This is a genomic window from Actinomycetospora soli (assembly GCF_021026295.1).
In the GTDB taxonomy this organism is placed as follows: domain Bacteria; phylum Actinomycetota; class Actinomycetes; order Mycobacteriales; family Pseudonocardiaceae; genus Actinomycetospora; species Actinomycetospora soli.
In genome coordinates, this window is the sequence record NZ_JAJNDA010000003.1 from 1 (window position 1) to 230,686 (window position 230,686).

Sequence of the window (230,686 nt, forward strand, 5' to 3'; positions counted from 1 at the left end):
GAGGCGGCGCAGTCCGAGGAGCAGGCGGCGCAGCTCGGACGGCTCGGTGCTCCACCCCGGTATCCCGGTCGACAGCGCGGCTGCCGGGGCGGGATCGGGTGCGGGCGTCGGCGACCGCAGGTTCGCGCCGGGGGAACGGCGGGGCAGGCCGGCGGCGGTGGCGGCCTGCTCCTCCTCCGGCGCGGGTCCGGGGTCCGCCGCGGCCGGCGCGGGGGCCGGGTCGAGCGGCGGGGCGGTGATGATCGGGTAGGGCACCGGGGCGGGGACCTCGGTGGTGTCGTCGTCGACCGGGGACGGCGGGGGCGGCACCACGACGACGGGCGCGAACAGCGACGCGGCCCGCGGCGCGGGGATCGTGGGCGCGGCGGGGGCCGCCGGGACGGGCTCGGCCGGTTCGCGGGCGGCCGGGACCTCCGGGGCGGTCCGCCACGTCCGGGCCTGGCGGACGGTCAGGGGACGCCGCCGGGGGTCCCGCAGGCCGGGCTCGGTGCCGGGTCGGTCCTGCTCCGGGTCGGCCTCGGGCGTCGGCGGGATGTCGGTCGTCGACGGCGTGCCGGTCCCACCGGACGCGTGCAGGTCGCCGTCGTCGTCCCCGTCCGGGATCGGTGACGGCTCACCGGAGACGTCCGGGATGCGCACGGCGCCACTGGCGTCGGCCGGGGCGGCCGGGGCGGCCGGAGGCGGCGGGACCTCCTCGGGCACCAGCAGGGCCGGCCGACCGGCCGGCGGGGCGGACGGCGGCGAGGACGGCGGGAGCGGGGTGGCCGGTCGGCGCTCCGGCAGGAACGCCAGGGCGGGCACGTCGGAGCCGGGGCGGGGGGTGGGCCGGGGCAGGTCGTGGTCGGGGGCCCGTCGGGGTGCCGGCGCGAGGGGCACGGGCGTCCCGGCCGACGGCATCGCGGCCGGCAGGGACCCGGTGGCGGGGCCGTTCGACCGGGGTGCCGCGAGCGGGACGGCGGGCGGGACGGCGGGCGGGGTCGCCGGCGACCGGCGCCGCTCGACGCGGTCGGCGGGCGCGGCCTCCCGGGTGGACCCGGCACTCTCCGCGGGCAGCACCCGGGGGCCCGCAGGCAGGGTTCGCGTGCGCCTCGTGCCGACGCCGGCGAGGGCGCGCCGGGCGAGCGCGAGGTTGCCCTGCTCCCGGTCGATGCGCAGCACCACCCAGACGTCCTCGCCCACGCCGGGGACGGTGCGCACCAGGTGGTGGGCGGACTCCGTCGTCAGGACGACGTCCTCCATCGTGCGCCCGCGTTCGCGCGAGACGTCGGCGATCCGCCGGGCCCAGGTGAGGACGGCGAGGTCCGCGTCGGGCGGGCCGCCGAGCTCCCCGCGGACGTGGTCACCGATCGCGTCCACGACGAGGACGTGGCGGGCGCCGGGGAGGTCTCCGAGCGCGACCAGGGAGTCCGGCAGGGCGGTGACCGCCCCCGGGGTGCCGGTGAGCGGGACCGCGTCGACTGGGGAGGTCCCCCGACCGAGTGCGACCACGCGATTCCTTCGTCGGTCCGATGAACAGGACCGACGCACCGTAGGTTCGCGGTGCGTGAGCGGCAACGAGTCCGAACGGACCAACGACGTCCGATTCATCCGTCTGCCGACGAACGCTGCGTCCCCGGTCCGGGTCGTGCGCACCAGTGCTGGTCCTCGGGCCGGACGCCCTACTCGCTCCGCATCCGGATGAATCCGTGCCGCGCGTTCGGCTACCAGCTAGGCCCGTTCAGGGCAGTCCCACGCGCGCATTCAGCGGTGGGCGCTGGTCCCACCGGCCGTTGGAACACGGTGTCAGGGTTCCGTGAGCATCGGGAAACACCACCGGAACGGAGCAGTGCAGCGCTCAGCGAGCGGGTGGCGTGCACGACACCTCGGCGAGCACCGGGTCGCGCGGGAACCGCAGCTCGGTCCGGGCCGGGGCGCCGACGAGGTTGTCCCAGAACCGTGTCCAGGTCAGCGGCGCCGAGACCGAGTCCCGCAGCTCCACGATCGCCGGGCACCGCAACGCCCGGGCCGCGGCGGCCACGTCCGCACCGGTCGCCGCCCGGCTGTCGACGGCCGCTCCCCCACCGGCCGCGACGAACCACGCGGCGGGGAGGTTCTTGTCGTGGCCGGTGCGCCCGTCGGGGACGTTGGTGGTGTGGGCCGCGAGGGGGTCGGCGAGGCCCACGGTGTCGGTGACCCGCACGTCGAGCGGGTTCAGCGCGCCGGCGGCACCCAGGTTCAGGAACACGAGACCCGAGGGGCTGCCGGGGGCGAGCGGCACGAGGTCCCACTCCGGTCCCGCGGGCCCCGTGCCGCGCGCGAGCAGCGCCACCACCGGCCGCGGAGCGTCCGCCACGAGCGCCGCGCCACCGGCCACGTAGGGGTGGGCGCGGTAGTCGTCGGCGGTGACGGGGTGCGGGTTGCCGAGCAGCTGCGTGTAGAAGCCGCGCTCGTCGGCGATCCCGGACGGCGAGATCCCGTGGTAGTTCGGCCGCGCCGTGGTGCCGACGACGGCCGCCCACACCGCGAGGACCACCAGCGGCAGCACGGTCCGCCGGCGCACCGGCAGGGCCATCACCGGCAGCAGCATCGCGAAGATCGCCGGGAGCAGCATCCGGGCGTGCATGAAGTCGCCGCCGACACGCGTGACGTAGAGCAGCATCGCGAGCCCGCCCAGCACCGGCGCCACGGCCACCGCGACGGTGCCCGCCCGGTCCCAGGCGCGGGTGCGGCGCACGTCCGCCCCGCCCTCCGGCAGGGTGGCCGCGGCGGCGTCCCGACGACGGGCCCACCAGCCCGACCGCGCGACGCGCTGGGCCACCATCAGCAGGGCGGCTGCGGCGAGCACCCCGGCCGGGACGAGGAGCCAGTAGGTCGCCACGGTGTCGCGCAGGTAGGAGTAGCCGCGGCCCCAGCGGGAAACCCCGGCCTCCTTCGCGAGGGCCGTCGACGGCACGAGCAGGCCGTAGTAGCCCGCGCGGAACACCTCGTACGCGAGGGCCGGTGCCACGCAGAGGGCGCCGAGCCCGACGACCCGTCCCGCACCGCGGCGGTCCCGGGGCTGCTCGAGGACGGCGAGCGCGATCCCACCCGCGGCGGCGACGACGGCCAGGTCGGGGCGCACGAGCGGGCCGAGCCCCAGGACGAGCGCGACCGGCCAGGCCGCCCCCGGCCGTCGTCGGGACCCCGCGGCGACGAACAGCCGGGGCTCGCGCTGGGAGCGGCGCACCAGCAGCCACCACGCGAACGCGAGCCAGGAGAAGGACAGACCGGTCTCCAGGCCCGACGTCCCGAAGTCCCAGAACGGCGGCATCGCGAGGACCACGAGCGCCCCGGCGGGCACCACCACGCGGCCGAGTCCGGTCAGCCGGCGGGCCGCGTCCATGCCGAACCCGAGGGCCGCGACCGAGAGCAGGCCGCCGACCACGAGCGCGGCCGGTTCCGGCGGCACGGGCAGCAGGGCGAGGCCGAGCAGCACGACGGTCCAGAGCGTGGAGGTGTTGGTCTCCACCCGCTCGCCGACGTTGAACACGGGGCCGTGGCCCTCGAGGATCTGCCGGACCGTGCGCAGGAAGATCAGGCCGTCGTCGGAGACCCAGCGCCGCTGCCAGACGAGCAGGCCGTAGGCCACGACCGCGAGGGAGAGCGCGACCGCGGTGACCGTCACCGGACGTCGACGCGCCCGCCGGGCGAGGTCGGCCGGCAGGGCGCGGACGCGCGTCGGGGAGGCGGACGCCTGGGCCATCGTGTCGCTCATCGTCCCTCCCCGCGCCGGTGCCAGGACCGGGCCTGCGCGTCGGTCAGGACCGCGACCTGGTCGACGACGACCCGCAGCCGCGCCGCGTCGTCCGGGGCAGCGTCCCACGCCGGGCGGAACGCGGGGTCCAACGCGTCCGGTGCGCCGTCCCACAGTCGCCCGACCAGGTCCGTCAGCAGCCCCCGTTCGGCCTCCTGCGCGCTGAGCCGGACGGGGTCGGACATCACCCAGCGCACCGCGGCCGCCTTGAGCAGGGTCACCTCGGAGCGCGCCCAGCCCGGGACGACGAGGTCGTCGGTCGGCTCCGGGCACTCGCGGCCGGTCGTCGCGATCGTCTCCTCGACCGCCGCGGCCACGAACCGGCCCACGAGCTCGCTGGTGAGGCGCTTGAGCGCGACCTGGGCGGCGAGGCTGCCCGGGGCGTCGAGGTCGGCGACCGCCCGCAGCGGCGGGAACGCCGCGAGCCGGTCCGCCGCGCGGGCCAGCTCGTCGGCCTCGCCGGCGAAGGCCGCGGCCGCCAGGGCGATCAACCCGTCGTCGGGAACGGCGAGGCGGGCGGGGTCGATCCGGGCGGCGAGGATCGCGTCCTCGACGTCGTGGACGGAGTAGGCGACGTCGTCGGACCAGTCCATGACCTGCGCCTCCAGGCAGGCGCGGCGGTCGGTCGGGTCACGGATCCACGCGAAGACCTCGACGTCGTCGGCGTAGACGCCGAACTTCGACCGTCCCCCGGGGCTGCGGCTCCACGGGTACTTCATGCAGGCGTCGAGCGTGGCGCGGGTGAGGTTGAGACCCGAGGCGGGGCCCTCCTCCAGCGTCTTCGGCTCGAGCCGGGTGAGCAGCCGCAGCGTCTGCGCGTTGCCCTCGAACCCGCCGGCCTCGGCCGCGACCGCGTCGAGGGCCCGTTCGCCGTTGTGCCCGAACGGCGGGTGGCCGATGTCGTGGGCGAGGCCCGCGGTGTCGACGACGTCCGGGTCGAGCCCGAGCTCCTCGGCCATCCCCCGGCCGATCTGCGCGACCTCCAGGGAGTGCGTGAGACGCGTCCGCGGCACGCCGGTGATCTCCGCGTCCTCCCCCGGGCCCACCACCTGGGTCTTGCCCGCCAGCCGCCGCAGCGCCGCCGAGTGCAGCACCCGCCCGCGGTCGCGCGCGATCGGCGAGCGCCGGTCCCGGCCGCGCTTGGGCGCCTCGGGTGAGAAGCGCTCGTCCCGACGACGGATGGTCACGGCACCGCCCGTTCCGGCTCCGCTCCGCGGCCCGTCACTGCAGGCCGGGGTCGGAGAAGTCCGACGAGGCGTGCGCGAGGTGGTAGTAGATCAACCCCGCCGTCTCGCGGACGATGTAGAAGACCTGCGTGCGTCGGGTCTGCGACACCGGGCCGCCCTTGGCCGGCGACGTGGTGGCGTCGAGCCCCACGTCCCGGGCCATGGTGCGCGAGCGCAGCGAGTGCCACGGGTCGGACACGATGACCGCCGAGCTCCACCCGCGCTGCCGGGCCACCGAGCCGACGGCCTCGAAGCTGCCCAGGGTGTCGCTGCCCTCGTCGATCGCGAGCACGTCGCGGTTGGGCACGCCGTGCTCGGTGAGCCACCGGTCGCCGCTCTCGGCCTCGGAGAACTGGTCCCCGCGGGCCGCCCCGCCGACCGTGACGATCCGGGGCGCGACGCCCTGCTGGTAGAGCGCGAGGGCGTGCTCCAGCCGGGCCTCGAGCACCGGGGACGGGCGGCCGTCGTACTGGGCGGCGCCGAGCACCAGGATCATGTCGGTCGACGAGCCACCACACGCGCGCCGCCGTCCCGCCGACCAGCAGCAGGGCGATGACCAGCGCGCCGACGACGACCCGCGGCGCCCACGTGAGGGCCGCCCGCGAGCGGCTCACGCCCCGATCTGCCCGCGCCCGGCGGACAGCGCCCCGGGGTCGCGGCCGGACCGGACGGCGAGCACCTCGGCGACGACCGACACCGCGGTCTCGGCGGGGGTGCGGGCCCCGAGGTCGAGCCCGACCGGCCCGTGGATCGTCGCGAGCTGCTCCTCGGTGACGCCCGCGGCGAGCAGCCGCTCGCGGCGCGCGGCCTGGGTGCGGCGCGACCCGAGGGCGCCGAGGAACCCGCGCCCGTGACGCAGGCCCGCGAGCAGGGCCTCGTCGAAGGCCGGGTCGTGGTCGAGCAGCACGAGGACGTCGGCGTCGGTGAACGCCTCGACCGCGGCGGTGGTCTCCGCGACCGTGCCCACCGTGCGGCAGCCCCAGCCGAGGACGCCCGCCTGGGCGGCCAGGGCCTCGCCGAGCGCGCCGGCCCCGACGACCAGCAGGGAGGGCACCGGGACCCAGAGGTCGACGAGCACCTCGGTGCCCGCGAGCTCGGTGCGGTCGGTGGCGGTGGCGCCGCGCCGCAGCAGGCCGGCGAGGTGCTCGGTCGCGGCGGTGTCCAGGGCGCCGGAGCCGAGGGTGCCGTGCCGCTCGGCGAGGTCGCCCCCGACGAGGACCAGCGCGGCGGTGCCGTCGGTGGTCGAGACCAGCGCGGCCGGGACGCCGTCGGCGAAGCCCCGCGCGAGGGCGTGCGCGGCATCGCCGTCGAGGGGGTGCGCGAGGAGCGTGGCGCCGCCCGCGCACGCGAGGCCGGCGGCGACCGCGTCGTCCTCCGCGACGTGCGCCTCCTGCGTGCTCGGGGCGCTCAGGGCCGTGCGGGCCAGCTCCGTGGCGGGCCCCTCGAGGGCGCCCCGGAGCAGGTCCCCCGCCGTGACGATCTCGCCCATCAGCGTGCCGCGCGCGGCCAGGAGCTGCCCGGGTTCGACGGTGCCGAAGCCGTGCCGCGCGAGCACGCGCACGACGCCGACGGGGGCGGCCGGGTCGTCGCCCCCGGCCAGGACCTCACTCAGCTGGGTCACGGGATCCAGCGTAGGTGAGGGGTCCGACGGCCCGGCCGCACCCGTCGTCCCCGACGGGTCAGCAGCCGATGAGCCGCGCGGCGAGGTAGCCCTCGAGCTGGTCGAACGAGACCCGCTCCTGGGTCATCTCGTCGCGGTGGCGCACCGTGGCGGCGCGGTCCTCCATCGAGTCGAAGTCGACGGTGACGCAGAACGGCGTGCCGATCTCGTCCTGGCGCCGGTAGCGGCGGCCGATGGCCCCGGCGTCGTCGAAGTCGACGTTCCAGTGCTGCCGAAGCCGGGCCGCGACGTCGCGCGCGACCGGCGAGAGGTCGGCGTTGCGGCTCAGGGGCAGCACCGCCGCCTTCACCGGCGCGAGGCGCGGGTCGAGCTTGAGCACGGTGCGCTTGTCGACGCCGCCCTTGGCGTTCGGCGCCTCGTCTTCGGTGTAGGCCTCGAGCAGGAACGCCATCATCGGACGGCCGACGCCGGCCGCGGGCTCGATGACGTAGGGCTTGTAGCGGGAGTCGGTCGCCTGGTCGTAGTAGCTCAGGTCGACGCCCGAGTGGTTCGAGTGCGTCGTGAGGTCGAAGTCGGTGCGGTTCGCGATGCCCTCGAGCTCGCCCCACTCCTGGCCGGCGTTGAACCCGAAGCGGTACTCCACGTCCACGGTGCGCTTGGAGTAGTGGGAGAGCTTCTCCTTCGGGTGCTCGTAGTGGCGCAGGTTCTCCCGCGCGATCCCGAGCTCGGTGTACCAGCGGGTCCGCTCGTCGATCCAGTACTGGTGCCACTGCTCGTCGGAGCCCGGCTCGACGAAGAACTCCATCTCCATCTGCTCGAACTCGCGCGTGCGGAAGATGAAGTTGCCCGGCGTGATCTCGTTGCGGAAGCTCTTGCCGACCTGGCCGATGCCGAACGGCGGCTTCTTGCGCGCCGTCGACATGACGTTGGCGAAGTTCACGAAGATCCCCTGCGCGGTCTCCGGGCGCAGGTAGTGCAGGCCCTCCTCGGACTCCACGGGCCCGAGGTAGGTCTTCAGCATCATGTTGAACTCGCGCGGCGGGGTGTACTGGCCGCGGTTGCCGCAGTTCGGGCAGGGCACCGTCGAGAGGTCGAAGTGGACGTGGCCCTCGGCGTCGGTGGACTCGAGCGACGGCCCGCCGGTGCGCTCGGCGAAGTCCTCGGCGAGCTGGTCGGCGCGGAACCGGCGGTGGCAGTTCGTGCACTCCACCAGCGGGTCGGTGAACACGTCGACGTGCCCCGAGGCGACCCACACCTGGCGCGGCAGGATCACGCTCGAGTCGAGGCCGACGACGTCGTCGCGGCCCTGCACCATGTACCGCCACCACTGGCGCTTGATGTTGTCCTTGAGCTCGACGCCCAGGGGGCCGTAGTCCCAGGCCGACCGGGTACCGCCGTAGATCTCGCCCGAGGGGAAGACGAAACCGCGTCGCTTGCACAGATTGACGACGGTCTCGATGCGGGCGCTGCCGGTGGGGGTGGGCACTGAGGACTCTCCTGTTGCTGCTCGCTGGCCCACCCAGCGTATCGAGCGGGTCCGGACCGGCCTCAGCCGAGGATGCTCGGGTGCTCGACGCACCCGCCGTCGGGAAGCCCGGTCAGCCGCCGCTCGAAGGTGGCCTCCTCCGCGGTGGAGGCCGTGGACAGGAACGGGACCACGTGCTCGCGGACGTCGAAGGGCTGCAGCGCGCGCCGGTAGGCGGTGAGGGACTCGAACACGGCCACCAGGACCCACTCCCCCGGCGCCTCGACGGCCCGCGCGACCTCGACCCGCTCGCAGCCGGGCTGCGGGGCCAGAAGCCCGACGGCGCGCCGGGCGCGGTCGAGGAACTCCGCCTCGTCGTCGGGGCGGAAGCGGCAGACCAGGAGCACCGCCGGACCTTATCGACACCGGGTGTCAGTATGGGATTCTGGAGGGCGACGAGCGTCGCCGGAGAGGAGCGCCGTGGCGAACGGACGCGGACGACGGCCCGCGCGGGGCGACCTGCGCCGCCCGCTGCTGCCCGGGACCGGGCCGTTGGCCGGGGTGTCGCCGGTGCTCGTGTTCCTGGTCGTCGCGGTCGTCTTCGGGGCGGGCGTGATCCTCGGCGGGGCCGTCGGCGCGCTGCTGCTCGCGCTGCTGTGCGTCGGGGTCGCGGCGCTGCTCGCCACCACGTGGACCGCGATGTCCCGTCCGGAGCGGCTGGCGCGGGCGCTGGTGCTCGTCGTGCTGGTGCTGGTGACGATCGGGGTGGCGTGGCGATGACGGTCTCCCACGAGGCGCCGACGGTGCCCGACGCCCCCGCGCCGCTGGAGCCGGGCACGCTCGAGGCCGCCGGGGAGCTGCTGCGCGCCCTGGCCGCACCGGTGCGGATCGCGGTCGTCATGCAGCTGCGGGTCTCGCCGCGCTGCGTGCACGAGCTGGTGGACACCCTCGGCGTCACGCAGCCGCTGATCAGCCAGCACCTGCGGGTGCTCAAGGCGGCCGGCGTGGTCCGGGGCGAGCGACGCGGCCGCGAGGTGGTCTACCGGTTGGTGGACGATCACCTGGCCCATATCGTGGTCGACGCCGTCGAACACGTGCAGGAGGACGCATGAGTGCGGGAGACGCAACGCAGCGGAGCTCGACCCATGGTCTCTGAATCACGCCCGACCGTGGTCCCCGGGCAGCGGTCGACCCGGCAGCGCGCGGCGATCGGCGACCTCCTCGACGAGCTCGACGACTTCCGCTCCGCCCAGGACATCCACGAGGAGCTCCGGCGCCGCGGTGAGGGCATCGGCCTGACCACCGTCTACCGCACGCTGCAGGCGCTCGCCGACGCCGGTGAGATCGACGTCCTGCGCACGACGGCGGGCGAGGCCTCCTACCGCCGCTGCTCCGACACCCATCACCACCACCTGGTGTGCCGCGTCTGCGGGCGCACGGTCGAGGTGGAGGGACCCGCCGTCGAGCACTGGGCGGAGAAGGTGGCCGTGGAGCACGGGTTCGCCGAGATCGACCACACGGTGGAGATCATCGGCACCTGTTCGGGCTGCCGTTCCTGACGACGGGTCGCGCCGGCGGCGGGGCCCGGAGACAGCCGTGGCCCACCGCTGACGTCCGGCGTCAGCGGTGGGCCACGGCTGACACCCGGCCCGTGCACACGTGCGCCGTGGCGACCTGCTGACGTCCGGCGTCAGCGGTGGGCCACGACTGCTCTGCGACTACTCCCGGTCGGCGCTCGGACGCCCGGCGGTCTCCCGCTCGGCGCCGCCCGTCGGACCCACCTGCAGCGTGTCGTCGACCCCGTCCGCGTCCGGGCGCCCCGGGGCGTCCGCGGGCACCGGCTCGTCGGACTCGCGGAACGGGTCGCCGTTGCGGCGGACGTCGGCGTAGGTGACGCGCTCGCCTGCCTCGTTCACCGTCGTCCGCCAGGGACCGTCGGCGTCGGCCGGGAACGACTGCACCCGCAGGTAGAAGTCGTCCCCGTGCTTGTCGGTGCCGTAGTCGATCGCCTGCTCGATCACCTCGGTGCCCTTGATCTCGCGCAGCACGACCGGGTCGTGGTTGAGATCGCGGGTGAGGGCGACGCACAGGGCGATCATGATGATCACGAACGGCGCGGCGACCAGGATCGTCAGGTTCTGCAGGCCGGACAGGGCGTCCTCGCCGCCGACCAGCAGCATCACCATCGCGACGAGGCCCATCGTGGCGCCCCAGAAGATGACGACCCACTTCTTCGGCTCGTCGGTGCCGCGCTGCGAGAGCGTGCCGGTGACGATCGACGCGGCGTCCGCGCCGGAGACGAAGAAGATGGCGACCAGCACCATCACCAGGATGCCGGTGACCGTGGCCAGCGGGTAGGCCTGCAGCACCGAGAACAGCTGCGTCTCGGTGTCGGCGCCGGCCGGGTTCAGGCCCGCCTGCTGCTGGGTGATCGCCGTCCCGCCGAAGATCGCGAACCAGAGCAGCGACACGAGGCTCGGCACGAGGATCACGCCGCCGACGAACTGGCGGATCGTGCGGCCGCGGCTGATCTTCGCCAGGAACATGCCGACGAACGGGGTCCAGGAGATCCACCAGGCCCAGTAGAAGACCGTCCACGACGAGAGCCAGTCGAGCATCGGCGCGCCGCCGGTCGCCTCGGTGCGGCCCACCATCTCGAAGAACTCCGAGAAGTAGGCGCCGACCGCGGTGGGCAGCAGGTCGAGGATGATCACCGTCGGGCCGACGACGAACACGAACAGCGCCAGCACGCCGGCCAGCACCATGTTGATGTTCGAGAGCCACTGGATGCCCTTGGCGACGCCCGAGACCGCGGACAGGATGAACGCCGCCGTCAGGACGATGATGATCGGGACGAGCACCTCGTTGCCCGCGTCGGGCAGGAAGCCCGTGGCGTCGAGGCCGCCGCCGATCTGCAGGGCGCCGAGGCCGAGCGAGGCCGCGGAGCCGAACACCGTCGCGAAGATCGCGATGATGTCGATGACCCGGCCGGGCGTGCCGTTGGCGGCCTTCTCGCCGATCAGCGGGATGAAGGCCTGGCTGATGAGCTGGCGACGCCCCTTGCGGAACGTCGAGTACGCGATCGCGAGGCCGACGACGGCGTAGATCGCCCACGGGTGCAGCGTCCAGTGGAACAGCGAGGTGGCCATCGCGGTGCGCAGCGACTCCACCTGGTCCCCGCCGACCACCGACCCCGGCGGCGGGCTGGTGAAGAACGACAGCGGCTCGGCGACGCCGTAGAACATCAGTCCGATGCCCATGCCGGCCGAGAACATCATCGCGATCCACGACACGGTGCGGAACTCGGGCTGCTCGTCCTCTTCACCGAGCTTGATGCGACCGAACTTCGAGAACGCGAGCCAGAGCGCGAACACCACGAAGCCGGTGGCGGCGAGGATGAACAGCCACCCGCCGCCCTTGATCAGCCCGCTGATCATGCCGCTGGACACCGAGCTCAGCGACTCCGTGCTGAGGATGCCCCAGAGCACGAAGACCACGGCCAGCGAGGCGCCGACGCCGAAGACGACCTTGTCGACGGGCACGCCCTTCACGTCGGCGGCCGTTCCACCCTGTTCCTCCGGTGATGTCCCGGGAGGGCTCTCCTGCTGCTGTGTCATACCGGTACGCCCCCCGGCATCCCGGCGGGCGTCCTCCTCTCCGGATGCGACGTCCGGAGCAGCCTACGGGAGGAAAGGGACATACACCGCGCAATCGGGGGAAATCCCGGCGTGACCCGCAGTCAGGAACCACCCGCGAGATCGGCCCGGACCTGCGAGGCCGTTGACACGACGAGCATGAGCAGGGTGCCGAGCGGATCCGCGGCCAGGCCCTCGGCCGGGAACGCGTAGCGCAGGGTCACGTCCCACCCGGCGTCGGTCCGCACGACGCCGAGCGTGCCGAAGAGCCCCTGGCCCGCCCGCTCGGCCATCCGGCGCGGGACGTCGTCGTCGGGGAGGTCCCAGGCGACGACGCAGGTCAGCGAGAGCACGGCGAGGCCCTCGACGAGCTCCACCCCCTGCACCGCGCACGGCACGTCGCCGTGCCGGAAGGAGAGCGCGCCGTCGTCGTCGACGCGGACCTCCACGAACTTCTCGAGTGCCTCGCGGGCGGTGATCAGCAGGGTGGCGGTGGTGGCGGCCTCGCGGCTCACTCAGCTCTCCTCGGCAGGGTCGACCCCGGCGTCGACCCCGGACGCGTCGACGGCGCCACCGTAGCGGCGGTCGCGCGCGGCGTAGATCTCGCAGGCCTGCCAGAGGTGCCGGCGGTCGAAGTCGGGGAACAGCGTGTCGAGGAAGACCATCTCGGCGTACGCGGACTGCCAGAGCAGGAAGTTCGACGTCCGCTGCTCCCCCGAGCTGCGCACGAACAGGTCGACGTCGGGCATGTCCGGCTCGTCGAGGTACCGGGCGAGAGCACGCTCGTCGATCCGCTCCGGGTCGAGCTCGCCGCGCGCGGCCCGTCGCGCCAGCTCCCGCGCGGCCCCGACGATCTCCGCGCGACCGCCGTAGTTGACGCACATGGTGAGGGTGACGACGTCGTTGTCCTTCGTCAGCTCCTCGGCGATCTCGAGCTCCTTGATGACGCTGCGCCACAGCCGCGGCCGCTGACCCGACCAGCGCACCCGCACGCCCATCGCGTGCATCTCGTCGCGCCGGCGCCGGATCACGTCGCGGTTGAACCCGAGCAGGAAGCGGACCTCCTCGGGGCTGCGCCGCCAGTTCTCCGTCGAGAAGGCGTAGGCGCTGATCCACTTGACGCCGACGTCGATGCAGCCGCGCACCACGTCCAGCAGCTGGGCCTCGCCGTGCCGGTGCCCCTCGATCCGCGGCAGCCCGCGCTGGTTGGCCCAGCGACCGTTGCCGTCCATCACGAGCGCGACGTGGTTCGGCACGAGCTCCGCGGGGATCGCCGGCGCCGTGGCGCCCGACGGGTGCGGGGTCGGCGGCATCACCGTGGGGTCGCCCGGACCGCGCAGCCGGGCTCCCGACCGGCCACGGCTCCGTCCGGCGCGCTGGCGCAGGGGGCTCACACGACTCCTTCCGATGCTTCCCGACGACGGGTGTCGTCGGCCTCCTCCGCCGTCGGGACCCCGTCCTCCAGGTCCACCCGGGGGACCGCGCCGCGGCGGTCGACGAGCGGGAGCGAGCGCAGCTGGCGCTCGAGGTGCCACTGCAGGTGGGCGGCCACGAGGCCCGCGGCGTCGCGGCGGGCGTCGGGCGGGCTCTGCTCGGCGGCGGTCCAGTCGCCGTCGCGCAGGGCCTCGAGCAACCGCCAGGTCCACCACGACGGGACGACCGCGCCGCCGGGACGGCAGTCGTCGCACACCGCTCCCCCGGCCGCCACCGCGAAGCGGCGGTGGAACCCGTGCGTCCCGTCGGGGGCGTCGAGGGGCGTCTCGGGCTCGACGCCGCAGCGGGCGCACTCGGTGACGGCGGGCGCGTACCCGGCGATGACCATCGCGCGCAGCAGGTAGGCGTCGAGGACGAGGTGCGGGTCGCGCTGCCCGACGGCGAGGCCGCGCAGGGCGCCGACCAGCAGCAGGAACAGCTCGCGGGCCGGCTCGCCCTCCTCGGGGGTGAGCCGGTCGGCGGTCTCGAGCAGGGCGCAGCCCGCCGTGTACCGGGGGTAGTCCGCGACCAGGTCGCCCCCGAAGGCGTCGACCGTCTGCACCTGCGTGACGATGTCGAGGCTGCGACCGGTGTGCAGCTGCACGTCGACGTGACCGAACGGCTCGAGGCGCGCGCCGAACTTCGAGGTGGTCCGGCGGACGCCCTTCGCGGTGGCGCGGATCTTGCCGTGGTGCTGGGTCAGGAGGGTGACGATCCGGTCGGCCTCACCGAGTTTCTGACACCGCAGCACCACGCCGGTGTCGCGGTAGAGGCCCACGGACCCATCCTGGCACTCCGGTCCGACGGTCGGCGTCGTTCACTCGCTCGGCCCATTGGAGCGTCGACGCCTCCGGTCTACTGTCACGCTCAGTCACATCTGACCCGGGAGGACCCGCCATGACCACTCCGCAGCAGCAGCCCTTCGTCCCCGACCCGACCGCCTACGCCCAACCCCCGGCCCAGCCCGTGGGGTACGGCCCGCCGGTCGCCCACGCGCCGGCCCGGCGCACCAACGTGCTGTCGATCGTGGCGCTCGTCGCGGCGTTCTTCGTGCCGCTCGCCGCGGTGGTCTGCGGGTGGGTGTCGCTGCGCCAGATCGCGCGCAGCGGCGAGAACGGACGTCCGCTGGCGATCACGGCCCTCGTCCTCGGTGGCATCGGCTGTGCGCTGTGGATCCTGTTCTGGGTGCTGATCATCGCCGGCGGAGGCAGCTTCTCGTACTCGTACTCGATCTGAGGCCGGCCGGCGGCTGGTCGGCGGACCCGGCCGGCCCCGGTCCCGAGGTTCACGTCAGACAGGGCCCGCAACCCGCGACGATGCCTGGTGTCACCCTCGATGGCGCCCTAGCGTGGCCCGCGTGGAGATCGCCGGACGGGTCCTCGACGCGCTCGCCTCGACCACGGCGGACGGGCCGCCGCCGGACCTGTTCGCCCCGGACGCCGTCACGTGGCACTCCTTCGACGAGGTCGAGGCCCCGACGGTGCCGGCGACCTTCGACTCGCTGCGTGCGATCCGGGCCGTGGTCCCCGACTTCACGATGGTCGACGTCCGCGCCTACGGCGGGGAGCCGGGCCTGGCGCAGTACGTCGTCACCGGCACGCTGCCCGACGGGTCGCGCCTGCACGCCCCGGCCGCCCTGGTCGTGCACTCCCGCGACGGGCTGGTCACGCGCATCGAGGAGTACGTCGACACCGGTCAGCTGGCGCCGCTGTTCGCGCACCTCGGCTGACCGGCGGTCTCGCGGCTCCGAGGACGGGGCGTCCCTGTCAGTGGATGACAGCAACGACGCTCTCCTGCCACGGGGAGCCGGGTCAGAACCCCAGCTTGCGCAGCTGACGCGGGTCGCGCTGCCAGTCCTTGGCCACCTTGACGAACAGGTCGAGGTGGACCTGCGTGCCCAGCATCTTCTCGATCTGCTGCCGGGAGTTGGTCCCGACCTCCTTGAGCCGCGACCCGCCCCGGCCGATCACGATGGCCTTCTGCGACTGCCGCTCGACGAAGATCTCGGCGCGGATCTTGAGGGTCTTCCCCTCGACCATCTCCTCGACGACGACGGCCAGCGAGTGCGGCAGCTCGTCGCGCACGCCCTCGAGCGCGGCCTCCCGGATGAACTCCGCGATCATCGTGGTCTCGGGCTCGTCGGACAGCTCGCCCTCGGGGTAGAGCGGCGGGCCGGGCGGCATCTGCCCGAGCAGCAGGTCGGTCAGCAGCTCGACCTGCTTCCCCGACACCGCGGACACCGGGACGATCTCGGCGAAGTCGGCGAGCTCCTGCAGCTCCAGCAGGCGCTGGGCGATCACCTCGGGCCGGGCGAGGTCGGTCTTGGTCAGGATCCCGACGACGGGGGTCCGGTCGGCGACCTTGCGCAGCTCCGAGACGATGAACCGGTCGCCCGGCCCCACCGCCTGGTCGGCCGGCGCGCAGAAGCCGATCACGTCGACCTCGGCCCAGGTCGTGCGCACCACGTCGTTGAGCCGCTCCCCCAGCAGGGTCCGCGGCTTGTGCAGCCCCGGGGTGTCGACGAGCACGAGTTGCCCGTCGTCCCGGTGGACGATGCCGCGGATCGCGTGGCGGGTGGTCTGCGGGCGCGACGACGTGATCGCGACCTTCTGCCCCACCAGCGCGTTCGTCAGGGTCGACTTGCCGACGTTCGGGCGGCCCACGAAGCAGGCGAACCCGGAGCGGAAGTCCTCCGGCCAGGGCTGGGTCACGCCGCGTCCTTGCCCTCGAGCCGCGCCACGATCTCGCGCCCGATCGGCAAAGCCGCCGTCGCGGCGGGCGACGGGGCGTTGAGCACGTGCAGTACCCGGATGTCGCCCTCGTCCGCGGTGTCCTCCCTGAACAGGAAGTCGTCCACCAGCGACCCGTCCGGCCGCACCGCCTGGGCCCGCACGCCCGCACGGCGCATGACGTCGTGCGGCGGGTGCAGGTCGGCGGCCGTGGTGCCGGGCAGCATCTTCGAGACCGCCTTCGCCATCGCGGCCTTCGACAGCGAGCGCTGCATCTCGCCGATCCCGTAGCGCCACTGCTTGCCCGCGAGGGCGAGGAAGCCGGGGTCGGTGAGGGTCCCGGCGAGCTCGCGCACCTTCAGCGTCCGCCAGTCGTAGCCCTCCCGGGCGAGCGCCAGGACGGCGTTCGGTCCCACGTGCACGGACCCGTCGACCCCGCGGGTGGCGTGCACCCCGAGGAACGGGAACGCCGGGTCCGGCACCGGGTAGACGAGGCCACGGATGGCGTCGGCCTTCGGCCCGCGCAGGTCGGAGTACTCGCCGCGGAAGGGCACGATGCGCACGCCCGGGTCGAACCCCGAGGCGCGGGCGATCTCGTCCGAGCGTAGGCCCGCGCACACCACGACCTGCCCCGCGAGCAGGTCGCCGCGGTCGGTGCGCACCACGACGTCGGAACGCCGCCGCACCGCCGACCGCACGGCGCGCCCGGTGTGGATCACCGCGCCGCGCGCGACGGCGAGCTCGGCCAGCTTCGCGGTGATCGCCTCGTAGTCGCAGATGCCGGTCGACGGGACGAACAGCCCGGCGACGGCGCTGACGGCGGGCTCGCGCTCGCGCACCCCCGCCGCGTCCAGCTCGTGCACCTCGACGCCGTTGGCCCGCCCGCGGCGCACCAGCTCGGCCATCCGCGGCAGCTCGTCCTCCGAGGTGGCCGCGACGACCTTGCCGCACTCGACGTAGGGCAGGTCGTGCTCCGCGCAGAACGTCTTCGTCTCCGCGCAGCCGGCCACCGCGAGCCGGGCCTTCAGCGAGCCCGGCGCGTAGTAGAGCCCGGAGTGGATGACGTTGGAGTTGCGCCCCGTCTGGTGCCCGGCCAGCGACGACTCGCGCTCGACGAGCGCGACCGACGTGTGCCCGGCGTCGAGCAGGGCCGTGAGCACGGCGAGCCCCACGATCCCGCCGCCGACCACGACGACGTCGTGCCGCGGGCTGGGCCCCGGGACTCCTGACACGTCACCCACGCTGGTCCTCTCCCGTCTCGCCCGCCCGGCGCCCGAGCTCGGCCCCGGTCCGTCGCCCGCTCGCGCTCACGAGCGTGTCGGTCTCGTCCCCGTCGTCCCCGTCGTCCCCGCGCCCGGTGTCGTCGGACTCCTCCGACGGCGGGTGCGGGTCCCACACCAGCACGGACACGATGCGCATCCGGCCCCGATCGTCCTCGCCGCCCTCGGCGCGCAGGCGCAGGCCCCCGACCTCGGCCTCGGCGCCGGGCAGCGGCACCCGCCCGAGCCGCTGAGCGAGCAGGCCGCCGACCGTGTCCACGTCCTCGGCCTCGAACTCGACGCCCGTGGCCTCCTCGAGGTCCTCCACGGGCAGCCGCGCGGACACCCGCAGCGACCCGTCGTCGAGCCGGTCGACGGGGCGGTGCTCCGCCGTGTCGTACTCGTCGGTGATCTCCCCGACGATCTCCTCCAGGATGTCCTCGATCGTCACCAGCCCGGCGATCCCGCCGTACTCGTCGACGACGAGCGCCATGTGGTTGCGGGTGCGCTGCATCTCCCGGAGCAGGTCGTCGACCTGCTTGGAGTCCGGCACGAAGGCCGCCGGTCGCATGATCTCGCCGACCGCGCCGGAGTGGTCCGACGGCGCGTGCTGCGGGTCGTTCTGCCGCGCGGTGGTGAAGCGCACCAGGTCCTTGAGGTACACGACCCCGACCGTGTCGTCGACGTTCTCCCCGATCACCGGGATGCGCGAGTAGCCCGAGCGCAGCGCCAGGGCGAGGGCCTGCCGGACCGACTTGTCCCGCTCGATCCACACCATCTCGGTGCGCGGGACCATCACCTCGCGCACGATCGTGTCGTCGAGCTCGAACACCGACTGGATCATGGAGCGCTCGTCGTCGTCGACGAGCCCGCGGGCCTCGGCCATGTCGACCAGCTCGCGCAGCTCCACCTCCTGGCTGAACGGCCCGTCCCGAAAGCCGCGACCGGGCGTGATCGCGTTGCCGACGAGGATCAGCAGCGAGGCCAGCGGACCGAGCAGCCGGGCGAGGGCGCGGATCGGCACGGCGACGGCGAGCCCCACGCCGTAGGGGTGCTGCAGGCCGATCGTGCGCGGCCCGACCCCGATCAGCACGTAGGACACGACCACGACGACGAGCGCCGCGATCGTCACCGCCCAACCCTCGGAGGACACGAGCTGCAACGCCACGTAGGCGCCGAGCACCGTGGCCACCGCCTCGCAGGTCAGGCGCATCAGGAGCAGGAGGTTGAGGTGGCGCGGCTTGTCCGCGACGACCGCGGCCAGCGACCGCGCGCCCGCCCGGCCCTCCCGCACGAGCCCGTCGACCCGCGCCGGCGACATCGTGGTGATCGCCGAGTCGGCCGCCGCGAACACCCCGGCCAGCGGGACCAGGACGAGCGCGGCGATCAGTTGCCCGATCTGGGCGGCGGTCACGACGGACTCTCGTCCAGGCCCACCGTGCCCAGCAGCTTCGCGTCGGCGGCCCGCTGCCGTTCGCGGGTGAGCCGGTCGCGCTCGGCGCGGGCGCGCTCGGCCACCTCGGCCCGCCAGCCCCCGAGCAGCTCGCCCTGCAGGCCGAACATCTCGGCCTCCTCGTCGGGCTCCGCGTGGTCGTACCCCAGCAGGTGGAGCACGCCGTGCACGGTCAGCAGGTGCAGTTCGTCGTCGAGCGAGTGTCCCGCCGACACCGCCTGGTCCCGCGCGAAGGCCGGGCACAGCACGATGTCGCCGAGCAGGCTCGGCCCGGACGGCGGGGCGTCCGGCCGCTTGGCCGTGTCCAGCTCGTCCATCGGGAAGCTCATGACGTCGGTCGGCCCCGGCAGGTCGAGCCACCGCTCGTGCAGCTCGGCCATCGGCTCGAGCTCCACGAGGAGGATCGACAGCTCGGCGAGGGGGCTCACCCCCATCCGGTCGAGCGCGTAGCGGGCGACGTCGACGATCGGCGCCTCGTCGACGTCGACCCCCGACTCGTTCGCGATCTCGATGCTCATCTAGCGGCCCCGCCGTTCCCGACGGTTCTGCGGCGGGCCGTTGCGCGGGGGCACGGCCTTGGGGCCGCTGTTCTGCCGCGCGTCCCACCGGCCGTAGGCGTCGATGATCTCCGCGACCAGCCGGTGGCGGACCACGTCGGCGCTGGTCAGTTCGCTGAAGTAGACGTCGTCGACGCCGTCGAGGATCTCCCGCACCACGGCCAGCCCGGAGGTCTGGCCCCCGGGGAGGTCGACCTGCGTGACGTCGCCGGTGACGACGATCCGCGAGTCGTACCCGAGCCGCGTCAGGAACATCTTCATCTGTTCCGGCGTGGTGTTCTGGGCCTCGTCGAGGATGATGAACGCATTGTTGAGGCTGCGGCCGCGCATGTAGGCCAGCGGCGCGATCTCGATCGTGCCGGCCGCGAGCAGCTTCGGGACCGCCTCGGTGTCCATCATGTCGTGCAGCGCGTCGTACAGCGGGCGCAGGTACGGGTCGATCTTCTCCGAGAGCGTGCCGGGCAGGAACCCGAGCCGCTCCCCCGCCTCGACGGCGGGGCGGGTGAGGATGATCCGGCTGACCTGCTTGGCCTGCAGCGCCTGCACGGCCTTGGCCATCGCCAGGTACGTCTTGCCGGTGCCGGCCGGGCCGATCCCGAAGACGATGGTGTTGACGTCGATCGCGTCGACGTAGCGCTTCTGGTTGAGCGTCTTGGGCCGGATCGTGCGTCCGCGCCGGGACAGGATGTCCAGGCTCAGCACCTCGGCCGGCGACGCCGACTCCGCGGCGTCGTCGCCGAGCATGCGCACGGTGCGCCGCACGGCGTCGGGGTCGATCTGCTGGCCGCGGCTGGCGAGGACCACCAGCTCGGCGAAGACCCGCTCGGCGAACGCCACGTCGGGCGGCGCGCCGGTGAGGGTCAGCTCGTTGCCGCGGACGTGGACGTCGGCGTCCAGCAGCTCCTCGGCCTCGCGGAGGTTCTCGTCGCGCTTGCCCAACAGCGCGAGCAGCGCGGACTCGGGGACGACGATGCGCGACTCGCCGGACGAGTCGGTGGACGTGGGACTCAGGATGCGTGCTCCCCGTGCGGTGATGCGTGCGTGAACCAGTCTAGACCGCCCCTCCGACACCCAGGTCCAGCGTCGGGCCCGACCAGCGCGACCGCAGCCAGCGGTCGTGCGAGGTCACGACGACGGTGCCCGCCGCCGCGGCGACCGCGGACTCGAGTTCCCCCGCGAGGCGCAGCGAGAGGTGGTTGGTGGGCTCGTCGAGCAGCAGCAGGTCCGGCGCCACGGCGACGGCGATCGCCAGCGACAGCCGCCGCCGCTGCCCGACGCTGAGCGCCCCCACCGCGGTGCCGTGGTCGCGGGGGTGCAGCAGGCCCAGCGATCGCAGCGGCACGGCCTCGGCCACCTCCGCCCCGACCGCCTCGGCGAACGCGTCCCGCGCGGGGAGGTCGTCCCGGGCGAACACCGGGTCCTGGCGCACCAGGGCGACCCGCCGCGCCCCCACCCGCACCCACCCGGCGTCGGGGACGAGGTGCCCGGCGAGCACGTCGAGCAGGGTGGACTTCCCGGTCCCGTTGGGCCCGGTGACCAGCAGTTTCTCCCCGGTCCCGACGTCGAGCCGGGGCAGGTGGAGCCGTCCGGTCACCTGCAGGTCGCGCACCGACACGGTCGCCGCGCCGCCGGTGAGCGGGGCCGCGAACCGGAGGGGTTCCGGCGGCTTCGGCAGGGCCTCGCGCTCGGCCACCTCGAGCCGGCGCTCGGCGTCGTGGACCCGCCGGGCACGGGCACGCTCGACCCCGGCGCCCTTGAACTTCGTGACGAACTTGTCGTTGTCGGTGGGCCCCCGACCCGCGGCGACCGCGCGCAGGTCGACCCGGGTGCGCTCGCGCAGGGCGGCGATCTCCTCCTGCTGGGCGGCGAACGTCTCCTCCCAGCGGCGCCGCGAGTCGGCCCGGGCCACGAGGTAGGCGGTGAACGACCCGCCGAACCGCTGCCCGCCGCGGCCGTCGGTGCCGAGGACCCCGGCGTCGAGGTCGACCAGCTCGGTCGCGACGCGGTCGAGGAACGTCCGGTCGTGGCTCACCGCGACGACGACGCCCGGCAGCTCGACGAGGCTGCGTTCGAGCAGGTCGAGGGCCGCCTCGTCGAGGTGGTTGGTGGGCTCGTCGAGCAGCAGCACCGCCGGCCGCCGCACGAGCGCCGCCGCGAGGGCGAGCCGGGTGCGCTGACCGCCGGAGAGGGTGGCCACCGGACGGTCGCGGTCGAGGTCGGCCACCCCGAGGGTGGCGGCGGTGACCTCGGCGCGCCGGTCGGCGTCCCACGCGTCGTGGGTGACGGCCCACGCGAGCACGGCGTCGTACTCGGCCGCCACGTCGGCGCCGTCCTCGGTCGCCATGCGCGCCGCCAGCTCCTCCAGCCGCCCGACCGCGTCGTGCAGCGGACGGAGCGCGTCGTCGAGCATCCGCCCCACCGTCGACGCATCGGCCCCCGGTTCCTGCGGCAGGTACACGAGGTCCGACGGGACCCCCACCGACCCGGCGTCGGGACGGTCGACCCCCGCGAGCAGGCGCAGCAGCGTGGACTTGCCCGTGCCGTTCTCGCCGATCAGGCCGAGGCGCGTGCCCGGGGCGACGGTGAGGTCGATCCCGTCGAGGACGCGACGAGCGCCGAAGGTCCGGACGAGACCGTGGGCGACGACGGGCTCGAGGCCCGTGATCAGGGCGGGAGACATGACGACACTCCGGACGCGGAGGGCGAGGACCCCGCCGGGCGTGTGCCGCAGCGCGGGTCGAGGCGTCGTCAGAGCTCCATGATGGGACCGACCGTAGCAGCCCCGGCGAGCGCAGGCGCGCGCTTTTCCGGCGTCGCGGCCCGCGCCACCGGTCACCGCAGGAGGCCGAGCACCTCCTCGCGCACCGTCCGCCAGGCGGGCGCGGCCGGGTCGATGAGCTGGAAGTGGTCGACGCCGGGCAGCTCGACCAGGCGCGCCTGGCCACGAGCGGCCGTCGCCGCGGCGACGTAGCGGCGGGACTGGTCGATCGGCACCGTGTCGTCGGCGGTCCCGTGCACCGCCACGACCGGGCACGACGCGGGGACCAGCGCGGCCGGCGAGGCGACGGCGTAGCGCGCGGCCTGGGTGACCGGGTCGCCGCCGAGCAGGTCCTGCGTGGCGGCGCCGCCGAGGTTCTGCTGGGCCGCGGCGACCAGGTCGAGCACGCCGGCCTGCGCGACGACGCCCCGCGGGACGACCACCGGGTCCGCCCCGGGCGCCGGCGCCTGCAGCCGCGAGCGCGAGGCCGCCCACGCCGCGAGGTGCCCGCCGGCGGAGTGGCCGAGGAGCACGACCTTCGTCAGGTCCAGGGAGCGGCCCGCACGGCGGGCGGTCTCCTCGCCCGGCCCGGCGAGCAGGTCCACCGCCGCGGCGACGTCGGCGAGCGTCGTCGGGAAACCGCCGCCGTTGCCGACGCGCCGGTACTCGACGTTCAGCGCCGCGACGTCGGCGTTGGTGAGGTCCACCGCGAGCGGCGTCCCCAGCTCGAGGCCGTACGCCGCGCGCCAGTAGCCGCCGTGGATCACCACGACGACCGGCAGCGGCCCCTCCGGCCCCTCCCCGGGGTCGCCCGGCGGCAGGTGGAGCACCGCGTACTGCGACGGGTCCGGGCCGTAGCGCAGCGGCACCGGCTCGGGGGTGCCCGGGCGCGGCGCCGGCGTCGTCCCGGCGGGGCTCGTCGTGCAGGCCGCGAGCAACCCCGTGAGTCCGAGCAGCCCGAGCAGCGAACGGCGGGCCATCACGCGTCCCACCGACCCGTGCGCAGGCCCAGCGCACCGAGCGCGACGGCCGCCGCGGTCGAGGTCCGCAGCACGTCCGGGCCGAGGCGCACGGGCGTCGCCCCGGCCGCCACGAGCCGCTCCGTCTCGGCCTCGGTCACGCCGCCCTCCGGGCCCACGAGCAGGACGACCTCCTCGCCGAGCGCCACGTCCGCCACCGACACCTCCGCCGTCGCCTCCAGGAGCAGGGCCGTGCTGTGTTCGAGACGTCGGGCGAGCTGGTTCGTCGTCATCGGCTCGGCGACCTCGGGCACCCACGCCCGGCGCGACTGCTTGGCCGCCTCGGTGACGCTCGACCGCCACCGCGCGAGCTGCTTCGCCCCGCGCGGCCCGTCGTCCCACTGGGTCACGCAGCGCTCCGCCCGCCACGGGATGACCGCGTCGATCCCCGCCTCGGTCGCGGTCTCGACGGCGAGCTCCCCGCGGTCGCCCTTCGCCAGGGCCTGGGCCAGCACCAGGCGCGTTCCCGACGGCGGGTCGGTGCGGGTCTCGCGGACCTCCGCGGTCACGTGGCCCTTGCCGACCGCCGTGACCTCCGCGCGCGCCCGCGTCCCGGCACCGTCCCCGACGAGGATCACCTCGCCGGGCGCCACCCGCTTCACGTCGGCCGCGTGCCGGCCCTCGGCGCCCTCGAGGGTGACCACACCCGACGTCGGGACCTCCTCGACGAGGAACAGCGCCGGGCGGCTCCAGTCCGCCCGGCTCACGACGTGGCAGGAAAGCGTCGTTGCTGTCGTCCGGCGTCAGCATCGACGCTTTCCTGCCACGACGGGGTGGACGTCACCGCGTGCGCCCGGCCTTCCGGCGCCCGAACAGCCCGTTGCGGGCCTGGCCCGCGTACTCCGGCTGCTCCTCGCCGCGCAGCGCCGCGAGTTCGCGGAGCAGCTCGGTCTGGCGGGCGTCGAGCTTCTCCGGCACGGCCACGTCGAGGTGCACGAGCAGGTCGCCGCGGCCGTCGGTGCGCCCGGACGAGCGCAACCGCGGCATCCCCTTGCCGCGCAGCGTGTGCACGGTGCCCGGCTGCGTGCCCGGGTCGATGTGCAGCTCCTCGTCGCCCTCGAGCGTGCGCTGGCGCAGCGTCGTGCCGAGCGCCGCGGCCGTCATCGGGAGGCCGACGTGGCAGTGCAGGTCGACACCGTCGCGCTCGAAGTACTCGTGCGGGGCCTCGGTGACCTCGACGTACAGGTTGCCGGCCGGACCACCGCCGGGGCCGACCTCGCCCTGCCCGGCCATCCGGATCCGCATGCCGTCGCCGACGCCCGGGGGCACCTGGACGGTGACCGTGCGCCGCGCGCGGACGCGCCCGTCGCCGGCGCACTGCTGGCACGGGTTCGGGATGATCTCGCCGAGCCCGCGGCACACCGGGCACGGGCGGGCCGTGACGACCTGCCCGATGAAGGAGCGCTGCACGTTCTGGATCTCGCCGCGGCCGCCGCAGGTGTCGCAGGGCACCGGGTGGGACCCGGCCTCCGCGCCGCCGCCCTGGCAGCGCTCGCAGAGCACCGCCGTGTCGACGGTGAGCTCGCGTGCCACCCCGGCGGCGCACTCCTCGAGGGTGAGGTCGATGCGGATCAGGGCGTCCTCGCCGGGCTGCACGCGCCCGCGCGGACCGCGCCCGCCACCACCGCCGGCCGCCCCGAAGAACGCGTCCATGATGTCGCCGAGCCCGCCGAAGCCGGCCCCGCCGAACCCGCCGGCGCCGCCGAAACCACCGCCCGCGGTGGCGTTCGGGTCGCCGCCGAGGTCGACGATGCGGCGCTTCTCCGGGTCGGAGAGCACCTCGTAGGCGCTCTTGACCTGCTGGAAGCGCTCCGCGGCGTCGGGGTTGACGTCGGGGTGGAGCTCTCTGGCGAGCTTCCGGTACGCCCGGCGGATCTCCGCGTCGTCGGCCTCCCGGCTGACGCCGAGGATGTCGTAGTAGTCCGTGGCCACAGTCCGATGTCGTCCTTGATCCGTTGAGTACTGGGGAGCGTTCCGGTCAGCGTCCGCCGACGATCTCGCCGACGTAGCGCGCGACGGCCCGGACCGCCGCGATCGTGCTGGGGTAGTCCATCCGGGTCGGACCGACCACGCCCATCCCACCGAGCGCCGGCGCCGACACGGGGCCGTAGCCGATGGAGACGGTGGAGGTCGCGAACAGGTCCTCGGCCTCGTTCTCCTCACCGATGCGTACCGTGACCTGCGCCGGGTCGCTCGACGCGGCGAGCAGCCGCAGCACCACGACCTGCTCCTCGAGCGCCTCGAGCACGCCCCGCAGCGACGCCGCGTCGGCGCCCTGCCGGGCGAGGTTCGCGGTGCCACCGAGCACGAGCCGCTCCTCGGGGTGCTCCACGAGCGCCTCGACGAGCACGGCGCTCACCGTGGTGACCACCGTCCGCAGGTCGGCGGCCTCCTCGGGCAGGGTCGCGACCGCGGCGGCGGCCGTCGCCAGGGGCTTCCCGACGAGGGCCTGGTTCAACATCGTCCGCAGCCGCGCGACGTCCTCGTCGGACAGGACGTCGCCGAGGTCGACCACCCGCTGGTCCACCCGGCCCGTGTCGGTGATCAGCACGAGCATCAGGCGGGCGGGGGTGAGGCTCACGACCTCGAGGTGGCGCACCGTCGAGCGCGTCAGCGTCGGGTACTGCACCACCGCGACCTGCCGCGTGAGCTGGGCGAGCAGACGCACGCTGCGACGCAGCACGTCGTCGAGGTCGACGGCGCCGTCGAGGAACGTCGCGATGGCCTTCCGCTCGGCCGCCGACAGGGGCTTGACCTGCGCGAGCCGGTCGACGAACAGGCGGTAGCCCTTGTCCGTGGGGATCCGGCCGGCGCTGGTGTGCGGCTGGATGATGTAGCCCTCGTCCTCGAGCGCGGCCATGTCGTTGCGGACCGTCGCGCTGGAGACGCCCAGGTTGTGGCGATCGACGATGCCCTTGCTGCCGACGGGTTCGTTGGTGGCGACGAAGTCCGCGACGATGGCACGCAGGACCGCGACCCGGCGCTCCTCGGCGTTCATCCCGTCGACCTCCTCACGCGTCCGAGAACCCGACACTCCATGGTAGGCGAGACATGGGTGCGAGGTCGGACGGCCGTGAGCGTGGTCGGCTCAGGCTTCCGGGTCGGTCGCGGGACCGGTGCCGGCGGCAGCGGTTCAGCCCACCGCCACCGGGCGCGGCAGTTAGGAGAGCACCCCCTCGAGCGAGCGCACCACCACCTGCGCGGTCTCCGCGGTGTCCGGGTCGGCGAACGGGTTCTCGGCGTGCCCGCGCCACCGGCCCAGTGCGGCGAGGGCCACGGCCCGCAGGTCGCCGGCCCCGGTGTCGTCGGCGACCCCGAGGCGGGCGGTCGGCGCCGGGCCCTGGTCGCCCAGCAGCCGCTCGGCCTCCTCGGTGAGCGCGGTGCCGGCGCGGCCGGGCACGTCGAGCGGCCGGCGCCGCAGGCGGGTCAGCACGTCGAGCTCGACGATCTCGTGGGCGCCCGAGCGCACCCGCTCCACGTGCTCGGCGAGCGCGGCCAGAGCCGCCGGCGCGACGGGCCGCGGCACCCCCGCCCGCGGGACCGGGGAGGGCCGCGGGTCGACCACACCGGTCGTCGGGACGCCGCTGCGGGCCCGGGCGAGGAAGCGCTCGACGGCGAGCAGGGCCGAGCGGGCCTGGAAGACGTCGCGCCGGGCGAGGAACCGGGCCGCGAGGATGTCGCGCAGCTCGTCGAGACCGCTGCGGCGCCCGAGCTCGGTGGCGAGGGCGGCCGAGTCGTCGACCCCGCGGCGCAGCAGGGAGGTGGCGAGCCGGACGCCGAACAGCCCGAAGCGGTCCAGCAGCGCGAGCCGGGTCCCCGACGGCAGGACACCGGAGGCCTGCACGAACCGGTCGGCGGTGAGCAGTTGCGCGTCGAGCTCGGCGCGGTCGAGGCGGGCGAGCGCGCGCAGCGCCGTGAACTCCACCCCGCGCAGGGTGCGGGCGGTCTCCGCGACGAGGCCCGCGACCGTCGTCGTCGTGGCACACCACGGGCGCAGCGCCGGGTCGGTCCGGTAGCGGCGGGCGACCTGCTGGGCGGCCATCACCGCGTCGATGCGCCCGCCACCGACCTCGTCGGCGCGGGAGAGCACCACCAGCGTGCCCGCGGCGCCGACGTTCTCGGCCACACGGTCGCCGTAGGACTCCAGGAACGCGACGTCGGGTTCGTGCAGGTGGCGGACGAGGTGGACGACGCAGTCCACGACGTCCTCGGAGAACTCGCCCCAGACGCTGCGGGTCGCGGGGGAGTCGACGCCGGGCGTGTCGATGAGCGTGACGTCGCGCAGGTGCTGGGTCGGCCAGTCCACGTGCAGGGCGGCGACCCGGGCGAGGTCGAGCCGCTCGGTCTCGATCACGAGCGAGCCGCGGCGGTGCAGAGCGGGCAGCTCGACCGGGTCGTCGTCGCGGCGCGCGCCCCGGTAGGTCACCCCGATGCGGGGGCTGGGTCCGTCGGCGTAGTGGGTCGTGACGCGGGTGCACTCCCCCACCCCGGTCGGCGCGATCTGCTCGCCGACCAGGGCGTTCAACAGCGTCGACTTGCCCGTCTTGATCGACCCGGCGAGCGCGACCCGCAGCGGGCCGCCGAGCCGGGCGCGCTGCGCGGTGAGGGCGCCGACCGCGTGCGGGTCGCCGGCGAAGACCGTGACGGCGTGGTCGAGGACGCCGCGCGTCTCGTCGAGCAGGCGGCTCACCGGACACCTCCGGACGTGAGCTGCCGGTCGTGAGGGGAGGATTCGAGCGCTCTCGTGGCGCGAGGGTTCCCCTCGCGCGGGAGGGCGACCGCGAACCCGGCCCGACACGTCGCCACGCGCCCGGCGAGCAGCTCCACGCGCGCCAGCTCGGCCGTGACGTCGCGCAGCCGCCGGTCCCGACGTCCGCTCTCGACCTCCTGCGCGGCCGCGGCGGCGGTCACGGCCTCCGCCACCGACCGGGCGAGGGACTCGGCCTGCGCGGTGAAGTGGTCGCGCAGGGTGCGCTGGACGTCGCGCAGCAGGTCGCGCGACCGCTTGCTCGCCAGGTGCAGGACCTCGTCCCCGTGGCGGCGCACCGCCTGCTTGGCCTCGGCCCGGCGCCGCTGCAGCGCCCGTTTCCGCTCGTCCCGGATCGTCTTCGACCCGAGCAGGACCCCGGCCCCGACGGAGAACGGGTTGATCAGCGCGAGACCCGACAGCGTCGTCACCATCCCGACCATCAGCACCCCGCCGTACGACCCCCGCATCCCGACGACGAAGCCGTTGGCCCAGCCGATCCGCTCCAGGTCGGGGACCTCGATCCCCGGGACGTCGGGCAGTTCCGCCCGCACGACCATCCCGCCGGGCATCGTCTGCTCCAGCGGCGACTCGGGCGGGGTCGGCGCCACGACCGCGGCGGGCTCCGCCCCGGGCAGCTGCGAGCGCACCGAGCCGCCGGAGATCGCGAAGTGGTCGGCCACCCGCTCGGCGAGCCGCCAGGTGCGCTCCCCGGCCCAGATGAACGTCGTCGTGACCCCTTCCGAGATCTCCTCGGTGAACCACGGCGCGAAGGTGTCCCACGTCGACGCCGGGTCGGCCGCGTCGAGCGCCTCCTCCCCGGCGCGCACCACGTGCCGGATGCGGTCGCGCAGGTCCCAGTCGATGTCGGAGACCAGGTCCGCGACCCCGTCGGCGAGCGTCTGCTGCCAGCGGGCGCTGCGCTCCTTGAGCTCGGCGGCGCGGTCGCGGGCGGCGGACAGCTCCCGGGTCATCTCGGCCGCGGCCTCCGGGTCGGAGAGCCCGATCCGCTCCGCCTCGAGGGCCGCGCCGAACTCGGTGACGGCCTCGGCGACCTGGTCGAGCACCGCGACGGTGTGTCGCGCTCCCGCCGGGTCCGCGACCTCGCCGCGCAGCAGGTCGGCCAGCGCCGGCACGCCGGACTCGGCGAGCAGCTCGTCGTCGCCGACCCGGCGGGCGTGGGCCGCGAGCGTCGCCGACACCGGGACCACCGGCACCCGCCGCAGGTCGTGCGCCCGCAGGTGGCGCAGGTCGAGGTCCCGGACCTCCCGCCAGCGCGGGTGCAGGTCGACCTTGGTGAGCGCGAGGACGACGACGGCGCACTGCCGGTCGGCCGCGCGCAGCAGGGCCAGCTCCGGGGCCGTGAGCTCCCTCGACGCGTCGGTCACGACGACGACCGCGTGCGCGGCCGGGAAGCCCGCCCGGACGGCGAGCCCGCGGGCGGAGCGGGGCCCGCCCTCGCCGGGGGTGTCGACCAGGACGAGCCCGTCGCCGACGAGCCCGTCCGGCAGCTCGACCTCGGCGTGCGACCAGGCCGGGCCGGCGGTGTCGCGCCCGGAGACGGCGGCGGTCAGCTCGGCGGCGGAGACCCGCCGTCGGACCGGGGCCTCGTCCGGACCGTCCGGACCGTCACGCCCGTCGGGGCCGTCCGGACCGTCACCCGCCACCAGCACCGCGGACGGCGCCGGGCCGTGGCGCACGACGGTGGGGAGCCGGGTGGTGACGTCGTCGTGCACCGGGCAGACCGAGGTGCCCGCGAGCGCCGAGACCAGCGCGCTCTTGCCCTGCTTGAAGTCCCCGACGACGAGGACCCGCGCCCCGGGGTCCGCGAGACGGTCGGCCGCGGCGGCGAGGTCGGCCGCGAGGTCGGGGCGGCCGTAGGCCGTGGCGGCCCGGACGGCGAGTGCCGTCACCGCCCGCGCCTCGTCCCGGTCCGGGCCCGTCTCCGGTCCCGGTTCCCCCGCGTCCTGCCCCTCCACGTCGTCCCCCCGCGTCGGTCTCCGCTCCCGGACGTGGCCCTCCTCGGACCAGTCCGTTGGGCCGTTCGGACGACCCTAACGCGCGCGCCCGGCCACACCGGGGCGACGCGGACGCCCGGACGGTGGACAGCGGGACGGCTCGTCGGGGCCGGACACGAGAACAGCCGGGACCCCTGACGTGGAGGGGTCCCGGCTGTTCGGGTCGGGTCGCGGCGGGCGCGGTCGCCACGACCCGTCCCGGGGGCGAGGTGCGGGGGGCAGCCCCCGGGACGTCGTGCTCGGCGCGGGCGCCCCGGACGGGGCGCCCGATCCGTCAGTCGTCGACGCCGTCGTCCACGGCGTCGGCGAGGTCGTCGGCGGTGACGGGGCCGCCGTCGGAGAACACAGAGTCGGAGATCGAGTTGTCGGTCTCCGTGGTGGTCTCCGTGCTGGTCTCGTTGCCGCTGTCGGTGACGGAGTTGTCCGACTCGTCGGTGACCGTGATCGTCTCGGTCTCCGAGTTGTCCGGCGTGGCGTCGCCCTGCGAGGAGGCGGCACCGGAACCGAAATTGGTGGCCGATTCGTCGGTGTTCTCGCCGGCCGCGGTGTCGTTCAGCGAGACGGCCGAGCCGTTGTTCGCGGCGATCGAGCCGCCGACGCTCGCGGCGTCGCCCTCACCGAAGGCCGCGGTGCCGTCGCCGTTCATCATGTTGCCCTCGCCGGCCTGCGAGCCGTCGCCGGTCGCGACCGGGGCGGTGATGTCCTCGCCCGCGGCCACCGCGCCGTCGCCGGAGGCGATCGTCGGGCTGATGTCGAGCGTGGTGGTCACGTCGCCGTTGGCGCGGATGTTCTGCTCGAGGTTGGTCTCGAAGTTCGTGTCGTGCGAGTCGTACGCGTAGTTGTTCGTCACGTACTGGAGCTGCTGGATGACCTTCTCGATCTCCGGCGAGTGCGGCGGGAGGACGGGGCCGGGGATCCAGTGGTGCTCGCCGCCACCGTGGTGGTGGTGCTCCTCGCCGACGACCGCGACGGCCGAGGCGGAGGCGGCGCGGACGTCGTCGTCGTAGCGGGCGGCGACGGCGGCCGGCGCGTGGTCCATGACGAGCGGCAGGGCGTCCCGCACGTCGGCGAAGCACATCCCGTCCAGGCCGGCCGCCGCGAGGGTGGCCTGGGGGTTGGCGTCGAACTCCGCCTGGGTCTGCGGGTCGCGCAGCAGGTCGAGCAGGAACTGCAGCAGGGTCTTGGCCTCGGTCGCCGGCATCGTCGTCTCCATGTGCTCCTTCCGGACCTGTCTGATCCGGCGTTGGGAGCAACGTTAGAAATCCCGAGCCGCCTCGACATCGGTGTTCCCCCCGCGAACCCGATCCGGGGAGGAGGGGGATCCGACCACCCCCCGGGGATCGCGACCCCCGGGTCCCGTTCACCCCACCAGCCCCACCGTTCACCCGACTCTCGACGCCCACTCGGGTGGCGACCCTCAACTGTGACTCTTCTTCCTCCGATTGGCGCAGTATGTTGCGCTTGACGGGGGAGCGCCGGTGTGCGGTCGACCGAGTGATGGGGGAATACGGTGGGTTACGACCTGGGGGTCGACCTGGGCGGGACGACGGTCGTCGCGGCGGTCCTGCGTGACGGCGAGGCCCGCGCGGACGCCGTCGGACTCGGGACCGACGGGTCCCCGAGCATGCCCGCCACCGCCCACCGCGGCAGCGACGGGGTCGTGCGGACCGGGGCGGACGCCGAGCGGCGCGCCGCCCTCGAGCCCGACCGCGCCGTCCGCGACGTCACGGCGCGCCTCGGCGACGACGTCCCCCTGATCGTCGGCGACGAGCCGTGGCGCGCGGACGACGTGGCCGCGGAGATCGTGCTGGCCGCCGTGCGGCGGGTCGCCGCCCTCGAGGGCGGTGCCGCGCGGGCGCTCGCCGTCACGCACCCCGCCGGCTGGGGCTCGCACCGCGAGCGCACGCTGCGCCGGGCGCTGGTCCGGGTCGGGCTGGGACACGCCACGCTCGTGGCCGAGTCGCGGGCGGCCGTGCTCGCCGCGTCCACCTACGGCGGGCTGCGTGCCGGCCGGGTCGCCGCGGTGTACGACCTCGGCGGCCGCCGCTTCCGCGCCGCCGTCATCCGACGCGGCGCGCGCGGCGTGGTCGCCTCCGGCACGGAGGGCGGTGCCGCCGCGCCCGGCACGACGACGACCGAGGTGCTCGCCGACTCCGGCGCCCCGGTCCGCGCCGGGGGCACCGACGTCGACGCGGCCGTCCTCGCGCACGTCCGCGAGGAGCTCGGCGAACCGTTCGACGCGGCGCTCGCCGCCCTCGACGACAACGCCTCCCGCCACGCGCTCGCCACCCTCCAGCGGTCCGCGCGGGTGGCCAAGGAGCGGCTGTCGGCCGACACCGAGGCGCCGCTGCGGGTGACGGTCGGCCCCCTGGACACGACCGTCCGCATCACCCGCGCCGACCTCGAGGCCCGCATCACGCCGCTGGTCGCGGCCACCGTCGACGCCTTCGCCGGGACCCTCGAGGCCGCCGGCGTGACGCCCGACCAGGTCGTCCTCGTCGGCGGCTCGTCCCGCATCCCGCTCGTCGCGCGCCTGCTCGCCGAGGAGCTCGGCCGCCCGGTGCACCCCGAGCTCGACCCCATCACGGTCGTCGCCGAGGGTGCGGCCCTCGCCGCGGCCGGACACGCCGCGGCCCGTCGGCACGAGGCCCTCACCGGCCCCGCCTCCGGTTCCTTCCCGACGACCGGCCCCGCCTCGGGTGCCTTCCCGACGACCGGTCCCGCCTCGGGTGCCTTCCCGACGACCGGTCCCGCCTCGGGTGCCTTCCCGGCGACCGGGCCGGCGTCCGCGCCGTTCGCCGCCACCGCGGCGGGTGTGCGGGAGCGGCGCCGGGTCGAGGCGGAGCGGCGACCGGTCCCGACCGGGGCGTCCGACCGACCCGCGCCGGTCGAGCGGCACGCCGCCGTCGGCGCCGCCATCGCCGCGGGCGCCGCGCTCGGGGCGTCCGCCGCCCGGTCGCGCACCCCGGTCGCGACCTCGGCACCCGCCTCCGGCGACGGCGACTGGGGTCCCCCCTCCGCCCTGCCCGCCACGACCGAGGAGGCACGTCCCGCACGGTCGGGCTCGACGGCGCTCATGGAGCGGCCCCGGACCCCGAACGACGACGTGCCGCGCCCGCCGGTCGCGACCGCCGCCGCGCCGGTCGGCGAGCACGCCCCCCAGGGGGTGTTCCAGCGCTACCGGACGGCGCTGCTCGTGCTCCTGGTCCTCCTCGTGCTGGCCGCCGCGGCCGTGCTCGTGCCGATCCCCGGACTGACGACCGCCCGGACCTCGTCGACCACGACCACCACGCCGGCCCCGACCACGCCGCCGCCCGGACCGACCCCGGCGGCCGCCGCGCCGCTCGTCCCGCTCCCGCCGACCGGGCCGGCGTCCTCCCCCGAGGCTGCACCACCCGCCGACGGGACGACGGAGCAGGAGCAGTCCTCCGACGCCGGGACCACCACCCGCCGACCGGCCACGACGACCCGCTCCTCCCGCACCCCGACCGCGCAGAACGTGCGACCCGCGGGCGGCTCGGCCCCGGTCGCCGCGCCGCAGGCCGTGGGGCCCGCCCCGTCCCCGGCCGCGGTGCAGCCCGCCCGGCCGGCGCAGCCCGCCCCACAGGAGCCCGCCGCGTCGGCGCCCTCCCCCGACGTCGCGAGCCCCGCGGCGCAGGCCCCCGCGGCCACCCCGTCGGCCGCGGACACGCCCGTCGCCTCGGCGCCGAGCAGTGTCGCGCCGACGACCGGGACGCCCTCGTGACTCCCGAGCCCACCGACGGCGCCGCAGCCACCCGGGCCGCGCTCGCTGGCGACTCCGACACCGCCCTGCGACTCGCCGACGTCGCGTTGCGCACCGGTGACGGCGCCGACCGCCTGCTCGGTGCCCGGGTGCTCGCCGCGGTCCTCCCCCAGCGCGGGCTGCTCGCCCGGGCCGCGGAGGTGCACCGATGGCTCGCGCGGCAGGACGCGGCCACTCCGGACGCCGTGGTCAGCCTGCTCGGCACCGGCGCGCTCGACGAGGCGCGCGGCGCGCTCGCCCCCGCGGCCGACGCACTGCCCGGGCTGCGCGACGGCGCCGACACGCTCACCGCCGAGGGGCTGCTCGCCTCGGTCGACGGCCGCGACACGACGGCGGGTACCTCCCTGTCCTTGCTGGTCCGCGCGACGACCTCCCTCGCGGCGACCGGTGAGCGGACCCCGGCCGCCGACTCCCCCGCCGCCCTCGGCGCGCTGCTCGCGCTGCACCGCGGGGAGCCGGAGCTCGCGGACCCGCTGCTCGACCTCGCCGTCGACGCGGACCTCGGCGGCCCCGCCCTGCGCCGTCGGCACCTGCTCCTGCGGGCGTGGTCGGCGATGCTGCGCGACGACGAGGCCGCCGCCCGCGCCGCCCTGGCCGCCGCCGACGACCTGCCGGGCACCCCGGAGCCGCGCGACGCGCTCGTCACCGTGGCCTGCGAGGTCGCCCTCGCCCGCCGGGCCGGCGACACCCGCCGCCTGCTCGACCTGTGGTCGCGCGCCCGGCAGGCCCTCCTGCGCCACCCCGTCGACCTGTACTGCCTGCTGCCCGTCGGCGAACTCGCGATCGCCGCGGCCCGGCTCGGCGAGAGCCGGTGGGTCGACCCGCACCTCGCCGAGGCCACCGCCCTCCTCGCGTCGCTGGGCGACCCGCCCTCGTGGTCGACCTCCTGGCACTGGGCGCGGCTGCACGCGGCCATCACCGCCGACGACCGCGCCGCCGCCGGCGACCACGCGGCCGCCCTCGAGGACGCCGCGCAGACCAACGACCGCGCGGTCGCCCCCGCCCGCGCCGCCCGCGTGTGGCTCGCGGTGCTGGCGGGCGAGATCGACGCCGAGGCGGTCGTCGCGACGGCGACCGCCCTACGTGCGGTCGGCCTCGCCTGGGACGGCGCGCGCCTCGCCGGCGAGGCCGCCATCCGCACCACCGACCGCACCGACTCGGCCACCCTCCTCGCCTGCGCCCGCGCCCTCCAGGCCGGCCGCGTCCCCACGGCGCCCGAGCCCCTTCCCGACGCCGGGTCCTCCCGGGCCGCCGCGGTCACCCGCGCCCGGCGGGAGGCGACGTTGACCGACCGGGAGCGCGACATCGCCGAACTCGTACTGGAGGGCCTCACCTACCGCGAGATCGCCGGGCGCCTGTTCCTCTCGACGAAGACGGTCGAGCACCATGTCGCGCGCATCCGCCGTCGCCTCGGCTCGGAGAGCCGGGCCGAGCTGTTCAGCGAGCTGAAGGTGCTGGTCGCATGTGAGCACTAACGGTCGCTATAGCGACCGTTGGTGCTCACCTGCGCGCAGCGCACCTACACGTCGACCGACGCCGCCTCCGGGTCGCCCGAGGCCCCGCCGCGCACCGGCAGGGTGGCGAACACGGCCGGCGGCTCCGACCACGGCTCGGCGAGGGTGCCTGCCTCGGCGTCGCGGACGGTGTGCCACACCCGGTCCGGGGTGAGCGGCATGTCGACGTGGCGCACCCCGAGGTGGGCGAGCGCGTCCACGACGGCGTTCTGCACCGCCGGCGTCGACCCGATCGTCGCCGCCTCGCCGATCCCCTTCGCCCCGAGCGGGTTGTACGGGGTGGGCGTCTCGGTCGACGCGGCCTCGAACATCGGCAGCTCCGCGGCGGTCGGCAGCAGGTAGGCGGCGAACGAGCCGGTCGTGGGGTTGCCGTCGGCGTCGTAGGAGAAGCCCTCCCACAGCGCCTGCGAGATGCCCTGCACCAGCCCGCCGTGCTGCTGGCCCGCGACGAGGGTCGGGTTGAGCACGCGCCCGCAGTCGTCGACCGCGATGTGCCGGATCGGCGTGACCCGCCCCGTGTCCAGGTCCACCTCGACGACGCTGACGTGCGCGCCGAACGGGTAGGTCGCGCCGGGCTGCGACTCGTCGCGCGCCTCGGCCAGCGACACCCCCTGCTCGTGGGCGGCCGTGGCGACCTCGGCCCACGACAGCGACCGCCCGGGGACGCCCGCCACGCCGACCGACCCGTCGTCGAGAACGGCGATGTCCTCCGGCGCCGCCTCGAACACCGAGGCGACCACCTCGCGAGCCCGCGAGAGGACCGTGTCGGCGGCGACGAGGACGCTGGAGCCGGCCAGCTGCAGCGACCGCGACCCGCCGGTGCCGCCGCCGTGCGGGACGGTGGCGGTGTCGGACTGGACGAAGCGGATGCGCTCCATCGGGATGCCGAGCCGGTCGGAGACGATCATCGCGAACGACGTCGCGTGTCCCTGCCCGTGCCCGGAGGTGCCGACGGCGACCGTGGCCCCGCCGTCGTCGTCGACCGTGACCTTCCCGTACTCCTGCGCGGCGCCACCCGCCGTCACCTCGACGTACACCGCGAGGCCGACGCCCAGCACCACCCGGTCGCCGCGGTCCCGACGACGGGCCTGCTCGGCCCGGAGCTCGTCGTACCCGGCGAGGCGCAGCGCCTCGTCGAGGGGCTTGGCGTAGTCGCCGGAGTCGTAGAGCGAGCCGGTGACGGTCGTGTAGGGGAACTGGTCGGGGGCGAGGAAGTTGCGGCGGCGCAGCTCGGCGGGGTCCATCCCCAGCTCGGCGGCACCCATGTCGACGAGCCGCTCCAGCATCGCCGCGGCCTCGGGGCGACCGGCGCCGCGGAAGGCGCCCATCGGCGTCGTCGTGGTGAGCGCGGCCGCGGCGCCGTACGAGATCGCCGGGATGCGGTAGACGCCCTGGGCCATGTTGCGGGTCGGGCCGAGCGCGAGGGCGCCGCCGAACCCGGCGTAGGCCCCGGCGTCGCCGACGACCCGCGCGCGGAGGCCGACGATCGTCCCGTCGCGGCGCAGCCCGAGCTCGGCGTACTGCACCTGGCCGCGGCCGTGCGGCATCGCGGTGAGGTTCTCGCTGCGGGTCTCGGTCCAGGTCACCGGCCGGCCGAGCCGGCGGGCGAGCTCGATGACCACGGCGTGTTCGGGGGCCATGCCGGCCTTGCCGCCGAAGCCGCCGCCGACGTGCGGGGCGACGACGCGCACCCGCTGCGGGTCCCAGCCCCACTGCGTGGCGACCTGGTCGCGCAGGCCGTGCGGCATCTGGGTGGAGACGTGGACCGTGATGTCGTACGTGTCGTCGCCGGGCTCGGCCGTGACCGAGTTGCCCTCCATCGGCGCGACCGCGAGGCGCTGGTTGACGATGCGCGCCCGGACCACGACCTCGGCGTCGGCGAGCGGGTCCGGGTCGTCGGGGCCGTCGGCGTCGCGCATGCCGGCGGCGAGGTTGGAGCCGAGCTCCTCGAACTGCAGCGGGGCGCCGGCGGCGAGCGCCGCCTCGGGGTCGACGACGGGCTCGAGCGGGTCGTAGTCGACCTCGACGAGCTCGGCGGCGTCGACCGCCTCGGCCGTCGTCGTCGCGACGACCGCCGCCACCATGTCGCCGACGAACCGCACCTTCCCGCGGGCGAGCAGCGGCCGGGCGCAGGCGTCGTTGAGGACCATGAACTGGCGGTGGTCGGGCAGGTCGACGAGGTCCTCGGCGGTCACCACGGCGACGACGCCGGGCGCCTCACGGGCCTTGTCGACGCTCACGCCCTCCAGCCGCGCGTGCGCCAGCGGCGACCGCACGAAGACGACGTGCAGCGCGCCCGGCGGGACGATGTTGTCGACGTAGGTGGCGCGACCGCGGATCAGCTCCGGGTCCTCGACGCGGCGGACGGCGGTTCCGAGAATCGACCCTGGCATGCGCTCGACGCTATGCCTTCGAGTGCGCTCGAACGCAAGGTGCCGGAGGCCCGTGAGTACTTCCGACGGTGATAGCCGTCAGAAGTGCTCACATGCGCAGCACCTTCCCGACCAGCCCCGCCGACGCGCCGACCGCCAACGTCCCGCCCGCACGGCGCAGGCCACCCGCCGTCGTGGTCTCCGCGTCCGTCGCCGACGTCGCGCTCCACACCGTGACGAACAGCAGCCAGCGCATCAGCGTGTAGACGAACAGGAGCAGCCCGACGAGGGCTCCGAGGGTCGCGACCGCGGGCGAGTGCGTGAGCAGCGCCAGGTAGAGGCCGCCGAGCTGCTGCAGGGCCGCGAGCCCGAGCGCCCCGACGGCGGCCGGCAGCAGGACCTCCCGCACCGGACGCCGGGCGCGCGGCAGCTTGGCGAGGCACCAGCCGACCACCACCCAGTTCGCCAGCAGCCCGACCACCAGCGACCCGGCCGTGAGCAGCACCCGCGCCCCGAGGGTGCCGCCGAGTCCGAGCGCCTCGAGGACCTGAGTGCCGATCCGCCCGCTCAGGGCCGCCGAGGCGAACGAGAGCACCATGGCGACGCCGATACCGAGCAGCGTCACCACGTCGGAGAGCACCGTCCGCCACAGCCGCTCCCGCGGTCGCGACTGGCCCAGCATCGCGGTCACCGAGTCGCGGACGTGGGCTATCCAGCTCCAGCCGGAGAACAGCGCGATCGCGAGCGCGAGCACCCCGAGCCGACCGCGCTCGCCCACCACGGTGTGCACCACCCCGCCGACCGCGCCGGAGGCGCCGGCCGGCAGCGCGACCGCGAGTGCGGCGTCGAGTTGGGCGAGGACGACACCGTCGGCGGCGAGCACGAACCCGGTCGCCGCCACCGCGAGCATCAGCAGCGGCACGAGCGCGAGCAGCGTGAAGAAGGTCAGGGCCGCCGCGTGGTGGTTGCCGTCCCGGTCGCGGTAGCGCCCGACCGTGCGGACGAGCCGCCGGACCGACGGCGCCTCGGCCACCCGTCGTCGTGCCGCCCCGATCCGCGTCATGGGGGCCACCCTCGCACCCCGGCCGCGCCCGACGCGGGACCGGTCAGCCCACGATCGCGGGCAGCACCTCGGAGATCCCGCCGCGGAGCACCACGGAGGCGACCGGGTCGTACGGCGTCGGCTCGGCGTTCACGATGATCACCTCGGCGCCGACCGCGCAGGCGACGTCCACCAGGCCGGCCGCCGGGTGCACGCCGAGCGAGGTGCCGATCGCGAGGAACAGGTCGCAGGCCAGCGTCGCGTCGCGGGCGCGGGTGAGCACGTCGACGTCGAGCATCTCGCCGAACATGATCGTGGTGGCCTTGAGGATGCCGCCGCAGTCCACGCAGCGCGGGTCGTCCTCACCGGCCCGCACGCGGTCGCGGGCCTCGGCCATCGGCGCGACCGCGCCGCAGCCCAGGCACACCGTCCCGTGGTTGCTCCCGTGCAGCTCGGCGACCAGGCCCGGGGACGACCCCGCCTTCTGGTGCAGCTCGTCGATGTTCTGGGTGAGCAGCGCGAGGAGGCGGCCCGAGCGCTCGAGCTCGACCAGCGCCTCGTGCGCCCGGCCCGGGACCGCCGCGAACATCGGGTGGTCGAGCCGCTCGCGCCACGCCTCGCGGCGGACCTCGGGATCGTCGCGGTAGTTGTCGATGTTCCAGATCAGCTCGGCCTTCGGGTTCTTCGTCCACACTCCCTCGGGCCCCCGGAAGTCGGGGATCCCGGAGTCGGTGGAGACGCCCGCGCCGGTGAGGACGGTGATCCGCTGCGCCCGGGCGATCAGCTCCCGGGCCCGCTCGATGTCATCCGGCATGCGTGCCACCGTGTCACGCGAGCAGGGCCGCGGCGACCGCGTCCGGGTGCGACAGCGCCGCCAGGTGACCGCCGGGCACCACCTCCGCCTCGACGCCGAGCCGTGCCCGGGCGAGCCGCGCGACGAACGCCGGGGGGAAGAGCCGGTCGTCGCGGGCGGCGAGGACGCGGGTCGGGACGTCGGGCCACCGCTCGAGCGGGTACGGGGCGTCGAAGAGCGCCGCGGACGGCCACGACGGGTCGGTCGGCTCGGGCAGCACCTCGGGGGCCACGTCGTGCAGGAAGGTCACGTCCACGTCGAACCCGGGGCCCGGCACGACGGCGGCCGGGTCGAGTCCCTGCGCGCGTGCGGCCTCCGACGCCGCCGCCGCGTGCCCGGTGGCCTCCCACCACGCCCCGGCGGTCTCCCCCGGCGCCGGGACCATCGGCGCCAGCAGCACCACACCCGCCGTCGGGACGACGGACGCCGCGAGGCCGACGACGAAGGCGCCCATCGACTGTCCGACGAGCACCGCGGGCTCGCCGGTAGGGACCGCCTCGACGCACTCCTCCCAGGTCACGGCGTCGGGCGGCAGCTCGACCGCCACCGCGTCGGGCAGCAGCGGGAGCACGCGGGACCAGGAGGCCGCGCCGCCGCCGGCGCCGTGGACGAGGACGATCCGGCTCACGCGTCGAGTGTCGCGAGGTCCTCCGCCGACAGCGACACCGACCCGGCCGCGACGTTCTCCTCCAGATGCCCGACCGACCGGGTACCGGGGATGACCATCGCCCGCGGCGACCGCGCGAGCACCCACGCGAGACCGACCTGGGACGGGGTCGCCCCGAGCCGCGCGGCCACCTGCTGCACGGCCGGCAGCGACGTCACGTGCGTCTGCCCGGGGAACGCGCCGCCGAGCGGGAAGTACGGGACCCAGGCGACGTCGTGCTCCCGGCAGAGGTCGAGCACGGCCTCGGACGACCGGTCGACCAGCGAGTACGCGTTCTGCACGCAGACGATCCCGGCCGGGAGCGCGTGGCGCAGCTGGTCCGCCGACACGTGCGAGAGCCCGAGCGCGCCGATCAGCCCCTCGTCCCGCAGCGCGGTCAGGGCGGCGAGCTGGTCGTCGAGGTCCACGACCTGGTCGCCCTCGGCGACGAGCCCGGGCGGGGCGTCGGCGCGGCGGAGGTTCACGACGTCGAGCCGACGCCCCGCCGAGTGAGCGCAGGTTCGCCTCCACCTGGGCGCGCAGCTGCTCCGGGCGCTGGGCGAGGCGCAGGTGGATCTCGCCGGTCGCGGGCTCCGCGCCGACCTTGCTGACGACCACCACGTCGTCGCCCGGCGCGAGGGCCGCCCGGATGCGGCGGTTGACCACGCCGTCGCCGTAGAACTCGGCGGTGTCGACGTGGTCGACGCCCAGCTCACGGGTGCGGCGCAGGACGGCGACCGCCTCGTCGTCGGACACGGCGGGCCCGAGGTGCATCGCGCCGTACCCGACGCGCGCGACCTCGTGCTCCCCCAGCTCCGCGGTGCCTCCGGGACGCATGGCTCCACCCCTCGTCCGTCGTGATCCGGAGTAGCCTCCGGTTCCACCGAGGACGCTACACCTGAAACGGAGGCGCCTCCAGATATGCCGCGTGCCGATGCCGCCCGGAACCGCGCCCGCCTGCTCGAGGCGGCCGCCGCCGCGTTCCTGGCCGGAGGTGACCCGACGCTGGAGTGGATCGCCCGCGACGCCGGCGTCGGGATCGGCACGCTCTACCGGCACTTCCCCACCCGCGAGGCGCTCGTCGAGGCGGTCTACCGCGCGGAGCTCGAGAGGCTGTGCCGCGACGTCGACCCCGGCCCGCACGCCGCGACCGCGTTCCGCGCCTGGCTCGACCGCTACGCCGAGTTCGTGCTCACCAAGCGCGGCATGGCCGACACGTTCCGCGCGATGGTCGCCGACGGCTCCCTCGCCCCGCTGCGGACGCGCGAGCACGTCGGCGCGGCCGTCGACACCTTCCTGACGGCGGGTGCGGCCGACGGATCGCTGCGTCCCGGGGTCGCGGCGGACGACGTCGTGACCCTGCTCGTGGGCGTCGTCGTCACGCTCCAGGACGCCGACGACCGTGCGCGGACGGGGCGGCTGCTGGACCTGGTGTGCTCCGCACTCGTGAGCACTAACGGTCGCTATAGCGACCTTTAGTGCTCACGAGCGAAGCACATCACCGCCAGCCGCCAGTCGAACCACGGCCCGGACGTCGCCGCGATCGCACGGGTGAGGTGGTCGTCGAACAGGGCGGCCGAGACGGTGGCCCGGCGCTGCGGCTCCAGTCCCTGCAGCAGCGGTTGCCCGAACGACACGCGGATCGCCGCGGCGACCGCCCGCGCGTAGTCGGCGCCGTCCCCGTACCGGCGCCACAGCGGGTCACCGAGCTCCACGGACTCGAACCGCTCGAGCCCCAGGCCGAGGTCGGCGGTGGACGGGGCGCGCCACTCCGCCTCCGTGCGGTACCACGCCGGGACCACCATCGCGTCCCGCTCCGCCGCATCCAGCACCCCGGACCCGACGAGGACGTCCAGGCCCCGGGCGAGTTCCTCCATCACGGGCTCCGCGCCCGAACGCCGCGGGTGCCCCGAGGCCGCACCGCTGACGACGACGAGCCGCGCCCCGGGCCGCAGCTCGGCCGCCCTCGCCGTCAGGAACGCCGCCCAGTCCGACGCCGCGGCGCGCTCCCACACCGCGGCCTGCTCCCCGGTCGCGACGGTCGGCCAGAACCCGTCCAGGGCGCCCGGGGCCGCCCGCAGCCAGTGCACCGCGATCGAGCTCCACCCGAGCCCGACGGTGCCGGCGGGGAGCAGCTGCTCGTAGAACGACCGCCCGATCGCGGCCGTGTACACGCCCGGCCGCCGGTAGGAGTCCGGGTCCTCGGCCACGGTGCGGAAGAGCGAGGAGAAGTCGTTGTCCGGCAGGTCCGTGTGGACCACCAGCACCGACTGCTCAGCACCCTGCACCCCCTGCAGGGTCTCGACCGCGGCTGCCATCGGCGCCAGCGAGTTCCGGCCCTCCGACGCGCCGTAGTCGACGACGGTGACCGTCCCTTCCGGCCCGGGCGGCGCGGTCCGGGCGGCCTCCCGCAGGAGGTCGAGCGCGAACTCCGCCGACGCGGCCTGGGCCGAGGCATGGGCGTTGTAGCGCCCACCGCCCTCCATCGCCGTCATGTGCGCCCCGCGTCCGTCCGGATCCGTGTCCGGCACGGACCGTACTCACGAGGCCGTGGGCCTCCTCAGGAACGTTCCGGTCGGCTCGCCGACGACCTTGCCGTCGGCGTAGACGGTCCGGCCGCGCAGGAAGGTACGGGTCACGATCGCGCCGATCTCCAGCCCGCGGAAGGGCGTGTACTCCTGGGTGGACTCGGAGTCGGCCGGGTCGACGACCCACGAGCGGTCGGGGTCGACGAGCGCGATGTCGGCGTCGAACCCGGGCGCGAGGTCACCCTTCGTGGCGCCGAGCCCGAAGCGCTGCGCCGGGGCCGTCGAGGTCAGCTCGGCGATCCGCGACAGCGGCAGGCCGCGCTTGAGCCCCTCCCCCACGAGCCCCGGCAGCAGGTACTCGGTGCCGCCGAAGCCGGACTTGGCCGCGAAGACGTCCTCGTGGTCGTCGCCGAACTTGGTCGCCTCCTTGCAGCACGCGTGGTCGGACACGACCCAGGAGACGTCGCCCGCGAGCACGTGCCGCCACAGGGCCTCGACGTCCTCGCGCGGCCGCAGCGGCGGGTTGACCTTGCCGCCCACGCCGTCGGCGGTGTGGATGTCGGCGAGCAGGTGCCCGACCGTCACCTCCCGCCGGAAGTCGACGTGCGGGAACGTCTGCGCCATGAGCATCGCGGCCTCGAGCGCCTTGCCCGACGACAGGTGGAGCAGGTTGATCGTCGGCAGTCCGGTCTCGTGCGCGAGGTACGACGCGATCGTCACGGCGAGCCCCTCGGAGTGCGGCGGCCGCGACGCGCTGTAGGCCTCGAGGCCCGAGAGCCGCCCCTCCTGCTCGACGATCCTCGTGTACGCCGTCATGATCTCGGCGGTCTCGCAGTGCAGCGACAGCGAGATGGCGTCGGCGATGTCCGGCCGGGCCTCCCGCGCGCGCTGGATGCCGCGCATGACGAACTCGAAGTGGGCGATGTCGTAGCGCTCGCCCTCGGGGATCATGAGGAAGTCGTTCTGGTCGTTCGAGCGCCCGTGCAGCCCGTGGCTGCCGTAGAACATGAAGATCTTGAACGACGTGACGCCGTGCTCGTCGACCAGCGCCGGGATCTCGTCGATGTGCCCGGCCTGCATCGGCGCGAGGTGGAAGGCGTAGTCGACGTACGAGCGCCCCTCGGACGCCTCGAGCACCCGCGGGAAGAACTCGGCGTACGGGCCGCCGGTGTTCAGGTAGTACTGCCCGGTGCGCATGTAGGTCAGGGACGTGGTGACGCCGCCCTGCGCGCACGCCCGGCTCTCGGTCGCGGTGTCCTCGGAGAGCGGGTTGTAGATGCCCCAGTGCTGGTGGGCGTCGACCACGCCGGGGAACGCGAGCTGGCCATGCCCGTCGACGACCTCGCGGGCGTCGGTGCCGAGGTCGGGCCCGACGGCGGCGACGCGGCCGCCGTCGACGGCGATGTCGCCGAGCGGGGCGTCGTCGACGCCGGGCCGGACGACGCGGACGTTGCGCAGGATCAGGTCGTGGGTCATGCGGGGACCTCCTGGTGGGTCAGCAGGGACGCGAGGTGGTCGGCGGCGCGGTAGGCCAGGCCGAGGGCGGGGAGCAGGCCGTTGCCGGCCAGGTAGCCGGCGGCGCCGTGGCCGGACATCCCGACCGCGGCGCCCCCGGACGCGTAGAGCGAGCCGAGCGGGCGCCCGGCGGCGTCGAGCACGCGGGCGTCGGCGTCGACGGCGAGCCCGCCCTGGGTGTGGAAGAGCGCGGGGACGATCTCGACGGCGGCGTAGGGCGCCTCGAGCGGGGCGGCGACGCTCCGCCGTCCGACCCGGTCGGCCGCCGACTCCCCCCGCGCGACGGCGGCGGCGTCGGCGATCTCCGCCTCCAGCACACCGGCGTCGACGCCGAGGCGGTCGGCGAGCTCACCGGTCGTCGCGCCCCACCGCACCGCGCCGGCGTCGACGACGTCGCGGTAGTCGGTGAACCCCTGGGTCAGGCCGTCGATGCGGGCGTCGAACACCACCCAGCCGCGGGCGCCGGGACGGGCCGCGAGCATCGCGGCGTACTCCGAGTAGCCGACCGTCTCGTCGGCGAAGCGGCGCCCGTCGGCGTCGACGACGATCGCGCCGTTCATGACGGTGGTCCAGGTCAGCAGGGTGCGCGCGGCGGCGGAGAGCCCGGCGTGGCCCTGGTAGGCGTCGAGGAACCCGGAAGCCGCGCCCAGCTCGCCGCCGAGACGCAGCGCGTCGCCGGTCGAGTACTCGCTGCCGTGGTACGCCGCGTCCGCGATCTCCGGCAGGTGCTGCGCGACGAGCTCCGGTGCGGCGCCGTAGCCGTTGGTCGCGAGCAGGACGGCCGCCGCGGTCAGCTCCTCCGACCCGCCGTCGGGACGGGTCAGGGTGACCCGCCATTCCGAGCGAGGGGCACCCTCGGTCGATCTGACCGACCGAAGGGCACCTTCGCTCGACAGCGGAGACAGCCCCGTCAACCGCGCCGGGCAGAGCAGGTCGATCGACGACGACGCCTCGACCGCCTCGGTGAGGCCGCGCAGCAGCGTGGAGCCGTGGTGGCCGGGCAGCGTGTGGCAGCGCCGCACGGAGTGGCCCGGGTAGTCGACCGCGGCGAGCTCGATCGGCAGGCCGACGTGGTCGGCGAGCCACTCGACGAGCTCCGCCCCGAGGTGCGCCAGGGTCCCGGCGACGGTCGGGTCGGCCTCGCCGTGGGTCTTCGCCGCGACGTCGGCGAGGAAGCGCTCCGGCGAGTCCTCGACGCCCGCGGCGCGCTGGAAGCGGCTGCCGGGCCCCGGGATCATCGCCGTCGACATCGCGGTGTTGTTGCCCCGCCGGAAGTGCGGGTTCGCCTCGGCGACCACCACCTGCCGGCCGTGCTGCGCGGCCCGCAGCGCCCCGGCGAGGCCACCGCCCGCGCCGGCGACGAGCAGGTCGACGTCCGCCATGCTCGACCTCCGTTCCGTTGAGAGAAACGCACCTCGACGGATGCGTCCCGCCTCATGAGAGCAGCTCCACGGCAACGACACAACAACTGCACGCCGTTGACTTGACGGCGCCCCGCCCGACGATGAACCCTGTGTTTCGTCCAGCGGTACGACCTGGAGGTGCAGGTGCCCGAACAGACCGGCGGGACCGAGGCGACGGCCCGCGTGGCGGACGTCCTGCTGTTGTTCGTCGACGGCCCGTCGACCCAGGGGGTCTCGCACATCGCCCGGGAGCTGGGGCTGTCGAAGGCGGTCGTGCACCGCATCCTGACCTCGCTGGCCGGGCGCGGGATGGTCGCGCTGGACCCGGTGAGCCGGGAGTACCGGCTCGGGCCGGCCGCTGCCGCGATCGGGGCACGGGCACTGCGCGAGTCCGACCTGCGCCAGGCCGCGCTCCCCCTGCTGCGCGAGCTGCGGGACGAGACGCGCGAGACCGCCACGCTCTCCACGCCGGTGCCGCACGGCCGGGTCTACCTGGACCAGGTGGTCGGCACGCACGAGATCAAGATGACCGTCGAGCTCGGCCGCCGGTTCCCGCTGCACGCCGGCAGCTCCGGCAAGTGCATGCTCGCGTTCCTCGGCGCGGAGGAGCGCGAGCAGGCGCTGGCCGAGCCCCTCGAGGCGCTCACGCCGGGCACCGTCGTCGACCCCGAGGTCCTGCGCCCCGAGCTCGACCGGATCGTCGCCGCGGGCTACGCGGCGTCGATGGGCGAGCGCCAGGCCGACGCCGGCTCGGTCGCCGCCCCGGTCTTCGGGGTCTCCGGCGACGTGCTCGGCGCCATCTCGGTGTGCGGACCCCGCTACCGCGTCACCGACGAGTTCGTCACCGCGATCGCCCCGCGCGTCGTCGCCGTGGCCGACCGCATCTCCCACCGTCTCGGCGCCGCCCCGCGGCGCCCGGAAAGGACCGCATGACCGCCCTCGCCGGACTCAAGGTCCTCGACGTCGCGACCCTGTTCGCCGGCCCGCTCGCCGCCACCCTGCTCGGCGACCACGGCGCCGACGTGATCAAGGTCGAGCACCCGCGCGGCGACCCGAGCCGCACCCACGGCGCCGCCAAGGACGGCGTCGGCCTGTGGTGGAAGATGCTCGGCCGCAACAAGCGCTCGATCACGCTCGTGCTCTCCACCCCGGAGGGGCAGGAGGTGTTCCGCGAGCTCGCCGCGGACGCCGACGTGATCATCGAGAACTTCCGCCCCGGCACCCTCGAGCGCTGGGGGCTCGGACCCGACGTGCTCCGCGAGCGCAACCCCGGGCTCGTCCTGGCGCGGGTCACCGGCTTCGGCCAGTTCGGCCCCTACGCGTCGCGGCCCGGCTTCGGCACGCTCGCCGAGGCCATGAGCGGGTTCGCCGCGATCACCGGCGAGCCCGACGGCCCGCCCACGTTGCCGCCCTTCGGCCTCGCCGACGGCGTCACCGCCCTGACCACGGCCTTCGCGATCATGACGGCGCTGCGGGCCCGCGAGCAGACCGGGCGCGGCCAGGACGTCGACATGGCGATCATCGAGCCGCTGCTCACCGTGCTCGGCCCGCAGCTCATCGCCTACGACCAGCTCGGCGAGCTGCAGCCCCGCCACGGCAACCGCTCCTCGAACAACGCCCCGCGCAACACCTACCGGTGCGCGGACGGGCGCTGGGTCGCGGTGTCGACGAGCGCGCAGTCGATCGCCGAGCGGGTCATGCGCCTGGTCGGGCGCCCGGAGCTGATCGACGAGCCGTGGTTCGCCGCGGGCTGGTCGCGCGCGCAGCACGCCGACGAGCTCGACGAGGCGGTCGGTACCTGGATCGCGGCCCGCGACCGCGACGAGGTCGTCGCCGCGTTCGAGAAGGCCGAGGCGGCCGTCGCCCCGATCTACACCGCGGCCGACGTGCTCGCCGACCCGCAGTACGACGCGCTCGGCAGCGTCGTCACCGTCGACGACGAGGAGCTCGGCCCGGTCCGCTTCCAGAACGTCCCGTTCCGCCTCTCCGAGACCCCGGGCGCCGTCCGCACCGCCGGCCCGCCGCTCGGCCGGCACACCGCGGAGGTCCTCGCCGAGGTCGGCGTCGACGCGGACCGGCTCGAGGCGCTGCGCGCCGCGGGGGCGGTGTGAACGGGTTCGGGGTCGCCCGGAGCTGGCTGTACGTGCCCGGCCACCGGCCCGACCTCGTCGCGAAGGCCCTCGCCGGCGACGCCGAGGCCGTCGTCGTGGACCTCGAGGACGCCGTGCCGGTGGGCGCGAAGCAGGCCGCGCGGGAGACGCTCGGCATCCTGCGCAGCGCGAAGCCGGTCTGGGTCCGGATGAACCCTCCCGGCGACGCGGTCGGGCGCCTCGATCTCGAGGCGCTCGCCGGGCTGTCGGTCGACGGGGTCCGCGTGCCGAAGGCGACCGACCCCGCCGTCGTGCGGGACGTGGCGCAGGCGCTCGAGACGCCGCTGCACCTGCTGCTGGAGTCCGCGCTCGGCGTCGAGCGGGCCTTCGAGCTGGCGACGGCGCACGAGCTCGTCGTCGGGCTGTCCCTCGGCGAGGCCGACCTCGCGGCCGACCTGCGCGTGCGCGACCGCACCGCGCTGGAGTGGGCGCGCCAGCGGGTGGTGGTCGCGAGCCGGGCGGCGGGCCTCGCGAGCCCGGTCGCGCCGGTGTGGACCGACGTCGCCGACCTGACCGGCCTCGCCGCCGACTCCGCCGCCGCGCGGAACCGCGGCTTCCACGGCCGCTCGGTGATCCACCCGAGCCAGGTGCCGGTGGTGCACCGCGCCTTCACCCCCTCCCCCGACGAGCTCGCCCACGCCCGTGCGCTGCTCGCCTCGCTGGAGGACTCGACCGAGACCGCCTTCCTCGACGCCGACGGCCGCTTCGTCGACCCCGCCGTGGTCGCCGGGGCGCGGGCGCTGCTCGCCCAGAACCAGGAGACGTGATGACCACCGCGACCTCGACCCGCGCCCTGCTCGACGCGATCGCCGGCGGCGTGCGCACCGTCGAGCTCGGGCAGCCGCTGTTCACCGGCATGCCCTGCTCGCCGAACCACCCCGGCTTCCGCATGACGCTCATCCGCCGCCACGGCGACATGGTCCGTCCCGACGGCGGGTCCGCGTCCAACGAGATGATCGTGACCGGCGGCCACGTCGGCACCCACGTCGACGCCCTCTCCCACGTCAGCCACGAGGGCTGCCTGCACGGCGGGGTCGACGCGATGGAGGCCCAGGTCGGCGGGGTGCACCGCGAGCACGGCGCGGAGACGATCCCGCCGATGATCACCCGGGGCGTGCTGCTCGACGTCGCGGCCGCCCGGGGCGTGGACTCGCTCGCCCCGGGCGAGGCCGTGACCGCGGAGGATCTCGCGGCCGCGGGCCCCGAGCCCGGCGCCGGCGACGTCGCCCTGGTGCGCACCGGCTGGGCCCGCCACTTCGGCGACGCCGCGACCTACCTCGGGCAGGCCGACGGCGTGCCCGGCGTCGACGAGAGCGGCGCCCGGTGGCTCGCCGAGCGCGGGGTGGTCGCCGTCGGCGGCGACACCACCGCCTTCGAGTGCATCCCGCCGGGGGCCGGCCACCGCGTGCTGCCGGTGCACCGGGTCCTGCTCGTGGAGCACGGCATCCACATCGTCGAGCACCTCGCCCTGGAGGACGCCCACGACGCCGGCCTCACGGAGTTCCTGTTCGTCATGGCGCCGCTGCGCATCGTCGGCGGCACCGGGTCGCCGGTCCGCCCGGTGGCGGTGGTCGCGTGAGGACCCCCGCCCAGCAGGTCGCCGACCTCGCCGCGAAGGTCGCCCACGAGGGCCTGCCCGACGAGCTGCGCGACGACCTCGCCGCCCGCACCGTCGACCTGCTCGGCAACTGCCTGGGCGCGCGGTCCGAGGAGCCGGGGCGGATCGTCTCGGCGGTCGTCGAGGAGTGGGGCGGTACGGGCGCGGCGACCTCGTTCGCCGACGGCTCGCAGCTCCCCGCCCCGTCGGCCGCCCTGGTCAACGGCACGCTCGCGCACTCCCTCGACTTCGACGACACCCACCTGCCGTCGGTCCTGCACCCGTCGGCGGCCGTGCTGCCCGCGGCGTTCGCGGTGGCGGAGGCGGTCGGGGCGAGCGGGCCGGCCTTCCTCGACGCGGCCGCCGTCGGGGTGGAGCTGACCTGCCGGCTCGGGATGGCCGGGTACGACGCGGAGCTCGGCAACTCGGTGTTCTTCGAGTACGGCCAGCACGCGACCGCGATCTGCGGCGCGGTCGGGGCGGCGGTCGCGGCGGGGATGCTGCGGGGGCTGGACGCCGAGCAGCTGACCTCGACGATCGGGATCGCCGCGTCGATGGGCGCGGGCGTCATCGAGGCCAACCGGACCGGCGGCACCGTCAAGCGGGTGCACTGCGGCTGGGCCGCGCACGCCGGCGTCGCGGCCGCCGACCTCGCCCGCCACGGGCTCACCGGTCCCCCGACCGTCCTCGAGGGCCGCTTCGGCTTCCTGCAGGCGTTCTGCGGCGACCGGGTGCGGATCGACGAGGTCACCGAGGGGCTCGGCGAGCGCTGGGAGACCCTGCGCGTGTTCTACAAGCCCTACCCCTGCAACCACTTCACGCACGCCGGCATCGACGCCGCCCTCGCCCTGCGCGACCGCGGGGTCTCCCCCGACGACGTCGAGCGCCTCGTCCTCGGCATCCCCGCGCCGGTCATGCGCACCATCGCCGAGCCGCCCGCGGAGAAGGCGCACCCGCGCTCGGGCTATCACGCGGCGTTCTCCGGGCCGTACACCGTCGCCGCCGCCCTCACCGGCGACCGCGGCGGACTCGGCGTCTCGCACGCCGACTTCACCGACACCGTGGCCGCCGACCCGGCGCGCCTCGCCCTCGCCGGGCGGGTGGAGTGCGTTCCCGACGACGAGGCCACCGCGGGCTTCCCCCGCGCCTTCCCCGCCGTCCTCACCGCGCACCTGCGCTCGGGCGAGGTGCTCACCGAGCGGGTGCGCGACAACCGGGGCGGGCCCGCACGCCCCCTGTCCGCCGACGAGCACCGCACCAAGTTCGCCATGAACGGCGGGGCGCCGGAACTCGCCGACCGCGTCTGGGAACTGCGCGGCGATTCCTCTCCCCGCGATCTGTCGAACGCCCTCCGTTCCTATCAGCGGAACAATTGACAATCCCACGTCACGAGCCTCACCTGCGCTCTTGACCTGATCTCGTCCGACACGCCATTCTTCACGTCGACGCCACTCGGCATTCGTTCCTTCCAACGGAACGACAAATCCTTCCGGACAGGTGAGGACCGATGCCCACCCGATTTCGCTGGGTCACGATCGCGCTGATCGTCGCTCTCATCGTCATCAACTACATCGACCGCAGTGCGATCTCCTACGCGGTGACGCCGTTCAAGGCCGAGTTCGGGATCACCGACACGCAGTACGGCGTGGTCTCGAGCGTGTTCTCGATCGGCTACGCGGTCTTCGCGTTCCTCTCCGGTCCGCTCGTCGACCGGTTCGGACCGCGCAAGGTGCTCATCACCGCGGTGGCCCTGTTCTCGCTGACCACCGCGCTGATCCCGCTCGCGGGCGGCTTCGTCGGCCTGCTGCTCATCCGCATCGTGCTCGGCGCGGCCGAGGCCCCGGCGTTCCCCGCCGCGACCCGCACGGCCGGCCGCTGGCTGCCCGCCGCCGAGCGCGGTTTCGCCCTCGCCCTCATCGGCGGCGTCGCCGTGTCCGGCAGCCTGCTGATCGCCGGCCCCCTGCTCACGCAGCTCATCGGCGCCGTCGGCTGGCGCGGGATGTTCTGGGTGATCGGCGGGCTGGGCCTGCTCTGGATCGTCGTCGCGGCCGGGCTGCTGCGCAGCACCCCGGAGGACGCCCCGCAGGTCAACGACGCCGAGCGCGCGCTCATCCTCGCGGGCCGCGAGGCCGAGGTGGAGCACGAGACGCCGGGCCGCACCGACTGGGGCGCGATCTTCCGCAACCGCAACCTGTGGATCTGCGCGGTCGGCTACTTCTCGTGGGGCTTCATGTTCTGGGGCTTCATGTACTGGCTGCCGCAGTTCCTCTCCACCTCGTTCGGGCTCTCGCTCAAGGCGGTGGGCGCCTTCGCGATCGCCCCGTGGGCCGCGGGTGTCGTGGGGGCCCTCGTCGGGGGCTTCCTCGTCGACCGGGTCTACAAGCGCACGCAGAGCGTGCGGAGCCGCTACACGATCATGGGTGTCGCGCTGCTGTGCTCCGGCGCCTCGCTGATCCCGGTGTTCCTCGACCCGACCCTCACGGTCGCCCTCATCTCGATCTCGTGCGGCGTGGGCTTCGGCTTCGTCACCGGCGGGATCTGGTGGGTCGCCTCCATCGACGCCGAGCCCCGCCAGCCCGGCACCGCGGCCGGCTTCGCGGACGCCGCCTTCGCGATCTCCGGCGTCATCGCGCCGGTCGCCATGGGCGCGATCGTGCAGAGCACCGGGACGTTCACCAGCGGATTCGTGACGATGTCCGTGCTCGCGCTGATCGGTGCCCTGCTGATGCTGTTCGCCACCCGGGAGCCGGCCCGCGAGGAGCGCGCTGTGCTTCGCACGTGAGCAGAAAAGGTCGCTATAGCGACCTTTTCTGCTCACCTGCGCGCAGCGCACAGCACGACGGCCGGACCGATCGGCGGATCGGGCGGGAGCCGCAGCTCCGCGACGAGCTGCAGCCCCGCCCGCTCGAGCAGGGCGACGAGCTGCTCCGGCCGCCACCGGTGGGTCGTCCACCGCACCGGCACCCCGTACGCCTCGGTGCGCTCGAGGTCGTCGTCGCCGACGTGGGTCGCGATCAGCACCTGCCCACCCGGGACCAGGGCCCGGGCGAACGCGGCGAGGACGTCCGCCAGCACGTCACGCGGCAGGTTGAACAGCGACCACCACCCGAGCAGGCCGCCGTGGGACGCGTCGGGGAGCTCCAGCTCCGTCGCGGACGCCACGGCGAACTCGCACTGCGGGTGCAACCGGCGGGCGTGCTCGACCATCCGCGGCGACAGGTCCACCCCGGTCACGTCGAGGCCGCGTTCCGCGAGGTAGGCCGTGACCAGCCCGGGCCCGCACCCGACGTCGAGGACCGGCCCCCGCCCCGCCACCGAGGCCGCGAACGCGTCCACCGTCGCCCGCAGCCAGGGGTGCGTGCGGATGTCGCCCAGCCCCGTCGACTCGACCATCTCGACGTAGGCGTCGGCCGCCCGGTCGTAGGACTCGCGCACGGCGTCGAGGTCGTCGGGGCGGCGCACGGCTCGGGAGCCTAGACGGGTGCAGCGTGGCGACCTGCTGACGTCCAGTGCGCGCCGTGGGCCACCGCTGACACTCGTCGAGGGTCAGCTCCACCGCGTCGACCGTAGGGGTGGATCGCCGATCCCCGGATGAGCGCGCCGTGGTGCGGGATCCCGGGCGGCGCCAGTCTCGGTGTCAGCCCACCGAGAAGGAGTCACCATGCGGGAGATCACCGTCCCCGACCTCACCGGCCGCCTCGCCGTCGTCACCGGCGGCAGCGACGGCGTCGGCCTCGGCCTGGCCACGCGGCTCGCCGCCGCGGGTGCCGAGGTCCTGCTGCCCGTCCGCAACCCGCGCAAGGGCGAGGCAGCTCGCACCACGATCCGCAGCGCGGTCCCGTCCGCCCGCGTCGGGCTGCGCGAGCTCGACCTGTCCTCGCTGGCCTCCGTCGACGCGCTCTCGGCCACGCTGCGCCGCGAGGGCCGGCCGATCCACCTGCTCGTCAACAACGCCGGCGTCATGACGCCCCCCGACCGCCAGGTCACCGCCGACGGCTTCGAGCTGCAGTTCGGCACCAATCACCTCGGGCACGTCGCGCTCGTCGCGGGCCTGCTGCCGCTGCTGCGGGCCGGGAGCGCCCGCGTGGTGCACCAGATCAGCATCGCGGCGGCCGGCGGGACGATCCACTGGGACGACCTGCAGTGGGAGCGTTCCTACGACGGCATGGCCGCCTACCGCCAGTCGAAGATCGCGTTCGGGCTCTACGGCCTCGAGCTCGAGCGGCGGAGCCGGGCGAACGGCTGGGGTATCACCAGCCTGCTGTCGCACCCCGGTGTGGCGCCGACGAGCCTCCTCGCGGCCCGACCCGAACTCGGCCGCTCGCAGCCGGCGCGGGGTCGTCGCATCATCGGCGCCCTCTCGCGGATCGGTCTCATCGGGACCCCGGAGAGCGCCGGCCTACCGGCGTTGTACGCCGCCACGTCACCCGACGCGGTCGGCGGTCACCTCTACGGACCGTCCGGGCCCGGGCACGTCGGCGGCGGGCCCGGCGAGCAGAAGCTCTACCGGCCGCTGCGCGACGACGCCGAGGCGGCGCGGGTCTGGCAGGTCTCGGAGCAGCTGGTCGGGCGGCTCACGCCGTCCTGAGTCCGAGCGTCGCGAGCGCCGCGTCCGGTCCGTCCCACACGTGCGCGGTCCAGCCGTGCGCGCGGGCGGCCTCGACGTTGGGGGGACGGTCGTCGAAGAACACGCACTCGCCCGGGGTCGTGCCGTAGGCGGCGTCGGCGGCCGCGTAGATCGCCGGGTCCGGCTTGACCAGCCCGACCTCGGCGGAGAACACGAGCGTCTCGAACCCGTCCGACCACGCCGCGTCCCGCACCGTCCGCGCGAGGTGCGCCGGGGCGTTGGAGAGCACGGCGGTGCGCCGACCCGCGAGCGCGGCGAGGAACTCGGCCGATCCCGACGGCAGGTCGGCCCACTTGGTCGCGTCGATGCCGGTCAGCTCGGCGGCGTCGTCGGGGGTGACGGTCACCCCGAGCCGATCGCCCACCGCGGTCCAGTAGGCGAGGTCGGAGCCGCCGAGGTCGAACGCCTGCCTCGGCGGCCCGTAGTAGACCTCCTCCAGCGCCGGGCGGGACACCCCGAGCCGCTCCGCGACGGCGGCCATCACCTGGTCCGAGCGCACGAGGACACCGCCGAGGTCCAGGACGATCACGCTGCCGACCGTAGACGGGTGCCTCGGCCCGCGCCGCCGGAGCCGCCGCACCGGTCCCCCGTCGGCTGCGCCTCGACGGTCGTCGCGGGGAGTCGACCGGCCCCGCTCGCCCTGTCGTCGTGAATCACCGTGACGAGGGCACCCGGGGGCCGTTCACGACGCGAGCAGGTCGGCCAGGTCCGCGGCGCCCGGTACCGACCGGACGTGGACGTGCACCGTGCGACCCAACGGCGGGGCGAGCGGCAGCACGACGACGCCCGCGGGCAGCGGATCCGGCAGGGCGAGCGCGGGCAGCACACCGTGATCCCCGCGGCCGCCATCGCGAGCACCGTCCCGACGTCGCGCACCACGTGCGCCGGCACCCACGACTCCCCGTGCGCGACGTACCCGTCCTCCAGCTGCGGACCGCACGTCCCGCCCGGGTCGGCCACGCCCGCCTCGACCAGCGCCCGGAGGCCGACCGGGCCGCGGCCCACCAGCGGGTGCCGCGCCGGGAGCACCGCGAGGAACGCGTCCTCCCGCTCGAGGTGCGCGTCCGCCCCGGCGAAGTGCTCGGGGCCCCACGTCGACACCGCGAGGTCGACGGTCCCCGCCGCGAACCACGCCGCCAGCTCGTCGTCGTCACCCTGCACCACCCAGACCCGGCCCGGCACCCGCCGCACCACCGCCGGCACGAGCTGCACGGTCGCCGAGTGGACCGCGCCCACCCGCAGGTCGGCCCGCTCCCCGCGCTGCGCCAGCCCCGCCACGGCGTCGAGGTGACCCCGCACCGCCCGGGCGTGGTCGGCGACCTCCCGGCCGGTCGCCGTCAACGTCACGACCGGGCCGCGGTGCGCCACCGGCACCCCGAGCCGCCGTTCCAGGGTCGCGACCGACCGGCTCACCGCCGACTGCGTCCGCCCCAGCGCCGCGGCCGCCCGGGTGAAGCTGCCGTGCTCGGCGAGGGCCAGCACGGCGTCCAGCTGCGCCAGCGCGACGTCCATGAGCACACATCATGCCGGGTAGGAGGCGAAGTCGTTGGACTCATGTCCGGCCCCGGACTTCTCCTATCGGCATGGCCCGCACCCGCGTCGTCCCCGCGCTCGTCCTCCTCTGGCTCTGCTGGGGCTCGTCGTTCCCCGCGATGCGCGTCGTGGTCGAGTCGCTGCCGCCCCTCACCACGTCCGGCGCGGTCTTCCTGACGGCGGGTGTCGTCCTCGCGGTGGTGCACGCCCGCGACCTGCGGCGGGCGCCCCTGCTCGCGCTGCGCCGGGCCGCGCTGGTCGGCGCGTGCCTGCTCGGGGCGCAGGGCCTCGCGGTGGTCGCGGTGGTGCGCGTCCCGGCATCGACGTCGGCGCTGCTCGCGCCGTCGATCCCGCTGTGGCTGGTGGTGCTGCGGGCGGCCCTCGGCGAGCGGGTGGGGGCGCGGGAGCTGGCCTGCCTGGCCGTCGGGCTCGGCGGGGTCGCGGTGATCGTGGTGATCGAGGCGGGCGGGCCGGGGTGGACGCCCTGGGTGCTGCTGGTGCTCGGGACGAGCATCCTGTGGGCCGCCGGGACACTCGTCGCCGCCCGCAGCGTGGTCCTCCCCGCGCCCGGGGCGACCACCGCGGTGCAGCTCGTGACGGGCGGCGCGCTCGTCCTCACCGCCGGCCTGGCGCTCGACCCGGCCCCACCCGGCGTCGGGAACGCCTCCTCGTGGGCGGCCGTGGCGGTGCTCCTCGTGGTCGACTCGCTCGGCGGGTTCGCCCTGTTCACGTGGCTGCTGCGGCACGCGCCGGTGTCGGTGGTCGGCACGTACGCGTACGCGGTGCCGGTGGTCGCCTACCTCGCGGGCGTGCTGGTCCTGGGCGAGCCGTTCCACCCGGTGGTGCTGGTCGGCGCCGCGCTCGTGCTGGGCGCGGTCGCGCTACAGGTGCGTCAGCACGCCCTCGCAGGACCGCACGACCGCGCGGGCGACCTCCGCCGCGGCGCGTGAGGTCAGCGGCGACTCCGCCCGGGTGCGCCACCGGTCGAGCGCCTCGAGGGCCGCGGCGCGGGGGTCGTCGGCGCCGCCGAGCCGGTCGGCCGGGTCGGGACCGTCGCCGCCGAGCAGGCGCTCGGCCTCCGGCTGGGTTTCCGGGGGCATCGTCACCTGCCCCTGGCGCAGCGCCGCGAGCAGGCGCTGCTCGGTGAACTCGTGGGCGCCGGAGAGGACGCGCTCCAGCTCGGCGGCGAGCGCACCGGCGTCGGGACGCGGCGCCCGCGCGAGCACCATCTCGACCGCGAGCAGCGCCGACCGCGCCTTGTGCACGTCGCGGCGCCCGACCACCCGCGACGCGAGCACCTCGCGCAACTCCTCGAGCCCGGAGCGCCGGACCAGCTCCTCGGCCAGCGACACCGAGTCGACCACGCCCCGCCCGGTGCGCGCGCCCCGGCGCAGCACCGTGGTCGCGGTGCGGATGCCGTAGACGCCGAACCGGTCCATCAGCGCGCGCCGCGTGGGCGCGTCGAGCCGCACGCCGTCCGGGTCGGACGCGAGGGCCTCGGCGACGACGGCGGGCGGCTCGGCCGCGCAGAACCGGTCGACCGAGAGCAGCAGCGCGTCGACCTCCGCGCGGGGCGCCCGGGCCAGCGCCCGCAGCGCCGTGAACTCGGCCTGCCGCAGCGTCCGCGCGGTCTCGGCGAGCAGCCCGTCGACCGCGACGACCGTCTGGCACAGGGGCCGCAGCGCCGGGTCGGCGCGGTACGCCCGGGCGACCTGACCCGCCGTCGTGATGGCGTCCAGTCCGCCGCCGCCGATCTCGTCGGCGCGCGAGAGGACCACGACGGTGCCGGACGCGCCCACCGCGCCGAGGCCGCCCGCGCCACCGCGGGCGAGGTCGGCGAACGCCTCGAGGAACCCGACGTCGTTGCGGTGCGCGTGGCGCATCAGGTAGACGACGGCGTCGGCGCCGGAGGGGCGGTCGTCGGGGGTGACGAAGGCGAGTGTGCGCCGCGAGTTCGTCTCGCGGATCGAGTCGAGCCCGGGGGTGTCGACGAGCGTCGTCTCGGCCAGCCCGCGGGAGGGCCAGTCGACGAGCAGCCGCCCCACCCGCGCCGGGTCGACGCCGCGCAGGTCGATCCGCAGACCCTCCCGGTCCTGCGCGAACGGGACGGGGCCGCGGCGCCCGTCGACGTCCTCGCGCGTGACGGTCGGCGAGGGCGCGTCGCGGTACCAGGTGACCAGCCGCGTGCACTCGCCCGCGTCGGTCGCCGCCACCCGCTCCCCCACCAGGGCGTTGAGCAGGGTCGACTTGCCGGCCTTCAGCGTCCCGGCCAGCGCCACGCGCAACGGCTCGTCGAGCCGGGCCCGCGCGTCGTGCAGCACCGCCCGCGCCCAGTCGGTGGCCGGATCCGCGGGCCCACCGCCGTAGAGCCGCTGCGCGTTCCCGACGACGGCCCGGGCCTGGTCGGTCAGCCGGCCGGCGGTCGGCCGGGGGTCCACGTGGCGGGTCACGCCCCGACCAGCCGGGCCGTCCCGACGCTCTCCCGGATTCGGCGCGCCCGCTTCTCCAGGGCGTCGAGCCGCTCGATCTCGGCCTCGACGTCGGCGAGCCGGGCCTGGCGCTTCGCCCCGTCGGCCTCCACCGCCTTCGCGGCCTGCGAGGTCGCGTTGAGGGAGCGCTCGAGCTGCTCGGCGGTGCCCGTGAAGTGGTCGCGCAGGGTCCGCTGGACCTCGCGGAGCATGTCGCGGGAGTTCTTGCCCGCCTGGAAGATCACGTCGTCGACGTGGCGTCGGACCGCCTGCTTGGCCTCGGCCTGACGACGCCTCAGCGCGCGCTTGCGCTCGTCGACCAGCGTCTTCGAGCCGAGCAGCAGGCCCGCGCCGACCGAGAACGGGTTGAGCAGCGCCATCCCCGCGATGGTGGTGAGCATGCCGATCATCAGGACGCCACCGTAGGAGCCGCGCATCCCGATCATCAACGACTGCGAGAGCCCGAACTTCTCGTGGTCCGGCGCGGCCAGCATCCCGACCGGGTCGGCCGCCATCGCCTGCCCCTCCGGCGAGGCCATCGGGGGCAGGACGCCGGCGCCGTCCTCGGCGAAGTGGGTCGCGACCCGCTCCGCGAGCCACCGCGTGCGCTCCTCGGCCCACACCACGTTGGTGGCCACCGCCGCCGACACCTGCTGGTGCAGCCACGGGGCGAACTGTTCCCACGTCTTGGCCGGGTCGGTGTCGTCGAGGGCCGCCTCCGCGTCGGCGGTGACGGTGCGCAGCCGGTCGCGCAGGTCGTACTCGATGTCGGAGACGAGGTCCTGGGTGCCGTCGTTGAGGGTCTGCTGCCAGCGGGCGGCCCGGTCGCGCAGGGCGGCCACGCGGGCCTTGGACCGTTCGAGCTCGTCGTCGATGCGCCGGGCCCGGTCGGGATCGGCCAGGGCGTCACGCTCGGCGCGGAAGCGGGCGGCGAGCTGCTCGCAGACGACGAGCACCTCGTCCGTGGCCATCCGGGTCCGCCGGGCGTGGCGGCCGCCGACGACCTGCTCGCGCAGCAGCTCCCGCACCTCCGGGACGCCGGACTCGGCGAGCAGGGAGGCCTCGTCGTGCAGGGCCAGCACGGCCGACGTGGGCAGGATCGGGATGCGGCGCAGCGACTCGTGGGCGTGGTCGAGGTGGCCGCGGTCGAGGTCGGCGATCCGGCGCCAGTGCGGGTGCAGATCGGTGCGGGTGAGCACCACCGCGACCGTCGGGCACACCGCGGCGGCCGTGCGCACCAGGGCCAGCTCGGGGGCGGTCAGCTCGCGGCCCGCGTCGCAGACCAGCAGCACCGCGTCCGCTCCGGGCAGCTCGGCCATCGTCGAGACCGACGCGGGCGAGGCCAGCCCGCCCGCGCCCGGGGTGTCGACGAGCCGCAGGCCCTCGAGCACGTCGACCGGCAGCGTCGCCTCGGCGTGCGACCAGCCGGCCGCGTTGTCCGGGTTGCCCGCCTCGGTGACGTGCTCGGCGAGCTGGGCCGGGGAGATCGACTGCTGCTCCTGCCCGCCCTCGACGGCGCGGACCAGGGTCACGCCGCGCTGGGTGCCGCGCACGCAGATGGTCGGCACCGTCGTGGCCTTGTGGGCGTCGGTCGGCAGGGCGCGGCCGCCGAGCAGGGCGTTCACCAGCTCGGTCTTGCCGGCCTTGAACTCGCCCATCACCAGCACGCGCGCCCGGTCGTCGGCGACCGACGCGGCCACCGTCGAGAGCCGCTTCTCCAGGTCCGGCCGCCCGTAGGCGGTCGCGGCCTGGCGTGCGGTCTTCACCAGGTCGACCAGGTCCCTGCTCACCGAGCCTCCCAACGCACACGAAGGCCGGGACACGGTCTCGTGTCCCGGCCTCGTCGTCACCCCGGGGACGTTACGCGGCGCGCTCCGACCGTCGCGCCGCTCGTCCCCGGGGCGGGTGTTGCCCCCTGCTCAGACGACTCAGAGAGCGTGGTCGAGCAGGCCGAGGTCCACCGAGTTGTGGTGCACGTCGAGGTTGGTCGACGCGTCGGTGTTGGTGTTGCCCGAGTCGTGGGTCGAGGCGTCGGTGTCGGTGTTGCCCACGTCGTGCTGGTGGTTCGACGAGTCGACGTGGCTCGAGTTGTCCTGGTCCGAGTTGTCGGTGTGCGTCGAGTTGTCGTTGTGCGAGTCGGTGTTCTCGCCGTTGGCGCCCGACACCTGGTTGCCGTCGCCGAAGGCGTTCGAGTTGTTCACCGTGCCGGAGCCGGTGGAGATGACGCCGCCGTCGCCGGTGCCGACGTGGTCGAGCGACGTGGCGTTGCCCGCACCGAAGGCGGTGGTGGAGCCGTCGCCGGAGACCTGGTTGCCGTCACCCACGAAGCTGTGGTCGCCGGTCACGACCGGGGCGTTGTTGTCGCCACCGATGAAGCTGCCGTGCTCACCGACGTTGGTCGTGGTGTTGTCGACGTGGATGTCGGCGTCGTCGCCGGCCCAGATCTTGGTGATGTTGTTGGTCTCGTTGTACGTGTTGTGCGAGTTGTCGACGAAGTTGTAGTTGTTCGTCACGTAGTTCAGGTGCGCGATCGACTGCTCGATCGGCGAGCAGTGCGCGGCCGGGCGGCCCTCGTCGTCGCAGTCGATCGGCTTGCAGTGGTGGTCGTCGTCGTGGTGCTTCGGCTCGGCGTCGTAGCAGTGGTCGTCGTCGCAGTCGTCCTCGTACTGCGCGCACTTCTCGGCGTCGACCTTCTCTAGGACGACCGGGAGGAGCTCCTTGATGTCGTCGACGCAGACGTCGCCGAGGCCGGCGGCGTGCAGGGCGGCCTCCGGGTTGTCGCGGAAGTCGGCGAGCGCCTCGTGGTTGCTCAGCAGGTCCATGAGGAACTCGAGCAGCGTCTTCTCGGCCACGGCCATGGTGTGTGCCCCTGTAGGTCGGAGTGTGAGCGCTGCGGGCCGGACGACCCGAGCGGCGTGGTGAGAACAGTCGTCGTCCGGGGCCGCCCGGCCATCGGGGCTCCCGCCGGGTTCCCGGACCGACCCCCTAGGGGATCCGGGCCCGGTCCCCCGGTCAGCACCCCGGGGTCACGGCACGTGAACCAGCTCCACCATCCGAACGGAGCAGGGTCACTCGTTCGAGCTACGAATGTGTAACGGTCATCGGGATCGGGTCGATGATGCGCACGAGTCAGCGACACGGTGCCGCCCCGTCCGGGCGGCCGGGGCGGATGGAGCTGGGTGTGACGATGGTGGACCCGCGGCACGCGGGAACGGCAGGGCGCGGGACCCCCGTCGCCTACGACCTGGGCATCGACCTGGGCACCACGTTCACCGCCGCCGCCGTCCATCTGGCTCCGGCCCCCGACGTGCGCGTGGTCGGCCTCGACCGCGGCGCCGTCCAGGTCCCCTCCGTGCTCCTCGTCGACGACGACGGGTCCCTGCTCGTCGGCGGCGAGGCCGAGGCCCGCGCCCCGTTCGCGCCGCAGCGCGTGGTCCGCGAGTTCAAGCGTCGTCTGGGCGACGACACCCCGATCGTGGTCGCCGGCGAGGGCTTCTCCGCCGACGGCGTGGCCGCCGAGATGGTGCGCTGGACCGCCGACCGGGTCGCCGAGCAGCAGGGGTGCGCGCCCCGCCGCCTCGCCGTCGCCCACCCCGCAGGCTGGGGTGCCTACCGCCGCCGCGTCTTCACCGAGGCCCTCGCCGAGGTCGGCCTGCACGACGTCGTCCTGCTCACCGAACCCGAGGCCGCCGCCTCCGCGCACGCCGCCGCCGGCCGACTGCCGGTCGGGCGCACCGTCGCCGTGTACGACCTCGGCGGCGGCACCTTCGACGCCGCCGTCGTGCGCGGCGTGCCCGCCTCCCCCGTCGCACCGGTCGGTCTGACCGTGCTCGGCCGCGGCCAGGGCATCGAGGCCCTCGGCGGCATCGACTTCGACGAGGCGCTGTTCTGGCACGTCTGCTCCGAGCTCGGCGGCGCGGTCGCCTCGCTCGACCCGGCCGACCCCGCCACCGTCCGCGCCGTCTCCGGGCTGCGCCGCGCGTGCGTCCTCGCGAAGGAGGCGCTCTCGGTCGACACCGAGGCCGTCGTCGACGTCCGCCTCCCGAACGTCACCACCCGCGTCCGGGTCACCCGCGGCGAGTTCGAGGAGATGATCGCGCCGGCCCTGCGCCAGACGATCGACGTCCTCGGCGAGGTCCTCGACTCCGCTCGCGTCCGCCCCGCCGACCTCGACGGCGTCCTGCTCGTCGGCGGCTCGTCCCGCATCCCGCTGGTCGCGCGCCTGCTCTCCGCCGAGCTCGGCCGCCCGGTGTCGATCGACCCCGACCCGACCACCGTCGTCGCCCGCGGCGCCACCTGGGCCGCCGCGGCCGCCTCCGGCGTCGTCCGCCCGCCCTCCGGCGCCTTCCCGGCCGTCTCCGGTTCCTTCCCCGCCGTGTCGGGCCCCTTCCCGACGCCGGGTCGTGCCCCGATCTCCGGTCCCTTCGAGCGTCCCGAGCCGCGCACCGAGTTCGTCGGTCCGGCCGCGGCCCTGCTCGCCCACGCCGAGGCGGACCCCCGCACCGAGTTCGTCGGCCCGGCCGCGGCGCTCCGTTCCTTCGGCGACGACCCCGTGACCCGCCCCGTGCGCCTGCGCCCGCAGGTCGACGACGAGCCGGTCACCGACACGCTCGGCTCCGGCCTCCCGAGCCGCACCCCGATGCCGACGAGCGCGCTGCCGCCCGCCGCGGTCGCCGCCCCGGCGCCGTGGCCCGGCCCGCTCGCGCCGCCGAGCAAGCCCGACACCCGCAAGCGCCGCCTCGCCATCGGCGCCGGCGCGGCCGGGGTGCTGGTCGTCGCAGGTGTCGTGGCGGTGGCGGTCCCGATGGTCAAGAACACCAATGGCGAGGCCAGCATCGCCGCCACGCCGGCCCCCTCTGCCCCGGCCGCACCGGCCGCCGCCCCTGCCGTCGGCGACGCCGGCACCCTCCCGCCGAACACCCTCGGCGGTGGTGAGCACGCGCGCGGTGCCACGCCCGTAGCCGCCTCGAAGAGCCGCGCTGCTGCGACTCCGGCGGTACCCGCCGCGGTGAAGCCCGTGGCACCCGTCGCGCCCGCCGTCGTGCCGCCGCCCGCGGCCGCCCCGGCACCGGCGCCAGCTCCCGCACCGGTGGTGAACAACCCGCCCCCCGCTCCGGTTCCGTCACAGACCCAGCGGGACGATCCGCCGCCGCAGCCGAAGCCCGACCCTGCTCCCCAGCCCAAGCCGTCGCCTCAGCCCTCGCCGACGCCGGGGAGCTCGACCGCCAATGCTCCGGCTGCGGGTGAGAAGACGGCGCAGGCGTGAGCGCCCCCGAGCTCGAGCGCCCGATGACCACGGATCTCGTCGTCCTCGCGGAGCAGGCCGCCCTGACCGGCGAGCTCGTCGAGGCCGCCCGGTGCGCCGACGAGGTGCTGGCCACCGACGCGCCCGAACGCGACCTCGTCCGCGCCGCGCGCGTGCTCGCCGCGGTACACGCCCACCGCGGGATGCTGACCGACGCCGCGGAGCTCCACGCCTGGGTCGCCGCCGTCGCCCCGGCCGGCGCCTCCCCCGCCGCCGCCGTCGCTCTCGTCGGCACCGGCCGCGAGCTCCCCGACTCCCCCGCCGACCTACGCCGTCCCGCGCCTCCGACCCTCCGGACCGGGGCCGACGGCCTCGTCGGGAAGGCGATCCGCGCGAGCGTGCGGCCCGGCGGGTCGGCGTCGGCGCTGTCCGAGCTGACCCGGGCCGCCGCCATGCTCGAGTGCTGCGCCACCCCGGTGCTGCACGACGACTCCCCGGCCGCCCTCGGCGCCCTGGTCGCCCTGCACCGCGGGGAGCCCGACCTCGCCCGGACCCTCGTCGACCGCGCGATCGCCACCGACCTCGGTGGCGCGCCCTACCGCCGCCGGCACCTGCTGCTGCGCGCGTGGGCGGACATGGCGGGCGGCGACCTGCTCGCGGCCCGTGCCGGGCTCGACGCCGCGAACGCCCGCCCGGAGCCGGTGCACGCGCGGGACGAGCTGGTGGCGGTGGCGCTGGAGGCCGGCCTGGTCCGGCGCGCCGGCGACACCCGCGGCCTGCTCGCCGTGTGGTCCCGCGCGCGCGAGGCGGTGCTGCGGCACGCCGTCGACCTGTGGTCGCTCCTCCCGATCGGCGAGCTCGCCGTCGTGGCCGGACGCCTGGGCCAGCTGGGGTGGCTCGCCCCGCACCTGCAGGCCGGCGACGAGCTGCTCGCCGCTCTCGGCGAGCCGGTGCTCTGGGCCGCGCCGTGGCACTGGTGCGCCTTCCTCGCCGCCGTCGCCGCCGACTCCCCGCCCGCCGCCCAGCGCCACGCCGCCCACCTCGCCGAGGGCGCCGCGGACGTGGCGGCGCAGGCCGGCTCGCTCGCCGTGGTCCTGTCCCGTGCGGCCCGCACCTGGCTGCACGTGCTGGCCGGGGACGTCGACGCCGACGAGGTCACGGCCGTCGCGGGCTCGCTGTCCGAGGCCGGCATGGCCTACGACGGGGCGCGCCTCGCGAAGGAGGCCGCGGTGCGCACCAGCGACAAGCGGGTCCTCGCCGCCATGCTGAACCTCGCCCGGGGCCTGCTCGCCGGGCCCACCGTGCTGCCCAGCGCCGAGGCCGCCGCCCCGGAGCCGGACGCACCCGCCGTCGTGACCCCGTCCCCGCGGCCCGGCGTGCTCTCCGACCGGGAGCGGGAGGTCGCCGAACTGCTCCTCGACGGCCTGACCTACCGCGAGATCGGCGACCGCCTGTTCATCACGGCCAAGACCGTCGAGCACCACGTCCGCGGCATGCGCCAGCGCCTGGGCTCGGAGTCCCGCACCGACCTGTTCGCCGACCTCCGGGCGTCCCTCTCCGGCTGACCCGCTCGACACGCCGTCTCCTGCTGTTCCCGAACTCGATGGAACCGTTCGCGGTCCGGGTCAGTCCGAGCCCATGTGAAGGCCGACCAGTTCATCGCGTCCCGTCACGGCGTCATCACCCGCTCCCAGGCAAAGCAGTGCGGGATGAGCGACGACCAGATCGCCAGGAAGATCGCGAGCGGCGAGTGGATCCGGCGCGCACCCGGTGTCTACTTCGTGACGGCCTGGCCCTGGACGGCCGAGGTGCGGGTACGGATTGCGGCGGAGTGGATCCGCCCCGTCGGGGCGCTGATCGGGATTTCCGCCGCCTGGTGGCTGGGCCTCGGCGTGGTCAACCCGCACCCGATCGTCGTCGCACTGCCGCCGGGGGACTCCCGCCGCGCTCCGAAGGGGCTGTCGGTGGTGCACCGGGACCTGCGGGGCGACCGGCTGCTGCACCGGGATCTCTGGGTGACGACGAAGGCGTTGACGGTGCTCGACGCCGCCGTGGCCCTCGGTCGTGGTGGGCAGGCCTTCCTCGACCGTGTGCTCCAGCAGAAGGTGGTGTCCCTCGACGAGCTCCGGGCGACGCAGTCGCGTCACCTCGGCCGACGAGGGTCGCGGGCCGCCCACGAGCTCCTGGTCCAGGCCGCGGACCGTGCGGCGTCGAAGGCCGAGCGCCTGGTGATCGCCCTCCTCAAGGACGCCGGCATCACCGGGTGGGCGGTGAACCTGGCAGTCACGCTCTCGGACGGGCGCGAGGCGATCATCGACATCGCGTTCGTCGGCGCGAAGTTCGCCCTCGAGATCGACGGTTGGGCGTTCCACTCCGACCCGGAGCGCTTCATCGACCGTCGAGCACGCACCCGGGCGCTGGTCGCCGACGGGTGGGTCGTCGCCGAGGTCGCCTGGCGGGACCTCGTGCAGCGCCCGCAGAAGGTGGTCAACGAGATCCGCCGGACGCTCGCACTCCGCGGCACGCCCTGACCCGGACCAAGATCATCGGAACGTGGAGGATCTGGACGCCACGCGTACGAATCCTCCACGTTCCGATGATCTTGATCGGGTGGGTGACCGAAGGCTGGGTGGGTGGCCGACGACCGGGCGGATGGCCGACGGCCGGGTGGCGCGCGCCAGAAACGGCCGGCGCCGCCGACCGGCCGACCTACAGGTTCTCGATCTCCACCGGCGGGACGTCGACGGCGAGGTCGAACAACCGCGCGTAGAACGCCAGCTCCGCGTCCAGGGCGCGCTTGATGTTCTCGGCGGCGCGGAAGCCGTGCTGCTCCCCGGGGAAGAGCAGGTACGCCACGGGCACGCCCCGGTCCCGCAGCGCCGAGACGATCATCTCCGACTGGTTCGGGGGCACGATCGCGTCCTCCTCGCCCTGGAGCACGATCAGCGGCGTCGAGAACTCGGCGACGTGCGTGAGCGGTGAGCGCTCCACGTACACGTCGCGGGCCTCCGGGTACGGGCCGACCAGCCCGTCGAGGTAGCGCGACTCGAACTTGTGCGTGTCCCGGGCGAGCGCCTCGAGGTCGGCGACCCCGAAGTGGTCGGCTCCCGCGGCGAACGGGGTGTCCGGACGCGCCAGGGCCGCCAGCACCGTGAACCCGCCCGCCGAGCCGCCGCGGATCGCCAGGCGGGCGGGGTCGACCCGGCCCGACGAGGCGAGCGCCCGGGCCGCCGCGAGACAGTCGGCGACGTCGACCAGCCCCCAGGCGCCCTTCAGCTGCTCGCGGTAGGCGCGCCCGTAGCCGGTCGACCCGCCGTAGTTCACGTCGACCACGCCGAACCCGTGGCTCGTCCAGTACTGCAGGCCGACGGCGAGCACCGGGGACGCGGCGCCGGTCGGGCCGCCGTGGATGACGACGAGCAGCGGCGGCGGCCCGGAGACCGGTCCCGACGGCGGGTAGTACAGCGCGTGCGCGTCCCGCGCGCCGCCGTCGGGCGCCACCGACACGAACGTCAGCGGCTCGGGCACCGAGATCGTCGCCGGGTCGAGCCCGAGGTCGCGGGGCGGGCGGAGCGTGGTCACGGCACCGGCCACCGAGACGCGGTGCACGCCGGGTTCGGCCACCGGGCTCCCCGCGATGCACACCACCCCGTCGCCGTCCGCGCGCACGGAGCGGACCGCGCTGAAGCCGGTGTCCAGCTCGGTCAGCTCGCCGTCCGGGGAGCGCACCACGAGCGCGTCGAACCCGTCGGAGGACCGCGCGAACACCACCGACCCGTCGTCGAGCACGGCGTAGCGCGATCCGCCGAGCTGCCAGCCGGGCTCGCCGATCTCCGCCTCGAGCTCCACCAGCGGCTCGACGTGCGTGCCGTCCCAGCGGTAGAGGTTCCACCAGCCGGTGCGGTCGGAGATGAAGGTGAGCGACCCGTCGTCGTGCCAGGCCGGTTCGGAGACCGACTCCCCCGGCCCGCCGGCGATCACCGTGTCGGCCCCGGACGACAGCGACCGCACCGTCAGCACGACGTCGTCCCAGGGCATCGACGGGTGGTCCCACGACAGCCACGCCAGCTGCCCACCGTCGCGCGACAGCCGGGGCGCGGCGACGAAGTCCGGGCCGCTGACCAGCACCTCCGGCTCCGACGGTGCGACCGCCGACAGGCGCACCACCTCGTTGACGACCTCGGTCGCGGGCGCACCCGCCGTCGGGTGGCGCTCGCGGACGCAGACCATCCAGGTCCCGTCGGCGGCCACGTCGCCGTCGGCGTAGCGGTCGCCGCGCGGCGCGGAGGGCTCCGGCGTCAGCACGGTCACCGCGCCGTCGGCCACCCGGCGCAGCCGCTGGTCGGACCAGTCGACGGTGAACACGACGCCGTCGTGGACCCACCAGGCGCCGCCGCCGTACTCGTGCACGGCGGTGCGGGCGTTGGAGCCCTCGGGCAGGAGGTCCCGCACCGTCCCGTCGGGCGCGCGGCGCACGAGCTGCACCCGCCCGCCGTCCGACGCGCGGCCCTCGCCCCAGACGACGCCGTCGCGGTCGGGCACCACCGCGTCGAGGCGGACGGCGGCGGTCACGACGAGGTCCGAGGTCACCGGGATCACGCCGTGCACGGTAGACCGCGGTGCGTCTCGGGATCGGTCAGGTGCAGACCACTGGACGAAAGACGATTACCGTGCCTGGACACCGGGTACGCGGGAAACGAACTGGGCGTACGCCGAGCGCGTAGGGGGAACCGGATGAGCCTGCTCCTGGGAAACCTGCGCGAACTCATCGGCGACCTCTGGCACGACGGCGAGGACCTCGAGCCCGAGCCCGTCGACGTCGTCGACGACGACTACGTGGTCGCCCCGCGGGAGTAGTCACCCGCCCGACGCAGCAGTGCCGCGCGCACCGCGTCGGCCGGCTGCGGCCGCGAGAACAGGTACCCCTGCGCGACGCGGCAGCCCAGCTCGACGAGCGTCGCGGCCGCCTCCTCGCTCTCCACGCCCTCGGCGATGAGGTCGAGCCCGAACGACTCGGCGAGCTTGATGATCGAGCGGACGATGGCGTGGTCGTCGGGGTTGTGCCCGAGGTCCTGGACGAAGCCGCGGTCGATCTTCAGCGTGTTCACCGGGAACGCCTTGAGCTGGGCGAGCGAGCTGTAGCCGGTCCCGAAGTCGTCGATCGCGATCGCGACGCCCATGGCCCGCAGCCCGTGCAGCGTCCGCCGCGCCGCGACGTCGTCGCTGACCACGGCGTGCTCGGTGACCTCCAGGATGAGGTGGCGGCCGTCGAGGCCGTTGCGGTCGAGCACCGCCGCCACCGTCGCCACGAAGTCCATCGCGATCAGCTGCACCGGCGAGATGTTCACCGACACGGCGAACCCGTCCAGGGCCCCGGCCGGGAGCTCCGCGCGCCACGCGGAAAACTGCCGGCACGCCTCGCCGAGCACCCAGTCCCCCAGCTCCCCGGCCAGGTTGGTGGCCTCCGCGACCCCGACGAACAGCTCCGGGGCCACCGGCCCGAGGGTCGGGTGGTTCCAGCGCACGAGGGTCTCCACGCCGACCGGCACGCGTGTGCGCAGGTCGACGATCGGCTGGTAGGCCACGGTCAGCGAGCCGTCGCGGATCGCCGTCAGGAGGTTCATCTCCACCGCCACGCGCACCTGCTCGCGCTTCTCCATCTCGGCGGTGAACACCACGACGTTGTTGCCGCCCCGGCTCTTGGCCACCAGCACGGCCTGGTCGGCCGAGCGCAGCCACTGCGCGAGCGACACGACCGCGGGCTCCATCACGGCGATGCCGACGCTCACCGTGCGCCCGAGCGACTGCCCGCCGAGCTGGATCGGCTGCGAGATCGCCCGCTGCACGCGCTCGGCGAGGGCGACGGCCCGGTCCTCGTCGCACGGGCCGTCGACCGACACGACGAGTTCGTCACCCCCGAGCCGCGCGACGACGTCGACCGGGTCGACCGCGTCGCGCAGCCGCGCGGCGATCTCGACGATGAACCGGTCCCCCGCCTCGTGGCCGAGGAAGTCGTTCATCGCCTTGAGCCGGTCGACGTCGAGGAACAACAGCGCGCGGGTGCCGGGCTCGGCCGCCGCGAGCACGCCCTTGAGGTGGTCCATGAGCGCGCGCCGGTTCGGCAGCCCGGTGAGCTCGTCGTGGTGGGCGATGTGGCGCAGCCGGTCCTCGGCGGCCATCCGGCCCTGCATCTGCGCGATGAGCAGCGCGATCGTCGAGAGCGCCTGCAGCTCCTCGGCGGTCCAGCCGCGGTCGCTGTACTGGAGGAAGCCGAGGATGCCGGTGGTCTTCCCCGCCTCGCGCAGCGGGACGACGGCCAGCGAGGTCGGTGGCGCCCCCGCCCCCTCCCGCACCCGCTCCTGGTACTCCACGGCGTCCGACGGCCGGACGATCATGATCTTCGAGAGGTGCTCGGCGGCGGCGAACACCGGGTCGGCGTCCGCGAACGGGACGACGCCGAGCGGGTCTGGGTCGGGCACGTGCTCGCGCGGCGGCCACTCCGCGATCAGCACGGTGGCGCGGCGGCGTTCGTCGTGGAACCGCACGAAGCTCTGGTCGACGCCGAGGTGCCGGACCATCATCGCCAGCACGGCCTCGGCCGCGTCGTGCAGCCCCGCCGAGTCGACCCCCATCAGGGTCGTCGCGACCGCCGTGACCAACGCGTCCAGCGTCGGCTCGGGGTCGGGATCCGGCTGCTCCACGTACAGAGCGTAACGAATGCTCGGCCATTCAGGCACCACGCCGTCGCTCCCCCCGAGCTCCGCGACCCCACCGTCCGGGTAGGTCAGCCTAGGCCGTCGGCACCTCCTGACCCAGCCCCGCGCGGCCGCCTCCAGCTCGAACGCGAGCTCCAGGAGGGTCGGCTCGTCGCCCCGCCGACCCGCCAGCTGCACGCCCACGGGCAGCGTCCCGTCCCACCCGGCGGGCACGGCGACCGCCGGGGCGCCCGCGACGTTCTGCAGCGGGGTGAACCCGACGTCACGGACCAGGCGCTGCGCCAGCTCGTCGAAGGGCACGGCCGGGTGCAGCCACCCGAGGCGCGGCGTGCGGTGCGCGAGCAGCACGTCGTGGTGCGTGAACTCCTCCGCGTAGGCCAGGGCCCGGAGCCGCCGGAGGAACGCGGGGCGACGCGGACCCGCCGTCGCGAAGTGACGGGCGAGGCCGCGCGTGAGCGGGTCGAGGCGGGACCGGTCGAAGCTCGGCCCGAACGCCGCGCGCCCGTCGGGTGGTCCCACCCCTCGTGGCAGGAAAGCGTCGTTGCTGGCGTCCAGTGACAGGAACGCCACATCGTCGCTGACGTCACGGGGGCACGGCCGCACGTCACACCCGGTCGTCGTGGCGTACCCCGGGGTACCTACGGACCATCGGGGACTCATCGACCCACGCCGTCCCGGAGGGACCCATGGACCCACAGGAACGCTTCGACCGCTTCCGCTCCGCACTCGGCTTCCGCGCCGACCTCGCCGACACGTCCCCGGGGCTCGCGCTGGCCGCCCTCGACGGCGAGCCGATCGACCCGCCCGTGCAGCTGCACGTCGACGCCGCGAGCCTCACCGAGCACCTCGGCGCCCCCGCCGACGACGACCACGAGGCGGCCCGCCTGCAGTCCCTGCTCGCGCAGATCGAGGAGGCCCTCCTGGTGCGCGAGCACGGCGAGGACCACCTCGTCCTCGACGGAGCCGGACTCCGGACGGCGAGCTCGGCACCCTGACACCCTCCGGGTGGCGGCAGAGCCCGATCGGCGTGCTCACCCGGCTCTCCGTGCAGAGCCAGTGCCGGGAAGTCCGGCTTCGTCAGACCTCGGCCGGGGTCACGTCGACCTGCCGGGACACGTCCGCCGGCGCCGCCTTCGACGGGTCGACCAGGATCTTCGTGTCGACCGGACCCGACGACAGGCGCGCGAACGTCTCGGGCACCTCGTCCAGCGAGACGCTCCGCGTGATCATCGGCGCGACGTCCAGCTTCCCGGCGCAGAGCTCGTCGAACACGGCGAAGAACTGGTCCGGCGAGTACATCAGCGAGAAGCGGACGTCGATCTCCTTGAGCACCGCCTCCGTCGGGGAGAAGGAGTCGGTGTTCATGCAGAGCCCGGCGACGACGATCCGCGACGCGGCGGGTGCACCGGCGATCACCTGCTGGATCATCCCCGGCACGCCGACACACTCGAAGGCGACGGTGGGCCGCAGCGGGAGCTGCCCGAGCACCGCGGTCGGCTCGGTCATCCGTTCCGCGTCGTCGGTCGCGGCGACCTCCGCCCACGCGGCGTAGGGCGAGCTCTGCGCCGGGTCCACGACGACGTCGGCGCCCATCCGCCCCGCCAGCTCGCGGCGGGCGGCGGAGAAGTCGGCGGCGACGATCGGGTGCACGCCCCGGCTCCTGAGCACGGCGAGCACCGCGAGGCCGATGGGGCCGCAGCCGACGACGAGCGCGACGTCGTCGGGACCGAGCTGCGCCTTCGCCACCGCCCGGGAGGCGACGGCCAGGGGCTCCGTGAGCGCGGCGACGGCGGTGTCGACGTGGTCGGGCACCGGCATGAGCAGCGGCTCCGAGAGCAGCATCCGCTCCGAGTAACCGCCGGGGATCTCGGGGCCGCAGAAGCCGACGAACGCGGGGGTCTCCCGCAGCAGCGCCGCCATCGACACCACGCGGGTGCCGATCGGCAGCGTCTGCTGCGTGCACGCGCCGTACTCGGAGATCGCACCGACGAACTCGTGGCCGAAGCTGACCGGGCGGGAGAGGTCCATCAGCTCGACGCCGAGGGCGTTGCGGGTGGCGGCGTTGAACTCCGCGCCGTGCGCGGCGCAGTGCAGGTCCGACCCGCACACCCCGCAGGCGAGGACGTCGACGACGACCTCCCCGGGACCGGGCTCGGGGTCGTCGACCTCGGCGACCCGGACCTCCCGGTCCTGCATGAGGACGCTGCGCATCAGGACCGACCCGCGGGCGTGGCCTCGGTGAAGCCGGCCTCGCCGCCCTCGATGTAGTTCGGCGGCGTCGTCGCGAGGGCGTCCACCAGGTGGCGCAGCAGCAGGGTGTCGAGGATCGAGTGGAACGACCCGTCCTCGTTGAAGTTCACGTTCGAGCCGGTGACCCGCACGTAGAGCACGGTGTCCTCGTCGGTGTCGTCGCAGGCGATCAACGTGTGCACCGAGCCGCCGGGCTCGTAGAGGTAGCCCCCGGCCCGCTGCACCTGGTCGGGGTACTCGGCGTAGTACCAGGCGCCGGCCGTCGTCCAGAGGTCGACCGGCCCCGTGTGGTAGTGCATCGGCAGGCTCCTGCCGGGCTCGAGAACGGCCTTGACGACCCACTCGTTGCGCTCCAGGTCGAGCCGGAGCGGCTTGAAGTGGATGCCCTCGCCCAGCGCGTTCTCGATCAGCTCGACGTCGTGCTCGTTGACGGCCAGCAGCGCCTGCTGCGGCAGCGCGACGATCGGCAGGACCGCACCCGACGTCGTCTTCAGCTCGACCGGGCCCGTGCTCTTCGGCATCTCGTTCTCCTCGATGAGGACGTGGTGGTGTGATGGAGACAACCAGCAGGGGGCGCTGCAGGCTTGACTTTGAGCGACAGCTCTTTGACTCTTCGCGACAATGGACGCGCTCATCCGCTCGGCCTCGCTGCAGGGGTTCGACACCCTCGTCACCGAGCTCGGCGCCGACCCCGCGCCGCTGATGCGCGAGGCCGGCCTGCGCCCCGACCTCGCCACCGACCGCGAGGCCTACCTGCCCTACCGGTCGCTCGCGCACCTCGTCGAGAACGCCTCGCGGGAGCTGCGGTGCCCGGACTTCGGGTTGCGACTCGCGCAGTACCAGGGGATCGAGATCCTGGGAGCGGTCGCGATGATCGCGCGGCACGCGCCCACGGCGGCCGCCGCGATGGTCGGGCTCAACCGGTACACGCAGTTCTACTCGACGGCCTTCGAGGTCGACCTGCAGCCGCTCGACGAGGGCCGGTCGCGATACACCTTCACGATCGTCGCGGCCCGGGTGCCCGAGCGCATCCAGGTCCTCGAGCTCTCGCTCGGGGTGTCGCTGGACCTCTTCCGCATCCTGCTCGGGGACGACTTCCGTCCCCGCCGCGCGCTGCTCCCCCACCCGGCCGTCGCCCCGCCCGCCGTCTACCACGCCTTCTTCGACTGCCCGGTCACGTTCGACGCCGCGGTGTGCGGGTTCGACATCGACCAGGCCCAGCTCGACCGGCCGCGCCGCGGCGACGACCCGGAGGTCCGCCGGCTCGCCGAGCGCTACCTGGAGACGACCGCGGTGCCGGTCGGGGCGGACCTGCACACGCACGTCCACGAGCTCGTCGACCGCCTGCTGCCCACCGGCCAGGCCACGATCGCCACCGTCGCCCAGCACCTCGGCCTGCACCCGCGGACGCTGCAGCGGCGGCTGCGTGACGAGGCGACGACGTTCGAGGCCGTGCTCGACGGGGTGCGCCGCGACCGGGCGGAGCAGTACGTCTGCTGGTCCGAGCGCCCGTTCCCCCAGATCGCGACGATGCTGGGCTACACCGAGCAGAGCACCCTCTCGCGGGCGTGCCGGCGGTGGTTCGGCGTCCCGCCGCAGCGGCTCCGTCGAGCGACGCCGGCCTAGGCGATCCGCGGCTCGGTGCCGTGCAGCGCGTCGGCGATGCGCTGCCGGTGGTTCGAGAACAGCGCGTACTCGTCGAGCCGGTCGGGCTCGACCCAGGCCACGGCCGTCGTCTCCACCCCGTCCGCCCGCGCCTCGCCCCCGACCGGGCGGGCGTGGAAGCAGACCCCGAGGGGCTGGATCGCGCGGCCGTCGTCGAGGAGGGTCACGTGGCGCGGGTCGGTGTAGATCCCGACGAGGCCGGTCACCTCGATCTCGACGCCGGTCTCCTCGCGGGTCTCGCGCACCGCGCACTGCGCGATCGTCTCGTCCAGCTCGAAGATGCCGCCCGGGAGCGCCCAGGTGCCGGTGTCCTCGCGGCGGATCAGCAGCAGTCGTCCCTGCTCGTCGCGCACGGCCGCCGAGGCGCCGGGGATGCGGGTGGTCGCCCGCGGCGCGGCGGGGTCGTCGAAGAAGTCCACGCGGGCCACGGGTGCGATGCTCCCAGGTCGCTCCGGCCCCTACCGCTCGCCCAGCCCCGCGGCGAGCTGGTCGAACATCTCCCCCAGGCTCGCGCGCAGGACGTCCCGGTCGCGGGTGCCGCCGTCGGTCCAGCGCTGCATCACGACCCGCACGCCCGCCATGACGACGGCCGCCGCGAGCGCGGCCCGCAAGCCCACCGACCCGTCGTCGGGAAGGCGCTCCCCGAGCCGCTCCGCGATCACGACGGCGAGCTCGCGCTCGCGGGCGGCGTAGGCCGCCAGCTGGTGCGGCAGCAGCGACGGCGTGCGGCGCATCATCCGCAGGGCGTCGAGCTGGTCGTCGCCGGCGAGCTCGTCGACGTGCTCGACGACGGCCGTGCGCAGCGCGGTCAGCACGCTCTCCGCGGCCGGGCGCTCGCGCACCAGCTCCACCAGCGCGTCGCCGCGGGCGCTGTCCCCCGCGACGACGGCCTCCTCCTTGCTGGAGAAGTAGTTGAAGAAGGTGCGCAGCGAGACGTCGGCGGCGTCGGCGATCTGCTCGATCGTCACGTGCTCGAGGCCGTGCTCGAGCGACAGCGCGACGGCGGCCTCGCTCAGCGCGGCCCGCGTGGCCAGCTTCTTCCGCTCCCGACGACCGAGCTCCACGGTGGTCATCGTGTCACCGCCGACATGACCTCCGTGCTCGCGTCGAGCGCGTGCCGCCCGGTCGCCCCGGCGCCGAGCTGCAGGTCGCGTCGCTGGCGGCCGAGGGTGCCGCCGAGCATCTCGACGTGCGGGGTGCCGCGGTACTGCGCGATCAGCAGGTGCGGTGCGACCTCGTCGTCGACCGGGAGCCGGTAGCGGCCCTCGTCGTCGGCGGTGGCGCGGGCCAGCTGGCGGCCGGTGCGGTCGATCAGGGTGAGCACGGCGCGAGCGGCCGGACGGTCGCCGTCGCGGACGGTGCCCTCGACGAGCGAGGGGGAATCGTCCTCATCCGGGGCGGCCGGCGCCGTGGTCTCGATGTCGATCGTGTCGCGCAGCGGGACCTCGCGCAGGAACAGGATCGCGACGAGCGCGACGAGGGCCAGCGGGGCCGCGACCAGGAACATCAGGGCGACCGAGTCGCCGTAGGCGTTCTCGACGATGCCGCGGATCGGCTCGGGCAGCGTCGCGACGTTCGGGATCTGGCCGCTCGACGACGAGGTGGCCGAGGCGGGGATGCCGACGGCGGTGAGCCCGGAGGTGATGGCCGCGGAGACGTGGCTCGAGAGCAGGGCGCCGAGCGCGGCGACGCCGGCGGCGCCCCCGAGCGAGCGGAAGAACGCGACGGTCGAGCTGGCGGCGCCCATGTCGCGCAGGGCGACCTGGTTCTGGACGGCGAGCACGAGGTTCTGCTGCGTCGCACCGACGCCGACGCCGACCAGCAGCATCGCGACGGCGAGCTCCCAGTACGGGGTGTCCGCGCCCATGACGAGGCCCTGCATGAGCAGGCCGACGACCAGCGAGATGCCGCCGCCGACCAGGAAGCCCTTCCACTTCCCGGTGCGGGAGATGAGCTGCCCGACGATGGTCGAGGCGAGGAAGAGCCCGGCGATCATCGGCAGGGTCAGCAGGCCGGCCTCGGTGGCCGAGGCGCCGCGCGAGAGCTGGAAGAACTGCGAGAGGAACACCGAGGAGCCGAACATTGCGACGCCGACGAACAGCGCGGCGACGGTGGCGAGGGCGACGGTCCGGTTGCGGAAGAGCTGGAGCGGGACGACCGGCTCCTTCGCGCGGTTCTCGACGACGACGGCGAGCACCAGCGCGACGATCCCCACGGCGAGCCACACCAGCGAGGCCCACGAGATCCAGGCGAAGTTCTTGCCGCCGAGCGAGACCCAGACCAGCAGGGCGGAGACACCGCCGGCGACGAGCAGCGCGCCGAGGTAGTCGATGTGCACCTCGCGCTTCTCGGTGGGCACCGTCAGGGTCCGCTGGAGCACGACGAGGGCGATCACGGCGATCGGCACGGTGACGTAGAAGCACCAGCGCCAACCGATGGTGTCGACGATGACGCCGCCGATGAGCGGGCCGCCGACGGTGGCCACGGCCATGATCGCGCCGAGGTAGCCGGAGTACCGGCCGCGCTCACGCGGCGGGATGATCGCGGCGATCACGACCTGCGCCAGGGCGGTCAGACCACCCATGCCCAGGCCCTGCAGGACGCGGAAGCCGATCAGCATCGGCGTCGACGTCGACAGGCCGGCGAGCATCGAGCCGACGATGAAGACGCCGATCGCGAGCTGGACCAGCAGCTTCTTCGAGAACAGGTCGGCGAGCTTGCCCCAGATCGGGGTGGACGCGGTCATCGCCAGCAGCGACGCGGTGACCACCCAGGTGTACTGCGCCTGCGTGCCGCCCAGCTCGCCGATGATCCGGGGCAGGGCGTTGGACACGATCGTCGAGCTGAGGATCGCGACGAACAGGGCCATCAGCAGGCCCGAGAGCGGGATGAGCACGGCGCGCCGGCTGGTGCGCGGCGGTGCGGCTGTCGTCATGGATGTCCGGCCTTCGCGATAGGGGCCGCCACGGCCTGCCCGCGGCGACTCCTTCACGATACGCATTCATGCGTGCCGTGCAACTTTGCGCGCCATGCTGTGATGCACACCGCGCAGGATCACTCCGCGAGGCGCCCCCGCAGCTCGATGGCGATCTCCGACGCGTCGAGGTTCGCGAGGGCCTCCTGCAGGACGTCGGCGTCGACGGTGCCGTCGTCCCGTGCGGTGAGCAGGGCGTCGCGCTGGGCGGCGAGGACGGCGAGCCGGTGGGCGACGGCGGCCGGCGCCGACCCGTCGTCGGGAACGTGGGGCGCCGGGACCGCCTCCGCGGTGCGACGCAGGAGCGCGACGAGCTCGGCCCGGTCGGCCTCGCGCGCCTGCACCACCGCCGGGTCGACGGGCCGGGCGAGTCGGCGCACGAGCGGACCGGTCGTGCCGCCCTGGACGAGCAGCGAGAGGGTCGCGACGGTGAACGCGACGAGCACGAGAACCGAGCGCTGCGGGGCGGTCTCCGGGAGCGTCTGCGCCGCGGCGACCGTGACGGCGCCCCGCATGCCGGCCCAGACGACGACGGCGCCCTCGCGCCACCCGAGCGGCTCGCGCAGGAAGTAGCGGATCGTCGCGAGGCCGCGGGTGATGCGGAGCGCGAACCGTTCGAGCTGGTTCTCCGAGAGCCGGCGTCGGCTGCGGGCGGCGAGCTCCGCCTTGCCCTCGGGGGTGCCCATCCGGTCCTGCATCCGCGTCAGACGGCCCTGCAGCGAGACGTGCTGCCGGGCCCGGGCGGCGAGGGCGCGCAGGAGCGGGGCGACGTAGGCGGCCCGGACGAGCACCGTCAGGACGAGGGCCCCGACCGCGATCAGCACGGCGGTCCCGACCCCCGCGTGGTCCCGCTCGACGGACTCGACGATCGACCGGATCTGCAGGCCCATCGTCAGGAAGACCGCGCCCTCCAGGACCAGCTCGACCGTGCGCCAGTTCTGGGAGTCCGAGAGGCGGTTGCGCGACGACAGGTCGCGCGGGGCCCGGACGCCCGTGACGAGGCCCGCGACGACCGCCGCGACGAGCCCGGACGCCTCGAGCAGCTCGGCGGGCACGGAGGCGAGGAAGGGCACCGCGAAGGAGATGACGGTGCTGACCGTCGGGTCGGTGATCCGGCGACGGGCCAGGAGGGCGAGGCGACCGACGAGCGCCCCGACGACGACCGCGACCGCGACCGAGTACGCGAACGTGCCGAGGGCTCCCCAGAAGGAGAAGGCCGCCGCGGTCGCGACGATCGCCGTGCGCAGGATGACGAGCGCCGTCGCGTCGTTGAGCAGGCTCTCGCCCTCGAGCATCGCGACGACCCGCGCCGAGGTCGGCGTGCGCCTGACGATCGACGTGGCGACGGCGTCGGTGGGGCTGACGATCGCGCCGAGGGCGACGCCCCAGGCGAAGCCGAGGCCGGGCACGACGAGCGCGAAGAACAGTCCGAGCACGAGCGAGCTGCCCACGACGAGGACCACCGACAGGCCGCTGATCGCCGCGAACTCGCGGCGGAAGTTCATGGCCGGCATGGACACCGCGGAGGAGTACAGCAGCGGCGGGAGGACCCCCTCGAGGATCCACTCCGGCTCGATCTCCACGGCGGCGAACAGCGGGAGGAAGCTCGCGCCCACCCCGACCACGACGAGCAGGAGCGGGGCCGCGATCCCGAGGCGGGGACCGAGGACGGCCGCCACCGCGATCACGAGGAAGCCGCTCACCAGGACGACGAGCATCTCCGTCACGCGCGCAGCCTGGCAGCAAGTCGGGCGACGCTGTCGGACCCCGTCGCTACGCTCGCGCCGAATCGGACATCAGGGAGCTCGCATGGACGTGGCGATCGAGGTCGCCGGGCTGGTCAAGCGGTACGGCGGCGTCACCGCCCTCGACGGGGTCGACCTGCAGGTGCCGCGAGGAACCGTGCTCGGGCTGCTCGGCCCGAACGGCGCGGGGAAGACGACGATCGTCCGCATCCTCACCACGCTGCTGCAGCCCGACGCGGGGCGCGCGTCGATCGACGGGGTCGACGTGCTCGCCGAGCCCCGCGAGGTCCGCCGCCGCCTGGGCCTGTCCGGGCAGTACGCGGCGGTCGACGAATACCTGACGGGCTTCGAGAACCTCGACATGATCGGCCGGCTCTACCACCTGGGGCGGCGCCGCAGCCGCGAGCGGGCACGCGAACTGCTGGCGCAGTTCAGCCTCACCGACGCCGGGGACCGGCCCGCGCGGACCTACTCCGGCGGCATGCGACGGCGGCTCGACCTCGCGGGGGCGCTGGTCGCGGCTCCCCCGGTGCTGTTCCTCGACGAGCCCACCACGGGCCTCGACCCGCGGAGCCGCACCGAGATGTGGGGCGTCATCCAGCAGCTCGTCGCGGGCGGCACCACGCTGCTGCTCACCACGCAGTACCTGGAGGAGGCCGACGTCCTGGCCGACGACATCGTGGTCATCGACCACGGCCGCGCCATCGCGCGCGGCACCGCCGACCAGCTCAAGGCCCAGATCGGCGGCGAGCGCCTCGAGCTCACGGTCAGCGACGGGTCCCGCCTCGACGAGGCCGCCCGCCTGGTCACACCGCTCGGGGTCGCCCCGCCGGTCACCGACGAGCACCGCCGGTCCCTGACGATGCCGGTGTCGGGCGGGGTGAAGGCGCTGCGGCAGGCCCTCGACCTGCTGGAGTCCGAGAGCCTCGACGTCGACGACGCCGGGGTCCGCCGCCCGACCCTCGACGACGTGTTCCTCACCCTGACCGGCTCCACCACCGAGGAGGACGCGACGTGAGCACGCTCGACGTCGTGAACGACGCCGCCGTCGTCGCGAAGCGGAACCTCATCAAGATCAAGCGGGTGCCCGACCTGCTGGTCTTCACCACGCTCTCGCCGATCATGTTCGTGCTGCTGTTCGCCTACGTGTTCGGCGGCGCGATCGACCCGACCGGCGGCGGTGCGGCCTACCGCGAGTTCCTCATCGCGGGGATCTTCGCCCAAACCGTCGTGTTCGGGGCGACCAACACCGGCGCGGGCCTGGCCGAGGACGTGAAGAAGGGGATCATCGACCGGTTCCGGTCGCTGCCGATGGCGCCGTCGGCGGTGCTGACCGGGCGCACACTGTCCGACGTCGTGAACAACGTGCTCGTGCTGATCGTCATGTCGATCACGGGGCTGCTCGTCGGGTGGCGCATCAACACGGGGCCGCTCGAGGCGCTGTGGGGCTTCGTGCTGCTGCTCGTCTTCGCCTACGCGATCTCGTGGATCATGGCGTGGCTCGGCCTGCTGATCCCGAGCCCCGAGGTCATCAACAACGCCTCGTTCATCGTGATCTTCCCGCTGACGTTCGTGGCGAACACGTTCGTCCCGCTCGACACGCTGCCGGGGCCGCTGCGGGTGTTCGCGGAGTGGAACCCGGTGTCCGCGGTGACGCAGGCGGCGCGGGAGCTCTTCGGCAACCCCGACCCGAACCCGGCGGCGGCCGTCTCGCAGGCGTGGTCGCTGCAGCACCCGCAGCTCTACACGCTGATCTGGGCCGTGGCCGTCGTCGCGGTGTTCGCGCCGCTCGCGAGCGCGCAGTACCGGCGGGCGGCGAGCCGCTAGCTAGCGCTTCACCGCGGAGATGATCCCGGCGACCAGCAGGCCCACGAGCAGGAGCAGGAGCGCGACCGGGCTGAGGACGCCGAGCAGCACGAGCCCCACGATGATCGCGATCTTCGGCCCGACGCCGAGGGCGCCCCACGCGCCCTTCATCGCGCCGAAGAGCGGGTTCTTGCCCGCCATCAGGGCGTTGCCGGCGCCGAAGATCGCGCCCAGCTTCAGGCCGCCGCCGGACGCCATCTTCTCGACCTGGTCGGAGAGGTCGTCGACCTTGTCGGCGGCGACACCGGCGAGCCGGTCGATCACCGCCACCGCCAACCGCTGGCCGCAGATGCGCAGACGTTCGCCGGCGTTCAGCTCTGCGACGGCGGTGGAGACGGTCATGGAATCGGACGCTATCCGTTGGTGGTCTCCGTGGAACATCCGCCGACTGCCGGTACCTCCACCGCGACCGGCGCAACGGTGTCGGGGTGTCGTGCCAGGGTGTCGGCGTGGGTGAGCGGCCGGACGTCCCCGAGGAGATGGTGGAGCGCATCGACGCCGTCCTGCGCGGGTGGCAGGGCGTGACGCAGGAGCGCGCCTGGGTCGGGACCCGGTGGAGGGTCCGCGGGGCGACCGTCGCGCACGTGTTCGGCGGCGAGGACGGGCTCTTCCGCATCACCTTCCGCGGCGAACCCGACGAGGTCGCGGCGTTCGGACACATGGGCCCGCCCTACTTCACGGTCTCGTGGGGCTCGAACGTGATCGGCCTGGTTCTCGACGAGGACAGCGACTGGGAGGAGCTCGCCGAGCTGCTCCAGGACTCGTACCGCATCCAGGCGCCGGCAGCGTGGTCGCCATAGTTGTTTTTCAGGACCACTGTGTTAGTTTTCCGGCATGGAGACGCTGCTCGACGACCTGGCCATGGTGGAAGGCGCCCGGTGGCACGACGGCCGCCTGTGGTTCGCGCACTGGGGTGTCGGCGAGGTGATCGCGGTCGACCTCGATGGGAAGGCCGAGGTCGTCGCGCCGGGACCGGAGCAGATGGGCTGGGCGTTCGACTGGCTGCCCGACGGGCGGCGCGTCACGACCGCCGAGGACACCGTGACCGTCGACGGGGACGTCCTCCGCGACGGCGGCGGCAACGAGGTCGTCGTCGACCCACAGGGCCGGGTGTACGTGAACGGCTTCGACGGCTCGTTCACCGCCGAGGGCTTCCCCGAGCCCGGCTGGATCGACCTCGTCTCCCCGGACGGAACCTCGCGCCGGGTCGCCGAGGACATCCACTTCCCCAACGGCATGGTGGTGACCCCTGACGGCAGCACTCTCGTGGTCGCCGAGTCGGTCGCCGGGCGGCTCAGCGCCTTCGACATCGCCGCGGACGGCTCGTTGACCGGCCGCCGGGTCTGGGCTGACGGGCTGGGCCCGGACGGCATCGCCATCGACGCCGACGGCGCCATCTGGGCCCAGACCGCCGACACCTTCGCCCACAGCGGCGACCCGTCCGCCCCGGCCGGCGCGGTCGTCCGGGTGCTCGACGGCGGGAAGATCACACACCGTATCGAGACACCGATGCCGTGCTTCGCGTGCGCTGTGGGCGACGGGAAGCTGTTCCTGCTCTGCAACGAGTGGGAGGGCATCGAGAAGGCCGGCGAGGTCCTGGCGCGTCGGTCGTCGCGCGTGTTCGTCGTCGACCTGGACGACGTCCCGCGCGTCTGATCCTCCGAAACCGCCCATGACGGCGGGGTCGGGCGGCTAGCGTGGTCGGTCGTGACCGAGCCTGTGCCGCCCGGGCTGTCCGCGCAGCCCTCACCGGGCCCGCCGCCGTGGTCGCCCGAGCGTCCGCTCCAGGCCTCGGACCCGACCGTCCTCACCACCGGCCAGGTCGTCCCCCGCCAGATGATGCCCGTCGCCGCGACCGGTGACGCCTTCTCGATCGACCTCGCCGCCGCCCCGAGAGCGCTCGAGGACCTCTACGCCGCGCGCGAGGAACTGCAACTGGTCCGCCTCGATGCCGTGCGCCTCGGTCGCGTCGAGCCAGGAACCGCGGACGAGGTCAGTCGCGACGCTGCCACCGTGTTGGGCGCGGTCGCCACCGGCGGGCAAGGCTCATTGCTGCAAGCCATCGACGGGGGCCTCGCGAGGATCGGAAGCCTGATCGACGCACTCGAGACAGAGCTGGCCGATTACCGGGCGGCCGAGCAGGAGAACAGTGGGCGCATGGCGTAGCGCGATCCCGCTGTTCTTCATGGTCGCGCTCGCGGGTTGCGCGTCCAGTTCTCCGCCGCCTCCCCAGGCTCCCATCTCGACCTCACCACGTTACGGGGCACCAACGGTCAGTCGGCCGCTTGACGTGACGACGCCATTCGACGCGCCGTGCCGACAACTGTCTCCAGAGGAGCTCGGAACATTGGGAGTGCGGGACGAAGGATCGGGCCGTAGCTACATGGGCAGCAACCAGTGCAGGTGGACAACTCAGAGCGGCGCCATCCTGAGTCTGTCCGTCGACCGCGATCGAGACCTGCTCGTTGACACCTACCGGGCTCGACTCCTGCCGATCTTCCAGCCGGTGCAGGTCGCCGGCTATCCCGCCGTGCGTCAGCAGACCGCGCCGGAGAACAACATCTGCACCGTCACGATCGGCCTCGGACCGAAGCAGGCTCTCGAAGCCGACTGGACCGGGCTCGGCACCCTGAAGCCCGGCGACCCCGACCCGTGCGAGCGCGCCGAGACCGCCGCCGCGATGGTGATCCGCAAGCTGCCTCCCCAGCGCTGACCGCGCCCCTCGAACCGAGTCATCACGACTCGGTTGCGCGGACCGAACTCGCCCGGCCGGGTCTGAGCCAGAGTGGTCGACGACCGAGCCGGCTCCTCGGCGCCGGACGAAGGCGCGCCCGGCCGCCGGTCGGCTCGAAGATCCCAACCAGCGGAGCGAAGTGCTCGCTCACCGATCACCTCGCGCGGCGCGACGAGATCTTGCAGGCGCGACGTCATGGTGAGCCCGTGCCTCATGGACCGACGCGAGCCCGCCAGCAGACGGAGATGGGCGAGGGCCTCGCCGTCGGGTGCCTCGTCGAGGGCGTCACCGGACTCGACCCGGCCACCGCCGATCAAGCACTCCGTGCAGCCCTCGAGACCTGGCCCTGGGCGACGCGCTACCCCTCGCTCCGCCGGAACCCCGCCGTCCGGGACACCATGCGGACCAGCCCCGGCCGCCGCGGACTCAAGATCGCGCGGTGGGTGTTCTCCCGTGGCCTCGCCGTGCCCCAACTGCGCGACGACGACTGGGACCTGCCGGGCGCCTGCATCCGGCTCGAGGAGGGAACAGACGTGCCGGCCCGGCGATGGCTCGACCTCACGCGAGCCTTCCTCGACCGCGTTCCCGACGCCGCCATCTGGCGCGCACCGGCCGGCACGGGTGAGACCGGGGCGTTCCTCGAGCTCTGATCAGGGGCGGACGGTGTCCGCCTGATCGTCGAACACGAAGGCGTCGAGGCGACGGCCCGCCCGCTGCACGACGCCCGAGCCCCACACCACGGCGCCGAGGAGCACCAGCAGCCCCCCCGACCAGCGCTCCGAGCACGCTGACGACGCCGAGCGGTGGAACCGTGCGCGCGTCGGGCAGGTTCGGCGGCGACACCGTGCTCACGACCACCCGCGACGGGCCCGTCCCCACCGTCTCCGCCGACGTGATCGCCGCTGTCAGCGCCCGGTCGACCACGCCGTCCGCGGTCGCGGCCTCGGCCGGCGTCGCAGCGTGGACGGCGATCGACAGCACCGTCGTGTCGGGCACCGGCGTCACGCGCACCACCTGTCGCAACGCGTCGACCGTGGTCCCGAGCTGGACGGCGGCGGGCGCGAGGACGGTGTCGTCGGTCGCCAACTGGGCGTACGTGTCCATGCGCGCCGCGATGTACTGGTCCTCGGTCGATGCGGCGTCGGACGAGGCGAGCCCGAGCGGACCGTCGGAGACCAGCACCTGCGACGTCGAACTGACCGGGGTGTGGTCGAGATGCAGGTCGGCGAACAACCCGACCGCGGCGCCCACCACCAGCCCCACCAGCACGATCCACCGAGCCCCGCGGACGCTCCGCGCCACACCTGGTCGTTGACCCATGCGAACGATTGTCCGCGCCACGAGTGATCGTCGCGTGAGTCCGGAGCTGCGGCTCTGGGCGTCGAGGCGACGGCGCGCGGGACAGCTGCGGCGTCCGCATCAACCCGGGGAAGCACCCGTGGGCCGATCGCTCACGCCGCGTTCGCCGATGCCCTGCCCTGGCTCGGGCTGCCGACGGGGGCGGGTGCTCCTACGGTGCGATCATGAGCGACACGGACGGGCCGACCGAGACTCCCGGGCTCGCACGACGTCCTCTGCTGCAGGGCTGCCTCGCGGGCGGGGCGTCTCTCGTCGGGCTCGGGGCGATCTCCGCGTGCGGCGGTCCGCAGACCACGCCGACCGTTCCGGCGCCCGGGCCACTGGCCTCGCTGAACGACGTGCCGGTCGGCGGCACCGTCGTCGTGACCAGCCCCAACGGCGCTCCGGTCGCGCTCACCCGACCGAACGCCGGGACCGTCGTCGCGCACAGCGCCGTCTGCACCCACCAGGGCTGCGCGGTCTCCGGACGCGGCCCGACGCTCAGCTGCCCGTGCCACGGGTCGGTGTTCGACGCTGCCACCGGAGCGGTGCAGCAGGGACCGGCGGACCGGCCCCTGCCGGCGATCGCCGTGCAGGTTCAGGGCCAGTCCGTCGTCGTGCTGTAGACCGTCAGTTCTTCTCCGTCAGGGTCACCAGCTTCGTCGACCCGCCGCCCGAGTCCGTGCTGCCACCCGAGTCCTTGCTGCCGGACGAGTCCTTGCTGCCGGACGAGTCCTTGCTGTCGGACGAGCCCTTTACCGACGGCGACTCCTTGGCGCGCGAGGAGTCCTTGCTCGGGGACTGCTCGGTGCTGCTCGACGTCTTCTGCACCGTCGACGAGGACGTCTTCTTCGGTGGTGTGGTCGGCAGGTCGAGCGTCAGGTCCACCTTGTTCGGCGCGTAGGTGAACGAGTAGTACTTCCCGCTCACGCAGAACGTCCGGCCATTCTGGTTGGCCGCGTAGGCGTTCCCGCCCCCGCAGGACACCGATGCCGGTGCCCCGTTCTGCGCGCTCGACGCGGTCGCCGTCGCGTTCTTCCCCGCCCACGCGACGGACCTGTCCTGATCGATCGCTGTCGCCCGCGCGAACGAGTTGTCCCCAGCCGCCGTCGCCTTCGCGGTGCTGCCCTTCGAGGCCGCCGAGCCGGCCACCGAGTTCGCACCCTTCGCCGTCGACGTGGCCGTCGAGTCGGTCGACGCCGCCGCCGCGGCCGCCGACGAGGCTCCCGACGCCGTGGACGTGGCCCTCGAGTCGTTGGCCGCCATGGCGGACGCTAGCGCGGCGTCACCCGACGAGGTGGCCCCGGCCGTCGAGCCGCGCACGGCGGACGTCGCGGCGGCCCCGGAGGCGCTCACGACCCGCGACGTCGCCGTCGACGCCTCGTCCGGCTGACCATCTCCGGTCGCTGCGCTCGACGCGGGGCCACCTCCGATCGTGGTCGCGGTGGCCGACGACCGAGGAATCCCGGTGCCGTCGGACGGCGAGGCGGACGAAGCCCTCGTCTGCTGGGCCTCACCGTTCGCGCCCTGCCCCAGCGGGCCCGCCACCGCCTCGCCCTGTGTGTCGGGACCGCTGGACTCCGAAACGAGGGTGAGGGTCGGCCCCTGGTAGTTCGTACCGGCGATCGTGCCGCCGCCGGCCACGGCGGCCGACTGCGCAAGTCCCGGACCGGTGTAGGCGTATCCCCCGGCCGGGCTCGTCCCGTCACCGATGGCCGTGCTCCTCGCACCGGGGATGTCGACGCAGGACGCCCTCTCAGGGGTAGCGGTGCACGACTCCCCCATCGCGGACAGCGGAGCGCCCATCGTCGCCGTCACGGCCAGCGCGAATGCGCCCAGCCCCATCACAGTCCGGCGTCGGGCCGGATTCCAGGCAGCCATCGGTCGTCCCCCAGCGGATCGTCGTCATCGAAGGGCTCGAGACGTCCCCGCGCGACCTCGGCGCTCGGAGTCTGACGGAGCAGGACCGACGCCGACCTAGGTGAAAGACCTAGGTCTGCGGCGGAGCCAGCTCGTGTCGCTCCGAGAGCCAGTCGACGATCTGCCGGGCCGCGAGCTCGTTGCCCGTCGGTTCGTCCGCAGCGATCGCCCCGCCGAAGTGCGTCCCACGAACCGCAACGTGCATCAGGTCGGATGCCCCCAGGGCCGCCACCATCCGTTGCGAGTCCGCCGGGAACGCCGCCTGGTCGCCGGTGAGCTCGACGAACAGCGTCGGCACCTGCACGCCCGGCGCGCACCGCACGAAGTCGGCGTTCGACGACAGCCCCGACCAGGTCGAGAGCCACGCCTCCGGCGTCGTCAGCCGGCAGAACCCGACCTGCCCGTAGTTGATGAGATCGGGACGGGCGCCGAACAGCGACCCGTACGGCCGGTCGCTCGGATCGATCGACAGGTCGACGCACCGCGGGTCGGCGTCCGTCCGGAACACGGTGATGATCTCCGGCGCCAGGGCGCGGCGACGGTCCGCGGGTGCACCCGTGCGCTTGTGCACAGCGCGCGCCTCGGCCGCTCGGGCCAGCGCCGCGTGGGCCCGCGCGTCGATCCGCGCCACCCGGTCGCGCTGCGCGGCCCGGAACCGCTCGAGGAAGTCGGGCGAGTACGACGAACTCGTGGGCGGCTCGGCGAAGCCGTTGCGCGGGTCGAACGGGTCCAGGTCGGGCACCGCCGCGAGCGGGTCGGTCTCGTCGGCGACCGACGGGTCGATGCACCCGAGCAGCAGCCGCCCCTGCCCCGGGTGCGGTGCGAGGAACACCGCCGCGTCCACCGGCGGCAGGAGAGCCTCACCGAGCTTCGTCGGGCGCCCACCCGGCGTCGTCGCGATCCGCTCGGGACCCGCAAGCCCCGCCTGCTCGACGTAGAACGCGAAGAGCGTGCCGCCACCGGAGTGGCCGAGCGTCACGACCGACTCGAACCCGCGATCGCGCAGGAACGCGAGCCCGGCCGCGACGTCGAGCAGCGCCTGCTCGTGCACGAGCGTCAGGTCGTTGTTGACCGACCGCGTGTGCTGCGTCCACACCGCCGCGCCCGCCTGCAACAGCGGCGGCACGAGCGGGTGGTGCGTGACGTCCTGCCGCGGGTGCATGAGGACCACGACGGTGCGCGCGCCCGGCACCGTCGCGAGCACCCCGCGGACCGACGCGCCGTCGGCCGTCGCCAGCTCGTGCACGCTCGTCGTCGTGACCGCGGGGCGCTCGTCGGCCGCGATGTACCGCCCCGCGCCGAGCCGGGTGGGCGCGCTCATGCCGGGTCGACCTGCAGGGCGTTCTTGTCGTGCTGCACGATCCGCCCGCCGGCGACGCCCGCGATGCAGCTGTACCAGACCGCGTGCCGGCAGCCGGTCGCCCGACGGTCGATGACGATCGAGCCGTCGGAAGTGATCTCGAAGTACGGCCCGACCTTCCCGACCGTCGCGCCGGCCTCCGCGGCCACCTTCGCCACCGTGGTGTTCTCGGGGACGTCGAGGACGTACAGGGCGGTCATACCTGCGCCGCTTCCCAGTCGGCCGCCCGCTCGACGATCAGCTCCGCCTTGCGCGCGAGGAGCTTCCCGAACGACGGGTCCGGCTCGGCCACCACGTCGAGGAGCGCGTCGATCGTCAGGTTCGCGTCGAGGTCCTCCTGCGGCGTCACGGGACGCATCGCGCGGGTGAACTCGACCATGTAGCCGTTGGGGTCGTGCGTGTAGATCGACTCGATCGTCTCGTGCTGGATCTGCATCTCGACCGGCCACGTGGACTCGTCCAGCCGGCGCCGGTACTCCAGCAGGTCGGCCTCGTCGTCGACGTGGATGGCGAGGTGGCGCGAGCGCACGAAGAACTCCGGCACCTCCGGCCCGAAGCCGGCGTAGGCGTCCCCGCGCTCGTGGGTGTGCTGCGGCTCGAGACCGAAGTAGTAGAAGAACGCGATCCGGTCGTCGTTGCCGATGTCGAAGAAGAAGTGGATGAAGTCCGGGTGGTTCTCCGGACCCCAGCCCGCGGCGCAGATCGAGTGCACCACCGGGAAGCCGAGGACGTCGCGGTAGAAGCGGACGGTCCCTGCGGGATCGAACGTCGGGAACGCCGCGTGGTCGACACCGCGGACCTTGTGCTCCAGTGCCATGCCTCAAGCGTAGAAGCTGTCTACGCCAACGTCAATCTTTCGACGGCGTCGTCGTGATGATGCGCTCGAGATAGTCCAGATCCTGTCGGAGCAGGCTCAGCGCAGCCGCCGGGTCGTCGGGCCGCGGGGACTCCGGCAGCCGGTCGGGCGCCTGCGCCACCATCGCGACGGCCATCTCCGCCATCTGCTCGGCGACCTCCTCGGGCGTCTGCGCCCCGCCCGGCCGGAACCACCACGCGACCCAGTTGCACATGCCGATCAGCGCCAGCGCCGTCGTCCGCACCTCGCGCGGCCGGAACTCGCCGCTGCGGATGCCCTGGTCCACGACCCGCGCGAACCCGTCCAGCACCCGTCGCTTCGCGGCCTGGTGGGCGACGGCGAGGTCGTCGGGCAGTTCCGACTCCGAGCGGATGACCAGCTGGAAGCGTGCCGCGTGCCGCGCCTGCTGACCGGCGATCAGCCCGACGAGCTCGCGCAGCTTGGTGGTGGCGTCGAGCTCCCGGCCGGCGATCTCCTCGGTCGCCGCCGCCGGCGCCTCGGTGATCTCGGTGACGAGCCGCGCGAGCAGCTCGTCCTTGTTCTTCACGTAGTAGTAGAGCGACGGCCGGGTCATGCCCATCGCGTCGGCGATGTCCTGCAGGCTCGTGCCCGCGAAGCCGCGCTCGGCGAACAGGCGGGTCGCCTGCTCGTAGATCTGCGCTTCGACCAGTTCCCGACGAGGCCGCCGGGCGGGGGTCCCGTCCGGGGCAGGTTCCGCCGCGCTCATGGCCGGGACGATAGAGGTGCCGCGCTCTGCACACCCCCTCGCCACACGGCCGCGATCGACAGGCTGTCGCCGATCGTCGTGGTCGGGTCGCCGTCGACCAGGAGCAGATCGGCGCGCAGCCCCGGAGCGATCCGTCCCCGGTCGTCGAGGCCGTCCACAGGAACCCTGCGCACCACACACCCGACTCGGCGTCCTAGCGATCCGCCGTCCACCCGTAGGGACCGCCCGGCGGAAGGAACGGAGCGCCACTCTCGAGGCGCGTCTCGTGCAGCCCGAGCCGACCCTCGTGTCCGCGCCTCAGCTCGACCTCGGTCACCAGGTTGTTCTCGCCGTCGTGGACCGTGCTCAGCGCCTCGACGAGGAGCATCACCAGCATGCCGAACGCGTACTCGTCCGGGTCGTCGCCGGTCCACCCCGCCTTGAGCTCCTCCAGGTAGGTCCAGCCGTCGGTGGGCGCGATACGCACACGGGCCGGCTCGGCGAGTTCTCCGCGGTGGATCGTGCCGACGAGGAACTGGTCGGGGCTCTCAGCCGACTGGGCGTCGAGGCCCTCCTGTCGGAGGGCCGTCACCAGCTCGTCGAGCAGGTCGCCTCGGCTCACAACGGCCCACACTGGCGATTACTGGGGAACACGGTGTTGATCCTGTTCGCTCCGTTCTGGGTGTACATGGTGAAGACGACCTGCCGCACCACCTGGTTGGTCCGCAGATTCTTCAGGAACAGCACCCGGGATCGGCAGGTCTGGTCTCCGCGCGCAGGGTACGTCGCGTCCGGGTCCGCAGCGATGGTGCGCATCGCGAGATCGGCGACGTCGCGCCAGTTCTGATGGGTCCCGCCTGCGGCTCCTTCGAAGTCGGACTTGTGCCTCCAGAGGAGATGGCGGTAGCCCCACGTCGGCGCGGGGTTGAAGCGCGGTCCCCCGCACAGCAGCGCCAGCTGTCCGCCAGGGGCGGGAAAGGTCTGCACCGTCTTCTGTTCGTCGGTACCTCGGCCACACGCTCCCCACGGACCGGCCACCTGCGCAGCCGCGAAGGCGGGAGCGCCGAGCAGCAGAGCGACGGCTGCACACACGACGGCGGCCGCTCGCATGACGCCCGACGTCAGTCCCACCAGAACCGCCACAGGGTCTCACCGCTGATGGACTCCGCGTACTCCGAGAGCGGGATCGGGCCGGTCCGGAGCTCGACCTGCGGGTCGACCTGATCGGGACAGAACGCGAAGTGCTCCGCGGCGACCGACGTACATTCCTCGACGCTGCGGGGTGGTCGTGCGACCGAGAGCAGCAGCGTGTCCGGCCCGACGAACGCCACCACGGCTCCGAAGCGCTCCTCCCAGCTCCGCAGGACGGCGGTCGCTCGCGGCAGGTCGCGGTCCCGGTAGTTGCACATCCCGGACCACCGCAGCGCCAGCGGGACGTCGGCGGGGCGCGCCGCGTCGACCACGCCCATGCGCGCGATGCCCTGGGCCGCCCGGGCGAATCGCGTGGCGGACGCGATGGTGGCGTGGTGCCGGGACAGGTCCTGCTGGGAGCCGACCGGCGCGGGGAGCGCCGCGGCCAGAGGCTCGTCGCACGGGCAGTCCGGCAGACACGGCCCCGACCACCACTCGGAGAGCACGGTGTGCGGGTCGAGGTCGACGAGCGCCGGATCCTCGTCGACCGCCGGGAGGCCACAGCGATGGAGCGCCCCGTCGTTCAGCAGGACGGGACACCGGTGTGACGTCCGCGCGTCGCGCAGGAGCCGCCGGTACGACGACGGGTCGGGCTCGTCGAGGAGTTCGAGCAGGTTCGGAACGGTTTCGTGTTCGGTCTTCACACTCGTTCTGACTGACCCCGGCGCCGATCGGTTCCACTTTTCTGCGCCGCCCCCGGGGCCGACGGACGACGCCGCAGAACCGGTGCCACCGGCACCGGTGCTGCGGCATGGTCCGGAGGCCCACGTCACCCGGCGTGAGCGACCTCCGACCGCGCCGTCAGCAGCGACCCGGCGTCGGGAAGTTCCGGTGGCAGGCCGAGCGAGCGGAGCAGGCAGAACGCCCCCGCCGTCGCGGCGGAGAGCACGGGCAGGCCCAGCTCCTGCTCGACGACCGGGATCAGCGGGAGCGACGGCATCTGCACGCAGCAGGAGAGCACCAGCGCGTCCGCGCGCGACAGGTCCAGAGAACGCGCCGCCTCGACGACCCGAGAGCCCGGGATGCACCCGACCTCGGTGTTGTCGCCGACCTCGAGCGCCACCCAGTCGACGATCTCCAGACCCTCGGCCTCGAGATACGCCACGACCTGGCGAGCCAGCGGCTTCATGTACGGCATCACCAGCGCGACCCGCCCCCATGACCGGGCCGCCAGCGCGTCGACCAACGCACCCGCCGAGGACACCAGCCCCGCCGGCAGCCCACGCTCCGCGAGCTGCGCGGCGACCGCCGTCTCCACCCGACGGTGCTCCCCCGGCCCCTGCGCCATCACGGCGACGAGGCAGGCGTAGAGCAGGGCGTCGACGCCGGCGTCGGCGAGCTCGTCGACGCACCGGCCGCGCTGCGCGTTCATGGCGACGAGCTCCTCGGGCGTCACCTTGTGCATGCGCATGCGGCTGCCGTGGAAGGAGAACGTCTCGCTCGGGTGCCGGGCGAGCAGGGCCGGGATCTCGGTCTCGACGGTGACGTTCGAGCTCGGGACGATCATCCCGATGCGGTGGTGGCTCACGGGTTCTCCCCCGACAGGCGTGCGGTGATGTCGGCCGTCATGGCCTTCTTGTCGAGCTTCCCGACCTTCGTGCGCGGCAGGGCCTCCACCAGCTCCACGCGCTCGGGCCACTTGAACTTCGCGACGTCGAGCCGGTGCAGGTGATCCCGGAGGTCCTGCAGCGTCACCGGCGTGCCGTCCGTGGACAGGTAGGCGCAGCCGCGCTCGCCGAGGCGGGGGTCGGGCATCGCGACGAGGGCCGCCTCGACCACGTGCGGGTGCGACAGGAGGAGCAGCTCGACCTCCTCGGCGTTGATCTTCTCGCCGCCGCGGTTGATGAGGTCCTTGATGCGGCCCTCGATGGAGATCGCACGATGCCCGTCGAGCAGACGGACGGCCGCGAGGTCGCCCGTGCGGTAGAAGCCGTCGGACGTGAACGCCTCGGGCCGGTCGATGCCGTAGTAGGCGCGCAGGGTGTACGGGCCCCGGCAGCAGAGCTCACCGACCCCGCCGTCGGGAACCTCCTCCTCGCTCCCCGGCTCGAGGATCCGCACCTCGTCCTCCGGCGAGATCGGCACGCCGACCGTCTCCCGGCGCAGCTCGACGGACGTCCCGCGTGGTGTCACCAGGAACATGCCCTCGGCCATACCGAAGAGCTGCCCCACCCAGGCCCCACCGCGACCCGTCGTCGCGAAGAGTTCCTCGGAGACCTTGGCGCCGGAGAGCAGGACGACGCGCAACGACCGCGCGAGCTGGTCGTAGAGCGGGTGCTCGGGCGCGCGGTAGTGGACGTGGCCGAAGAGCACCGAGGTGGTGCGCTCGGCCACGAGGAGGGGCATCGCGGCGTCGAGGTCGTGGTCGGTGAGGACCAGGCACGCGCCGACGCTGTGTGGAGCGTGCACGCCGCAAACCACGCCGGCGTTGTGGATGACGGGGATGAGGTGGCCGACGCGGTCGTCGGCGGTCCAGCCGAGGACGTCGGCGTAGGCGCGGGCGTTGTACCAGTACTCGGTGTGGTGCCGCGGGATCAGCTTCGGGACGCCCGTGGTGCCGCCGGAGAGCTGGAACACCGCGATGCTGCCCGGGTCGATGCCGCGCTGGATCTCCTCGACGCGCTTGCGGGCCTCGTCGGGATCGATGTCGGCGGCGGGGAGGTCGTCGAGGACGAGGACGTGGTGCATCGTCGGGTGGTCGCGGCCCTGCTCGTGGGCGAACGCCACCAGGTCGATGCCGCGCGTCCCCGCCTCGACGAGGTGCGCGCGAGCCCCGACCGCCCGGCTGATGTGGGCGATCTCGTGGCCGCGGTGGGCAGCGAGGGTCGCGACCGGGACGAGCCCGGCCTTGAGCATCGCGTACCAGGCGACGACGGTCTCGAGCCGGTTCGTCACCTGCACGATCACCGGGTCGCCCGGCCGCAGCCCCAGCTCGGCGAGCCCGACGGCGATGCGGTCGGTCTCGACGTCCAGCTCGGCGTAGGTGCGGCGGCCCTGGGCGGCGACGACGGCGTCGCGGTCGGGATGCGCCAGGGCGACCGTGTGGAACTCGTCGGCGATCGTCTTCGTCCCGAGCAGACTCATCGCAGGGCCACCAGGTGCGTGCGGTCGGCCGCGAGGCCGTCGGCGAAGTCCTCGCGGAACGCCTCCGGACCGGCGACGACGACGAGCGCGGGCGTCCGTCGCCGCAACCGCTCCGCGACCTCGAGCCGGGTGAGGACCGACGGCCGGTCGTCGGCACCGGTCAGCCAGATGACGTCCATCGTCCGCTCCCCCTGCCGCACGGCCTTCTCGACGACGTCCTCACGACCCGACGGCCGGTCGTCGGCGCCGAGGTCGAACACGGTCGCGTCGAGCGCGGCCGGGTCGTCGGCGACGACGCGGGAGTCGAAGCCGCGCGTGCCGACGGTCGGGTCGGCGACCTCCGGTTCCTGGCCGGGTGTCGACGGCCGCAGCGACCGGCTCAGGACCCACTCGGCCAGGGAGTCGACCGTGTCCCGCTGCTGACGTCCAGCGTCAGCGGTGGGCCACGGCTGGCTCGGCGCGCTCCCGGGCGCCGGCTCCACCGTGTCCGGCTGCTGACGTCCAGCGTCAGCGGTGGGCCACGGCTGACCACCAGAAGGCGGCGACTCCCCCGCCCACTGCTGCAGGGCCGCGTCCACGACGTCGGGTGTGCCCGCGGCGAAGCGGTCCAGCGGCACGTTCCCGGCCCGGCTCATGTACGCGACGAGCAGCTGCTCGACCGGCAGCTCCAGGCGCTCCGGGAACGTCTCCCACCAGCGTCGGGAGCGCTCGGCGATGTCCTGCAGCCGCTCCACGGAAGGTCGGCGGGCGGCCTCGTACTCGGTCAGCGCCGTGTCGAGATCGGGGCCGTCCAGGGCGTTCACCAGCGCGATCGCGTCCTCCATCGCCAGCTTCGTCCCCGACCCGACCGAGTAGTGCGCCGTGTGCGCCGCATCCCCGAGCAGCACGGTCCGGTCGTCGTGCCAGCGCGAGCACCGCACCGTCCGGAACTGCAGCCAGCGCGTGCGGTTGCCGATCAGTCGATGCCCGTCGAGATGGCGGGCGAACACGTCCGACAGGTACTCCAACGCCTCGTCGTCCGACGTGTCCGCCGGCACCTCACGGTCGAAGCCGGCCGCCCGCAGCGTCGCGGGATCCGTCTCGACCAGGAACGTGCTCCGGTCGGCCGCATAGGGGTAGGCGTGCGTCACGAACACCCCGTGCTCGGTCCGTTCCGGGGCGAACAACGCGTGCGGCAGCGCCGTGTCGACGCCCGCCCACAGGTACCACCCGCTCCCGACCTCGACGTCCTCGCCGAAGTCGCCGCCCGACCGGGTCGCGCTCCCGACCCCGTCCGCCGCGATCACCAGGTCCGCGTCCAGGTCGTCGACGGTGCGCCGCACCCCGAACTCGAGCTTCACACCGGCGTTCTCGGCATGCCGCTGCAGCACCCGCAGCAGCTCGGCCCGACCGACCGCGACCAGCGACGACACGCTCATCCCGGCCGACCGGTCGCCCACGGTCATCCGCATGTCGTGCGACCAGGCGCCGGCGAGGATGTCGTCGAGCGAGGCGGGGTCGGCCTCGGCGAGCCGGCGCTGCGTCCGCGCGGCGAGCCCGACCCCGAACCCGAACGTCTGGTCCGGTACGCCCTGCTCGTGCACCACGACCTCGCAGTCGGGAGAAGCGAGCTTGATCAGCCGTGCGGCGTAGAGACCACCCGGTCCCCCGCCCAGCACGGCCACTCGGTTCAGCTTCACGACCGCGCGTCCGCGAGCACCCGGCTCGTCCGGGTCACGTCGTCGACGTGGTCGACGGGCACCACCGCCGTCGACACCGCCGTGAAGCACCCCGGGCAGCAGTACTGCCGGAAGTGCACCGCGCCGTCGACGTACTCCCCCGCGTTGTCCACGACCTGCGGGCCCGCGTCGCTGACCGGCCCCTCGTAGCGGACGAGGTCGAGCTCGCCCACCGCGCCGGCCCCGAGCACCGTCGCGCAGTGGACACACGCCACCCGGTCGCCGACCGCGACGAGGTTGTCGTCCAGCCGCCGCGCGTCGGTCAGGTCGACCGTCTCGCGCGTGCCCTCGCTGGTGCCCCGGGCTCGTCGTGCATCCCGGAGTTCCCGACGACGGGTCTCGGTCGCGTCGGCATCGACGGTCCCGTCGACGACGACCACGCCGTACGCCTGCGCGGCGGCCGCCGCGGTCACCTTCTCCTCGCGTATGTCCCGGGCCACGTCCTCGGGCGCGCGGGTGAGCGGGTCGCCGTAGCCCCCGCCGCCCTGCCAGAACATCGTGAACACCTCGCCGGGCGCCACGTACGTCTCGCCGTAGCAGGGCTGCAACTCGGCCGTCCCGCCGATCTCGGACAGATCGCCGGGCAGCTGACCCGCACCGAGCATCGTCGTGACCTCGCTGCCGCGTGCGATGTACTCGACGCCGGTGTTGCCGGGGTAGCCGCCGGCGAGCCCGTTGTTCTGGCTGACCGCCTTGCCGTTGGAGGCGAGGACGAGGCCGATCGGGAAGCTCGTGCCGTGCGGGGTGACCGCCATCGACGCCGAGACCCCGCCCCGACGTCGTCCGGGACCACCCGAGTCGGGCTCCTCCCGCCGCCAGAGCGCGAGGACCGGGTAGAGGAACTCGGTCATCTCGACGTCGGGCACGCGGCCCATCGGGATGCAGAACAGCCCGCCGGTGTCCATGCCGTCGGCCTGCGGCTGGGCGCCGTAGCCGCCGGCCATGGGGTCCATCAGAATGGAGAGGAACGGCGTCGGGACCGCGCCGCGCTGGTCGAGCCCGGCGATGACGGCGGTGTCCCACGTACCGCAGCAGGCCGACTGGACGTGCGCGTCGAGCTCCGGCGCCTGGTCGAGCATCTGCGAGAGGCACTCGGCGACGAGGTTGCCGGTGAGCCACGCCGGTCCGATCGGTCCGCGCCCGACGGCGGCCGGGAAGCTCGCGTTGTTGATCGTGCCTTCCTCGGCGACGAGGTCGAAGCAGCGCATGAGCCCGCCGGCCGACCACGGGATGTCGCCCGCCAGGATCGGCAGCAGGGCAAGCATGACGCCGCCGCGCATGCCGGCGTAGGTGCAGTTCACGACGCCGGACTGCGGGTCGGTGCCGGTGAAGTCGAAGGTCAGGTGGTCGCCGGCCTTGCGCATCTCCACGGTGATCTTGTGCAGGCCGCGGTCGCCGGAGTGGGACTGGTCCTGGTAGCCGGTGGCGCGCCACCTGCCGTCGGGAAGGTCGGTCAGCTTGCCCCGCAGGCGCGACTCGGCGTCGGACATCATCCGCTTCATCACGGCCTTGACCGTGTCGGCGCCGTACTGCTCGATGACGGCGAGGAGGCGGTCGCGGCCGACGGTGTTGGAGCCGATCTCGGCGCGCAGGTCGAGCCCGATCATCATCGGGACGCGGGAGCGGCGGACCCAGACGTCGGCGACGTCCTCCTGCAGCACGCCGTCACGGACGACCTTGATCGGCGGGGTGGGCAGCGACTCGGAGAAGACGTCCTGCGCGGCCGGGGAGAAGGAGCCGAGGCCGACACCGCCGAGGTCGGGCTGGTGGGCGATCGCGGAGGTCCAGCCGAAGAGCTTCCCCTCCCAGAACACGGGCTGGTAGACCATCGCGTCGTTCTGGTGCAGCCCGCCGCCGACCCACGGGTCGTTGGTGAGGAACATGTCGCCCTCGGCGATGCCGGGGTTCGTCGCGCGGTGCTGCAGGGTCCAGTAGATGGCGAGGTCGACGGCGCCGACGAGCATCGTGTTGTAGAGCCCGACCTGCACCTCCTGGCCGAGTTCGTCGGAGACGGCGAAGTCGAAGTCGTTGGCGTCGGTGACGATCGGCGAGCCGGACATGCGCTTGAGCGCCTCGCCCATCTCGTCGGTGACCGACCAGAGGCGGTGCCGGATGACCTCGTAGGTCAGCGGGTCGAGCGCGTCGATCTGCTCCTGGGTGACGGTGTGGATCGGCAGGCTCTCCGGGAGCTGCGCGGCGAGCGTGGCGGGGTCGATCGGGCGGCTCGAGAAGCGCTCGGAGCCGGGGACGGCCATCGTCATGAATCAGGCTCCGGTCTTCTCGGTGCGACGGATGTGGAGGTTGCCGAGCTCGTCGACGGTGCCGGTGCGGCCCTCGGGGACGACCACGGTCGTCGTCGGGACCTCGATGACGGCGGGGCCGGTGATGACGTGGCCGGCGCGCAGTGCGGGGTAGTCGTAGATCGGGGTGTCGACGAAGCCCTGGCCGATCTCGAGGTAGACGGGCCTCGTTCCCGACGACGGGGCCGGTCCGTCTGCTCGGTCGAGCGGCGGGAGCTCCGGGCTGAACGGGAGGACGCCGCGGCCGCGTACGCGGTAGGTGATGGCCTGGATGCCGGCGGCGGAGAAGCCGGTGCCCTTGCCGTAGAGGTCGGCGTACTTCTGCTCGAACCGGTTCGCCGCGTCCTGCATCGCACCGGTGTCGACGGGCCCGTCGGCGACCGGGACCGTGACCTCGGCCAGCTGCATGGCATAGCGCATGTCGATCTCGCGGACGATCTCGACACGGTCGAACTTCAGGCCCTGCCGGTCGAGGCCCTGGCGGACCTGGTCCTCGAGGAGCGCGAAGTTCTTCTCGGCGCGGACGGCGTCGACGGGGAGCTGGGCCGGGTCGGAGAGCTCCTGGGCGAGCGCGATGTCGGACGCGGCGAGGCCGTAGGCGGAGAACGCGGAGGCGACCGGGCCGAGCGGGACGACGACCTCGTTCACGCCGAGGTGCGTCGCGTACTTCGCGCAGAACGCGGGCCCGGAGCCGCCGAAGGCGTAGAGGACGAAGTCGCGCGGGTCGTGCCCGGCCTCGACGACGCTCTTGCGCAGCAGGTCGCCGGTCTGGGCGTTCTGCGCCGCGTGGATAGCGGCCGCGGCGTCCTCGACGGACAACCCGAGCGGATCGGCGACCTTGGCCTTGATGGCCTCCCGCGCCTTCTCCAGGTTCAGCGCCTTGCGACCGCCGAGCAGACCCGTCGTCGGGAGGATGCCGAGGACGAGGTTGGCGTCGGTGTTGGTGGGCTCGGTGCCGCCCTGGTCGTAGCAGGCGGGGCCGGGGACGGCCTGCGCGCTGTGGGGCCCGATGCGGAGGTTGCCGCCGGCGTCGACCCACGCGATCGCGCCGCCGCCCGAGCCGATGGCGTGGACCTTGAGCGTGGGGACGTTGATCGGGTGGTGGTTGATGACGGTGGTGGTGTCGCGCTCGGGCTCGCCGTCGACGATGAGCCCGACGAGGAACGTGGTGCCGCCGACGTCGGTGGAGATGATGTTCCGGTGGCCGAGGCGCTGGCCCAACTGCACGGAGCCGATGACGCCACCCGTGAGGACGGAGCCGACCGTGCTGATCGCCTGCTGCGGGGCCTCGCTCGCGGCGACCGCTCCCCCGTTGGACTGCATGACGAGCAGCGGCCCGCCGAGGCCCTTCTGCTTGAGGCTCGACTCGAGGGTGGCGAGGTAGTCCCGCAGACCGGGCCCGACCTGCGTCGACATGATCGTCGTGGAGTTGCGGGCGAACTCGCGGATGCGGGGGCTGACCTCGCTGGAGAGCGCGACGTAGATGTCGGGGTCGATCTCGGCGACGATCTCGCGGATGCGGCGCTCGTGGGTCGGGTTGCGGAAGGCCCAGAGCAGGGAGACCGCGATGGCCTGGACGCCGTCGGCCCGGAGCTCGGCGACCTGGGTGCGGACCTCGTCCTCGTCGAGGGCGACGATGACGTTGCCGTCGCGGTCGATGCGCTCGGTGACCTCGAGGGCGTGCCGCTTGGGCAGCAGGTAGTGGTCCTTGTCCTGCGCGAGGACGTGCTGCAGCTCGTGCGGCGAGCGACCGAGGTAGCGGCCCTCGACGTTCATGATGAAGATCGAGTCGCGGTGGCCCTTGGTGGTCAGGAACCCGACCTCGGGGACCTTGCGCTGCACCAGGGCGTTCAGGCTCGAGGTGGTGCCGTGGGCGATGTGGTGGGTCTCGGCCAGCATCTCCTCCAGCGACCGCCCGAGCTGCTCGGCCAGCAGCTCCAGGACGTCGAGCACGCCCCGGGAGTAGTCCGGAGGCGTCGACGGGGCCTTCGCGGCGATGACCGAGCCGGAGTCGTCATCCAGCACCGCGTCGGTGAAGGTCCCGCCCACGTCCACGCCGATCACGTAGGCCATGCGCCTGCTCCTCGTTGAAACTCGCTCGTGACCCGCGCCACGACTTTGACGGTCGTGTCGACTATCTGACAAGAGCGAAGGTTCGTCAAGGGCGAGGGGTGGCCGACTCCCGTCGCTCCGTGGGCGTCATGCCGAACGCGTCCTTGAACCGTCGGGAGAAGTGCGCCGGGTCGCGGAAGCCCCACTCCGCGGCGACGGCGGCGATCGTCTTGTGCCTCGCGGCGGGGTGGCCGAGCTCGTCGTGGGCGGCCTCGAGGCGCCGCGTGATGATGAACTGCTCCAGGCTGGTGCCCGAGCGCGCGAAGAGCGCGAACACCTGTCGTCGGGACATGGAGTGGACCGCCGCGATCCGGTCCGAGCCGAGGCCGGGATCGCGGAGGTGCTGGCGGACGTACTCCTGGATGCGCGCCAGGAGCGTCTCGTGGCGGACGGCGCGGGCGTTCGTGTCGTCGCCGGGAGACGAGGCGATGAGCGCCCGGACGAGGTCGATGCTCGCCGCTCCCACCGTGGCGGCCTGGGGGCTCGCGGCGACGCGGTCGGCGACCTGGAACAGGTCGACGACGTGGCGCGCGACGAGGGCGGCGAGCGGCCCGTCCTGGAGCCGCGGGGCGGCCGACCGCAGGGTCTCCGGCGGGAGTCCGAGCACGTCGAGGGGGATCTGGAGCGCCCGGGACGCCCCGGTGGTCGCCCAGGAGAAGGCGAAGGGCGCGGTGAGGTCCACGAGCATCAGTTCGCCGGCGGCGACGTGCCGTCGATGCCCGAACTGCTCGTGTCGCGCCGTGCTCCGTTCCTGCACGGCGAGCGCGACGATCGGCGCGCCGTCGCTGCGGGCCCGGCGCGCGTCGCGGGACATGGCCATGCCGGACGAGGCGCTGCGGAACAGGTGCAGGCGGCCGAGCTGCCAGAGCTCCATCCGGGCGTGGAGGTCGTCGTGCGGCGCGAGCCGGACGGTGGCGGCACTGGCCTCGGCCATCAGCGTCGTCACGCGCTCGGCGCGGTCCTCGACCGGGATGTCCCGGGAGTCGAGCAGGAGCATGGCGTCACTCCTCCGGCCAGCTGCTGCTCACCGAGCGTAGAGCGATGCCTGGCCGGACGGAACGTCGCTCGCCGCAGAATCCGCACTCGGAGGCAAGAAGCCGACATCGAGGGTCAAGAGCGGGGCACTCTGACTACTTATCGTCACGCCATGACCGCTGCGCCCGACACCATCGTCCTCGTCCACGGCTTCTGGGTGACCCCGCGCTCCTGGGAGAACTGGATCGCCCGCTACGAGAGCCGGGGGTACCGGGTGATCGCGCCCGCCTACCCCGGCTTCGAGGTGGAGGTCGAGGCGCTGAACGCCGACCCCTCCCCCGTCGAGGCGATCTCGGCGGCCTCGATCGTCGAGCGGCTCGAGGAGGTCGTCCGGGGGCTGCCGACGCCGCCGATCATCATCGGCCACTCCGCGGGCGGGGCGTTCACGCAGATCCTGCTCGACCACGGGCTCGGCGCGGTCGGCGTCGCCCTGAACTCGGCACCGACCGAGGGCGTGCCGGTCGTGCCGCTCTCGCAGGTCAAGGCCACGTTCCCGGTGCTGAGGAACCCGGCCAACCGGCACCGCGCGATCCGCTACGACTTCGAGCACTGGAACTACGCCTTCACCAACACCTTCCCCGAGGACGAGGCCCGCGCGCTGTACGAGCGGTACGCCGTGCCGGTGTCGGGCAGCATCATTTTCGAGAGCGCGCTGGCCAACTTGACGCCCGGCCACCAGGGCACCTGGGTCGACTACCACAACGAGAACCGCGCGCCGCTGCTGTTCGTCGCCGGCAGCCGCGACAACATCATGCCGCCCAAGGTCCAGTGGTCGAACGCCGCGCACTACAAGGCCACGTCGACGATCACCGACGTCGTCGAGTTCGGCGGTATGCCCCACCTGCTGCCCGCGGCCCCGGGGTGGGAGGAGATCGCGGACCACGTCCTCGCCTGGGCCGTCCGCCACGCGACCGCTCCGCCGACCGTCGTCACCGAGCCCCCGGCGCCCGTGGAGGCGATCACCGTGTGACGGTTGGGGCTCGTGTGTCGACGCTCCGTGCAGCATCATCGACGCGTTCCCGTCGGGAGGCTGACCGGAGGCGCGGGTGCACGTCGAACTGCTGGCTCACCGGGTGGTCGAGCTCGTCGAGGGTGCGACCCTCCCCCACCTCGACCACCGGTCGGTCGTGGCCGCCCTCGCGGCGGTGCTGCTGGGCGCCGGGCTGGTGATCGTGCGCGACTACGCGCTGGACGGCGGCGACCGGCTCCCCCTCCTCGTCGCCGAGCCCTTCCCCCGCGTCGAGGCGTCGCTCGGGGTGGTGCCGGCGCCGTCGGGTGTCGACGATGCCCTCACCGCGCGACTCCTGCGCTACGCCCAGCACCCGGCCGTGGACGGGCTCGTCGTCGTGAATGCCTCCCCGGACCTGATCCCCCGACCTCGGACGCTCGGCGGCGTGCCGGTGCACGCAGCCGTCGCCGGGGCACGTGCCGGCAGTGACCGCTGAGCGGTCCCGCTCGTTCCGAACACGTACGATTCGGGGCCGAGGGGTCATGGCGCGAGGGACGGGGTGAGCGTGGTGGCGTCGAGGACCGGTCCGGTCGCAGGCGACCAGGCGCACGACGAGCACCGCGCGAGCACGCGGCGCCGTGCCCGGGTCGAGCCGCCGCCCGACATCGTGGCCGCTCCCGGCTTCGGCGCCCGCCGCCTCTACCAGGCCTACCTCGCGGCGTGGAACCGCCACGTCGACGCCGTGATCACCGGGCCGCAGTTCGCCGTGCTCTCCGCGGTGCGGGCCTACCCGGACGCCGACCAGACGGCGCTGGCCGGCGCGGCGGCCCTGGACACGTCCACGATGGCCGACGTCTGCCGCCGGCTCGAACGCCGCGGGCTCATCTCCCGGGCGCCGGCACCCCACGACGCCCGCGCCAAGGTCCTCGTCCTCACCGACGAGGGCAACGAGGCCCTGGCCGAGACCTTCCGCCGGACCCGAGCCCTCGACGAGGCCCTGCTCGCCGACTGCCCCGCCGAGCAGCGACCGCATCTCGCCGCCCTGCTCAACGACCTCGGCCAGCAGTGGGAGCAGGTCGCGGAGCGCGACGCGCTGTAGAACGCGCGGCAGGCCCACCGGCGTGACCCGGTCGGGCTAGACGGGCGCCTGCACTCTGTTACATCCGTGTCTCGGGACACAGGAGGATATTGCGTATTCGGATAGTACGTGCTCGGATTTACCCGGTCGGAGGCAACACCACACCGGGAGGGCGGCCAGATGGCGAGCCAGTCGTTCGAGGTCACCATCGTCGGAGGAGGTCTGGGCGGCCTCTGCGCGGCGCTGTCGCTGCGCCAGCGCGGCATGCGCGTCACCGTCGTCGAGGCGGCGCCCGAGCTCGGCGAGATCGGCGCCGGCATCCAGACCGCGCCGAACGCCAGCCGCATCCTCATCGGGCTCGGGCTCCGCGCCCAGCTCGAGGCGATCCGCACCCAGCCCGAGGACCAGGTCCGCCGCCGCTGGGCCGACGGCAGCATCATCGCCCAGCTCCCCCTGGGGCAGCGGGTCATCGACCAGTACGGCGCCCCGTACTGGCACTATCACCGCGCCGACCTGCACCGGGTCCTGCTGGACGCCTGCACCGACCCCGAGGGGCCCGGCCCGGTCGTCGCGCTCCACACGGGCGCGAAGGTCGTCGAACTCGACCGCACCGACTCGACGCGGCCCGTCGCGGTCGCCGAGGACGGCCGCCGCTTCGCCGGCGACGTGCTGGTCGGCGCCGACGGGATCCGCTCCGCGGTCCGCGACCTCGCGGGCTTCGACGACTCGCTCGTCTTCTCCGGCGAGATGGCCTACCGCGCGCTGATCCCCGGCGAACTGGTCGCCGCGGACCCGGCGACCCGCTTCCTCATGGACCGCTACCACTCGACGATCTGGTACGGCCCGGACAAGCACCTCGTGCACTACGTCATCCGTGGCGGGCAGTACCTCAACGTCGTCGCGATCGTGCCGTGCACCGACACCATCGCCGCCGACTGGAGCGGACCCGCCACGCCCGAGCAGCTCGCCGCGGACTTCGCGGACTGGGACGACCGGGTCCCGACGGTGCTCTCGAAGGCGAAGCCCGAGGACGTCTCCCTGTGGGCGATGTACCGGCGCCGACGCGACCCGGTATGGGTCGACGGCCGGGTCGCGCTGCTCGGCGACGCCTGCCACGCGATGCTCCCCTACCAGGCCCAGGGCGCCTCCCAGTCGATGGAGGACGCCGCCGTGCTCGCCGAGGAACTCGGCCGGGTGACCCGCGACGACATCGACGGCGCGCTCGTGCGCTACGTCGACCGCCGCGCCAAGCACGCCGGCATGGTCCAGGACGCCTCGCTGCAGAACATGGCGTTCTACCACCTGCCCGACGGCCCCGAGCAGCGCGAGCGCGACGAGAAGCTGCGTCGTTTCGACGGCGAGTCCGACGTCTCCTACGACTGGCTGTGGAACGGCAGCCCGTTGCGGGACCACGACACCGAGTCCATCCACTACCAGTTCGCCCGCTGATGCGCGGACCGAGCGATCCCCCCACACCACCCGCGACGGGAGCGAACTCCATGCGCACCGGAGACCAGATCGTCCAGGACCTCCCCTGGCGCTGGGGCGTCCAAGGGAAGATCTTCCTCATCGGCGGCCTCGGCTACATGTTCGACGCGTGGGACGTCGCCCTCAACGGGTTCCTCACCCCGCTGATCGGCACCGAGTTCGGGCTCTCCCCGGCCCAGCGCGGACTCGTCGCCACCGCCAACCTCATCGGCATGGCGGTCGGCGCCGTCGCCTGGGGCACGGTGGCCGACCGCATCGGGCGGAAGAAGGCCTTCAGCATCACCCTGCTGATCTTCGCGCTGTTCTCGGTGGTGGGCGCCCTCTCGCCGAACATCGAGATCTTCCTGCTGCTGCGTTTCCTCGCCGGCGTCGGCCTCGGTGGCTGCATCCCGGTCGACTACGCGATCGTCAGCGAGTTCTCGCCGAAGAAGCACCGCGGCCGCGTGCTCGCCGCGATGGACGGGTGGTGGCCGATCGGCGCCACGCTCGCCGGCGTGTCGGCGACGCTGCTCGTCCCCGTCGACGGCAACTGGCGCTGGATGCTCGTCCTGATGATCCTGCCGGCGCTCTTGCTGTTCTGGGTCCGCCGCGGGGTGCCGGAGTCGCCGCTCTACCTCTCCCGCATGGGTCGCGAGGCCGAGGCCCGCCTGGTCATCGACGACATGGTGACCCGGACCGGCGCCACCCCCGAGCCCTACGTCATCCCGGCCCCCGTCGCCGAGGACAAGCGCGGTGGCGCCGCGGCCGCCGCCGTCGACCAGCTGCGCCGCGTCTGGGCGTTCAACCCGACGATCACCGGCGTCGCCTGGTCGCTGTTCATCGCCGTCATGCTCGTCTACTACGCCGCGCTGAGCTGGATGCCCTCGATCCTGCGGGCGCAGGGCTTCGGCGAGATCGCCGCGTTCGCCTCGACCACGCTGATGAACGCGCTCGGCATCGTCGGTGTCGCCATCTCGGTGCTCGTGGTCGACCGATACGGCCGCAAGCGCGTCATCGCGATCGCCGGCCCGCTGGCCTCCGCGACCCTGGTGGCGTTCTCGCTCCTGCTGGGCACGCCGACCCTCGCGGTCGTCGCCATCGGGGCCTTCGGCATGTTCGCGCTGATCGTCATCCCGGTCATGTACGCCTACGTCTCGGAGCTCTACCCCACCGAGCTGCGCGCCTCGGGCTTCGGCTGGGCGTCGTCGTCGAGCCGCGCGATCACCGGTTTCGCCCCGCTGCTGTTCGGCAGCGTGCTCTGGCCGGTGCTGGGTCTGCCGCTGACGTTCACCCTGCTCGGCGTGCTCGTCGTCGGGGCCGTGATCTTCATGTGGATGGGCGCGCCGGAGACGGCGGGCCGCGAGCTCGACCGGATCACCACGGACGTGCCGGACGAGGCGGCCGTGACCGATTCGGAGCGCACGCGCGCCTGACCAGCCCGTTCCGGACGAGGGCACCCGCGGTCGACCGCGGGTGCCCTTCGCCGACTCCCACGACGCACCAGGACAGGAGGCCCGCGACGTGAAGCCCGCCGCGTTCACCTACCACCGCGCGCACGACGTCGCCGACGCCGTCGGCCTGCTCTCCGACCTCGCCGCGGCGGGCGGCGACCCCAAGGTCATCGCGGGCGGACAGAGCCTCATGCCGATGATGACCTTCCGCCTCGCCCGCCCCTCCGCGCTCGTCGACCTCGGCCCGCTGCGCCGGATGCCGTCGATGACGACGATCCGCGCCGAGGGCGACCACCTCACCCTCGGTGCCCTCGTCACCCACCACGCCGTCGAGACCGCTGCGCTGCCCGACGGTTTCGCCGTCCTCGCCCGCGCCATGCGCTGGGTCGGGCACCTGCCCATCCGCAGCCGCGGGACGGTGGCCGGGAGCCTCGTGCACGGCGACGCGACCGCCGAGTGGTGCCTGCTCGCGCTGCTGCTCGACGCCGTCGTCGTCGCCGAGGGCCCGTCCGGGCGCCGCGAGATCCCCGCCGGCGAGCTCTTCCACGGCTTCTACGCCACGGCCGTCGATCACGACGAGGTCGTGGTCGAGGTCCGCTTCACCCGTCCCGCCCCGCACGCCGCGCTGACCGAGTTCGCCCGTCGCCACGGCGACTTCGCGATCGTCGACGCCGCGGTCGCCCTCGACCTCGACGGCGGGTCCGTGACCGGCGGGCGGGTCGTCCTGGGCGGCGTCGCACCCGCTCCCGTGCGGGTGCCCGAGGCGGAGGCGGTGCTCGCTTCCGGTGGCGTGGCCGGCGACGCGCTCTGGGCCGCCGTCGCCGATGCTGCGGCTGCTGCGGTCGACCCTCCGGACGACGCCGCCACCACCGCCGCGTACCGACGACGGCTGACGCGCACGTTGGTCGCGGACGCGTGCCGCGACGCAGCGGGGGGCCTCCGATGACCGCCACCGACGTGCCCGGGCTCGAGGTCCGCACCGCCGAGCCACGGTTCGAGGGACGACGGGGCCGCTGGGTCGGCGCCTCGATCCCGCGCCACGAGGACCCCCGCCTGCTCACCGGGCGCGGCCGCTTCGTCGACGACATCGCCCTGACCGGGATGCTGCACGCGGGCTTCGTCCGCGCGACCGTCGCGCACGCGCGCGTGACGGGGATCGACCTGTCCGCCACCCGCGCGGTCGCGGGCGTCGTCGCCGCCTACGACGCCGCGGACCTGGCGCTCGGCGACATCGTCGCCCTGCTCGACCGGCCCGCCGAGGAGTTCACGCCGACGGCGATGCCGATCCTCGCCAAGGACAAGGTCCGGTTCGTCGGCGAGCCGCTGGCGATCGTCATCGCGCGCGACCCCTACGCCGTCGAGGACGGCATCGAGGCCGCCGTGGTCGAGCACGAGGTCCTCGACGCGATCGTCGACGAGGCGACCGCGCTGCGCGCGAGCACCCGGGTCCACGACGAGGCGCCGGACAACGTCCTGCTCGACGTGTCGATGTTCGACACCCCGGGCGTCGACGAGGCCTTCTCCCATGCTCACGTGACCGTCGAGGTGACCACGCGCAGCGGCCGGCAGAACGCGCTCCCGCTCGAGACGCGGGGCGTCGTCGCGTCGTGGGACGCGCGCGACGACCAGCTGCTCGTCCAGACGTGCACCCAGGTCCCCCACCAGGTCCGCACGCTCGTCGCGCGCTGCCTCGACGTCCCCGAGCGCACCGTCCGCGTCACCGTGCCGGACATGGGCGGCGGCTTCGGCCAGAAGTGCGTGGTGGGCCGCGAGGAGGTCGCCGTGGCGGCCGTCGCGCGGCGGCTGCACCGTCCCGTGAAGTGGATCGAGGACCGTCGCGAGGCGCTGACCGCGGGGTTCCTGGCCCGCGAGCAGACCTACCGCACGCGTGCCGCCTTCGACGCCGACGGGCACATCACCGCGCTCGACGTCGACGTCGTCTGCGACATGGGCGCCTACTCCTGCTACCCCTTCACCGCGGGCATCGAGCCGCTGATGGCGTCCGCGGAGATGCCGAGCGTCTACCGCGTCCCCGCCTACCGCGTGCGCGGCCGGGCGCTGACCAGCAACAAGGCACCGACCGCTCCGTACCGCGGGGTGAGCCGCCCGCAGTACGTGATGGCGATCGAGCGGGTCATGGAGAAGGCCGCACGGGCGCTGGACCTCGACCCGGTCGAGGTGCGCCGACGCAACGTCATCACCGAGTTCCCGTACACCGGCGTCAACGCCGTCACGTACGACCCGGGCACCTACCGCGAGTCCCTCGACCTCGCGGAGGCGACGATCCGGGAGGAGGGCTGGTACGACGTCCGCGCGTCCGACGACCGCGCGATCGGCATCGGCTTCTGCTGCTTCTCCGAGCGCACCGGCTACGGGTCCGAGGCGTTCGCGAAGCGGAAGATGACCGTCGTCCCCGGGTTCGACCTCTCCGAGATCCGGATGGACACCACCGGCGCGGTCGTCGTCACCAGCGGCACGATGAACCACGGCCAGTCCCACGAGACGACGTTCGCGCAGATCGTGGCCGACCGCCTGAGCATCGACGTCGACCGGGTCAAGCTGCGCCAGGGCGACACCGAGCGGATCGCCTACGGCTGGGGGACGTTCGCATCCCGGTCGGTCACGATCGGCGGCTCGGCGGTCGCGCTGGCCTCGGAGCGGCTCGGCGAGCTGCTCTGCCGGGTCGCCGCACACCTGCTCGAGACCCGGCCGGAGAACGTCGCCATGGATGGCGACGGCGGGGTGGTCCAGCTCGACGACCCGACGCGGCGCCTGACCTACGAGGAGATCGCCGACGTCGCCTACCTGCGGAGCCACCTGCTGCCCAAGGACGTCGAACCGGCCCTCACCGCAACGGCGAGCTTCGACGTCCCCGGCGACGGGACGTTCTCGAACGCCACGCACGCCGTGGTCGTCGAGGCGGACCGGGGCACCGGGGCGATCCGCATCCTGCGCTACGTCTGCGTCGAGGACTGCGGGGTGGTGATCCACCCGCAGGTCGTCGACGGGCAGTGCCGCGGCGGGATCGCGCAGGGCATCGCCGGGGCCCTGTTCGAGGAGGTCACCTACGACGAGCACGGCGAGCCGTCGGCGGCGTCGTTCATCGACTACCTCGTGCCCACCGTGACCGAGATCCCCGACGTGTCGATCTCGCACCTCGAGACGCCGTGCGCGTTCACCGAGAACGGGGCGAAGGGCGCCGGTGAGGGCGGCACGATCGGTGCCCCCGCCGCGGTGCTCAACGCCGTCAACGACGCGCTGCGCCACACCGGCGTCGAGCTCGACGTCACCCCGATCCATCCCCGGACCGTGCTGAGTGCTCTGGAGGGCGGGCTGTGAACGATCCGCATCTGCTGTCGCTGACGGTGAACGGCACCGAGGAGGAGGTCCTCGTCGAGCCGCGCCGGACGCTCGCCGACGTCCTGCGCCACGACCTGCGCCTGACCGGCACCCACGTCGGCTGCGAGCACGGGGTGTGCGGGGCGTGCACGGTGCTCGTCGACGACGCCCCGGTGCGCGCCTGCCTGATGTTCGCCGTGCAGGCCGAGGGCGCCGACGTGCGCACGGTGGAGTCGCTGGACGACGGGGTCCGGCTCTCGGACCTGCAGCAGTCGTTCTCCGAGCACCACGCCCTGCAGTGCGGGTTCTGCACGCCCGGGTTCCTCATGCTGGCCGAGGGGGTGCTCGCCGAGTCGCCCGATGCCGAGCGCGAGGAGATCCGCGAGGCGCTCTCGGCGAACCTGTGCCGCTGCACCGGCTACCAGACCATCGTCGACGCGGTGCACGCGACGGCGACGTCCCGACGGGAGACCACCGCGTGATCCTGGACAACCACCTCGCCGTGCCGGCCCCGCCGGACGACGTCTTCGCCCTGCTCAACGACGTCGAGCGGGTCGCGGGCTGCCTGCCCGGCGCCACGCTCGAGGGCCGCGACGGCGAGGCCTACCGCGGGCGCGTGAAGGTCAAGGTCGGCCCGATCAGCGCCGCCTACGCGGGGACGCTGCGGTTCACCGAGGTCGTGCCCGACCGGCGCACGCTGCGCCTGTCGGCGCGGGCCAGCGACGCGCACGGCGCGGGCGACGCGGAGGCCGACGTCGTGCTCTCGGTGGCCGAGGCCGACGGCGGCTCGACCCTCGACCTGCACACCGACCTGCTGATCCGGGGCAAGATCGCGCAGTTCGGGAAGGGCGCGATCACGACGGTCTCGAGCCGCCTGCTCGACCAGTTCGCCCGCAACCTCGCCGGTGAGCTGGCCGACGGCGTCGCGGCCACCCCGGAGCGTGCAACACCGCAGCCCGCCGCCTCGTCGTCGTCGGGCGAGTCCCTCGACGGGCTCGCCATGCTGCTGCCGCCGAACGCCGGGCGATGGGCCGCGCTCGCCGGCGCCGCCGTGGTCGGCGTCGTCCAGGGCTACCTGCTCGGGCGACTGCGCGGCCAGCGGATGCTCATCGAGGAGCTGCGCCGTGACCGCTGAGCCCCTGCACGGCGAGGAGACCGACGCCGTCTACGACCGCGCCGGGTTCGGCGCCCCGGTCCCCCGCGGTCCCCGGCCCGCGCTGGTCGTCGTCGACCTCACGCGCGGCTTCACCGAGCCCGCGTTCCCGTCGGGATCGGACCTGACCGCCCAGGTCGCGGCGACGTCGCGGCTGGTCGCCGCCGCCCGCGCGGGCGGGGTCCCGGTCGTCTGGACCGTCATCAGCTTCTCCCCCGCCGAGGCCGACGGCGACGCGGTCGCCTGGCTGCGCAAGGCGCCGGGGATGCGCGCGTTGCGCGACGGCAGCGCGGCGGTCGACCTCGACCCGCGCCTCGACGCCCGGCCGACCGACCCCGTCGTCGTCAAGAAGGGGGCCTCGGCGTTCCACGGCTCGTCGCTGGCGACGCTACTGACGAGCCTGCGCGTCGACACCGCCGTCGTCTGCGGCGCGACGACGTCCGGCTGCGTGCGCGCGACCGCCGTCGACGCCGTGCAGTCCGGGTTCGACACGCTCGTCGTCGCCGAGGCCTGCGGCGACCGCGCGCGGGGACCGCACGACGCCGCCCTGTTCGACCTGCAGGCGAAGTACGCCGACGTCGTCACCCTCGACGACGCCGTGACCTATCTCGACGACCCCTTCCGGAAGGCCGACCGGTGACCGAACCCACCTCGCAGCGCGTCCTGACCCAGCCCGCGCTGGCCGACCTCGCCGACACCGCGGCCGTGAGCCGCTGGGTCCGGTCCGGGGACGTGCGCCTGCACGTGCTCGATCACGGTCCCGACGACGGGGTCCCGCTGGTGATCGTCCCGGGCATCACGAGCCCGGCGATCGCGATGGACTTCGTCGCCCGCGAACTCACCGACCTGGTGCGTCCGCTGGTGCTCGACGTCCGCGGCCGCGGGCTCTCCGACTCCGGCGACGCCTACGACCTCGACACCTACGCGGCGGACGTCGCCGCCGTGATCGACGGGCTCGGCCTCGAGCGCCCGCTCGTGCTCGGTCACTCGATGGGCGCCCGGATCGCCGCCATGGCCGCCACCCGTCTGGCCCTGCGCGGGTCGGTGCTCGTCGACCCGCCGATGAGCGGGCCGGGCCGCGGCCCCTACCCGACGACGCTCGAGGCGTTCCTGGGCCAGCTCGACCAGGCCCGCCGCGGCACCGACGCCGACGAGGTCGCGCGGTCGTGGCCGCGGTGGCCCCGCCGCGAGCAGGAGCTGCGGGCCCGGTGGATGAGCTCGATCTCGCGCGACGCCGTCATCGCGACGCACGCGGGCTTCGAGTCCGAGGACTTCTTCGCCACCTGGCCCGCGGTGCCCGCCCCGACCGTGCTGATCCACGGCGGTGACAGCCCGGTGGTGACCGCCGCCGGCGCGAAGGAGGCGGCGGAGACCAATCCGCAGGCGTCCGTCGTCGAGGTCCCGGGCACGGGGCACATGGTGTTCTGGGACGACCCCGCGGCCGCGCTCGCCGCGACGCGCGGGGCCCTGCAGTCCCTGCTCTGACCTACGCGGCGCGGGCGACGTCTCCGGGGTCGGCGACGGCCCCGGAGAGCAGCGCGCCGGCGCCCGGCACCCGGGTCTCGAGGCCCAGCGAGGACAGGATCCGGAACGTCGTCGCGGTGGCCGCCGAGAGGACCGGGATGCCGACCTCGTCCTGCACGGCCTCGATGGCCGGCAGGGACGGCATCTGCACGCAGGCCGAGAGCACGAGGGCGTCGGCACCGGTGAGGTCGAGCTTCTTGTAGTGCTCCCGCAGGTCGGCGGGGTCGAGCCGGGCGACCGCGAGGTTGTCGGGGACCTCGAGCGACAGGGAGTCGACGACGTCGATCCCGGCGTCGACGATGTAGTCGGCGACGGCCTGCGTCAGCGGCTTCATGTACGGCGTCACGATCGCCACCCGCTTCGCCCCGAGCGCGGCGATCCCGGACAGCAGCGCCCCCGCGGACGAGACGACCGGCGCCTGCGAACCCTCCGCGCGCAGGGCGGCGGTGATGTCGTCCTCGGCGGTGCAGTGGTAGCCCGGTCCCTGCGCCATGATCGCCACGAGGCAGGCGGTGGCGACGACGTCGGGGCGCGCGTCGGCGAGCTCGGTCGCCGCTCGGGTCGCCTGTGCGTTCATGGCCACGAGCTGCTCGGGCGTCACGTGCTGCATGCGCGCGCGGGCGGCGTGGAAGACGAACCTGTCGTCGGGAAGCACCTGCTCCCGTGCGGCCAGCATGCGCGGGAGCTCGGTCTCCATCGTGAGGTTGGAGCTCGGGACGATCATCCCGACGTGATGGTCGGTCATCGCGTCGCCACCGGCTTCATCTCGGGGATGGTCAGCTCCCCCTGGTCGACGACGAGCTCGTCGTCCAGGTAGAGCGAGTTGCCGCGCATCGGGATGTCGAAGTGGCACGGCGTGTCGTTGGGGCCACCGAGCTCGTTGTTCGGGCCGATCGAGAACATGACGTTGCCGTAGAAGCTGCGCAGCTCCATGCCCATCCCGCCGGGGAACTGGGTGAGCCCGTGCCAGTGGGCGCGCTCGTCGAGGCCCCAGCCGACGTGGCTCATGCCGTAGCCGCGGGGGTCGTCGAAGCTCCGGATGTAGCTCGACAGCAGTTCGGCGTCGAGGCCCCCACGGATGTCGCGGATGAACCCCTGCTCGATCGTCAGGGTCACCGGCGTCTGCACGTAAGTGTTGAACGGCAGCAGCACGTCGCCCGGGGAGAGCACGATCTGCCCGTCGACGCCGTCGTCGGCGCCGCCGGTGAAGACGAACGCGGCCGGCCAGTGGTCCCAGCGGCCGGGGGTGTCGGTGTAGCCGTACTCGCTCATCGTCGGATAGACACCGAGGCGGTAGGTGACGTCGGTGCCCGCGGGGCTGGTGATGCGCATCGACTGCGCCTTCGCCAGCAGGTCGGCGCCGTACTCGACCCGTTCACGCAGCTCGGTGGTCGGCATCAGGCGCGCGAGCAGCTCGGGCGGCTCGACGGCGGTGAGGATGCGCGTGCCGGCGTCCTGGATCGCGAACTGCTCCGGGGAGAAGAGCAGGAACGTGCAGTCGACGAGCATGTCGACCGACTTCAGGGCCTCGACCGCCAGCGGGATGTTCCCCAGTCCCGAGTCGCCCACCGCCCAGGCTCCGGACGCGCTCGCCGGGGGCGGGAGGCGCAGGTGGAAGGTCGCCGCCCCGAGCTGCTGCGCAGCCCACAGGAACGCATCGGCGTACTCCCCGCGCTCGGCGCCGCGGGTCAGCACCGCCACCGTCTCGCCCTCGTGCACCCCGGAGAGCCGCAGCTGCTGCAGGCAGATGTCGTTGAACAGGTTCTGGTCCATGGGTCGACCACCTCCTGCCTCAATCCGAGCACGTACTATCCGAGCACGCAAGGTCTGCAACGGAATCGTCATCGCCGAATCGGACCCTGCCTACGTGCTCCCGCCGCGACGTGACTCCACCCAGTTCTGGTGGTGCTGCTCCCACGCCGGCGCACGCTGCCCGGGGTGCTTCAGCGGCAGCCACCGCGCCGCTCGGCCTCGCGCGCGGACGCGACGTTCGAGTCCGTAGCTCATGTCCCGACGCAGGACGGGGCGCGCAGCGCCGGTCACCGCTGCCAGAACGTCCGCGGCAGGCTGGCCCAACGTCACGACGAGGTCGGCTCCCGACTCCTCGAGTTGGGCCACGATGTCGCCGGCGTCCTCGGCGATCGCCATCCGCACCAATGCGCTGTCACTGGGCCGCTCCGGCAGCGCCGCAGGCGGTAGACCCCTGGCCGCCGCGAACGGCGTGTAGGCGCGCTCCATAGCGGCACCTTGCGACCCTGTTCCGTGCTTGACCAGGTAACGGCGATAGCAGTCCGTGAAGTACGCCTGCTCCGGCGGGATGCCGAGCGGGTCCAGGACGTCGCGCTGGACACCGCGCCCCGAGGTCCCGTTGCCCGACGAGGTGGCGGAGCCCCACGAGCGCTGCCAGCCGACCTGCTCCTTCCACCACTCGACACGATCTGCGGCGTCGGCCCCGTCCCAGAACACCTCAGGCTCGTCGTCGACGGCGAGAGACTGGACGTGCACCTTCCCGTCGGGACGGGCCCAGCGGACGTGGAGCGCGCTCGGATAGACGCCGAGGACGAACACTCGCGCTGAGCCTGCCGCAGCCGGACGCGGTGGGCGGACGGTCGCGGGCCGGCCGAATGGGAAGACTTCGGTCACCCGCCTGATTCTGGAGCCTCGTCCGGCGCGACCCATCAGCCGCCCTCCGACGGCGATGCCATCAGGTCCACGCTGTCTAGGGTGGATGCATTGGGATCTTCGATCGACGCAGCGGCTCTGTCCGGAAAGCACCCTCCCGTCGATGCTGTCCGTCTCAGGGGCCCTCACGGAGCCTGCCAATCGGTTCGGCATGATCGAGCACGCCACTGAACGAGGGGGACGCACAGTGACGGACGACGATGTACGCGACGACTCAACTCCGGACGACGAGTCAACTCCGGACGACGAGCAGCAGAACGGACGAGCGCTCCGGCTGCTCGACCGCGCGATCGATCTCCAGCAACCGCTCGTAGCAGCTCACGTCCGCAAGCTCAGGGAGCGCCACCCCGACGAGTCCACACGTGAGATCTGCAAGAGACTCGAGCGCCAGTACCTCGCGGCAGTCACGGGGTCGGGCGCGGCTGTGGGCGCCGCGGCCGCGGCGCCCGGCGTGGGAACCGCTGCGTCCCTCGCCATGAGCGCGGGCGAGACCGTCACTTCACTCGAGGCGGCAGCGCTCTTCGCGCTGTCCTACGCGGAGGTACACGGCGTCCAGATCGTCGACATCGAACGGCGGCGAACCCTGCTCCTCTCTCTACTTCTCGGCGACGGCGGCTCGACGTTCGTCTCGAAGGCGGCAGGGCGGACCGGCAAGCACTGGGGTCGGCTCCTGGTCGACGCGATCCCCATGACGAAGATCAACCAGGTCAACCGCGTGCTTGGCGGACGATTCATCACGAAGTACGGCCAGAAGCAGGGGATCCTCGTGCTCGGTCGGACCGCGCCCTTCGGCATCGGCGCGGGCATCGGCGCGGCCGGGAACGCCGCCGTCGGGTGGACGGTGGTCAAGGGGGTGCGGCGAGCGTTCGGTGACGTTCCCGAAGGCCCGGAGCACCCGAAGAGCCGTCACTCGAAGGAGTGACCCCGCGACGGACCGCCGGGGGGTGATCGGGCAGCATCGCGAGCGAGATCCACCGAGGGGGTACGGCGTGACGAAGCTGTCGACGGTGCTGGACCAGGTCGACGCCGGGGTGATGCTCCTGCCGGAGTTCCAGCGCGGGTACGTCTGGAACCGGGACCAGGTGCGCGGATTGATGAAGTCGGTGTACCGGGAGTTCCCGGTAGGCGCGCTGCTCGTGTGGGAGACCGAGGTCAGCGCCGATCAGACCCGCGGGGGCGGAGTGTTGGCGCAGGCCGGCGGACAGCGCCACCTACTGCTCGATGGCCAGCAGCGTGTGACGACGCTGTACGGCGTCATCCGCGGCCGCGCGCCCGGCTTCTTCGACGGTGATGCGAGCGCCTTCACCGGTCTGTACTTCAACGTGGAGACCGAGGACTTCGCCTTCTACGCGCCGATGAAGATGAAGAACGACGCCCGCTGGCTCGACGTCACGAATCTTTTCTTGGAGGGCACGGCGCCAGCCATCGGCCGCCTCATGGGCGTGACCACCGACCCGCAGCAACTGTCGGACTATATGGCGCGAGTCGCCCGGCTGCACAACGTCCTGAACCGCGACTTCCACATCGAGCAGATCACCGGTCCGGACAAGACGATCGACGTGGTCGTCGACATCTTCAACCGCGTCAACTCGGGCGGGACGAAGCTCTCGAAGGGCGACCTCGCGCTCGCCCGTATCTGCTCGGAATGGGACCAGGCCCGGCCCTGGATGCGGCACTACCTCGACGAGTGGCGCAAGCGCGACTACGTCTTCAACCTCGATTGGCTCTTGCGAACGGTAACAGCGGTCGCAGTTGGTCGCTCGCAGTTCTCCAACCTTGAAGACGTCTCGGCCGAGCAGTTCGAACACGCCCTCAAGGGCACCCGCGAGCACGTCGACCACCTGCTGGGCGTCGCGGTCGAACGCCTCGGCATCGACCACGACCGCGTGCTCTTCGGCCGCTACGCCTTCCCGGTTCTCGCCCGGGTCCTGAGTCGGCGCGACGACGGACGCTTCCTGGACGGCGTCGAGGCGAACAAGGCGATGGCGTGGTACGTGCAGGCCGCGATCCGTGGGCGGTTCACCGGCCCGACGGAGACGAACCTGAACAAGGATCTCCAGATCGCGGACCGGGAGGGCGTCGACGGCCTCCTCGACTCCTTGCGCAAGCTCCACAAGGGATCGCTCGCCGTGCGCGCCGAGGACTTCGAAGGCGTCGGACGCGGCGCACGGTCCTATCCCCTGCTCTACCTCCTGACGCGCAGTGTCTCCGGCCTCGACCTGGTCGACGGGGCGCCGTTCGCAGGTCGGACGACGTCCCTCCACGTCCAAGAGATCTTCCCGCGCGCCGAGCTGCGGAAGGCCCGCTACAGCACCGGTGAGATCAACGCGATCGCCAACTTCGCGTTCGTCACGCAGGACTCCGGACGTCGGCTCGGGACCCGCCTCCCCGAGGACCACCTTCCGGAGTGTTCGATCGAGGGCCTGCGGGCCCAATGGATCCCGGAGGACCGCACCCTGTGGCGGGTCGACCGCTACCGCGAGTTCCTGGCCGCCCGACGTCAGCTCCTCGCCGAAGCAGCCGACGGATTCCTCGGTGAGCTCGCGGCCGGCACGGCGGCCTGGCCCTCACCTCCCCTGTACGTGTTGGGCCCCGTCGAAGAGGACGAGAAAGGCCCGCGGGCGTCGCAGATCAGGGCGCTCCTCGCCGAGTTCGCCGAGCTCGGGTTCGCGACGCCGGCCGTCGACTGCGAGATCCCCGACCCGGACACTGGACGCACCCTGGCCGTCGCGGAGGCCTTCTGGGCGGACGGGTTGCAGGCGGGACTCGGTAACCCCGTCGTGCTCGAGTTGGACCCTGAGGAGGCCGATCTCGCCCGGCTCTCCGAGCTCGGCTGCGAGGTCTTCACCTCGGTCGACGCGCTGCTCGCGCACGCCCGACGGCGTGGCGAGGTGGCCGGGGGCGACCGCACCGACGAGGGGACGGTGCACGCGAGCACGGAGTCCGAGACCGCGGTCGAGGCGGCCCACGATCAAGAGCCGGAGCCCGAAGCGGAGCCGCCGGTCGAGGGCGAGTTCGGGCGCGCTGTGCAGGCCGTGATCGACCGGTGCACGAAGGAGCTGAGGTACAACCCCCGCTACTTCCGGGTGATGATCTCCCAGCACGGAGCGCTCGGGGCCACTCAGCGGCTGCTCTCGGCACCGGCCGTCAGCGACGGGTTCGTGAAGCTCTGGGAACACCAGCGCCTCGACCTCACCGCGGAGGCTCTCGTGCTCGACCCCCGGTTCGCAGCCCTCTTCACGGATTCGGAGCGGAAGGTGGCACGGGCCCGGCTGGACGATTTCGGCTACTCGGGCGCTGCGTAACCCCTGCGGACGAGGGCGAGGATCAGCTCACGCACAGCGGCGTCGTTCAACACGCGGTGTCCGGTGTCGAGCGCGCTGCGCCGTTCGGCGAACTGCGTGACGAGGTCGGCGATCGCGCGCTGCGGGACAGGCAACCCACGAGTCACGCCCGCCGTGAATCGAGCTGCCCTCGCCCGCATCCGTTGAGCTTCGAGACTAAGCGGAGTCGGCGATATTGAGGCTCTGACGACCGAACTCGCAGGCGTTGGCCAACTCCGCTGGAGCTCGCGACGAGCCTCGTCGAGCTCGCGCCGCTTCCACACCGGCATCGTCGTCGTGCTGCGCGGGATGGCGGCGATCTCGTCGCACACCGCACTCACCTCATCGGCGGCGGGCCGTCGACCGGCGTCAATCTCGCGCAGCAGCGTGTCGACGCGGCGCTCCAACGTGAGGGTCACATGGGAGGTATCGGAGCCACCGACGACGCCGTATCCGCGGACCATTGACCTATTCGGGTGGATCTCCACCCGCCTCGGCGCGACTGGGTCGCGGACGGGGCGCGACAGTGTCAGACCCGTCGCCTACGGTGATCCGCGGCGCCCACCCGTGGTGAGCGCCGGGCCGCGAAGGGGGACCGTGGACGCCGACTCGTCACGCTGGCACGAGATCACGCCGTCGGCGTTCGACCACGAGAAGCGCGCGCTCGAGCACCTCCGAGGGCTGCTCCCTGACCGACAGCCCTTCCAGGTCTGGACGAACTTCACCTTCACCTCGGACCAGGGCCATGTGCGCGAGGTCGACGCGTTGGTCGTCTGCCCGGCCGGCGTCCACCTGATCGAGATCAAGAACTTCCGCGGACGGCTCCATAACCGGGGCTCGATCTGGATGCTCGACGGCGAGATGGGCACGAGCCGAGACAACCCGATCGGCCTGGCCATGCAAAAGGCGAAGGAGCTGCGGTCCCGTCTCCGTGTGGCAGCACGAGCGGAGCGCGTCGACATCCCCTACATCGGTGCGGCCATCTTCCTCGCCGAGCCCGGGATGCGGTGCGAGCTCGACGAGGCGGAGCGACACCACGTGTACGCGCCGAACGATGCCGTCAACGACCTCCCGAAGCTCGGCCGCGACCTCCTGCTTGCCACACCGGGCCATCGCGCCCCGCAGCCCGACTTCTTCCGGCGCGTGCAAGGGCTCCTCGGCAAGGTCGGCATCGCCCGAACACGGCGCAGCGTGACCGTCGGGGTCTGGGAGATCGAGCCTCGCCCGTTCGACTCCGGGCCCACGTGGGGCGACCACCACGCCACCCGTCCCGACATCCCCGGCGACTACCGCCGCATCCGCATCTATCTCTATCAACGCCAGACCGACCAGGAGTCGCGGGAGTCGGTCAAGAACGCGGCCTACCGTGAATACCAGGCGACCCGCGCCATCAGCCACCCCGGCATTCTGGCGCCGAGTGAGGTCCTGGAGCACGAGATGGGTCCGGCGCTGCTCATCGAGCAGCACCGCGACGCCATGCGGCTCGACCACTGGGTCGCGGAGCACAACGACGCCCTGACCCTCCCCCAGCGGCTCGGCCTCATCCGGCAGCTCGCCGAGGCAGTCGGCTACGCCCACGAGCGGCGCCTCGTCCACCGCGCGCTCTCACCGCGCGCGGTGATCGTCCAGCCGGACGGCCGGCTGCGCGTCGGGGAGTGGCAGGTCGCCGAGCGGGGACGATCGTCGACCAAGACCGCGCACCGGGTGCTCGCCACCAGTCACGCCGGCAACCACGTCGAGGCCGCGGCGTCCGGCTACCTCGCGCCCGAGTTCACGAACGGTGCCGACGGCACCGTCGCGATCGACGTCTTCGGTCTCGGTGCTGTCTCCTACCTCCTTCTCACGGGCAAGCCGCCCGCCACGGGGCGCATCCCGCTCATGGAGCGGCTCGCGACCGAGGACGGGCTCCGCCCGTCGACGGACGTCGCGGACCTCCCGCCCGCTCTCGACGAGTTGGTGGCCTTCGCGACGGCGCCGCGGGTCGCGTCGCGGCACAGCGATGTTGACGAGTTCCTCGCCTTCCTGGCCCAGATCGAGGCCGAGAACTCCCCCGCCGTCGAGACCTTCGATCCGCTGGATGCACGAGCAGGCGACGGGTTGCCGGGCGGCTATCGCGTGGTGCGGCCCCTCGGTAGTGGAGCGTCGTCGCGCGGGTTCCTGGTCGAACGCCACGGCCACGAGTCCGTCCTGAAGATCGGTCGCACCGCCGAGGCGGACGAGTGGCTCGTCGGCGAAGCCATTGCCCTCGACGAGCTACGTCACGAGCACGTCGTGGCCCTTCGGCAGGGCATGTTCGCGCTCGGGAACCGCTCAGCCATCGAGCTCTCCTTCGCCGGGGATCGTACGCTGGCGCAGCTCCTCCACGAGGACGGCAGCCCCGACGTGGAGACCGCGGAACGGCTCGGTACTCAGCTCGCCAATGCACTCGCCTACGTGCACGACCACGACACGTTCCACCGGGACATCAAGCCGGACAACGTGGGTCTGCAAGCCCACGCCCGACGCGGCCTGTCAGCGACGCTGTTCGACTTCTCGCTCGCCGGCGCCTCGACCGCCGACGTCCTCGTCGGGACTTACGGGTACCGCGACCCCTTCGTCGGGGGCACCGATCGCCCGACGTTCGACCGGGCGGCCGACCTCTACTCCCTGGCGGTGACGCTGCACGAAGTGCTCACCGGCGAGATGCCGCGGTGGGGAGACGACGGCACCGACCCGCGCTTCGTCGACGAGGTCACGCTGTCGGAGGAGCACTTCCCGGGGGAGCATCGAGCGGCCCTGTCCACGTTCTTCCGCACCGCGCTGCACCGCTCCGCGACGAGTCGTCACCGAAACGCCTCGCACTTCGCGCAAGCGTGGCGGGAGGTCTTCCACGGCCGGCCCGAGGAACCCGAGATCGAGGACGAGACGGCCGAGCGCACGGCGCGTCTCGTCGTCCACGTCGACGCCCTCGCCGAGGTGCGGCGGATGGACCGCACACTTCAAGACGCTGTCCTGGACGCCGTGCGCTCCTTCCCGCGTCGTCTTCCCGCGTTAGTGCCGCCGCCCGGGGCGGCGGATCCGCGCATGCGGACGCTATCCATCTCCGACACCCATAGCGGAGCGGTCCTCGCGCCCGCATCAGAGGGCGACGACCTCTTCCTTCTCCTGCGCGTTCTCCCGCACGACGAAGCGCGTTCCTGGGCCACGAAGCACGGCGTCACGATCAACGGCGTCTCCGGCGCGATCGAGCTACGCGACGTCGTCGAACTCGACCGTCTCGAGGCCGAACTCGAAGCGGCAGCGCACCGTGCCCCCGCTCTCCTGTTCGACAGCATCGACGACGCCGACCTGGAGCGGCTCGGGATCGACGAGCAGGTCCGGGGCGTCGCTCGCAGTCTCACCAACGAGGCCACGCTCCGCACCCTCCAGGGTTACCTCCCTGAGGAACAGTTCAGCGTCCTGCTCGCACTGGCCGCCGGTCGCACGCCCGACGAGGTATGGACCGACATCGTCGCGCCGCGCAGCGCGCCCGATCCGGTTGATCCCGACGACGTCGAAGCTGCGGTCGAACGCACGCAAGGCAAGCTGCTGCGCGTCGACGACACCTCCCTCGGCGACTACCTGGAACGCCCGATCTCCGCGTGGCGAACCTTCCTCCACCCCTCGCAGGAACGCATCGCCTACCGGCCGTCCTTCTGGGGCAGCGCCCAGGTCACCGGCGGTCCAGGCACCGGAAAGACGGTTGCGGCACTGCACCGCGTCAAGTACTTGACGCAGCGCAAGCCGCTGCCTCCGAAGTCAATCCTCGTCACGACGTACACCAACTCGCTCGAGGCCGCGCTCGAACGCGACCTCCGGCAGATGGACCTCACTCTCGACGAGCTCGAGGCGGTGCAGGTCCAGAACATCGACTCGTGGACCCGCAGCATCGTCGAGGATGCGCTCGGCCGCGCCCCAACGATCGTGAAACCGGGGGACTCCAACCAGCGTTGGAAGCGTGCTGCGCAGCGTGCGGGGGTGTCCGAGTCGCCGTCGTTCCTCGAGGCGGAGCTCAAGAACGTCGTACTCGCGCAGCGCCTGGACGACGAGGACGCCTACCTCTCGTGCATCCGCCACGGCCGCGGCCGCCCGGTGCGGCGCGGCGAGCGACGAGGGCTGTGGGCCGCGATGACCGCGTACCAGCAGGGCCTCGCAAGCGACCGGCTCTGGACGTGGGCCGGTCTCGCCGACAAGGCGGCCCAGCTCCTCGAGCACCGGGCGGCGCCACCCTTCCAGCATGTCGTCGTCGATGAGGTACAGGACCTCCACCCCGCGCAGCTCCGCGTCCTGCGCGCCGCCTGCAAGCGAGGAACGGACGACATCTTCCTGACTGGCGACCCCCACCAGCGGATCTGGAGCAACCGGGTTTCGCTGAAGCAGGTCGGGATCAGTGTCGCGAACCGCTCGTTCAAGTTGAAGATCAACTATCGAACCAGTGCCGAGATCCTCGACTGGGCCCTCGGCATCCTGGGACCAGGCGAACACGAGAACTTCGACGGCACACGCGACTCGCTCGCGGAGTACCGCGCGAGCTTCCACGGCCGTCCGCCGGTTCTGGTCGGCTACGACTCCGAGTCCGCCGAAATGGACGCTCTGGCCGACGCTGTCCGTGGGTGGGAGAAGGACGGAGTCGCCGGCGAGGACATCGCCGTGCTCGGCCGCACGCGCGACATCCGAGACCGTGCGCGAGCCGCCCTCGACGCCGCAGGCATATCGACTCGGGGGGTCACCGACGACGCCACCGACGGTCGAGTCTGCTGCGCCACGATGCACGGGGTGAAAGGCCTCGAATTCCGGGCGGTCGTGCTGGTCGGGGTGTCGCAGGACGCCGTGCCAAACCGCTTCGCTGTCACGTCCGAGAGCCAGGACCCCACTCAGCACGAGCAGGACCTGCAGCAGGAGCGGAACGTCTTGTTCGTCGCGGCGACGCGAGCGCGAGAGGAGCTCCGTGTGACGTGGTCAGGCGAGCCCAGCCGTTTCCTCGGTCAGCGCTGACGCCTCAGCTCCGCCCGCATCGTCGTCCGGAGGTCCGCTGAGGACGTGAACACCCGGCATCCAAGCGCCGTCAGACGCGGGATGTCGGCCTCTTCGGGGTCGAGCTCCAGGACGACGGGCTTACCACCGGTGGGGTGGATGCCGTCGGCCCAGAAGAGTTCCGCGATGCAGAGCAGCGCCCCGCCCTCCGGGTCCAGGACCTCCTGGTCCACGGCCGGCTCGACCGCGCCGAGCGAGCGCAGCTCCTCCGTCAGCCGCCGGACCTGGGCACGGCGACTCGCCTCGGACGCGACGTGCCCCGACGGCGGGGTCACGGGCCTCCGCTCCGCCGGCGTCGGCGACATGCGCGACTCGGCCGGGCCACCCGCGAGCTTGGTGTGCCGCGGACGAGGAAGGCTGAAGACCGGGTCCTTCGTTCCGGCCTTGCTCAACCGCCCCGCCACCGACAGGTCGCTGAGCAGGCCGCGCGCCTCCATCTTGGGAACGCCGATCAGGTCTGCGAGCGCCGGAGCAGTCAGCGACCCTCGCGACGCCACGAGGTCAACGACCACACCCCGCACCTCGTCCGTTGTCATCCCGTTGATCGAGACCTCGGGCTCCAGTTCGACGAAAGGAGCCTCATCCTCCGGGGCGCGTGCCACCGGAGCTGATGGTGCCCGCGGCGGATCAGGAGTCTCGACGACGTGTTCAGTGCTCGGACGCGGGGCGGGCTTCGGCGTCGAGGAGGAGGTCGGCGGCGCAGGCGTGGTCGGGTCGGCGACGTCAGGCAGAGCGCCTGCGGACAAGACCTCGAGCACGTCCAGCGGTTCCTCCGCAATCGCGATCGACGAGTCGGTCGTCGGCGCGCGGTCGATCACTCGCACCGGCGTGAGCTCGGCACCGTCGGCGAGCAGGGGACGGATTCCGGCGGCCTCGAGGTCCCGGGCCACCCGACGTCGCACCCCGGCGCGGTCGAGGACATAGCTCGACTCCCGCACTCGGAAAAACCGCCATCCCGCCCGCTTCAGCTCCTGCTCGCGGTCGAGCTCGGCGCGCCGCTCTTCGTCGCTCGCACGGTAGGTGTCCGCATCGCACTCAACCGCGACCCGGCCGCCGGGGCCGGTCACCACGAGGTCCAGACGGCGGCCGTTGATCTCGAGCTGCGGCGTGACGTGGTGCCCTGACCATGCCAGGTCGCGGAAGACGTTCTGCTCCAGCAGCGAGTCGAAGCCGGGCACCCGCTCGTAACGGCTGATCCCCTCCGGCATGGCTGCCAGGGCCTGGTCGTCCGTACTCGTCATGTACTCCAGCAGCGAGCGGCGAAGGTCCTTCCCGCCGAGCTGCTCGACCGACATCGAGTGCACGATCCAGAGCTGGTCCTGAGCACGCGAGGCGGCCACGTTGAACCGCTGGCGGTACATCTCGTTGCTCAGCGCGATGGAGCGGTAATCCGGCGCGAGCACCATCGACAGCCAGATGACGTTGCGCTCGTCGCCCTGGAAGTCAGGCGGGCTGCCGACCCGCAGCTTGCGCTTCGTCCACTCCTCGTCTCCGATGCGGCCCCGCAGCACGTTCTCGATCAACGTGACCTGTGCGTGGCCCTGCAGGACGACGACACCGAAGGTGCGGCCGTCGTAGGCAGGATCGGCTACGCACTGCTCGACGAGGTCCGCGATCACCTCGGCCTCGCGGCGGTTCGCGATCTTCTCGCGTCCGCCCGTCTGCACCGCGTCGGGCACGTGGGTGGCGCGCAGCGGTGGCAGGCGGTCGGCACCGAACTGGCGGAGCGGCACGAGCGGGGCGTCCGCGTAGAACTCGCCCGACGACCATTCGATGATCTCGGGCATGCAGCGGAAGTGCTCCTGCAACCGGATCACCTGTGGGAAGCACGACCGGAGCAGCGAGAACACGCTCGACTTCGAGGTGAACTGGAGCCGCCGGTGCGCCGGGAGGTCGGGCAGCTCGTTGTCGAGGCGGTCGAAGATCGGAGCGAGTGCGCCCATCGTCACCTCGGCCGGGGTGCACTGCTTGTCGTCCCCGACGACGATCATCCGCGGGGCGAGCCAGAGCAGGAATGCGCTCGTCAACTCCGCTTGGCTGGCCTCGTCGACGATGACGACGTCGAACACGTCCTTTTCCGGCGCAACGGAGGCCAGGACCTGCTGGATCGGCATGATCCACGCAGGCACCGCGTGCTGGGCCTCGGTCATGGCCGCCCGCGCGGCCTGCCGGAAGCGCTCGGCGTACTTCCCGGTGCCCTTCCCGACCTGACTCGCCCGCTCCCGGTACATCTGGAGCGCTTGCATCTCCTGGGCCGACATGCCCTCCAGGCACGCCTTCCATGCCTTGTCCGCCGCCAGCTCGGCCGTGACCTGACCCAGGTCGTACGTCGCGGTTGCCAGCTCCCGCTCGAGGGTCTGTTCACGCCCGGGAGCCTGGTGGCGCTCCATCCATGCGGCGGCGCGGGCGCGGGCCCACGCCTGTGGCAGCCGAGCGAGGCGTCCGTCCCAGTGGCTCGCGTCGGACTCATCCCACAGCTCGTCCGCGAGTTGCGGCGCGGCCGCACGCAGCCGGCCCATCAGGTCGTCGCACCGCCGCTGGTCCTGCTGCTCCGACGCCGCGACGTCGAGCGACTCGACAGCCTGTCGGTACCGGTCCGGGTCGGCCGCTCGCCACGCCGCGAGGAGTTCGACGTGCTCCGGGGACCGCTCCCCACCCGCGTCGACGTCCAGAGTGTCCGCGACCGTCGTGATCTCGTGTCGGGCGACACGAGCGCGCCGGGCGTCGGTCACCTGAAGCGCGACCCCCGCCACCCGATGGAGCCCGGCGAGGCTATCGATGCGCGGGCGTCGAGCCGCCGGGAGGGGCGAGAGGAGCCGGCCGATCTCCTGCTGGCACTCCATCACGGCGGAGACGGCGCGACACACATCCGCGGTGTCGGCCATCTGGTCGATGAGATCGGCTCGATAGTTGCTCGGGCGCACACCGATTCCCAGCGGCTCGAAGACCCGGTGCAGGTGGATTGCCGTTTCGACGACGCGCAGGTGCCCGGCGGCGATCCGAGCAGCACCCGGCGAGTCGACCTTGGCGCCATTGACGAGGACGCGGTCGCCGTACGATTCGATCTTCTTCTGCTCGGGACTCTTCATCCACGGCCAGAAGCTCGAACCGTTCTGCTCCTGATCGAGGGCGTACGCCTCGAGGGAGGCTGCGTCCGGAACGGGAACCGTCACGAGGTCGACCGCCACCTCGGCATTCTGCGCCGCGCGGTCACCCTCCTGTGCCTGCGGGATCGACGCGAGCTGCGCGATCGCGCTCTGCCAGGCGTGCCGTCGGCCGCCGCGCAGTTGCTCCTGCGCCATGGCCATGCCCCACTGGCGGTTGCCAGGGCCGTGCTCCAGCTCCGCCAGGGCGTTGCCGACCCGCCGCGCTGCCGGATCCAGCCGAGCGAGCTCGTCGTCGGGAAGGTTCTCGATGTCGGCGACGAGCGCACCCTCCTCCCCCGAGACCGCTCGGTCGCCGCGGTGGAGGGACTCCGCGAGCTGGGCGAGCCGGCTCGCTGCGGGAAGGTCGCCGCGCACCGGCAGCACCTGCCGTCGTCGGGAGCGTCGACTGTCGGTCTCGGAACGCAGCAGGGCCAGGAGCTCGGAGAGCTCAGCAGGGCCGAGTGGCGCGGACTCGGGCACGAGGTCGCGAATCCATGCGTCGTCGGTGCTGGCGAGGAGGGCACGGGCGATCGCCGCCGTCGTTCCGGCGAAACCGGGCGCGACCTCGGGGTGGATCTCGGTCTCGGCGTCGCGCATAGCCTGGATCTCGACGAGGAGTCGCTGCCGCTCGGCCAGGATCGTCGTTCGACGATGAGTGAGGTCCGTGATGCGGCGGCTCGCGCGAGCGGCGTCGAAGGAGGTCTTGGCCGTCGAGATCTTCGTGACGCTGCGCGCGAGGTCCGAGTCGCCGCGCGACGAGGCGTCCGTCATCGAGATGCACAGGTCCTGCATCTGCTGCGGGAGCTTGTCCCGCAGCACCTTGAGGGCCTGCGCCTTCTCACTGGTGACGAGCACGCGCTGACCCTGGGCGAGCAAGCTGGACACCAGGTTCGCGATGGTGTGGGTCTTGCCGGTCCCGGGCGGGCCCTCGACCACGACCCCACTGTCGGAGCCCATGCGGTCGATGATCTGACGCTGGGCGGGGTTCGCCGGCAGGGGGAAGAGCGGGTCAGCGGCAAGGTCGAGCCCAGAGGTCTTCCCGGTGCGTTCGAGCCATCCGAGCCGCACGTCGCTCTCGAGCGGCGCAACGAGTTGCGCCAGGCCGAGTGGGATCGGCGTCTCCTCGTTCTCGAGGGCACGGATGATCGTCGCGTAGTAGTTGCGCAGCGCGTAGCCGCTCCGGGGACGGGCGACGATCGCCGGGGCGTGCGTGACGGTGCTGGTCTGTCCCGTCGGCTCCGCCCAGCCGTCGTCGGCGTCGCAGTGCACGCGCAGGGCACGGCTGCGCCACTCCTTGACGAAGCCGGCCACGGCCGGGTCGATCGCGCTGGCGGCGTCCTCGTCGAGGCGTTCCCGCAGCGTCGGACCGCCGGAGCCGTCGAACCAGTCCTCGCCAGCCAGGATCTCGTCGTCCTCGAGGCGCGGAGGCGCGTCGGTCAGGCTGACGACCATGTCCCCGGTGGTGGACTCGCGGATGAGGTCGACCGGCTGGTTCACGACGTGGATGTGGACGCCGCCCGTGTCGGGGTCAGGCAGGTGGAGGAGGCCCCCGCCGAGGACGATCTCGACCGACTCCGGCCGGTCTTCGGCGACCCGGTGCAGGCGGAACAGCTCGTCGTGGACGGCGGCCCGGGCCCGGCGGACGCGCTCGGCTGCGGCCCAGGTCTCCCACTCACGACGCCACCGCGTGAACCGGTCCCGCTTCTGCGGGACCTCGTCGAGATCGACGATGACGCCGTTGTCGGGTCCGTGGTCGGCGAGCACGGGCTCGGTGAGGTTCCGCTCGCTGACCTGCACCCATCGGTGCAGCTCGGCGGGGATCGCCGGCATCGGCTCGGACGGGACCCGCGGCGCGCGCAGGACCTCGTGCCCCGGCTCGGTCACCTCGTGCACCGCGACGTGCTCGCGTGCGACGCCGAGCCAGACGACGCCATGACATGAGTCGGTGTGGCGCGTCGGCCGGGTCTTCGCGGCGGCGATCGCGCTCAGCACGCGCATCAGTCGCCGGACGCGGTCTCGCAGAGCTGGGTCCCACTCAGGCTGGGAGACAGCAGAAGACACCGGTGACGCACCTTCCCCCGACGGTGATCGCTGGTGATCACCCTAGAACGACGGCGGGCTGTCGGTCATCCGGTTCGTCGACTCGACCGTGCCCGCTGACTGTTCGGGAACGGACGGTGCTGCGTTACGCGGACAGCGAAGGCGCGAGACGCAGGGCGGCGAGCGGTACCACGTCAACTATCGCCGCGACCGTGCTTCGCCGAGAGTTGGGAAGTCCGGGTGAAGCCCGGCGAATCGCCCTGTCTCGTCTCGCCGTCCGCGCTGTTCTCAGACGCGGAGGTGGAGCCATGCGGAAGTTGCGGATCGGACAAGTCGGGGTGGCGCTCACACTGGCAGTCGTCGCCGGCGTGGGTGTCCCAGGAATCGCCGAGGCGAGTCCGGGAGCGCTAGCCGAGCAATTCGTCACGGCAGGAGAGACGAGGGGCGACTACGTCCACTTGTCGAGAACCACGTCGATGCTCGCAGCGTCGGCGCACGGGTGGTGGACCTGGCCTGAGCCGACCGATCTCAAGGCGCGAGTCACCGTGCAGCTACAGGTGAACAGAGGGGGCACGTGGGTCGACGCGGGGCCGCCTGGCAGCGAGGTCACCCGCCCGGGAACAGGCGGGTCCGGCCGTCGCGCCAATGCCTTCGTAGTCTGTGCCACGTCGGTCAACACCGAGTGGAGGAGCGTCGTTGACGTGGACATCATCGGCAGACTCGACAGCCCGAACAAGCTGTACACAGCCTCGCGACCCCTGAATTGCGGGGTGTAGAGAGCGTGGCGGCCCTTCGGGTGGGGTCGATGGCGGTCGGCGTGTTCGGTCACCTCGCCGCGGACGAGTCGCTGTACGCGCGGGACGACGACTGCTACAGCACCTTCTACTCGCTGAGCGGCGTCCTGGGACAGTTGGTCTCGGCGAACGCCAACGACCCGCGTAGCGGACTGTGGGGCATGAACGATGCCGGCGGCCCATGGCTGGGCTCGAGCTCGACTGGGCGCCGGGCGGAGTTCCAGGTCGCGCCTGACGTCGGGTGGGGCCCGGCACTGCCGCTGGAGGCGTTCACGTTCACCGCGCTGGCCTCGGTCGCCCGCTTCGGACCACTCGAACTTCACGGCCTCGAGTACTACGTGCCGATGGAGTCAGTCCAGCCGGCCCCGTCAGAGATCGAGACCGGGAGGGCGTGGTTCGCCACAGCCGACACCGGCACACGGACACGGCTGCGGATCACGATCGACTCCGGCGACTCGCCGGCCGCGCCCGACAACGCCGACGACATCGTGCGCGCGATCGAACGGATCAGCCCGGCTGAGGAGCGCACCGACGTCTCCATCCCGCATGGGCTCGAGCACGTGGACTTCAGCGACCCGGTCCCATGGCGGTGGTGGCTCGGGGAGGGCGTCCCGCACCTCCTGACGTTGCAAGCAACGGCGACCGAGTGGAGCGGCCTGGGCGTCGGGCGGGTGGCGAGACTCATCGTTGAGGCCTGTTCCTCGATTGGAGTCGTCGACCCCATCGGAGTCCGAGTGGTTCGAGAAACGTCCGCTCCTTGATGCGGTCCCGACCTACGACAGGTCGGGACGCTCGCCGTCACGCGGAACGCTGCTTTGCACGAGCTCGAGTCGACGCCCGAAGGCGTGACCTCGCGGCATGTCGTCGCGTTGATGCTGGTGATGGTGATGGACGCGATGGGGGGCACCGTGGCGGAGCGCGAGCCGCAGCACTGGGTGTGGGTGACCGGTCCTGAGTACTACCTCGAGTCGGACGGGGTCACGGAGAACCGAGAGCTCGACCCGGACTCCGACTATGCGACCGACAACTGGTGGACTTGCCACCGCGATACGAAGAAGGACGACCTCGTCGTCCTCTACCGGTCGACAGTCGCCAAGGACATCAAGTACCTCATCCGCGCCACCTCTGATGCGTACACCCTGGCTGACGACCCGGATGCCGAACCTGGCTGGACCTGGGGTTGCGACTTCGAGGTGATCGAGCGGTTCGACCACGGCATCGGCATCGCGGAGCTCCGCTCCGACCCGATCACGGCTCAGTGGCCAGCCCTGCGTGCCGCCTTCGTGCGCAGTGCGTGGTCGGTTCCGCAGGACGTCTGGGACCGGCTCCTGCAGATGGCCGAAGTCACCAGTCATCACGTCGCGCTTCAGATCCGCGTCTCGCTGCAGAGGGCGCTAAAGGAGGCGGAGATCGAGGAGGAGCTGCTGACCTCGCCCGCTCTCCTCCGGAATGTTGGGCTCTCCTTCGACCACCTTCGTAGTCAGGTGAAGTGCCGCGCCAGTGGCTTCGCGGACCTGGTTGGCTACAACCGGTCGGACATGCCGTCTGTCGTGATCGAGCTCAAGAGAGGAAGAGCGAGCCGAGACGCGGTCGCTCAGGTACTCGGCTATCGGGCCAGCCTGCAGAAGGAGTACAAGCCCCGGCGGCACGTTCGCGCTGTGCTGATCGCGGAAGCACTCGACGTCCGAGCGGGCGACCTCGTTGCTGACCACCCTTACCTCGAGTTCATCCCACTCGACGATCTGGACCTGCGGTGCCGACCCGCATCGGTACGGCGTCGGGCCCGCTCATGAATCTCCGTGAGCTCGTCGGTGCGGACCGGCCGTACTGGCAGATCAACCGCGAAGAACGCAACCTCGTCGCGCTGCTGTATGCCGCCCTCCTGCAGGGAGACAACCTCATACGCTTCCTGCGCGCCATAGACGCGAACCTTCCGGTCGAGCCAGAGGTGGTCACCGCGTACGTGGAATACGCGTACCTGCGTGACATCTGGGCCGCCATCGGTCGCGACAACTCGCTCAAGCGGAAGGCGATCACGGAGCTGCTCCGGACGCCGGACGTTCTAGCGCTGCAGAGCGCGACAACCTCCGAGTGGAACGAGCACTTCGGCGTCCGATCCAGAACCGACATCGAGAGCCCCAGCAACTGGGTCGTGAAGCGTTTCGACGAGACGATCGAGTCCAACGCCGATTTCATTGCGACCTGCCGCTTCAAGTGGTGCTTCCGCGCGAAGCCCGACCTGGTCATCCACACGACACATCAACACGCTCTCGTCATCGAGGCCAAGGTCGAGTCGGGCGAAGGCAGCTACCCGGCCACGGCAGCAGAGAAAAGCATCTTCAAGCGGCGCGGACTGCGCCGGGTCTCTCAGACCGAGTTGCAGGAGCACATGATGCGGGAACTGCTCGGCATCGAGGCGCGCCACGTCTTCCTGACCCTTCGCGGTCAACGGCAGCAGCTGAGCTGGAGCGACGCCTTCAAGGCCCTGGATCTCTCCGGTTTGCCGACCTGGGCGCAGCGATGGGTTGAGCGCTACTGACGACGAGATGCTCAACGACAGCGTCGAGCTCAGCCCTCGTCGAGCAGCAAGCCCAGTCGCTCCAGGCAGTCAGAGAGCTCGATCTTCTTGTCCTCACTGAGGTCCGAGCGTTCAACGAGATCGGCCAGCTCCTCGAGGACGTTCTCAACTCGTCGAGGCTGTGCTTCACGCGCTCCCGGCCCACGGAGCGCGAACTCGAAGATCGCCTCCTCGACGTCGCCTACTGAGGGTCCTCGAGCTTCGCCCCACTCGGTCAGCTTCTCGCAGTACAGCTCATAGTCTTGAGGTCGGCGCCACGACCAGATGTCCAGCCTCAGACCCACGTTATCGGCGAGCCACGACCGGACCACGCGGTCGAGGACCGGCGCCGCTGGCTTCACGCCAGCCGCTTCAACTGCGAAGAACAGGAACTTGGTGCCGAAAGCGACGCCGAGATGTTGGACTGGATGGTCGGCCATGGCCCGGAACCCCACTGGCCCTCCCCCAGCGGTCGCCTCCGCATGGACGGCGAGCAGCCGGGCTGGCGCGTCTGCGACGTCCAAGATTCGGCGAGTCCTCCAGGCGCCATAACCTACTCGCCCGAATCCCCAAACCATAGACGCGATGAAAGCGTCGACCACGGTCGTCTCGGTGGCCTCGGCTTGCGCAACGGCGAAGACCTCCAGAACGTCCCCGCGACCGAGAGGGTTGGGCAGACTTTCGACAACTGAGTAGTCCGCGAAGTGCTTCTCCCACGCTTTTTCAGACCACGCAACGGCTCGCTGGCGGTGCCCCTCCCTCCAGAACTCGATGGCGTCGTCAACCGGTTTCGGAACATCAGACATGCGGCGAGAAGGTAGAGCGGTGCCGCACACCACGTCGTCACTCCATCAGTTGCTCCCACCCGCGTCGAGCGCATGACCACCCGGACGGCTCACCCTGCGACGAGCGGCTCGCCGACCCGGGCGTCCCCCAGGAGGAGCCGCCCGTCGCCCGATGTCGTGATCTGACCGCAGAGCGCTTTCGTTCGGCCTCCGCGATCACCAGCATCACCCGTCGGGGGGAGATCCAATGCCGACGACCGTCACCACCACGCCCTACGGCGCGGCGGCCTACAACGCGCTGCGGCGAGCCGTCCACGAGGCCAAGAGCGGAAACCCGCTGGAGCTCGTGACCATCGTGGTCCCGTCCGAGCGCATCGGCGTCGCAGCCAGGCGAGCGCTCGCCCGTGGCGACCACGAGCATCCACCGGGGATCGCCGCCCTCTCGATCCTCACGCTGCGGCGGATCGCTGAGACACGCGCCGCCAACCAGCTCCTCGCCCAGGGCCGGCGGCCACTCACCGGCCCGAGCCTCGCCGATGCAGTTCGCCGCCGACTCTCCGCAGAGCCCGGACCGTTCGCACCCGTCGCTGAGCACATCGGCACCGTCCGCGCTCTCGCCGAGGCGCACCGCACCCTGAAGCCGCACACCGCTGCGACCCTCGATGCCCTCGGGAACGACGAGGTCGTCCGCGGCACAGTCGCCCTTCACCGCGCACTCGCCGCGGACCTCCACACGACTACCTACGACGAGACCGACCTCCTCCGCGCCGCGTCCGACCAGGCTCACGACGGCGGGAAGCTCGTCCTGTTCCTCCCCCAGGACCTCGACCTGCCCGAGCTGACCCTCCTGCAGACGCTGAGCCGCACAGGGGACCTCCACGTCGTCCTCGGTCTCACCAGCCACGAGGACGCCGACGCCGGCCCGCTCGCGGTCGCACGAGCTCTCGGCCACGACCTCCAACCCGACGACGACGCCATCCCCACAGCCGCTCGCGTCCTGCATGCCTCGGACCCCGACGACGAGGTCCGGGCCGTCGTCCGCCGTGTCGCCGAGGACCTCGCAATCTACGAGGGCCATCGCATCGCGGTCCTGCACGCGAGCGCCGATCCCTACGCCCGCCTCCTGCACGAACACCTTCGTCGGGCTGACATCGCCTTCTTCGGGCGCGGTATCCGCCCCGCCGTCGAGACGGCCTACGGCCGCACGGTGTTGCGCCTCCTTGCCCTACCGGACCATGACTTCGCCCGGACCGAGGTCCTCGGCGTCGTCGCAGGCGGTCCCGTTCATCACCGTGATCAGCACGCGCCGAGCAGCGCCTGGGAACGCGTGTCGCGGGCCGCCGGCGTTACTCGCGGCGCGGCGTGGTCGCGCCTCGAGACCTTCGCGAGTCACGCTCGGACGAAGGCCACCGACGAGCGCCAGCGGGAGGCCGCTCGCGAGTGGCTCGCCGCCCGTCACGACCGCGACGCCGACACCGCTGATCAGCTCTTTGCCTTCGTCGCCCACCTGCAGGCCGAACTCAGCCGGCTTGACGACGCCGACACCTGGGCCGACGCCACCTACGCCGTCAGGAACCTCCTCGAGCTTCTCGCCGACGACCTCCCGCCCGAGGACGCCGCAGCTGCGCGCCGCGTCGACGCGACTCTGACCGCCGCCGGGACCGGTTTCACCGCCCCGTCCCGACGACGAGTCATCGAGCTCCTCGAGCTCGAACTCGACGCCGTCCTCGACCGCGTCGGCACGATCGGCGTCGGTGTGCACGTGGGTCCTGTGTCGGAGGGCATCGGCGACGACGTCGACCGCGTCTACGTCCTCGGCGCCGCGGAGGGCCTGCTGCCACCGCGCACCGCCGACGATCCGCTGCTTCCTGACCGAGCGCGCGCTCGCACTCACGGCACGCTCCCCACGACCTCCGAGCGAACCGCCCGCCGACACCGCCACGTCCTCGCCGCGCTCGCGGCCGCGCCTCGAGAAGGCCGGACGATGAGCTTCCCGCGCGGGGATCTCCGCCGGGGTGGCGAGCGGGTCCCCAGCCGATGGCTGCTCCCGACCCTACGCGCGCTCGGCCGCGACCGTGGCCTGCAGGCCACGAAGTGGCGCGAGATCGACCACCGCTTGGAGCCGTCGACCTCGTACCCCGCTGCGCTCCTTACCACCGGCACACCCGCCTCAGCGCAGGAGTGGCGTCAGGTCGCCGCGGTCGCCGGCACTCTCGACGGCGACGAGACCATCACACGCGCCCAACGCCTTCGTCGGGAACGCGCGTCCGAACAGTTCACCGCGTACGACGGCAACCTGGCCGGTGAGGACGTCCCGGACCCGACCGCCAGCGACCGCCTCTCCCCCACCGCCCTCGAGGACTGGGTGCGCTGCCCGCACGCCTACTTCCAATTCCGGCTCCTCGGGGTGGGCCCTGTCGAGGAGCCGGAAGAGGTCGTGCAGATCTCTGCGGTGGAGCGCGGGTTCGTGCTGCATGACGTCTGGGACAAGCTGGTCAACGCCGCCCTCGCCGAGGGCTGGGCACCAGGTCCGGGCGAACCGTGGCCACCGCGAGCCGCTGATCGCCTCGAAGCGCTCGCGGAGTCCGCGTTCGAGGAGGCCGTGGAGCGCGGCGTCACCGGCGCGCGGCTGCTCTGGGACCAGGACCAGCGCACGCTCATGCGCGACCTCACCACGTGGCTGGCCAAGGACGACGAGCGCCGCCTCCGGCTCGACGAAGCCGTCCCCATCGGCGCCGAGTACGCCTTCGGACAAGGGACCACGCCTGCCGTCGGGATCGAGCTCGGTGACGGTCGTCAGTTGCGGCTGCGCGGGACGATCGACCGAGTCGATCGTCGTCGGGACGGTGGCCTGGCCGTGACCGACTACAAGACGGGGCGCGCCGACTCCTACAAGGCGATCACGCCGGACGACCCGACGGATCACGGCCAGCGCCTCCAGCTGCCGGTGTATGCGCTCGCGGCACGGGCGAACTACGGCGACGGCCCGGTGCGCTCCGAGTACTGGTTCACGAGTCTCAAGGGCGGATTCACGCCGATCGGCTACGACGTGACCGACGACGTCCTCGAGGAGACCCGCCGCGTGCTGCGGGTGATCGTCGACAGCATCCGCGACGGCGTCTTCCTCGCGCGGCCGCCGAAGTCCTCCTTCTGGGGTTGTGCATGGTGCGCACCGGACGGGCTGAGTACCGAGCACGTCCGCGAGGTCTGGGACCGCAAGCATTCCGGGGCGGAGCAGCTGCGGGCGATGCTCGGGGAGGGTTCATGACGACGACCGCGGCACTTCCCGACGACGAGGTCCGCAACCGGATCCGCCATGACCTCGACTCGACGCTCTTCGTCGACGCCGGCGCCGGCTCGGGTAAGACCACCGTGCTGGTCGATCGGATCGTGCAGTTGGTCGAGTCCGGGATTCCGCTGCGGCACATCGCCGCGGTGACGTTCACCGAGAAGGCAGCGGCTGAGCTGCGCGACCGGCTGCGGGAGGCGTTGGAGGAGGCCGGTCTCGACCAAGCGGGCCGCGAGTTGGACGGGGCCGCTATCGGGACGTTGCACTCGTTCGCGCGACGCATCCTCTCCGAGCACCCGCTCGCGGTCGGGCTGCCGCCGCTGGTGGACGTGCTCGACGAGGTCGGGTCGCAGGTCGCCGCCGACCGGTGGTGGCGTCAGCTCCAGATCGAGCTGCTCGACGACGACGAGACCGCGCCACTGATCCGGCTCGGCCTCGCCGCCGACATGAAGCTCGACCACCTCCGTGAGCTGGTGATCGAACTCGAGTCGAACTGGGATTTGGTCGAGGAACGACTGGCCGGAGTCGAGCCGCCAACGACGCCGTACGTTGACGTCGGCTCGTACCTGGCGCGAGCACGCGCCCTCCTCGATCGCCGCCGCGAGTGCACTGACCCGTCGGACAAGCTGCTCGCCAGATTCCCGCTGCTCGAGGACTGGGTGCGCCAGGCCGAGGCGACCGACGACGGCGCGCAGCTGCTCGACCTGATCGACGAGATCCCGTCGTCGGGCAATGGCGGGAAGGCTGCCGCGTGGGGCGGGCAGGCAGCGGCCATCAAGGCGGAGTTCAAACAGCTCAGTGAGGACGGCAAGGCCGAGCAGGCGGCCGTCATGAATCGGGTCGTTCGGTGCCTGCTGCCGCGCCTGGGCCGCGAGGTCTTGACGGCGGCCGAGGGTCGCGTCCGCGAGGGGCGACTCCGATTCCACGATCTCCTGGTGCTCGCTCGCCGCCTGGTCCGGCAGTCCTCCTCCGCGCGAAAGGACCTGCAGGAGCGCTACCAGCGCCTCCTGCTCGACGAGGCCCAGGACACCGACCCGATCCAGGTCGAGCTCGCGGTACGCATCGCCGGTGGTGCAGAGGCCGACGGGCTGTGGCCCGACGTCGTCGTACCGCCGGGTTCGCTGTTCTTCGTCGGTGACGGCAAGCAGTCGATCTACCGGTTCCGTCGCGCCGACATCGGCGTCTACCTCGAGACCCAACGCCTCGGCGAGACCGTCGCGCTGACGACCAACTTCCGCTCCTCCCCCGAGGTCCTCGACTGGATCAACGCCGTCTTCGGCCGTCTGATCCAGGACGAGCCCGGCGTGCAGCCCGAGTACCGGGCGCTCGACGTCGACCCGCACCGAGCCGACGGACACGGGGCCGTGACGGTGCTGGGGTCGGAGGCGCATCCCGGCGGCCGCGAGACGACGGCGGACGATCTCCGTCAGGCGGAGGCGCGCGACATCGCCGGGCTGATCGTGACGGCGTTGCGCGAGGGCTGGACGGTCGGTGACCGCAGCACGCGGTGGGCGGAGCGGCCCGTCCGCCCCGATGACATCACGATCCTGCTCCCGACCCGGAACGCGATCTTCGCGATCGAGACCCAGCTCGACGAGGCCGGTATCCCCTACCGCACCGAAGCGGCGTCGATCGTCTACTCGGCGACCGAGGTGCGGGAGCTGATGACGTGTCTGCGCGCGGTCGACGACCCGACCGACGAGCTCGCCGTCGTCGCGACCCTCCGCAGCTCGCTGTTCGGGTGCTCGGACGTGGAGCTGTGGCGATGGCGCCGCGACGACGGGTCGTGGAACCTCTTCGCGCCCCGCCCGGGGTCGGAGCCGGTCGGGCTGGCGCTCGATCAGCTGCGGGATTGGTCACGAGCTCGATCTCGGCTGGCCCCTGCCGAGCTGCTGGACCTGGTGCTGGAGCGACGGCGGGTCCTCGAGGTCGCGGTCGACTCTCCTCGGTACCGCGAGGTCTGGCGCCGGCTGCGGTTCGTCGTGGACCAGGCCCGCGCGTGGTCGGAGGCCGAGCGCGGCTCGCTGCGCGAGTACCTGGCGTGGGCGGCACGGCAGGCCGACGACTCGGTGCGGGTCACCGAGACCGTCCTCCCCGAGACCGACACGCGCACCGTCCGGATCACCACGATCCACGCGTCGAAGGGCCTGCAGTTCGCGTTCGTCATCGTGGGCGGGCTGTGGTCGCCTGGCTATCTGGGTCGGCCGACGGTGCTGTGGCCGTCATCGGGAGGTGTCGAGGTGGCGCTGTCGGCCAAGCTCCGCACGACGGGTTACGCGGACGCCGACGTCGTCGAGAAGGCGATCGAGCACGGCGAGCGCCTTCGCCTGCTGTACGTCGCGTGCACGCGGGCCGAGTCGCGCCTAGCCGTGTCGTTGCACCGCAAGGAGACGCCGCCCGGCAAGGAGGACCCGGCGTGCGTCTCCTCCGAGGTACTGGCCCGGGCGGCCTTCGAGGTCCCGTCCTCGACGTTCTCGACGCCCGGACCGTCGCGCTGGCGCGCCGAGGCCGAGCCGGCTCGGCCCGAGCCGACGCCGTGGGAGTCGTGGAGCTCGGCGCACACGCTCGCGGCGGATCGGTCGGCGGCGCGCGAAGCCGTGTCGGCGACGGCGATCGCCCACGGTGAGGTGTCGTTGCCGTCGTTCCCGCCAGGCCTGGTGAAGGACCCGGTCGACCTCGAGCTTCCGCCCTGGCGCAAGGGTCGCTACGGGGAGGCCTTTGGACGGGCAGTCCACGCCGTGCTGCAGACGATCGACTTGGCGACCGGCGACGGCCTGCGCGAGCTCGCCGAGTCGCAAGGGGCGGCCGAGGGCGTCCTCGACGCGGTGGACGACGTCGAGGCGGCCGTGCGCTCGGCGCTGGCCTCGGCAGTCGTTCAGCGCGCCGCCGCCCGCCCGCACTGGCGGGAAACCTACGTCGGAACCGTCGTCGACGGGACTCTCGTCGAGGGCTACATCGACCTGCTCTACCGCGACGACGACGGCCTCGTCATCGTTGATTTCAAGACCGATGCCAGCATCTCCGCCGAGACACTCGCTGCCTATGAGCGCCAGCTCCAGGTCTACGAGCGGGCGTTGTCCGACTCGACCGGCGAGCAGATGATCCGCTCGATCCTGCTCTTCCCGCATCCCGGCGGTGCCGTCGCCCGAGCAAGGTCGCGTGAGGAAAGGACGGAGCCCCAGTGACCCAACTGTTCATCGTCGACGACGCGCGGGCAACGCCGGCCGAGGCGACGAGCCTGCCCGACTCCGAGCTGAGGGAGCGCGAACACCTTCAGGAGTGGGTCATCACCAACCCGTCGGTACTCGGCGACGACGTCTTGGTGATCACCTCGGAGTACAACCATTGGGTCGCGGAAAGCGATGGGGTGCCGGCCCGCGACCGCCTCGACGTCCTTGGCCTCGACGAAGCCGGACGTCTCGTCGTGGTTGAGCTCAAGCGCGGCGTCGCCACGCGTGACATCCATCTTCAAGCCATCACCTACGCGGCTTTGGTGTCACGCTTCACCCTCGACACTCTCGCCCAAGCGCATGCCGAGTTCCTCACCCGCAGGCTCGATAAGCCCGTCACAGCGGAGGAGGGTCGTTCGCGGATCGTCGACCACGTCAGTGACAATCTCGACCCTGACGTTCTCAAACGTCCGCGCCTGGTCCTCATCGCTTCGTCTTTCCCGAAGCAGGTCACCTCGTCGGTCGTCTGGCTCTCCGAGATGAGCCTGGATATCTCACTGGTCCAAGTCTCGCTGTGGCGGGTGGCAGATCGGCTAGTCGCTGACTTCTCCACCATCTACCCCGTCCCTGAGGTGGAGGAATTCACCCTCGCTCCAGAGCGGGTGAAAGCGGGCGAGGTCACCAAGCGCATCGATCAACGAGCGCGCAGCAAGAATATCGTCCAGCTCCTGGTTGAGTCCGAGTCGATACCTTCGGGGACAAACCTGCGGATCGTCCCCCACGGGACGACGGCAGAGGCTCGCAAGGCGCTTGAGGCTTGGCTGGACGAGGACAGCGCGCGTCGCGTAGCGATCTGGACCGGGGAGTCGCCCAAGGCCATCCGTTGGCTGGGCGATGACTACACACCGACCGGCGTCGCCAACGACGTGCTCGGCCAGACCACGGGGAGCAAGGGAGCGATCCAGGGTCCGGCGTGGTTCGTCCTCGATGACCCGACCTGCCCTGGTGACGTAGACCCTGAGCAGTGGGCCGAGTTCCAGGGCAAGACTCTGGTCGAAATCGCTCAAGCGCTCGGCCTGTACTTGGCCGCCGAACGGCGCGCACCGATCATCGACCGACTTCTCGCTTCCGACGAGCCAGCGGAGGGCCAAGCCCTCACGATCGTCGTGCCGCCCCTCAAGCGGAACGTTGACAGCATCCGCTCCTGGCTCGCCGAGGACTCGAGCCGCGTTTCAGCGACGTGGCGCCAAGATCCCGACACGCAAGTGATCTGGGCCTACGACGGGCAGGCCTGGTCCATGAAGAGACTCGCTAGCGAGATCCTCCGGCTCAGCCTAGGCGTCGAGACCAACAACGTCTGGGGGCCGAACTGGTTCCAGGTCGCGGACGGTCGCACCTTGAGCAAGATTGCAGATATCTAGAGCTTCACCGTCCGCGGCACCTTCACTGAGAGCGAAGCCCAATGATTCAGAACATCTCAGCAGTAGTGACGGCGGTCGGGGTACTGCTCGCTGCGCTGTCGATCCGAGCCGCTCAGCGCCAGAGACTCCGATCCTTCGAGTCGTTCTACGTAGAGCGATACTGGTCCCTCATGGACTCTCTGTCGTTACCGGCGATCAAGCTCGACCCGGACTATAAGCGATGCCCGTCCGACGAGAAAGTCGTCTACTCGTACCTTCGCCTGTGCGAGGACGAATGCGAACTCCGAGAGAAAGGTTGGATAGGAGACGCCACCTGGAAAATCTGGACAGACGGAATGGCGGCTCAATTCGATCGAGAACCGTTCGCACAGACTCTAAAGGAGGTCCGAGATAAGTACGGTAAGACTCAGTACAAGCTGCTTCAAGAACTTCAGGATCAAGAATGGAAAGCTGCCACAATCCACCCCAAGCTCGTACATCGAGTCAGGGCCGGCCTCACCGGGACCTCTGGGGTCTGACTTGCACGAAGGAGAATCGCTAGGTCGTTAGTAGAGCTACGTTCGAGTCTCCTCGTCGTCCTGCTCGGCGGCGATCTGCTCCGCGCGCGTCACCGCCAGCCGTTCCATCTCCAAATCGACTACCTCAGCGGCCAGCTTCTTCTCGGAGACGTCGACCGCCTCGGAACTAGACGCAGCGACCTCGCTACCGCGGGCGTACTCGTCGAACAAGCGCTGTTTCTCGTTCAGAATCTCGACCATCCGCTGATCGACGCTGTCGGTCGTCAGTAGGCGGTGGACTTGGACGCCCCGAAGCTGCCCCATACGGTGTGCACGGGCGATGGCTTGCGTCTCGAGTGAGGGCTTGACCTGCGGTTCGCAGATCACCACGACCGAACCTGCCTGCATGTTCATCCCTGTACCGCCGGCAGTGATCTGCGAGAGCAGTACCGCGTCCGTGCCGGCACGTGCGAACTCGTCGATGATCGCTTGCCGCTTGGTCGCGGGTACGGAGCCGGTCAGCGGTCCCACGACCCGATCGCCTAGGACTTCGGCGACCTCATGTAGGACGTCGCGGAAGTACGAGAAGACGATGACCTTACGACCGTTTGCTGCAGCGTCCTTGGCGATCTCCTGGAGCCGAGCCAGCTTCTCCGAATGCGTGGGTTGCTCGATGAAGGCAACACGGCGCATCCGCATGAAGTTGCGAGCCGCGACCGCCGCCCGGTAGGCCGGCATCTGCCGTGGTGTGAAGCTCCCCCACTCAGGCGTCACGACCAGGTCCGGCAGTTCCTGCAGCACGTCCTCCTGGTTGCGCCGCAGGTACACCGGTGCCAGTTCCGCGCGGTAGCGACGTGAGCTGGCCACCCCGTCGACCTGCGCCAACCGGCGGGCGACCTCCGGTTGAAGGTAGGAAACGAGTTGCTGGAATTCGTCGAGGCGGTTCTCCAGTGGAGTGCCAGTCAGGAACAGCACTCGCTCGGCGCGACGCACCAGGGGCAGCAGAGCCCGCGCGCGCTGGGTCTGCGGATTCTTCAGGTAATGCGCCTCGTCCACCACGACCAGCGGTAGTCGCTCGGGCGCGGGCGGCAGGAGGGGAAGCGTGCCGAAGGTCGTCACCGCCACGCCGCCGCGACGTTGCCAGGTCCTCCACGTCCGTTCTCGATCGCTGCCGTGCACGAGGAACGCCCTGAGTGCGCTGTGGCGGTGCACCTCGCTCGTCCAGTTGACGAGGACCGATGCCGGGCAGACCACGAGATGATGCTTGGCATCGCCGCCGCTGAGATGAGCCATGACCGCAATCGACTGGACCGTCTTCCCCAGGCCCATCTCGTCGCCGAGCAACGTCCGCCGCTGGACCAGCGCATATCGCGCGCCGAAGGACTGGTAGCCGCGCAGCGACACCTTGCCTTCCAACAGCACCTCGTCCAACGGCTGAGCGTGAACTGCCGCCACGATCTCGGCCGGGAGATTGCCAGCTGCCGCTTCCTCGCCGAGGTCGAGGCCGACGATCTGGCCGAGCGTCGTGTAGTAGCCGGCGCTATCCCTCTCGAAGTCGTCCCAGACCTTGTCCGGGGCCGGAGCAGCGTCCGCACGAGGGCTCACCTGCGTCAGCAGGTGCATCAGCCCGCCCTGGTCGATCTCGGATGCTGTGGCCCGAACCTCCATCAGGGTTTTCGTGGGGTTGGACCCGCCGAGCAGCGAAAGTTGCGTGACCTCACTGGGGACGGTGCCGAAGGGCTGGAGGAGCGTCAACGCGTCCTGGAGGTCTTGGCCTCGACCCTCGAGGACTCGGTCGTAGCGGCGCAGCAGATACAGCAAGGTCAGGAGCCGAGTGACGAGCGTGTTCGATCGATCGAGATCGATACGGAACCGCAGATCGTCACGGACGGCCTGGCGCAGTTGCTGCGCCGCGGCGAACAACTGACGAGCTGTGGTCTCGCTGATGCCGTTGACTCGACCGAGCGCTGCCGGGCCAACGCGCAGGACGTCCTCGACGGTCTCGCACCGAGCCTCACTCAAGGACTTGAACCGAACTCGATTCGCAGTTGTCTGCTTCAGAGCGGTTGTCGGCATTTCCGCGAGTTGCCTGCTGACCATCCGGTCCTGTACGGATTCGAACGCCCGCTTGACCTCACTGACGAGCGGAGGGCGGTGGCGGAGCACCGAGGGTGCGAGCCCCACAAAGCGACGGATGGCATCAAGCTGCTCGGCCTTCAGCGATACATGCGGACCACTGGGCGCCGTGAGACCAAGCGCTTTGGCCGCCGCGCTTGCCGCGGCTACGACGTCTGGACGACCGGGCGCAGTCGTGTCGAGAGCTGCCTTCCACGCCTGCGCCACACCGTTCGTCTTGATGTGGTCAAGCATCTTGAGGAGCGTCAAGTACTGCGACTCAGCGTGCTCTCGCGCCTTCTTCGATGAGAAGAGCCCCCGCAGACGCCCTTGAACGACCGGGCGGGCTCCCTCGAGAACAGTCGGGACCCTATTCCGGATCCCCGAGGCGCTGCTGAGCTGCGCCTGCAGAGCTGGGCGGACGTGGGCCTGGGTGGCGACAGTCTCGACGAGGGCACTCGGGCGACCAGACACGGCCAGGGCGATGGCCACCACACCTTGATGCGCGAATCCTTGCCCATCGGATGGAAGCGCCAGCTTCACCCGGGCGCTGTCGACGGCGCGATGTAGTGCCGCATCCTGGTCGTCCGCTACCTCCAGGACCTGCTCGGCGAGCGCGAGGAGAGCCTCGGCTTGCGCGAGAACTGCGCGTGCCGCCTCCCGGTCCTCAACCACGACGACCAGCCACGAGACGCGCCGGGACGACCAGAGCGGTGGCTTCCAGGCGTGGAGGCTCTGCAACAACCTGTTGCTGTGCTGTCAGATCCGACAACCGTCGAGCCAGGCGATCCTCGAGCTCGCGAGCCCTTCGCGCGGCGCTGTCCGGGCGCATGCGGGTTCGGCCCCCACTCCGTTCGGTCTCCGCCAGGCGGTCGGCCTCGTGATCCCAGTGCTCGATCTGCTGGGCGAGGCGGTCGACGACCGCTCGCCGCGTGCGGCCGACCCGGTGCCCGACCGTCGCCGACACCTCCTCCTCGAAGGCCGGCAGTGCGGTCGTGATGGCCCAGGTGCGCGCCGCTTCCTCCAGCCCGTCGGACAACCACGAACTGTCGAGCAAGGAGGCGGCCGCCTCCTGCTCGGAACTCGTAGCCGGTCGATAGGACCGGAGGGCCTGAGGTCCGACATCGACCACGGTGCCGTCCTGTCGGAGCTCGATCACCTCGAAACGGCGGGTGACGGGCACTGGCGGCTCGTGGGAGTCGACGACGGATTGCACGAGCGCGACGAGCAGACGCGCCTCGCCTCGATCCTTGTCGTCCACGAGGAGGCATCCTTGACGTCGCTCAGCCACTGTGTCGTCGAGAACCTGATCGACGAGCGTGTCGAGCAGCGGGTGGCCCGGCCGGACGACGTCTCCGGCAGACGAACCATCTCGGGAGTCGGGCTCGAACCGCACGGACTCATAGCTCCGGGCCGGTCGGACCCGGCCTCGCGCTCGCTCCCTGAGATCGGTGGGGACTCGTTGCACCTCGCAGGTCCCGTCCCTCCGAGCGCTTGCCCGGCCGCCCGCGTGTCGGATGCCGGCGAGGAGGAAGTCGCGGACGTCAGCGGGACGAAGACGTCGTGCTTCTGCCTTCTCCATCTCGCGACGGACTTCTCCGACCGCTGCTGGATCCAGCGTCTCTTGGAGAAGCGCACGCTCGCCGAGCAACTGGCTGAGCCCCTCGGACACCGTGGCGTCCACGGTCTCGCGCAAGCGGGCCCGTACTTCCGGTTGGTCGCCGTACCGCACGGCTTCGAGCAGCATGTCTCGTAGGGGCCGTTCCCGGAAAGCTTCTCCGAGGACGTCGAAGACCTTGCCCGAGAAGACCGACCGCTGCTGCTCCAGCTTCTGCAGCAGAGTCAGGTAGACATCTCCTTCTCGGGTGTCACTAGCGACAAGATTCCACAGGTGGCACACCTCGGCCTGACCGATGCGGTGAATCCGGCCGAATCGCTGTTCGATCCGATTGGGGTTCCACGGCAAGTCGTAGTTGACCATGAGGTGCGCCCGCTGCAGGTTCAGGCCCTCGCCGGCGGCGTCGGTCGCGACGAGGACCTTGACCTGCGCATTCGACGTGAACTCGTGCTGGATGGTTCGCCGCTGGTCGCGAGGAATCCCCCCGTGGATCGACACGACTGCAGACGAGTCACCGATGTGATCGCCTACGCGTTCGACGAGATAGCGGAGCGTATCCCTGTGCTCGGTGAACACGATCAGCTTGGAGAGCTGATGGCCGGATCGGTCACTGGCGTCCTGGTCGAGGATCCTCTTGAGTTCCTGCCACTTGCGGTCGTTGTCCTGGCGTCGCACGTCGGCCGCGATCCGAATGATCCCGTCCAACTCCGCGACCTCGCCGGCAAGCTCCTGACGAGACCGGGCCGCTGTAGCGAGGTCGACGACCTCGTCCTCCAGGCGTTCTTGCTCAGGCCCAGGAACCTCGTCAGCCTCGAGCAGGTCGAGCTTGCCTCCAAGCTCGCCGGGGCGAACCACGGGCTCCTGGAGTTGCTTGTGCAGCCGCTCGCGTCGACGCTGCAGACTGCGCAGGATCGCCTCTGGGCTCGACGCTAGTCGGCGCTGCAGAACGGTCAGGGCAAAGCCGACCGTCCTTCCCCGGGCGGCTTTGCCCTCGGCCTCGAGAGATTGCGCCCGGTCCATCCCGTGGCGGACGTAGTCCGTCACGGCCTCGTACAGCCCCTGTTCCTCGGCCGAGAGCTGATACTCCACCGTGTAGGCCCGACGCTCTGGAAAGAGCGGCTTGCCCTCCATGGTGAGCAGGTCCTCCTTCACCATGCGTCGAACGAGGTCGTCCACCTCGGCCCGCGTTGAGCGCCGGACGTGCCCCGGCTCGAAGCGATCAGGGTCGAGTAGCGCCAGGAAGAGTTCGAAGTCCTCGGGCTTTCCCGCGTGGGGAGTCGCCGTCATGAGCAGGAAGTGCCGCGCCGTGGACTCCAGCAGCCGCCCCAGGTGGTAGCGCTTCGTCGCGTTGACCGCCCCGCCGAAGCGTTGCGCACTCATCCGGTGCGCCTCGTCGACGACCACCAGGTCCCAGGTGGTCGCGCCGAGCGCGGCGAGGTAGTCGTCGTTGCGACTCAGCTGGTCCATCCTCGCGATGAGCAGCGGGTGCTCGTCGAAGACGTTCCCATCCAGGGTCCCGTCGACCAGAGACCGCGTGAGCAACTCGAACCGCAGCTGAAACTTGTCGAACAGCTCGTCCTGCCACTGCTCCACCAAGCTGCCCGGCGCCACCACCAGGCAGCGTTCGAGATCTCCTCGGAGCAGCAGTTCCTTGATGTACAACCCGCACATGATCGTCTTGCCGGCGCCGGGGTCGTCGGCCAAGAGAAAGCGCAGGGGAGTCCGTGGCAAGAGCTCGTCGTAGACCGCTCGGATCTGATGCGGGAGCGGTTGGAGGTTTCCGCCGCTCACCGCCAGCATCTGGTCCAGTGGAGCGTGCTTGAGCCGGAGCGCAGTCGTCCCGAGCAACCACGCCGCCGGGTCAGCGTTGTGTCGGCGCTTGGCCGGAGTGGCAGCGGCGAGCCGCTCCTCGTCCTTCCGGCCGAGCACCTGCTGGCGGGCGGGCCCCTCACCCGGTGGGCGATAGGTCAGCACCAGTCGATTACCGCCGACCCACTCGACAGCCACGACGGTGACGGGCCCGCTCATCGCGATACCGTTCACCAGCACGCCGGTGACGAGCTCCTCGAGCCGCACACGCACCTCCGGACTCGACGGGTGTCTCCTCGCTGGAGATCTGTCGATCAACGGACAGGGCACGTTACCGACGTAAAGGCCCGGCGTCGACGCTCCTTCGGGGCATGCCTCTGCTCGTCTCCCACGCGCCCAACGTGGCGACGACCTGTCGTGACCGTCGACTCAGGTGGGAGCTGTGACCCTGACACGATCGCTCGAGAAGTCGCCCAGGACGTCGAAAGCCCGTCGATCACCGTGATGAGCGGAGGTTGCCGCGAAGGCACTTCGCCTCAGATCTGCTCATCCGATTTACTACCCTTGACGATCTCCAACTTCAGCACGCTCGCGATCGCGTCGCAGTACTCTAGCGTCGTCGAGAACCACTCCTTCCCAACGGCCGCCCCGAAGCTTCTCTCGTGTTCGGCTGCGTCAAGGAGGTGGTGGAAAGATTTCTCTGCCTCTTCGACGCTAGGAGTCTTGTACACGCGAAGCAGCAGAGGGTCCTCCGGCATGCCGGTTTGGCGCGCTTGCGTAAGAATCCTTGACCAAGCAGTGTTATTGGTCCGACCAACCTTCAGCAGACGCCTCTGCGTACCCGGGATGTAGGGGTGGCGCCAATAGTGAGGGTACGTGTACACATAAACACCGGACGCTGAATGCAGGGTCTCGGCGAGCTCCGAAGAGTTCTCCTCCAGCTCCTTGACTTCTTCTGCGACCGCTTCTTCGCTACCTGCCTTCTGTTCCAGTTGAAATAAAACAGCGTTCAGCCACTCGGAGACCTGCTTGTCGTTGGTGGATTTCAGAAGCGTTCGCACGCTCCCTGCGGCCTGACTCGCTACTGATTGAGCTCTTGGTTGCACATCGTTGATCACCGCATTGACGACAGCCCGACGATTTCCAACTGCGCCAGAATTGGCACAAGTGGTGTGCGCCAACAGCTCGGAAGGACCCGCGTCTGGTAGCTTTGCCATGGCCCGATAGACAGATCCGAGTTGACCTGGAGTCGACCACAGGAGGACATGCAATTTCTGCAACAGTTCTACGCTCTGAGATGCACCAAAGTGACAAGGAATAGTCGTCTCGCCGACCACTGAAGGCTGCTTCATTGCATCACTGTCTTCTCCGTCCGGGCCGGAGAAGGAGAACGCGTCGCTCATGCCCGACGCCCCTCTCGTTGTATAACGGCAAGCTCGTCTCGTGCTCTCGTTGCGGCTACGTACGTCAGCGACCGTCGCCGGAGCTCGGTGTCGGCTCGTGCCGAGCCGTCAAGCGATTCCAGCCGGTCCCGTTCCGCCGACGTAGCGCCGGTGTCGGCGAGCACCACCTTCGCGAACTCCGTCCCCTTGGCTCGGTGCATCGTCATCACGGCGACGCGATCCTTCGGCGGCTGCTCCCGCTCGACGTGAGCGGCTGCGACCCCGCGCTCAGCCAAGCCTCGAGCAAGGCGCTCGCAGTGGAACCGGTCCCCCGCCAGCACTGCGATGGAGCTCGGCTCGGTGCCTGCGGAGACCCAGTTCCCGACCTGCTTGGCCACCTCATCGAGCTCGGCCGACAACGAATCCGCAGGCACGATAGTGGGCGCCGGACCCGAGCGTGCAGAGCGGTAACCCGTCGACTCAGGCTGCTCCTCCAGGTCGACGTAGTCCGCGCCCTCCAGGATCGACATCGCGTAGCGGAGGTTCTGGGCCGTCGTCCGGTAGTTCAGGGTCAGCCGCTGCGAGCGCCCCACGACCTTGATGCCGTACCGGCTCAAGACCGTTCGGGGGCCGTAGATGCGCTGGTGTGAGTCCTCGGCGATGAACAGATCGTCGGGTCCGTCGCCGACAACGGCTCGCAACAGCTGCCAGTGCGCCGGTGAGAGATCCTGCCCCTCGTCCACCAACACGTGATCCGCCAACGACCCGGCCGTCTCGAGCCACGCTGCGGCGACGGCAGCTGCCTCCGCGAAGTCCAGCGTGCCCTCGACCCGGTTCTGGGCGCGATACGCCGCGATCAAGGACCACACCGCATCGCGCTTCGCGCGGTCGAGCGCCAACCCGCGACCGGGCCGCCGGACGCGGCGATACCCGGCCTCGCTCGTGACACGGTTCGGCAGCACCACCAGCGCGTACTCGGCGGCGAGGAACGACTCGTGCGCGATCTCAGGTGGCAACGAGGTCGACGCGCCGTCGAGCACCTCTCGCCAGCCCGCCGAGGTGGTCCGGCCGTTCGGCTGGGAGCGGTCCTCCCCCAGCACCGCACGGACCGCGTCTCCGACGTCCGCGCCGGCGGCGCGGATCACCGCCGACGCCAGCGCATCGACACCCGCGACATAGATACCCTCGTCCCCGAGCCCGGTGACCTGCGGGACGCGGGCGTCGAGCTGGGCGAGCCCGTCGCGAAGGGCCCCAGCCAGGTTCGTCGTGAACGTGGTCAGGACGATTCGAGCCTGCGGGTTCCGCCGCGCGAGAGCCCGCGCGCGGTGCACCAGCACGACCGTCTTGCCAGTTCCCGCGCCTCCGGAGAGACGGAACGGGCCGCTGTAGGACTTCTCGACGTACCGCCGCTGCATCGGATGCAGGAAGACCCGCCACGCGCCGAAGTCACCATGATCGATGACCTGACGCAGCTCCTCCTGATCCTCGATGAACGAGAACTGCGCTCGTGCGGCCGGACGCCGCAGCGCCTCGAGCAGGTCCGCTTCCTGGCTTCCCGAGGACGGGTGCGGCTGGTCGAGCTCCAGGCTCTCGACGATCGACTCGATCGACTCGCCAACGGCGAGGCCGATCAACGCCATCCCGATCCAGCCTTCGTGCCTCGCGGCAAGCTCGGTGATCGCATCCTGGTTCGGCGCCGAGAGGGCGTGGTCGGCGATATCGGCGGAGAGGCCGAGGCGGTCGGTCAGCTCGGTGCGAGTTCGGCCCAGCCGGACGAGCAGGGGCTCTGACGGGGCGGGCGCCGGGGACGCCTCAGACGGCGGGGCAGGCTGCGCTGGCGTCGACGGAGCCGCCGGTTCAGAGCCGGCCGGACTGATCGCCGCGGGAGCGGATTCGGACGACAGCGCACTCGGCGCTGGTGCGGTTGCTCCTGCTGAGGCCACACTCGGCGAGGCGGCCTCGATCTGCGGGAGCCCGTTGATCGGGTTCACCGTGAGGCTCACCGAGCGGGCAACCGTGATCGCGTCGTCGTGCGGCCACACACCGTGGATCACGTAATGACGCTCGTTGTTGCCGTCCAGCCGAAACATCACGGCGCGCCAGAACTGGTCGACCCGCCCCGTGCGGACCCGGTCGTCGGCTGAGCCGCCTATGGGCTCGACGTGCAGCCCGGGTGTGGTGTCGTCATGCGACAGCTTCTGCAGGAACGCCATCGCCTTCGACCGCACCGAGCCGTCAAGCTTGACCGGCCACTTCGTCATGATGATCGTCGGCATCTTCACGCCCCCATCTCGACGAGCACGGCTGTGATCTTGTCAGCCTCGGGCTCGACGACGCGCCAGCCTTCCGCCTGAAGGTCTGATCGATCTTCGTCGGGCATGCCAGGTAGCTGGACCGCGAGCAGACGGTCTGGCCAACCCATGTCAACGGGGATGCCCGCCGGGCCTTCATCACCGATAGCAGGAACGGGGAGGCCTCCGTGACGGGCGAGCGTCACGATCAGGTCGCGTTCGATTCCTGGCGCCGCCTTCTCGTACGCCGGACGCCACTCGAGCGGGAGGTCCGGCAACGCTTCGTCCGCGGTCGACGCAACAGCCAGGGACGGAGACGCTGCGCCGACACGGCTCGTCGTGGTGATGACCGTCGGCCAGTCCCGCAGCGCGAGTGCGTTCGACAACCGCAGCCACTCCCGCCAGCCCTCGGCGTGCGAGGCGTCGAGCGCCGCATCGCGGTCGTCGAGTACGAGGGCGCAGGAGAACGTCGAGCCGACCGGCTCGATCACCACCGTGCACGAGCCGAAGCGGCGGACGAAGACGGTCCGTTCTCCCGTCGGCGGATCGGGGAGGCTCGCGGCTGCCAAGGGCGCCGCAGTCGCGAGAGACACCGCCTCTGCGCCGACGGGCATGAACATGGGGACCGCGCGGGCGACGGTCGCGGTGTCTGAGGGAGCAGGCGCCGAGACCCACGCGATGAGCCAGTCGATCGGGCCCTTGCGGAGCATGTCGTACGCGGCGGGCGACGCCATGAAGGGGCCCTGCCCGATCAACTGGCCGACAGTCGCCTCGCTGAACCACGACGGCGACTGGACGGTGTCCTGCTCGGCGGCGAGCACATCAGCAGCCGTCACGGCGAGCACGACGCGGCCGGTGTCGCGGAGGACCTCGCGCTTCGCAGCGTCGTCAGCGAGACGATTGTGGCCCACGGTGGCGTGGAACTGTCGGCCGTCGGTGAAGATCGCCACGGCGGGGACCGTGGTGTCGCTGGTCTGGAGCACGAAGTCGGGCTTGGAGTTCTCCAGATTCACCTGCGGCGTCAGGGTCCACTGGCGTCGCCCACCGGGCAGCGTGAACCGGACGGTGTTGCCGAGGGCTCCGGGCACCTCAGTGACGGTCGCTCCGAGCTTTCGCAGCCGGTCGACGAACAGCGTGCGGAAGCGGCTCTCCAGATGGGACTCCGGGTCCTCGGGAGGCGGGTCCTGGACGATGTCCCAATCGCTGGAGCCGAGCAGCAACGCCAGATGCCGCTCAGCTGAAGCTTGGGACACTCGAGAGACCTGACCGGGCGCCACGAACGGCAGGAGGCAGCGGTGGCAGGCCTGCCGCTCCTCGTGGCGGCACTCGCAGTCCCGAACCTTCTCCCACGCCGTCGTCAGGAGCGCCCGCAAGATTTCCGGGTCCGCGAGCCCGGCGAGATATCCGGTGCCGCCGGGGACCGCGTCGTGCATCAGGATCGCGTCGTGGTTGCCCGACCCGTCGGTCAGCGTCGGGTCGACGACCTGCTCGATACGGATGTGATCGGGGTGGCCCCCGAGCTGTTCGCGCAGCCCTAGCAGCACGGCGGCCGCGAGGCTGGGGGCGGCGAAGTCGTCGCCGATGGTCACGGCGGTCGGAAGGCGAAGCAGCAGGCCTTGAGTGCGAAGCGTCCGAGACAGTGCAACGGTTCGAGTGTGTTCGGCGGTCGCCGTCCGGTGCTGGCACCAGGGCCTGTGTTCGTGCGGCTTGTTCGCCCCGGTATCGGAGTCGAGCTTCCCGCAGCCCTCACACACTCGAAAAAGCGCGCCGTTATGGTCGCCGCCCGCAATCAGCCGGCTCGACCCGTGACCGGGGACCCCGATGTTCAACCACCGGATGTCGAGCGCCCGTACGTAGGTGCACCCCAGCCCGACGCCGTCGACGAACCAGCGCTTCTCGATCTGCGCCGGGTCGACGTCCGCTGCCGTGACGATCCGGAAGACGGTGTTGTTCCGGTCGTCGCGACGGTCGGAGATCATCACCTCGTCGCGGCGGACCTCGGACGTGACGTGGGTCAGCTCCACCACGTCGAGGCGCTGGCCGGTGTCGGCGATGCCGCTGCTTCCGCACCGCGGGCACGACGACGGCGCATCTTCGACGCCCTCGATCTCGATGTCGGTTGCGTGCCCGCACGCCGGGCAGTACACCCACGGTCGGATCGCCACCTGGTCGACGCCGAGGTCGACGGCGTCGATCGTGATCTCGTACCCACGGGCGTAGAACTTCGCGCCGGGTGCAAACTCACGGATCGCTTGTGCTGACGGGCGGGAGAGCTGGGCGTGCTCGGTGTGGAACTTGTTGGTGTCCGGGTGGGTGTAGCTCAGTCCGACGTCGAGCGTGACGCTGTCGTCGAGCAGGGTGTAGTTCGGTAGCAGCCCGTGCTCCTCGAGCACGCCGACCCAGTACTCGCCTCGCAGGTGTCCGAGCTGGCCCTTCGTCAGCTTCACAGCGGTCTGCGCGGACCTCAGCGCCAGCTCGTCGTCCGCCGTCGATGCCGCTGACGCCGCCTTCGTCTCCAGCTCGGGAAGGAGCTTCTCGACGGCGGCCTGACGATGCCTCAGTTCCTCAACCGTCCGCTGCCACCGGCGGCTGGCCCGATGCACGTATGCCGCGAACTCACTGGTCCCTGGGCCATTCGGGATCGCGAGCCAAGCCCGGAGGCCGTCGACGATGGCCTCGGGCAACGAGTCAAACGCGGCCACGAAGCGGTCGACCTGGGCGCCGCCCTCAGCGTGCGCAATGAGGTCCCCGAGGAACGTGCCCGCTTCACTCGATCCAATTGCACCCGGGGCAGTGCGCGGGTGACGGCGTGAAGCGTCGCGCGCGAACTCATCGACCAGGTGTGCGAGGTACTGACGGCGGAGGATCTCCTCGGCCTGCAGGTACGTCGCGGGAGGGCGGACCTCGCCGTTGATGACCGAGAGCGGGTCGCCAAGCCGTGGGAGCTGGTCGCCACGGCCTGTCAGGTAGGCCAGGTCGAGCGCGTTTCCGGTGAGTCGACCTGCTCGTCCGACGCGCTGCAGGTACGCCGCCACGGTTCGAGGCAGCGAGGACAGCATCACCGTCGAAAGGTCACCGATGTCGATGCCCATCTCGAGAGTGGGGGTGGCGACGAGCACGTTCGGAGCCTGCGGGCTCTGCTCGGAGCCCTTGAAGCCGTCCTCGTACTGTCGGCGGGTCTCGTCGTCGAGCAGGCTGGTGTGCTCACGTGCGACGACGCGCCGCATGTCCGGGGACTCGTACAGTCGGCGGTAGAAGTTGCCGCTCACCGTCGAGAGAGCCAGCCGACCGCGGCATCGGACCATGACGCACGGCGCGCCGGTGAGCTGGGCGGCCGTTGCCGGGCCGCCGGGGACGTGGCCGCGACAGGTGTCGCAGACCAGGACGGTGGCGTCCTCGCCGTCGGGCACCGCAGAGACGACCACACCCGCCGTCGGGATGGCATAGACAGCGGCCTGGCTGCGGCTGGTGGTGACCGTCAGGACACCGTCGCGGGCCAGACGCTCGAGGAGCAGCCGCGCCCAGCGGCCACCGTCGTGCGGGCTAACTCCGAGGACGCGTGCGGTCCACTGCGCGTACCAGGATTTCGCGGAGGTGACCGGCTCGAGCCCCTCGGCCTCCCCCCCACCGATACGGGGGTAACCCGGCGACGGTCGGCCCTTCGGAAACGCGGGCATGCCATCGGCTCGTGCCTGCCCGCGGCCACCGGACACGGACCAGCGGTTGCCATCCTCGTACCTATAACGCTCGAACCACGGATGCTCAATCGCGCCCTGCGCACGCATCCGGTCGAGTACGCCACGGACCCAGGCGACTAGGGCCTCGTCAGGAAGCTCGCCGTCGAAGCTGCCCTGCTGCGGTGCGGACGCCAACGCCGCGCGGGCCATGGCCGCGATCTTCGGCGGCAGCCCGGCCTCGACCTCGACGGTGACGGCGCCGGTCAGCTCCAGCGTGCGGCCGGTGCGGGCGTTCAGGCCGAACTCGAGCAGGGCGTCGAGCGCAAGACGCTTGCTCACGCGGCCGCGGACGCTCGCCGGGACCGCGCGCCGGGTCGGGGAAGTCCAGAACGGGGTGAACGACTCGCGGTCTGCGCAGTCTGGAGCGAGGAGCCGGTACCGGCGCACCTGATCGTCGCCGGCGCGGCGGATCACCTCGGTGACCAGCTCGTCGAGCGGGAGGGGTTCGTCTTCGACGGCGGCGCGCAGCACCCCGCGGAGGGTCAGGGTGTGGGAGCGGGCCTGGACGAAGCCGGCGCGGTGGGCGGCGTCCTGGACGGAGTCAGTGAAGACAAGTGCCTTCTTCTCCCCCGCAGCGAGCTGGTGGGAGCCAAACAGCGTGGAGAGCGAGACCGAGAGCAGCGTCGCGATCGCGCTACCGAGGAAGCGGATGCCGTCCTCCTGCCCGCACGCGGGGCAGGTGTCGTGGCGGGCGGCGTCGTCGGCGTCGCGGCCGGTGCTGGTGAGAACGGGGAGGATCCAGCCGTCGCGCAGATCGGGATCGTCCTCGCGGGGCGGGGTGGCGAGCAGCTCGCGGTGCCGGACGGCAAACCAGACGAGACCCTCGGGCGGCGTCTCCCCGGCGTACACCGCCTCCGCGGCTGCGGGTGCGTGTAACAGCGGCCGGAAGCGCCCCTCGCGGCCGGCGTGGTCGCGTCGGATGCTGTCGTCGCTGGTGGCGAGGCCGTCGCCGACCGGCGCGAGCGCGACGCCCCACCCAGATCGCCCACAGGCTCGGCAGAAGATCGCGGGGAACGGCGGGTGCAAGTCGCCGGCGCCCTGGTCACTCGTGGTCGCAGCGGGCGGGCCGTCGTCGCCCCAGCGGAAGCTCGCGGTGGGGTCGGCAGCGCGATCAATGCGAGTCAGCTCGCGCACCCAGAGGTGCGTCTCGATCGACAGGTGGGTTCGCCCCGCGTGCGCCCGGACGTGGCCGAGCGCGGCGATCACGCGGGACAGGAATCGCGTCCATCGGGCGTCGGTCCCGGTGACGGCCAGCTCGGGGGTGGCGGTGGGGCCGAGGATGCGCGCGGGGAGGTCCTCGAGTGCGACGGCGTCGGCGGCTTCGCGGGCCAGCGCCGCTGTGAGCGGGTGGGCCCGGAAGTGGTCAGGTTCCGACCCGCCTTCGTGATAGAGGTGCTTCCCGACCACGGAAGCGAGCTCGGCCCCGTCGGGATCGTCTCCGAGGGCGTCGAGCTCGTCGTTCGCTGCATCGACGTCGATCTCGGAGATGGGGACCGCTCCGGACTGCTCCGTCGCCCACTCGTCGATCGTGAGCCGAGATTCGGTGACGACACCGTCGTCATCGAAGTCCTCACCGAAGACCGTCTTGGCGAAGTCGAGCATGACCTCGGGGTCGCCCTTGTCGCCGAGGGTGGCCGACGTGGCAACGGGGGTGACGAGGCCGAGGGGACGGGCGCGGTCGGCGTCGGTGATGTCGGCCGCGTGTTTGGGCCAATGGCTCTTCAGCGCGAGCCCGAGGCGGCGCAGGAGCATCGCGACGTCGGTGCCCTGGGCGCCGTCGTAGGTGTGAAACTCGTCGAGCACCAGGTAGCGCAAGCTGGTGGCGGACTGTTCCCAGAGCCTCTGGTCCTCGTGGCGCAGCAGGAGCTGGTCAAGCATCTTGTAATTGGTCAGCAGGATGTCGGGCGGGGAGTCGCGGATGATGCCGCGGTCGGTGATCAGCCCACCGGTGGTGACCATCGTGCGCTGCGGGCCCTTCTGCCCGGTGTAGAGCGCGGCGGTGATGCCGTGGAGCTCCTCGTGCCCGGTGATCAGCTTCGTGAGGCGCCCGGCCTGATCGTTGGCCAGCGCATTCATGGGATAGAGAATCAGCGCCTTCGTGCCAGTGACGCCCTCACGGCAAGCGCGGAGCACGTGGTCGAGAATCGGGTGCAAGAACGCCTCGGTCTTACCAGAGCCGGTGCCGGTGGTGACAAGAGTCGGCTGCGGTCGACGGTTGCGCGACGACAGCCTGGCGAAGGCGGTGGCCTGGTGGCCGTACGGAGTCGGGCCCTCGTACCAGTCGAGGGTCTCGCGCCAGCCCTCAGCGGCCGGTCGGAACGGCAGACGAAGCCGAACGTACGGGCCCTTGAACATCCCATACTCGCGGTCTGCGAGGAACCGGTCGAGCGCGTCGCGGGCGTCGGGGTCGGTGAGAGCGAACGTAGTCGTTAAGTAGTCGACTAGCCCTTGTCTGATGTTCGCCGCCTGGACAGTCGGCAGCAGCTCACTCACGAGCGCTCAGCCAGCCGGTGCTCAAAGTGTTCGTAAGCAACGCGCATATCCTTCTCGCGGTCGAGATTCACAAAAGGAAGTTCATACACATAAGTGTTGCCGGCCTGGTTAACCGCCGTCCGCTCCTCCTCAGTGATCCGATCTTCTCTTTTCCGCCAGAGACTGACTACCGAATTCGGCACCAGGCGCCCATTCGCGTCGTATAGGTAGCTCCCCTGGTCGTAGCCGTAGAGGACTGAAAACTGAGTGCGATAGATTGTAGACAGTTCGTCGGCCGTGACTCCAAGCATCAGGGCCACGAGCGCATCGATCTCAACCAGTGCTTGACGCCGGTCCGAAGCGAGTCGAAGAGGCGAGTCGAGCGTCCACTCCTTATGTACCGCAGCTAATGGCCGTCGCCCCTCATATTCAACACCACCGGTCCATCGACACTCCCGGAAAGACTCGTCGAACGTGTTCGCCCACATCGTTGCATACTCCGCTGTCAAACAATTTAGACGGAGGGCCCGAATCCTCAACTCGGGCATAAGTGTCTCGCGTGGCGCAAAGGGAAGTTGGTCGACGATACTGCGAGGGATGCTAGCCTTTGGCGTTGAACGAACGAATAGGTCCGCTAGCAACGATGACATCCAACCGACGACGTCGATTAGAGCTGATTCAGGCTGCCGAGGCAGCCCGGCCGAGTAGACACTCTGAGTGATATAGGTTGAACCTGGGGGGATAATTGCGGGCATCAAGGTGCGCTCGTTGCCCGACCTGGCCGCGCTACGCCACGCGACGCGATAAAAGTCGGCTGACGAGACGGTCTCGCCCGAAACTTCCCATTTCTTATAGCGCTCGCGATATTCTTTTAGCGTTACGCTCCTTTCAAAGCAGGTTGGTGGAACGTAGTCTGCCGGCATCAACTCTAAGTCAACGTATGCCCAGTCATTCTGGCTGCGCATCGTGGCATTTGGAATCTTTACCAATGGCGTCGAAATCCAAATAGCTGGGCCTTGTAAAACTACCTGATCCCAGGTCGTACGCTTGGCCCACCTCTTAGTGAGCCTCCCGCCCGGTTTAGTCTCCGCCGTCCCGTCCCACCCGAGCGCATGGCTCAGCGCCAACGATCCAAGTCGGGAAGAACTGTTGATTTTGTCGAGAACCTTAGCCGTGGACCTATTGACGATGTAGACCATTCGAGCCGACAGGGGGTCTTTACCCTCGAGAAGCTCGGCCCACGTGGATAAGGTGGCCACGGTAACGTCGATTATTCGATTAGCGTGCGGCCTGATATCCCAGCTGCCCGAATCATCTTTCATCCCCGGCTCTTTCCCCTCGCCGTTGTGAACGAGAGACCTATCTATCGTATCGGGGTGGTAAAGATGGCTAGCCTGCATGAAGTGCGGCGCACGCGCGGCGCCATAAACATGCACTCCAAAAAATACTTGGTTTCCGGTTTCGAACAATCTGAGCTCGTTCTTGAACTGCCAATGCCTACGAAGCCTCTGGTAGATAGCACGTCTGTATTCATCTGCATTCTCGTCAGTAAAATGCGACTCTGGATGCACAAACGAGGACACGCCATGGTCCGAGCGAAGACTCCACGCCTGTTCGACGAAGCATCTGTACAGATTAGAGCGAAGACCTCGAAGAAACGGGAAACGCACGCCTGACGCGAGATTCGTGCGGGTTGCCGTCACTCCAACCCACGCAGTCAGGAACGAATCAAGACGCTCTGGATGGCGACCAAAGAATGAATTGATTGACGCGACGTCGTCGGACTGGTCTTCGTTGAGTACCCACCGCGCGTCGAATTCCGCCACCGCCAGCTTCGGCTTCCAATCCGGTCGGACCCATGGCGGGTTACCTATCTGCAGATCGAACCCGCCTCGATCTGCGAAAACCCTAGCGAATTCGAGACTCCAGTGGAAAAAGCCCTGGCGGGAAGCGATCCGTTCACACACAACGAGCCATGGATGACGCTCGAGTACACTTGAGATTGACTCTGCCCCTGCAAAACTTAGCTCTAGCTCCTCAGCTGCGCCAAGTTCGTCCCAGCCGTTGGCCGAAGCCAACGTGAACTGCTCATTTTTACTTGCTCTTCGATAATCGGGATCCCGTCCAAGTAAAGCTTGCAGGCCGGCAATCCACTCATCGAGGGACGGCGGCACAACGGGCTCACCCTTGACTGTCACCGCGGACTCTGCGAGTGGCCAAAACCACAATGCGCACCAGGCGTCCATCACGCGACGGAGTCGCTGGTACGCGCCGGAGATGTCCTTGAGCGAGTGTTCTATCCGTTCCCGCGATACAGCGCCACCCACGGGCAATCCGGAGGCGCCCCAAATTGGAATCGAGCGGCGGATTTCCGACTCCGCGATCGAAAGTCGCCGGTAGGCAATCCGCCAGGTCGCCTCGACTCGGTTACCGAGCTCGACGAGCGCGTCTAGCTGACTCTTAGTCATTCGGCACCTAATATGTGCTCGCCACTGTCTAAGCGCCTCTGCTCTTTCGGGCACAATCGATGCCGTGTCGGCAGCGTCAACCGCCGCCCCCCATCCCTCGGCAGGCACGAGGAAGTGGTGGATGCCTACACCTAGGCTAGAAGCGACTCGACCAGCCTCAATATCATCTTCGAAGGACGTCAACGGCAGATGGCGAGGCACTGCGGTTCGATACGAGGTATTAGCGACCTGCTGCCGCGAGTACACAGCCCGACGCGCGCCGATTAAAGAGTTTCCGCGCCGCAAGTGCAATCCAAACCACGGTGCTGGGAGTCCGGCGACCATCGTGTCGAGCCACAGTGAGATCTCGGCCAACTCCACGGCGGTCGCATTGAGGTCGACGCCGTAAACGTTGTGCAGCGCGAGGTAGGCCTTTACCTCCTGGCGGCGGCGCGGATACTCGTCGGGGTCGATCCGCTTCCCAAGCTCGTCCTGACGCCGGGTGAGGTACTGCTCCGCGAGCTGCCGCACGGCCTCAATGGCGAACGCACCCGAGCCCAGCGCGGGCTCGCAGACGGTCAGCTCGAGAATCTCGGCGGCCGTTGTCCGGACCCCGTCCTGGTCGAGCAGCTCTTCCAGCGCCTGCCCGACGGTGAACCGCGTCAGCACCTCGGGTGTGTAGTACGACGCCGACTGCTGGCGCTCCCGCCCCGCGAGCCGGAACACGAACGAGCCGCTCCGATGCAGGACGGGCTTCGCCTCGCCCGTGACCGGGTCGGTAGTACGGACGAAGTCGGCGGCCGCGATGCCGTCCGCCCGCTCGACCGGCACCACCCACGAGCCCTTCGACGCGTCGCCACCCTTCGCGACCTCGTACAGGTCGGTCTCGGCGAAGAACCCCGTGTACGACATCAGGCCCTCGTACACCGCGCCCAGCTGGTTGATGCCCAACTCGGCATAGGAGATGAAGCCCCTGTCGCGGCCGCGCTTCTCCTTGGAGAGCAGCAGGTGAGCGAGCACCTCCTGCAGCGCTGCGTTGCCGAGCCCGACCGCGTCGATGAACCGGGTCGCCCGCGGCCTGAACAGGTCGGCGCGCAGCGCGTGGAACGTCAGCCCCTCGGCGAAACCGCCGCCGTCCTCGTCGTCCGGTACCGACCCGTCGTCGGGAAGGTGTCCCTGGTCGACGAGCCGGAAGAGCGCCCCAAGCGACTCGTAGAGGTGCGTGCCCGTGCGGGCCTGTGGCGTGACGAGCTCGACCTGCACCAGCTCGCGGAGCCGGTCGAGGCTGTAGCCGGCGTCGTACTCGGGCGCGCCGACCGGCAGCACACCCAGCTCCGGCGACGCCTCGGCGTAGAGCAGGAACAGGATGCGGTAGAGGAAGCGCAGCGACTGCTTCGCCAGCTCGTTGGCCTCGGCCGCCGGCAGCGGATCGAGGCCCTGGTCCCGACGACGGGTCACGACCTCGTTCGCGAGGATCTCGATCGAGAGCCGCACGCCGTCGCGCAGGTCCTTCGAGACGCCGACGGTGTGCTTGACCGACTCCTCGAAGACCCCCGTCCACCAGAGGTTGCCGTCGGCGTCGGGCGCGATCGACTCGTACGACAGGCAGGTGAGGGCCTGGTCGATCTCGCCGCCGCGCTTGGCGTCGTTGCGCTCGCAGACCAGCTGCAGGTCGACGGCGAGGTAGCGACCCTCGGCCCAGCGCTCCTGCTCGGCGAGCACCGCCCAGCGGCCGGCCAGGACGAGGATCAGCTCGGGGGCGGCGTGCTCGTCGACGAACAGCGCCGAGACCAGGCGGGCGACCGAGGTGAACTCGACCTCGTTGTGGTCGACAGGCCCGGCCAGCGTGCGGCCGTCCTTCGCCAGGACGTCCTCGACGGCGACAGCGGGGCGCGCGCGGATGATGTTGAGCGGGGCGCGCTCGGTGATCCCGGGCGCAGAGACCCGGGAGATCGGACCGTCGTCCTTGAGGAGCAGCCCGTGATCCCCGAGCTCCAGGACCTCAAGGATCGTCTCATAGACCTCGGCAGCGAGCTGCACCTCGACATCGGAGCCGGTGTGCTCGGCCAGTGCGGCAAAGCGCTTCTCCAGGTCCTGACGGTGCGCCACGAAGCGCGACCGCGGCGTCGCGCGGTCCTCCTTCGCTTCCTCGTCCCACGATTTACGCCGCGCGAGCACCCGCGCACGGAACGACTGCGACGTCGCGTCGGTGGTGAAGTAGTGCTCGGAGATCCAGCCCTCGCCGACCAGGATCGCGTCACTCACTGCGCCTCCTCAGGCACGACGACCAGCAGCGGACGCACCAGCTGACGGTCGGGGTTCATGGCCTGCGCGAGTTCCTTCTCCTCCGCCACGGAGGCTCGCCTCGTCCTGAGTTCGAGACGCTGGGCTGCCTGGTCGGCCTCCTCCTCCCAGCGGTCGTACCGCCTCGACCACTGCTTCACCCGCTCCGCCACGTCCTGCTTGGCCGCGCCGAAGACCTCGTTCATCTGGTCCTGTGCCTTCCGGACGGAAGGTGCGATGAGTTCCGTGAGCGCGTCGACGTCGGGCACGGGGCCGGGATTAGATCGGGTGGCGTCCCAGCCGAGCTCGCGCAACGCCTCGGCGGCGCTGGCGTGCGGATTGATCAGAGTGAAATCAGTGTCGGCCGGGTCGGGGAACTCCGCCGTCAGCCACGACGCGGCGACGACCTGTCCGCGGCGATTGGTGAGGGTGCCGAGAAGCAGCACGGTCGAGCTATCGACCGTGCCGCGCACCGCGAACACCTCGTTGCGGCCGAGTCCGGCGAGGGCCTGGTCGGCGGCCCAGTCGAGGACGGGGTGCAGGGGGCCCAGAAAATGGGCGTCGGGCCAGTTGGTGCCGGTGGCGTCCTTGAGCGCGTCCTTCAACCGGTCGGTGCCGCGAGCGCGCGTGGTGGCAAGCACCAGCTTCTCGGTGACCCTGCGGTCGGCGAGGTAGCTCTGTGGCAGCACCTCGAGGCGCTGGACCAGGTCCTTCGGCGGGACCAGCTCAGCGGTGCCGAACGTCTGGTCGCGACGCCACGAAACGCCTTTCCGGCTCGGAGAGGCGGTGGGGTCGATGTAGGCCGCGTGGAGGGCATCGTCGAGGTAGGAGACGTCGTCGGGGTAGAGGCCCGTGCCTGGCTTCTCCTGCTGCGGTGGGGGCACCGTGGGCGACGTCTTCCCGAGCTGGAGGAACAAAGCAGTGAGGTCGGTGCCGTGGGCGGCCTGTTCTGGCGTCTTGACGACGTCATCGAGCGTCTTCGTCCCCGCGAGCACCGCGCGGATCTGTTCCTCCTCGGCCTTGACGTCGTACTGCCCCATCAGCGATGCCGCGTCGCCGAGGGCGTGATGAGCCTCGTGCTCCTTATCCATGAGCCGTGACAGGACCCGGACGTCGCCGGCGAAGCCGTCGCTCGTCGTCGGGTCGAGGAGCAGGGCGGTGATCCGCGGCGGGTGCTGCTGGCCGTACCGATCGATGCGGCCGTTGCGCTGCTCGATGCGGATGAGGCTCCATGGGATGTCGAAGTGGATCAGCTCGTGGCACTGGGCGTGCAGATTGACGCCCTCGGAGGCGACGTCGCCGGTGACCAGCACGCGCAGCGGCGTCTGCTCCTGCTTGAACGCTTCGACGATGCGTTGCTGCTCGTCGTCGGGGAGCCCACCGTGTAGAAGGCCGACGGCCTCGTCGGGAACCTTCAGGTCCTTGGCGAGCCGCTCGCGCAACCACCGCAGCGTCGCGACCCGCTCGGAGAAGACGACCGCTCGTGCCGGGGAGCCCTTCCCGACGCCGATCTCGCGGAGGACCTCGAGCAGCTTTGTGTACTTCGCCGACGTCGTGGCCTGCGCGGCGAGGTCGTCAAGCGCGCGGAGGGCGTCGCTTTCCCGGGGCGGGGCCTTCGCCAGGCGGGCCTTGACGGTCTCGCGCAGCGCGGCAGGCGAAGACAGGAACGCCTTCGCGAGCGTCCAAGGGAAGAGGGCTGAGTTCTGCCCCTCGCAGGGTCGTTTGCCGTCGGCTGGCCAGAGCCACACGTCCGCGAGCTCGCGGGCGATCGACTCCTCCGCCGCCGTGGCGGGCACGAGAAGGTTCCGCGGCTCCTGCCTCGGCTTCCAGTCGGCACCGACGACGCTCGCGACCTCGGGGCTGTTGCGGTGGCGACGGATGACGAGATGCTCGATGTCTTTGGCCTGAAGCTCGCCGGTCGGCGGGACCGCGGACGGGTCGAGCAGCCGGACGAGCTCGGCGAAGGAGTCGGCCTTGCCGTTGTGCGGGGTGGCGGAGGCGAGGATCAGCGCCTCGCCGGTGCGGGCGAGAGTGCGCGCGAGCTTGTTGTTCTGCGTCGCGACGTTCGACAAGTTGTGCGACTCGTCGATGACGACGGCGTCCCACCTCTGCTTGCGCAGCGTCGCGTGAAAGCTGTCGCGCTTGAGGGTGTCGATGGAGATGATCGCGCGCTTGAAGTAAGTGAACGGGTTGCGTGTGGCGGGGATCCTCTGCCGAACCCGCTGAATTCCAGCGCTGTCGAGGCGGACGAACGGCAGCGCGAACCGGGTCCACATCTCGTGCTGCATCTGCTCGAGAACGTGTCGCGGGGTGACGATGAGGATGCGGTCGCCCCTTCCCCGCCGGACGAGCTCGGCCAAGATCATACCGATCTCGAGCGTCTTGCCGAGCCCCACCGCGTCGGCGAGTAGAATCCTGGGGCGCAGGTTCGCAGGGTCGAGAGCCTTTCTGACAGCCGCCTGCTGGTAGCTCAGCGCGCTCGCCAGGGCCTCGGTGGAGACGGTGAGCGAGCGGTCACCCAACGGCACCGGCGTCTTTCGGACCGTCGACTCCAGCCAGAGGCGGGCCATCCGGTAGTGCGGGCTGTCGTCGGGGACGACCGTTGCGTCGGCCGGGTCCTTCGGTTCGATCTTGTCCAGGCTCGCGTAGAAGCTCGCCGTGGTGTCGCGGACCAACTCACCGAGGCCCTGAACGTGGACCAGGAGGCCGTCGTTGGTCTCCTCCGTCCGCTGAACGAACCACTCTTCGTCGCGGATGACCACGACCGAGCCGGGTGCGAGTTCCGGGCGAGGCCCGGCATCCGTCGACGTCATGTCCCCCATCTCCGACGTCCTGGAGATCCGTCGACCTCCGGACCTGGCACGCTACCCACGCCGAAGTGGTGCAGTCGATGCACCCGGATGGACGAGCGTCAGTCGCCAGCGGTGCCGGTCAGAGTGCCGGTGAAGGAGCCCTCGGCGGGGTTGTTGGTGCGCGGCGAGAGGGTGACGTAGTAGTACTCCAAGGTCCCGGCCGCCACGGTAGCCGGGCCTCGGCTGGAAACGTTCCAATTCTTCAACGCGTCCTGCGTCGCCGGCACTGAGATCGCCGCGCCGGTGATCGCAGTCCCACGCGGGTTCGACACGCGGATGGTGAATGTGCAGCCCTGCCCGTAGACCGATCCATTCGAGCGTGTCAGCGTCGCCTTCAGCGTGACATCGTTACCCGACGCAGCACCCTCGCATTTCTCCTGATTCGAGTAGCCGGAGTGGGTGGAACCGCTCACCGAGACGATCTGGAAGCCTTCCTGCGCGCCAGGCTCCGAGCCGCCGACCACCGACGTCGCTCCTCCGATGCCCGAAACGATGCTGGTGGCCGCGAACGCGAGGCTCGCCAGCCCCAGCGTGGCGCCAACGCCTACGGCTACCTTGCGAGGACGCGTCATGCTGAGCTTCAAGGGTCACTCCGGTGTGCGCGCGGATCTTGCTGCCGCGCTCATGATCGGTCGGAGCCGGAGCATCGTTACGATCTACTCGAACCGGACGATGACGCCACCGTGCCGTCACCACGGCCGCGTACGATGCTCGTCAAGGAAGGCGGTGACCATGTCGAGCAAGGTCCACTTCCGGGACGTCGTGCCCTACGAGACACCGTCCAGCCTGAACGCACTCAGGGGACCGGCCTCCGGTGTGGTGGAGCTGCCCGTCACCGTGCATTGGGGTCCGCGACGCGCATTCGATCTGAACGATGCAGGGCAGCGTCGCGCTGCCTACCGTGCTCTCGTCCGGGACGGGACGGCCGCAGAGCAGGAGTCCCTCCTGAACTCCGACCTCCTCCGGCGCGAATGGCATGCTCTCGTACTCCCTGACCGCTGCCGCGCGGCGTGGGAGTCGGCTTTCCCCCAGCTCATCGGCGAATAGGAGTGGCCGAGCTCGACCCCGAGAGTCTGCGGCGTCTCGCCTCCATGCTCCTCGGAGTGGTCGGGCCGGAGGGCTTTGCGTTGGCAGGAGCGGGCGCCGTCCGAGAACACGGCTTGACGAGCCGCCCGACACACGATGTCGACCTGTTCGCCTTCTCGACGCTGGAGCCGACCGAGTTCGACGACGCCGTTCTGCGTGCCGAGAACGAGCTTCGCGCTCACGGGTACGTCGTCGTGAGGACCCGATCGTTCCCGCTCTTCGCCCGTCTGCACGTCGTCGACCCAAACGGCAACGACCTGGAGGTCGACTTAGGGGTCAACTGGCGATCGGACACGCCGGTCGTCTCCAGCATCGGCCCGGTGCTCTCCGAGTCCGACGCTGTGGCCGGGAAGCTCTCGGCCGTGTACTCCCGTCGCGAGGTTCGTGACTTCCTCGACCTCGATGCGATTCGGCGGTCAGGTCGATACACCGACGCCGATCTCCTCGCCCTCGGGAAGGAGCACGACGACGGGTTCGACGTCCGGATGTTCGCGGAGAGCCTCTCGACCGTCCGGAGCTTCCTGTCCTCCGAGGCCGAGGAGTACGGATTCGACGCGGCGAGCTTCGCTGACATCCGCGATCGCATCTACGCCTGGGCCGAAGAGCTCCGCAACGGCTGACAGCCTACGCGGCGTCGACCGCCGCGGACGCCAGAACCAGGTGCGGCATCGGGCGAGTGAGTCGCCACGTGATCGAGATGGGGCGCTCGCCGTGGTACTCGACGGCGGTCGCCGTGCCGAGGCAGACGAACGGCGCACCGCCGCCGAAGGCGTCGTTGCGTGCGGCTCGCGTGAAGAGGAGCGCGTGGCTCGTGCCGTCGAGGTAGCGACGGCCGACAACCGACGTGGTCGTCGTGGAGTTCTGGGACTCCCAGTGGAAGAGGTCGGCGGAGATCGGGTAATCGCGATATCGCGTCGACGGGGCGAACTCCTTGTCCTCCTTCCGCAGAGTCACCAGGAGTGCGTCCACGTTGGTCACCTCGCTGTAGACGACCCCTGCCGCCTGACCGCGGGTCTTGCGCGTGCCGTCGGCCCAGCCGATCCCGGCGAGGATCTCGTCGCGGCGATAGGTGCAGTGAGAGCGAAGCTCGACGCCGGGGATGCCGAGATCGCCGGGAACGACGCGAGCCTCGTCAGCGCCCAAGCGCATGAGCGTCATCGCCTCGCGCACGAAGGACGGGTGCTGGCGCAGCGTGTCAAGCGCGTCGTCGATCGACGCGTGACCGCCGAGGTCGGGCCAGACCGTATAGACGAGCATGTGCGCCATCACGCGCTCACTCGCGGACAGGTCGGCGAGGCGCGGTCCGGTCGGCAACATGAGGCGCATGTACGTCGAGGCACGCTCGAGGTCGTCGACGTGCACGAGGCTGCTCACGCGCTTCAGCAGCTCGGCCTCGCGAGGCCCCGGATCCGCCGTTGGGAACCCCGCGTCGCGGCGGAGCGCCGTCCAGCTTTCCCCCGGTCGCCCATAGACGTCCGGCAACTCGTGGCCGCTCTCGCGTAGATAGCCGAGGAGCGACAGGTCGCCGTGGGAGCGGATGTCGTCGACCAGTGCCTTCCGACCGCCACGCAGGCCCTGGTTGACGTTGTCGAGGACCACCTCCTGCGCGACGCGGTCGAGGATGAGCCGGCAGCCGGAGGGCAGGTACGGGAAGCCCTGCTTGATGTCGTCGACGAGACCCTTCCGGCTGGAGCCGGTGAGGGCGCGGTAGCGGACGTCGAAGCGGAACTCGCGGCGGTGTGCTCCGATGAAGTCGAGCACCGTCAGGACGGCCTTGTCTTGAGCGCGGCGGAGCCCACGGCCAAGCTGCTGGAGGAAGATCGTCGCGCTCTGGGTGGGGCGGAGGAAGAGGACGGTGTCGACGAAGGGCAGGTCGACGCCCTCGTTGTAGAGGTCGACGGTGAAGAGGACGGCGACCTTGTGGTCACGGAGGTCGGCGGCGGCCGAGGCGCGGTCGTGCGCTGCGGTTTCGCCCGTGACCGCCCGAGCTGGCACACCCGCCGTCGTGAAGGCTTCTGCCATGTAGCGCGCGTGGGCGACCGAGACGCAGAAGCCGAGGGCGCGCATGCGTCCGACGTCGGTCACGCGGTCGCGGAGTGCGTTGAGCACGATGCGGGTGCGGGCGTCGTTGCCGGTGTAGACGCGGTCGAGGGCGTCGGTGTCGTAGGAGCCGCGCTTCCACTCAATGGACCGCAGGTCCGTGTTGTCGGCGACGCCGAAGTAGTGAAAGGGACAGAGCAGGTCCTGTTCGAGTGCTTCGCCGAGGCCGATCTCGACGGCGACCCGGCCGCCGAAGAAGTCGCGGACGTCGACGCCGTCGGCGCGGTCGGGGGTCGCGGTGAGGCCGAGGAGTTCGGTGCAGTCGAGGCGGTCGAGCAGGGACTTGTACGACGGCGCTTCGGCGTGGTGGAACTCGTCGATGACGGCGACGTCGTAGTGATCCAGGTTGACGTCGCGGAGCGACTGGACGGACGCAAAGACGTGCTTCCACTGCGTCGGGCGCTGGCCGCCCACGAGGAATTCGCCGAAGGTGCCGTTGCCGAGGACCTCGCGGTAGGTACGTCGAGCCTGCTCGAGGAGTTCCTTGCGATGGGCGACGAATAGCAGGGACTTGTCGGCGCCGCCGAGGCGGCGGTAGTCGAGTGCAGCGACGACAGTCTTGCCGGTGCCGGTTGCGGCGACGACGAGGTTGCGGTGGTGGCCGCGGAACCGCTCGGCCTCGAGGGCTTCGAGAATGTGCTCCTGGTGCGGCCGCGGGAGGACATCGAGGCCGGAGAGTTCGAGGATGTTGGCGCTGCCGCCGGCCTGGGCGCCGAGAGCACGGTCGAGGAGGTCGGCGTCGCGGTCGGGGTCGTAGGCGCGGAAGTCGGGGCTGTTCCAGTACGTGTCGAAAGTGGCCTCGAACTTGCGCACGAGGGCCGGGGTCGCGACCGAGGAGATGCGGACGTTCCACTCGAGCCCGTCAACCAGCGCGGACTTCGAGAGGTTCGAGCTGCCGACGTAGCCGGTGTCGAACCCGGAGTCGCGCCGGAAGAGCCAGGCCTTGGCGTGGAGGCGGGTCGCGTCGCTCTCGTAGCGGATGCGGACCTCGGCGCCGTAGCGGCGGATCAGCTCGTCGACGGCGCGGCGTTCGGTGCCGCCGAGGTAGGTCGTGGTGATGACGCGGAGCGGCTTGCCGCGGCGCTTGAGGTCGTCGAGCTGGTCGGTCAGCAGGCGCATCCCGTGCCACTTGACGAAGGCGCACAGCAGGTCGACGCGGTCGGCGGACGCGATCTCGGCCTGGAGCTCGGCGCCGAGGGACGGCTCGTCCTTCGTGTTGGTCAGGAGTGCGGTGTCGGAGAGGGGCATGGCCGGCCTGACCTTGTAGACACCCGGCGCGACGGAGATGGCGAGCAGCTGTTCGAGCTTGGTGATGGCGTCGTCGTCCTGGGCCTGCAGCAGGGTCAGGACCTGGTTGACCACGTCCCGACGACGGGTGTCGTCGCCGTTGGCGCTGAGGGCACGACGGACGACCTCGGCGACGTGACGGGCGAGGACGTCGGGGGCCGCCGCTGCGTCGAGCGGTCGGAAGACCGCGGCATCGTCGGGTAGTGCCTCGAGCCGCCGCTCGAGCCCCGCTGTGCGCAGCGACTCGTACAGCCCCTCGTCCACTCCCCCAGGCACGGCCGCAGCCTGCCACGGTGGCCTCGCCCGTCGACGGGCGAGGTCTGTAACGAGATCTCCACCTGAGCGATGTCCGGTTCAGACCTTGATCGGAGGATCGGTGACCCTCGAGACCCTTCTCGCTCAACCAACTGCGCAAGTCGCAGACCCTCGTCTGACGAGCATCATCGCGGCCGTGGAGGCGGGCGAGGCGTGCCCCGGCGTCATCAACCTGCTGGTCGGGAGCTGGCTTATCCAGGGCCGCCCGGTCAGCTCGGAGACCTTCCTCCAGGCGTCGTTCGACTCCATGTGCCAGTCCGTGCTCGCCGTGAAGCAACCTCGCCGATCACGGATCTCAGAGGCTGAGCGAGTCCAGCGCGCGCAGGAGGCCGTCGCCCCAGGGTTCGCCGCCGTCGAAGCGCCGGAGGCTGACCCCGACACCTTGTGCCTCGTGGACGTCTCCCTGGCCGCCAGCACCGGGCCGTCCCTGCACCCGCCGGCTATCCGCGTGGCGGCGTCGTCTGTCATGGCGTGGTGGATCACGGACTTCGAGGTTCGTGAGGAGAGAGCGCGGGGCACGGGTGTGGGGGTCGGCGTCGGGGTGGAGTTCGTCTACGAGGTCTGATTCGACGCCGAGATCACCTGGACGTGCGCACGCCCGGCTGGTTGCCGAAGCGGCCGCGGCTGTCGGGTGCAGCCGCTACGGTGATGCCGTGACCACGTCGACGTCCCCTCGCCCCGAGCGGCGAGGCTCGCTGGCGCGAGGCGCGTCGCCCGCCTCGATCCGGGCAGCGCTGTTGCCCGAGGACAAGACCGTCTTCGACGCCGCCTACGAAGACGCTCTCGAGAGGGCCCGCCGGGACTATGACCTCGCGGCCCTCCACGACACCCTCGAGAACTGGCGCAGACAGGCCATCGCGCAGTCTGATCCCGAGGCTTTCCGGCTGATGGTCCGTCGCGCGGCAGCGTTCTTCAGCGGCGAACCAGTGCCCTCCGACGAGCCCTTCGCTGTCACCCGAGCCAAGGCTGGCATGTAGCGGGTGTACCGGGTCGAGCCGGTCGGCGAGGACATCGCTGCCGCTATCGATGACCTGCCCGAGCGGTTCCCCGCGGCGTTCGCGGAGCTGCGTGTCGCGTTGGAAGTCGCTCCGTGGAGTGTCGGCGAGCCATACCACCCGGCCAATCCCTCCGGCTCTCGATCCGCCGCCTTCGGACCGGACGAGCGCGGGTTGGTGGTCTTCGCGGTCGAGGACAGAGATCGGCGAGTTGTCTGGCTCTGGTCAGTGCTCGTTGCTCCCGAGGAGTGAGGTCATCTTCTTGCCATGACAGAAGCCGAGAACCTGCACCACGAAGGCTCTCCTGCCCGTCACCCGTTTGCTCCGGGTGCAAGCGAGACCGCGGTTCGAGACGCCCTCCGACCGGAGGATCGGTCACGGTTCGACGACGCTGCCAGGGCAGCCCGCGAGTCGGGAGATGGCGGCGCGGTCGCTCGCACTCTCGAGCAATGGCGGCGCGTGGCCGTCGTGCAGCGCGACCCGGAGCAGTTCGTGCGGATCGCACGGCGCGTCGCCGAGCAGCGAACCGGGCAGCCCAGCCCACCGGACGAGCCTTTGGATGTGACGCGGGCGAAAGCGGGGATGTGAGCTGAGGCGGCGGCCCCGTCAGCCTGCTGGGCAGGTCGGCCCGGGCTCGTAGCCCATCCGACGGCAGGCCTGGGCGTACGTCTCGCCATTGGCGTCGCGCATGCCGCGGTGGTCCTCGACCAGCGTCCGGTCATCGGCTTCCTGGTAGACGCGTACGGGCACCGGACATCGCCCGGTCTGCTCGCCGATCGAATTGATCGTCGCGTTGTCGCGCGGGTCGTTCGTGTAGTCGATGCGGTTCGTGCATCGGCTCGCGTCGACCGAGGCGGTCCTCGACCTGGTGGTCGTCGTCGCCGAACGCTTCGTCGGCGTGGTCGTTGTGGTCGACGGCGGCTCGCTGCTCGACGCCGCGTGTGTCGAGCTCGCGGGTGCCATGGTCCGCGGCGCCGCAGCGACCGTGGCTGAGGGCACCACCGTGTCGGCCCTCGCGATCTGGACGCAGGCGCCGATAGCGATCGCAACAGTGACGGCGACAAGGACTCCTGCCACCCAGCTACGGAGCTCCGTCATGTCGGACCCATCGCGCTCGCAACGGCGTCGGGTTAGCCGAGCCGTGCACGTTCACTCGGGCGGACGCCCTCGCGTGCGGAGCAGTAACGGATCTCTGTGTGTGGCGATGTGTGGGAACAACGGAACTGGTGTCGGGGAGGCGTCATGATCGGCGGGTTGGTGGCTCTGGCCGCGGTGGGTCAGCTGTCGAAGAAGGCTGAGGAGCGACGAAAGGCGGCCGAGGTTGCCGCGCGACGTGAGCGGCGCCGGGCCCAGCCCATCCCGAAGGCGTTCGCCTGGGCCTACTCGGACGAGCAGAAGCGTGACCACGAGCGTTGGGTCTACGAGAGTCGCTCGCCGCGATGCCGAGCGTCAAGGAGCTCACGGACCGCGCCCGCAACTACGACCGGCTCGGGATGCCCGAGTCCGCGAACGCCATGCGGGCTCTCCGCGACATCACCCCGTCGTCGTCTGCCCTCGACCGCATCCGTCGGATGCGCTGACCTACAGGACGGACCTGCCCGGGGCCGTCGTCGGGAAGGTGTCACGCGGCGAGCACCCGGGGCGAAGAGCACAGGGCCGGGGGCTCCCACGCGGTCTCTGTAGACGCCGTCGCTCAGCTGGCCATGCTGTCGAAGTTCTTGGAACCGATCGGCTCCTCGCTCACTCCAAGCGAGTAGAGGAACCGGGAGGTCGAGATGACGACGATCGTGAGAAGAATGGCCGCCACACTGCTGGCGGCGCTGGCAGTGGCGGCGACGTCCGCAGGAGTGGCGCACGCCGACCCGCGCCCCATCTCCGACGAGGAGTACTTCGGCCTGATCCTGCTGCCGCGGGACGAGGACGGCATCGAGGTGCCGGTACGGAACGGCGACCAGACGCTCGGCCACGCGAAAGCGTGCTGGAAGCACAACTTCTGCAGCCTCCGGGCGATCGCTCTCACGATCCAGGGGAGGCAGAACAAGCAGCCGCCCGAGGGGCCGCGCGTGGTGTACGTCGCGCACGCCGTCGGGGGCGGCTTCGACCTCCGGCTCCGCGTCGTGGTCGACACGAGCACCTTCACGCGTCGCGGGACGCCTCCTGACGGCCGCCCTACCGGCGTGGTCACCGCCTACTGCGAGGGGATGGAACGCTGCCCCGACGAACTGAATCGGGCGTGATGCCGGCTCCTAGGGTGTCGCTCGTGCACCTCGTGACCGTGCTCCCCGCCTGGATGATCGCCGACGGCGAGTACGGCGACCTCGCGGTCGGACGTGCGGCCGAGTTCGGCTTCGCGTTGGAGCCGGAGTCAGTGGACGTCGGGGCGTTCCCCCCAGGCTTTGCGCAGTCGGGAGACCGCGTGCCCGTCACGACGATCTCGGGCTCAGTGCTCCGGCCTTCGTCGCAAACGCCGACGATCGTGGACGCGGGGACGCTGATGCCCGTACTGCATGGTGCGGCTCCGTCCGGCGATGGGGTCCTGGCGCGGGGTCGGCTCGTGGTCGAGCCCCTGTTGTGGTCGTCGGACGGTGTCCTCTGGCCACTTCTCCCAGACGGCGTCCGGCTCTGGTCCGTGGACCGAATTCGTGAGGTGGCGACGGACAGCACCGACCTCGACATCAGTCCTGCGGTATCCGAGGTGGATCACGACGCCGTCTACCTGCTCGACCTCAGCAGACCGTGAGTCCAACTCTCACCTGAGCCCCGTTGTCATAGTGCTCACGAGGCGGAGACACCTCGCGCGAAGCCCGTCACGTCCCGGACCGCCTCGGCGTACACCTCCGGCATCGCGTTCTGGAAGAGCAGCTCGCCGACGTGGCACAGGCCGAGGTTGATCTTCCCGACCGACGGGACACCCGCCGCCACCAGCAGCCGGTGGTAGGCGAGGCCCTCGTCGCGCAGGGGGTCGCACTCGTTGACCGAGATGACGTGCGGGGGCAGGCCGCCGAGGTCGGCCGGCTCGGCGCGGGAGGGCCAGCAGGTGGGGTCGTCGACGTTCTCGCCGTCCGGGTCGTAGACCTCTGCGAGCAGCGGGAACAGCGCCCGGTCCAGCCAGTACTTGTCGTTCTCCCACAGCGAGTGCAGCTCCGCGGGCGGTTCGTCCCAGGTGCCCAGGATGTACGGGCACTGCGCGTAAACGCCGGCGATCTCCCCCACCCACCCCTCCCGGCGCGCCTTGATCGCCACCGCGAGGGACAGGTTGGCGCCGCCGGAGTCGCCCGTGACGACGATGCGGGTGCCGCCCAGCTCGGCGAGGTTCGCGTGCACCCAGCGGATGGCCGCGGCGCAGTCGTCGAGTCCGGTCGGGAACGGGTTGGCGCCGGCGGCCCCTCCAGCGTTGCGGTAGTCCACCCCGACGACGACCGCGCCCGCCTTCGCCATCTCGTCGCGCCAGTGCACGTAGAGCGGGCCCGTGGCCGACAGCATCACCATGCCGCCGCCGTGGATCTGGACGATCACCGGCAGCGGCCCGTCGACGCCGTCCGGCCGGTGCACGTGCAGGGCGATCTCGTGCCCGTCCCGGGTCACCGCCCGGACCTCGCGGGACACCCCGTCCACCGGCTTCAGGTCCTGGGCGAGCACAGTGAAGAGGCCCTCGAAGGCCTCCTCGGCCGCGACGCTGAACCCGAGCAGGGTCTCGCGACCGGCGTCCGCGGTGAGCGGATTCGGCGCGGGATGGTCGAGCGCTCCGAGCGCCCCGAACACGGCGACCATCCGGGGATCGGAGCGCGGGTCGGTGCCGAGCGTGAGGGCGGGATCGCCGAGCCGGCCCGGAGGGACGTGCGGGGTGCCCGTGGTCATCGGCTTCTCCTCGGCGAGCGGCTCGACAGTGTCCGAGAAGCGTGGCGCAGCCCGATCGACACCGTCAACGAGCTCGTCGTGCCGCGCGGACCCGTCGAGAAGGCCGAGCCTGGCACCCGAGGCGACATCCGAGAAATCTCGGGCGGTCTGACCCGCGTGGTGCCTACTCTCCCCAACCAGACGACGACCGCGACGCGAGAGCAGGGCCGGGCTCGAGGCGGTCCGGGACGACTCGATCGGCCGGTGCCCTGATCGACCGGCCGCTCCCACGACTCGACCGCCGGCGGCCGCCACCCACCCACGACCTGTCCAGGTCGAGAAGGGCTCCGACATGACCGATGTTCACGACGGGCAGGTGTGGAGCTACCGCACCCGTCCCGGCGAGGAGCACTCGCGCCTGCGCGTGCTGCTGACCGACTCCGATCCGGTGCTCGGTCACATCGTGCACGTCAGCGTCCGCGACGTCGTGATACCGAATTCCTGGTCGGATTCGGGGTACACGACTTGGATCACGCATGTTCCGCTCAGCCAGGAGGCTTTCGAGCGCAGCGCGATCGACCTGCTCGGGACCGACCCCGGCGAGCCCGACCTCGAGGGCTACCGGACGTGGCGTGACGAGAACGGAGGGGTGTTCACCCTCTCGCTCGCCGAAGTCGTCGATCACGTCCAGTACGCCCTGCGCGTGGTTGCTGCTCGCCATGACGAGCCGTGAGCGCTCGATGTCGCGATGGCGGTAGAGCTGCGTCAGGCGCGTCGACCCACGATGGCGAGTAACTCGGCCTGCGGGTCAGTGCTGGACGGCTGGACGGCGGCGTCGAACAGGCCCGGGCCCGTGAGCATGATCGGGCCGGTGCGGAGGTAGGCCAGCGCCGCCCCCACGGCCTCCGGGTCCAGGTGCTCGTCGAGCCGGGCGCCACGGGTGAGGTCCCACTCGTGCACGGTGAGGTCGACGAGCATCTGGACCGCGTACTCCTCGACGGCCAGCCACCCGAACGACGTGTGCACCCGCGCGGCGCTGCCTGACCACGCCGGACGGGACAGCAGGGCGGCGGCGTCCCACGCGCGGACGGGGTCGTCGCCGACCAGGTCGCCGTCGTACCGGTCCCCGACCTCCTCCATCGACTCCCCCGCCAGCACGTGCGGCGCCCACCGGTGCTCGAAGCACATGTGGGCCACGAGGTCGCGCACACTCCACTCCGAGCACGGCGTCGGCGACGACCACCGCTCCGCCGGCACCGCGTGCACCCGCGCGCCGAAGCGGTCCGTGGCGGCGGGGAGGAGCGAGCGGACGTCGTCCATGGCAGGGAACCCTTCCCGACGTCGGGTCGGGCGCGCCAGTCCGTCGTCGGGAAGGTTCAGGGCAGGACGGCGACCGCGTCGACCTCGACCAGGTAGCCCGGCGCGGCGAGGGCCGTGACGCCGATCCAGGTGCTCGGCTGCTGGAACTCGACGCCCACCCTCGCGGCCGCCCGCTCCCTCCCGACGACGAACTGCTCGGCCTTCGTCTCGTCGAGGTCGACGAGGTAGACGACGACCTTCGCGAGGTCGGCCGGCGTCGCGCCGACCGCCTCGAGCGCGGCGTGGATGTTGAGGTAGGCCTGCTCGGCCTGCGCCGCGACGTCGTCAGGACCGACGAGGGTGCCCTCGAGGTCCCACGACACCTGCCCGGCCAGGTAGACGGTGCGCCTGCCCTGGGCGACGGCGACCTGGTGGTGGACGTCGACGCGGTGGACACGGTCGGGGTGGACGAGGTCGACGGGCATCTACGTACTCCTCAGGACGTCGTCGAGGGTCAGCGCGGGGTGGCCGGTGAGCGTGGGGATGTCGTCGGTGTCCGTGGCGAGCTCGCCGGCGGCGATGGCGGTGTAGGTGCTGACCCAGGCGTCGAGCTGCCAGTCGGGGGCCTGCCCGGCGCGGGAGCGGTAGGCGTCGTCGAGGGTCTGGTCCTCGAAGCGGACAGGGCGGCCCTGGTGGCGGCCGATCTTCTCGGCGGCCTCGGCGAGGGTGAGGGCCTCGCGGCCGGTGAGGCGGTAGGTCCGGCCGTCGTGCGGGGCCGGGTCGGCGAGGACGGCGGCCGCGGCGTCGGCGATGTCGTCCTGCGCGACCGCGGCGACCCGCCCCTCCCCCGCCGGGCCGCGGATGACGCCGTCGGCCTCGACGAGCTCGGGGAGGAAGTCGAGGTAGAAGTTGTCGCGCAGCACGATCGGCGTGAGGCCGGAGGCGTGGAGGTGCTCCTCGGTGGCCGCGTGGTCGCGGGCGAGGGTGAACGTCGCCGTGGGCGAGGCCTCGGCGAAGGAGATGTAGACGAGGCGGCTCACGCCCGCGGCTGCGGCGGCGTCGATGAAGGTGCGGTGCTGGTCGACGCGGTCGGGGGTCTCCGAGCCCGACACCATGAGCACGGTCCCGACGCCGGTCAGGGCCTCGCGGACCTGGTCGGGACGGTCGTAGCTGCAGGCGACGACGGTGGCGCCGGGCAGGTCGGGAGCACGGGCAGGAGTGCGCACGGCGAGGCGCTGCGGGATGCCGCGGCCGGCGAGACGACGGGCGATCCGGCCGCCGAGGCGGCCGGTCGCGCCGGTGACGGCGATCGGGAGCTCAGCCATGCGGGATCTTGTACGGGGCGGTCATCCCGCCGTCCACCGGGAGCGCCACGCCGGTGACGTATCGCGCCTCGTCGGAGGCCAGCCAGGCGACGGCGTTCGCGATGTCGGCCGGCTCGACCCAGGAGATCGGCAGGGCGTGCATCCCCTGCATCGATGCGGCCGCCGTGGCGCGATCGGCCCCGGGGACACCCCCGCTGAACAGCTCGTACATCGCCGGTTCTGGATCATGTCCGTGTCCACGTTCGTCGGGTGGACCGTGTTGACCCGGATGCGGTGCGGTGCGAACTCGATCGCCAGCACCTTCATCAGCCCGACGAGGCCGTGCTTGGCGGCGCAGTAGTGCGCGAGGTTCGGGAAGCCGATCAGGCCGGCGACCGAGCTGGTCAGCACGATCGACCCGCCGCGCCCACCGTCGATGATCGCCGGAGCGGCGGCGCGCACGGTGTTGTAGGCACCGGTCAGGTTGATGTCGATCATCTCGCGCCACGTGCGCTCGTCCAGCTGCAACGCCGGCGCGAAGCTCCCGATCCCGGCGTTCGCGACGACGACGTCGAGGCGGCCGAACTGCGCGACGGTCTCGGCCACCGCCTTCTCCAGCGCGGCGAGGTCCCGGACGTCGGCCTGCACGGCGAGGGCCCGTCGTCCCACAGCCTCGACGGCTTTCACGGTCTGCGCGAGCTCGGACGGGTCCGGCATCGGGTAGGGCGCGGAGTCGATCGGCGCGCAGAGGTCCACCACGGCGACGTCGGCGCCCTCCTCCGCGAGCCGGACGGCGTGAGCGCGGCCCTGGCCGCGCGCTCCCCCGGTGATCAGGGCGACCGCACCGATGAGCTTCACGGCAGGACCCGGTCGATCTCCGGCGCGAGCAGCTCGGCGGCGCGCTCCGCGGTGATGACGTCGGCCGGGTCGGGCCGGCTGATCTCGCGCGACGCGGCGTCCTCGTAGACGTGCTCGCCGATGAGGCGCTGACGGTCGTCGTAGGGCCAGACGAACGCGAGGGTGCGGCGCAGCAGGTACATCTCGGCGGGGTCGTCGCCGGCGCGGATGTCGGCGAAGGCGCTGTCGCCGAGCATGGGCGCCGGGACGAAGGCGTTGAACACGACCTCGCCGGAGAAGCCGTGGTCGTTCACCGCGATGTCCTGGTCGGCCACCCACATGACGATCGCGTTCGCCGCCATGAGCGACTCGTAGAACGCGACGACCTGCTCCATCCCGTCGAGGATGATCGACTGCCCGCCCTCGTGGAGGCGGTAGTGCGGGTGCTCGACGGTCATGTCGGGCGCGAGGAGCTCCTGGTAGCGGCCCGCGACCTCGAGCAGGCCGTGCCGTCGGTAGTTCTTGAGGATGGCGCGGTGGCGCGGGTTGTCGACATCCTGGAGCTGCTTCTCCAGCCCCGCGAACATCGTCACGAACTCGTGGTCGTACTTCCCCATGGTGGTTCTCCTCGGTGGTGGTGACCTCACCGAGGTTCAGGTGTGCGGCAGGCGGCGTCCACGACACTTCTCGTCGGCGGCGTGAACCGATCGGTTATCGCCGCAGCTCAAAGGCTCCTAGTGTTGGTGACCTGGCACACTTGTCGCCGTGGACCTCAACCTGCACCTCGTGCGCTACCTGACGGCCGTGGTCGACGAGGGACACTTCGGACGCGCCGCGGCCCGGCTCTACGTGAGCGGTCCGGCGCTGAGCAAGCAGGTGCGGACGCTCGAACGGAAGCTCGGGGTCGACCTCGTCGACCGCAGCGCGCACCCCGTCGTCGCGACGGAGGCCGGGCGTCGCTTCCTCGCCGAGGCGCGGGTCGCCCTCGCAGCGGCGGACCGTGCGGTCGCGGCGGTCGACGCGTACCGCCGGTCGGCCTCCGGCGTGCTCCGGCTCGGGTTCATGACCGCCGCGACCGGCACCCACACCCGCCGCATCCTCGAGGAGATGGAGCGCGAGGTCCCCGACGTCTCCGTCCAGCTCGTGCAGCTGACCTGGCCCGACCAGGCCGAGGCGGTCCGTGCCGGCACCGTCGACGCGTCGCTGGTGCGGCCGCCCGTCGTCGACGGCGAGGGGCTGTGTCTCGACGTGGTCCGCCACGAGCCGCGGGTCGTGGCCCTGTCGGCGCGCCACCGGCTCGCGACGCGGACGTCGGTCGAGCTGTCCGACCTCGACGACGACCCCCACGTCGACGACGACGAGACCGACCGGGTGTGGGTCCGCTGGTGGGCCTGCGACCCGCGACCGAGCGGCCGTCCGGTCCGCTACGGACCGGTGGTGCACACCCTCGACGAGCTGCTCGAGGTCGTCGCCGCGGACCGGGCCGTCGCCATCACCGGCGGCTCCGTGGCCGACAGCTACCGCCACCCCGAGGTGGTGTTCCTGCCCGTTCTCGACGCCGACCCGTGCCCGATCTCGCTCTGCACCCGCGCGGACGACCGCTCCTCCGGGGTCGAGGCGCTGCGCCGGGCGGTCGAGACGTTCCGGCGCTCCTCGGACACGGCCCTCGTGGCCCCGACCTAGTCGAGCGCGCCCGCGAGGCTCTCGAGGCAGGCCGCCCAGCCGGTCCGCATGCCCTCGACGGCGTCGTCGCCGGAGAGGCCCTCGACGGTGAGGTCGAGCCGGGTGCCGCCATCGACGGGGTGCAGCAGCATCGTGCAGCGGGAGCTCTCGTTCATGTCCTCGCCCGAGGTGACGACGTCCATGACGAGGCGCGTGACCGGCTCGAAGACGGCGAAGGTCGCGACCTCCCGGTAGTCGTCGCCGGCGGGTCGGGGGCCGAACCGGATGCGGTAGCCCCCGCCCTGCGCGGCCTCGACCTCGCAGCTCGACACGAGCCACTCCGGGTCGGGGCAGAGCCACCGCTCGAGCAGCTCGGCGCGGGTGAGGGCGCCCCAGACCTTCTCGGGCGGCGCGGGGTAGGTCCGGTCGAGGTCGAACGAGAGCAGCGGGGCGATGGTCATGTCTCCTCCAGGAGGGTGCCGAGCGCGTCCAGCCGGGCCGACCAGAGCGCCTGTTGGTGTGCGGTCCACTCCGCCACGGCGACGAGCGCGTCGTCGCGCAGCCGGCACTCGCGCACGCGACCGCGCTTCACGGTCGACACGAGCCCGGCCTCCTCGAGCACGCGGACGTGCTTGAGGACGGCCGGGAGCGACATCGCCGTCGGCACCGGCAGGGAGCCGACCGGCGCCGGCCCGCGGGCGAGGCGCTCGACGATCGCCAGCCGGGTCGGGTCGCCCAGGGCCGCGAACTGATGGTGAACCACGTGGTTAACTGTTGCGGGTGATCTCCGTGGCGTCAAGGGGCTGAGTCGGCACTGCCTCTGCGGGAGCCGTGTCCGTCGGACACGGATACGCGCAGCACCCGTCGTCGGGAAGGGAGATCACGCCGCCAGGTGGAACGTCTCCGCGAACCGCCCGAGCAGGCGACCAGGACCGTGGAGCACCTCGACGACACCCGTCGAGATCGCGTGCTCCGGGGCGAGCTCGCCGGTGATGACCCGGCGGATGTCCGGCCCCGCCGCGAAGGCGAGGTCGGCGGGACCGCCGCCGCGTGCCACGTCGAGCGACGGGCCGTCGACCCGGATCAGCAGCTCCACCTCGCCGAGGTGCGCGGAGTACGCCGTGGCCGGGAACGACGCCGCCACCGGCGCGCGGAAGGCCGACCGGAGAGCGACCGTGAGGGCGTCCGGGGTGATGACCTGCTCGTCCCGCGGCTCCCCCAACGCCTTGAACCCCCAGGCCGAGAGGGCCAGCACGATCGGCTCGAGCTCGCGGCCGTACGGCGTCAGCTCGTAGATGATCACGCGGGACCGGGGCGCCCGACGGATGATCCCGGCCGCCTGCAGCTCCTTGAGCCGGGCCGCGAGGATGTTGGTGGGGATGCGCGGCAGGCCCGCGGCGAGCTCGCCGTTGCGACGGGGCCCGACGAGGAGGTCCCGCACGATCAGCAGCGCCCAGCGCTCCCCGATGAGCTCGATCGCGCGGGTGACCCCGTCGTACTGCCCGTACTCGCGTGGCGCCATCAGGCCTGCTGGTCGGCCAGGTGCGCGTCGGGGCCCTGCGCGGCGGCCTGCGGGTCCATCCAGCCGAACTCGAGGACGTTGCCGTCGGGGTCGGTGAGCTGGCGCTGGTACATGAAGCCGTAGTCCGACGCGTCCCGCGCCTCGGTGCCGCCCGTCGCGAGGCCGGCGGTCACGGCGGCGTCCACGGCCTCCCGGCTCTCGAGGAAGAGCGCGGTCGCGACGGAGACGGTCTCGGCCGGGTTGCCGATCGGCCTGTCGGTGAAGGTCTGGAAGAAGTCGCGGAGCAGCAGCATGAAGAAGTTGTGGTCCTCCTCCACGACGACGCACGCGGCGTTGTGGTCGGTGAACGCCGGGTTGATGCGGAACCCGAGCGACTCGTAGAAGGCCTTCGACCGGTCGAGGTCGGTCACGGGCAGATTGACGAACATCGCGGGCATCGGGGGCTCCCTGGCATCGCCGGTGTGCGGACGGCGATTAGACTTGCAAAAAACAAGTAGCCCCGTCAAGCCCGTTCGTACGTTTGTAGGACCATAGCGTTGCGCGCGTGCGGCACCAGGGCGAAGAGCCGGACGGCCGTCGAGGTCCGCCCGCCGGTGCGCGTGGCCGTGGCGTCGACGAGGGAGAGCTCGTCGACGAGCCGCGGGGCCACCCGCGCGAGGTCCGCGGTCGACGACGCGAACCCGGTGTCGGCCGCCCGCATCGCCGGCTGCAGGCCGGCGACCCACGTCACCCACGGCGCGACGGTGTCGGCCACGAGCGTGCTCCCGCGGGTCATCGCCCCGTGCACGGTCGCGTCCACCCCCGCGGGATCGAGGTACATGAGCAGGCCCTCGGCGAGGACGAGGCGCGGGAGGTCGGCGGGGAAGAGGTCGAACGAGGCGGGGTCGGTCACGTCCGCAGCGACCGCCGTCCGGAGCTCGGGGTACAGCCGGCGCCGCAGGTCGATGACCGGTTCCTGGTCGACGTCGAACCACTGCACGCCCGGCCCCGGGTCGAGACGCAGCACCCGGCTGTCGAGCCCGCACCCCAGGTGCAGCACCACGGCCTCGTCGTGCCGGGCCAGCCACCCGCGCGCGATGTCGTCGATGAGCTTCGCCCGCGCGCAGATCAGCGGGGTGTTGCCGCCGAGGCTCAACCCGAGGTCCGGCGGGTCGTCGACGCGCGCGAGCAGCTCGGCGGCGTACGGGTCGTTCAGGATCGGGCGCTCCGACGCGGCGTCGTGCGCGTGCATCGTCAGCGTCCACAGCATGGTGCGCTGTTCCTGCTGCAGTTCCATGCGCGGGGACTTCCCGACGACGGGTGCGCTCAGCCCTGGCGCTCGGCCAACCACTGCCGCCAGGCGGCCGCCGTCCCCGTGTCGCCGAGCAGGTCGGCGTCGACGGCCAGCGCGCCGCCCGACCGCAGCGTCCACGGGTGCCGCTCCCCCAGCACGCGGCCGGCACGCGCGAACACCTCGGCGTCCACCGACCGCGCCCACACCACGTCACCCGCGCCGCGCAGGACCGCGCCGAACTGGTGCGCGGCGTCGATGGTGCGCGGGTCGTCCTCACCGAACACCCGACGGTGCCGCTCCAGCGACTCCTGGGCGAGCTCCCGCACCAGGTCGATCGCGTCCAGTGCCACCCCGAGGGCGACGATGTTCCGTCCCGTGTCGAGCGTGTGCGGCGCGTCCGGACCGAGCACGTCCCGACGGCGGATATGCACGTCGTCATAGACCCGCAGGGCCTCCTGCAGCTCCCCGACCTGCGCCAATGTCGCCGCCAGACTGCTCGCGGTCGTCAGGGTGCGCGAGTCGTCGACGCCGTGCAGCCGAACCCGCCGCGCCAGCGTGTCGCGGTCGACTGCGAGGGCGAAGTCGGTGTCGCCGAGCTGGGCGACGAGGCCGGCGAAGCGGTCGGCCGCGGCCAGCGTGTCCTCGTGGTCCGGGCCGAGCTCGTCCCGACGGCGGGTCAGCACCTGCTCGAGCAGCGCGTGCGCCTCGTCGATGCGTCCCTCGCGATCGGCCGCGACGGCCGCGTCGAACTGCTCGTCGTCGACGGCCACGCCGGGAGCCTAGGGGCGACTGCAACGGAACACGGCGGCACGGGGTTCCTGTGGACGTGACTCCCGACCCGCTGGCCGCCCTCGACACCGACGGCTTCGCCCGGCTGCCCGGCCTCCTCGACCCGGCCACGTGCCGCGAGCTCGCCGCGATGTTCGACGACGACGCCCGCTTCCGGTCGACCGTCGTCATGGCGCGGCACGCCTTCGGCGAGGGCCGCTACCGGTACTTCGCCGACCCGCTGCCGGACGTGGTCACCGAGCTGCGGACGGGGCTCTACCCGCGGCTCGCGGCGGTCGCGAACCGGTGGGCCGAGGTGCTCGGCGAACCGGGGTTTCCGGCGACCCACGCCGAGTACCGCGCGCGATGCGCGGCGGCCGGCCAGACGAAGCCGACGCCGCTGCTGCTGCGCTACGGGCCGACCGGCTACAACTGCCTGCACCAGGACCTCTACGGCGACCTCGCCTTCCCGCTGCAGGTCCTCGTGATGCTGAGCGAGCCGGACGTCGACTTCACCGGCGGCGAGAGCGTGTTCGTCGAGCAGCGCCCGCGGCAGCAGTCCCGGGCGAGCGTGGTGCGTCCCGGCCTGGGCGACGCGGTCGTGTTCCCGGTGCACCACCGCCCGCGCCGCGGCGCCCGGGGCCATCACCGGGTGCAGATGCGGCACGGGGTGTCGACGGTGCACAGTGGATCGCGGCACGTGCTCGGGGTGATCTTCCACGACGCGGCCTGATCAGAGCTGCGTGAGCACCTGTGGCCCGTCCGCGGTGATCGCGACCGTGTGCTCGACGTGCGCGGCACGGGTGCGGTCGACGGTCCGCAGCGTCCACCCGTCGTCGTCCTCGCGGTACTCGTCGGTGCCGCCGGCGATGAGCATCGGCTCGATGGCGAGCACCAGGCCGGGACGCAGGCGGTAGCCGCGGTTCGGGCGCCCCTCGTTCGGGACGTGCGGGGCCTCGTGCATCTCGCGGCCGATGCCGTGGCCGCCGTGGCCCTCCATCAGCCCGTAGCCGGCGGCGCGCGCGACCGTGCCGATCGCGTACGCGATGTCGCCGATCTTGTTGCCGGGCCGCGCGGCGTCGATGCCGGCCTGGAGGGCGTTCGTCGTGATGTCGATGAGGTGCTGGTCCTCGGCGTCGGGGTCGTCGCCGACGATGAAGCTGATCGCCGCGTCCCCGCTCCAGCCGCGGAGGCGCGCGCCGCAGTCGATGCTGACGAGGTCGCCGGGCTGCAGCGGGTCGGTGCCGGGGATGCCGTGGACGATCGCGTCGTTGACGCTGATGCACGTGACGGCGGGGAACGGCGTCGACGCCGAGCTCGGGCGGTAGTTCAGGAACAAGGGCTCGGCGCCGGCCACGGCGATGACCTCGGCCGCGACGTCGTCGAGCTCCTTCGGCGTGACGCCTGGTCGGGCGGCGGCCCGCGCCGCCTCGAGCGCCTGCGCCGTGATCCGGCCGGCCTCGCGCATCAACTCGATCTCGTGGCGGTTCTTGATCTCGATCATGTCCTGCTCCGACCGCGTGGGATAACTATCCCGGTGTTACTATCACGGTCATGGTGCGCGTGCCGCTGACCCCCGACGAGCGCGAACGAGGGGCCCGCCTGGGCGAGATCCTGCGCACGGCGCGCGGTGCACGGTCGATGACGGACGTGGCCGCGGCGGTCGGGATGCCGGTCGAGACGCTGCGGAAGATCGAGTCGGGCCGCGTGCCCACGCCGGCGTTCTTCACGGTCGCCGCCCTCGCGACGGAGCTCTCACTCCCCCTGGACGAGCTGGTGGCAGCCTGCCGCCCGTCGTCGGTCGCGCGGTCGGCCTAGATCACGAGGTCGAGGTGGGCGTGCAGGGTCGCGCGCGCCTCGTCGACCGTGAAGTGCTGCCCGAGCACGTGCAGGGCCAGCCCCTCGACGAGTGACAGCAGGGCCGTGGCGGCGCGTCGCGGGTCGTCGACCTTGCCGGCATCGGCGATCCACTCCGCGAGACCGTGCCGCATGCGTTCGGTGTCCGCCCGCAGCTCGGCGGCGATCTCCGGCTTCACGGCGGCGTAGGCCTGGAACGCGAGACCGACGTGCGCCTCGAGCGTGCGCTCCTCGTCGAGCGGGAGGAGCTGCTCGAGCAGCGCCTCGACCCGTCGTCGGGAAGAACCGTCCTGCATCGCCGGGTCGACGGCCAGCCGCTGCTCGACGCGGTCGCGCACCGCCCCGAGCGCGAAGACCATCATCTCGTCCTTCGTGCGGAAGTAGTGCTGCACCATCCCGGCGGTCACGCCCGCCTCGGCGGCGACGTGCCGGAGGCTGACGTCGGTCAGACCGCGCTGCGCTGCGACACGCATCAGGGCGTCGGCGAGCAGCGTGCGGCGCTCGTGCGGGTCGACCCTCTTCGGCACGGCGGGGAGCTTGTCACGTTGCGTCTGCACTGTCATCGTCATGACGTTGCGACTGCAATGCCAAGGAGGACGCCGTGCTCGAACTCCCGCTGCCGAGACCCGACCCCATCACTCCCCCGCCGGCGCACGACGAGTTGCGACGGGACCGCCCGGTGGCGCGGGTGTCGACCGTCGCCGGGCCCGCATGGCTCGTGACGTCCGCCGACCTGGCCGTCTCGGCCTTGACGGACCCGCGGTTGAGCCTGACGCCGCCGGGGGTGGACGTGGACGTGCGGGCGTCGCTGTTCCAGGACGGTCCGGCGCACGCCCGGCTGCGTCGCCTCGTGGCCGGTGCCTTCAGACCCGCTCGGATCGCGGAGCTGCGGGGTCGGCTCGACGGGCTGGCGGCGGAGTTCGTGGAGCGGGTGGCGGAGGCCGGGCCGCCCGTCGACCTGGTCGACGTGCTCGCCGCGCCGCTTCCGATCGCGGTGATCGGGGACCTGGTCGGCATCTCCGGACTCGACGAGTTCCGGGTGCTCGTGGACGCGGCGTTGGCTGTGGATCCGATGTCCGGCGACGCGACGGCGTGGGACGAGTTGGGCCTGTTCGTGGGGTCGCTCGTCGCTTCGCGGCGGGCCTCTCCCGGCGACGATCTCCTGGGGGACCTGCTCGCGGTACCCGACGCCGAGGACGGAAGGCTGTCCGACGAGGAGCTCGTCGCGTTGGTGCAGGTACTCGTGGCGGCCGGGGCGCTCACGGTGCGGAACGCGCTGGTGCAGGCAGTGGTGCGGCTGGTGTCGTGCGGGCGGTTTCTCTCGTTGGCGTCCGCGGACGTGTCGGAGGTCGTCGAGGACGTGATCCGACGGTCGGGGGTGGAGCCGTTCCCGCGGTTCGCTCTGACGGATCTCGTGCTGGGCGGCGTGGAGATCGCGGCGGGCTCGATGGTGCTCGTGTCGCTCGAGGCGGCGAACCACGATCCGGCCCGGTCCGCCGGCCACCTGGGTTTCGGGCACGGGCCGCACTACTGCCTTGGCGCCGCGCTGGCGCGGGCGCAGCTGTGTGCGGTGCTGCCGGTGCTCGCGCGGCGGCTGCCGGGGTTGCGGCTGGACGTCCCGGTGGCGTCGATCCCGTGGTTCCGGGGCTTCGTCGACCACGGGCCGGTGGCGCTGCCGGTGAGTTGGTAGAGGCAGCTCCCTACGCCGGAGTGGGTCCGTCGGACCGCGTCGCGGCGACTCGGTTGGTCGTGGGCCCCGGTGCTGCCGGCCTGCTCCGAAGGTCAAGATCTCATCGCGCCGCGCGATGTGGTCGCTGAGCGAGCACATCGCGCGGCAGGTCGAGATCTTGACTGCAGCAGAGGCTTTGGGGCAGTGCGTGACTTCAGCCGCGCAGGGCCTGGAGGCGGTCTACCGATCCGCCGGAGGCCAGTCCGATCAGCCCAGTAACGGCCCCGTCCCACCTTGCAGGAAGCTTGGCGGGCAGATCGAAGAACTCGATCGTCACCGTAGCCCGGGCCCTTCACCGGATGTCTCAAGTTCGACAGCGCGCAGAGCCACGTCCTGGAGCTCCGGAACATCGACGCCGAAGATCATGCGCACAGGACGGTCGTTGGCGAGCAGGGCCGTCCACGAGTTTCGGCTGTTCCAGGCCGCTATAGGGCTGTTCGTTACGCGACCAGGACGAACAGGTCCCACGCGCTGAACGACTCCGGGTCGAAGTCCTCGTCCTGCTCCCCCGGCCGCAGCAACGTGCTCTCGAGAAGCTCTGGCGACGCGCGGAACTCTGCGGACTCGAGAGACGTCATCACGACGACGCGGAACGGGGGCTGGCATATCGATTCCGACGCGGGGCGGTCCGCGTTGACGAAGGCGACGGGCAGCTTGATCGAGAGCATGACGACTGTCGTCTGCTCGTCGAGCAGAAGGATGTATTCCTCGTTGCCGGGCTCCCACGAGAGCCGCAGACTGGCATCGAGCGCGAAAGACTCCGCCCATGCCACGGCGTCAGCCTCGGTCCACCGCCGAGGCCCCGCCGCGCTCTCGCGGAGTTCGAGTAGTGTCGGATCAAGATCGGTCGTCATCAGTGGTTGGAACCTGCCGGAGAGACGTGGACGGTGCCTGATCCGCGTTTATAGACGTTGACCGCGTTGGTCCTCGAGCCGGCCCCTACGTTGCCTCGCGCGTCGACTCCGATTTCCTGCGGCAGTTCCACTCGAGCCCGGTTCGCGGGTTCTCCGGGCTTTCGAGCAGCCCAGAGATCATGTGCGTCTGCGTGCTGCGCGGCGTGGACCGAGAGACGGTCGACGTCGATGTGTTCGTCGAAATAGCTCTTACCAGGGAGCCGAGTGCTGTGCGCGTGGTTCGCGTTCCGCGTCGGGTTCGCTGTGTACTTGCCGTCGGTCACGTTGCCCTGTCCGTCGACGTGGGTCGGCCGGCTCGCGGCCAACCCTCCGGTCGAACAGTTCGTCAACCCCAGCGGGTCCAGCCAGGTGTGCGGGTTGTGGACGTACGTGCTCGGGTTCGGGGCGGGCGCGAGGCCGAGCGGGTCGAGGCTCGCGTAGCGGGCGGTGTCGGGGTCGTAGTGGCGGTGGACGTTGTAGGCGAAGCCGCTCTCGGGGTCGTGATACTGCCCGGGGAAGAGCAGCGGTGTCGACGCGCCGGTCCAGGTCGTGCGGCCCCACAGCGTCCGGGAGGCGGCGCCGGCCACCGAGCCGTCGAGGGCCAGCAGCTCCGTCGGGGCCCCGACGAGGTCGGTGACGATCGCGTAGAAGCGTTCGTCGATCTCGGGCTGGCCCGCGCGGCGGACCCGTTCGCGCTGGCAGACCGGGTGCAGGCCGGCGTGGTCCCACGTGGTCGAGGCGACGCCGTCCGGCGCGTGCGCGACCTCCTCCACGAGCGTCGCCCCGTCCCAGGCGAAGTCGACCTGCCGGTCGGGGCCGATCTTCGAGACCCGCCGACCGAGCGCGTCGTAGACGTAGCGCCAGCGACCGCCGTCCGGGGTGACGAGCCCGACGAGACGGTCGTCCGCGTCCCACTCGTAGTGCCACGACTCGGCCCGCCCCGACAGCCGCCCGCGGGTGCGGCGGACGACCCGGCCCTCGGCGTCGTGGGCGTAGGTCACGCGGCCGGCGCGGACGAGGAGCGTGCCCCGGTACTCGCGGCGCCCGCCCGGCTCCGGGTCCCCGGGCCAGTGCGCCGACGTCTGGTTGCCCGCCGCGTCGTAGGCGTAGCGCTCGCTCCAGCCCTCCCCCGCCACCGCCGTCACGTGCCCGAGCGCGTCCAGGTCGAACGTCCGCGCGCCCGTGCCGGTGACCGCCGCCAGGTACCCGTCGTCGCGGTACCGGTAGCGACGCCGGACCGGGCCGGCCGACACGGCGCCGAGTCCCTGCGGCCCCCACTCGGAGTCCACCGTCACCACCCCGGCCCGACGACGGGTCTCCCGCCCGAGTGCGTCGTGCTCGAAGGCGACGCCCACCCCGGCGTGCAACGACGACACCCGGGACGCGGCGTCGAACGTCCACGTGCTGACCTGACCGGTCGGTGTCTCGCGCCGCACCCGCCGTCCGGAAGGATCGAACGACGACGTGACCGCCCGCCCGTTGACCGCCTCCCGCACCACGCGCCCGCACACGTCGCGCTCGAGAACGAGGTCCACCTCGGGCGTGGTGGCGCGGATCAGGCGCCCGGCCGGGTCGTGGTCGAACGTCGTGAGCACCCCGCCGGCACGCTGCTCGGTGACCTGGCCGAGCAGGTCGTACGCGGTCTCCACCGTCTGCCCGAGGGCGTTGCGGCGCTCGACGACCTGCCCCGCGGCGTCGAGCCGGTAGGTGCGCCGACGCCCGTCGAAGTCGGTCTCCGCCACCACCCGCCCCGCCTCGTCGCGGGTGTAGGACCAGGTCAGACCCTGCGGGTTCCGCACCCCGACCAGCTGCACCTGCGCGTCCCAGACGAACTCGGTGCGCGACCCGTCGGGATCGACGCGCGCGGCGGGCACCTCGAAGTGCGCGCGCTCGAACCGGGTCACGTGCCCGGCCGCGTCGACCGACTCGACGACGTTGCGCTCGCCGTCGTAGACCGTGCGGGCGGTGCGGCCGTCGGGGCTCGTCGTCGACGCGGGCAGGCCCTCCAGCGTCCAGCCGTACCCGGTCCGCTGCCCGACGGCGTCGACCTCGACGACCACGCGACCGAACGCGTCGCGCTCGAAGCGGGTCGTCGCGCCGAGCGGATCGGTCACCTCGACCGGCAGCCCGGCCGCGTCGCAGCGCACGAGTGTGCGGTGGCCGAGCGGGTCGGTCACGGAGGCCAGACCGCCCGATGCGTCGTACCCGAACGACGTCCGTGCTCCCGCCGGGTCGACCACGCCCGTCCGCAGGCCCCGCTCGTCGTAGGCGTGGCGCCACACGGCCCCGTCCGGCTCGACGACCCGGACCGGCAGCCCCCGGGCGTCGCGCTCGATCGTCACCGAGGCCCCGTCGGGACGGACCACCTCGACGAGCGCCCCGGCGTCGTCGTAGCCGAACGTCGTCCGCCGGCCGAGCGGGTCGGTCGTCGAGGTGACCTGGCCGCCGTGACCCCAGGTCCAGCGACGCGCGGCACCGGTCGCGTCGACCGCCCGCACCACGCGCCGGGCGTCGTCGTGGACGTAGTGCGAGCGGTACCCGAGCGCGTCGGTCATCTCGACCACGGACCCGAGGTGGGCCAGGTCGCACGACAGCATCCCGTCGGCGCCGGTCTGGCGGACGACCCGGTCCTGGTCGTCGTACTCGTGCCGGAACCATGTCCCGATCCGGTCGATCCACCCGGTGATGCGCCCCGTCGCGTCGTAGCCGTAGCGGAAGGGCAGATTCGACGAGTTGACGATCGCGGTGAGGTTGCCCGCGGTGTAGCCGAAGCGGACGAGCGCCGAGGGCTCGCCGTCGGGCCCGGCGTCGAGCAGGTCGAGGCCGACGATCCGGTCGAGCGCGGAGTCGACCCGGACCCGGTAGCCCCCGGAGTGCCGCACCTCGACCGGCATGCCGTCGGCGAGGCGTTCGATCGTGATCTCGTGGCCGACGCGGTCGGTGATCCGCGCGAGCCAGCGTTCCTCGCCCTCGCCGGTGAAGTGCAGCGTGCGACCGTGGTCGAGGTCGTCGAGCAGGACGACGCCGTCCTCGGCCCGGGCCGTCCACCGCGGCGTGTGCGTCGAGACCACCGGGACCACACCCGGCGTCGGGAACTCGAGGACGTGCGCGTCGGCGCGGGCGAACCAGACCGCGTCCGCCCCGACCTGCAGGCGCTGGTCCAACGTCGACGCCCAGGACGGTCCGAAGAAGCGACCGGCGCGGTAGTTCGAGACGTGCGTCCGCTCGAGGACCAGCGGCAGCACGCCCGGGAGGTCGACGTCGAGCTCGGGCTGGAAGAGCAGGCCCGACGCCAGGTCGACCGGCTCGGTGTTCGCGGCCTTCGTCTCCGGGACGGCGGGCGACTCCGGGCCGCCCTGCCGCGCCGCCTGCCCGGCCGGTGGCAGGGCCTGGGCCGGTACCTCCGCCGTCCGCACCGCCGCGGCCGCGTCCTTGCCGACGACGGGTGCGACGGCCTCGCCCGCGCGGGTCAGGCCGCCGATGGCCTCCCCCGCCTTCAGCCCGCCCTTGATCCCGGTGGCCGCCCAGCCCGCGAACGGCACCATGGCCGCCGCCGAGAGGCCGGCGTTGAGGTAGTCGCCCTCGGCCGCGTACCAGGCCGCGTTCGCGCCGTCGGCCACCTCGCCGACCACCGGCACGAGGCCCACGACGTCGAGCGCCGCGTGCCCGAGATCGCCCCACGAGAACCCCGACTCCTCCTGCGGGGCCTGAGCCGGAGGGGCCGCCGCGAGCTGCGGCGGAGCTCCGAGCGGGGCACCGGGAGCGCCCGCCGTCCCGCCTCCCGGTGCCCCGCCGGCCGCGCCGGGGACCGGCGCCGTCATCCCCGCCAACTGCGCCTGCGCGCTCTGCACCTGCGTCGTCGCCGCCTGATTGGCCTGCTGCTCACGCCGGACGGCCTGCGCCTGGAGCTGCTCACCCTGCGCGATCTTCGCGTTCGCCGCGTCCACGGCGCCCTGCGCCCCGGTGACCGCGGCGTCCCGCTGCGCCGACGGCGGCCCCGCCGAGACGGTCTGCATCGTGGCGGTGGCCGTCGCGAGCTCGGCCCGCCCCTCGGCGACCAGCCGCTCCCCCTCCGCGAACATCTCCTGCGCCGAGCGCAGCTCCGTGGCGTAGGTGGTCAGCGCCTGACCGGCCAGCCGTGAGACGTCCGCGCCGATGGCGGCCCGGGTGCCGAGCTCGGCGATCCGGCCCGTCGCCGCCGTCGCCGCTCCCCCGGACCAGGCGCTGCCCAGCCCGCCGCCTGCCGCCCGGATGCCCTCGCCGGCGCTGGTGAACTGCTCGGCCGTCGACGTCAGCTGCGACGCCCCGGCCTCCACCGCTCCCGCATCGCCCGGCATGGGCACCTCGACCACCCCCTCCCGCCGGGACGGTAGGGACGTCGTCGGTGCCGTGGGTGCGCTTTGGAGAAAGTTCCCGGGGCGGTGTCGAAGGACGTCGACCTGGTTCGACGCAGGGGTGAGAGACCGGCACCGGGCCGGTCACCAGCCCTCGGAGGCCACCATGTCCGTCCTCACCGCTCCCGCCGCCACCACCCGCACGTCCTCGCTGGTCCTCGGCGGGCTCGCCGCCACGGCCGTCGCGTCGGTCGCGACCTCGGCCGTCGCCGCGGCAGGGCTCGCCGTCGGGATCAGCCTGGACGTCAGCGGCGCCCCCATCCCGGTGCCCGGGTTCGCCTCGCTCACCGCGATCTTCTCCGTGATCGGCCTGGTGCTCGCGCTGGTCCTCGCGCGGACCGCCCGCAGCCCGCGGACAGCGTTCGTCCGCACCACCGTCGTGCTGACCGCGCTGTCCCTCGTGCCGGACGTCATCGCCGACGCCGCCGTCTCCACCCGGCTGCTGCTGATGCTCACCCACCTCGTCGCCGCCGCGATCGTCGTCCCGGTGATCGCCCGCCGCCTCGCCGCGTGAGGTTCCCGACGGCGGGTCGGGCCGGTGCTCCGTCGACGTGCCCTACCGTTCGGGGGCGTGGCCGCTGCCCTGACCGAGGACGACCTCACCGGCATCTCGTCCGACGCGATCTCCTCCGACGACCCCCGGCCGTTCATCGACCAGCTGGTCGCCGCGGTCGACGAGGACCGGCTCGCCGAACCGGACCTCGCGTCCTACGCGCTCGGGCTGGCGGCCGACCTCGCCGACGGCCTGCACGACGGCGAGCTGGCGCTCACGCTCTCGGAGCGTTCGCTCGAGGCGACGCGGGGACTGGACGACGAGCACTGGACCCGCGCTCGGCACGCCGAACTGCTCCTGCGTTTCGGGCGGGAGGACGAGGGCATGCGGGAGCTGCACGCCCTGCGCCCGCAGCTGACCCGGGACGAGATGGCGAGCCTGTACGTCACCGAGGCCCTCACCGAGAACGGGCGCGCCGAGCTCGCGGAGGAGTGGCTGACCTCGGCGCTGACGACCGCGGCGGACATCGTCGAGCGGGCGGGGACGGGCCGCGAGGCCGACGAGGTCCGGGCCGTCGAGAACGCGCTGGCCGTCAAGCGCTTCCACGTCCGCCGGGACCTCGGGCTCCCCCACGACGAGATCGACCGCATCGCCGAGCAGCTCGACGAGGAGAACCCCGACCACGTCTTCTGGCCGGAGAAGGCCCACGCCACGCTGCTCGAGGCGCAGCCCGACGCCGCCGAGGAGCTCGGCGCCACCTGGGACGAGCACCGCGCGATCATCGAGCGCGACCTGCAGGCGAGCGACCCGACCGACCTGCCGTACGTGGAGATCGGCACGCCGGACCTGCTGACCGCGCTGCTGGGCGACGACGAGGACGCGGTGCCGCCGCCCGGACCGGAGCTGGAGTGGCCGCCCGGCCGCAACGACCCGTGCTGGTGCGGCTCGGGCGCCAAGTACAAGAAGTGCTGCTTGCCCCGCGGGCGCGCCTGACTCACGGAGCGCCGAACCACCGCGCGAGGTGGGCGTCGAGGTCGTGCTGGTCGGCGCCGGCCCACGCCACGTGGCCGTCGGGCCGCAGCAGCAGCGAGTCGGGACCGGACCCGTCGTCGGGAAGACGGTCGACGCGCCCGCACCAGGCACCCACGGAGAGCCCGGTCCGGTCGAGCAGCAGCCCGCGGGCCCGGTGCAGGTGTGGGTAGAGCCGGCCGTCGCCGACGGCGACGTCGGGCATGCGGCGGCCGACGCGGTCGTCGGGAGAGCCGAGGTCGTAGCGGATGCCGGTGGCGGCGATCCGGTCGGTGAGGTGGCGGCTGACCCCGGGGAGCTGCCCGACCTCGGTGAGCAGCGTCCGCAACGCCGCCGTCTGCGGGTCCTCGCGCAGGAGCGCGACCATCGCCCGGCAGCTCACGACGACGCCCTCGGCGACCGCGCGACGCTCGGCCCCGTACGTGTCGAGGAGCCCGTCCGGCGCCCACCCGGCGACCGCGGCGGCGAGCGCCCACCCCAGGCCGATCGCGTCCTGGAGACCGAGGTTCAGGCCCTGTCCACCCGTGGGCGGATGGACGTGCGCGGCGTCGCCGGCGAGGAACACGCGGTCGACGCGGTACGTGTCCGCGAGCCGGTCGCCGGTGCCGAAGCGGGACACCCCGCGCGGCGAGTGCACGCCGAGGTCGGTGCCCGCGACCGTGCGCAGCCGGTCGCGGAACGCCTCGAAGGTCGGCGGTGGACCGCCGTCGGAGACCGTCGCGGCCGGCAGTATCACGCGGTGGACGCCGCCCCCGAGCGGGACGACCCCGAAGCGCAGGTGCCGCGATCGGAGTGCGGTGACGACGGGGGTCGGGTCCTCGGTGAGCTCGACGTCGGCGAGGTAGGTGTCAGCCGTGGAGGGCTCGCCGTGGAAGCCGACCCCGAGGGCCGCGCGCACGGTGCTGCGCCCGCCGTCGGCGCCCACGAGGTAGCGGGCGCGCAGGGTCGAGCCGTCGGCGAGGACCGCGGTGACCGCGTCGTCGTCCTGGTGGAGACCCGTGAGCTCGACGCCGCGCCGGACGTCGGCGCCGAGCTCGAGCGCGTGCTCGGTGAGCAGGCGCTCGATCCTCTCCTGCCGGATCGCGAGGCCGTAGGGGTGCGCGGTGTCGAGGTCGTCGGGCCACGGGAGCGGGAGCCCGGCGAACGGGCCGCCGACGCTGAAGCGGGTGGCCTCGGCGTCGAACCGCTCGAGCAGGCCGCGCTGATCGAGGATCTCGACGCTGCGCACGTGCAGGCCCAGCCCACCCGCGCGCCACGTCGGGCTGGCGCGCTTCTCGAGGACGACGACGTGCACCCCGTGGAGCCGCAGCTCGGCGGCCAGCATCGTGCCCGTCGGTCCGGCCCCCACGATCAGCACGTCGATCACGGCCGGAGAGTGTGCGGGCCGGGGGCCGTCTTGTGGCAAGTCCCCCCGCCCGCTATACGTTGAGGTGGTGACGACGACGGTGCGGTCGGTCCAGGTCCGCCCCGTCCTGGCGCCGCTGGACCCGCCGCTGCAGACGGCGAGCGGCGAGGTGCCCACCGCCCCGCTGGTGCTGATCGACGTCGAGGCCTCGGACGGCGTGGTCGGGCACGCGTACCTGTTCTGCTACACGCCGCTGGTGCTGCCCGCGCTCGCGAGCCTGGTCGAGGAGCTGGGCGCCGCCGTGGTCGGGACCTCCGACGCGCCGCGCGCGGTCGAGGCCGACCTGCGCGGCCGGCTGCGGCTGCTGCGCCCGCAGGGGTTGGCGACGATGGCGATCTCGGGGCTCGACATGGCGCTCTGGGACGTGCTCGCCCGGCGGGTCGGGCTCCCCCTGGTGCGGCTGCTCGGCGGCGAACCGCGACCGGTCCGGGCCTACGGCAGCCTGCGGCGCATGGCGCCCGACGACGTGCGGGTCGAGGCGCGCGAGCTGGCCCGGCTGGGATTCGGGGCCTACAAGGTGAAGGTGGGCTCGGCCGGACTCGCCCGCGACCGGGAGGTCATCGCGGCGCTGCGCGAGGCCGTCGGACCGGACGCCGAGCTCGCGGTCGACTTCAACCAGACGCTGCCGGTCCCCGAGGCGATCCGGCGCATCCACGCCCTCGCCGACGAGGGCCTGCTCTGGGTCGAGGAGCCCACCCGCGCCGACGACGCCGCCGGGCACGCCCGCATCCGCGCGGCCGTGTCGACACCGCTCCAGCTCGGCGAGAGCTGGTGGGGCGAGGACGAGATGACGGCGAGCCTGCGGGCGGACGCCGGGGACCACGCGATGTTCGACGTCGCGCGGATCGGCGGCGTGACGGGCTGGCTGCGGGCCGCGCCCGTGGCGCACGCGGCGGGACGGCCGGTCTCGAGCCACTTCTGGCCCGAGATCAGCGCCGCCCTGCTCGCCGTCACGCCGAGCGCATTCCTGGTGGAGTACCTCGACGTGGCCGCCGGAGTGCTCCGCTCCCCCGCCCGCGTCGTCGACGGCGCCGTGGTGCTGCCCGACGAGCCGGGCAGCGGCGTGGCGTGGGACGAGGACGCGGTCGAGGAGTACCGCGCCTGAGTGCTGCGCCGATGAGGGTCACATCAGGCAGACACCCAGGCGTCGGGACCCGCCTGATGTCACCCTCGGGGTGGAGCGCGGGCGGTCAGTCCGTGCTGATCCAGATCCGCACGATGGAGCCCGTCTCGAGCGACGTGCCCGGCTCGGGGTCCTGTCGGCCCACGTGGGCGCGGCCCGCCCCGGTGTGGAACGCGTTCTCCGGGACGGCGAGCAGACCGGCGTCGAGGGCACGGTCGTGCGCCTCGGACACCGGGACGCCCGTCAGTTCGGGCACCTGGGCGGCAGGACGGGACGGCGTGGTGGCGGTGTCGTCGGACATGGGCGACCTCCCGGTGTCGTCGGTGGGTGTGGGATCGGCCGGCATCACGCGGCCGGGTGGGTGGACCGTTCGCGACGGAGCGCGGCCCGTCGCTCGTCCTCGCTCTCGCCACCCCAGATGCCGTACGGCTCCTGGACCGCGTGCGCCCAGCTGCGGCACTCGTCGAGCACGGGGCACGTGGTGCAGACGGCCCGGGCGTCGGCGACGCGCCGGCTGCGCGACGGATCACGTTCACCGTCGGGGTGGAAGAACATCTCCTGGTTCATGTCGCGGCACGCAGCGTGCCGTTGCCAGTCCCAGTGGGCCACCAACGCCGCGGGCAGGCGGGAGACATCAGCCACGACGAGCACCTCCTACAGGACGTCGTAGTACCTGAGGCTACCCCTCGGTAGAGGCCCGAACCGTCACGGCGAGACCGATTTCGCCCGCCTACGGTGAGGGCCGTGCCGAGGTCGTTCGTGAGCTGGTCGTGTGGCAAGGACGCCGCCCGTGCCCTGCACGAGGTGCGTACCGACCAGGAGGTCGGCGGCCTGCTCACGACCGTCACGGACGGCGCGGTGGCGATGAGCCGGGTGCCCGTCGCCTGCCTCCGTGCCCAGGCGGCTTCCCTCGGACTCCCCCTGCGAACCGTCGACCTGCCGTGGCCCTGCCCGAACGAGGTCTACGAGGAGCGCACCGGCGCCGCGCTCGCCGCCCTGCGCGCGGACGGCGTGGACACGGTGGTCTTCGGCGACCTCTTCCTCGACGACGTCCGCGCCTACCGCGAGCGGTCCCTCGACGGCGCCGGACTCCTCCCCCGCTTCCCGCTGTGGAGCCGCCGCACCGACCTCCTCGCCCGGCAGATGCTCGATGGCGGGACGCGGGCGGTGGTGGTGTGCGTCGACCCCGCGCAGGCTCCGCCGGAGATCGTCGGTCGCGCGTGGGACGAACGACTGCTCGACGAGCTCCCGAGCGGGGTCGACCCGTGCGGCGAGAACGGCGAGTTCCACACCTTCGTCACCGACGGGCCGGGGTTCGAGCGCCCGGTCGACGTCGTGCCGGGCGACCCCTACGACCACGACGGCTTCCACTACGTGCCCCTCCGGCTCCGCGGACCGAGCACGGGCTGACCTCCGCCCCCGCCGTTGAAGCGCGGGTTCCAGGGCCAGCGCCCCCGCCCGTCGCACCAGACGAGTTGCAGCGCCTGCAGCCGGCACCCGGGGAACAGGGCGACGACCGTCCCGAGGTGCGCCTCGGGGTGGGGCATCCCGACGATCTCGATCCGGAGGCGGTCGGTGCTGCGGAACCCCTGCCCCGACTCCCACCGCTCGTCGTGGCACAGCACGCCGTGCGCCGTGTCGTTCAGCAGGGCGCCCGCCCGTTCCGGGCGCAGGCCCGTCACCACGAACTCCGGCAGCCCGTGCCGCGCCAGGCCCACGGTGTAGGCCCACTGCGCCCGCGCCTTCTCACCCTCGACGAACTGGATGGCCCAGCCGTACCGCTCGACGAGGTCCATCATCTTCTGCAGCTCCGCGGCCCTGGTCGACCCGTCGCACATCCGGCACATCGCATCCTCCGTCGTTCGAACTCATGTTCGGATGATGCACCAGGGGTCCGACAGTCTCGGCCGGCGACCGACGCTCAGGCGCGGGCGCGCCGCAGACGCAGCAGCCCGACCAGGGCGAACGCCGCGCCCGCCAGCGCGTATCCGGCCACGGGCGCCAGCACGGGAGCAGGCCCGGTGGCCATGACGACGAAGGCGACCCCGACCACGCAGGACAGCCCGCCGCTGACGACCAACGGCCACTGGCCGCGCCGGACCCGTCGTCGGGACAGCGCGACGACGGCCTGTCCCAGGCCCGCGAGCACGGCCCAGGCACCCCAGACCCGCAGCACGCTCGGCACGTCGTGCGTCGCAGCCACCGCGAGGGCCGCGGCCGCGACCGTGCTGAGCGCCGCGTTGGCCACCAGCCCGACGCGCGCCGTCGTGCCGGACCGGCGCGCCTCCAGGCCGACGAGGACGACGTCGGCGAGCGGGTAGAGCGCCAGCAGCACCGCCGCGACCGGCCCGACCCCGGGTGCGAGGACCACGACGGCGACCGCCCACACGACAGCGACGACGACCCGCGCGAGCAGGAGCGGGGCCTGCTCCCGGCCGGCCGACGCCGGAGGTGCGGCGGTGACGGAGACAGCGGTCGACATCGTGACTCCCGAGGTAGAACGACCATTCTTTCTGTCGACAAGCCTGCACCAGCTCGTCGTCTCGCGCAAGACCGATCGTTCTTTCTGCTAACGTCCGGGTCGTGCCGACCACCGAGACGACGCGCTCCGAGGCCCGGGAGCGCCTGCTCACCAGGGCGGGCGAGCTCTTCTACGGGGAGGGCATCCGTGCGGTCGGCGTGGACCGGCTCGTGTCCGAGGCGCGGGTGACCCGGGCGACCTTCTACCGGCACTTCCCGTCGAAGGAGGACCTCGTCCTCACCTATCTGCGCGGCGCCGACGCGCAGGTCCGGCAGCGGGTGCAGGCGGCGACCGAGGGCGCGGCGACGGCGGCCGACGCCCTCCGCGCCATGGCCACGTCCATCGGCGAGGACCTCGCCCGACCGGGGTTCCGCGGGTGCGCATTCCTCCGCGCGGCCGCCGAGTTCCCCGACCCCGCCGATGCGGTGCACCGCGAGGTCGCCGCCCACCGGGCGTGGTTCGTCCGCGCTCTGGAGGACCTCTTCGCCGAGGTCTACCGCGACGAGGGGCCGGGAGCCCGCCCTGCCCGCGCGGCACGGCACTTCCTGATGCTGCGCGACGGCGCCATGAGCGCGGCGTCGATCGACGACGCCGGCGACATCGGGGACACCTTCCGGCGTGGCGTCGAGGGCCTGATCACCGTGGTCCACGTCCCGGGGACCCGGCCGCACCTGCCGGTCTGATCGACGATGCCGGGAAACCTGGCGCTGGGTGCAAGCAGTGACGCCTTGCTTGCACCCGGAGGGTGCACCCTCACAGCAGCCGGGCCACCGCCGCCAGGTCGTCGGGCAGGCCCTGCACCGCGATCTCGTCGACGACCGTCGGCTCCCACCGGTCCAGGTCGCGCCGCACCTTCGCCTCGGGACCGATGAGCGAGACCTGCTCGACCAGCTCCGTCGGGATCGCGGCGGCGGCCTCGTCCTTGCGGTGGTGGAGGTAGAGGTCCTGCACCCGCTCGGCGACGTCGCCGTATCCCATGCGGACGAAGACGTCGTGGTGGAAGTTCGCGCCGCGCGCACCCATGCCGCCCATGTACAGCGCGAGCTCGGGACGGAGCCGGTCCGCGGCGCGCTCGACGTCGTCGTCGAGCACCACGGGCACCGTCGCGATCACCTCGAAGCCCTCGGGGCGACCGCCCGGGCGACGGGAGAACCCGTCGTCGAGAGCCCGCCGGTACTCGGCGTCGAACGCCGGCGCGAAGAACATCGCGAGCCAACCGTCGGCGATCTCGGCCGAGAGCGCGACGTTCCGCGGCCCCTCCGCGCCCAGCAGCACCGGCAGCCCCGACCGGTACGGGTGCAACGACGAACGCAGCGGTTTCCCCAGCTCGGAGCCGGGTGAGGGCAGCGGGAAGAACTCGCCGTCGTTGCGCACCGGGGCCTCGCGGACCAGCACCTGCCGCACCACCGACACGTACTCGCGGGTCCGCGCGAGGGGCCGGGCGTAGGGCACGCCGTGCCAGCCCTCCGACACCTGCGGACCGGAAGCGCCCACGCCGAGCACGACGCGGCCGCCGGAGAGGTGGTCCAGCGTGGTGGCGGCCATCGCCGTGGCCGCCGGCGTGCGGGCCGGGACCTGCGCGACGGCGGTGCCCAGCCGCACCCGCGAGGTCAGCGCCGCGGCGAAGGCCAGCGGGGTGAAGACGTCCGAGCCGTACGCCTCGGCGAACCACACCGACGCGAAGCCGAGCTCGTCGATCTCCCGCAGCCGCGCGGCCAGGTCGGCCGGGGGCGCGCCCGCGAAGTGGCCGAGGTTGACCCCGATCCGCACGGTCAGACCGTCGCGGCGAACAGGTCGGCGTACCGCGCGCGCAGCTTGTACTTGAGGATCTTGCCGCCGACGGTCTCCGGCAGTTCGTCGGTGAACACGACCGCCTTCGGCGTCTCGTAGCCGCCGAGCCGCTCGCGGGCGTGCGCGACGAGTTCCTCGGCCGTCACCTCGGAGCGCGCCACGACGACGGCCGTGACCGCCTCGCCCCACCGCTCGTGCGGGAGCCCGACCACCGCGACCCGTTCGACCGCCGGGTGCGCGTAGAGCGCCGCCTCGACCCGCAGGCTGGACACGTTCTCGCCGCCGGTCTTGACGATGTCCTTGATGCGGTCGACCACCACGCGCAGGCCGTCGTCGTCGAAGGCGGCGCTGTCGCCGGAGTGGAACCAGCCGGTGCGGAACGCCTCGCGGGTCGCCGCCTCGTTCTTGTAGTAGCCGGCGGTGACGGTCGGGGTCCGGTAGACCACCTCCCCCGGTACGCCCGGGCGGTCGCGCAGCGAGACCCCGTCGTCGTCGAACACGTCGGAGGCGAGCAGCGGGCTCGGCAGGCCGACGTAGTTCACGACGGGGGCCGTGGCCGCGTAGGTCTCCGGCCAGCGGCGGGGCCAGAAGCGGTAGCAGGCGATGGCCTCGGTCTGCCCGAAGATGCCGAGGACGACGGGGTCCCCGGCCTGCTGCATCAGGCGGTCGTAGACCTCCGGCGCCAGCGCGCCCCAGCCGTAGACCAGGACGTCGAGGCACGAGACGTCGCGCCCCGCGAACTCGGTGGTCAGAGCCGTGACGAACTGCGGGGATCCGGCCCAGAGCGCCGTGATCCGCTCCTCGGACACGGCCGCGGCGACGTCGGCGGGGACCGGACGGCGCCCCAGGACGAGCGTGCCGCCGGCGACGAACGCGGAGAGCGCGAAGATCAGCTCGCCGACGTGGTAGATCATCGGCAGGTAGGTGCCGACGCGGACCTCGTTCTCCAGTCCGGAGCCGCGCGTGAGCGAGAGCGCGAAGTTCAGCGCCGCGTAGTGGCTCGCCGCGTGGGAGATCATCACGCCCTTGGGCATGGCGGTCGTCCCGGAGGTGAAGAGCATCTCCCAGATGTCGTCGCCGTGGATCTCGACGTCGGGCTCGGTGTCGTCCGCGGCGTCGACGAAGGCGGTGAAGTCCTGGCTCCCCTCGACCGGCCCGCCGCCGATGCCGATCGTGACGCCGGGCGCGAGGCCCGCGTTCCCGAAGGCCTGCGCGGCGCGCGGCCAGGTCTCGGCGTCGACGATCGCGAACCCGGGCTCGGCGTGGGCGATGAGGTGCTCGACGACGTCGGGCGCGAGGTTCGGGTTGAGCGGCATCGCGACGAGGCCGGCCTTCGCGATCCCGACCTTCGCGAGGTAGGCCTCGACCGAGTTCTCGCAGAACAGCAGGACCCGTGCGCCGGGCTCGAGGCCGCGGGCGATCAGGGCGTTGGCCACCCGGTTCGCGGTGCGGTCGGCCTCCCGGTAGGTCACGGCGGCGAACCGTGCGTCGGCGTGGGCGCCCGGGCGGCCGACGATCGCGACCTGGTCCGGGTAGCTCCAGGTGAGCCGCTCGAAGACGTCGCCGACCGAGGTGCGCTCCCACCGGTGCACGGCCCGGCGGCCCCGGAGCGTCGTGACGTCGAACGTGATGGCGTCCAGGTCCACCGGGCCTCCCTGCCGCTGCAGATGTGACGTGCAGCATTCCCAGCAGGTCCGGGTGAACGCAAGCCCCGAGTTATCGGCGATTCACAAAGCGGTCGGGATCGGCACCCGCGGACGGTGCCGCAGCACCGGTGCGGGCGACACCGGTTCCTGCCGCGTGGTCCGCGGCATCGCGTCACGCGGCGTCGCCCCCGGTCACCCCTCGTCGAGCACGGGCGCCGGCGACGTCTGCCCCGACGCCAACACGCTGCGCGCCATCCCGACCAACATCTCGGCGAGCCGGTCGGCCGGGAGTCCGCTGTGGTGGAACAGCACCGCCTGCGTCGTGCCCAGCGCCCCGTGCACCACCACGCGCAGCTCCGCGTCCGAGAGCTCCCGGCGCAGCGGGGCCAGGACGATCACCCACTCCTCGATGTAGTGCCGCTGGGCGCGGCGCAGCCGTCGGAGGTCCTCCTCGGGCAGGTGGTGGGCCTCGCGGTAGTACACCTGCAGCAGCCGGCGGTCCTCGATCGCGAAGCGCACGTGGTTCGCCACGAGCCGCTCGAGGGCGTCGCGGTCGTCCGCGGCCTCGGCCACCGCGGCCGCCGCGCTGCGCTGCATCTCGTCCATCAGCTGCTCGAGCAGCGCGGAGAGCAGGGCCGACTTCGAGCCGAAGTGCCGGTAGATGCCGGACCCGACGATGCCCGCGGCGGCACCGATGTCGGCCATGCCGACCGCGTGGTAGCCGTGCTTCGCGACGAGCTCCGCCGCCGCGGCGAGGATGCGGTCCTTGCGGGCGGGGTCCCGACGACGACGGGTGCCGGTCCCCCCGGTCGCCCCGGGCGACCCGGCCAGCGCCAGGGTCGGCTCCGCCTCGCTCATGTCCGCCTCCCCGAGGGGCTCCGGGCATCTTCCCGCCCACACCCGCGGACGCTACGGTACGCCGCGAGTGAACGGCCAGTCACAACGCGGGGAGTTGGCGTGGACTTCGTGGAGACCGATGAGCACCGTGACCTGCGGGCCGCCGTCGCGCGGGCGTCTGCACCGTTCGGGGGCGACTACTACGTCGACCACGCCCGCCGGGGCGCCGAGTGCACCGAGCTGTGGCACGCGCTGGGCGACGCCGGGTACATCGGCGTCTCCGTCCCCGAGGCGTACGGCGGCGGGGGCGGCGGGATGGTCGAGCTCTCGCTCGTCTGCGAGGAGACCGCCGCGCAGGGCGCGCCGATCCTGCTCCTACTGGTCACCCACGCGATCTCCGCGGCCGTGATCGCCGAGTACGGCACCGAGGAGCAGCGCAAGGAGTGGCTGCCGGGCCTCGCGTCCGGCCGGGAGAAGGTGGTCTTCGCGATCACCGAACCGGGCGCCGGCTCGAACACCCACCGGCTCTCGACCACCGCCCGCCGCGAGGGCGACGAGTGGGTGATCCGCGGCGAGAAGTACTACATCTCCGGGGTCGACGACGCCGAGGCGCTGCTGCTCGTCGCGCGGACCGGGACCGACCCGTCGGGGAAGGCGCAGCTCTCGCTCTTCCTCGTCCCCACCGACGCCCCCGGCCTGCAGAAGGTGCCGCTGCCGGTGGACGTGCTCCTGCCCGAGAAGCAGTTCACGCTGCGGTTCGACGACGTGCGGGTGCCCGCGTCGGCGCTGGTCGGCGACGAGAACCAGGGCTTCAAGCAGGTCTTCCACGGCCTCAACCCGGAGCGCATCACCGGCGCGGCGCTGTGCGTCGGCATCGCCCGGTACGCGCTGGCGAAGGCCGCCCGCTACGCCAACGACCGCCAGGTCTGGGACCGCCCGATCGGCGCCCACCAGGGCGTGGCCCACCCGCTGGCGAAGGCCAGGATCGAGACCGAGCTGGCCGCCCTCATGACGCAGAAGGCCGCCTGGCTGCACGACCGCGGGCTCCCGGCCGGTGAGGCGTCGAACATGGCGAAGTACGCCGCCGCCGAGGCCGCGCTCGCCGCCTGCGACGCCGCGATGCAGACCCACGGCGGCAACGGGGTCTCGCAGGAGTTCGGCCTGCTCCCCTACTGGGGCCTCGCCCGCCTGCTGCGGATCGCGCCGGTGAACCGCGAGATGGTGCTGAACTTCGTGGCGCAGCACAGCCTGGGTCTGCCGAGGTCGTACTGATGGATCTCGAGCGGAACCTCGTCCAGCGGGTCAACGTCGGCGACGCCCTGACCCGCAGCGCCTTCGCACGGCCGGAGCAGCTCGCCGTCGTCGACGGTGACCGTCGGCTGACCTACGCCGCGTTCGACGCGTGGGTGAACCGGCTCGGCCACGGGCTCCTGGCCCGCGGCTACGCGGTCGGCGACGCCCTCGCGCTCGCCGTCGGCAACAGCGCCGAGTTCCTCGCCGTCTACTACGCCTGCGCGAGGACGGGCGTCGTGTGCGTGCCGATCAACCTCGGTTGGCGTCCCGACGAGGTCGCCTACGTGCTCGGGCACTCGCAGGCCCGCGGCGTCGTCGTCGAGAGCCACCTGCTCGAGCCGATCACGACCGCCGTCGGGAAGGTCCCGTCCGTGGCCGACGTGGTCGTGGCGCCCGGGACCGAGCGTGGCGCGCCGCTGACGTCGGACGTCAGCGGTGGGCCACGGCTGACCCTGGCCGACCTCGAGGCGGACGACGACTCCCCCGTCGAGGTCGCGATCGACGACCGGGCGGCGCTGAGCTACCTCTACACCTCGGGCACCACGTCGTTCCCGAAGGGCGTGGTCGGGACGCACCTCGGCATCCACCTCGAGTCGATGTCCGCGGCGCTGGACTCGGGCTGGAGCGCCGCCGACCGGTTCCTCGCGATGATGCCGATGTTCCACACCGCGCAGCTCAACGCGTTCTGCACGCCCGCGGTGACCGTCGGCGCGACGATCCACGTGCACCGCGGCTTCGACCCCGAGCGGTTCCTGACGACGATCGAGTCCGAGCGGATCACGCAGGTCTTCGGGCTGCCGATGATGTACCGCGCGGCGCTGGACCACCCGTCGTTCGCCGACCGCGACCTGAGCTCGCTGACGCGCGCCGTCTATGCCATGGCGCCGATGCCCGAGGCCCAGATCCGCGCCTGCCTCGACGGGTACCGGTGCGACTTCGCGCTGCTGTTCGGCCAGACCGAGATGTCCCCGATCACCACCCTCTTCCGCCCGGAGCACCAGCTCAGCCACGTCGGGTCGGTCGGGACGCCGCTGACCGGCGTGCAGGTGGCGGTCATGGGTCCCGACGGCGGGCTGCTGCCGCCCGGCGAGCAGGGCGAGATCGTCTACCGCGGGCCGTCGACGATGCAGGGCTACCTGCACGACGAGGCCGCCACCGCCACCGCGTTCGCCCACGGCTGGTTCCACTCGGGCGACGTCGGACGGTTCGGCGAGGACGGCGTCCTGTGGTTCGCCGACCGCACGAAGGACGTCATCAAGACCGGCGGCGAGAACGTCGCGTCGCTCGAGGTGGAGCGGGCGGTGTACGACGCCGAGCCGGGCGTCGCCGAGGTCGTCGTGGTCGGGCTGCCGCACGCGCGGTGGAGCGAGGCGATCACGGCCGTCGTCGTGCCGAAGCCGGGCGCGACGATCGACCCCGAGAAGCTCACCGCGGCGCTCAAGGACCGCCTCGACGGCTACAAGGTGCCGAAGGCCGTGATCGTCGAGTCCGAGCTGCCCCGCACCTCGACCGGGAAGATCCAGAAGAACGTCGTCCGGGAGACCCACGCGATGCACTACGGAGGACGCTGACGTGGCCGTCCTGACCAGCCTGCTCGACCCGTCGTCGGAGACCTACGCGTCGAACCGGAAGCAGCAGCTCGAGGTGATCGCCCAGCTCGACGAGCAGCTCGAGCTCGCCGTCGCGGGTGGCGGCGAGCGGTACACCCGGCGGCACCGCGACCGCGGGAAGCTGCCGGTGCGCGAGCGGCTCGCGCTGCTGCTCGACCCGGACTCGCCGTTCCTCGAGCTCTCGCCGCTGGCAGCGTGGGGCACCGACTTCACGGTCGGGGCCTCGGTGCTGACGGGGATCGGGGTCGTCTCGGGCGTCGAGTGCCTCGTCATCGGCCACGACCCGACGGTGCGCGGCGGCGCGATGAACCCGTACTCGCTGCGCAAGACGCTGCGGGCGCTGGAGATCGCGCGGCTCAACCGGCTGCCGGTGATCAACCTGGTGGAGTCCGGTGGGGCGGACCTGCCCACGCAGGCGGACCTGTTCGTCCCGGCGGGGCGCATCTTCCACGAGCTCACCGAGCTGTCGTCGATGGCGATCCCGACCGTGGCGCTGGTGTTCGGCAACTCCACCGCCGGCGGCGCGTACGTGCCCGGTATGTGCGACTACGCCGTGCTCGTCGACCGCGCCGCGAAGGTGTTCCTCGGCGGGCCGCCGCTGGTGAGGATGGCGACCGGGGAGACCGCCGACGACGAGGCGCTCGGCGGCGCCGAGATGCACTCGCGGGTCTCGGGCCTGTCGGACTACTTCGCCACCGACGAGCGCGACGCGATCCGGCTCGGCCGGGAGATCGTGTCGCGGTTCCACTGGCGGAAGCTGGGGCCTCTTCCCGCTGAGAACGCGCCGCCGCGCTACGACCCCGAGGAGATCCTCGGCATCCTGCCGCCCGACCCGAAGGTGCCGTTCGACCCGCGCGAGGTGCTCGCCCGCACCGTCGACGGCTCGGAGTTCGACGAGTACAAGCCGCTCTACGGCACCTCGCTGGTCACCGGGTGGGCGAGCATCCACGGCTATCCGGTCGGGGTCCTCGCGAACCACCGCGGCGTGCTGTTCTCCGAGGAGGCGAAGAAGGCCAGCGAGTTCATCCTGCTCGCCAACCAGACCGACACGCCGTTGATCTTCCTGCAGAACACGACCGGCTACATGGTCGGCACGGACTACGAGCAGGGCGGGATCATCAAGGACGGCGCCAAGATGATCAACGCGGTGACCAACAGCGCCGTGCCGCACCTGACGATCAACATGGCGTCGTCGTTCGGGGCCGGGAATTACGGCATGTCGGGCCGCGCGTACGACCCGCGGCTGATGTTCGCCTGGCCCGGCGCGAAGCTCGCCGTGATGGGCGCGGCGCAGCTCGCGGGCGTCATGTCGATCGTCGGGCGGGCCTCGGCGCAGTCGCAGGGCAAGCCGTTCGACGAGGACGCCGACGCCGCCCGCACCCGGGCGATCGAGGCGCAGATCGAGGCCGAGTCCCACAGCTTCTTCATCTCCGGGAAGCTCTACGACGACGGCATCGTCGATCCCCGCGACACCCGCACCGTCCTCGGCCTGTCGCTCTCGGCCGTCCACTCGAACCCCGTCGCCGGCCGTCGTGGTTACGGCACCTTCCGGATGTGAGAGGGGGTGGCTTCGCCAGGTGAGCACTATCGGTCGCTATAGCGACCGTTAGTGCTCACGTGCGCGGAGCGCACATCATGATCACCAAGCTGCTGGTCGCCAACCGCGGTGAGATCGCCGCGCGCGTCATGCGCACCGCCCAGGCGCTGGGCATCGACACCGTCGCCGTGTACTCCGACCCGGACACCGACGCCCCGTTCGTCGCCCTCGCCGACGAGGCGGTGCGTCTGCCGGGCGCGTCGCCGACCGAGACCTACCTGCGCGCCGACCTCGTGGTCGAGGCCGCCCGGGCCACCGGCGCCGACGCGGTGCACCCCGGCTACGGCTTCCTCTCCGAGAACGCCGGCTTCGCGCGCGACTGCGCGGCGGTCGGGCTGACGTTCGTCGGGCCCTCCCCCGACGCGATCGCCTCGATGGGCTCCAAACTCGAGGCGAAGGCGCTGATGGACGCGGCGGGCGTGCCGGTGCTGCCCGGTGCCTTCCTGCCCGAGGGCGCGGAGCTGCCGACCGACCTCGACTTCCCGGTGCTGGTCAAGGCCGCGTTCGGCGGCGGCGGACGCGGCATGCGCATCGTGCGGCGGGCGTCCGACCTGGCCGACGCCGTCGAGGGCGCCCGCCGCGAGGCCGCGTCGGCGTTCGGCGACGGCACCGTGTTCCTCGAGCGGTACGTCGAGGACCCGCGCCACGTCGAGGTGCAGATCGTCGGCGACACCCACGGCGAGGTCGTGCACCTCTTCGAGCGCGAGTGCTCGATCCAGCGGCGCTACCAGAAGATCGTGGAGGAGAGCCCCTCCCCCGCGGTCGACGCGACCCTGCGCGCCGAGCTGGGCGCCGCCGCCGTCGCCGCCGGGAAGGCGATCGGCTACACGGGCGCGGGCACGGTCGAGTTCGTCCTCGACCGCGACGGGCGCTTCTTCTTCCTCGAGGTCAACACCCGGCTGCAGGTCGAGCACCCGGTGACGGAGCTCGTGACCGGCCTGGACCTGGTCGCGCTGCAGCTGCGGATCGCCGAGGGGCACCCGCTGCCGGACGACGCCCGGACGGCCCAGGTCACCGGGCACGCCATCGAGGTCCGGCTCTACGCCGAGGACGTCCCGGCCGGCTACCTGCCCGCGACCGGCACCCTGCACCGGTTCGCGATCCCGACGATGCCCGGGCTGCGGGTCGACGCCGGGGTCGCCGACGGGTCGGTCGTCGGCCCGCACTACGACCCGATGCTCGCCAAGGTCATCGCCCACGGCCCCACGCGGACCGAGGCCGCCCGCACCCTGGCCCGCGCACTCGCCCGCGCGGGCATCCACGGCGTCACCACCAACCGCGACCTGCTCGTCGGCATCCTGCGCGACGAGGAGTTCCTCGCGGGCGGTACCGACACCGGCTACCTCCCGCGCCACCCCGAGCTCCTGACGCCGGGTGCGTCCGCCGGTGAGCGGGTGCGGGCGGTGGCGGCGGCGCTGGCGGCCCAGGCGCAGCACCGCGCGGACGCGCGCGTGCTGCGCGACCTGCCGTCGGGATGGCGCAACGTCGGCGGACCGCCGCAGACCGTCGGGTACACGGCCGGCGACCGGACGCTCGAGGTCGCCTACTCCTTCCGCCGGGCCGGGCTCACCGTCGCGGTCGACGGCGAGCCGCTCGACGTGGGCCTGGTGTCGGCCTCTCCATCGGAGGTGGTGCTGACGCTGGGCGGCGTGCGCCGGACCTACTGGATCCACCGCGCCGCCGGGCGGACGTTCGTCGACGGGCCCGACGGGTCGAGCGCGTTCGACGACGTACCGCGCTTCGCCGACCCGAACGCCGTCGCGCACGCCGGGTCCCTGCTCGCGCCGATGCCGGGCACGGTGGTGCGGGTGCTCGCCACGAGCGGGGAGTCCGTGGCCGCGGGAGCGGCCCTCGTCGTCCTGGAGGCCATGAAGATGGAGCACACGGTCGCGGCGCCGGTCGACGGCGTCGTCACGGTGCACGTGAGCGCAGGTGACCAGGTGGAGACCCGACAGGTGCTGGCGGTCGTCGAATGAACCTCGCGACGTTGCTGCGGCGCGCCGCGGCCGACCACGCCGACCGGGTGGCGCTGCGGCTGGACGCCGCCGAGGTCTCCTACGCGGCGTTCGCCGACCAGGTGGCGCGGTTCGCCGGCTACCTGCGGGCCACCGGCGTCGGCGAGGGCGACCGCGTCGCCGTCCTGGCGCCGAACTGCCTCGAGTATCTCGTCGCGATCGTCGGCAGCTGGCAGGCCGGCGCGGTCGGCGTCCCGCTGAACTACCTCTTCCCGGACGCGCCGCTGCGCCACGCGCTGCTCGACTCGGGCGCGCGGCTCGTCGTCCTGCCGCCGGACGACGTCGTCCGCGTCGAGCGGGTCCTCGGGGAGGACCTCCCGCTCTTCCTGACGACGGGTCGGGAGGGTTCCTTCGCGACCGCGGTCGCCGGGGCGGCGCCGCTCGAGGGCGTGGTGCCGCGTCTGGACGGCGACGACGCGCTGCTGATGTACACGTCGGGGTCGACCGGTGTGCCGAAGGGTGTGCGGCAGACGCACCGCAACATCGCCGCGCAGGTCGACGGCGCGATCGAGGTCTACGCGTTGACCGGCGAGGACCACGTCCTCAACTGCATGCCGATGTTCCACGTGGGCGGCCTGCAGCTCGCGAGCCTGCCGATGCTGCTGCGGGGCGGTCAGATCACCTTCATGCCGCGCTGGGACGTGGTGCGCTGGCTGGAACTGGTGGAGGAGCTGCGCCCGACCTACGGCGGACTGATCTCGACGATGATGATCGACGTCGGGAACCGGACGGTGGACCAGCCGGTCGTCCTGGACTCGTTCCGGGTCTGCATGTTCGGCGGCTCGCGGACCCCGACGGCGGCGATCGGGCGGCTCTCGGAGGGGACCGGGATTCTCGGCACCGAGATCTACGGGCAGACCGAGCAGAGCGGTCTGGTCGTCACCTACCGCGCCGGCGAGACCCGTCGTCCGGACTCGATGGGCCGGGCCCTGGACCAGATCGTGCGGACGCGCCTGGTGCCGGTGGACGGCTCGCCCGACCTCGCGCCCGGCGACCCGGGCGTGGGCGAGCTGTGGGTGCGGGGCGACGCCGTGACGCCCGGGTACTGGGGCGTGGACGCCTCGGAGAAGTTCGTCGACGGCTGGTTCCGCACCGGCGACCTCATGTCCCGGGACGCCGACGGCTACCTCTACTACGTCGACCGGATCGACGACATGATCGTCTCCGGCGGCGAGAACGTGTTCCCGCAGATGGTCGAGGAGCACCTCGCGGGCCACCCCGACCTGGCGGAGGTCGCCGTCATCGGCACCGCCCACGAACGGTGGGTGGAGCAGGTGACGGCCGTGGTGGTGCCGCGTCGCGACGGCGTCACCGTCGAGGCGCTGCACCGGTGGTGCGCCGAGCACCCCGACCTGCAGGGCATGCACCGACCGCGGCGGATCGAGATCGTCGATGCGCTGCCCCGCACCGGCAGCGGCAAGCTGAACCGGCCCGACCTGCGGAGGATGTTCCCGTGAGTGTGGTCTACGAGGTCGACGACGGCGTCGCCTGGTTGACGATCGACCGGCCCGAGGCACGGAACGCGCTGTCGCGGGAGGTCCGCGACGGGCTGTGGGAGGGCACGCGGCGCTTCGTCGACGACGACACCGCGGCGGTGCTGGTGCTGACCGGCGCCGGGGAGAAGGCCTTCTGCGCGGGCGGCGACCTCAAGGAGATGGCGGAGACCTCGCTGGAGATCCCGCCGCCGGACTTCCTGCCGCAGTTCGGGCGCAACATCGACGTGCCGAAGCCGACGATCGCCGCCGTCAACGGGGTCGCCTACGCCGGCGGGTTCCTGCTCGCGCAGCAGTGCGACCTCGTCGTCGCGGCCGAGCACGCGCGGTTCGCGGTGTCGGAGGTGAAGGTCGGGCGCGGGTCGCCGTGGGCGGCGCCGCTGTCGTGGCTGGTGCCGCCGCGGGTGGCGATGGAGATCCTGCTGACCGGCGACCCGCTGGACGCCGCGCGGGCACGCGAGGTGGGGTTGGTGAACCACGTGGTGCCGGCCGCGGAGCTGCGGAACCGGACCCGGGCGCTGGCGCGGACGATCGCGGCGAACGCCCCGTTGTCGGTCCGTGCTGGTAAGCAGACGGCGTACCTCTCCCGGCCCGACGTGTACGAGCGGGCCGAGGAGATCTGGGCGCCGGTCTACCGGTCGGCGGACGCACAGGAGGGGCCGGCGGCGTTCCGCGACAAGCGCGCGCCGGTCTGGACGGGGAGGTAGCACCGATGCCGGTGTCGATGGACGCGCTCGCCGACGACCTCGCGGCCGAGTCCGCCGAGCTGCGGTCCGTGCTGGCCGGGCTGTCCGAGGAGCAGTGGCGCCTCGACACGCCCGCCGAGGGCTGGACGATCCTCGACCAGGTCTCGCACCTGGCGTTCTTCGACGACGTCGCCCTGCGCTCGGCCACCGACCCCGAGGCGTTCGCGGCGGAGAAGGCCGCCATGGACGCGGAGGGCGGGGTCACGCCCGACGCGGTCGTGCTCCGGTACCGGTCGATGCCGGGCGCGGAGATGCTCGCCTGGTTCGACGACGCCCGGGCCCGGCTGATCGCCGCCTTCCGGGAGCTCGACCCGAAGGCCCGGGTGCCGTGGTTCGGGCCGGCGATGAGCGCGGCGTCGTCCCTGACGGCGCGGATCATGGAGACCTGGGCGCACGCGCAGGACGTGTACGACGCGGTGGGCGCGACGCACGCCCCGTCCGACCGGCTGCGGCACGTGGCCCACATCGGCGTCGGCGCGCGGGCGTTCAGCTACGCGGCGCACGGGCTGCCGATGCCCGAGGTGCCGGTCCGGGTGGAGCTCGCGGCGCCCGACGGGTCGACGTGGACGTGGGGCCCGGAGGACGCCCCCGACCGGATCACGGGTCCGGCGGAGGACTTCGCGCTGCTCATCACGCAGCGGCGTCACCGGGACGACCTCTCCCTGACGGTCGTGGGCGAGGCCGCCACGGAGTGGGCGCGGATCGGGCAGGCGTTCGCGGGCGAGGCGGGGACGGGGAGGAAGCCGCGGTGAGCACTCCCATGCGTGAGGGGAACCCTGCCGCCACGAGAGCGCTCGGATCCTTCCCTCACGGCGGGCGCCCGGTGCGGATCGGCAACATCTCGGGGTTCTACGGCGACCGCCTCAACGCGGCGCGGGAGATGCTCGACGGGGGGCCCGTCGACGTCCTGTGCGGCGACTACCTCGCCGAGCTGACGATGCTGATCCTCGCCAAGGCGCAGGCGAAGGACCCCGACGCCGGGTACGCGAAGACGTTCCTGACGCAGATGCGCGACGTGCTCGCCGACTGCGTCGCCCGCGGGGTGAAGGTCGTCTCCAACGCGGGCGGGCTGAACCCGGCCGGGCTGGCGGCGGCGCTGAGCGACCTCGGGACGGGGGCGCGCATCGCGTACGTCGAGGGCGACGACCTCCGGGGGTCGCTCGAGTCGGTCGAGCCACCCGTCGTCGGGAAGCCCGTGTCGGCCAACGCCTACCTGGGCGGGTGGGGCATCGCGGAGGCCCTCGCGGCGGGCGCCGACGTCGTCGTGACCGGCCGGGTCACCGACGCGTCGCTCGTGGTGGGGCCGGCCGCGTGGTGGCACGGGTGGTCGCGCGACGCGTTCGACGCGCTGGCGGGCGCCGTGGTCGCGGGACACGTCATCGAGTGCGGGCCGCAGGCGTGCGGCGGGAACTACGCGTTCCTCGACGAGCTCACCGACCGCCGGTACCCGGGGTTCCCGATCGCGGAGGTGGAGGCCGACGGCTCGTCGGTGATCACGAAGCACCCGGACACGGGCGGGCTGGTGTCGGTCGGCACCGTCACGGCGCAGCTGCTCTACGAGATCGCGGCGCCCGCCTACCTCGGGCCGGACTGCACCACGCACTTCGACACGATCGCGCTGACCCAGGAGGGCGGACACCGCGTGCGCGTCTCCGGGGTGCGCGGATCGGCGCCGCCGGAGACGTTGAAGGTGGCGCTGAACGACGCGGGCGGCTACCGGAACTCGATGACGCTCGTGCTCACCGGGCTGGACATCGAGGCGAAGGCCGCGTTCGCCGAGCAGATGCTCTTCGAGGTGCTGGGTGGGCGGGACCGGTTCGCTGAGGTCGACGTCCGGCTGCTGCGCTTCGACCACCCCGACGCCGCGTCGAACGCCGAGGCCACCGCGCACCTCAAGGTCACGGTGAAGGACCCCGACCCGCGCGTCGTCGGCCGCTCGTTCTCCAACGCGACGATGGAACTCGCCCTCGGCGGCTACGCGGGCTTCCACACCACGACGCCACCGAGTGCCGAGTCGGCGTTCGGCGTCTACCGACCGGCCGCGGTGCCGCGCTCGGCCGTGACGCAGACCGTGGTGCTGCCGGACGGGGAGCGTCGGGTGGTGGTCGACCCGCCCACCTCCGGTGACAGCACGGCGTCGTTGCTGTCGTCCAGTGACAGCAACGACGCTTTCCTGCCACACGGGGTGGAGGGTCCGACCCGCCGTGTGCCCCTCGGAACGGTGGTCGGCGCACGCTCGGGCGACAAGGGCGGGAACGCGAACATCGGGTTGTGGGCCCGGACGGAGGCCGCGCACGTCTGGCTGCAGGACTTCCTGACGCCGGACCGGGTGCGGGACCTGCTCGGTCCGGAGGTCGCCGACCTGGCGATCGAGGTGCACCCGCTGCCGAACCTGCGGGCCGTCAACGTCGTCGTGCACGGCATCCTCGGTGACGGCGTCGCCTCCTCGACCCGGCCCGACCCGCAGGCCAAGGGGCTCGGCGAGTACCTCCGGAGTCGGCTCGTCGACGTGCCGGAGTCCCTGGTGGGGTGATCGGGCGGGAAGATCCTCACCTGCGGAGCGACGTGCTCGCTCAGCGAGCACATCGCTCCGCAGAACAGGATCTCGGCCCCGCGAGGAGGCCCGCCACGGATCACGTGCGAGCGCAGCGGCCCTCCGGGTAGCCGCCTCGCATGTCGCACCCCGACCGTGTTCCCCGCGTGACCCTGACCGACGGCGGGCCGATGCTCGTCGAGGGGCCCGTGGAGCTGGAGACCCCCGACGGCGAGATCGTGCGCTCCGAGCGGCCGGTGGTCGCGGTGTGCACGTGCCGGCGGAGCAAGCGCTTCCCGTTCTGCGACACGAGCCACCGCACGAAGGTGCGTCAGACCAGGGTGCGCAACGACGACGACCCGGCCTCCCAGGACCGCATGAGGTGATCGCCGAGGCGGTCCTCGAGCAGGGTGAGGGCGCGCATCCCGAAGACCACGTCCGGCGCCAGCTCCGGCGAGCGCGCCACGAGGTCGGCCAGCAGACCGCGCCGCACCAGCTGCTCGTGCACCGCGTCGGCCTCGACGTGCTCGACGTAGAAGGCGGTCGCCGCCTCGGAGAGGCCCAGCCGCTGCATCGCCTTGACCAGGCGCGCCGACCCGGGTGACGACGTCACCTCGATCAGCGCGAACTGACCCACCGACGCCCCGCGCCACCGGCGGTGCAGCCCGCACAGCGACATCAGGTTGACCGGCGCGAGCGCCTCGGCGGGCGCCGCCTCGAGGTAGCCGTGGTAGCGGGGGTCGAGGCCGAGCTCGTCCATCATGTCGGCGAAGACCTTCGCGTGCACCCGCTCCGCGCGGCCGCCGCCGAACTCGTCGTGCTCGACGGTCACCAGCGACGCCTTGGCCTGCCCGTCGATGCGCGGGATCACCCACGCCTGCGGGTCGGCCTCCTTGAGGTGGTAGATCGACCGGTGGATCACGTACTCGCGCAGCTGCCAGAGCTGTCCGTCCTTCGCGAGCCGCCACGACGCGCCGTCCCCGTCGACCTGCTCGACGAGCAGCGCCTCGACCTCGGCGTCCACGTCGTCACCGGCGGGCACCTCGGCCTGCAGGGCGTCGAGGAACGTCCGCTCGAGGGAGCGGCGCAGGCGCAGCAGCTCGGGGTCCCACTCGAGCTCGGCGTCGACCTCGGCGAACCCGTGGTAGTGCAGCTCGTACAGGACGTAGAGCGCGAGCTGCAGGTCCTCGCCGTACGGGTCGAGCCCGGGGTCCGACGGCAGGTCGGCCGCGGGACGGCGTCCCGCCAGCACGTCGATGACGGCGGACGAGACGGGTCCACGCGCCGACGGCAGGGCGTCGGCGCGGGCGACGGGCGGGCTGAGGACGTCGGTCACTCGGGTCTCCTCGACGACGGGTCGGTGCGATCGAGCGGCCCGGCTACCCGTCGCCGCACCCCGGATACGCGGCGTGTGCATCACATCGGATCCGACGGTCGGTGCTCGTGACCAGCGGGTAACACCCGCCCATCTCCGTCCCCGGCGGTTGAGTGTGCAGCTGTGCACCGGGGACGCCCGGCCGCCGGTGGTGAACCGGCCGCCGGCACGCGTCCGAGCCGTTCCGTGCCGTCCCCCGTGCCCGCCGAGGAGCATGCGCATGTCGATCTCCCTGCCCACCCCGCGCCCCACCGTGACCGAGCCGGTCGTCCCCGACGTCATCGTCCCGATCCACCGCGCCGACGGGACCCGCGCGCACCTGCCGGTGCTGCGCGGCCCGGGCGTCTACCCCGCGCAGCGCGACACCTGGCTGCTCGCCGACGTCCTCGTGCGGGAGCTGCACGAGTCTCCCCCCGGACGCCGGGTGCTCGAGCTCTGCTCCGGGACGGGCGCGTTGTCGCTGGTCGCGGCCGGGGTGCCGGGGACGGACGTCACCGCCGTCGACGTCTCGCGGCGCGCCCTCGCGAGCGCGTGGGCCAACGGGCGGCGGCTGCGCCGCCGGGTCCGGCTGCACCGGGGCGACCTGGCCGCACCCGTCGTCGGGAAGCAGTACGACCTCGTCGTCTCCAACCCGCCCTACGTCCCGGCCGCGGACGCCGCGCTGCCGACGCGGGGCGCGATGCGCGCCTTCGACGGCGGGCTCGACGGCCGCACCGTGCTCGACCGCGTGATCGACGCGGCCCCGCAGGTCCTCGCCCCCGGCGGGTGCCTGCTGCTCGTGCACTCGGCGATCAACGGGGTGGCCACCTCACTGCAGCGCCTGGCCGCGCACGGTCTCGAGGCCGACGTCGCCGCCCGCTGCGAGCACCCGTTCGGCCCGGTGTTCACGGCGCGGGCGGAGCTGCTCGAGCAGCGCGGCCTCATCGAGCCCGGGCGGCGCACCGAGGAGCTCGTCGTCGTGCGGGCCCGTCGCCCGCTGGCCGCCGCGGCGCTCGAGAGCGCGTAGGACACGACCAGGCCCGTCCGGGTGATCCCGCCGGTGGCGACGACCGTGTCCGACTAGCGTCCGCCGCGTGCTGCGCTTCCTCCGGGACACCCTGATCATCGCCGTGTTCGCCGGGGCCCTGACGTCGTTCGTCCTGCACGAGGCCGCGATCGGCGCGGTCCTCGCCGTCGTCGGCGGCGTCATGATCAGCCTGGCCGCGCGCGGCCACAAGTACATGACGTTCGGCGGGCTGGTCCGCTAGACGCGCCCGACCGCGCCGTAGGCCCCGATCGGCTCGATCCCGGGACGGGGCTCCGGCCAGTCGGTGAGGTCGACGACGCCGGGCGGGACGATCTCGAGCCCGTCGAAGAGCGCCGTGATCTCGGTACGCGAACGCAGGGTCGGCGGCGCGTCGGTGTCGCCGTAGGCGCGGGCCACCGACTCCAGACGGGCGGTGAGCTCCGGGTCGCTGTGGTCGTTGCTCGCGTGGCTCACCGCCAGCACGCTTCCCGACGACAGGTGGCGCAGGTAGGGCGTCAACGTCCCGCCCAGGTCGCCCGGCACGAAGTGCAGGACGGCGAGGGCGAGGAGGGCGACCGGGCGGTCCAGGTCGAGCAGGCCGGCGACCCCGGGGGCGCCGAGGACCGACCGGGCGTCACGCAGGTCGCGCTGGGAGATGCTCACCGTGTCCAGGGGCGCCGTGATCTCCTCGGCGTGCTTGACCGCCACCGCCTCGTTGTCGACGTAGGCGACCCGGACCGCCGGGTCGACGGCGTGGGCGATCTCGTGGACGTTGCCCACCGACGGCACGCCCGAGCCGAGATCGAGGAACTGGTCGATCCCCTGCTCGACGCACCACGTGACCACGCGGCGCATGAAGTCGCGGGTCTCCCACGTCGCGCGGATCGCGTCGGGCCGGCTCGCCACGACCCGCGCCACCGCAGCGCGGTCGACGGCGAAGTTGTGCGCCCCGCCGAGCATGTGGTCGTACATCCGCGCGGCGTTCGCCCGTTCCGGCTCCGACACGGACGCAGCCTAACGAGCGTAGGGTGCCTCCTGCTTGCGCCTAGGGTTCCGTCCGACGCCCGCCCACCCGACCCACAACCAGGGCGATCCGGGGTCTGGACCGAGCGGCGCCACGGCCCACGGCCGACACCTGACGGGAGAGAAACCCCGAGGGCTCCGATCCCGACGCGCCCGCACCCGGAGTGCGGGCCGACGCCCAGGAGCCGCCGGTGTCCCCCGCCGTCATCGCCCTCACCCTGCTCGCCGCCGTCCTGCACGCGACGTGGAACGCGATCGCCCACGGGGTCGCCGACCGCCTCGTCGGGTTCGCGCTCATCGGTCTGTCCTACGTCGTGGTCGGCGGCGGGGCCGCGCTCGTCCTGGGTCCGCCGCCGGCGCACGCCTGGCCGTTCGTGCTCGTGTCCGCCGCGCTCCACGTCGGCTACACGCTGCTGCTCTGGGCGAGCTATCAGCTCGGCGAGTTCAGCCAGGTCTACCCGGTGGCCCGCGGGACGGCGCCGTGGGTCGTCGCGCTGTACGAGGTCGTGTTCGGCGGCGGACTGCCGTGGTCGGAGCTGCTCGGCGTCGTCGTGATCTCCCTCGGGCTGGTGTCGCTGGCCCTCGACGGCGGGCGGCCGACGCGGGCCGCGCTGCCCGCGCTCGGGGCCGCGGTCGCGACCGGCCTGTTCATCGCCGGCTACACCCTGGTCGACGCGGCCGCGGTGGCGACGACGCCGGTCGCGGTCTACGCCGCCTGGATGTTCCTGGTGCAGGGTCCGGTGATGCCCGTACTCGCCCTCGTCCGGCGCGGCCGCGGGCTGCTACGGGTGCCGTGGTCGTCGGTGGCGATCGGTTTCCTCGGCGGGCTCGTGTCGCTCGCGGCGTACGGCCTGGTCCTGGTCGCCCAGACCAGCGGGGCGACGGCGGCGGTCGCGGCGCTGCGGGAGACCTCGATCGTCATCGGCGCCGTGCTCGGCACGCTGTTCCTCGGCGAACGCTTCGGGTGGCGGCGGGCGGTCGCCGCCGCGGTCGTCGTCGTCGGGATCGTGCTGGTGGATCTGTGAGCCCGGTCGGGCACCCCGCGGCGGTGGAACGCTTCGACGGCTGGATCGGCGGGCTCGGCACGGAGTCCGGGCTGCGCTACGTCATCGGACATTGGCCCTCGTCGCCGCTCGGGACCTTCACCGACGTCATGGTCGAGCGGCCCGACGGGCACCGGCTCCTGCTCGCGCCGTCGCCCGCCGTGGAGGAGTTCGTGGCCGCGACGTACACCTTCGACGAGGTGCGCCACGTCCCGGTCGACCTGCGCTCGGTCGGCTCCGAGTTCTTCCTGACGGCGGGTCCGCTCACCGCGCGCTTCGTCCTCGGCGGGCGGTCGCCGCTCGGGGTGCTGCTGCACGCCGTGCCGTGGCGGCTCGCGACCGCGCCGTGGTGGATCGCGACGATCGACGCGATCGCGCGGCGGGTGCTGCCCGGGGTCCGGACCGTCGGCAGCGCGGGCGGCGGGCGCACCGAGTACTACGGGGCCCAGGACCTGCACCGGATCGAGGCGGCGACGACGACGTTCGACGGCGTCGACCAGGGGGCGCTGCGGCCGGTGTCGCCGCCGGTGCGGTTCGGTTTCGGGTCGACGCCGACCGCACCGTCCTGGGTGCGGATCACGACGCTGATCGCGGGCGCCGGGAATTCGACGGAACCGATCGGGGCCGACGGCACTCCAAGGCAGTGAGGGGGCCGTGATCGACGCGGCCCGCAGTCGTGGAGGTCATCGTGGTCCGCTCCGTCGTCGTCGCCGTGCTCGCCCTGCTCGCCGTGCTGGTCGGCGCGCCCCCGGCTCTCGCCGAGCCACCGGAGATCTGCGGCGCGTCCACGCCCGAGGACCAGGTGGTGCGGGTGTTCGCGCGCGGTCCGGAGGCCTCGGGGTCCTCGGCGCTGCTGTGCGGGAACCGCTACTACGGGTTCCGCCGCATCGACTGGTCCGCCGTCTCGCTCGACGCGATCGCCCGGACGCTGGCCGCCCCGGCGTCGTCGACCTACGACGAGCGCAGCGAGACCTGGACGCTGACCGGCGCGGCGGTCGTCGTCGTCACGGCCGCGCACGGCCAGGTGATCACCGCGCGGGCGGCGTGATGGACGTCGTCGAGGAGGTCGGTCTGTGGTGGCCCGCGGCGGACCCGGAGCGGCTCCGGGCGGCCGCAGGTGCGTGGGACCGGGCCGCGGTCGAGCTGGACCGCGCCCGCGAGGTCGGCGGGTCGGCAACGGCGCAGGCGCGGGCGACGTGGGCGGGCGGGGCGGCGGACCGGTTCGCCGCGACCTGGACCGCGCACGAGGCCGCCCTGCGCGACGACGCCGCCGGCTGCCGGGCCCTCGGCGTCGCGCTGACCCGGTTCGCCGAGGCGGTGGAGGACGCGCGGGCGCGGGTCACGGAGCTGGCGGTGACCGCGGGCGCGACGATCGTCGCCGGGGTGGGGCTCGCCTGGCTGACGTTCGGCACCTCCGCCGCCGCCGCCGGCGCGGTGAGCGCGGGACTCGTCGCCGCCGCGACCGCGATCGGCGTGGAGCTCTCGGCGACCGCCGCGGCGATCCTCGGCGGTGTGGTGGTGGGCGCCGTGTTCGGCGCCGTCGAGGCGGCCGCGATCGACCTGGCGGTCGCCCAGCCGCTGCGTGTCGAGGCGTTCGGTCGCGGTGGGTACTCGCTCGACGAGGCCGGGTCCGCCGCCGTGGCGGGCGGGGCGTTCGGGGGCGTGCTCGGCGGGATCGCCCGCGGTCTCGCCGTCCCCTCCCCCGGCCCGGGTCCGGCCGCACCGCGAGGCATCGCCGACGACCTCGGCGCGCTCGACGGCCGCATCTCCGCCGCGCTCGACCCGGCGTCGCGCGGCGCGCTCGGCCCGCTGTTCCGGCCCGGGGTGCACGAGTCGCCCGGCGCGACGTTCTCGCCCGAGCAGGTGCCGACCGCCCGATTGCTGGAGTCCGAGGGCATGAGCGTCCACGCGCGGGCCGACGCCGGCGCGCTGGTGCGCGCCGACGCGGGCGACCGCGGGCGGTTCGTGGAGCTGACGGTCCCCGAGGTGTCGTCGGCGTCCTCGGTGGAGGCGGCGGTACTCGAGGGCAGCGGCCGGCTGGCCCGGCAGGGCGGCGGCGACCTGGTGGTCGACGGCCGCATGATCGCGCTCGACGTCGACGAGGCCGGGAAGGGCCTGCTCGCCGCCGTCCTGCGGGCGAAGGCCGAGAAGCTGGAGCTGCCGACGTCGATCCGGTTCGTGTTCGACGAGGGGAGCATCTTCTGGCCGTGACGCCGCCTCCTCGTGGCAGGAAAGCGTCGTTGCTGTCATCCAGTGGCAGTCACGCCACTTCGTCGAAACCGGCCCACGGACGGCCCCGACGTTCCTACGCTCGGCGTCGTGACTGGCGCATTCGGCACCCGGCCCGAGGATCTCGAGGCGGCGGCGGCGCAGTTCGACGAGGCGGGGCGGATCGCCGTCGAGGCCGCCGCCGCGCTCCGGTCGGCCCTCGCCGGCCTCGGCGACGTGGCCGGCGACGACGAGCAGGGGCGGACGTTCGCGGCGCAGTACGACCCGAAGGCGGCCGAGGGGGTCACCGCCATCGGCCGGGAGGCGACCGGGCTCGGGTCGCTGGGCGGGGCGCTCCGGGCGACCGCGGCCGACTACCGCGCGGGAGATACCGGGGCGCTCGGGCCCGAGGGCTGACCGTCCCGGGTCATCCGCGTCGCTCGACGCAGGCGGGCGGTAAGCCGCGCCGGGCCCCCGAGCCGGCTCAGTCCAGGCGGCCGAGGAAGGCCAGGAGCTGCTCGTTCACGGCGTCCGGGTGCCGGGCCGGGAGCCAGTGACCCGCACCGGGCAGCGTCACGCACTCGAAGCCGCCCGTGAGGTACGCGCCGGACCCGGCCATCTGCGCCTCGCCCAGCGCGATGTCCTCGGCCCCGATCACGCCCAGCACCGGGCAGGTGATCGGCGGCAGGTCGACGGGGTGCTCGTCGACGAAGGTCCGCGGGTCGACGTTGGCGCGGTACCAGGACAGGCCGGCGGTGAGGGCGCCCGGACGGGAGAGGTCGCGGATCTGGGTGCGGACGAGGTCGTCGTCCTCGGTGCCGGGGTGGGCCCAGCGGCGGAGGAAGGACCAGTCGTCGGCGGGGAGGACCTCCTCCGCGACGCCGGGCTCGCGGAACCAGAGCATGTACCAGGACGCGGCGCGCTGGGAGAGCCCCGCGGCCCGGAAGGCGTTGGGGTGCCCGACGGACAGCGCCACGTAGCCGCGCACCGCCTCGCTCGCCATCGCGAGCGCCCAGCCGACCGCGGCCCCGTAGTCGTGGCCCACGACGACGACCGAGTCCACCTCGCGCTCGCGCAGCAGCGCGACCATGTCCGCCACCGACCGGCGGACGCGGTAGGCGGCGACGTCGTCGGGGCGGTCGCTGTCGCCGAAGCCCCGCAGGTCGGGGGCGATGACGCGGTACCCGGCGTCGACGAGGCACGCGATCTGGGCCCGCCAGAGCGTCGCCCGGTCCGGGAAGCCGTGCAGGAGCAGGACCGCCGGGCCCGACCCGACGTCGTACACGGAGAGGGTGACGTCCGGCAGCGCGATCCGGACCGGCTCGGGCAGCTCCATCAGTCTCCCGTCAACGAGATCGCGACGCCGTCGGCGAGCAACCGCCCGTGGCGGGTGAGGACCGCCTGCCCGCGGGCCCAGGACCCGTCGTCGAGAAGGCCGTCCCGGACCGCCTGCTCGGCGGCCGCCCGGCCCGCCTCGTCGAGGACCCCCGCCGGGAGCCCCTCGACCGTGCGCAGGGCCAGGAGCACCTGCTCGACGTGCCGGTCGGCCGGCATGAGCCGCTCGCGCGCCTCGGCGGGCGACTCCCCCGCGGCGAGCTGCTTCGAGTAGCGGGCCGGGTGGCGCACGTTCCACCACCGCACGCCGCCGACGTGGGAGTGCGCGCCCGGGCCGGCACCCCACCAGTCGCCGCCGGACCAGTAGCCGAGGTTGTGCCGGCAGCGGGCCTCGGTCGAGCGGGCCCAGTTCGACACCTCGTACCAGCCGAGGCCGTGGGCGGTGAGGACGTCGTCGACGATCTCGTAGCGGTCGGCGAGGACGTCGTCGTCGGGCATCGGCAGCTCGCCGCGGGCGACGCGCCGGGCGAGCGCGGTGCCGTCCTCGACGATCAGCGAGTAGGCCGAGACGTGGTCGGCGCCGCTGGCGAGCACGGCGTCGAGGGAGCGACGGAGGTCGCCGTCGGTCTCGGTGGGGGTGCCGTAGATCAGGTCGAGGTTGACGTGGCGCAGCCCGGCCTCGAGCGCCGCGCGGGCGACCGTGACGGCCGCGCCCGGGGTGTGGCGGCGGTCGAGCACGGCGAGGACGTGGTCGACGTCGGACTGCATCCCCAGCGAGAGCCGCGTGTACCCGGCGTCGGCGATGGCGGCGAGCAGCTCGGGGGTGGTCGACTCGGGGTTAGCCTCGGTGGTCACCTCGGCGCCGGCTGCGAGACCGAAGGTCGACCGGATCGCGTCGAGGACGGCCGTGAGCCCCTCCGCGCCGAGCAGCGAGGGTGTGCCGCCGCCGAGGAACACCGTGTCGGCGGGCGGGGGCGTGCCGAGGACGCGGGTGGCGAGGTCGAGTTCCTGACGGAGGCCCTCGAGCCAGGACGCGGGCGAGGCGGGGTCGTCGGAGCCGGTCAGCCCCAGGTCGGTGGCGGTATAGGTGTTGAAGTCGCAGTACCCGCAGCGGGTCGCGCAGAACGGGACGTGGACGTAGACGCCGAACGGGCGCGTCCCGAGCCCGTCGAGCGCGGCGGGCGGGAGCGCGCCGTCGGCCGGGGCGGGTTCACCGCCGGGGGGCACGGAGGGCACGCGTCCATTGTGCGCGTGGTGACGACGGGGCTTCCCTGCCATTGGATCCGACAGCAGTCCCACGCAGCACGCCGATAGGGCTTTCCTGCCGTGAGAGGGGGACCCCACACCGGACGCCGGTGGAATCGCGCACCACGACATGGCACGCTCAACGACGTGCGTGCACTGGACCCGATGCTCGTCGGTCGACCCCATGTCGACCTGGGCTACGTGTCGAGCGCGCTCTGCCCGGCGTGCTGAGGCACCGCCGCTGACGCCCACGAGGGCACCCACCACCACGATCGTCAGCAGGCGCGCGCGACCCGCCGTCGGGAACGCGTGTGCCTGCGTCTGTGAGGACGCACCACCGATGACCAGCGCCCCGTCCAGCGAAGGTGCCACGACGCCCGAGCAGTCGTACGCCGAGACCACCTCCGTCGGCATGCGCGGTGACGTGGAGGACAAGCCCGTCAAGGCCGCCCCGAAGCGCGCCCGCAAGGGCAAGGCCGAGGGCCAGTGGGCGCTGGGCTACCGGGAGCCGCTCAACAAGAACGAGCAGTCCAAGAAGGACGACAACCCGCTCAACGTGCGGGCCCGGATCGAGAACATCTACGCCCACCGCGGCTTCGACTCCATCGACCCGGCCGACCTGCGCGGGCGGTTCCGGTGGATGGGTCTCTACACCCAGCGCGCCGAGGGCTTCCCCGGCACGGACACCGGGCACGTCGAGGAGGAGGAGCTCGACGCGTCGTACTTCATGCTCCGGGTCCGCGTCGACGGCGGCGCGCTGACCACCGAGCAGCTGCGCGTCATCGGCGAGATCTCCCAGACCTTCGCGCGCGACACCGCCGACGTCACCGACCGCGAGAACATCCAGTTGCACTGGATCCGCGTCGAGGACGTCCCGGAGATCTGGCGCCGCCTCGAGGGCGTCGGCCTGACGACGACGGAGGCCTGCGGCGACTGCCCGCGCGTCATCCTCGGCTCGCCGGTCGCCGGCATCAGCGCCGACGAGATCATCGACGGCACGTCCGCGATCGACGAGATCGCCGCGAAGTACATCGGTGACCGGTCGCTGTCGAACCTCCCCCGCAAGTTCAAGACCGCGATCTCGGGTCAGCAGGACGTGGCGCACGAGGTCAACGACGTCAGCTTCGTCGGGGTGAACCACCCTGAGCACGGCCCGGGCTTCGACCTGCACGTCGGCGGCGGGCTCTCCACCAACCCGAAGCTCGCCGTCCGCCTCGGCGCGTGGGTGCCGCTCGAGGAGGTGCCGGACGTCTGGCACGCCGTCGTCTCGGTGTTCCGTGACTACGGCTACCGCCGGCTGCGCACCCGCGCCCGGATCAAGTTCCTCATCGCCGACTGGGGCCCCGAGAAGTTCCGGCAGGTCATGGAGGACGAGTACCTGCACCGGAAGATGCTGGACGGTCCCGCCCCCGAGGCCATCGCCGGCACGATCGACCACGTCGGCGTGCACGACCAGGTCGACGGCCGCAAGTACGTCGGCGTCGCCCCTCCCGCGGGGCGGACCTCGGGCTCGACGCTGGTGGGCGTCGCGAAGGCCGCCGAGGACGTCGGGTCCACCCGCATCCGCCTCACGCCGTACCAGAAGATCGTCGTCCTCGACGTCGCCGAGGAGAAGGTCGACACCCTGACGACGGCGCTCGACCACCTCGGGCTGCCGGCGCGCCCGAGCGTCTTCCGCCGCTCGACGATGGCCTGCACCGGCCTGGAGTTCTGCAAGCTCGCGTTCGTCGACACCAAGAACCGGGCCGGTGACCTCGTCACCGAGCTCGAGCAGCTCTGCGCGGACGTCGCGCCGGAGCTCGACACGCCGATCTCGATCCACCTCAACGGCTGCCCGAACTCGTGCGCGCGGGTGCAGGTCGCCGACATCGGTCTCAAGGGCCAGATCGTGAACGACGCCGACGGCAACCCGGCCGCCGGCTTCCAGGTGCACCTCGGCGGCGGGCTCGGCCTCGACTCCGGATTCGGGCGCAAGCTGCGCGGCCACAAGGTCCTCTCGGCCGAGCTCGGCCCCTACGTCGAGCGCCTGGTCCGGGCCTTCGTCTCCGACCGGAACGACGGCGAGCGCTTCGCCCAGTGGGTGCTCCGGGCGGAAGAAAGCCGGCTGCAGTGAGGTTGGCGATCCAGTACTGCCCCTACTGCGGCGAGCAGGACCTGCGCCCCCGGGAGACGCCCGAGAACGCCTGGGAGTGCGCCGACTGCCGCAGCACCTTCGTCGTCTCAGGAGTGGCCGCATGACCAGCATCGAGGACCGGACCCGGGCCGACGCCCTGGCCGCCGGGGAGCGCTTCGCCGCGCTCGAGGGCACGACGGACCACGTCGAGCTCACCCGGCAGATCCTGGCGTGGGCCGCCGAGACGTACGGCGACCGGTTGATCGTGGCGTCGAACATGCAGGACGCCGTGCTGGTGAAGCTCGGCGCCGAGGCCCGCCCCGGCGTCGACGTGCTCTTCCTCGAGACGGGCTACCACTTCGCCGAGACGCTCGGGACCCGCGACGCCGTCGCGCAGGTCTACGGGGTGAACATCGTCGAGGCGCACCCGGAGCGCACCGTCGCCGAGCAGGACGCCGAGTTCGGGAAGAACCTCTTCGCCACCGACCCGGGTGCCTGCTGCGACATGCGCAAGGTCGTGCCCCTGAAGCAGACCCTCGCGCGCTACGACGCCTGGGTGACCGGCGTGCGCCGCGTCGAGGCGCCGACCCGCGCGACCACCCCACTGGTCACGTGGGACGAGAAGCACGGGCTGGCGAAGGTCAACCCGATCGCGCACTGGACCGACGAGCAGATGGACGCCTACATCGCCGAGAACGCGGTGCTGGTGAACCCGCTGGTCGGCGAGGGCTACCCCTCGATCGGCTGTCAGCCGTGCACGGCCAAGCCGGCGCCCGGCGCCGACCCGCGCAGCGGCCGCTGGGCGGGCTTCACCAAGACCGAATGCGGGCTGCACGGATGACGGCGACGCTCCCGACGACGGGTACCGATCAGCTGGACGTCCTCGAGTCCGAGGCGATCCACGTCATGCGCGAGGTCGCCGGCGAGTTCGACCGCCCGGTGATCCTCTTCTCCGGCGGCAAGGACTCCATGCTGCTGGTGCACCTCGCGCACAAGGCGTTCTGGCCCGCGCCGATCCCGTTCCCGGTGCTGCACGTCGACACCGGGCACAACTTCGACGAGGTCATCGCGTTCCGCGACGCCGTCGTCGAGCGGTACGGGCTGACCCTCGAGGTCGCGAGCGTCCAGGACTACATCGACGACGGACGGCTGTCCGAGCGCGCCGACGGCACCCGCAACCCGCTCCAGACGACGCCGCTGCTCAACGCGATCGCCGACCACCGCCACGACGCGGTGTTCGGCGGTGGTCGCCGCGACGAGGAGCGGGCCCGCGCGAAGGAGCGCATCTTCTCGCTGCGCACCGCCTTCGGGGCGTGGGAGCCGTCGCGGCAGCGCCCCGAGCTGTGGAACCTCTACAACGGGCGCCACAAGCCGGGCGAGCACGTGCGCGTGTTCCCGCTGTCGAACTGGACCGAGCTCGACGTCTGGCGCTACATCCAGCGCGAGGAGATCGACCTGCCCTCGATCTACTACGCCCACACCCGCGACGTGTTCGCCCGCGACGGCATGTGGCTGACGTCGGGTCCCTGGGGCGGTCCGCGCGACGGCGAAGAGGTCATCACGAAGACCGTGCGCTACCGCACCGTCGGCGACGGCTCGTGCACGGGCGCGGTCGAGTCGACCGCGACCACGCTCGACGAGGTGCTCGCCGAGGTCCGTGAGTCCCGGCTGACCGAGCGCGGCGCCACCCGCGCCGACGACCGGCTCTCCGAGGCCGCCATGGAAGATCGCAAGAAGGAAGGCTACTTCTGACATGACCGATCTCCTGCGGCTCGCGACGGCGGGCTCGGTCGACGACGGCAAGTCCACGCTCGTCGGTCGGCTGCTCTACGACACCAAGTCGGTCCTGGCCGACCAGCTCGAGGCCGTCGAGCGCGCGTCGAAGAGCGCCGACGGCGAGCCCGACCTGTCGCTGCTGGTCGACGGCCTGCGCTCGGAGCGGGAGCAGGGCATCACGATCGACGTGGCGTACCGCTACTTCGCGACGCCGAGGCGGTCCTTCGTCCTCGCCGACACCCCCGGCCACGTGCAGTACACCCGCAACACCGTCACCGGGGCGTCCACCGCGGCGCTCGCGGTGCTGCTGGTCGACGCGCGGCACGGCGTCGTCGAGCAGACCCGTCGTCACGCCGCGGTCATGGCCCTGCTGCGGGTGCCGCGGCTCGTGCTCGCCGTCAACAAGATCGACCTCGTGGACTACGACGAGTCGACCTACCTGACGATCGCCAAGGAGTTCCGCGACCACACCGCGGCCCTCGGGTACGCCGAGGACGCCGTCGTGACGATCCCGGTGTCGGCGAAGAAGGGCGACAACGTGGTGCTGGAGTCCGAGCGGACTCCCTGGTACGACGGCCCGACGCTGCTCGACCACCTCGAGACCGTGCCGGTCGACGGCCCGGACGACGCGGCGCCGTTCCGCTTCCCGGTGCAGACCGTGATCCGGCCGCGCTCGGCCGAGCACCCCGACTACCGCGGCTACGCGGGCCTGGTCGCGGCCGGCTCGGTGTCGGTGGGCGACGAGGTCGTCGTGCTCCCCGACGGGCAGCGCACCACGGTCGAGGGCATCGACCGGTACACCGCGTCGCTCTCCTCGGCGTCCGCGGGCGACAGCGTGGTGCTGCGGCTGGCGCACGACCTCGGCATCGCCCGCGGCGCCGTGCTCGTGGCGGCCGCGTCGGCACCGGAGCCGGTCACCGAGTTCACCGCGACCCTCGCGTGGCTGCACGACAAGCCGCTCACGCCCGGGCGCCGGCTGCTGGTCAAGCACGGGACGCACACCGTGCAGGCCATGATCACGGCCGTCGAGGACCGGCTGGACATCCAGACCCTCGCCCTCGACGCCGACCCGGGCACGCTCGAGATCAACGACATCGGCCACGTCGCGATCACCGTGGCCGAGCCGCTGCCGCTCGACGACTACGACCGCGTCGCCGCCACCGGGTCGTTTCTGGTCATCGACCCGCAGGCGGGCGACACGCTCGCCGCGGGTCTGGTCGGGCGGCCGCTGGTGACGACGCCGGTGGACGCCTGACCCTGCTGTTGAGCGAAGGGCCCCTTCGGTCGAGTAGGTCGACCGGAGGGGCCCTTCGCTCGTGTCGGGCCCGGGCCGGGTGGTCCGCGAGTGGCACACCACGCAGGTCCGGGCGGCCCGCGACCTGCCCCAGTGACCACTCGCGAAGACCGGGCCGGCCCGCCGTCGGGCACGAGCGAAGGGCCCCCTCGGTCGATCTACTCGACCGAAGGAGCCCTTCGCTCAGAACGACACCGGGATCAGTTGACCTCGTTCAGCTTCCCGGTCGCCACGTCGATGACGAAGCCACGCACCGAGTTCTTGTTCTTGATGAACGGGCTGTCGGTGATCCGCTTGATGGAGTCGCGGACGTCCTGCTCGGCGTCGGGGAACGCGTTCGCGGTCCACGAGGGGCGCTCGCCGGACTCCTTCTCGAGGATGTCGGCGAACTGCTCGTCGGTGAACGTGACCATGCCGCAGTCGGTGTGGTGGATGAGGATGATCTCCTCGGTCCCCAGCAGGTGCTGCGAGATCGCGAGCGAGCGGATGGTGTCGTCGGCGACGATCCCGCCCGCGTTGCGGATGACGTGCGAGTCGCCCTCCCTCAGGCCGAGCGCGCCGTAGGGGTTCACGCGGGCGTCCATGCAGGCGACGACGGCGGTCTTGCGGGCAGGCGGCAGGGGCAGCTCGCCGGGGAAGTTCGCGACGTAGGTCTCGTTGTTCTTCAGGTAGTCGTCGGTGACCGACACGACGGGGTTCCTCTCAGGGGTTCGACCAGGACACGACGGCACGGACCGGCCGCGGAGACACGCGGGGACGGATGCGGGCTCACGCGGCCCGGCGACACCACTGGTCGAACTCCTGCACGCGGCGGCTCGGCCAGAAGGCCATGAGCCCGAAGACCCGGAGGTCACCTGCGCGCATGCGCATCATTCGACCGCACCTGCGGTGAGGGATGCAAGGAACTACGGTGTCCGCGATGACCGGCTGGCTGCTCGTCGTACGCGAGCACATCGACCTGCTGCTGGTCGCCTCCGCGCTGTGTCGGTAGGGACCCGTCCGCTCCCCCACCGACCTCGGAGACCCGTGTGACCAGCACCGTCCAGCCGGCCCCCACCACCCCGCGCCGCGTCGCCCTCGCGAGCGCCGTCGGCACGACCATCGAGTGGTACGACTTCTACCTCTACGCCACCGCGACCGCGCTGGTCTTCAACACGCTGTTCTTCCCCTCCGTCAGCCCCACGGCGGGCACGCTCGCCGCCTTCGCGACCTACGCCGCGGGGTTCGGCGCCCGGCCGATCGGCGCGATCGTCGCCGGACACCTCGGCGACCGGGTGGGGCGCAAGAGCGTGCTGGTCGGGTCGCTGATCGCGATGGGCGTGGCGACGACCCTGATCGGCGTCCTGCCCGGCTACGCGAGCATCGGCGCCCTGGCCCCGACCCTGCTCGTCGTGCTGCGGCTCGTCCAGGGGTTCGCGGTGGGCGCGGAGTGGGGCGGCGCCGCGGTGCTGTCCGCTGAGCACGCACCGCCGCACCGCCGCGGCTGGTACGGCAGCTTCACCCAGATCGGCTCCCCCGCCGGGATGCTGCTCGCGACCGGGTCGCTCTTCCTGGTGCGGGCGACGACCTCCGAGGAGGCCTTCCTGTCCTGGGGCTGGCGGATCCCGTTCCTCGCGAGTGCCGTGCTCGTCGTCGTCGGCCTGGTCATCCGGCTGCGGCTGGAGGACGCACCCGAGTTCACGACGCTGCGCTCCGAGCGCCAGGTCGCGAAGCTGCCGATCGTCGAGGTCCTGCGCACCGCGCCCCGGGCGGTGCTCCTGACGACGGGTCTGCGCCTCTCCCAGATCGGGCTCTACGTCCTGATCACGACCTACGGTCTGACCTACATCACCCAGACCCTCGGCCGCGGCTCGACCGCGGGCCTCACCGCCGTCGTCGTCGTCTCGGCGATCGGGCTCGTGACGACGCCGCTCTGGGCCGTGCTCTCCGACCGGATCGGTCGTCGGCGGCCCTACCTGCTCGGCGCGATCGGCGGGACGGCCGGGCTGGCGCTGTTCTTCCTGGCCGTCGACACCGGGTCGACCGTGCTGATCGTGCTGGCCGCGGTGCTGGCGATCAACGTCGTGCACGACTCCATGTACGGCCCGCAGGCGGCGTGGTTCGCCGAGATGTTCGACGTCCGGGTGCGCTACAGCGGCGCCTCGCTCGGCTACCAGATCGGGTCGGTGCTCTCCGGCGGGTTCGCCCCGCTCGTGGCCGCCTCCCTGCTCATCGCGGGCGACGGCCGGCCGTGGTGGATCGTGCTCGCCTACGCCGGGCTCGCCGTCCTGACGACCGCCGCGGCCCTGCTTGCCCCCGACCCCACCCGTCGTCGGGACGAGGTCCCCGCCGCGTGAGGGGAACCCTCGGACCACAAGAGCGCTCTTGTCCTCCCCTCGCGAACGGAGCAACGCCGTGACAGCCGAACGCGAGGGGAAGAATCGAGCGCTCTTGTGGCACGAGGGTTCCCCTCGCGCGGGGACGCGGGAGCTGCTGAGCTGGATCGCCGCGGGCGCCGCCGAGCGGGAGCTGCGCGACGAGAGCCCGTTCGCGCAGGTGCGGGCGGTCGCGGACGCGGGGCTCGGTGCCCTGGCGCTGCCCGTCGACCAGGGCGGGCACGGCGCGTCGATCCGCGAGCTGCTCGCGTTCGTCATCGACCTCGCCGAGGCGGATCCGATCGTCGCGCACGTGCTGCGCACGCACTACAGCCAGACCCTCGGCTTCGTCCGCGGCGGACACACGCGCTGGCTGGACGAGGTGCGGGCGGGCAAGGTGTTCGGCAACGCCATCTCCGAGACGGGCACGGTCGCCGCCGGCAACCACGACTTCACGACGACGCTCACGGAGACCGCCGACGGCCGGTGGCTCGACGGCGTGAAGTACTACAGCACCGGCACCCTGTACTCCGACTGGATCTCGGTGGCGGCCCGGGTCGAGGGCGACCGGGTCGCGACGGTGCTGGTCCCGACCGACCGCCCGGGCGTCGAGGTCGTCGACGACTGGGACGGCATGGGCCAGTCGCGGACCGGGACGGGGACCACGCGGTTCACCGACGTCGCCGTGGCCGACGACGAGTTCCTGTCCGTACGGTCGCGCCACGAGCCGCGGCCGGCGGCCGACGTGCCGTTCCTCCAGCTCTACCTGCAGGCGCTCATGGCCGGGATCCTGCGCTCGGTCGCGACCGACGCGGCGGCCCTCGTGCGCTCGCGGACCCGCACCTTCGACCACGCGCCCGCGCCGCGGCCCGTCGACGACCCGATCCTGCAGGAGACCGTCGGTCGGCTGGTGTCGACGGCCTGGGTCGCGGAGTCCGCGGTGCTCGCCGCGGCCGACACGGTCCAGGCCGCCGAGGACGCGGTGCGTGCCGGCGAACCGACCGAGGAGGTCGGCCGGGCGGCGTCCGTGGCGGCCAGTGCGGTCAAGGTGCACCTGGACCGGGTGGCGGCCGACGCGGCGACGTCGCTGTTCGACGTCGGCGGCGCGTCGGCCTCCAGCCGGGGGAAGAACCTGGACCGGCACTGGCGCAACATCCGCACGCTGAGCCTGCACAACCCGGCGTCGTACCGGGCCACCGCCCTCGGCCGCCTCGCGATCAGCGGCGAGGACCTCCCCCGCAACGGCTACTTCTGATCGACCACCCGCAGCGTCTGCGCGGGCACGGCCTCGTCCGACCCGACGTACGCCCGGATGTCGTCCA

The 230,686-nt window shown here is 72.4% G+C and carries 200 protein-coding genes and 4 pseudogenes (1 of these 204 cut by a window edge); 95 read left to right on the top strand and 109 right to left on the bottom strand.

All coding sequences use genetic code 11. From position 1 onward, the window contains the following. The 7 genes and pseudogenes from LN037_RS04945 to LN037_RS04975 form a co-directional block, all read right to left on the bottom strand. Positions 1-1,488 (bottom strand): annotated as a pseudogene (locus tag LN037_RS04945) (hypothetical protein); the annotation flags it as partial. Positions 1,489-1,834: 346 nt separating this feature from the next. Next, the gene (locus LN037_RS04950; RefSeq protein WP_230750423.1) at positions 1,835-3,733 is read right to left on the bottom strand and encodes an arabinofuranosyltransferase AftB family protein; all 1,899 of its coding nucleotides are present in this window, start codon (positions 3,731-3,733) and stop codon (positions 1,835-1,837) included. After that, entirely contained in the window at positions 3,730-4,959 is a 1,230-nt protein-coding gene (locus LN037_RS04955; RefSeq protein WP_372460382.1) for a deoxyguanosinetriphosphate triphosphohydrolase, read from the bottom strand. Before LN037_RS04955 ends, LN037_RS04950 begins: the two co-directional genes overlap by 4 nt. A 34-nt stretch (positions 4,960-4,993) precedes the next feature. Beyond that, a complete protein-coding gene (locus LN037_RS04960; RefSeq protein ID WP_308286108.1) occupies positions 4,994-5,494 on the bottom strand; it encodes a YdcF family protein in 501 nt (166 codons plus the stop codon). A 114-nt stretch (positions 5,495-5,608) separates the two neighbouring features. After that, positions 5,609-6,619 carry an XdhC family protein gene (locus LN037_RS04965; RefSeq protein ID WP_230750424.1) on the bottom strand — a complete coding sequence of 337 codons (1,011 nt, stop codon included), beginning with the start codon at positions 6,617-6,619 and terminating at the stop codon, positions 5,609-5,611. Between the two features lie 58 nt (positions 6,620-6,677). Next, the gene (locus tag LN037_RS04970; protein WP_230750426.1) at positions 6,678-8,105 is read right to left on the bottom strand and encodes a glycine--tRNA ligase; all 1,428 of its coding nucleotides are present in this window, start codon (positions 8,103-8,105) and stop codon (positions 6,678-6,680) included. 62 nt (positions 8,106-8,167) lie between these two features. Beyond that, positions 8,168-8,491, bottom strand: a complete 324-nt coding sequence (locus LN037_RS04975) for an antibiotic biosynthesis monooxygenase family protein (protein ID WP_230750427.1) — start codon at positions 8,489-8,491, stop codon at positions 8,168-8,170. Positions 8,492-8,564: 73 nt separating this feature from the next. Here LN037_RS04975 and LN037_RS04980 point away from each other — a divergent pair, with 73 nt between their 5' ends. The 3 genes from LN037_RS04980 to LN037_RS04990 are packed head-to-tail and all read left to right on the top strand — an operon-like array spanning position 8,565 to position 9,643. Continuing rightward, positions 8,565-8,864, top strand: coding sequence for a hypothetical protein (locus tag LN037_RS04980; RefSeq protein ID WP_230750428.1), 300 nt, complete (start codon positions 8,565-8,567; stop codon positions 8,862-8,864). Further along, positions 8,861-9,196, top strand: a complete 336-nt coding sequence (locus LN037_RS04985) for an ArsR/SmtB family transcription factor (protein ID WP_230750430.1) — start codon at positions 8,861-8,863, stop codon at positions 9,194-9,196. Before LN037_RS04980 ends, LN037_RS04985 begins: the two co-directional genes overlap by 4 nt. Positions 9,197-9,229: 33 nt before the next feature. Next, entirely contained in the window at positions 9,230-9,643 is a 414-nt protein-coding gene (locus tag LN037_RS04990) for a Fur family transcriptional regulator (protein ID WP_230750431.1), read from the top strand. Positions 9,644-9,802: 159 nt separating this feature from the next. On the opposite strand, the gene LN037_RS04995 is transcribed toward LN037_RS04990, so the two are convergent. The 4 genes from LN037_RS04995 to recO all read right to left on the bottom strand — a co-directional run bounded on the left by LN037_RS04995 (position 9,803) and on the right by recO (position 13,970). Then, positions 9,803-11,701 (bottom strand): BCCT family transporter, encoded by a 1,899-nt coding sequence (locus tag LN037_RS04995; protein WP_372460383.1) that lies wholly within the window; start codon positions 11,699-11,701, stop codon positions 9,803-9,805. Between the two features lie 122 nt (positions 11,702-11,823). Then, positions 11,824-12,234 (bottom strand): hypothetical protein, encoded by a 411-nt coding sequence (locus LN037_RS05000; protein WP_230750434.1) that lies wholly within the window; start codon positions 12,232-12,234, stop codon positions 11,824-11,826. Next, positions 12,235-13,032: an isoprenyl transferase gene (locus LN037_RS05005; RefSeq protein ID WP_230751103.1), complete on the bottom strand. Its 798-nt coding sequence runs from the start codon at positions 13,030-13,032 to the stop codon at positions 12,235-12,237. A gap of 77 nt (positions 13,033-13,109) precedes the next feature. Continuing rightward, positions 13,110-13,970, bottom strand: coding sequence for a DNA repair protein RecO (recO, locus tag LN037_RS05010; protein WP_230750436.1), 861 nt, complete (start codon positions 13,968-13,970; stop codon positions 13,110-13,112). Between the two features lie 119 nt (positions 13,971-14,089). Between recO and LN037_RS05015 the strand changes: the two genes are divergently transcribed. Continuing rightward, positions 14,090-14,428 carry a DUF4190 domain-containing protein gene (locus LN037_RS05015; protein WP_230750437.1) on the top strand — a complete coding sequence of 113 codons (339 nt, stop codon included), beginning with the start codon at positions 14,090-14,092 and terminating at the stop codon, positions 14,426-14,428. Between the two features lie 121 nt (positions 14,429-14,549). Next, positions 14,550-14,921 carry a nuclear transport factor 2 family protein gene (locus tag LN037_RS05020; protein ID WP_230750439.1) on the top strand — a complete coding sequence of 124 codons (372 nt, stop codon included), beginning with the start codon at positions 14,550-14,552 and terminating at the stop codon, positions 14,919-14,921. Between the two features lie 82 nt (positions 14,922-15,003). On the opposite strand, the gene era is transcribed toward LN037_RS05020, so the two are convergent. The 13 genes from era to LN037_RS05085 all read right to left on the bottom strand — a co-directional run bounded on the left by era (position 15,004) and on the right by LN037_RS05085 (position 30,945). Then, positions 15,004-15,903 carry a GTPase Era gene (era, locus tag LN037_RS05025; RefSeq protein ID WP_230750440.1) on the bottom strand — a complete coding sequence of 300 codons (900 nt, stop codon included), beginning with the start codon at positions 15,901-15,903 and terminating at the stop codon, positions 15,004-15,006. Beyond that, positions 15,900-17,153, bottom strand: coding sequence for an L-2-hydroxyglutarate dehydrogenase (gene lhgD, locus LN037_RS05030; RefSeq protein WP_230750442.1), 1,254 nt, complete (start codon positions 17,151-17,153; stop codon positions 15,900-15,902). The genes era and lhgD overlap by 4 nt, the downstream gene beginning before the upstream one ends. Before the next feature lies 1 nt (position 17,154). Next, positions 17,155-18,594 (bottom strand): hemolysin family protein, encoded by a 1,440-nt coding sequence (locus LN037_RS05035; protein ID WP_230750444.1) that lies wholly within the window; start codon positions 18,592-18,594, stop codon positions 17,155-17,157. Further along, a complete protein-coding gene (gene ybeY, locus LN037_RS05040) occupies positions 18,591-19,151 on the bottom strand; it encodes an rRNA maturation RNase YbeY (RefSeq protein WP_230750446.1) in 561 nt (186 codons plus the stop codon). The genes LN037_RS05035 and ybeY overlap by 4 nt, the downstream gene beginning before the upstream one ends. After that, on the bottom strand, positions 19,152-20,204 hold the full coding sequence (locus LN037_RS05045) for a PhoH family protein (RefSeq protein ID WP_230751105.1): 1,053 nt from the start codon (positions 20,202-20,204) through the stop codon (positions 19,152-19,154). 37 nt (positions 20,205-20,241) lie between these two features. After that, positions 20,242-21,870 (bottom strand): ABC-F family ATP-binding cassette domain-containing protein, encoded by a 1,629-nt coding sequence (locus LN037_RS05050; protein WP_230750448.1) that lies wholly within the window; start codon positions 21,868-21,870, stop codon positions 20,242-20,244. Between the two features lie 152 nt (positions 21,871-22,022). Then, entirely contained in the window at positions 22,023-22,928 is a 906-nt protein-coding gene (locus LN037_RS05055) for an alpha/beta hydrolase family protein (protein ID WP_230750450.1), read from the bottom strand. Further along, complete coding sequence (locus tag LN037_RS05060; RefSeq protein WP_230750452.1) at positions 22,928-23,674, bottom strand: 16S rRNA (uracil(1498)-N(3))-methyltransferase; 747 nt, start codon at positions 23,672-23,674, stop codon at positions 22,928-22,930. Before LN037_RS05060 ends, LN037_RS05055 begins: the two co-directional genes overlap by 1 nt. A gap of 73 nt (positions 23,675-23,747) precedes the next feature. Beyond that, positions 23,748-24,899 (bottom strand): molecular chaperone DnaJ, encoded by a 1,152-nt coding sequence (dnaJ, locus tag LN037_RS05065; RefSeq protein WP_230750454.1) that lies wholly within the window; start codon positions 24,897-24,899, stop codon positions 23,748-23,750. Between the two features lie 46 nt (positions 24,900-24,945). Beyond that, entirely contained in the window at positions 24,946-25,965 is a 1,020-nt protein-coding gene (hrcA, locus tag LN037_RS05070) for a heat-inducible transcriptional repressor HrcA (RefSeq protein WP_230750456.1), read from the bottom strand. A gap of 162 nt (positions 25,966-26,127) precedes the next feature. Next, entirely contained in the window at positions 26,128-27,657 is a 1,530-nt protein-coding gene (locus LN037_RS05075; RefSeq protein ID WP_230750457.1) for a dynamin family protein, read from the bottom strand. Then, a complete protein-coding gene (locus LN037_RS05080; protein WP_230750460.1) occupies positions 27,654-29,693 on the bottom strand; it encodes a dynamin family protein in 2,040 nt (679 codons plus the stop codon). Before LN037_RS05080 ends, LN037_RS05075 begins: the two co-directional genes overlap by 4 nt. 313 nt (positions 29,694-30,006) lie before the next feature. Then, positions 30,007-30,945 (bottom strand): IniB N-terminal domain-containing protein, encoded by a 939-nt coding sequence (locus tag LN037_RS05085; RefSeq protein WP_230750462.1) that lies wholly within the window; start codon positions 30,943-30,945, stop codon positions 30,007-30,009. Between the two features lie 297 nt (positions 30,946-31,242). On the opposite strand from LN037_RS05085, the gene LN037_RS05090 reads away from it, so the two are divergent. Further along, positions 31,243-33,477, top strand: coding sequence for an Hsp70 family protein (locus tag LN037_RS05090; RefSeq protein WP_230750464.1), 2,235 nt, complete (start codon positions 31,243-31,245; stop codon positions 33,475-33,477). Then, positions 33,474-34,991, top strand: coding sequence for a helix-turn-helix domain-containing protein (locus tag LN037_RS33375; protein WP_230750466.1), 1,518 nt, complete (start codon positions 33,474-33,476; stop codon positions 34,989-34,991). The genes LN037_RS05090 and LN037_RS33375 overlap by 4 nt, the downstream gene beginning before the upstream one ends. 44 nt (positions 34,992-35,035) lie before the next feature. On the opposite strand, the gene LN037_RS05100 is transcribed toward LN037_RS33375, so the two are convergent. From LN037_RS05100 to LN037_RS05120, 5 genes and pseudogenes are all read right to left on the bottom strand, one after another. After that, positions 35,036-37,423 carry a xanthine dehydrogenase family protein molybdopterin-binding subunit gene (locus LN037_RS05100; RefSeq protein ID WP_230750468.1) on the bottom strand — a complete coding sequence of 796 codons (2,388 nt, stop codon included), beginning with the start codon at positions 37,421-37,423 and terminating at the stop codon, positions 35,036-35,038. Between the two features lie 88 nt (positions 37,424-37,511). Continuing rightward, positions 37,512-38,465, bottom strand: coding sequence for a YihY/virulence factor BrkB family protein (locus tag LN037_RS05105; protein ID WP_230750469.1), 954 nt, complete (start codon positions 38,463-38,465; stop codon positions 37,512-37,514). A gap of 43 nt (positions 38,466-38,508) precedes the next feature. Next, entirely contained in the window at positions 38,509-39,258 is a 750-nt protein-coding gene (locus LN037_RS05110; protein WP_230750471.1) for an SIR2 family NAD-dependent protein deacylase, read from the bottom strand. 13 nt (positions 39,259-39,271) lie between these two features. After that, entirely contained in the window at positions 39,272-39,925 is a 654-nt protein-coding gene (locus tag LN037_RS05115; protein WP_230750473.1) for an alpha/beta fold hydrolase, read from the bottom strand. After that, positions 39,922-40,780 (bottom strand): annotated as a pseudogene (locus LN037_RS05120) (aldo/keto reductase). Before LN037_RS05120 ends, LN037_RS05115 begins: the two are co-directional and overlap by 4 nt. An 84-nt stretch (positions 40,781-40,864) precedes the next feature. Between LN037_RS05120 and LN037_RS05125 the strand changes: the two are divergent. Beyond that, positions 40,865-41,422 carry a TetR/AcrR family transcriptional regulator gene (locus tag LN037_RS05125; RefSeq protein WP_230750475.1) on the top strand — a complete coding sequence of 186 codons (558 nt, stop codon included), beginning with the start codon at positions 40,865-40,867 and terminating at the stop codon, positions 41,420-41,422. On the opposite strand, the gene LN037_RS05130 is transcribed toward LN037_RS05125, so the two are convergent. The 3 genes from LN037_RS05130 to LN037_RS05140 are packed head-to-tail and all read right to left on the bottom strand — an operon-like array spanning position 41,419 to position 45,368. After that, the gene (locus tag LN037_RS05130; protein ID WP_230750477.1) at positions 41,419-42,438 is read right to left on the bottom strand and encodes a class I SAM-dependent methyltransferase; all 1,020 of its coding nucleotides are present in this window, start codon (positions 42,436-42,438) and stop codon (positions 41,419-41,421) included. The genes LN037_RS05125 and LN037_RS05130 overlap by 4 nt on opposite strands. A 45-nt stretch (positions 42,439-42,483) precedes the next feature. Further along, a complete protein-coding gene (locus LN037_RS05135; RefSeq protein ID WP_230750479.1) occupies positions 42,484-43,947 on the bottom strand; it encodes a dihydroorotase in 1,464 nt (487 codons plus the stop codon). Continuing rightward, positions 43,944-45,368, bottom strand: coding sequence for an FAD-dependent oxidoreductase (locus tag LN037_RS05140; protein WP_230750481.1), 1,425 nt, complete (start codon positions 45,366-45,368; stop codon positions 43,944-43,946). The genes LN037_RS05135 and LN037_RS05140 overlap by 4 nt, the downstream gene beginning before the upstream one ends. Before the next feature lie 165 nt (positions 45,369-45,533). On the opposite strand from LN037_RS05140, the gene LN037_RS05145 reads away from it, so the two are divergent. The 6 genes from LN037_RS05145 to LN037_RS05170 all read left to right on the top strand — a co-directional run bounded on the left by LN037_RS05145 (position 45,534) and on the right by LN037_RS05170 (position 51,918). After that, positions 45,534-46,322 carry an IclR family transcriptional regulator gene (locus LN037_RS05145; protein ID WP_230750483.1) on the top strand — a complete coding sequence of 263 codons (789 nt, stop codon included), beginning with the start codon at positions 45,534-45,536 and terminating at the stop codon, positions 46,320-46,322. Beyond that, the gene (locus LN037_RS05150; protein WP_230750485.1) at positions 46,319-47,500 is read left to right on the top strand and encodes a CaiB/BaiF CoA transferase family protein; all 1,182 of its coding nucleotides are present in this window, start codon (positions 46,319-46,321) and stop codon (positions 47,498-47,500) included. The genes LN037_RS05145 and LN037_RS05150 overlap by 4 nt, the downstream gene beginning before the upstream one ends. Next, the gene (locus LN037_RS05155) at positions 47,497-48,306 is read left to right on the top strand and encodes an HpcH/HpaI aldolase/citrate lyase family protein (protein WP_230750487.1); all 810 of its coding nucleotides are present in this window, start codon (positions 47,497-47,499) and stop codon (positions 48,304-48,306) included. The genes LN037_RS05150 and LN037_RS05155 overlap by 4 nt, the downstream gene beginning before the upstream one ends. Next, complete coding sequence (locus LN037_RS05160) at positions 48,306-49,118, top strand: cyclase family protein (protein WP_230750489.1); 813 nt, start codon at positions 48,306-48,308, stop codon at positions 49,116-49,118. Before LN037_RS05155 ends, LN037_RS05160 begins: the two co-directional genes overlap by 1 nt. Further along, complete coding sequence (locus LN037_RS33380) at positions 49,115-50,512, top strand: MmgE/PrpD family protein (protein ID WP_230750491.1); 1,398 nt, start codon at positions 49,115-49,117, stop codon at positions 50,510-50,512. The genes LN037_RS05160 and LN037_RS33380 overlap by 4 nt, the downstream gene beginning before the upstream one ends. 131 nt (positions 50,513-50,643) lie before the next feature. Next, positions 50,644-51,918 (top strand): MFS transporter, encoded by a 1,275-nt coding sequence (locus LN037_RS05170; protein ID WP_230750493.1) that lies wholly within the window; start codon positions 50,644-50,646, stop codon positions 51,916-51,918. A gap of 32 nt (positions 51,919-51,950) precedes the next feature. Here LN037_RS05170 and LN037_RS05175 read toward each other — a convergent pair whose 3' ends face one another. Then, positions 51,951-52,598, bottom strand: a complete 648-nt coding sequence (locus tag LN037_RS05175) for a class I SAM-dependent DNA methyltransferase (protein ID WP_230750495.1) — start codon at positions 52,596-52,598, stop codon at positions 51,951-51,953. Positions 52,599-52,797: 199 nt separating this feature from the next. Between LN037_RS05175 and LN037_RS05180 the strand changes: the two genes are divergently transcribed. After that, the gene (locus LN037_RS05180) at positions 52,798-53,724 is read left to right on the top strand and encodes an SDR family oxidoreductase (protein WP_230750497.1); all 927 of its coding nucleotides are present in this window, start codon (positions 52,798-52,800) and stop codon (positions 53,722-53,724) included. On the opposite strand, the gene LN037_RS05185 is transcribed toward LN037_RS05180, so the two are convergent. Together LN037_RS05185 and LN037_RS05190 are read right to left on the bottom strand one after the other, a co-directional pair. Next, entirely contained in the window at positions 53,711-54,292 is a 582-nt protein-coding gene (locus LN037_RS05185; protein WP_230750500.1) for an HAD-IA family hydrolase, read from the bottom strand. The genes LN037_RS05180 and LN037_RS05185 overlap by 14 nt on opposite strands. Then, complete coding sequence (locus LN037_RS05190) at positions 54,289-55,275, bottom strand: LysR family transcriptional regulator (RefSeq protein ID WP_230750502.1); 987 nt, start codon at positions 55,273-55,275, stop codon at positions 54,289-54,291. The genes LN037_RS05185 and LN037_RS05190 overlap by 4 nt, the downstream gene beginning before the upstream one ends. 71 nt (positions 55,276-55,346) lie before the next feature. On the opposite strand from LN037_RS05190, the gene LN037_RS05195 reads away from it, so the two are divergent. Continuing rightward, positions 55,347-56,246: an EamA family transporter gene (locus LN037_RS05195; RefSeq protein WP_230750504.1), complete on the top strand. Its 900-nt coding sequence runs from the start codon at positions 55,347-55,349 to the stop codon at positions 56,244-56,246. On the opposite strand, the gene LN037_RS05200 is transcribed toward LN037_RS05195, so the two are convergent. The 3 genes from LN037_RS05200 to LN037_RS05210 all read right to left on the bottom strand — a co-directional run bounded on the left by LN037_RS05200 (position 56,178) and on the right by LN037_RS05210 (position 60,616). After that, positions 56,178-57,746 carry a dynamin family protein gene (locus tag LN037_RS05200; RefSeq protein WP_230750506.1) on the bottom strand — a complete coding sequence of 523 codons (1,569 nt, stop codon included), beginning with the start codon at positions 57,744-57,746 and terminating at the stop codon, positions 56,178-56,180. The genes LN037_RS05195 and LN037_RS05200 overlap by 69 nt on opposite strands. After that, positions 57,743-59,554, bottom strand: a complete 1,812-nt coding sequence (locus tag LN037_RS05205; protein WP_230750508.1) for a dynamin family protein — start codon at positions 59,552-59,554, stop codon at positions 57,743-57,745. The genes LN037_RS05200 and LN037_RS05205 overlap by 4 nt, the downstream gene beginning before the upstream one ends. 138 nt (positions 59,555-59,692) lie before the next feature. After that, positions 59,693-60,616 (bottom strand): IniB N-terminal domain-containing protein, encoded by a 924-nt coding sequence (locus tag LN037_RS05210; RefSeq protein WP_230750510.1) that lies wholly within the window; start codon positions 60,614-60,616, stop codon positions 59,693-59,695. Positions 60,617-60,951: 335 nt separating this feature from the next. Here LN037_RS05210 and LN037_RS05215 point away from each other — a divergent pair, with 335 nt between their 5' ends. The 3 genes from LN037_RS05215 (at position 60,952) to LN037_RS05225 (ending at position 65,540) form a co-directional block, all read left to right on the top strand. Then, positions 60,952-63,030, top strand: a complete 2,079-nt coding sequence (locus LN037_RS05215; protein WP_230751107.1) for an Hsp70 family protein — start codon at positions 60,952-60,954, stop codon at positions 63,028-63,030. After that, positions 63,027-64,574 carry a helix-turn-helix transcriptional regulator gene (locus tag LN037_RS33385; RefSeq protein WP_308286109.1) on the top strand — a complete coding sequence of 516 codons (1,548 nt, stop codon included), beginning with the start codon at positions 63,027-63,029 and terminating at the stop codon, positions 64,572-64,574. The genes LN037_RS05215 and LN037_RS33385 overlap by 4 nt, the downstream gene beginning before the upstream one ends. Before the next feature lie 75 nt (positions 64,575-64,649). After that, positions 64,650-65,540, top strand: a complete 891-nt coding sequence (locus LN037_RS05225; RefSeq protein WP_308286110.1) for a type IV toxin-antitoxin system AbiEi family antitoxin domain-containing protein — start codon at positions 64,650-64,652, stop codon at positions 65,538-65,540. 178 nt (positions 65,541-65,718) lie between these two features. On the opposite strand, the gene LN037_RS05230 is transcribed toward LN037_RS05225, so the two are convergent. Continuing rightward, positions 65,719-67,608 (bottom strand): prolyl oligopeptidase family serine peptidase, encoded by a 1,890-nt coding sequence (locus LN037_RS05230; protein WP_230750514.1) that lies wholly within the window; start codon positions 67,606-67,608, stop codon positions 65,719-65,721. A 135-nt stretch (positions 67,609-67,743) separates the two neighbouring features. On the opposite strand from LN037_RS05230, the gene LN037_RS32245 reads away from it, so the two are divergent. Then, positions 67,744-67,866 (top strand): hypothetical protein, encoded by a 123-nt coding sequence (locus LN037_RS32245; protein WP_255693259.1) that lies wholly within the window; start codon positions 67,744-67,746, stop codon positions 67,864-67,866. Here the strand turns inward: LN037_RS32245 and LN037_RS05235 are convergent. Continuing rightward, on the bottom strand, positions 67,842-70,244 hold the full coding sequence (locus LN037_RS05235) for an EAL domain-containing protein (RefSeq protein ID WP_230750520.1): 2,403 nt from the start codon (positions 70,242-70,244) through the stop codon (positions 67,842-67,844). The two genes, LN037_RS32245 and LN037_RS05235, sit on opposite strands and share 25 nt — an antisense overlap. 167 nt (positions 70,245-70,411) lie before the next feature. On the opposite strand from LN037_RS05235, the gene LN037_RS05240 reads away from it, so the two are divergent. Beyond that, positions 70,412-70,720, top strand: a complete 309-nt coding sequence (locus LN037_RS05240) for a hypothetical protein (protein ID WP_230750522.1) — start codon at positions 70,412-70,414, stop codon at positions 70,718-70,720. A gap of 82 nt (positions 70,721-70,802) precedes the next feature. Here the strand turns inward: LN037_RS05240 and LN037_RS05245 are convergent, their stop codons facing one another. Both LN037_RS05245 and LN037_RS05250 read right to left on the bottom strand, forming a co-directional pair. Further along, the gene (locus tag LN037_RS05245; protein WP_230750524.1) at positions 70,803-71,936 is read right to left on the bottom strand and encodes a zinc-binding dehydrogenase; all 1,134 of its coding nucleotides are present in this window, start codon (positions 71,934-71,936) and stop codon (positions 70,803-70,805) included. Further along, positions 71,936-72,496 carry a 2,4'-dihydroxyacetophenone dioxygenase family protein gene (locus LN037_RS05250; protein ID WP_230750527.1) on the bottom strand — a complete coding sequence of 187 codons (561 nt, stop codon included), beginning with the start codon at positions 72,494-72,496 and terminating at the stop codon, positions 71,936-71,938. Before LN037_RS05250 ends, LN037_RS05245 begins: the two co-directional genes overlap by 1 nt. Before the next feature lie 100 nt (positions 72,497-72,596). Here LN037_RS05250 and LN037_RS05255 point away from each other — a divergent pair, with 100 nt between their 5' ends. Next, entirely contained in the window at positions 72,597-73,601 is a 1,005-nt protein-coding gene (locus LN037_RS05255) for an AraC family transcriptional regulator (protein WP_230750529.1), read from the top strand. Here LN037_RS05255 and LN037_RS05260 read toward each other — a convergent pair. The 4 genes from LN037_RS05260 to LN037_RS05275 all read right to left on the bottom strand — a co-directional run bounded on the left by LN037_RS05260 (position 73,598) and on the right by LN037_RS05275 (position 78,332). Then, positions 73,598-74,068, bottom strand: a complete 471-nt coding sequence (locus LN037_RS05260) for an NUDIX domain-containing protein (RefSeq protein ID WP_230750531.1) — start codon at positions 74,066-74,068, stop codon at positions 73,598-73,600. The two genes, LN037_RS05255 and LN037_RS05260, sit on opposite strands and share 4 nt — an antisense overlap. A gap of 30 nt (positions 74,069-74,098) precedes the next feature. Further along, positions 74,099-74,713 (bottom strand): TetR/AcrR family transcriptional regulator, encoded by a 615-nt coding sequence (locus tag LN037_RS05265; RefSeq protein WP_230750532.1) that lies wholly within the window; start codon positions 74,711-74,713, stop codon positions 74,099-74,101. Then, positions 74,710-76,575, bottom strand: a complete 1,866-nt coding sequence (locus LN037_RS05270) for an MFS transporter (RefSeq protein WP_230750534.1) — start codon at positions 76,573-76,575, stop codon at positions 74,710-74,712. Before LN037_RS05270 ends, LN037_RS05265 begins: the two co-directional genes overlap by 4 nt. 119 nt (positions 76,576-76,694) lie before the next feature. Continuing rightward, positions 76,695-78,332 (bottom strand): cation:proton antiporter, encoded by a 1,638-nt coding sequence (locus tag LN037_RS05275; protein WP_230751109.1) that lies wholly within the window; start codon positions 78,330-78,332, stop codon positions 76,695-76,697. A 91-nt stretch (positions 78,333-78,423) separates the two neighbouring features. Here LN037_RS05275 and LN037_RS05280 point away from each other — a divergent pair, with 91 nt between their 5' ends. Both LN037_RS05280 and LN037_RS05285 read left to right on the top strand, forming a co-directional pair. After that, positions 78,424-79,377, top strand: a complete 954-nt coding sequence (locus LN037_RS05280) for an ATP-binding cassette domain-containing protein (RefSeq protein WP_230750536.1) — start codon at positions 78,424-78,426, stop codon at positions 79,375-79,377. Next, positions 79,374-80,186: an ABC transporter permease gene (locus LN037_RS05285; RefSeq protein WP_230750538.1), complete on the top strand. Its 813-nt coding sequence runs from the start codon at positions 79,374-79,376 to the stop codon at positions 80,184-80,186. The genes LN037_RS05280 and LN037_RS05285 overlap by 4 nt, the downstream gene beginning before the upstream one ends. On the opposite strand, the gene LN037_RS05290 is transcribed toward LN037_RS05285, so the two are convergent. Beyond that, positions 80,187-80,567: a hypothetical protein gene (locus LN037_RS05290; protein ID WP_230750540.1), complete on the bottom strand. Its 381-nt coding sequence runs from the start codon at positions 80,565-80,567 to the stop codon at positions 80,187-80,189. Between the two features lie 107 nt (positions 80,568-80,674). Between LN037_RS05290 and LN037_RS05295 the strand changes: the two genes are divergently transcribed. From LN037_RS05295 to LN037_RS05325, 7 genes are all read left to right on the top strand, one after another. Next, positions 80,675-81,025: an MmcQ/YjbR family DNA-binding protein gene (locus tag LN037_RS05295; protein WP_230750542.1), complete on the top strand. Its 351-nt coding sequence runs from the start codon at positions 80,675-80,677 to the stop codon at positions 81,023-81,025. Positions 81,026-81,059: 34 nt separating this feature from the next. Beyond that, the gene (locus LN037_RS05300; RefSeq protein WP_230750544.1) at positions 81,060-81,881 is read left to right on the top strand and encodes an SMP-30/gluconolactonase/LRE family protein; all 822 of its coding nucleotides are present in this window, start codon (positions 81,060-81,062) and stop codon (positions 81,879-81,881) included. A gap of 51 nt (positions 81,882-81,932) precedes the next feature. Next, entirely contained in the window at positions 81,933-82,391 is a 459-nt protein-coding gene (locus LN037_RS05305) for a hypothetical protein (protein ID WP_230750546.1), read from the top strand. A gap of 19 nt (positions 82,392-82,410) precedes the next feature. After that, complete coding sequence (locus LN037_RS05310) at positions 82,411-82,938, top strand: DUF3558 domain-containing protein (RefSeq protein WP_230751111.1); 528 nt, start codon at positions 82,411-82,413, stop codon at positions 82,936-82,938. A 227-nt stretch (positions 82,939-83,165) separates the two neighbouring features. After that, entirely contained in the window at positions 83,166-83,609 is a 444-nt protein-coding gene (locus tag LN037_RS05315; RefSeq protein ID WP_230750548.1) for a hypothetical protein, read from the top strand. 161 nt (positions 83,610-83,770) lie between these two features. Continuing rightward, positions 83,771-84,274 carry a hypothetical protein gene (locus LN037_RS05320; RefSeq protein WP_230750549.1) on the top strand — a complete coding sequence of 168 codons (504 nt, stop codon included), beginning with the start codon at positions 83,771-83,773 and terminating at the stop codon, positions 84,272-84,274. Between the two features lie 208 nt (positions 84,275-84,482). Continuing rightward, positions 84,483-84,923 carry a Rieske (2Fe-2S) protein gene (locus LN037_RS05325; RefSeq protein ID WP_230750551.1) on the top strand — a complete coding sequence of 147 codons (441 nt, stop codon included), beginning with the start codon at positions 84,483-84,485 and terminating at the stop codon, positions 84,921-84,923. A gap of 4 nt (positions 84,924-84,927) precedes the next feature. On the opposite strand, the gene LN037_RS05330 is transcribed toward LN037_RS05325, so the two are convergent. Continuing rightward, positions 84,928-85,227, bottom strand: coding sequence for a hypothetical protein (locus tag LN037_RS05330; protein WP_230750552.1), 300 nt, complete (start codon positions 85,225-85,227; stop codon positions 84,928-84,930). A 163-nt stretch (positions 85,228-85,390) separates the two neighbouring features. Here LN037_RS05330 and LN037_RS05335 point away from each other — a divergent pair, with 163 nt between their 5' ends. Then, positions 85,391-85,690, top strand: coding sequence for a hypothetical protein (locus tag LN037_RS05335; protein ID WP_230750554.1), 300 nt, complete (start codon positions 85,391-85,393; stop codon positions 85,688-85,690). A 597-nt stretch (positions 85,691-86,287) separates the two neighbouring features. Here the strand turns inward: LN037_RS05335 and LN037_RS05340 are convergent. The 13 genes from LN037_RS05340 to LN037_RS05400 form a co-directional block, all read right to left on the bottom strand. Then, complete coding sequence (locus LN037_RS05340) at positions 86,288-87,538, bottom strand: alpha/beta fold hydrolase (RefSeq protein WP_230750556.1); 1,251 nt, start codon at positions 87,536-87,538, stop codon at positions 86,288-86,290. Further along, a complete protein-coding gene (locus LN037_RS05345) occupies positions 87,535-87,777 on the bottom strand; it encodes a hypothetical protein (RefSeq protein ID WP_230750558.1) in 243 nt (80 codons plus the stop codon). The genes LN037_RS05340 and LN037_RS05345 overlap by 4 nt, the downstream gene beginning before the upstream one ends. Continuing rightward, positions 87,774-88,394: a VOC family protein gene (locus LN037_RS05350; protein ID WP_230750559.1), complete on the bottom strand. Its 621-nt coding sequence runs from the start codon at positions 88,392-88,394 to the stop codon at positions 87,774-87,776. Before LN037_RS05350 ends, LN037_RS05345 begins: the two co-directional genes overlap by 4 nt. A 31-nt stretch (positions 88,395-88,425) precedes the next feature. After that, on the bottom strand, positions 88,426-89,160 hold the full coding sequence (locus LN037_RS05355; protein WP_230750561.1) for a TetR/AcrR family transcriptional regulator: 735 nt from the start codon (positions 89,158-89,160) through the stop codon (positions 88,426-88,428). A 193-nt stretch (positions 89,161-89,353) separates the two neighbouring features. Beyond that, positions 89,354-89,761, bottom strand: a complete 408-nt coding sequence (locus tag LN037_RS05360) for a hypothetical protein (protein WP_230750562.1) — start codon at positions 89,759-89,761, stop codon at positions 89,354-89,356. Continuing rightward, positions 89,758-90,282: a hypothetical protein gene (locus LN037_RS05365; RefSeq protein ID WP_230750564.1), complete on the bottom strand. Its 525-nt coding sequence runs from the start codon at positions 90,280-90,282 to the stop codon at positions 89,758-89,760. Before LN037_RS05365 ends, LN037_RS05360 begins: the two co-directional genes overlap by 4 nt. After that, on the bottom strand, positions 90,261-90,974 hold the full coding sequence (locus LN037_RS33390) for a DUF4253 domain-containing protein (protein WP_230750566.1): 714 nt from the start codon (positions 90,972-90,974) through the stop codon (positions 90,261-90,263). The genes LN037_RS05365 and LN037_RS33390 overlap by 22 nt, the downstream gene beginning before the upstream one ends. A gap of 125 nt (positions 90,975-91,099) precedes the next feature. Continuing rightward, entirely contained in the window at positions 91,100-91,858 is a 759-nt protein-coding gene (locus tag LN037_RS05375; protein WP_230750567.1) for a maleate cis-trans isomerase family protein, read from the bottom strand. Then, positions 91,855-93,414 (bottom strand): (2,3-dihydroxybenzoyl)adenylate synthase, encoded by a 1,560-nt coding sequence (locus tag LN037_RS05380; RefSeq protein WP_230750569.1) that lies wholly within the window; start codon positions 93,412-93,414, stop codon positions 91,855-91,857. The genes LN037_RS05375 and LN037_RS05380 overlap by 4 nt, the downstream gene beginning before the upstream one ends. Beyond that, entirely contained in the window at positions 93,411-95,093 is a 1,683-nt protein-coding gene (locus LN037_RS05385) for an FAD-dependent monooxygenase (RefSeq protein WP_230750571.1), read from the bottom strand. Before LN037_RS05385 ends, LN037_RS05380 begins: the two co-directional genes overlap by 4 nt. Continuing rightward, complete coding sequence (locus LN037_RS05390; RefSeq protein WP_230750573.1) at positions 95,090-97,393, bottom strand: hydantoinase B/oxoprolinase family protein; 2,304 nt, start codon at positions 97,391-97,393, stop codon at positions 95,090-95,092. Before LN037_RS05390 ends, LN037_RS05385 begins: the two co-directional genes overlap by 4 nt. 3 nt (positions 97,394-97,396) lie before the next feature. Next, positions 97,397-99,505 (bottom strand): hydantoinase/oxoprolinase family protein, encoded by a 2,109-nt coding sequence (locus LN037_RS05395; RefSeq protein ID WP_230750575.1) that lies wholly within the window; start codon positions 99,503-99,505, stop codon positions 97,397-97,399. Between the two features lie 85 nt (positions 99,506-99,590). Beyond that, entirely contained in the window at positions 99,591-100,541 is a 951-nt protein-coding gene (locus LN037_RS05400) for a helix-turn-helix domain-containing protein (RefSeq protein WP_230750577.1), read from the bottom strand. Between the two features lie 150 nt (positions 100,542-100,691). On the opposite strand from LN037_RS05400, the gene LN037_RS05405 reads away from it, so the two are divergent. The 11 genes from LN037_RS05405 to LN037_RS05455 all read left to right on the top strand — a co-directional run bounded on the left by LN037_RS05405 (position 100,692) and on the right by LN037_RS05455 (position 111,501). Then, entirely contained in the window at positions 100,692-101,549 is an 858-nt protein-coding gene (locus tag LN037_RS05405; protein ID WP_230750579.1) for an alpha/beta hydrolase, read from the top strand. Between the two features lie 76 nt (positions 101,550-101,625). Beyond that, complete coding sequence (locus tag LN037_RS05410; protein WP_230750581.1) at positions 101,626-102,024, top strand: hypothetical protein; 399 nt, start codon at positions 101,626-101,628, stop codon at positions 102,022-102,024. A 72-nt stretch (positions 102,025-102,096) separates the two neighbouring features. Continuing rightward, positions 102,097-102,627, top strand: a complete 531-nt coding sequence (locus LN037_RS33395) for a MarR family winged helix-turn-helix transcriptional regulator (protein ID WP_230750583.1) — start codon at positions 102,097-102,099, stop codon at positions 102,625-102,627. Positions 102,628-102,786: 159 nt separating this feature from the next. Beyond that, positions 102,787-104,055 (top strand): FAD-dependent monooxygenase, encoded by a 1,269-nt coding sequence (locus LN037_RS05420; protein ID WP_230750585.1) that lies wholly within the window; start codon positions 102,787-102,789, stop codon positions 104,053-104,055. Between the two features lie 50 nt (positions 104,056-104,105). After that, positions 104,106-105,506, top strand: a complete 1,401-nt coding sequence (locus LN037_RS05425; RefSeq protein ID WP_230750586.1) for an MFS transporter — start codon at positions 104,106-104,108, stop codon at positions 105,504-105,506. Positions 105,507-105,594: 88 nt separating this feature from the next. Beyond that, on the top strand, positions 105,595-106,470 hold the full coding sequence (locus LN037_RS05430; protein ID WP_230750588.1) for an FAD binding domain-containing protein: 876 nt from the start codon (positions 105,595-105,597) through the stop codon (positions 106,468-106,470). Next, the gene (locus LN037_RS05435; protein ID WP_230750590.1) at positions 106,467-108,863 is read left to right on the top strand and encodes a xanthine dehydrogenase family protein molybdopterin-binding subunit; all 2,397 of its coding nucleotides are present in this window, start codon (positions 106,467-106,469) and stop codon (positions 108,861-108,863) included. Before LN037_RS05430 ends, LN037_RS05435 begins: the two co-directional genes overlap by 4 nt. Then, positions 108,860-109,345 (top strand): (2Fe-2S)-binding protein, encoded by a 486-nt coding sequence (locus LN037_RS05440; RefSeq protein ID WP_230750592.1) that lies wholly within the window; start codon positions 108,860-108,862, stop codon positions 109,343-109,345. Before LN037_RS05435 ends, LN037_RS05440 begins: the two co-directional genes overlap by 4 nt. Beyond that, positions 109,342-109,998 (top strand): SRPBCC family protein, encoded by a 657-nt coding sequence (locus LN037_RS05445; RefSeq protein ID WP_230750594.1) that lies wholly within the window; start codon positions 109,342-109,344, stop codon positions 109,996-109,998. Before LN037_RS05440 ends, LN037_RS05445 begins: the two co-directional genes overlap by 4 nt. Continuing rightward, on the top strand, positions 109,988-110,656 hold the full coding sequence (locus tag LN037_RS05450; protein WP_230750595.1) for an isochorismatase family protein: 669 nt from the start codon (positions 109,988-109,990) through the stop codon (positions 110,654-110,656). The genes LN037_RS05445 and LN037_RS05450 overlap by 11 nt, the downstream gene beginning before the upstream one ends. After that, a complete protein-coding gene (locus LN037_RS05455) occupies positions 110,653-111,501 on the top strand; it encodes an alpha/beta fold hydrolase (protein WP_230750597.1) in 849 nt (282 codons plus the stop codon). The genes LN037_RS05450 and LN037_RS05455 overlap by 4 nt, the downstream gene beginning before the upstream one ends. A 1-nt stretch (position 111,502) precedes the next feature. Here LN037_RS05455 and LN037_RS05460 read toward each other — a convergent pair whose 3' ends face one another. The 3 genes from LN037_RS05460 to LN037_RS05470 form a co-directional block, all read right to left on the bottom strand. Next, complete coding sequence (locus LN037_RS05460) at positions 111,503-112,285, bottom strand: maleate cis-trans isomerase family protein (protein WP_305058214.1); 783 nt, start codon at positions 112,283-112,285, stop codon at positions 111,503-111,505. Further along, the gene (locus LN037_RS05465; protein WP_230750599.1) at positions 112,282-113,313 is read right to left on the bottom strand and encodes a 2,5-dihydroxypyridine 5,6-dioxygenase NicX family protein; all 1,032 of its coding nucleotides are present in this window, start codon (positions 113,311-113,313) and stop codon (positions 112,282-112,284) included. Before LN037_RS05465 ends, LN037_RS05460 begins: the two co-directional genes overlap by 4 nt. Before the next feature lie 90 nt (positions 113,314-113,403). Beyond that, positions 113,404-114,108: a hypothetical protein gene (locus LN037_RS05470; RefSeq protein WP_230750601.1), complete on the bottom strand. Its 705-nt coding sequence runs from the start codon at positions 114,106-114,108 to the stop codon at positions 113,404-113,406. Positions 114,109-114,325: 217 nt separating this feature from the next. On the opposite strand from LN037_RS05470, the gene LN037_RS05475 reads away from it, so the two are divergent. Beyond that, positions 114,326-115,144, top strand: a complete 819-nt coding sequence (locus tag LN037_RS05475) for a hypothetical protein (RefSeq protein WP_230750603.1) — start codon at positions 114,326-114,328, stop codon at positions 115,142-115,144. Positions 115,145-115,211: 67 nt separating this feature from the next. Beyond that, positions 115,212-117,527, top strand: a complete 2,316-nt coding sequence (locus tag LN037_RS05480) for a GmrSD restriction endonuclease domain-containing protein (RefSeq protein WP_230750605.1) — start codon at positions 115,212-115,214, stop codon at positions 117,525-117,527. On the opposite strand, the gene LN037_RS05485 is transcribed toward LN037_RS05480, so the two are convergent. After that, entirely contained in the window at positions 117,509-117,964 is a 456-nt protein-coding gene (locus LN037_RS05485; protein ID WP_230750607.1) for a hypothetical protein, read from the bottom strand. The genes LN037_RS05480 and LN037_RS05485 overlap by 19 nt on opposite strands. 178 nt (positions 117,965-118,142) lie before the next feature. Between LN037_RS05485 and LN037_RS05490 the strand changes: the two genes are divergently transcribed. Then, complete coding sequence (locus LN037_RS05490) at positions 118,143-122,558, top strand: protein kinase domain-containing protein (protein WP_230750609.1); 4,416 nt, start codon at positions 118,143-118,145, stop codon at positions 122,556-122,558. Here the strand turns inward: LN037_RS05490 and LN037_RS05495 are convergent. Next, entirely contained in the window at positions 122,549-127,195 is a 4,647-nt protein-coding gene (locus LN037_RS05495; RefSeq protein ID WP_230750610.1) for a PDDEXK-like endonuclease domain-containing protein, read from the bottom strand. The two genes, LN037_RS05490 and LN037_RS05495, sit on opposite strands and share 10 nt — an antisense overlap. A gap of 165 nt (positions 127,196-127,360) precedes the next feature. Between LN037_RS05495 and LN037_RS05500 the strand changes: the two genes are divergently transcribed. The 5 genes from LN037_RS05500 (at position 127,361) to LN037_RS05520 (ending at position 131,116) form a co-directional block, all read left to right on the top strand. Further along, entirely contained in the window at positions 127,361-127,684 is a 324-nt protein-coding gene (locus LN037_RS05500; RefSeq protein WP_230750612.1) for a hypothetical protein, read from the top strand. Positions 127,685-128,091: 407 nt separating this feature from the next. Continuing rightward, complete coding sequence (locus tag LN037_RS05505; RefSeq protein WP_230750613.1) at positions 128,092-128,559, top strand: hypothetical protein; 468 nt, start codon at positions 128,092-128,094, stop codon at positions 128,557-128,559. Positions 128,560-128,588: 29 nt separating this feature from the next. Continuing rightward, entirely contained in the window at positions 128,589-129,338 is a 750-nt protein-coding gene (locus LN037_RS05510; RefSeq protein WP_230750615.1) for a hypothetical protein, read from the top strand. A 54-nt stretch (positions 129,339-129,392) separates the two neighbouring features. Beyond that, positions 129,393-130,370, top strand: coding sequence for an endonuclease NucS domain-containing protein (locus LN037_RS05515; protein WP_230750616.1), 978 nt, complete (start codon positions 129,393-129,395; stop codon positions 130,368-130,370). Then, positions 130,331-131,116: a hypothetical protein gene (locus LN037_RS05520; protein WP_230750618.1), complete on the top strand. Its 786-nt coding sequence runs from the start codon at positions 130,331-130,333 to the stop codon at positions 131,114-131,116. The genes LN037_RS05515 and LN037_RS05520 overlap by 40 nt, the downstream gene beginning before the upstream one ends. Before the next feature lie 29 nt (positions 131,117-131,145). Here the strand turns inward: LN037_RS05520 and LN037_RS05525 are convergent, their stop codons facing one another. Further along, positions 131,146-131,940, bottom strand: coding sequence for an 8-oxoguanine DNA glycosylase OGG fold protein (locus LN037_RS05525; RefSeq protein ID WP_230750621.1), 795 nt, complete (start codon positions 131,938-131,940; stop codon positions 131,146-131,148). Between the two features lie 226 nt (positions 131,941-132,166). On the opposite strand from LN037_RS05525, the gene LN037_RS05530 reads away from it, so the two are divergent. From LN037_RS05530 to LN037_RS05540, 3 genes are read left to right on the top strand one after another with little or no spacing between them, the layout of a single operon-like run. Further along, positions 132,167-135,187, top strand: coding sequence for a PD-(D/E)XK nuclease family protein (locus LN037_RS05530; RefSeq protein WP_230750623.1), 3,021 nt, complete (start codon positions 132,167-132,169; stop codon positions 135,185-135,187). Then, positions 135,184-138,393 (top strand): UvrD-helicase domain-containing protein, encoded by a 3,210-nt coding sequence (locus LN037_RS05535; protein WP_230750625.1) that lies wholly within the window; start codon positions 135,184-135,186, stop codon positions 138,391-138,393. The genes LN037_RS05530 and LN037_RS05535 overlap by 4 nt, the downstream gene beginning before the upstream one ends. Next, the gene (locus tag LN037_RS05540) at positions 138,390-139,799 is read left to right on the top strand and encodes a PDDEXK family nuclease (protein WP_230750627.1); all 1,410 of its coding nucleotides are present in this window, start codon (positions 138,390-138,392) and stop codon (positions 139,797-139,799) included. The genes LN037_RS05535 and LN037_RS05540 overlap by 4 nt, the downstream gene beginning before the upstream one ends. Positions 139,800-140,353: 554 nt before the next feature. Here the strand turns inward: LN037_RS05540 and LN037_RS33400 are convergent. The 8 genes from LN037_RS33400 to LN037_RS05580 all read right to left on the bottom strand — a co-directional run bounded on the left by LN037_RS33400 (position 140,354) and on the right by LN037_RS05580 (position 163,886). After that, positions 140,354-143,086, bottom strand: a complete 2,733-nt coding sequence (locus LN037_RS33400; protein ID WP_230750628.1) for a DEAD/DEAH box helicase — start codon at positions 143,084-143,086, stop codon at positions 140,354-140,356. After that, a complete protein-coding gene (locus LN037_RS05550) occupies positions 143,079-146,105 on the bottom strand; it encodes a helicase-related protein (RefSeq protein ID WP_230750630.1) in 3,027 nt (1,008 codons plus the stop codon). Before LN037_RS05550 ends, LN037_RS33400 begins: the two co-directional genes overlap by 8 nt. Positions 146,106-146,374: 269 nt before the next feature. Next, on the bottom strand, positions 146,375-147,241 hold the full coding sequence (locus LN037_RS05555; RefSeq protein WP_230750632.1) for a GIY-YIG nuclease family protein: 867 nt from the start codon (positions 147,239-147,241) through the stop codon (positions 146,375-146,377). Beyond that, positions 147,238-149,496, bottom strand: coding sequence for a UvrD-helicase domain-containing protein (locus LN037_RS05560; protein ID WP_230751114.1), 2,259 nt, complete (start codon positions 149,494-149,496; stop codon positions 147,238-147,240). The genes LN037_RS05555 and LN037_RS05560 overlap by 4 nt, the downstream gene beginning before the upstream one ends. Before the next feature lie 2 nt (positions 149,497-149,498). Further along, positions 149,499-155,741 (bottom strand): DEAD/DEAH box helicase, encoded by a 6,243-nt coding sequence (locus LN037_RS05565; RefSeq protein ID WP_230750634.1) that lies wholly within the window; start codon positions 155,739-155,741, stop codon positions 149,499-149,501. After that, positions 155,738-160,432, bottom strand: coding sequence for a class I SAM-dependent DNA methyltransferase (locus tag LN037_RS05570; RefSeq protein WP_230750636.1), 4,695 nt, complete (start codon positions 160,430-160,432; stop codon positions 155,738-155,740). Before LN037_RS05570 ends, LN037_RS05565 begins: the two co-directional genes overlap by 4 nt. Further along, complete coding sequence (locus tag LN037_RS05575; RefSeq protein WP_230750638.1) at positions 160,429-163,263, bottom strand: helicase-related protein; 2,835 nt, start codon at positions 163,261-163,263, stop codon at positions 160,429-160,431. The genes LN037_RS05570 and LN037_RS05575 overlap by 4 nt, the downstream gene beginning before the upstream one ends. Before the next feature lie 98 nt (positions 163,264-163,361). Beyond that, on the bottom strand, positions 163,362-163,886 hold the full coding sequence (locus LN037_RS05580) for a hypothetical protein (protein ID WP_230750640.1): 525 nt from the start codon (positions 163,884-163,886) through the stop codon (positions 163,362-163,364). Positions 163,887-164,351: 465 nt separating this feature from the next. Here LN037_RS05580 and LN037_RS05585 point away from each other — a divergent pair, with 465 nt between their 5' ends. Further along, positions 164,352-165,008: a nucleotidyl transferase AbiEii/AbiGii toxin family protein gene (locus tag LN037_RS05585; RefSeq protein WP_230750642.1), complete on the top strand. Its 657-nt coding sequence runs from the start codon at positions 164,352-164,354 to the stop codon at positions 165,006-165,008. Between the two features lie 4 nt (positions 165,009-165,012). On the opposite strand, the gene LN037_RS05590 is transcribed toward LN037_RS05585, so the two are convergent. Then, positions 165,013-167,301, bottom strand: a complete 2,289-nt coding sequence (locus LN037_RS05590) for a DUF3427 domain-containing protein (RefSeq protein ID WP_230751117.1) — start codon at positions 167,299-167,301, stop codon at positions 165,013-165,015. Between the two features lie 24 nt (positions 167,302-167,325). Then, positions 167,326-167,736, bottom strand: a pseudogene (locus LN037_RS33405) (phospholipase D-like domain-containing protein); the annotation flags it as partial. 490 nt (positions 167,737-168,226) lie between these two features. On the opposite strand from LN037_RS33405, the gene LN037_RS05600 reads away from it, so the two are divergent. The 4 genes from LN037_RS05600 (at position 168,227) to LN037_RS05615 (ending at position 169,673) form a co-directional block, all read left to right on the top strand. Further along, positions 168,227-168,655, top strand: coding sequence for a hypothetical protein (locus LN037_RS05600; RefSeq protein WP_230750644.1), 429 nt, complete (start codon positions 168,227-168,229; stop codon positions 168,653-168,655). A gap of 88 nt (positions 168,656-168,743) precedes the next feature. Further along, a complete protein-coding gene (locus LN037_RS05605) occupies positions 168,744-169,067 on the top strand; it encodes a DUF6247 family protein (RefSeq protein ID WP_230750646.1) in 324 nt (107 codons plus the stop codon). Positions 169,068-169,070: 3 nt separating this feature from the next. Continuing rightward, positions 169,071-169,337, top strand: coding sequence for a hypothetical protein (locus tag LN037_RS05610; protein ID WP_230750648.1), 267 nt, complete (start codon positions 169,071-169,073; stop codon positions 169,335-169,337). 15 nt (positions 169,338-169,352) lie between these two features. Then, complete coding sequence (locus LN037_RS05615) at positions 169,353-169,673, top strand: DUF6247 family protein (RefSeq protein ID WP_230750650.1); 321 nt, start codon at positions 169,353-169,355, stop codon at positions 169,671-169,673. Positions 169,674-169,691: 18 nt separating this feature from the next. On the opposite strand, the gene LN037_RS05620 is transcribed toward LN037_RS05615, so the two are convergent. Beyond that, positions 169,692-170,183, bottom strand: coding sequence for a hypothetical protein (locus LN037_RS05620; RefSeq protein ID WP_230750652.1), 492 nt, complete (start codon positions 170,181-170,183; stop codon positions 169,692-169,694). 341 nt (positions 170,184-170,524) lie between these two features. Here LN037_RS05620 and LN037_RS05625 point away from each other — a divergent pair, with 341 nt between their 5' ends. The 3 genes from LN037_RS05625 (at position 170,525) to LN037_RS05635 (ending at position 171,825) form a co-directional block, all read left to right on the top strand. Then, positions 170,525-170,665 (top strand): hypothetical protein, encoded by a 141-nt coding sequence (locus tag LN037_RS05625; RefSeq protein ID WP_230750654.1) that lies wholly within the window; start codon positions 170,525-170,527, stop codon positions 170,663-170,665. 195 nt (positions 170,666-170,860) lie between these two features. Beyond that, positions 170,861-171,322, top strand: a complete 462-nt coding sequence (locus tag LN037_RS05630; RefSeq protein WP_230750656.1) for a hypothetical protein — start codon at positions 170,861-170,863, stop codon at positions 171,320-171,322. 23 nt (positions 171,323-171,345) lie between these two features. Then, positions 171,346-171,825, top strand: coding sequence for a hypothetical protein (locus tag LN037_RS05635; protein ID WP_230750657.1), 480 nt, complete (start codon positions 171,346-171,348; stop codon positions 171,823-171,825). A gap of 35 nt (positions 171,826-171,860) precedes the next feature. Here the strand turns inward: LN037_RS05635 and LN037_RS05640 are convergent, their stop codons facing one another. Then, complete coding sequence (locus LN037_RS05640) at positions 171,861-172,943, bottom strand: alpha/beta hydrolase fold domain-containing protein (RefSeq protein WP_230750658.1); 1,083 nt, start codon at positions 172,941-172,943, stop codon at positions 171,861-171,863. A 331-nt stretch (positions 172,944-173,274) separates the two neighbouring features. Between LN037_RS05640 and LN037_RS05645 the strand changes: the two genes are divergently transcribed. After that, entirely contained in the window at positions 173,275-173,655 is a 381-nt protein-coding gene (locus LN037_RS05645) for a hypothetical protein (RefSeq protein WP_230750660.1), read from the top strand. A gap of 32 nt (positions 173,656-173,687) precedes the next feature. Here LN037_RS05645 and LN037_RS05650 read toward each other — a convergent pair whose 3' ends face one another. From LN037_RS05650 to LN037_RS05670, 6 genes and pseudogenes are all read right to left on the bottom strand, one after another. Beyond that, complete coding sequence (locus LN037_RS05650; protein ID WP_230750662.1) at positions 173,688-174,242, bottom strand: TIGR03086 family metal-binding protein; 555 nt, start codon at positions 174,240-174,242, stop codon at positions 173,688-173,690. A 56-nt stretch (positions 174,243-174,298) separates the two neighbouring features. Further along, complete coding sequence (locus LN037_RS05655) at positions 174,299-174,706, bottom strand: RidA family protein (protein ID WP_230750664.1); 408 nt, start codon at positions 174,704-174,706, stop codon at positions 174,299-174,301. Further along, entirely contained in the window at positions 174,707-175,546 is an 840-nt protein-coding gene (locus LN037_RS05660; protein ID WP_230750666.1) for an SDR family oxidoreductase, read from the bottom strand. Then, positions 175,539-175,757 carry an SDR family oxidoreductase gene (locus LN037_RS33410; RefSeq protein WP_308286111.1) on the bottom strand — a complete coding sequence of 73 codons (219 nt, stop codon included), beginning with the start codon at positions 175,755-175,757 and terminating at the stop codon, positions 175,539-175,541. Before LN037_RS33410 ends, LN037_RS05660 begins: the two co-directional genes overlap by 8 nt. A gap of 47 nt (positions 175,758-175,804) precedes the next feature. Next, positions 175,805-176,383, bottom strand: a pseudogene (locus LN037_RS05665) (SDR family NAD(P)-dependent oxidoreductase); the annotation flags it as partial. Beyond that, complete coding sequence (locus LN037_RS05670; protein ID WP_230750668.1) at positions 176,380-176,979, bottom strand: hypothetical protein; 600 nt, start codon at positions 176,977-176,979, stop codon at positions 176,380-176,382. The pseudogene LN037_RS05665 and the gene LN037_RS05670, both read right to left, overlap by 4 nt. Before the next feature lie 148 nt (positions 176,980-177,127). Here LN037_RS05670 and LN037_RS05675 point away from each other — a divergent pair, with 148 nt between their 5' ends. Further along, positions 177,128-178,045 carry a LysR family transcriptional regulator gene (locus LN037_RS05675; RefSeq protein WP_230750670.1) on the top strand — a complete coding sequence of 306 codons (918 nt, stop codon included), beginning with the start codon at positions 177,128-177,130 and terminating at the stop codon, positions 178,043-178,045. Here the strand turns inward: LN037_RS05675 and LN037_RS05680 are convergent. The 6 genes from LN037_RS05680 to LN037_RS33415 all read right to left on the bottom strand — a co-directional run bounded on the left by LN037_RS05680 (position 178,042) and on the right by LN037_RS33415 (position 181,589). Continuing rightward, on the bottom strand, positions 178,042-178,485 hold the full coding sequence (locus LN037_RS05680; RefSeq protein ID WP_230750672.1) for an SRPBCC family protein: 444 nt from the start codon (positions 178,483-178,485) through the stop codon (positions 178,042-178,044). The genes LN037_RS05675 and LN037_RS05680 overlap by 4 nt on opposite strands. Further along, positions 178,482-178,787 (bottom strand): ArsR/SmtB family transcription factor, encoded by a 306-nt coding sequence (locus LN037_RS05685; RefSeq protein WP_230750674.1) that lies wholly within the window; start codon positions 178,785-178,787, stop codon positions 178,482-178,484. Before LN037_RS05685 ends, LN037_RS05680 begins: the two co-directional genes overlap by 4 nt. A gap of 117 nt (positions 178,788-178,904) precedes the next feature. After that, positions 178,905-179,546: a winged helix-turn-helix transcriptional regulator gene (locus LN037_RS05690; RefSeq protein ID WP_230750675.1), complete on the bottom strand. Its 642-nt coding sequence runs from the start codon at positions 179,544-179,546 to the stop codon at positions 178,905-178,907. After that, a complete protein-coding gene (locus LN037_RS05695; protein ID WP_230750676.1) occupies positions 179,546-179,983 on the bottom strand; it encodes a VOC family protein in 438 nt (145 codons plus the stop codon). Before LN037_RS05695 ends, LN037_RS05690 begins: the two co-directional genes overlap by 1 nt. A gap of 65 nt (positions 179,984-180,048) precedes the next feature. Continuing rightward, entirely contained in the window at positions 180,049-180,822 is a 774-nt protein-coding gene (locus tag LN037_RS05700) for a class I SAM-dependent methyltransferase (RefSeq protein WP_230750678.1), read from the bottom strand. A 29-nt stretch (positions 180,823-180,851) separates the two neighbouring features. Continuing rightward, positions 180,852-181,589: a tetratricopeptide repeat protein gene (locus LN037_RS33415; protein ID WP_230750679.1), complete on the bottom strand. Its 738-nt coding sequence runs from the start codon at positions 181,587-181,589 to the stop codon at positions 180,852-180,854. Positions 181,590-181,645: 56 nt separating this feature from the next. Here LN037_RS33415 and LN037_RS05710 point away from each other — a divergent pair, with 56 nt between their 5' ends. Beyond that, positions 181,646-182,320: a 2OG-Fe(II) oxygenase gene (locus tag LN037_RS05710; RefSeq protein ID WP_230750681.1), complete on the top strand. Its 675-nt coding sequence runs from the start codon at positions 181,646-181,648 to the stop codon at positions 182,318-182,320. Here the strand turns inward: LN037_RS05710 and map are convergent, their stop codons facing one another. Then, positions 182,321-183,091: a type I methionyl aminopeptidase gene (gene map / locus LN037_RS05715; protein ID WP_230750682.1), complete on the bottom strand. Its 771-nt coding sequence runs from the start codon at positions 183,089-183,091 to the stop codon at positions 182,321-182,323. 50 nt (positions 183,092-183,141) lie between these two features. Between map and LN037_RS05720 the strand changes: the two genes are divergently transcribed. Further along, entirely contained in the window at positions 183,142-183,405 is a 264-nt protein-coding gene (locus LN037_RS05720) for a helix-turn-helix domain-containing protein (protein WP_230750684.1), read from the top strand. On the opposite strand, the gene LN037_RS05725 is transcribed toward LN037_RS05720, so the two are convergent. Beyond that, positions 183,402-183,971: a TetR/AcrR family transcriptional regulator gene (locus LN037_RS05725; RefSeq protein ID WP_230750685.1), complete on the bottom strand. Its 570-nt coding sequence runs from the start codon at positions 183,969-183,971 to the stop codon at positions 183,402-183,404. The two genes, LN037_RS05720 and LN037_RS05725, sit on opposite strands and share 4 nt — an antisense overlap. 74 nt (positions 183,972-184,045) lie before the next feature. Between LN037_RS05725 and LN037_RS05730 the strand changes: the two genes are divergently transcribed. Continuing rightward, the gene (locus LN037_RS05730) at positions 184,046-185,134 is read left to right on the top strand and encodes a cytochrome P450 family protein (protein WP_230750687.1); all 1,089 of its coding nucleotides are present in this window, start codon (positions 184,046-184,048) and stop codon (positions 185,132-185,134) included. A 479-nt stretch (positions 185,135-185,613) separates the two neighbouring features. Here the strand turns inward: LN037_RS05730 and LN037_RS05735 are convergent, their stop codons facing one another. Both LN037_RS05735 and LN037_RS05740 read right to left on the bottom strand, forming a co-directional pair. Next, a complete protein-coding gene (locus LN037_RS05735) occupies positions 185,614-186,027 on the bottom strand; it encodes a hypothetical protein (RefSeq protein ID WP_230750689.1) in 414 nt (137 codons plus the stop codon). After that, positions 186,027-190,403 carry a DUF6531 domain-containing protein gene (locus tag LN037_RS05740; protein WP_230750690.1) on the bottom strand — a complete coding sequence of 1,459 codons (4,377 nt, stop codon included), beginning with the start codon at positions 190,401-190,403 and terminating at the stop codon, positions 186,027-186,029. The genes LN037_RS05735 and LN037_RS05740 overlap by 1 nt, the downstream gene beginning before the upstream one ends. A gap of 163 nt (positions 190,404-190,566) precedes the next feature. On the opposite strand from LN037_RS05740, the gene LN037_RS05745 reads away from it, so the two are divergent. Together LN037_RS05745 and LN037_RS33420 are read left to right on the top strand one after the other, a co-directional pair. Then, positions 190,567-190,974 carry a DUF6069 family protein gene (locus LN037_RS05745; protein WP_230750692.1) on the top strand — a complete coding sequence of 136 codons (408 nt, stop codon included), beginning with the start codon at positions 190,567-190,569 and terminating at the stop codon, positions 190,972-190,974. A gap of 57 nt (positions 190,975-191,031) precedes the next feature. Continuing rightward, positions 191,032-191,946, top strand: a complete 915-nt coding sequence (locus tag LN037_RS33420; protein WP_230750693.1) for an SEC-C domain-containing protein — start codon at positions 191,032-191,034, stop codon at positions 191,944-191,946. Between the two features lies 1 nt (position 191,947). Here the strand turns inward: LN037_RS33420 and LN037_RS05755 are convergent, their stop codons facing one another. Further along, a complete protein-coding gene (locus LN037_RS05755) occupies positions 191,948-193,348 on the bottom strand; it encodes an FAD-dependent monooxygenase (RefSeq protein ID WP_230750694.1) in 1,401 nt (466 codons plus the stop codon). 67 nt (positions 193,349-193,415) lie between these two features. Between LN037_RS05755 and LN037_RS05760 the strand changes: the two genes are divergently transcribed. Next, on the top strand, positions 193,416-194,492 hold the full coding sequence (locus LN037_RS05760; protein ID WP_230750696.1) for an enolase C-terminal domain-like protein: 1,077 nt from the start codon (positions 193,416-193,418) through the stop codon (positions 194,490-194,492). 85 nt (positions 194,493-194,577) lie between these two features. Here the strand turns inward: LN037_RS05760 and LN037_RS05765 are convergent, their stop codons facing one another. Next, positions 194,578-194,811 (bottom strand): PASTA domain-containing protein, encoded by a 234-nt coding sequence (locus LN037_RS05765; protein ID WP_230750698.1) that lies wholly within the window; start codon positions 194,809-194,811, stop codon positions 194,578-194,580. A gap of 44 nt (positions 194,812-194,855) precedes the next feature. Then, positions 194,856-195,152 (bottom strand): WhiB family transcriptional regulator, encoded by a 297-nt coding sequence (locus LN037_RS05770; RefSeq protein WP_308286112.1) that lies wholly within the window; start codon positions 195,150-195,152, stop codon positions 194,856-194,858. A 102-nt stretch (positions 195,153-195,254) separates the two neighbouring features. Between LN037_RS05770 and LN037_RS05775 the strand changes: the two genes are divergently transcribed. Next, on the top strand, positions 195,255-195,920 hold the full coding sequence (locus LN037_RS05775; RefSeq protein ID WP_230750700.1) for a Dph6-related ATP pyrophosphatase: 666 nt from the start codon (positions 195,255-195,257) through the stop codon (positions 195,918-195,920). Here LN037_RS05775 and LN037_RS05780 read toward each other — a convergent pair. Both LN037_RS05780 and LN037_RS05785 read right to left on the bottom strand, forming a co-directional pair. Continuing rightward, entirely contained in the window at positions 195,881-196,348 is a 468-nt protein-coding gene (locus LN037_RS05780; RefSeq protein WP_230750702.1) for a DUF4262 domain-containing protein, read from the bottom strand. The genes LN037_RS05775 and LN037_RS05780 overlap by 40 nt on opposite strands. An 83-nt stretch (positions 196,349-196,431) precedes the next feature. Further along, a complete protein-coding gene (locus LN037_RS05785) occupies positions 196,432-196,992 on the bottom strand; it encodes a hypothetical protein (protein WP_230750704.1) in 561 nt (186 codons plus the stop codon). Positions 196,993-197,093: 101 nt separating this feature from the next. Between LN037_RS05785 and LN037_RS05790 the strand changes: the two genes are divergently transcribed. Beyond that, positions 197,094-197,714, top strand: coding sequence for a TetR/AcrR family transcriptional regulator (locus tag LN037_RS05790; RefSeq protein ID WP_230750706.1), 621 nt, complete (start codon positions 197,094-197,096; stop codon positions 197,712-197,714). A 70-nt stretch (positions 197,715-197,784) separates the two neighbouring features. On the opposite strand, the gene LN037_RS05795 is transcribed toward LN037_RS05790, so the two are convergent. From LN037_RS05795 to LN037_RS05805, 3 genes are all read right to left on the bottom strand, one after another. After that, entirely contained in the window at positions 197,785-198,801 is a 1,017-nt protein-coding gene (locus tag LN037_RS05795) for an LLM class F420-dependent oxidoreductase (protein ID WP_230750708.1), read from the bottom strand. Positions 198,802-198,803: 2 nt separating this feature from the next. Continuing rightward, entirely contained in the window at positions 198,804-200,468 is a 1,665-nt protein-coding gene (locus LN037_RS05800; RefSeq protein ID WP_230750710.1) for an AMP-binding protein, read from the bottom strand. Between the two features lie 192 nt (positions 200,469-200,660). Continuing rightward, positions 200,661-201,326, bottom strand: coding sequence for a TetR/AcrR family transcriptional regulator (locus tag LN037_RS05805; RefSeq protein ID WP_230750711.1), 666 nt, complete (start codon positions 201,324-201,326; stop codon positions 200,661-200,663). A gap of 99 nt (positions 201,327-201,425) precedes the next feature. On the opposite strand from LN037_RS05805, the gene LN037_RS05810 reads away from it, so the two are divergent. The 9 genes from LN037_RS05810 (at position 201,426) to LN037_RS05850 (ending at position 212,978) form a co-directional block, all read left to right on the top strand. After that, positions 201,426-202,577 (top strand): acyl-CoA dehydrogenase family protein, encoded by a 1,152-nt coding sequence (locus LN037_RS05810; RefSeq protein WP_230750713.1) that lies wholly within the window; start codon positions 201,426-201,428, stop codon positions 202,575-202,577. After that, entirely contained in the window at positions 202,577-204,169 is a 1,593-nt protein-coding gene (locus LN037_RS05815) for an AMP-binding protein (RefSeq protein WP_230750715.1), read from the top strand. Before LN037_RS05810 ends, LN037_RS05815 begins: the two co-directional genes overlap by 1 nt. 1 nt (position 204,170) lies before the next feature. Then, positions 204,171-205,766, top strand: coding sequence for an acyl-CoA carboxylase subunit beta (locus LN037_RS05820; RefSeq protein ID WP_230750717.1), 1,596 nt, complete (start codon positions 204,171-204,173; stop codon positions 205,764-205,766). A 77-nt stretch (positions 205,767-205,843) separates the two neighbouring features. After that, complete coding sequence (locus tag LN037_RS05825; protein WP_230750719.1) at positions 205,844-207,781, top strand: acetyl/propionyl/methylcrotonyl-CoA carboxylase subunit alpha; 1,938 nt, start codon at positions 205,844-205,846, stop codon at positions 207,779-207,781. Next, positions 207,778-209,277, top strand: coding sequence for a class I adenylate-forming enzyme family protein (locus tag LN037_RS05830; RefSeq protein ID WP_230750721.1), 1,500 nt, complete (start codon positions 207,778-207,780; stop codon positions 209,275-209,277). The genes LN037_RS05825 and LN037_RS05830 overlap by 4 nt, the downstream gene beginning before the upstream one ends. Further along, the gene (locus LN037_RS05835; RefSeq protein ID WP_230750722.1) at positions 209,274-210,020 is read left to right on the top strand and encodes an enoyl-CoA hydratase/isomerase family protein; all 747 of its coding nucleotides are present in this window, start codon (positions 209,274-209,276) and stop codon (positions 210,018-210,020) included. Before LN037_RS05830 ends, LN037_RS05835 begins: the two co-directional genes overlap by 4 nt. 5 nt (positions 210,021-210,025) lie before the next feature. Further along, positions 210,026-210,811, top strand: a complete 786-nt coding sequence (locus tag LN037_RS05840; protein WP_230750724.1) for a TIGR03084 family metal-binding protein — start codon at positions 210,026-210,028, stop codon at positions 210,809-210,811. An 8-nt stretch (positions 210,812-210,819) separates the two neighbouring features. Beyond that, a complete protein-coding gene (locus tag LN037_RS05845; RefSeq protein ID WP_230751123.1) occupies positions 210,820-212,592 on the top strand; it encodes an acyclic terpene utilization AtuA family protein in 1,773 nt (590 codons plus the stop codon). Positions 212,593-212,732: 140 nt separating this feature from the next. Continuing rightward, positions 212,733-212,978, top strand: coding sequence for a CDGSH iron-sulfur domain-containing protein (locus tag LN037_RS05850; protein WP_230750726.1), 246 nt, complete (start codon positions 212,733-212,735; stop codon positions 212,976-212,978). Here the strand turns inward: LN037_RS05850 and LN037_RS05855 are convergent. Next, the gene (locus LN037_RS05855; protein WP_230750728.1) at positions 212,924-213,928 is read right to left on the bottom strand and encodes an iron-containing redox enzyme family protein; all 1,005 of its coding nucleotides are present in this window, start codon (positions 213,926-213,928) and stop codon (positions 212,924-212,926) included. The two genes, LN037_RS05850 and LN037_RS05855, sit on opposite strands and share 55 nt — an antisense overlap. Positions 213,929-214,187: 259 nt before the next feature. Here LN037_RS05855 and LN037_RS05860 point away from each other — a divergent pair, with 259 nt between their 5' ends. Together LN037_RS05860 and LN037_RS05865 are read left to right on the top strand one after the other, a co-directional pair. Further along, positions 214,188-214,973, top strand: a complete 786-nt coding sequence (locus LN037_RS05860) for a HemK2/MTQ2 family protein methyltransferase (protein WP_230750730.1) — start codon at positions 214,188-214,190, stop codon at positions 214,971-214,973. Between the two features lie 67 nt (positions 214,974-215,040). After that, the gene (locus LN037_RS05865; protein ID WP_230750732.1) at positions 215,041-215,214 is read left to right on the top strand and encodes a hypothetical protein; all 174 of its coding nucleotides are present in this window, start codon (positions 215,041-215,043) and stop codon (positions 215,212-215,214) included. On the opposite strand, the gene LN037_RS05870 is transcribed toward LN037_RS05865, so the two are convergent. After that, the gene (locus tag LN037_RS05870) at positions 215,211-215,978 is read right to left on the bottom strand and encodes an SAM-dependent methyltransferase (protein WP_230750734.1); all 768 of its coding nucleotides are present in this window, start codon (positions 215,976-215,978) and stop codon (positions 215,211-215,213) included. The genes LN037_RS05865 and LN037_RS05870 overlap by 4 nt on opposite strands. Before the next feature lie 209 nt (positions 215,979-216,187). On the opposite strand from LN037_RS05870, the gene LN037_RS05875 reads away from it, so the two are divergent. From LN037_RS05875 to LN037_RS05895, 5 genes are all read left to right on the top strand, one after another. Further along, complete coding sequence (locus LN037_RS05875) at positions 216,188-217,021, top strand: EamA family transporter (RefSeq protein WP_230750736.1); 834 nt, start codon at positions 216,188-216,190, stop codon at positions 217,019-217,021. Further along, positions 217,018-217,686, top strand: a complete 669-nt coding sequence (locus tag LN037_RS05880; protein ID WP_230750738.1) for a hypothetical protein — start codon at positions 217,018-217,020, stop codon at positions 217,684-217,686. Before LN037_RS05875 ends, LN037_RS05880 begins: the two co-directional genes overlap by 4 nt. Positions 217,687-217,727: 41 nt before the next feature. After that, positions 217,728-218,087: a hypothetical protein gene (locus tag LN037_RS05885; RefSeq protein ID WP_230750740.1), complete on the top strand. Its 360-nt coding sequence runs from the start codon at positions 217,728-217,730 to the stop codon at positions 218,085-218,087. Continuing rightward, on the top strand, positions 218,087-219,250 hold the full coding sequence (locus LN037_RS05890) for a WXG100-like domain-containing protein (RefSeq protein WP_230750742.1): 1,164 nt from the start codon (positions 218,087-218,089) through the stop codon (positions 219,248-219,250). Before LN037_RS05885 ends, LN037_RS05890 begins: the two co-directional genes overlap by 1 nt. A gap of 108 nt (positions 219,251-219,358) precedes the next feature. Next, the gene (locus LN037_RS05895; protein WP_230750744.1) at positions 219,359-219,664 is read left to right on the top strand and encodes a hypothetical protein; all 306 of its coding nucleotides are present in this window, start codon (positions 219,359-219,361) and stop codon (positions 219,662-219,664) included. Positions 219,665-219,731: 67 nt separating this feature from the next. Here LN037_RS05895 and LN037_RS05900 read toward each other — a convergent pair whose 3' ends face one another. Together LN037_RS05900 and hemW are read right to left on the bottom strand one after the other, a co-directional pair. Next, the gene (locus LN037_RS05900; RefSeq protein ID WP_230750746.1) at positions 219,732-220,583 is read right to left on the bottom strand and encodes an alpha/beta fold hydrolase; all 852 of its coding nucleotides are present in this window, start codon (positions 220,581-220,583) and stop codon (positions 219,732-219,734) included. Next, on the bottom strand, positions 220,583-221,818 hold the full coding sequence (hemW, locus tag LN037_RS05905; RefSeq protein ID WP_230750748.1) for a radical SAM family heme chaperone HemW: 1,236 nt from the start codon (positions 221,816-221,818) through the stop codon (positions 220,583-220,585). The genes LN037_RS05900 and hemW overlap by 1 nt, the downstream gene beginning before the upstream one ends. Positions 221,819-222,239: 421 nt before the next feature. On the opposite strand from hemW, the gene LN037_RS05910 reads away from it, so the two are divergent. The 5 genes from LN037_RS05910 to LN037_RS05930 are packed head-to-tail and all read left to right on the top strand — an operon-like array spanning position 222,240 to position 226,971. After that, a complete protein-coding gene (locus LN037_RS05910; protein WP_230751125.1) occupies positions 222,240-223,940 on the top strand; it encodes a nitrite/sulfite reductase in 1,701 nt (566 codons plus the stop codon). Further along, complete coding sequence (locus tag LN037_RS05915; protein ID WP_230750750.1) at positions 223,937-224,065, top strand: Insertion element protein; 129 nt, start codon at positions 223,937-223,939, stop codon at positions 224,063-224,065. The genes LN037_RS05910 and LN037_RS05915 overlap by 4 nt, the downstream gene beginning before the upstream one ends. Next, positions 224,062-224,781, top strand: coding sequence for a phosphoadenylyl-sulfate reductase (locus LN037_RS05920; RefSeq protein WP_230750751.1), 720 nt, complete (start codon positions 224,062-224,064; stop codon positions 224,779-224,781). Before LN037_RS05915 ends, LN037_RS05920 begins: the two co-directional genes overlap by 4 nt. Beyond that, entirely contained in the window at positions 224,778-225,692 is a 915-nt protein-coding gene (gene cysD, locus LN037_RS05925; RefSeq protein WP_230750753.1) for a sulfate adenylyltransferase subunit CysD, read from the top strand. Before LN037_RS05920 ends, cysD begins: the two co-directional genes overlap by 4 nt. 1 nt (position 225,693) lies before the next feature. After that, positions 225,694-226,971: a sulfate adenylyltransferase subunit 1 gene (locus LN037_RS05930; protein WP_230750755.1), complete on the top strand. Its 1,278-nt coding sequence runs from the start codon at positions 225,694-225,696 to the stop codon at positions 226,969-226,971. A gap of 239 nt (positions 226,972-227,210) precedes the next feature. On the opposite strand, the gene LN037_RS05935 is transcribed toward LN037_RS05930, so the two are convergent. Next, on the bottom strand, positions 227,211-227,699 hold the full coding sequence (locus LN037_RS05935) for a beta-class carbonic anhydrase (RefSeq protein WP_230750757.1): 489 nt from the start codon (positions 227,697-227,699) through the stop codon (positions 227,211-227,213). A gap of 339 nt (positions 227,700-228,038) precedes the next feature. On the opposite strand from LN037_RS05935, the gene LN037_RS05940 reads away from it, so the two are divergent. Further along, the gene (locus LN037_RS05940; protein WP_230750759.1) at positions 228,039-229,346 is read left to right on the top strand and encodes an MFS transporter; all 1,308 of its coding nucleotides are present in this window, start codon (positions 228,039-228,041) and stop codon (positions 229,344-229,346) included. 58 nt (positions 229,347-229,404) lie between these two features. Beyond that, on the top strand, positions 229,405-230,619 hold the full coding sequence (locus tag LN037_RS05945) for an acyl-CoA dehydrogenase family protein (protein ID WP_230750761.1): 1,215 nt from the start codon (positions 229,405-229,407) through the stop codon (positions 230,617-230,619). On the opposite strand, the gene LN037_RS05950 is transcribed toward LN037_RS05945, so the two are convergent. Further along, positions 230,610-230,686: the final stretch of an NAD(P)/FAD-dependent oxidoreductase gene (locus LN037_RS05950; RefSeq protein ID WP_230750762.1), read on the bottom strand. The gene runs 1,129 nt beyond the window's last position; the window shows 77 of its 1,206 coding nt (coding positions 1,130-1,206); its start codon lies beyond the right edge, outside the window; the stop codon is at positions 230,610-230,612. The genes LN037_RS05945 and LN037_RS05950 overlap by 10 nt on opposite strands.

What these genes read in the sequence shown, in the direction of transcription:
- LN037_RS04950 (WP_230750423.1), bottom strand. Translation starts at nt 3,733, where the DNA reads ATGAGCGACACGATGGCCCAGGCGTCCGCCTCCCCGACGCGCGTCCGC.
- LN037_RS04960 (WP_308286108.1), bottom strand. Translation starts at nt 5,494, where the DNA reads ATGATCCTGGTGCTCGGCGCCGCCCAGTACGACGGCCGCCCGTCCCCG.
- LN037_RS04985 (WP_230750430.1), top strand. Translation starts at nt 8,861, where the DNA reads ATGACGGTCTCCCACGAGGCGCCGACGGTGCCCGACGCCCCCGCGCCG.
- LN037_RS04990 (WP_230750431.1), top strand. Translation starts at nt 9,230, where the DNA reads ATGGTCTCTGAATCACGCCCGACCGTGGTCCCCGGGCAGCGGTCGACC.
- LN037_RS04995 (WP_372460383.1), bottom strand. Translation starts at nt 11,701, where the DNA reads ATGACACAGCAGCAGGAGAGCCCTCCCGGGACATCACCGGAGGAACAG.
- LN037_RS05005 (WP_230751103.1), bottom strand. Translation starts at nt 13,032, where the DNA reads ATGCCGCCGACCCCGCACCCGTCGGGCGCCACGGCGCCGGCGATCCCC.
- LN037_RS05015 (WP_230750437.1), top strand. Translation starts at nt 14,090, where the DNA reads ATGACCACTCCGCAGCAGCAGCCCTTCGTCCCCGACCCGACCGCCTAC.
- ybeY (WP_230750446.1), bottom strand. Translation starts at nt 19,151, where the DNA reads ATGAGCATCGAGATCGCGAACGAGTCGGGGGTCGACGTCGACGAGGCG.
- LN037_RS05050 (WP_230750448.1), bottom strand. Translation starts at nt 21,870, where the DNA reads ATGTCTCCCGCCCTGATCACGGGCCTCGAGCCCGTCGTCGCCCACGGT.
- LN037_RS05055 (WP_230750450.1), bottom strand. Translation starts at nt 22,928, where the DNA reads ATGGCCCGCCGTTCGCTGCTCGGGCTGCTCGGACTCACGGGGTTGCTC.
- hrcA (WP_230750456.1), bottom strand. Translation starts at nt 25,965, where the DNA reads ATGAACGCCGAGGAGCGCCGGGTCGCGGTCCTGCGTGCCATCGTCGCG.
- LN037_RS05085 (WP_230750462.1), bottom strand. Translation starts at nt 30,945, where the DNA reads ATGGAGACGACGATGCCGGCGACCGAGGCCAAGACCCTGCTGCAGTTC.
- LN037_RS05100 (WP_230750468.1), bottom strand. Translation starts at nt 37,423, where the DNA reads ATGCCAGGGTCGATTCTCGGAACCGCCGTCCGCCGCGTCGAGGACCCG.
- LN037_RS05105 (WP_230750469.1), bottom strand. Translation starts at nt 38,465, where the DNA reads ATGACGCGGATCGGGGCGGCACGACGACGGGTGGCCGAGGCGCCGTCG.
- LN037_RS05110 (WP_230750471.1), bottom strand. Translation starts at nt 39,258, where the DNA reads ATGCCGGATGACATCGAGCGGGCCCGGGAGCTGATCGCCCGGGCGCAG.
- LN037_RS05125 (WP_230750475.1), top strand. Translation starts at nt 40,865, where the DNA reads ATGCCGCGTGCCGATGCCGCCCGGAACCGCGCCCGCCTGCTCGAGGCG.
- LN037_RS05130 (WP_230750477.1), bottom strand. Translation starts at nt 42,438, where the DNA reads ATGACGGCGATGGAGGGCGGTGGGCGCTACAACGCCCATGCCTCGGCC.
- LN037_RS05135 (WP_230750479.1), bottom strand. Translation starts at nt 43,947, where the DNA reads ATGACCCACGACCTGATCCTGCGCAACGTCCGCGTCGTCCGGCCCGGC.
- LN037_RS05140 (WP_230750481.1), bottom strand. Translation starts at nt 45,368, where the DNA reads ATGGCGGACGTCGACCTGCTCGTCGCCGGCGCGGGCGGTGGCCTCGCC.
- LN037_RS05150 (WP_230750485.1), top strand. Translation starts at nt 46,319, where the DNA reads ATGACCGCCCTCGCCGGACTCAAGGTCCTCGACGTCGCGACCCTGTTC.
- LN037_RS05160 (WP_230750489.1), top strand. Translation starts at nt 48,306, where the DNA reads ATGACCACCGCGACCTCGACCCGCGCCCTGCTCGACGCGATCGCCGGC.
- LN037_RS05170 (WP_230750493.1), top strand. Translation starts at nt 50,644, where the DNA reads ATGCCCACCCGATTTCGCTGGGTCACGATCGCGCTGATCGTCGCTCTC.
- LN037_RS05180 (WP_230750497.1), top strand. Translation starts at nt 52,798, where the DNA reads ATGCGGGAGATCACCGTCCCCGACCTCACCGGCCGCCTCGCCGTCGTC.
- LN037_RS05190 (WP_230750502.1), bottom strand. Translation starts at nt 55,275, where the DNA reads ATGGACGTCGCGCTGGCGCAGCTGGACGCCGTGCTGGCCCTCGCCGAG.
- LN037_RS05195 (WP_230750504.1), top strand. Translation starts at nt 55,347, where the DNA reads ATGGCCCGCACCCGCGTCGTCCCCGCGCTCGTCCTCCTCTGGCTCTGC.
- LN037_RS05215 (WP_230751107.1), top strand. Translation starts at nt 60,952, where the DNA reads ATGGTGGACCCGCGGCACGCGGGAACGGCAGGGCGCGGGACCCCCGTC.
- LN037_RS32245 (WP_255693259.1), top strand. Translation starts at nt 67,744, where the DNA reads ATGAGCCTGCTCCTGGGAAACCTGCGCGAACTCATCGGCGACCTCTGG.
- LN037_RS05240 (WP_230750522.1), top strand. Translation starts at nt 70,412, where the DNA reads ATGGACCCACAGGAACGCTTCGACCGCTTCCGCTCCGCACTCGGCTTC.
- LN037_RS05245 (WP_230750524.1), bottom strand. Translation starts at nt 71,936, where the DNA reads ATGCGCAGCGTCCTCATGCAGGACCGGGAGGTCCGGGTCGCCGAGGTC.
- LN037_RS05250 (WP_230750527.1), bottom strand. Translation starts at nt 72,496, where the DNA reads ATGCCGAAGAGCACGGGCCCGGTCGAGCTGAAGACGACGTCGGGTGCG.
- LN037_RS05255 (WP_230750529.1), top strand. Translation starts at nt 72,597, where the DNA reads ATGGACGCGCTCATCCGCTCGGCCTCGCTGCAGGGGTTCGACACCCTC.
- LN037_RS05265 (WP_230750532.1), bottom strand. Translation starts at nt 74,713, where the DNA reads ATGACCACCGTGGAGCTCGGTCGTCGGGAGCGGAAGAAGCTGGCCACG.
- LN037_RS05270 (WP_230750534.1), bottom strand. Translation starts at nt 76,575, where the DNA reads ATGACGACAGCCGCACCGCCGCGCACCAGCCGGCGCGCCGTGCTCATC.
- LN037_RS05275 (WP_230751109.1), bottom strand. Translation starts at nt 78,332, where the DNA reads ATGCTCGTCGTCCTGGTGAGCGGCTTCCTCGTGATCGCGGTGGCGGCC.
- LN037_RS05280 (WP_230750536.1), top strand. Translation starts at nt 78,424, where the DNA reads ATGGACGTGGCGATCGAGGTCGCCGGGCTGGTCAAGCGGTACGGCGGC.
- LN037_RS05290 (WP_230750540.1), bottom strand. Translation starts at nt 80,567, where the DNA reads ATGACCGTCTCCACCGCCGTCGCAGAGCTGAACGCCGGCGAACGTCTG.
- LN037_RS05300 (WP_230750544.1), top strand. Translation starts at nt 81,060, where the DNA reads ATGGAGACGCTGCTCGACGACCTGGCCATGGTGGAAGGCGCCCGGTGG.
- LN037_RS05310 (WP_230751111.1), top strand. Translation starts at nt 82,411, where the DNA reads ATGGTCGCGCTCGCGGGTTGCGCGTCCAGTTCTCCGCCGCCTCCCCAG.
- LN037_RS05325 (WP_230750551.1), top strand. Translation starts at nt 84,483, where the DNA reads ATGAGCGACACGGACGGGCCGACCGAGACTCCCGGGCTCGCACGACGT.
- LN037_RS05340 (WP_230750556.1), bottom strand. Translation starts at nt 87,538, where the DNA reads ATGAGCGCGCCCACCCGGCTCGGCGCGGGGCGGTACATCGCGGCCGAC.
- LN037_RS05345 (WP_230750558.1), bottom strand. Translation starts at nt 87,777, where the DNA reads ATGACCGCCCTGTACGTCCTCGACGTCCCCGAGAACACCACGGTGGCG.
- LN037_RS05350 (WP_230750559.1), bottom strand. Translation starts at nt 88,394, where the DNA reads ATGGCACTGGAGCACAAGGTCCGCGGTGTCGACCACGCGGCGTTCCCG.
- LN037_RS05355 (WP_230750561.1), bottom strand. Translation starts at nt 89,160, where the DNA reads ATGAGCGCGGCGGAACCTGCCCCGGACGGGACCCCCGCCCGGCGGCCT.
- LN037_RS05380 (WP_230750569.1), bottom strand. Translation starts at nt 93,414, where the DNA reads ATGAGTCTGCTCGGGACGAAGACGATCGCCGACGAGTTCCACACGGTC.
- LN037_RS05390 (WP_230750573.1), bottom strand. Translation starts at nt 97,393, where the DNA reads ATGACGATGGCCGTCCCCGGCTCCGAGCGCTTCTCGAGCCGCCCGATC.
- LN037_RS05395 (WP_230750575.1), bottom strand. Translation starts at nt 99,505, where the DNA reads ATGGCCTACGTGATCGGCGTGGACGTGGGCGGGACCTTCACCGACGCG.
- LN037_RS05400 (WP_230750577.1), bottom strand. Translation starts at nt 100,541, where the DNA reads ATGCTCCTGCTCGACTCCCGGGACATCCCGGTCGAGGACCGCGCCGAG.
- LN037_RS05405 (WP_230750579.1), top strand. Translation starts at nt 100,692, where the DNA reads ATGACCGCTGCGCCCGACACCATCGTCCTCGTCCACGGCTTCTGGGTG.
- LN037_RS05420 (WP_230750585.1), top strand. Translation starts at nt 102,787, where the DNA reads ATGGCGAGCCAGTCGTTCGAGGTCACCATCGTCGGAGGAGGTCTGGGC.
- LN037_RS05425 (WP_230750586.1), top strand. Translation starts at nt 104,106, where the DNA reads ATGCGCACCGGAGACCAGATCGTCCAGGACCTCCCCTGGCGCTGGGGC.
- LN037_RS05435 (WP_230750590.1), top strand. Translation starts at nt 106,467, where the DNA reads ATGACCGCCACCGACGTGCCCGGGCTCGAGGTCCGCACCGCCGAGCCA.
- LN037_RS05460 (WP_305058214.1), bottom strand. Translation starts at nt 112,285, where the DNA reads ATGACCGACCATCACGTCGGGATGATCGTCCCGAGCTCCAACCTCACG.
- LN037_RS05465 (WP_230750599.1), bottom strand. Translation starts at nt 113,313, where the DNA reads ATGGACCAGAACCTGTTCAACGACATCTGCCTGCAGCAGCTGCGGCTC.
- LN037_RS05475 (WP_230750603.1), top strand. Translation starts at nt 114,326, where the DNA reads ATGCTGTCCGTCTCAGGGGCCCTCACGGAGCCTGCCAATCGGTTCGGC.
- LN037_RS05495 (WP_230750610.1), bottom strand. Translation starts at nt 127,195, where the DNA reads ATGGTCGTCAGCCTGACCGACGCGCCTCCGCGCCTCGAGGACGACGAG.
- LN037_RS05505 (WP_230750613.1), top strand. Translation starts at nt 128,092, where the DNA reads ATGCGGAAGTTGCGGATCGGACAAGTCGGGGTGGCGCTCACACTGGCA.
- LN037_RS05510 (WP_230750615.1), top strand. Translation starts at nt 128,589, where the DNA reads ATGGCGGTCGGCGTGTTCGGTCACCTCGCCGCGGACGAGTCGCTGTAC.
- LN037_RS05525 (WP_230750621.1), bottom strand. Translation starts at nt 131,940, where the DNA reads ATGTCTGATGTTCCGAAACCGGTTGACGACGCCATCGAGTTCTGGAGG.
- LN037_RS05530 (WP_230750623.1), top strand. Translation starts at nt 132,167, where the DNA reads ATGCCGACGACCGTCACCACCACGCCCTACGGCGCGGCGGCCTACAAC.
- LN037_RS05535 (WP_230750625.1), top strand. Translation starts at nt 135,184, where the DNA reads ATGACGACGACCGCGGCACTTCCCGACGACGAGGTCCGCAACCGGATC.
- LN037_RS05555 (WP_230750632.1), bottom strand. Translation starts at nt 147,241, where the DNA reads ATGAGCGACGCGTTCTCCTTCTCCGGCCCGGACGGAGAAGACAGTGAT.
- LN037_RS05560 (WP_230751114.1), bottom strand. Translation starts at nt 149,496, where the DNA reads ATGCCGACGATCATCATGACGAAGTGGCCGGTCAAGCTTGACGGCTCG.
- LN037_RS05575 (WP_230750638.1), bottom strand. Translation starts at nt 163,263, where the DNA reads ATGACGTCGACGGATGCCGGGCCTCGCCCGGAACTCGCACCCGGCTCG.
- LN037_RS05615 (WP_230750650.1), top strand. Translation starts at nt 169,353, where the DNA reads ATGACAGAAGCCGAGAACCTGCACCACGAAGGCTCTCCTGCCCGTCAC.
- LN037_RS05620 (WP_230750652.1), bottom strand. Translation starts at nt 170,183, where the DNA reads ATGACGGAGCTCCGTAGCTGGGTGGCAGGAGTCCTTGTCGCCGTCACT.
- LN037_RS05625 (WP_230750654.1), top strand. Translation starts at nt 170,525, where the DNA reads ATGCCGAGCGTCAAGGAGCTCACGGACCGCGCCCGCAACTACGACCGG.
- LN037_RS05630 (WP_230750656.1), top strand. Translation starts at nt 170,861, where the DNA reads ATGACGACGATCGTGAGAAGAATGGCCGCCACACTGCTGGCGGCGCTG.
- LN037_RS05640 (WP_230750658.1), bottom strand. Translation starts at nt 172,943, where the DNA reads ATGACCACGGGCACCCCGCACGTCCCTCCGGGCCGGCTCGGCGATCCC.
- LN037_RS05645 (WP_230750660.1), top strand. Translation starts at nt 173,275, where the DNA reads ATGACCGATGTTCACGACGGGCAGGTGTGGAGCTACCGCACCCGTCCC.
- LN037_RS05650 (WP_230750662.1), bottom strand. Translation starts at nt 174,242, where the DNA reads ATGGACGACGTCCGCTCGCTCCTCCCCGCCGCCACGGACCGCTTCGGC.
- LN037_RS05655 (WP_230750664.1), bottom strand. Translation starts at nt 174,706, where the DNA reads ATGCCCGTCGACCTCGTCCACCCCGACCGTGTCCACCGCGTCGACGTC.
- LN037_RS05660 (WP_230750666.1), bottom strand. Translation starts at nt 175,546, where the DNA reads ATGGCTGAGCTCCCGATCGCCGTCACCGGCGCGACCGGCCGCCTCGGC.
- LN037_RS33410 (WP_308286111.1), bottom strand. Translation starts at nt 175,757, where the DNA reads ATGTACGAGCTGTTCAGCGGGGGTGTCCCCGGGGCCGATCGCGCCACG.
- LN037_RS05670 (WP_230750668.1), bottom strand. Translation starts at nt 176,979, where the DNA reads ATGGGGAAGTACGACCACGAGTTCGTGACGATGTTCGCGGGGCTGGAG.
- LN037_RS05680 (WP_230750672.1), bottom strand. Translation starts at nt 178,485, where the DNA reads ATGACCATCGCCCCGCTGCTCTCGTTCGACCTCGACCGGACCTACCCC.
- LN037_RS05690 (WP_230750675.1), bottom strand. Translation starts at nt 179,546, where the DNA reads ATGGCGCCACGCGAGTACGGGCAGTACGACGGGGTCACCCGCGCGATC.
- LN037_RS05695 (WP_230750676.1), bottom strand. Translation starts at nt 179,983, where the DNA reads ATGCCCGCGATGTTCGTCAATCTGCCCGTGACCGACCTCGACCGGTCG.
- LN037_RS05700 (WP_230750678.1), bottom strand. Translation starts at nt 180,822, where the DNA reads ATGGAACTGCAGCAGGAACAGCGCACCATGCTGTGGACGCTGACGATG.
- map (WP_230750682.1), bottom strand. Translation starts at nt 183,091, where the DNA reads ATGATCGAGATCAAGAACCGCCACGAGATCGAGTTGATGCGCGAGGCC.
- LN037_RS05720 (WP_230750684.1), top strand. Translation starts at nt 183,142, where the DNA reads ATGGTGCGCGTGCCGCTGACCCCCGACGAGCGCGAACGAGGGGCCCGC.
- LN037_RS05735 (WP_230750689.1), bottom strand. Translation starts at nt 186,027, where the DNA reads ATGACGACCGATCTTGATCCGACACTACTCGAACTCCGCGAGAGCGCG.
- LN037_RS05740 (WP_230750690.1), bottom strand. Translation starts at nt 190,403, where the DNA reads ATGCCGGGCGATGCGGGAGCGGTGGAGGCCGGGGCGTCGCAGCTGACG.
- LN037_RS05745 (WP_230750692.1), top strand. Translation starts at nt 190,567, where the DNA reads ATGTCCGTCCTCACCGCTCCCGCCGCCACCACCCGCACGTCCTCGCTG.
- LN037_RS05765 (WP_230750698.1), bottom strand. Translation starts at nt 194,811, where the DNA reads ATGTCCGACGACACCGCCACCACGCCGTCCCGTCCTGCCGCCCAGGTG.
- LN037_RS05780 (WP_230750702.1), bottom strand. Translation starts at nt 196,348, where the DNA reads ATGTGCGACGGGTCGACCAGGGCCGCGGAGCTGCAGAAGATGATGGAC.
- LN037_RS05785 (WP_230750704.1), bottom strand. Translation starts at nt 196,992, where the DNA reads ATGTCGACCGCTGTCTCCGTCACCGCCGCACCTCCGGCGTCGGCCGGC.
- LN037_RS05805 (WP_230750711.1), bottom strand. Translation starts at nt 201,326, where the DNA reads ATGAGCGAGGCGGAGCCGACCCTGGCGCTGGCCGGGTCGCCCGGGGCG.
- LN037_RS05815 (WP_230750715.1), top strand. Translation starts at nt 202,577, where the DNA reads ATGGATCTCGAGCGGAACCTCGTCCAGCGGGTCAACGTCGGCGACGCC.
- LN037_RS05825 (WP_230750719.1), top strand. Translation starts at nt 205,844, where the DNA reads ATGATCACCAAGCTGCTGGTCGCCAACCGCGGTGAGATCGCCGCGCGC.
- LN037_RS05830 (WP_230750721.1), top strand. Translation starts at nt 207,778, where the DNA reads ATGAACCTCGCGACGTTGCTGCGGCGCGCCGCGGCCGACCACGCCGAC.
- LN037_RS05840 (WP_230750724.1), top strand. Translation starts at nt 210,026, where the DNA reads ATGCCGGTGTCGATGGACGCGCTCGCCGACGACCTCGCGGCCGAGTCC.
- LN037_RS05845 (WP_230751123.1), top strand. Translation starts at nt 210,820, where the DNA reads ATGCGTGAGGGGAACCCTGCCGCCACGAGAGCGCTCGGATCCTTCCCT.
- LN037_RS05850 (WP_230750726.1), top strand. Translation starts at nt 212,733, where the DNA reads ATGTCGCACCCCGACCGTGTTCCCCGCGTGACCCTGACCGACGGCGGG.
- LN037_RS05860 (WP_230750730.1), top strand. Translation starts at nt 214,188, where the DNA reads ATGTCGATCTCCCTGCCCACCCCGCGCCCCACCGTGACCGAGCCGGTC.
- LN037_RS05890 (WP_230750742.1), top strand. Translation starts at nt 218,087, where the DNA reads ATGGACGTCGTCGAGGAGGTCGGTCTGTGGTGGCCCGCGGCGGACCCG.
- LN037_RS05900 (WP_230750746.1), bottom strand. Translation starts at nt 220,583, where the DNA reads ATGGAGCTGCCCGAGCCGGTCCGGATCGCGCTGCCGGACGTCACCCTC.
- LN037_RS05910 (WP_230751125.1), top strand. Translation starts at nt 222,240, where the DNA reads ATGCGCGGTGACGTGGAGGACAAGCCCGTCAAGGCCGCCCCGAAGCGC.
- LN037_RS05920 (WP_230750751.1), top strand. Translation starts at nt 224,062, where the DNA reads ATGACCAGCATCGAGGACCGGACCCGGGCCGACGCCCTGGCCGCCGGG.
- cysD (WP_230750753.1), top strand. Translation starts at nt 224,778, where the DNA reads ATGACGGCGACGCTCCCGACGACGGGTACCGATCAGCTGGACGTCCTC.
- LN037_RS05930 (WP_230750755.1), top strand. Translation starts at nt 225,694, where the DNA reads ATGACCGATCTCCTGCGGCTCGCGACGGCGGGCTCGGTCGACGACGGC.